Here is a 218,367-nt window from a genome sequence, read left to right on the forward strand (position 1 = left end):
GCGGATGCACATATTCTATCGGGTCTTCGATAGTAATAATGTGGCCATAGCTATTGGCATTCCGGTAGCCCAGCATGGCTGCCAGCGAGGTTGATTTACCTGAACCGGTCGCACCTACCATGATGACCAGACCGCGTTTGGTCATGGCAATTTCTTTGAGGTTCGCCGGCAGGCCCAAGTCTTCCAGTTTGGGGATGGCAGTCGTAATCGTCCGCAATACCAGACCGACACGACCCTGTTGCATGAATGCGGAAACGCGAAAACGTCCCATGCCTGCCGGACTGATCGCGAAATTACATTCCTTGCTCGATTCAAATTCTGCCGACTGCTTGTCGTTCATGATGGCACGCGCCAGATCGACAGTGTGTGCCGGTGACAAAGGCTGGTTGGAAACCGGGGTGACGCGGCCATCTATTTTGAAGGCCGGAGGAAAATCAGCAGTAATAAACAAGTCAGAGCCGTTTTTGCTCAGCATCAGCCTGAGCAAATCGTGCATGAATTTGGTAGCCTGGTCGCGTTCCATGTGTATGTCGTCCTGTAATCAGTTAACCGGGGAAGTTTTCCGGGATTTTAGCTGCAAAGCGTGCGGCACCAACAGAGATCACATTTCTGCGGACCAGATCTGTCAGATTCTGGTCCAGTGTCTGCATACCGACATTGTTACCGGTTTGTATTGCCGAATACATCTGCGCCACTTTTGCTTCACGTATCAGATTGCGGATCGCTGGTGTACCTATCATGATTTCATGGGCTGCCACACGACCAGAACCATCTTTGGTCTTGAGCAGGGTTTGCGAAATGACAGCCTGCAAGGATTCAGATAACATCGAACGCACCATCTCTTTTTCTTCTGCCGGGAAAACGTCGACAATACGATCGATGGTTTTTGCTGCGGACGATGTATGCAGTGTACCAAACACCAAGTGACCGGTTTCGGCAGCTGTCAATGCCAGGCGTATGGTTTCCAGATCACGCAACTCACCTACCAGGATAGCATCCGGATCTTCACGCAGTGCTGAACGCAGCGCGTTGTTGAAAGACATGGTGTGCGGGCCGACTTCACGCTGGTTGATCAGGCATTTTTTGGATTCATGCACAAATTCGATCGGGTCTTCAACGGTCAGGATGTGGCCATATTCATTTTCATTGAGGTGGTTGACCATCCCGGCCAGCGTCGTCGATTTGCCGGAACCGGTTGGGCCGGTTACCAGCACCAGGCCGCGTGGCTTTAATGCCAGATCCGCAAAAATGCGTGGTGCATTCAATTGTTCCAGCGACAGGATCTTGGATGGAATGGTACGCATGACAGCTGCGGGACCACGTTCCTGATTAAACGCATTCACACGGAAGCGTGCCAGACCGGGGATAGAGAAAGAAAAGTCACACTCCAGCGTTTCTTCATAGGCTTTGCGCTGCGAGTCGTTCATGATGTCATAAATCAACTCATGGACATCTTTATGTTCCAGAGGCGGTAAATTGATGCGCCTGACATCACCATGTACCCGTATCATGGGCGGTAAGCCGGAAGATAAGTGTAAATCGGAGGCATTGTTCTTGACGGAGAACGCCAGCAGTTCTGAAATGTCCATTTATAATTCCGCTAGTGATATCGTTGTTGATTGAGTTGTAAGCTTTAAATACAGTTTATATGGCCGATCTGGGTGACTTTATTGCCATAGTAAGCTGTTTATGACAGAAATCCACAACGAATTTGATTGATTATTGCTTCCCCGATTATGTCCTCAATTTCTGACAACTTGCAAGCCGTACTTGCGCATATCCACGCTTATGCACTGGAGAGCGGGCGCGACCCCAGCCAGATAGATTTACTGGCAGTTTCCAAGACTTTTAGCGCTGATGCAGTGCTGGAAGCCGCAGCAGCAGGGCAACGCCGCTTTGGCGAAAATTACCTGCAAGAAGCCCTGGACAAGATGCAGGCAGTGCAAGCCGTGGCACCACAGTGGCCACTGGAGTGGCATTTCATCGGTCCGATACAAAGCAACAAGACCAGGCCCGTTGCCGAGCATTTTGCCTGGGTGCATTCAGTGGACAGGGAAAAAATTGCCAAGCGCCTTTCTGAGCAACGCCCAGATCATTTGCCAGCACTGAATATTTGTCTGCAAGTTAATATTAGTGGCGAAGAAAGCAAGAGTGGTGTTTTACCGACAGAGGCCTTATTACTGGCCCAGCAGATTGCAGTCATGCCACGTCTGGTGTTGCGCGGTTTGATGGCTGTCCCCGAAGCCAGTAATGATGAGCAACATCAAAGGCAGGCGTTTCGTCAACTGAGAGAATTAAGTCAGTCCATACAGGCGGCCGGGATAGCACTCGACACCTTGTCCATGGGCATGAGTAGTGATCTGCACGCAGCAATTGCAGAAGGCAGTACCATGGTGCGGGTAGGCACGGCAATCTTTGGAAGCAGGAATTATGCAAAATAAACTGAAAATCGCCTTTATAGGCGGCGGCAATATGGCAAGTGCACTGATTGGTGGCTTGATTAGCGAATTAACCGGTGCAGAACATATCCATGTGGTGGATTTGAACCAGCAATCCCTGACACGCATGGAAACAGAATTTGGGGTCAGTACAGCCCTTGCTGTAGACGACAAGCTACGTGGTGTTGATGCGATCATTCTGGCGGTCAAGCCGCAGAATCTGCGTGACGTCGTAGCTGAACTGGCACCTTACCTGAAAAACCAGTTGCTCATTTCGATTGCGGCTGGTATTCGTGCGTCCGACATGTCGCGCTGGTTGAATGGCTATACCAAGATTGTACGCACCATGCCAAATACACCGGCACTGATCAGCAAGGGCATAACAGGCTTGTATGCCTTGCCAGATGTGACCGAAACAGAAAAGCTGACTGCCGAGCACATCATGCAGGCGGTGGGTCTGACCACCTGGCTTGACGATGAGAGTTTGCTGGATGCTGTGACAGCCGTGTCTGGCAGTGGCCCTGCTTACGTATTTTATTTTATTGAAGCCATGCAACAGGCGGCGCAAGAACTGGGTCTGAGCCCTGATCAGGGCATGCAACTGGCCATTGCCACTTTCAATGGTGCATCCCAACTGGCCTTGCATTCCAGCGAGCCAGTCTCGGTATTGCGTGACAGGGTGACATCAAAAGGCGGTACCACCTATGCCGCCCTGACCAGCATGGAAGCGGCCGGTGTTAAACCAGCCATCGTGGCAGCTATCAAGGCGGCTGCTGCACGCGGCAAGGAACTGGGAGATGAACTTGGTCAACAGGCTTAGATGAATCTTTGCCATGGTGTTGCAAGCAGGCACTATGCAAATGCAGGAATGTAGCGACGCCAAATGCTTTTTGTTACGTTGCGGTGTCACTTTGTATTAGACAAGCAAACCGGTTCAGCAAGTCAGGGCGTGCCGCGATTCTGTTTCAGCATATTGCAGAACAAGGCACCCTGTTCAATTGCATCGTCGAGTGCGACGTGGGTATGTGGCATAGGGTCAAACCAGTGTCTGGGCATATTGCGTTTGGTGCTGTCCCGGTAATCTGTTTTCATCACGGCCATCGCAAAGCTTTTCATGTCCAGTGCCGAGTGACTGAACGGACTTTCGCCAGCAAAGCGTATCATGTACCAATACACAAACAGGAAATCGAAACCAGCTGGATAAGCAACGAACACCGGTTTTCCAGGCAAGGATTTAATCCAGCTGACATAACGCGGCATGGCCGTGGCTGGGTCTTCGATGTTCTGACGGCAGGCGGCCCACGCTGCCGGTTGTGTTGTCCACCATGCGGCTGTTTTGGGATCGGCTGTTGCGCCCGGCAAACAGGTAAGGTTGACACTGAAAGTAGAGATCATTCGCTTGTCAGCCGTGTAGGCGGCTGATCCCAGGCTAAGCATGGAATGTGGCCCCGGAATAGGGCCATCGGTTTCCACATCAGTGCTGATATAAATTTCTGTCATGATCAGTCTTGTCGGATAGGCGATAGCTGGCATCTGCTCAACTGGCTTGCGGGTTCAATTCTTTTCATATTCTTCCAGGTCTTGAATGCGCCGTTCAGCATGGGTTTGCATACAGCCTATATACATGACCGTGCGTATAGTGCCACTGGCATGAAACTGGAAGACGGCATCGCAGTCTGCTTCCCGAAATTTTACCCATGCTCTTTGTGCATTGATGAGTTTCTTCTTCATTTCGGAATACAACTCAGTGTCTGTATCCGGTTGATCCAGTGACTTCAATACTTTTTGGTACACATGGTTCAATTTTGCTTCCACCTTTTTCTCGGCAATAGAGGCACATTCATTGACATCCATGGTTGAAACGGCGTTCTTGCAGTCCAGTGCATAGACCTGTGATCCGGCAAACAAAAGCATAACGAATATAAAGAGTGATTTCATTTATTGGTTGTGGATGGAGTTTAGACATAGCGCATGATAGCTTTCCCTTGTTAAAACTGGAAGAATCCGTGCAGGGCGCTGGCAGGTTTAATTTGACCAAATATTTATCGCGACCTACACGCATTCACGGTTTTACTTGTGAACTCGCCTGGCTTTTTTCAAACCGGGCATTTCCCAGGTACTTGAGGTAACGTGCGTTACCAGTTGCGTCGCTCATCTGATAATACTCCCCTACATGCAGGGTGGGTAGTTCATCATTCAGAGCCAGCATTTTTTCTGAGGTGACGTAGTAAACCGTGCCACTTTGTGAATCCAGACGATATACCTTGCCATCTGCTGCCGTAATCAATTGATAGCGCGGGCTGGACCAGCCACAATCACATGCCGGAAGAATAATTAACATGATAATAATCAACAAGAGGCGGGTATGCGTCATGTGTGCTCCTGATTCTTGTGTATGCTTGACTGGATTGAAATTGCTATTTTGCAAATATAAGCCAATATTATTTATTTGGCAATTTGTTTTGTAAATAACATCCTTGAACTGCATAGGGTCTATCGTAGTCAGAACTCATGACATCAGTAGAAATAAGATGGGTTTGTTCAATTGATGCCATGGATGCCATGAGTTCTAAGGTGCATTAACTGGAAAAGAGACGTCGTAGAGATAGACAATCTATTTGTTTTATTGCAAATGGATTGTTAAAACTTAAAGGTGGCGTTTATAATTGTATCGAAACGTAACTGTAGCTTTTTATGCAAGATATCTTTATCCGCGACGTCCCTTGAGCCCCAACATCAAGGTTCAAACATACAAATAATTCCTATGGCAAATATCAGTATCAAACTCTCACAAAACGTCGTTACCACCAATTATCAGCAGCTTATAAAATCACCCCCAACCAATGGAACTTTGGGTACCCTGTTTGATGTATTTCCCAAACTGGGGTATTCCTGGGCTCAATCCCATCAATATTATTCATCCTTTGACTTTAGTGGCAGCAGGGTGCGTCTGGGCTTTGCTGATGGCTCCAGCACCACTTATAACGGTGTGGTCCTGGATAATCCGAATGCGACGCAAGGCACGGCCTCTGCCACTAGCTTGCAGTTGTATTCGGCTGGTGTTTTATCCATAGTTGAAAATGGCCAGTTTAATTTTAATTATGCCAATACAGTCGTCAATGGGACCAATTCGGTTTCCATCAAGTCGACTACGACGCAGTTATCCAATCTTTCCGTGTCGACACTGACACCGACCAATAGCCCTTACTATGACCCAGTTACCGGCAATGTGACGGTGACGGTGCAGGGTTCCATCAGTGGTGATATCAATGGTAATAATTCCGGTACGGTTTCAAGAGTCACGGCGACAGCAGACAAGTTCATTGCTTCTGCCTCTGTAGATGGCAGCTTTAGTCTGTCATCTAATTCTCTTGCTGTTGGACAGGGGCTGGCCAAGTCAACGGTTACCGGGACTATGACTGCCTCAGTGACTGAATACCGTGACGGTAGTTATAACCGTGTTACGGGTGTTTCGGCCTTTCTTTCTGCCAACCAGCAAATTGATGAAAAATTGCTGGCTAATGAATCCCTGTTTGGTGGGGCCGACGTGATCAGTGTTGATTTACCGTCAGTCATCTATGCCGATTATCTGATTGCTTCCGGCGCTGGTGACGACCTGATTACTATCAATGGTGGTGGCGGGCGTTTACACGTGAACGCTGGTAGCGGCAATGATGCCATCAACGTCGGCAGTGGCAATCACAATATTGATGGCGGCACCGGCATGGATACCGTCATCATGGCAGGGCAGGCCAGTGCTTTCAATATCAGCAAAACTGGTGCAGGTTATCAGGTGCGCGTCAATGCCAGTGGTGATGTAGATAATTTGTCTAACGTTGAACGTCTGCAATTTTCTGACAAGAGTATCGCTCTCGATGTCAATGGCACTGCCGGTCAGGCCTATCGCATTTATCAGGCTGCCTTTGGTCGCAAGCCTGATCTGGAAGGTTTGGGTTACTGGATCAAGGATATGGATAAAGGTTCCAGCCTGACTACCGTAGCGGCTGGTTTTTTTCAGTCGTCAGAATTTCAAAAGCTATACGGTGCCAACCCTTCAATCACGACACTGATTACCAATTTTTATCAAAACGTCTTGCATCGTGCACCTGATCAGGCAGGTTTTGATTATTGGAACAATCAGTTAAGTACAGGCAAAATTACACCTGCTGGTGCCCTGGCCAGTTTTTGCGAAAGCACCGAAAACCAGGCTCAAGTGATAGGATCAATACAGAACGGAATTGAATTCAAGCTGTGGGCAGGTTAATACCCGCACCATGCATTGACTGACCGGAGTATTGACGCTTGCATACTCCGGCACTGAATTGATTTTCGTATTTTTACGTGCAGTTGTTTTTATAAATACGAGACAATTGTGACCCAATCCAGGTTTGCCTGCCATGTCTGAACTCGTTGTTCTCACGACTTACTTCAATCCTTGTCGCTATCTGTCGCGCAGGCAGAACTATGACGCCTTCATGCAGGGCATGCGTACTGCGGGTGTGACTTGTATTACAGTGGAATGCGCATTTGGCGATGCGCCATTTGAATTGCCAGCGGCATTGGACGTCTTGCAGGTACGGTCTTCGACATTGCTGTGGCAAAAAGAGCGTTTGCTGAATCTGGCCGCTTCATGGCTGCCTGCCAGTTGTCGTTACGTGGCATGGCTGGATTGCGATATTTTGTTTGATAATAAAAACTGGGCCAGGGAACTGGTCGCAGTTTTGCGGCAATACCCGGTAGCGCAAGTATGGGAAACCTGTTTGAGGCTGCAGCGGGATGGGGCGGCTGGTGCGCAGCCTGATCGTGTCACCTCATTCGCCGCTGTCATGCAGGAGCAACCTGCTTCCCTGAATGCCGGACGTTATGATACCCATGGACATACCGGCTACGGATGGGCTATGCGACGCAGCCTGTTTGACAGCACGGGTTTGTATGAAGCCGCCATCTCTGGCAGCGCGGATCATTTCATGGCGCATGCAATATATGGTGACTATAACTTTTGCATACAAAACGCTCTGAAGCATGATCACGCCCAAATTACCCACCTGCAAGTCTGGGGACAACAGTTTTATCAGCAGGTACAAGGCAAGCTGGGTGTGGTAAGGGGAGAAATTCGCCACCTGTGGCATGGCGATGCCCAGAATCGGCGTTATTTTTTACGCATGCATGACATTACTGATCTGGGTTTCAATCCCTGGACGGATTTGAGCATGCGCGCAGGTCGTCCTCTGGAATGGCATGCCGATATGCATAAGCCAGGCCTGCGCCAGTACTTCGTCAATTATTTCCAATCACGCCGTGAAGATGGCGACATTCATGAGAAAGCAAGTCATGCTGAAACCCAATGTTAATCCGATCAGCGATGCGGACTTTAAAACTTATCACCGGGACATGGCCTATATGGATGTCGTCTACATGGCGCTGGATAATGCCATGCTGGCGATGCAGCAACAGATAGAGGATCTGTACCAAGAACATGAAAGCAAACAGGCGCAAAGGCAGCATGTCATCAAGCGCACGGTAGAGGGTTTGCTGCCAGGTTTTTACGCCAGTACCTTGCGTCAACTGCAATCAATTTGCCCTGGCTTTGTCGATGCGGTGGTATTGATTGCCTTCGAAGAGTATCGCCCCTGGTTAGGTATATTGCCGAGACCCGGCACAGCAAAGGCACTGGCCACTTTGCAAACCAGACTGGCATTTTATTTTGATACCCGTGTAGAACTGGATAAGGTGGAAGACCTGGACCGGGACCTGGCTGCCATTGCTGAGCAAATTAATGCTTTGCAAAGAAAACGCCAGGAAACAGTAGACATCATCAGCGTGCTGAAAAAAACACAGAATACCAATGGCGTATTACCTGCCGAAATAACCAGCTATATCGAGCAGATATTCAAGCGCGCTGTGGCCATGCCAGCCAGTGGCAGTACCATGGCATCCATCAAGCGCAAAGACCTTGAAACCCAATGGCGCCAGCGCAGGAAATATTATTCGCATTCGACTTATCATGACAATTACGCCTGGTATAGCCTTGCGCATGATTTCCCTTCTCATTCGATGATGCAAAGCAATCTGCAGGGTAATGTCGCCAGACAGCGACAGGCAGATGCGCTGGCTGGTGCTATGCTGGCGGATTCATACGTGTTTAACACAGGCACTGCCGGAGTCGCAACAAGCCCGGTTGACCAGTATGAGCCCGCCAGTTTTCCTGATGCCCGCAACGATGCCGCCAATCTGGTCAATACAGATAGCACGACCGGGTACACAGACAACACGCAAAATTCCTCTGGCACGCAAACCGATTTGTACGATTGCAATACAACAGTCATGTTGAATGATGATCTAAGGACCGATGATAGTTTGGGTGCCTATTCATGACGGGCGTACGGAGTGAGGGTGTACTGCGGACAGAACAAGTTCTCATCTGGTTAAGCATTGTTTTTCAATAGTTCGAGAATGCTGGAAAAGTCTTTGCCACCTGCTCCGGCTTTGCTATGAATGCCATACAGGTTGCGCACAGCTTCGCCTAGCGGGATGCTGGCATTTGTACCCAATGCCGCCTCGGTCGCCAATCCCAGATCTTTCAGCATCAGATCAACACCAAAGCCACCCGTATAGCCACGTGACGCGGGTGCATTTTCCATGACGCCAGGGTAGGGGTTATATAGTTCCAGTGCCCAGTTACGGCCCGAACTTTTGCTCATGATGTCGGACAAGACTTTGGGGTCAAGTCCATTCGCCACGCCGAGAGCCAGCGCTTCTGCCGTGCCTGCCATCAGTATGCCCAGCAGCATGTTGTTGCAGATTTTTGCGGTTTGCCCGGCACCGTGTTCCCCGGCGTGGAAGATGTTCTTGCCCATGGCGTTCAGGACAGGGCGGGCGCGTTCGAGGTCAGCCGCGCTGCCGCCGACGATGAAGGTCAGCGTGCCTGCTGCTGCGCCTGCCGTACCACCTGAGACCGGGGCATCTACCATTGCCAGGCCGCGTGTGGCTGCGGCTTGTGCGACCTTTTTGGCAGATTGTGGGGCAATCGTGCTGCAGTCTATGATGAGCGCGTTATCGGCGATGTGGGCAAGTATGCCATCCTCACCGAGATACAGGCTTTCCACGTGACGACTGGCGGGCAGCATGCTGATGACGATGTCTGCGCCTTCTATCGCTTGCCTGGCGTTGCTGGCAGCCAGGGCACCTGCATCTGCCAGTGTTTTGAGAGCGGTGGGAGAGAGGTCGAAGACGGTGAGTGGGTAGCCTGCCTTGAGCAGGTTAAGAGCCATGGGCGCGCCCATATTGCCGAGGCCGATGATGGCGATTTTGGATTGGTTTGACATGGTTTATCTCCTGGTTTTACGTGTTCTTTGTTTGGCTTGTAGGTTGGGTCAATCGTAGGTTGGGCCGGGCCTCGCTAGGCTACGGTTTATCAACCCAACACTGGGCGTTTCAATAATGTATATGTTAATTAAAGGCCCAGTGTTGGGCTGGTAAACCGTAGCCCAACCTACGCACCACGCCTTGATACTTACGCAGCTCTTTTTTGAATATTTTCAACTGCACCCAAATCCCGCAATGGATGCTGCTCTGCGGCCCAAGGATGCGCAAAATAACGCTCACCATCCTGCGGCTGCAATTCACCCAAACTACCCGGCAACCACTGCGGTTTCTGATCCTTATCTACAATCAAGGCCCGTATCCCTTCCGCAAAATCATGGCCTTGTGCGCAGGCGAGTGCCGCGACTAATTCCATACGGAAGATTTCTGCCAGCGATAATTGCTTGCCATGTTCCTGCAAGGTATACGCCAGCCAGGCAGATGTCGGGCTGCCTTTTTGCAGGCTGCTGACTGCTTTTTGTAGCCAGGGACGTTCTTCCTGCTGTGTTGTATCTACCGCTAATATTCGCGCGACGATGGCAGGCAAATCTGCTGCGCCGCACAGGCGATTGATGAGGTCAAAATTGGCGCGCAAAGGGCCTGCGGTATTGCTGGACTGTGCCGAAAAATCATGCAAGACCTGGCTCAGACGCTGATGGTTCTGGTGGGCTTGACTGCTCCACGCAGCAGACTGCAAAGCCGCCAGCACATCTGCCTTGCTGGCATGTGGTAAGGCCACGTCAGCCAGTTTCACAAACAGCGCATCATTGGCATTGATACTGGCACCAGTCAATGCCAAAAACAAACCCAGCTTGCCCGGCATGCGGTTCAAAAACCAGGTGCCGCCTACATCGGGGAACAGGCCTATGGCTATCTCTGGCATGGCGAGGCGGGATTTTTCTGTGACAACGCGGTGGCTGGCACCTGCCATCAAGCCTATGCCGCCACCCATGACGATGCCGTGGCCCCAGCATAATATGGGTTTGCGATAGGTATGTATCTGGTAATCGAGGCGGTATTCCTGCTCAAAAAATTCCAGCGCATAGGCATTGCCGAGCAGGTCGTCTTTTTTATCGGATGCATGATGCTCGCGCATGCTGGCGTACAGGTTTTGCAAGTCACCACCTGCGCAAAAAGCTTTCTCGCCAGCGGCTTGCAGGACCACCATGGCGATGCTGTTGTCTTCATCCCAGACTTGTAATTGCTTGCCCAGTAATTGCACAATTTCCTTGGACAGGGCGTTCAGGGTTTTTTCTGAATTCAGGGTGGCCACGCCTAGTTGCATGCCATTGGCGGCAGGCAGGGTGTGGAACAGGACGGAGGCGGCTTCGCTCATGCATTCCTCCACACTGGCGGACGTTTTTCCAAAAAGGCAGTGACGCCTTCTTTTTGATCAGCGGTATCAAACAAGGCCAGGAAGGCTTCGCGTTCTTGTGGCAGCACGGTGTTCATGGGTTGCTGGCGTGCACCCTGTATCAGTTGCTTGCATGCTTTGACGCTGCTTGGGCTTTGCTTACCTACCTGTTTGGCCAGCGCGAGTGCATGCTCCAGTGCGCCACCGGTGGCGACCACTTCTTCTACCAGACCTATGCGCAGGGCAGTGGCAGCATCGACACGTTCGCCACACAAGATCAGGCGCTTGGCCCAGCCTTCACCGACCAGCCAGGCCAGGTTTTGCGTGCCGCCGGCGCAAGGCAGCAAGCCGACGGCGGCTTCTGGCAGGGCCATCTGTGCCTGGGTTTCGGCGATGCGCAAATCGCAGGCCAGTGCGCATTCCAGTCCACCACCCATGGCATAGCCATTGATGGCAGCGATGGATACACCACGGAAGCGGCTCAGGGTTTCAAATGCTTCGCCAAAGCGGCGTGCCATATCGAGTGCCACGGCCTTGTCGCCATCGGCAAACAGCTTCAAGTCTGCACCTGCTGAAAAGAATTTCTGGCCTGAACCTGTGATGACGAGGCTATAGATATCTGCATCAGCATTGAGGTCATTGACGAGTTGTGTCAATGCCTGCAAACCCGCTGCCGTCCAGGTATTGGCGGGCGGGTTGGCCAGGGTCACCAGGGCAGTGTGACCGACGATTTCGCATTGCAGATTGGTGTAGTTACTATAATTTTTGTTGTGGCTCATAGAAATTCCTCGCTTGCGGGTTGGTTTAGCATGTGGCGGGCGACGATGACGCGCATGATTTCATTCGTGCCTTCGAGTATCTGGTGTACCCTGACATCGCGCAGGAAACGCTCCAGCGGGTATTCGCGTATGTAGCCGTAGCCGCCATGGATTTGCAGGGCTTCATTGCAGACGGCAAAGCCGGTGTCGGTCGCCAGTCGCTTGGCCATGGCGCAGTACACAGCGGCATTATCGGCCTTGCTGTCGAGCTTGCAGGCGGCGAGGCGCACCATCTGGCGGGCAGCGACAAGCTCGGTTTGCATATCGGCCAGCTTGAATTGCAGCACCTGGAAATCAGACAGTTTTTTCTGGAACTGCATGCGCTCATTCATATACGTTTGTGCGCTATTGAGTGCCGATTGCGCCGCACCGATGGAACAGGTGGCGATGTTGATGCGACCGCCATCGAGACCTCGCATGGCGATGCGAAAACCTTCGCCTTCTTCACCGAGCAAGTAGCTGCGCGGTATGCGTACCTGGTCAAAATTCACGGTGCGGGTGGGCTGGCTGTTCCAGCCCATCTTGTCTTCCTTCTTGCCATAGGTGATGCCTGGCAAATCTGCTGGAACCGCAAAGGCAGAGATACCGCCTGCACCCTCACCACCCGTGCGTGCCATGACGACCAGCATATTGGTGGCACCAGCGCCCGAAATAAAGGCTTTGCTGCCATCGAGAATGTAGCTGTCGCCATTCAGGCGGGCACTGGTGCGCAGCGATGCGGCGTCAGAGCCCGAGCCAGCTTCGGTCAGGCAGTACGAGGCCAGTTTCTTGCCTGCAGCCAGTTTGGGTACCCATGCCTGCTGTACTTCTGGCGTGCCCCAGTGGGCGATCATCCAGCTTGCCATGTTGTGTATCGTGATATAAGCCGTGGTCGAAGGGCAGGCGCGGGCCAGCTCTTCAAAAATGATGGCTGCATCCAGCCGCGTCAGACCCAGCCCGCCCAGCTCTTCCGGCACGTACAGCCCGCAAAATCCCAGCTCCCCGGCATGGGCGATGACGTCCAGCGGGAAGTGGGATGTGGTATCCCAATGCGCGGCTTGCGCCGTCATTTCATGGGCTGCGAAGCTGCGGGCAGATTGCTGGTAGGCGCGCTGGTCTTCGTTCAATTCGAAGTCCATGTTGGCCTCCGATTACTTGAGTGAGATGGTCGTATTCACCTTGCCGGCGCTGACGCTGTCATCGAACCAGCGTGCCGTGACGGTCTTGGTCTGGGTATAGAACTGTATGACTTGCTTGCCATATGGCCCCAGGTCACCGAGTTTGGATGCACGTGAACCGGTAAATGAAAACAGCGGCACAGGTACAGGAATAGGCACGTTGATGCCTATCTGGCCTACATCGATATCTTCTTCAAACGTGCGGGCGGCAGCACCAGACTGGGTGAACAGCGCCGTGCCATTGCCGTTAGGGTTGACATTGGTGATGGCGATGGCGTCAGCCAAAGTATCTGCCTGCATGATGCACAGTACCGGGCCAAAGATTTCTTCTTCATAGATGCGCATGCCGGGTTTGACGCCGGTGAAGACCGTAGGGCCGACGAAGTTGCCATGCTCATAGCCTGGCACTTGTGGAGCACGGCCATCCAGCACCAGATTGGCACCTTCCGCAATACCCTGCGCGATCAGGCTTTCTACCCTATCTTTGGCGGTGCAGGAAATGACCGGGCCTATGTCGGTATTGGCTTCTGCACCCGCATTGATCTTGAGGCTGCGTGCACGGTCCAGCAAGTCTGGCACCCACTGGTTGGCTTCACCAACCAGGATGACCACAGAGAGCGCCATGCAACGCTGGCCAGCTGCGCCAAAGGCAGCACCAGCGAGATTGTTCAGGGTTTGTTCTTTATTCGCATCTGGCAGGACGATGGCGTGGTTCTTGGCACCCATCATGCATTGCGCACGTTTGCCAGCCAGGGTGGCACGCTGGTACACATGCGTGCCTACGCGGGTAGAGCCTACGAAGGACACCGCCTCGATATCCGGGTGATCGCAAATCGCATTGACGATGTCTTCACCACCATGCACCACATTCAGCACGCCAGGTGGCACACCGGCTTGCATCGCCAACTCAGCCAGACGCATGGTGACCATGGGGTCTTGCTCAGACGGTTTCAGGATGAAGGTATTGCCGCAGGCGATCGCCATAGGGAACATCCACAACGGTATCATGGCCGGGAAGTTAAAAGGGGTGATGCCGGCGCACACGCCGAGCGGCTGGTTCAGGGTGTAGGTATCGACACCGCTGGCAACGTTGTTGGCGATCTCGCCCATTTGCAGGTTGCCGATATTGGCGGCATGCTCAACCACTTCCAGACCACGGAAAATATCGCCCTCGGCATCGGCCAGGGTTTTGCCCTGTTCGGCTGTCAGCAATGCGGCCAGCTCAGCCATGTTTTCACGTATCAGTTGCTGGTACTTGAGAAAGATGCGGGCGCGTGTGCCTATCGCTGTCTTGCGCCAGGTCTTGAAAGCAGCCTTGGCGGCATCGACTGCAGCCTGCATTTCTTCTGGCGTGGCAAATGGTACATGGGCCAGCACCTGTTGCGTGGCCGGGTTGATCACATTGCGCCATTGCGTGGATTTGGATTCTATCAATTCGCCGTTGATGAGCAGTTTGACGTTGGGGACCTGGGTAAGAGTAGCCATGATGCTTTCCTGAACCTTCCTGATGATGTGCGGACAGACGGCGGGCTATGCCCGCAACAACCACCGCACTGATGCCTGAAAAACAGGATGACCACCGCAAGCAGAAACCTGCCGCAGCAACGATCCTGACCATGGATATGCACCGTGTGGGCACACACCCGCCACGCACCTTCCGTACGTGACCAGACCTTGGGAAAAACAGTAAGAAGTAATGTTGAAGACAAGCACCCACCCGCCATCAGGCGCGCCATGCCATATCCCAAACACAGCCTTCCGCAGTGTTTTTCTCAGCGATCAACAGGCCGGTATCCGGGCTTGCAAGTCTTGTTACATCGCCTTCCCAGTCATGCATGACCAGTGGCGTGGTTGATGTAACCGCACTTGCCTACCGTTGCGGAGGCAGCAGGGGCTTGAAACCTGCTTACGATCTTAAGCGCGAGCGCAATTTGTATCGATGCGGGCTTCATGCGCTGCTCTTCTCCCCGCTGACGCTCGCTACAGATCGTAAACACGTTTTTAGGTCTTGATACCAACTGCCATTAGATAATGACAGCGATCAGGACGACCACTTTCCCGTTTAACACAGCCCAAGAAATTGGACTGTGCACCTGTTATTTTTAGGATAGCATAAGACTTGACGTTTACGTAAACGTAAATATGCGGATATACATGAAAAAAATTCAGCGACGCCTGCATCCCGGCAATTTGCATAAAGTTGCCAACCGGTAAAAAGCAAGCCTGGTCCAGATTGAGTATCATGAAAGCCATTGGTGCTTGCCTGCGGGCGGCAAATACAGTCTATCCAGCTCAGTGCATGCTGCGCATTTCTGCCCATTTAAAGATGCCAGCTGCCATCAACCAGGAAAACAGCAATGACCAGCAAACCTAGCACTGACAATACCGACAACAGGATGGAGCGCGACACCTTTGGTGAAATCGCTGTTCCGGCAAATGCACTATGGGGTGCACAGACTCAACGTTCACTGCATCACTTTGCCATCTCCACAGAAAAAATGCCGGATGCTCTGGTGCTTGCACTGGCACGTGTGAAACGCAGTTGCGCCATCGTGAACCGTGATCTTGGCTTGATGGATGCCCGGTTCGCTGACGCCACCGTCAGTGCTGCCGACGAGGTGTTGGCTGGCGCGCATCCGCATGCTTTCCCGCTGTCGGTATGGCAGACCGGCTCCGGCACGCAAAGCAATATGAACATGAATGAAGTGCTGGCCAATCGCGCTTCCGAATTATTGGGCGGCACCCGTGGTATGAGTCGCCTGGTGCATCCGAATGATCAGGTGAATATGGGGCAGTCATCGAATGATGTCTTCCCTACTGCCATGTATGTAGCTGCATGTTTGACAGTGACGCAGTCACTGCTGCCGGCGCTGCAGCAATTACGTACTTCGCTGGCTGCCAAGGCAGTTGAATTTGCCGACATCGTCAAGATTGGCCGTACGCATTTGCAGGATGCAACGCCACTGACCCTGGGGCAGGAAGTTTCTGGCTGGGTGGCACAGCTGGCACATGCAGAACAGGCCATCAGCCTCAGTTTGCCAGCTTTGCAGGAGCTGGCAATCGGCGGGACTGCGGTTGGTACTGGTCTCAATACCCATGCAGAATTTGGTCAGCGCGTTGCCGCCAGTCTGGCACAGGATACCGGCATAGGCTTTGTTGCTGCACCCAATCGTTTTGCCGCGCTGGCGGCCCACGATGCCATGGTCAGTTCGCATGGTGCATTGAAGACCCTGGCGGTGGCCTTGATGAAAATCGCCAATGACATACGCTGGCTGGCTTCCGGTCCGCGTTCTGGGCTGGGGGAATTGCAAATACCAGAAAATGAACCAGGCAGTTCTATCATGCCAGGCAAGGTCAATCCTACCCAGTGCGAAGCAGTGACCATGGTGTGTTGTCAGGTCATGGGTAATGACGTGGCCCTGAGCATAGGTGGCGCCTCAGGCAATTTTGAATTGAATGTATTCAAGCCGCTCATCGTCCACAATTTCTTGCAGAGCACACGCCTGCTGGCCGATGCCATGTCCAGCCTGGATCAGCATTGCGTGCAGGGCATGCAGGCGAATCGTCAGCGCATCACTGAACTGTTGAATAATTCGCTGATGCTGGTGACAGCGCTCAACCCGCATATAGGCTATGACAAATCGGCAGCGATTGCCAAATATGCGCATCATCACCAGACCACCTTGCGCGAAGCAGCGCTGAAGTTGGGTCATGTCACGGCGGAAGAATTTGATGCCTGGGTCAGGCCGGAAGACATGGTGTGAACACTTTGCAGGCAGAAATGAAAGCTATCTAGGGCCTGCGTGACGATCATGGCTACGTAGTAAATGCTGACGATAGAATAACTATCGCTGTGCATAGGTATCAAGCCTGTCTTGCCCTGATCACAGGGCAAGCAGGTTGCACCTTTGCTTCAACCGTTACTGTCCAGTAGCCGAGGTCTTGCGTACACTTTGCACAGTCATTCCCACTTGCTCAGCCAATTGCTGTGCCGCGCCGGACATCGCGGGTGCTACGGCTTCATACGCCGTGCTATTCAGGCCAACAGTGAAGATATTGTGTTCACGTCTGAGCAATTTTCGGCCGCTGTCGAGCACGACCCAGCTTGCTTCCAGGGTGAGTTGCCTGCCGCTATTGATGAGCAATTGGTCTATTTGTACTTTGACGAGGTAGCGTGGCAGCTTGCCCGAAGGGCTTGCGACTACGCCGGCGCTGATGCCAGTGTCAGATGACAGCCAGGCGTCTGGCTGGCTGGCGCGCAGGTGGGCTATGAGGGACAGGGTCAGTTGTTCGTCGAGTGGGGCTATCCAGCGTTGTTCGTCAGTGACAAGGGATTCAGTAGCAGACTTTTGGATAACCAGTTGTGGCCGATTGGCTGCTTCTGGCAATTTGACAGTAGCGATGACGAGTTCATACTGCGGCTCGGCCATACTTGTGCCTGCCGTTGGATAATCCAGGCGGTAGAGGTGTTCTGTTGGCGGCGTGGTGCAGGCGACCAGCAGGCTGGACAGCAACAGCGTGAGAATGTGTATGCTTCGCATCATGGTTTTACCTTTTGTTTGCCAAACACCAGGGCATCGGGGTGGCGTTCCAGCATGTCGGCCAGGTTGGCGACGGCGCGGGCAGACCTGGCGACTTGTTTCAAGGATTCGCGCATGTCTTGCTGCAAAGGCGCATCTTCCGCCAGCAGGGCGTTGGCGCTGTTGAGGGTGTTACGCGCCTCCTTGAGAGTGGATGTCAGTTCAGGAGCGACTTCGCCATCAAGCCGGCGTACCAGTTTTTCTGTGCTGGCGAGGGTGGTATTGAGTTTGCTCAGGGCTTGCACCAGTTCGGCAGATATCTTATCGAAAGGCAGTTTATCTATCTTCTTGGCGATGCGGCCAACGGTTTCCTGGATTTCGGCCAGACCACCGCCGACGGTGGGCAGTACAGGGTAGTCGGTACGCCAGTCCATTTTTTCCTGTGGGGCATCGGGAAAGAAGTCGAGGGCGATATACAATTGCCCAGTCAGCAGGTTGCCGCTACGCAGCTGGCCGCGGAGGCCACGTGAGATCAGGTGTTCAAGCAGTGATTTTTCTTTGGCCTCGGTGTCGTCGTCTGGCAGGCGGGCACCTGAGCGGACACGGGATTTGAGGCGGTCCGGGTAGAGACTGACTTCGACCGGGAAGCGTGGCAGGCGGCCATTTTCTGCAAATTCCACGCCCAGGGATTTGACTTCGCCGATGACGATGCCGCGCAGATCGACAGGTGCACCTTTAGAAAGGCCGCGCAGGCTTTCAGGGAAGTACATGAGAAAGTTACGCACCTTGGTGTCTGGCGCGCGCATGGCATGTTCGCGGTCTTCAAACAGGGAAAAGGTACTGCCTTCATGGGCCGGTTTGCCGCCTGGCAGGGCGTCGTCATGTTCCTGGAAGGCCAGGCCACCTTCGATCAAGGATGTCAGCGATTCTGTGGTGACGCGCAGACCGTTGGCGTCAAGTTGCATGTCGACGCCGCTGGCATGCCAGAAGCGGGTGTCGGCAGTCACATACTGGTCATACGGTGCATCGATGAAGACGTGGATGGTAACGCCCTTGCCGTCACGGTCCAACTGGAACTTGGTGACATGGCCGGCATTGATGTGGCGAAAGAAAATGGGCGAGCCATAATTGACCGAGCCCGTCTGCGCACCATGCAGGACAAATTCACGACCTGGGGAATCGCGATTGACCAGAGGTGGTTCTTCCAGTCCGGTGAATTCATCGGTAGTGTCTGTGGCAGTGCCGACATCAACGCCAATATAGTTGCCCGACAGCAGGGTGGAAAGGCCAGAGACCGAGCCGCCTGAGATACGTGGCTTGACAATGAAGAAACGGGTATCGGTGGCCAGGATGTCAGATGCACTCTTGATCAGTTGCGCGGTAACCAGCACGCGCTTGCGGTCGGGCGAGAGGGCAATGGCTTTGACATGGCCCACATCCACATCCTTATAACGCAGCTTGGTTTTACCTGCTTCCATTCCTTCTGCCGATTTAAAGGTGATGGTGATGACTGGCCCCTGGCTGGTCAGGCTTTGCACCACCAGCCAGATACCGATGAGTGCAGCAATGACAGGTACTGCCCAGACAAACGAAGGCATGCGCCGCCGTGGTCTGACCTTGATGACCGGCACCATGGCGTCGACAGCAGCGACAGTCTCTGCGGTATTGTTGGCTTTGTCCGCAGAAGGCGTGCCGGGATTTTCTGAAATTGGATCACTCATGCGTCTTTGTTACCCAGATTAAACGTGAATCAAAGCTTTGTGCCGACAACATCGTCAACACCACCACCGCACCAAAAGCCAGTGCGCCACCGCCGGGGTGTATCGCCGCCAGCGACTGAAACTGCACCAGCGCCACCAGTACCGTCACGACGTACACGTCGAGCATGGACCAGCGCCCGACAGCTTCTATCATGCGGAACAACTGGGTACGCTGCAAAGGGTTCCAGGCGGATTTTTTCCAGCAGGTGACTAGCAGCAGACTGATGGAAAACAGTTTTAGCAAGGGCACGACGATGCTGGCAAAAAAAACCAGTAGCGCCAGCGGCCACGAACCTGTGTTCATTAACACCAGTACCCCACTCATGATGGTGTCATCTTGTGCACCAAAGATGGTGTTGGTGTGCATGACGGGCAAGAGGTTGGCAGGTATGTACAGTATCGTCGCAGCCACCAGATAGGCCAGCGATTTGGTCAGGCTGTCTTTATGACGCAAATGCAGGGAGGCACCGCAACTGGGGCAGTGAGTGGCCGCTTCATCATGGGTGCAGCACAGGGTTTCGCAAATATCGCAACTGATGAGCCCGGCGGCTGCACCTGTCTGGCCCGCCAGGCCAGCAGCGGGGATGTGGTGGTATTCATGTTCAGACATGTTTCACCCCGGCACTTGCTCTGATGCGCCTGACCGCACGCGCCCACAACCATACATTACGCGGGGTCAGTACCGATGTCAGCGCCGCTGTGATGAAAATCAGGCTGGCGCAAGACCACAGGGCAGGGCCGATGACGATATCTGCCATGTGTTGCAGCTTGACCAGAGACACCAGCAGGCCCAGCATGAAGATTTCGACCATGCTCCAGGGGCGCAGGCTTTGCAGGGCACGCAAGGGTGCGCCCAACGCCTGGCTGGCGTCACCAAACCGGAGTATGCACAAGAGGTAAATGGCAAGCGATATCTGCAAGGCTGGTGCCAACATGGTAGTAATGATTACCAATAAGGAGAGCAGATGCATGCCGTCATCCCACATGGACAGGGCGGCATGCAGCAAGGTTGTGTCGCGCGTTACCTGCTGGACCTTGAGTGCCAGCAGGGGGAAGCTGTTGAGCAACAGCAACAAGATTACCGAGGTAACAGCCAGCGCCAACGCCATATCCAGGCTGGCGCTGCCGTTTCTGTATAGCGTGGCACGGCAACGAGGGCAGCAAGCTGCTTCACCTCTTGCGAGCGGCGCATCCATGCAGATCAGGTCGCACTCATGACAGACAATAAATTTGTTGGCTGTGCTAATGGGAAATCACTTTCAGGTGGAAATGACGCAGAAATGCCCAGTTTATCCAAATTTTTCCATTAATCATAGAGAATTGGATATCCCATTTATTTTCACCGGGACTTTAATTGTTGCAAACGAAGAAAGCCGGGTTCGATTGATGAACTGTGATGAATTGTGATGAACAAGTATGAGGGGGAGTTGAGAGAATGAACTTCATGCTTGCGCAGCACAAAACGGAAGGCACATATTCACTGTAAAGTGAATATGTGCCTTCTGCTTCAATTCAAATCATTGGAAAAAGCGATCAGCAGCAATCCTGATGTTCTTCATCATCTGCTGCCACAGTGGCGCGTAGCAGTTTGGTTGCTTGCACCATATTTTCCAGCGCGGCAATGGTTTCTGGCCAGTCGCGGGTTTTCAGGCCGCAATCCGGGTTGACCCAAAGACGGGCATCGGGAATGACGCTACGGGCTTTTTGCAACAGCCTTTGCATTTCGCTGACTTTCGGCACACGGGGCGAATGAATGTCATACACGCCGGGGCCGATATCATTTGGGTAGGCAAATTCACCGAAACCATCCAGCAATTCCATGTCCGAGCGTGAAGTTTCTATGGTGATGACGTCGGCATCCATTGCGGCAATCCACGGCAGGATGTCATTGAATTCCGAATAGCACATATGGGTATGAATTTGTGTGTCATCCCTGACAACGGCAGAACTCAGCTTGAATGCGCGCACGGCCCAATCCAGGTAGGCAGCCCAGTCTTGCTGTTTCAAAGGCAGTCCTTCGCGGAAGGCAGGTTCATCGATCTGTATCATGCCTATGCCAGCTTTTTCCAGGTCAGCAACTTCATCACGCAGTGCAAGTGCGATTTGCAAGGCAGTGGTTTCACGCGGTTGGTCATCACGCACGAAAGACCATTGCAACATGGTGACAGGGCCGGTCAGCATGCCCTTCATCGGTTTTTTGGTCAGGCTTTGCGCATATGCACTCCAGGTGACGGTCATGGCTTCGGGACGGTACACGTCGCCGTAGATGAAGGGAGGTTTGACGCAGCGTGAGCCATAGCTTTGTACCCAGCCGTTCAACGTGAAGCCATAGCCCCACAATTGTTCGCCAAAATATTCCACCATGTCGTTGCGTTCCGGCTCACCATGGACCAGCACGTCGATATCGAGTTTTTCCTGCTGCTCAACGACATGGCGTATTTCTGCGCGCATGGCTTCCAGATAATCGAGATGCGCCAGCTCACCACGTTTGTAAGCTGCACGCGCTTGCCGTATGGTTTTGGTTTGCGGGAAAGAGCCTATGCTGGTAGTCGGAAATTGGGGAAGCTCAAAACGCTGCTGCTGTGAAAGTATGCGTTCTGCAAACTGACTATGACGTTCTGCATCCTTGGCGATGACATTTTCCAGGCGTTTTTGTACGATGGGATTATGAATGCGTACGGATTGTCGGCGGCTTGCCACTGCCTGATCTGCCAGCAAAAAATCCTGTGCGACATCGGCTGCATGGCCATTCAGCGCCTGCTTGAGGGCAGATACTTCATGCAGCTTTTGGGTGGCAAAGGCCAGCCAGCTGCGGGTTTCTTCATCCAGCGCGGTTTCTGCTGTCAGGTCAACCGGTACATGCAGCAATGAGCAACTGGGGGCCAGCCACAACTGTTCGCCCAGTTTTTCCTTCGCTGCCTGTAAGCTCTGTGCCAGCGCAGACAGATCGGCACGCCAGATATTGCGCCCGTCTATCACACCAGCTGACAGCACACGACCTTGTGGCCAATTGTCCAGTAGATTACTTAGTTGTTGTGGCGCACGTACCAGGTCCAGATGAACACCCGCTACAGGTAATGATCGCAGCAAAGCAGCACGGTCTTGCACAGTTTCAAAATAAGTAGCCAGCAGGATTTGCGGGGATTGCCGGACCAGTGCATGGTAAGCAAAGACAAAGGCATCCAACCATGGTGCATCCAGATCGAGTGTCAATATGGGTTCATCAATTTGTACCCAGTCCAGCCCCTGGTCTTGCAGACGTGCCAGCACGCGTTGATATGCCGGGATGATTTTTGGCAGCAAATCCAGTTTGTGTGTCAGGCCGCTTTTGATCTTGCCCAGGTACAGCAAAGTCAAAGGCCCCACCAGGGTGACTTTGCTGTTATGGCCTTGTGCCTGTGCTTCTGCCAGTTCTTCAAACAGCCAGTCAACACCACCATTGAAGCTGGTGTCTGCTGTCCATTCTGGCACCAGATAATGGTAATTGGTGTCGAACCACTTGGTCATTTCCATCGCAAAATGCTGGGGATTGCCACGGGCGGCGACATAGTAGTCTGACAGAGACAATTCTTTGGCGTTGAAGCCAAAGCGGTTGGGCAGGGCACCCAGTAAGGCCAGTGTATTCAAGATCTGGTCATACCAGGCAAAGTCACCGACGCTGACAAAATCCAGACCAGCCTGTTTTTGCAAGGCCCAATGACGGGCACGCAATTCATTGCCTGTTTCGCGCAAGGTGGCTTCGGTAATATCACCGCGCCAGAAGGCTTCCTGGGCGAATTTCAATTCTCTTTGGGCGCCGATACGGGGGAAGCCCAGGGTATGTGCTGTTGTCATTTCATTCTCCTATCTTAGTTAATCTATGATGGGTTAGAATTGACTATGATTCAAACGACATATTTTAAGAATTAACTTGAATTTTACTCATAATGCAATCCATACTAGAACTGCGTCACCTGAAAACCCTGCTTGCGCTGCGTGAATCCGGCAATTTGTTGCGGGCTGCCGTGTTGTTGAATGTCACCCAATCGGCGCTGTCGCACCAGATCAAATTGCTGGAAGAGCATCATGGGACGCCCCTGTTCGAACGCAAGACCACGCCGATACGGTTTACCCCGGCAGGTGAACGCCTGCTGCAACTGGCCGACAGCATCTTGCCGCAAGTTGCCAATTGCGAGCGCGACCTGGCCCGCCTGGCGCAGGGTGTGGCCGGGCAGTTACGCATCGCGGTTGAATGTCATACCTGCTTTGACTGGCTGATGCCTGCCATGGATTTGTTTCGGCAGCGCTGGCCCGAAGTGGAACTGGATATCGTTTCCGGTTTCCAGGCCGACCCGGTGGGCTTGTTGTATAGCCATAAGGCAGATGTAGCCATCGTGTCCGAGATGGATGCAGATGAAAGCGTGGCTTACCATCCACTGTTTCGTTTCGAGATTGTTGCGCTGATCGCCAAAGACCATGCGCTGGCCAAACGCGATTATCTGGTGGCACAGGATTTTCCAACTGATACCCTGATTACCTACCCGGTGCCAGATGACATGCTGGACGTAGTGCGCCAGGTCTTGAAGCCTGCAGGCGTCGATACCGCCCGCCGTACTACTGAATTGACGGTCGCCATGCTGCAACTGGTGGCCAGCAAGCGCGGCATTGCCACCTTGCCGGTATGGGCGGCACAGAATTATGTGAACCGTGACTATGTGCTTCCCAAACGCATTACTGCCGATGGACTGACCGGCAGCTTGTATGCCGCCTGCCTGCCGGATCTGTCAGGCAAGGCTTACCTCAGTGATTTTGTAACGACCATACGTGAAAGCAGCTACCTGAATCTGCAGAGCATAGAACTTATCTGAAAGCGCAGAGGCGCTGTACTGACGCAATGTCAGTGCGCTTTCGTAATTTAAATTTGAATCGTAATAAGAATTATTCTCGTTTACATATTGTTTCTGGTTTGTTACAATCCGGCATCGTTCTTCAACATCCCACCTCAGCCATTCCCTCAAAGAAAAGCCAGCGGTATTTAATTTTATTTTCCTGAAGGAAATATCATGGCCCATATCAAGAGTCGTAAGCACCATCACGCCCGTTTTAGTCACACAGTAGCGCTTGCCGCCACTGCAATCCTGTTGCCGATTGCTGCGCATGCAGCTGACCCTGCTTTGCCCGATGTCAAAGTGACGGCAAAGACTGAAAATGATTTCAAGGCGGATAAGGCTTCTTCCCCCAAATATACTCAACCACTGATTGATACCACGCAGACTATTACCGTCATCAAGCGGGAGCTGATTGACCAGCAAGGCGCTTTGACATTGACCGATGCCTTGCGCAATACACCCGGTGTGGGCGCGTTTTTCCTGGGGGAAAACGGTAGTACCAGCACGGGTGATGCCATTTACATGCGGGGTTTTGATGCTTCCAGCAGCATTTATGTGGATGGCGTGCGTGACCTGGGATCCATTTCCCGTGATCTGTTCAATATTGAGCAGATCGATGTATTGAAAGGCCCGGCGGGTACCGATGGCGGACGTGGCGCACCGACAGGTTCAGTCAATCTGGTCAGCAAACAGGCGACGCTCGACGATGCAACATTTGCTTCCGCAACCGTGGGCAGCGGCAGTCAGAAACGTATTTCTGCTGACGTTAACAAACTCATTAGTGCTGAGCAAGGTTCTGCGTTTCGTCTGAATGTGTTTGACCAGGATAGCGGTGTTGTTGGTCGCAATGAAGTCCACAATAAACGCTGGGGTGTCGCGCCATCGTTTGCATTTGGTTTGAAATCACCGACACGGTTTTACCTGAATTACCTGCATGTGCAGCAAGATAACGTGCCCGATGGTGGCGTGCCAACCATAGGTTTGCCGGGCTATAGCAGCCCGGACCCGAAGCGCCCTTTCTTGTCAACAGCACCCAAGGTGGACCCCAAGAATTTTTATGGCTCAGCCAGCGATTTTGACAAGGTTACGGCAGACATGCTGACAGCACGCGCCGAGCATGATTTCACCGACAAGATCAAGCTGATCAATACTGCGCGTTATGGCAAAACCACGCAGCATTACTTGCTGACCTCATTCATGGGTTCGACCGCGAATTTGCTCACACCGTCCACCACCGACCTGTCTACCTGGACGCTGGCGCGCAGCACACGTACCTTGAAAGATCAGGAAAACGAAATCCTTACCAATCAAACCAATCTGGTAGCAGACCTGGAAATCGGCGGTCTTCAGCATAGTCTGTTAGGCGGACTGGAACTGACTTCTGAAAAACAGAATACCTGGGGTAACGATGGCTTGGGTACTTTGCCTGCTGCCAATTTTTACAACCCGAATCCCAACGACCAGATAACTGGCTTGAATCCGGTACGTAATAATGTTTTTACACGTGGCTCAACCAGTACAGTCAGTGCCTATGTGTTTGATACGATCAAGTTCAGCCCTGAATGGCAGGCAAACGCAGGCGTGCGCGTTGATCATTACACGACGGATTATTCGGCAGCGACTTTATCCACAGCTACCAGCAACCCCACTTTACCGGTGGGCACTTTGGTACCAACCAATTTGAACATGACTGGCAACTTGGTCAATTTCAAACTGGGTGCTTTGTACAAACCGACCAAAGACAGCAGTGTGTATGCGTCTTATGCTACATCCAAACAACCTCCGGGCGGCGCCAATTTTGCATTGAGCACATCTGCCAGCAGTGCGGCCAACCCCAGGTTTGACCCGCAAGAAACTAAAAATACCGAGATCGGCACCAAGTGGGATTTGCTGGAACAAAAACTGTCATTTACTGCAGCGATTTATCGTACTGAAGTCTCGAATGAAGTGGTACAAAACCTGGCAGACCTGCTGTATTACCAGACCGGTAAAAAACGTGTAGAAGGCATAGAGCTTGGCATGACCGGTGCAATAAACCGTAACTGGCTGGTCAGCGCCGGGTATGCCAGGATGAACACACGTGTCGATAGTGGGCCAAACGTGACTGCCAACGGCATCAATAATCTGGCCTACACGCCAAAACAGAGTTTTACAGCCTGGACCTCTTATCAATTGCCCACGGGACTTAAACTGGGCGGCGGTGCGCGCTTTGTTGATGCGCTGTTGCGTGGTACCGATGGCGCGGTGGGTACCCCGGCTTCGACAGACGCTTATTGGGTATTCGATGCCATGGTCAGCTATGCCGTGAACAAAAATATCGATCTGCAATTGAATGTTGCCAATCTGGCAGACAAAACCTATGTGGCGGCGATCAACAAGAGTGGTTATCGCTACACACCAGGTACACCACGCGCAGTCAGTCTCACAGCAAATGTGAAATTCTGATTAGTCCACCCCTCCGGAACATGGAGGGGTTTTATGCTGGAAATAAAGCAAATGATGTTACATATACCCGGCGTCCTCAATCGCCAGCAAATCAAAGAAATACGCCAGCGGCTTGATAGTGCCGATTGGGTAGATGGCAAGCAAACCGTTGGCGCACAAGGCTTGCAAGTCAAACGCAACCGGCAATTGCCAGAACATTCAATGCTGGCGAAAGAACTGGGGCAGCTTGTATTATCAGCACTCAAAACCCATCCCCTGTTTTTTGCTGCCGCTTTGCCTTTGCGTATCGTGCCGCCCTTGTTCAATTCTTATGCGGGTGGCGAACACTATGGTTTGCATGTTGATGGCGCAGTGCGTAACGTACCGGAAGCCGGTTACCGCTTGCGCACTGATGTGTCATCCACACTTTTCTTGTGCGATCCCGAGGAATATGAGGGAGGGGAACTGGAAGTTGTTGATACCTATGGAATGCATGAAGTCAAACTGCCAGCGGGGGATCTTATTCTGTATCCATCGACCAGCTTGCATCAGGTATTGCCGGTAACACGTGGCGAACGCATCTGCTCCTTCTTCTGGACACAAAGCATGATACGTGATGATGCTAAACGCAGCATGCTGTTTGAGATGGACCAGAACATCACCCGTCTGCGTGGATTGCTGGGTGATAGTGCGGAAGTACTCAGCCTGACAGGGCAATACCATAACCTGTTGCGCATGTGGGCTGAGACTTGACGGTTCATGTTGTGACTTCGGGATTAAGGCTTGCAGAACTGATCCGGCAAGTTCTAACTCTTCACGGGGAGTCAGGGACAGTGTGATCGTATATTGCCTAAAAGATATGTCAGGCAGTGATACAAATTGGACATGGCAATTCTTATCATTTCAGGATGAAAGTTTATTTATATTTTGTTTTTGATAGGATCGGCGTGCCGCATTTTGCATTGGTGATAAGCAAAACCAAGGTTTTATACACCTGTATCATCTGTTAAAATACGCGCCTTGCGCTACAGGTATTACCTGACCGCTAAAGTCAGGACTGTCTTGCAGACGTTTCCGTCTGTCTTGGTATGGACACAATTTACCAGTCAAAACCCAAGATCAGGACGCCCCCGATACATCTTCCATCATTTTTAAATTCCTGTATGTCTGATTCCAAACCTGCCGACGGCACCAAACCGCTGTTTTATGATCCTACCGAGCGCCGCATCCGTAGTTTTGTGACTCGTGCCGGGCGTTTATCTGATGCGCAGGCCAGGGCGATAGAAACCCTGGCTCCGCGCTTCTGTATCCCTTATCAAAAAGCCTTGTTGGACGTGGATGCCGCGTTCGGTCGCCAGGCACCGACGGTATTTGAAATTGGTTTTGGCATGGGTGAAACCAGTGCCAGGATTTCTGCCGGTATGCCGGAAAAAAACTTCATCGGTGTTGAGGTGCACACGCCGGGCGTTGGCAGTTTATTGAAGCTGACAGATGAAATGGGTTTGCAGAACCAGCGCATCATCCAGCATGACGCATTTGAAGTCTTGACACACATGATTGCGCCCGCTTCGCTGCATGGCATACACGTGTTTTTCCCTGACCCATGGCATAAGGCGCGTCACAACAAACGTCGCCTGATACAGGGGCCGCTGGTGGCTTTATTGGCTTCGCGTCTGGCCCCCGGTGGTTATCTGCATTGTGCGACGGATTGGGAAGAATATGCGGTACAGATGCTGGAAGTATTGAGTGCTGAACCGGCGCTGGAAAATACTGCCGACGGCTATGCGCCGCGACCTGACTATCGTCCCGTCACCAAGTTTGAAAATCGTGGTTTGCGCCTTGGTCATGGGGTATGGGATCTGGTATTCCGCAAAAAATAATACTGCCCTGATGAAATAAGCAGGCTTGTGCAACACAGCCCTAACTGGATATTGTTTCTGTTTGCGCTATTGGTATGGTCTTCGTGGGAATAATCTTGCGTAAGTCCAGACGAGTTGTAGTTTTAATGCATTATCTGCAGGTTGAGCCTGGGATGTAACTCGCGCCAGCGGCCTTCAGTTTTCCATCGCACTGACCAGTCGATAAATTCTTCTGCGGGCATAGGGCGGGCAATACCGTAGCCCTGTGCCAGTCGACAGCCCAGCTCCAGCAGTTTGGCACCATGTTCCATGGTCTCTACTCCTTCGGCGATGACCTGGCGATCAAAGGCACCTGCCAGGCGTATCACGCCTTCGACGATATCCAGATCTTCTACATCATTGAGCATGTCACGTACAAAGCTCTGGTCAATTTTTAAGGTGTCGACGGGCAGCTTGCGCAGATAGGTCAGGGAGGAATAGCCAGTGCCGAAATCATCCAATGCAAAATGGATACCCATCTGCCGGCAACGATTCAGAATGGTGACAGCCTGTTCCATGTCAGCGATGGCTGCTGATTCCAGCACCTCCAACTCAAAATTTGCAGCATGAAAATAAGGGTGTTGCCGGATAGCTGATTGCAGGTAATCACAGAAACCCACGTCCAGCAGGTGATGGGCACTGATATTGGCACTGACACAAATGGACATGCCGCGTAATTGCCAGTTATAGGCTTGTTGCAGAGCCGCTTTGATCACCCATTCGCCCAGAGGTTTTTCTAATTTGCTGCCATAAACATATGGCAGAAACTCAATTGGTAAAAGGATGCCGCGTTCTGGATGCCGCCAGCGTATCAGTGCTTCGGCCCCTATCACTTCACCGGTAGTCAGGTCTACCTTGGGTTGGTAGTACAGGACAAATTCCTCCTGTGTCATGGCAACCTGCAGGCGTTCCAGGATTTGCCTGCGTTGTTGAGCCTTGCGATCACTCTCCGGGTCAAACAGGTGATAGCGATTCTTGCCCGCTTCTTTTGCCAGGTACATGGCATGATCGGCATGTCGCAACAGTGTATCTGCATCGACATTGTCATCGGGATACAGGCTGACACCAACACTGGCAGAAATGCTGATGGTGACTTCCTTCAACTGTATTGGTTGACCAACACTGGCGAGGATGCGGTCCAGTATCACAGAGCTTTCATCGGGAGAAGAAAGATCACACAGCAGCAGGGCAAATTCATCGCCACCAAGTCGTGCCAGGGTATCGTCGGCACGCAGGACATGTTTCAGGTTTTCTGTCACGCTGATCAACAATTGGTCACCTGCCTCGTGACCATAACGATCATTGATGCTTTTGAAACCGTCGAGGTCCAGATAGCAGACAGCGACCGATTTGTTGGTGCGATTGGCGCGAATTACTGCCTGCCCCAGTCGGTCTGTCAGCAGTCTGCGGTTTGGTGCACCTGTCAGCGGGTCATAGTGGGCGATACGTTCCAGTTCGGCTTCATGGGTTTTCAACTCGCTGATATCGGTAAAAATGCCTATGTAATGTTGAATCTCTCCCCTTGCGTCACGTAAGGAGGAAATGGATAGCAATTCAGGATAAATTTCACCGCTTTTTCGCCTATTCCATATTTCACCACGCCAGAAATCGCTGTTTTTTACTGCATGCCACATCTCGGCATAAAAGCTGGCATTGTGGCGACCCGAAGATAGAATCGTCGTGGATTTTCCATAAATTTCTTCTTCGGCATACCCGGTAATGCGGGTGAATGCCGGATTGATTCTGGTAATATAGCCTTCTGGATCAACCACCATGATACCTTCATAACTACTGCTGAATACGGTGGCAGCCTCACGTTGAGCCAATTCCATGGTTTTTCTGTCGGTGATATCTGCGTGAGTACCTGACATGATCAGTGGAGTGCCGTCGTGGGCTCTGGCAACGATCGCGCCGCGTGTCAGTATCCAGCGCCATTCCCCCGATTTTGCGCGCAAACGCATTTCCAGTTCATGTGTGGCGGACAGACCTTGCTTGTGTCTTTCCAGCGACTGCATCGCCAGTACAAGGTCTTCGGGGTGCACGTGGTCGTTCCAATCTGCGGGGCTGACACTCATCTCACCTGGCTCATACCCGAGCATGGTTTCACAGCGCGCACTGACCTGGAAGGTATTGGTCAGCAAATCCCAATCCCAGTATCCGAGATCCGAGCCTTGCATGACACGTTCCAGTCTTTGCTCTCTTTCCTGTAATTCAGCAGCGATGAGTTTTTTGTCGTTGATATCAGACAGTGTACCGACTATCCTCAATGGTTTGCCATCTTCATCACGTTTGACAGCGCGGCCTTTGGAATACATCCATTTGACGATACCGGATTTGGTGATCATGCGGTACTCGAAATCGATATCCGGCGTGAGATTGTCGGTATGCGCTTTGATTTTTTGCAGGGCATGCGGCAGGTCATCCGGATGCACCAGTTGCTTGAAGAAGTCAAAGTTGCGGGTATCGTCGCTTTCTTCATAGCCAGTCATCTCGTAATAATGGCGCGAGCGATACACTTTGCCGCTATTGACATCCCAGTCCCACAAGCCTTCACTGGTGGCTTCGATGGCCAATTGCAGACGCTCTTCACTGGCATGTAACAACATGGCAGCGTTTTTGCGTTCGGTGATATCTTGCACGCTGCCATGCAGTCTGACTTGCTTCCCTTGCGGGTCCAATAAAACCTCACCACGGGCAATAATCCAGCGATGACTGCCGTCTGGTTTGATGACTTCGGCATCGCAGGTATAGGCGGTATTGTTTTGCAAGGCATCTTCGACTGCTGCAGCCAGTCTGATCCAGCTATCAGACGTGAAGTATTGTTTTACCTCGGGGTATCCTGCGGCCGGAAGGGACAAATCCCGGCCATAAATGCGGTAAACCTCTTCCGACCAGGTGTGCACGCCGGTACGGACATCCCAGTCCCAACTGCCAACTTCTGCCAGGCGCTGAGCCACGCGCATGGCGGCTTCACTTTCCCTGAGTGCGGCCTCTGCTTCCTTGCGTTCAGTCACGTCGCGGGCAATGCCGAACAGGCCGATGATCTTTCCATTCCTGTCCCGCAAAGGACCTTTGGTGACCATGAATATCAGTTCCCGATTATCGTGGGTATCCAGGTATTCATCATACGTCTGCATCTCGCCATTGCTTAAGACGAGTTTGTCTTTTTGACTGATGTTATCTGCGGAGGAATGTGGGAATAGCTGATAGTCATCATGGCCGATGATTTCAGCGAGTGGTTTCCCAACAAATTTGGCTACTGCCTCATTCGCCAGAATATAGCATCCTTCCATATCTTTGACGAAAACAGCATCCGAGGTGCCCCTGACCACAGCATTCAGCAGATTGCGATTGCTTTGCGTTTTCAATAGGGACCTGCGCAAGGCTTCACTCAGGAAACTGACGGCGATACCACTGGTGACCAGAAAACCGAGCTGTAAAATATCTTGTCTTGATTTGATTTCGAAGCTGTGTAAAGGCGGAATAACGAAATAACTTAACCCTGCTGTTGCTATCGTAGTGGCGAGTAGACCTGGTCCAAGGCCACCCATTAGTGCGCTCAATACGATGGGCAGCACAAACATGACAAGCATGGGGCGGTTTTCAAAACTGGGGGCGATAGTCTCTCGCAGTAACAGGGCGGACAAAGAAAGGATGATTGTCAGCGCATAAATCAGCCAACGTGATTGGCGCTGCAGTTGAAAGCTTTCAATTAGCGAGTCCCCCAGTACTGACGACGTTTGTTCATGCCTGACTGGCACTGCTTGCAAAGCCAGGAACAGCAATACGGTAGTGGTGGCGACGAAAAATATGCCTTTGACAGTCGATAGCCAGGTCAGATCGTTGACGTCGGTAATACTGGATAACAAACTGTCAGAGAGCAGAATCCAGGCCAGCGCAAATAGCAAATACAACACTGTTACAGTGCCGACGTAGCGATTTCGTGGCGTTGTCATCATAGAGAACCTGTCGTTACAACTTCAGTAACGGGCGTGCACCTTGCTGTACGGTTATGTAGAAGCTTACTCAACAAACCGGGTGCGTCCCAATTTTATGTACATGCTTCAGGGCGTGTACGCCATTTCAGAATATATCGGGACAAATATTTCCTTTAAGCTAATTGACCTAGCTTAACATGTGCTTGATACCCTGATATCGTTAAGATGTCGCCATTGTGTGTTTTTGTCAACACTGAAAAAGATAAAATTTGCAAATTTGATGTAAATCAGGATGAGCCAAAGAGCAACTGTTACAGTCAACTAGTTTGTCAGTTGTACACTCAAAGGAGCCAGCAGAACCTGTAAATCTTCGGCGCTGAATTTTTTTGCCAATGCAGCATCACTACCCAACACACCTTCCGCCAGCGCAGCCTTGCGTACCTGCAAGCCCAGTATGCGCTCTTCTATGCTGCCTTCGATAAGTAATTTGTAGACAAATACCGTTTGTTGCTGACCAATGCGATGGGCGCGGGCATTGGCTTGTTCTTCTACTGCGGGGTTCCACCATGGGTCCATGTGGATGATGGTGTCGGCGGCAGTCAGGTTCAGGCCCACACCGCCGGCTTTCAGGCTGATCAACATGATGGGCACCTGCTTGTCCTGAAACTGTGTGACCACTGCGCCACGGTTTGCTGTAGCTGTTTTACCGGTCAGCATTAAATACCCAAGGTCCAGTTCTGTCAGCATCGTGGCAATCAGCTCCAGCATTTCTGTGAATTGTGAAAATACCAGGATGCGCCGGCCTTCTGCCACCAATGCCGGTAACATGTCAGCCAGCATGTCAAGCTTGGCTCTTTCCATGTCGGGGGGCAGGTTCTGGCCTTTCAATAGTTGCGGGTCGCAGCAAACCTGGCGCAGTTTCAGCAATGCGTCGAGGATGGTGATTTGTGCACCATCGAAGCCCTTGCGTTGCAGTATGCGCCGCACCTGCTCATCAGCGGCAACCCGCACGCTTTCATACAGTTCACGCTGCTTGCCTTGCAGGCGCAGACGTTTGATGACTTCGGTACGTGGTGGCAACTCTGTTGCCACTTCATCCTTGCGTCGTCGCAGGATGAACGGGCGCACACGTTGCGCCAGCAATTGCGCACGCAGGGTTTCACCATTGACTTCGATGGGCTTACGCCACAGGCGCGAAAAGCTACGGATATCCCCCAGAAAACCGGGCATCAAAAAATCGAACTGGGTCCATAATTCCCCCAGGTTGTTTTCCAGCGGCGTGCCTGTCATGCACAACCTGTGTCTGGCCTGAATACGGCGCACGGCATCGGCGCTGCGGCTGGTGGCATTTTTGACGGTTTGTGCTTCATCTAGTATCAACAAGTGAAATTCTTGCGCAGCCAAGGTGTCCAGATCACGCCATAGTAAGGGGTAAGTGGTCAGTACCATATCGGTCTGACGGATGTCGGCAAACAAGTCACTGCGTTCCGGCCCTTGCAAGGTCAGTACTCGCAAGGCCGGTGCCATGCGTTGGGCTTCGGCTTGCCAGTTGAAGATCAGTGAAGTCGGCAAGACTATCAGGGCTGGGATATCCAGTCTGCCTTCCTGTTTTTCTATCAGCAGATGTGCCAGTACCTGGGCGGTTTTGCCCAAACCCATGTCGTCTGCCAGTATGCCCGCCAAATGCTGCTCGCGTAGATATTGCAGCCAGGCCACGCCATGCAGTTGATAGGGGCGCAAAGTTATACCCAGACCAACGGGTGCCGTTACGGCACGTGGGCTGCCGACTTTTTTTAGGCGCTGCGCCAGATTACGCAAGCCAACGTCGCCCTGTAACTGCCAGCCACCATAGGGACCAGCACGCGCGGGCTGGCTGTCGAGCAGGCTGACGCGCAGGGCTTCCAATCTGTAATTGTCCCAGGCCGATAGTTGCACTGGTCCTTCCATCTGCGGTCTGTCGGTCAGCAAATCCAGCATGTGGATGACGATGGCTTTCAACGGTGCCGCCATGGCATCAATGCGCTTACCGCCGGGCGCGCGCAATTGTATGATGGCCATGTCGTCTATCTGGCGTATCTGCCTGGCGTTCAGCCAGCGTGCATCACGTTGCAGCAGATGGGCCAGCATGGGCACCAGATCCAGTACCTCGCCTTCGATTTCTATGCCCAGGCTCAGCATCCACGAGCCTTCGCGAGCAGGTAGCCCCAAGGGCGTGATGATCTCGGTGCGATTGCGCATGCGCGATGCCACCTGCTTGCCTGTGATGGCACCAGTGCTTTCATCGATGATCAGATGCCAGGCATCGACTGGCACGCTTTCATGCGCGAAGCCAGGGCGTACCACGACTTGCCAGCCCAGCGCCTGCATTTCAGGCAGCCTGTCGGCCCAGAAGTCAGCAAAAAAACCTTCCTGCACCAGACTCCAGAGTGGGCCAAAATTGTCGGCTACTGCCTGATTGCGCCATTGCAGGCTGGCAGCAGGCAGGGGTTGCAGGCCGATGTCCCAGATCTTATCGAGCGCATCCGCTTCTGCCCCCAGATCACGTAACAGGCTGATGGCTTTGCCCTCTGCATCATGCAATAACTGGGTGGAATGCGGGCGGCGGTTCAGCAAGGCGGTAGGGGCGGCAGTTTGCCAGCGCAGGCCGGTATTAGTGTGATACAGCCAGTCAATTTCCACCACGGTGACACTGCCACCACGCGGCCCAAAATCACCGCTGGGTTTCATCCCCAGCAAGCCATCACCCCTGTGCAAGGTTTGCAGGGTGATGCGTGGGCGAAAATAACCCGTGACTTCAGGCAAGCCACGTGGTGCTGGTTTATTTTCCTTCAAAATGCACCTGTGCAAAACTTAGTTGCATTAAACCCAGATCGCCAAATTGCACGCTGATATCGGCATCCAATGGCACCTGCGGGCTGCCTGCATACGAACCCGTGATGATGGCTTGCCCTGCCCGCAAACCCATGCCCTGACTGCGCAGGAATTCCGCCAGCCAGTACAGTGGCAGACCTGGCTGGCCAGCCGGGTGTTGTCCATTCAAAGTCGCGGCGGGTTGGTTGGCGATCCTTATGCCGATAGGCATATTCAGGGTTTGAGCTGCCAGTTGATGATTGACACGCGGACCCAGCACCAGACCCTGATTGAACAGGCAATCTGCCAGATGATCGTAAAAGCCCAACTGATCTGCGTTGGCGTAACGTGTATGGATCAGTTCCAGCGCCAGCCGTGCTTCACCTATTGCTGCATCAACTTCGGCTGCGGTGTATGGTGTGGCCCTTGCGGGTAAATCCTGCGCCAGAATGAAAGCCAGTTCTGGTTCTATCCTGACTTGTTGGTCCTGACTCCAGACCAAATGAGGCCGTGTCGATGCTTCATGTACATTATTGGCATAGATAGGGGCCAGCACCCATTTGTCTGTGCTCGGCATGCCACACTTCCATGCAACTATGTCCTGCTTGTATATGTCGCTGACTGCACACTGTATGGAAAACGCAGCTTGCAGTGTCGCCGGGCGACATGATTCAGGCAATGCCGGGCCCTGTTCGCCAGCAAGACGTCGTGCCAGCAATATATTTGCTGCGGTCAGGTTGCAGGCTGAATCGTGATGGGTATGCTGGATTAGCGTAGGGAGCATCGTCGAATTAATACCATGAATAGTTGGGTTCATCCGTTTGGATGAAATAAGTTCTTGTATTTTATCCTGTCAGTGCTGGTATAGCTTTGTCTGCGTCAACTACAAACATAAACAAACATAAGCATTGATGCTCCAGGTTTTGGATTTTGTCAGTGGTAGAAATATTTATCTTGAAATTATAAAATTAGTGTATTACTATATTAATACACGTAGACATGGTGTATTGGTGTGGCAGTCGTAGCGATGCACCAGTCACCAATTTACAGCGCACAGGAAAGCTTGATATGGAGCGTAAAACATGATGTCGTCAGAAAATCCGCGTCAATTAAGCGCAGAGATATTTCGGGTGACAACCGGAACCAGTGAGCCTATTTACCGGCAACTGATAGAGCAACTGCGACGTTTGTTGGCAGGCGGGCAGGTGGCTGCAGGCGATGCCATGCCCTCAGTGCGCGAAGTCGCCGGTGCCTTGGGTGTCAACCCAATGACCGTGTCCAAGGCATACAGCATGCTGGAGGCAGAAGGCTTGCTGATGCGCCGCCGAGGGCTGGGTATGGAGGTGGCATCACAGAAGGGGGGGAGCCAGGATCTGGAGGCGCGGCTGGAATTATTGCGCCCTAGCCTGGAGCGTATTGCAGTCGAAGCCAGTCAGCTGGAATTGGAACCGAAAGCAGTCATTGCACTGTTGACCAGTATTCTAAAAGGAAAATAAATATGCATGCGCAGTCAACTCAACTTACACCGCATCCCATACAACTTCGCGGTTTGAGCAAATCCTTTAGTGGGCAATCAGTTTTGAAAGAACTCGACTGGCACGTAGAGCCAGGCAGTATCGTCGGCTTGTTGGGTCGCAATGGCGCGGGTAAATCTACATTGATCGAATGCCTGCTGGGCCTGCGTGATGTGGACGGCGGTAGCTCACAGTTGTTTGGTGACAATGCCGGGCAACTCAGTCAGGCGACCAGGGCCAGAATAGGTTATGTACCGCAACGCAGTGACTTGTTTGAATGGTTGAATGCCAAACAGATGCTGGATTACTTCCGGCAGTTATATCCGCGATGGAATGAAGACAAGGTCAATAGCCTGATGCAGGCTTGGGAGCTACCTTTCGACAAGGTCATCAACAAACTGTCTATGGGGCAGAAGCAGCGGCTGTCGATTATTCGTGCCCTGGCACATGAGCCGGAATTATTGATATTGGATGAACCTGTGTCCAGCCTGGATCCGGCTGGCCGCCGCGATTTTTTGCGTGAACTGATAAACAGCGTGATCGAGAAACAAACCACCATCGTATTTTCTACCCATATCCTGTCAGACCTGGAAAGGGTGGCCATGAATGTGGCTTTTCTTAACCACGGCTGCATCGTCCATCAGCAGGCACTGGACGACATGATGGATAGCACCGTGCGCGTCAGCGGGGCGGCACAGGTGCTGGCGCAACTCACACCTAAACGTACCTTGAGTGCGCGCCGCAATTCAGGCATGCAGGGTGAAGACAGTGTACTGGCCCAGTTTGAGCCCCAGCAGATGGAACAATTGCAAAATCGCCAGGATGTACGCCTGGAAAAATTGGGTCTGGAAGATTTGTTTATAGAGATGACCCGATAAAAATGACCCTGTTAACCATGCGACAAATTCATATCTGGATGACAGTTGGGAAAGGTACACCATGAAAGCAATCATTTCCATATGGAAGCAACCGGTCTATGCGCGTATCAACACTGGTGGTTTGAAGATATTGTGGATTTTAATGAGCCTGGTCGCCCTGCTGCCAATGGTGGTTGTGCTATTTATCGGAAGAGAAGATGAGGGTTGGATGCCGATTGTTCTGGCACTTGGTCTTGGCTTGTCCATGGCGCTTGGCTTGTTGCTGACATGTTGGTTTTTGTTGCTGGTCCCCAGTATTGCCATGCAACATACCCCAGCCAATGCACGGCTGGTTCCCCAGCTTAAACGAAATATGTTATATGCATTGGCTGTTCCGGTTTTGCTATTGCCTGCTTTGCTGGCCCTGGCGCTGAATGTAAAATCGCCGGGACATTTCTTTCAAAACTGGATGCTCGGTGTGTTTGTTTTGCTAGTGTATGTTGCGACCATACGCAGCAAATGGGTGATGATTTTTCTGGTTCTTATGAGTCAATTGCCAATGTGGCTGAATGCAAAAGTGACGCTGCCTGATACTGGTATATGGAGTAATCCGGTATTAATGGTAATGGCAGCTTTGGTGATGACCGCTGCAGTATTGCATTGGGTATTTGCGATACACGGTGACCAGCATTTCAAGCAGGAGAAAAATTTTTCCACGCTGCAAAAAGTCATGAATGGCGAAGAAATACAAATGAATCAGTGGTCGATGAATTTCACGAATCTCTATGATTTTCTGTTGCGCCGTCGCATGCAGAAGGTTAGTCGTTTGCCAGAAACAGTGAGTCAGCTGATGTCGTTTTCCATGGGTTCACAGGTATTTTGGCTGACCAGTTTTTTGTCCGTGCTGGTGATGAGTGGCGGTATGTGCATTTACTTCATTTTCTTTCTACGCCATTCCGCCAGGTTCACTGATCAGGATATCAGGCTGGCGTATTTTACGGTGATCCTGTCTTTTATCATGTTACCGTTTATCTTTACATCTGTGGTGCGTACGGCCGTATATCAGCGCAGGGTTGAGCAAGGTTTGCTTTGCCTGGCAGCCAGATTGCCTGACGTGAAACAACAGACTGGTGTGTTGGCAGGTTTCCTGTTGCGACAAACCCTGGGGCTGTGGCTGGTGACGGTGGTAATTGTGGGTTTGACGGTATATTTTTCACCCGCCAGTCCGTTGATGAGAGGAGCAATCTGGATAGCTTGCTTTTGTCTGCTGCCCCTGAGTGTCATGAGCCTTAAAAACTATGCCGTCATGAAATCACGCTATGAATCTGCTTTACTGATGGCATTTGCGATGCCTACGCTGCTGGGGCTGGTACTGATCAGTGTGTACCTAAAATTTCCGCAGTGCCCGGTCTGGTTGATCTGCGCTTGTGTGGCAGTTGGCACCGGTATCGTATTGCGCTGGCGCTGGAATCAGCTCATGCAGGTGGCGGCAGTTTTCCCTGCTGGCAGGGCAGTGTAAGAGCTTCGTTAATAACGTGATGGAAGCAATATCATGCGAGCCTTGATCTGGTGTTGTAGTTTTTTGATCGCAGCCAGTCTGCTGATGCCTTCTGAACCTTTCGGATCAGCAGCATCAGCACGACAGGTTTGTGATCGGGTCACGTACGAGCAATCCATATTGAAGTGCCTGCACCTGAAACTGAGGCAGGAAACCCTGGACTGGTTGCTTTCTTATCTGAATATGAGGGTAGTAAAGCGTTGATTTGAAATTGACTTTTCGCTTAGGTTTTATTACCCCAGCCATTTCAGCAAATCGCGCAGGCTTTGTTCATTGCTCTTGGTATCAAATTCCTTGATGCCTATCTGTTTCAGGATGACTTTGCCGGATTCGGTTTCATCCAGTTGTCCCAGTTCTTTCTTTAATGCCTGAATTTGCGCTGCTGTGAATTTGGCATGTGCAATCAGGGGCTGGTAAGGTTGACTCTGGCTGGTATGGATAACGCGATGGCCAGTTTTTTCCAGGTTCTTGGCGACCCCCGAATAGGAGGCAATACCACCCACATCAGCCAATTGGTTATCCAGGTAGAAAATGACAGCTCCCTGTTCTTTGGCATACTGGATTTTTTCATTTTCCAGCTTGAAGCCATTGTGTACCAGTTCGGCGGAGCAGAACTTCGACATGTAGGAAATTTTTTCGGGTAGCGTGATACGTTTGCCTCTGATGTCATTGATGTTTTTCAATGGCGATGCTTTTGGTACGATCAAAAGGCATTGACCGTCCGGCTTGGAAGTTGAAATCAACTGGTATTTGTAATCACGCACACCGCGTGCAGGATAATCACTGGGGCGGGCTATCACAAAATCCATCTTGCCGGATTTCATGCCTTCTTCCAGTTGGGCAAATTCCCGCGTTACGACAACCACGACTTTTTTACCCAAGGCCTTGCTCATCACCTCTGCCAGACCAGTGTATTTTTCTATCACCTGTGCCGAATCCTGGCCACCAGATGTGCCTTCACTGACATTCAGAGTATAAGTATTTTGCGCATAAGTGCTTGTGGCACCAAACGCTAGCGTACAGGCTGCAATCGAGAAAAGTTTTTTCATGTACATATCCAGATTGTTTTCTTGCGGAAAGACCAACTTTAATCTAGCCAGGGGCGATTATGCAATCATTTTTAACATTCTTTTCAAAAATGAATGTTGTTTTTGGGAAATGTTAATAACAAAATATCACCGTCGATAAACGCATAAATCTGGTATCGTTGTCCGATAAATTGATTTGAAAACAGGAGTAATCATGAGACTGATTTCCTACTATGGGCGTTTGCTGGCAATGGCGCTGCTGCTGAACGGTATGATGCATGCCAGCGCGTTGGCACAGCAAGACGTTAAGACGCAAGCTGTCAAAAAGTCGCGAGTTGTTTTCCAGGTCAGTGATGGTGACAGTAAAAAATGGGATTTGACGCTAAATAATGTCAAAAATGTCATCAAGGATATGGGCAAGGATAATATCGACGTGGAAATCGTCGCTTATGGTCCCGGTATTGATATGTTCAAATTTGAATCTCCTGCTGCCAGCCGCATTGATGAAGTACTGAAAATGGGTGCCCAGGTCATGATCTGTGAAAACACCATGCGTGCACAAAAAATCACCAAGGCAGATATGCTGGATAACCTGGGTTATGTTGAGGCCGGAGTGTCTGAACTGATCAAGCGTCAGCAGCAGGGTTATGCCTATATCAGACCCTGATATGAAGGTGAAGCCGGGAGTTTGGCAGAGCCTTTCGCGGGTGCATTTGGTGACACGTCGTTTTCAACATTGATGGCAAGTATGACCACTCTCAGTCTTGTCAGAAAAATCGCCTCGCTATTACTGTTGGTCTGCTTTGTGCTGCCCCTGTCCAAATGCGAATCTGCGAAAGAGCCTGTGACAGAAAGTTCAGAAAAGCCGGTAACAGCGAAAGCACCCGTTAAAGAAACAAACAAGGATAGCCTCTATGTAGATGGCTATTTGTATCCATACAAAGTTGCACAGCAGGGTTGGAGTCGCATCCTGGAAGGAACAGTTGGTTTTGGCATTCTGGATTTGCTCGAAATTGTCCTGGTCTTCTTTTTGCCCTGTGTTCTATTGTTTGTCCGTGAAAAACCTCAGACCATCATTACTGTCGTCGCCAGTTTATTGGCAAGCTGGCCACTGTTCATATGGGTATTTTTTTGGGGTGGCCCGGAATATGGTGGCATTGTTACGGCCATCTGCTGGCTTGCTTTGCTGCTCGTCAGTCTGATCACCATGTTCCAGTGGTGGTGGCAGCGCAGAAAAAACAGCTTGCACAGTCACAGGTAATGTATGGATACCGATCTTCACTTCCCTGTCACCGGTGTGAGACCGGGCAGCATCAAGTGCTATTGATGCTTGAGAGCGATTTGTGGAGTAATTGTAAGCAAGGCTTACAAGCTTGATTGTTGGCTGATGCGATTTTTCATTGGCCCATGCTCTGCTATATGTGCCACGTTAATTGCATTTTATTGATGAAAGATGCCACACGAAAATCGGGAAATTGTTACATATTTTATATCTGATGGCGGATGTGATTGTTTAGAATGCAAGCCGTTGATTGGCATTTAAGCCATGATCAAGCTTGTTTCCTCAGGATCTTTGAGGCGCATTCTTACCACTTCACTAAGGATAAGTTCATGAAATTTTCAAAACTGGCTGGTATTTTATTGCTATTACCATTGACAGCCTTTGCTGGCAAAGCCGAGCGCGACATGATGAGCAACGAGGTAGAACCTGCTGTTAAAGCAGCGACAGCCAGCTTGAAGACATCTTGTGGTTGCGACGTTAAATTTGATATCAAGGCAGACAGCTTTCAAACGACTGACGATATGTTCAAGATTAAACATTTCGCCACGACGATCAAAGACAATGCTGGTGCCTATTGCGTTGATCCAGCCTCTAAAAAAGCCATCTGCAAGATGAAATCCATCGAATTCAGCAAGGCCAGTTCCACGACACTTAAATTTGCCGGCAGCAAAGTCACCGCGACCACTGATGGCACATCCCAGCCTTCATGGGATATGCTGGCCAAGGAAGTGGACAAGTGACAGTCGTATAGTAAAAGCGGGCAGGGCGGGGCAGAAGTGAGCATCACATGACAAGTCTTTGATGATGCGCCGTCTTTTGTTGCCGTCAGATAGTTGTCCGGTTTCACTGGCCGCATTTTGAGTGGCGTGAAGAAGGCGGCACGACCGGAGTTAGTTTTCCGTGTAGTGCCGCCTTCTTTTGCCAGAGCTTGTTATGTATTCATTGCATCAATTTCTTGATGGCTTGCATATCGGTCGGATAAACGTATCAGCGTACGGTATACAGCTGTCCGGTCTGCGCGCCTTCCACACTCCTGGCATAGGCGAGGCCGACGCGCTTGGCGGATACGGCTTCAAAACCAGAAAAGAAACTGCCCAGTGCGGCAACGGATTCTTCCAGCAAGCCGGGGCTGACAACATTGATGCGCAAGCCGCGTGGCAATTCTATTGCTGCTCCACGAACAAAGCCTTCCAGCGCTCCATTCACCATGGCGGCGCTCGCTCCGTGACGTATAGGGGCTTCGCCAACGACGCCGCTGGTCAGGGTGATGGAACCGCGGTCGTGCAGATAGGCTTGCGCGATTTGTGCGACATTTACCTGGCCCATCAGCTTGCTATTGAGCCCGATATGGAAATGCTGTTCTTCCATTTCAATCAGTGGCGCAAAATGTACATTTCCTGCCGCAACCACCACACCATCAACCTTGCCAGTGCGGGCAAACAAGGCATGTATTTGGGCACTGTCGCTGATGTCCACCTGAATATCGCCACTGGCTTTGCCGACGCGGATGATGTCGTGCCGGGCACCCAGTTCATTGCTGATGGCGCTACCTACTGTGCCGTTGGCACCGATGATGATGAGTTTCATATTAGCTTCCTTTCGGTTTGATGCCCTTAGAACCTGTTCACGATCTTACTGCGCGAGCGTGATCGGTGCTCATGCGCTGCTCAAAATGCTCATGTACCAGAGTACATTCCGCTTTTTGTGCTGCTCTTCACTCCGCTGACGCCCGCTCGCTACAGATCGTGAACAGGTTCTTAGCTGAGGGCAGGATTGAATTGATTTCTACAGGCTTATGCCGTGGAATTAAGTATCTATTTATTTTCAATATAGATAAATATTCAAAAAAAACATATATTACTAACTATTGATTAGTAATATGAGTTTGCATGGATTATGGATAAATTACGCAGCATGGAAGTTTTCGTCGCAGTCGTTGATGCAGGCAGTTTTACGGCGGCCGCAGCACAATGCGATATATCGCCAGTCATGGTGGGCAAGCACATCCAGTTTTTGGAAAGTCTGCTGGCCGCACGCTTGCTGACACGCACCACACGTCGCCAAAGCCTGACAGAACTCGGCTTGCAATATGCCGATCAGTGCAAAGCCATATTGGCACAGATAAGGGAGGCAGAATCCGGTGCTGCCAGATTGCGTGGCGGCGCACGCGGGCTACTGAAAATCACTTCACCAGTTAGCTTTGGCAGTGAAATGCTGGCGCCAGCGCTGGTTGAATACCTTGCGCAATATCCAGAGATGCGTGCTGACCTTGATTTGAATGATCGCTATGTTGACGTAGTGGAAGATGGTTACGATGCAGCGATACGTATAGGGGCATTGGAAGACTCATCTCTGGTTGCGCGTGCTTTGCAGCCATACAAAATGATGATCTGTGCCGCACCTGCTTATTTGAAGCGTAAGGGCAAGCCACGTACTCCAACTGAACTTGTCCATCACGAGTGTCTGGATTTTTTGCACTGGACCAAAAATGTGCGCTGGCGTTTGAATGGAGAATTAAATGACATTCCTGTCAGCCGTTTGCGCTCGAATAATGGCCAGGCATTGAAAAGTGCTGCCGTGGCTGGTTTTGGCATCGTTATGCAATCAGAAATACTGCTTGCCACTGAAGTTGCTGCCGGTCGCCTGGTGCCACTGCTTGAAGATTACTTGCCCACGCCGCGTCCCATGCATTTGTTATATCCACGCGACCGGCAACCGACACCCAAGCTTTCCACATTTATAGAATTCATGCTGGACAGGTTTGGCTTGAATGCAAAATGATTGATTGTCCGATCATGCAGATTCATTTTGTCTGGCAGAACGTCTCAGACTGGGCGATGCAAACAAATAGCCCAAACTGAGCAATAATCCTGTCGCGAAACCGTACAAATGTCCGGCCTTGATACCTCCGATTGCATGTACATCGAGCGCAATTTGTATCGCAACTATCAGGGCAGCAAACAATGTCATTTTGTTCCGTGGCAGCAAAATGAATGCACTCGCGCACAATGCCATCAAAGCCTGCGATGCGCCGTCTGTGACCAGGTTCGGGTAATAACAGACACTTGCAACCTGACCAGCAAGGCCACCAATCAGATAAATGCTCGTCAGTAGCCGCCAACCGCGCAAGCGTTCCAGGGTGCTTGCAAGTATAAAGATGCAGACGGTGTTAAACAGCATATGCAGAAAATGCACATGCAAGAATTGCGACACCAGCAAACGCCACCATTCATGGGTGACAAATAGTTCGCCAGTTGCCGCGCCAAGTTGGGGTAGACGCACGGACTTTTGTGAGGCAAAAAGAGATTGCTTGAAGTAGAAGGCAGAGATGGTCCATCCCATCAGAATCAATACGCTGGTACAAGCAGCTACCGGTGAGGTGCGGAATATATTTTTCTGATTCATCGAGATGAGATGGCAAGCTTATATTGGACTGCAGAATTTACCACGAGTATAGAAACCCGGCGACCTGCCAAGATGTTTGTGCGTTGCACAAAAGAAATTGTTTGCCTTTTTCTTCGTTATTTGATTATATACGCAAATAGTATTATTTGAGCCAGATCAAATTAAGATGTGTAAAACTGTGCTGTAAAAAACGTTTATGCTTGTCATTGACTTGTGCAAACGCTTATTGCACAAAATGAGTGAAGTATTTCATTGGAAAGTTTCAGCTTCATGTCTATCCCTATAAAAAAGTCTGGTCTTTTGCGTCGTGCACCCGAAAACTTTTTGGATGCACCCTTACGCCAGGCTATCAGTGAACATGGTTTGAATGATGAGCGGCGCGGCTTTTTACGCAAGAGTTTTGCTGCTGCCACCGCAGCACTGGCATCTGGTGCTGCACTGGCCAGGCCGGGCACTATGCCTGCTGGTGATGGTGACCCGTTGATACTGAATTTGCAGGAACATGCTAAGTCGCTGGGTAATCCTGTGGTCATGCAAGCTTATGGACAACCATCGAAGTTCGAAGCCAATCTGCAGCGCCGGCAATCACCTGGTTTGACACGGGTGCCGCAGGCTTCGGTTTCATTCGCGCCTCTGCAAGGCTTCTTTGGCATCATCACCCCCAGTGGCTTGCATTTTGAACGCCACCATCAGGGCTGGATAGATATCGACCCGGCCCAACATCGTTTCATGATCAATGGCCTGGTGCGTGAAGCCAAGGTCTACACCATGGATGACCTGATGCGACTGCCATCGGTATCGCGCATGCATTTCATAGAATGCGGTGCAAATAGCGCGACCGAATGGGGCAACGTTGCTGTGCCCACAGTGCAGTACACACATGGCATGCTGAGCTGCTGCGAATTCACTGGCGTGCCTTTGTCGGTCTTGCTGGATGATTGCGGTATAGATCGCAAGAAAGCCAAATTTGTGCTGGCTGAAGGTGGCGATGGTTCTGCCATGACACGTACGATTGATATTGCCCGCGCCATGGATGATGTCATCGTCGCGTATGGCATGAATGGTGAAATGCTGCGTCCGGAAAATGGCTACCCGCTGCGTCTGGTCGTACCCGGCGTGCAGGGTGTGTCCTGGGTCAAATGGCTACGCCGTATTGAAGTCGGCGACCAACCCTGGGCGACCAAGGATGAAGCTGTTCACTATATCGATCTGCAGCCTGACGGCATGCACAGACAATATACCTCAGTACAGGAATGCAAATCCGTCATCACCACACCATCCGGCGGGCAGATGCTGCTGGAAAAGGGTTTTCACAATATCACCGGCCTGGCCTGGTCAGGGCGTGGCAAGGTCAAACGTGTCGATGTTTCTGCCGATGGTGGTCGCAGTTGGCGTACTGCCAGACTGGAAGGCCCAGTGTTGGGAAAATGCCTGACGCGCTTCAATATTGACTGGAACTGGGATGGTGCACCGGCCATCCTGCAATCGCGTGCGATAGATGAAACCGGCTATGTGCAGCCCAGGATCGCGCAGTTGCGAGAAGTACGTGGTACCCGTTCGATTTATCACAACAATGCTATCCAGTCCTGGAAAATTAATGAAGATGGCGAGGTCAGCAATGTACAAGTGGCCTGAGTTGAGCATACTGAGCAAAGTGATGGGCATATTGATGCTGGCAAGTGTCAGCATAGCAGCCAGTGCAGATAATTATTCCGGCATAGGCAGGGCTGCTACATCCAAGGAAGTGGCCGCTTGGGATATTGACGTGCGTCCCGACTTCAAGGGCTTGCCCAAGGGACGTGGCAGCGTTGATCAGGGACAGCAAGTGTGGGACGGTAAATGCGCATCCTGCCATGGCACCTTTGGTGAGTCGAACCAGGTGTTCACCCCCATTGTCGGCGGTACTACCAAGGAAGATGTCAAGAATGGCCGGGTCGCTGCATTAACGGGTAATAGCCAGCCGCAGCGTACTACCCTGATGAAAGTCGCGACCGTTTCGACGCTATGGGATTACATTAATCGTGCCATGCCATGGAATGCTCCCAAGACACTGACAACGGACGAAGTGTATGCGGTAACCGCTTATATACTGAACCTGGGCGGCGTTGTTGCCGATGATTATGTCATGTCAAATGAAAATATCGCTGAGGTACAAAAACGCATGCCAAATCGTCTGGGCATGACTGAGAAGCACGGCTTATGGCAGACTAATGGCAAGCCTGACGTCAACAATACGGCTTGCATGAAAGACTGCGTCAAGGAAGTTAAAATCACTTCTGAATTACCGGTCTTTGCGCGTAGTGCCAATGGTAACCCTGCCGAGCAAAATCGTACTATTGGTGCAGTCCGGGGTATCGACCTGAACAAGGCAACTGCGGTCAAAGTCAGCCAGCCTGCCACCGATGAAGGTTTGAAACTGGTCAAGCAATATGCCTGTGTCGCTTGTCACGGCATCAAGGATAAAATTGTCGGTCCCGGCTTTGCGCAGGTTGCGGAAAAATATAAAGCAGACGCCAGCGCAGAAGCCAGTTTGACCAAAAAAATCAAGGCTGGTGGCAGCGGTGCATGGGGTGCCATTCCCATGCCGCCGCAAACCCAGGTGAAGGATGAAGAAATCAAGACCATGCTGAACTGGATTTTGCATCAATAATTCAATATGGATTTTTGCAGACATGTCATATTGGTGGAACGAATTCGCGTCAGGCATATCGAATAGAGTCAAATCAGTACATTGCATCATCAGGTAAATGCTAAATCTCAGGAGGCAGTAATGAAGCAGGCAATCAAGATCAACGATGACGGTCAGCAACGCCGTGATTTTTTACGCATTTCCACCGTATTCGGACTGGCTTTTGCCGCAGGCTTGCTGAAACCATCGGATGTATTTGCCGCAGAATGGAATAACAAGGTATTCGATGCAAAGAGTTTGCAAGATGCGTTTGCAGCATTGGGGGCAGGTAGTCCGGCTGTCAGCGCTGATGTCATAATTGTCGCGCCTGATATTGCCGAAAACGGTGCGGTGGTACCAGTCAGTGTCAGCAGCAAGGCCGCCAATACGGATTACATCGCGATCCTGATAGAAAAAAACCCGAATGCCATGTCAGCAGCTTTCAATATTCCAGAAGGCACAGAAGCTTCGGTCAGCACCCGCGTCAAGGTAGGCGAAACTTCTAACGTCTATGCGCTGGTGAAGGTTGATGGAAAATGGTTGGTGGCTTCGAAAGAGATTAAGGTTACTCTAGGTGGCTGTGGCGGGTGATGCCTGTAAAAACCCATTTCTCGGGCGCATAGCTGCGTTGCAAATGCTCGCAATACCGACGTATTGCTGCGCTTTGCGCCTTGCTCTGCATCCCGATAAATGAGTTTTTGGAAAATCGACACGGACTGATATCTACGTCACGAAAGTTGCGTAGGTTGGGCTACGATTCACCAGCCCAACACTTGGTGTACCGATCACGTATTCGATTACTGCAGGCCGAGTGTTTGACCAATTAGACGTAACATAGGGTCGCATAACTTAAATATGTATGATTGTCTTCCTCATGCTTTTCTCTGTGTCTCTGTGGTGAGTTTTTTGGTCTTAAATATTTATTTCAAATCAAGTATAGTTAGCAAAAAAGGGAGACATCATGGGCGATCCTATGCGTATTCGGGCAGTGGCTACGGGCGACGTTGTTGAAGTAAAAGTATTGATGCGTCATGATATGGAAACCGGTCAGCGTAAAGACCTGGAAGGCAAGATTGTGCCTGCACATTTCATCAAGACCTTGCAAGCCAAATGGAAGGACAAGTTGGTGCTGGACGCGCAGTTTGGCCCTTCAGTTTCCAAAGATCCTTTTCTGTCCTTCAAGTTCAAGGGGGGCGTCAAGGGGGATAAAGTGTCGGTGACCTGGGTAGATAGCAAGGGTGACCAGCGTACTGATGAAGCAGCGATAAGCTGATAAGGAAATTCCATGTCGCGTATTGTCCTCAAATCATTGTCAGGCGTATCAGTCGGCATCATATTGACGCTTGCTGTCTTGTCATCTGCCCAGGCACAGACTGCTAACCCATCTCCTGCCGATGAAATCGCCAAATACCGGGAAATGCTGGCCGATGGTAATCCGGCAGAATTATGGGAAATGCGAGGACAGGAACTTTGGCAAAAAAAACTCGGCCCGAACCAGCAATCGCTGGAACAATGTGATCTGGGTAAAGGCCCTGGCGTGACCAAGGGCGCTTATGCAGAATTGCCACGTTATTTTAAAGACACTAATAAAGTCATGGATCTTGAGCAGCGTCTTATGTATTGCCGCATGAATTTACAAGGGTTGACACGCGAACAGGCGATGAAGACACCTTTCGGTTCTGCTGGTAATCCTTCTGATATCGAAGCCCTGGTTGCATTTCTGACGGCAGAATCGCGCGGCATGACGTTGGCAATCAGTACTAAACATCCGGCGGAAAAACAGGCCTATGAAATTGGTAAAAAGATTTTTTATTACCGTGCAGGCTCGCATGATTTTGCTTGCGCTTCCTGTCATTCCACCGATGGTCAACGCATACGTCTGCAAGACTTGCCAAATTTGAATAACAAGGAAAATGCCCAGGCGGCGTATTCCACCTGGCCTGCTTATCGCGTTTCGCAGGGTGAAGTCCGCAGCATGCAGCACCGGTTGAATGATTGCTTCCGCCAGCAACGTTTCCCCGTGCCTGACTATGCTTCAGACACGATCACTGCACTGACCATGTTCCTGGCAAAATCTGCCGATGGCGCGGTCATGAATGCACCTGCCTTAAAACGCTAGACGCTGAGGGAACACGCATGAAAAATTTAGGCTTACACCACATCAGTGTTTTGCTAGTCGCAGCTTGTTGTACCGCACAGGTTCTTGCCGCCGAACCTGATTATGCCAAGGCTGCCATGGACATGATGAAGGCTGACTTCAAAACCAAGGGGCCGGCCACCATGGAACGCATGGTGCAGCAAGATGAAGCACAGGCACTATGCAGTGCAAATCCGCAAGGTTTGAAACCCAGGCAGGCAAAAAAACTGGAAAAGGCACAACTGGCTTCTGTTAAATATCCGGCAGATGGTCAGTATATGGGTGACTGGAAGAATGGCGAAAAAATTGCCCAGAATGGCCGTGGCATGCAATCTTCTGATGCCGTAGGGTCAGTGAATGGTGGCAATTGCTATGCCTGCCATCAACTGAGCAAGACTGAGATTTCTTTCGGTAATATCGGGCCGTCACTTTATCAATATGGAAAAACACGTGGCAACAATCCAGAGGTGTTGAAATATACCTGGGGCAAGATTTTTAACGCACAAGCCTATAACGCCTGTTCCAAGATGCCGCGTTTTGGGCATAACGGGGTGTTGACTGAGGCGCAGTTGAAGGATGTCATGGCCTTGTTGTTGGATGTGGAGTCGCCGGTGAATAAGTAAGGGGCTTAGCTTTATTGTTCTGATTTGATTGTCGTCGGAGTAGGTATCTTTTAACGTCACTCTGACCTGAGTTACGTCGCTCCAGCGTAGGCTGGAGTCCACCGGGCTGGCTCTCCAGCGGCGTTCGTTGAAAGCGATTGCTCTCCGTAGACACAAGCCGGGTCTCGGCCCGGCGGCCGAATTCCTTTCTTTGCTTTGCCAAAGAAAGGAATCAAAGAAAGGCGACCGCAGACTTGGTCCCTACGGGAGTGCCCGTTTCTGCACTGCAAAAAATGGGAAGTGTCCGAAACTCGCTACGCTCAAACAACGGACACTTCTTTTTCCATTTTCTGCAGTACAAAAACGGCATCGGTGTAGCAGGGAATTAGGTCGGCCCGCGCAGGGTGCATGCATTCCGCCTGCGTAACGACATCGCCTTGCAAGGCGATGTATCTCCCTTTAGGGACACAAGGCCCAAGCGGATTAACGTCAACAGCAACTTCAAAAGCAATGGCAAGAACAACAGCAACAGCAAGAACAACAGCAACGTCCAGATCCTAAGGTCAAAACCTACATCAAAAGCTACACCACCTAAAACAGAAAGAAAAAACATCATGGGTCTGAATCGTCGTGATTTTTTACAGGTAATGGCCATCGCTGCCGCAGGTGGCATGCAGATTGATGCGCAGGCGGCCCTGGCGAATCCTGCTGCGGATAAATTGTACGATCTGCCGCGCTTTGGCAATGTCCATCTGATGCATTTCACTGACTGTCATGCGCAGTTGCTGCCGCTGTATTTTCGTGAGCCCAGTGTCAATCTGGGGATAGGAGCGGCATTTGGTAAAAGCCCGCATCTGGTGGGCGAGCATTTGCTCAGGCAATTTGGCATTAAAGCGAATACGCCGGAGGCGCATGCGTTTAGCTGTCTGAACTTTGAACAGGCAGCGGCGACCTATGGCAAGGTGGGCGGCTTTGCACATTTGACGACACTGATCAAGCGCATCAAGAGCAACCGGCCTGGAGCGGTATTGCTGGATGGCGGTGATACCTGGCAGGGTTCGGCCACAGCACTGTGGACGCAGGGGCAGGATATGGTGGATGCCTGTTTGCAGATGGGTGTGAATGTCATGACGGCGCACTGGGAAATGACCCTGGGTGACAAGCGCGTCAAACATATCGTCGAGAATGATTTCAAGGGTAAGGTCGATTTTGTCGCGCAAAATATCCAGACTACCGACTTTGGTGACCCTGTATTCGAAGCCTTTGTCATGAAAGAAATGAATGGTGTGCCAGTGGCCATCATCGGCCAGGCCTTCCCGTATACTCCCATCGCCAATCCTCGCTATATGGTGCCGGAATGGAGTTTTGGCATACAGGAAGAGAATATGCAAAAGACCGTTGATACTGCACGTGCCAAGGGGGCGAAAGTTGTCGTGCTTTTGTCGCATAACGGCATGGATGTAGATCTTAAAATGGCTTCACGTGTGCGTGGTATTGATGCCATCCTTGGTGGCCATACCCATGACGGCATGCCTGCACCTGTTATAGTCGATAATCCTGGTGGCAAAACCCTGGTGACCAATGCGGGTAGCAATAGCAAGTTTCTCGGCGTGCTGGATTTTGATGTGAAAGAAGGGCGCATACAGGGCTTCCAGTATCGCCTGTTGCCAGTGTTTGCCAACTTCTTGCCTGCGGATATAGAGATGCAGGCGCTGATACAAAAAGTACGCGCACCCTATGCGGCCAAACTGAGCGAGAAACTGGCGATGACAGAAGGCACGCTGTACCGCCGTGGCAATTTCAACGGCAGCTTCGATCAACTGATCGTCGATGCCCTGATGGAAGTCAAAGGGGCGGAAATCGCCTTCTCCCCCGGCTTCCGCTGGGGGACATCGCTGCTGCCAAACAGTGCCATCACCATGGAACACGTGATGGACCAGACCGCTACGACTTACTCGCATACCACGATGACAGAAATGACAGGTGCCGCCATCAAGACCGTGCTGGAAGATGTAGCCGACAACCTCTTCAATCCAGATCCATATTATCAGCAAGGTGGCGATATGGTGCGCGTTGGTGGCCTGACTTATGCAATAGAGCCGGCAGCCGCCATGGGCAAGCGCATACAGGATATGCGCCTGAATGGTCAGCCACTGGTTGACGGCAAAGTCTATAAGGTGGCCGGCTGGGCGCCTGTGGCTGAAGGTGTCAAAGGGGAACCGGTATGGGATGTGGTTGCCCAGTGGTTGCGCACTCACAAAAAAATCAGCCCACGCAAGCTGAATACACCACGTCTGATAGGTGTTGCTGGCAACCCTGGCATGCTGGGATGACTGGACTGTCGACGTTAAAGGCAATTGCATGATGGAACACTTGCCGGCATTCTTTAATGACCATGAATTGTCTGTCGATGCTGACGAACGTGCAGTTAAACGCGCTTATGCAAAAAGCTTGAAACAGATTGATCAGGAAAGCAACCCGGCTGGTTTTCAGGCTTTGCGTGAATCGTATGAACAAGCACTCGAATGGGCGCGCTTGCGTAGTAAGCTGAAGACCTTTGTTGTGCTAGAAGAACCTGAAACGCGGCTACTACCTGGCTCGGAAATTGAAAGAACAAGGGTAAATACTGATTCGGCCCACGATTCTACCCTCAACGAATTTGTACTTGAGCAGAAAAGTGAATTGCTGGAATTATCTCTCACTGATACGAAACCCAAGGAAGAGAGGCAACAATCCGCTGAGCAAAATACTGATTTGACCCCTCCTTGGATGAAGGGTCAGCTTTCAATTGAAAATCCAGAAGAAGTTGCACAAGTTTTGTTTGATGACCTATTGCGGGAATTGGCGAAATTGGATGATGCAGAAGGAAATGCAGAGAGCTGTCTGTTGCAAATACTCGGGGATGGACATCATATCTCTATATGGTCGCACCATACGTTTGAACGCAGAGTTGCCACCCATGTTGCCGAAGGCTGGCATGCTGGTGATGGAAATCTGTTGGATGCTGCAATAAAATACTTTGCCTGGGATAAAAGAAGAAAGGATTTACTCAATTTCGGTCAAGTGGGGCAAGTGCTGAACAACGCTTTGCTGGAAAGAGAGATGTTTTTGGCTAAAGATAAGAAAACCCGCGACCAGTTCTGGGTGGTCTTACGCAAAGTGCGTGAAGATGGAAATCCCGATGAGAAATTTTTGAAAGCGAATTTTGACTTGTTGGTGCGCATGGTTCAATCTTATCCAGTATGGGTGTACATGGTAACCAGTCGCAAGAATTTGACGCAATGGTATGTCAAAGTCAATTCAAAGCATAGTGACGCCGCAGCAGATTATCTGAAAGAAAATCATAAGATAACTACGACTAATGATGTTAAAGCTCGCTTTGGGGCAATTGCAGGTGTCCTGCTCTTGCTTATCGTGATTTTTATTGCAGGTAAAATTTATCAGAAGAGCCGGATACAGTCGTCGGCTCCACCAGCTTCAAATATCCAGAAAATGATAAAGCTGTCGTTATTTTCTGGATAAATGGAGGTTCTGGAAAAGCCGGATTTTTTCAAGAAATAGACTGTATCTGAAAGAATGGCAAATCAAATCACCCCGTTACGCTTTTGCTATCTTCACCAAACCCACCGCTGCCGCCGCACAAATCAGCAAAACACCAGCCAGTCGTATGACGTTTTCAGGATTACCACCCAGCCAGGCGTGGTAATACAGTGGCAGGGTGAAGATTTGTATGATCATGGGAATGACAATGAACATATTGAAGATACCCATATACACGCCGGTGCGTTCCGCAGGTATGCTGCCCGCCAGCATGATGTAGGGGTTGCCCATGATGCTGGCCCAGGCCAGGCCCACACCCAGCATCGGGATGAACAGCATTGAAGGATTATGTATTGCCGGTATGCTGAACATGCACATGCCGGCCAGTGTCAGGCAAGTTGCATGGCTGATCTTGGGGCCAAAGCGGCGGGTAAATGGTACCAGGGCAAAGGCGGCAATGAAGGCGATGAAGTTATAGAACGCCCCTATCTGTCCATTCAATAATCCCGCTTCCCGAAAGCCGGCAGAACCGGGATCGCTGGTGCCAAATATGGTGCGACCCAGCGACAGCATGATGTACTGCCAGTAGCAAAACATCGCATACCACTGGAACAGTTTGACCAGGGCCAATTGACGCATGGTGGGCGGCATTTCCTTGATGGCCAGGCCTATCTCTGTCAGAGTAGCGCGCCAGCCCACTGGCTGTTTTTTTATTTGTGCCAGTTGATCTGGTGTCAACGGAATTTCTGGCGAGGTTTTCAATGTCCACAAGATGGAGGCAATTGAAAATACGGCACCGATGATAAAGGCAGTAATGACGATGTGGGGGATATGATGGCTGTTCACACTATTGCTGTTCATGCCTGCTACTACCAGTATCGATGGCGTCAGGTAAGCCAGGGTTTGGCCCAGACCGGTGAAGGCGCTTTGTGTCAGGAAGCCTACCGAGTGCTGGCTGGCATCAAGCTTGTCGCTGACAAAGGCGCGGTAAGGTTCCATGGTCACATTGTTGGCCGCATCGAGTATCCACAGCAAACCGGCTGCCATCCACAGTGTAGAACTGAAGGGCATGATTAACAGACCCAGGCTGCAGAGAATGGCACCGACCAGAAAATACGGTGTGCGTCGCCCCCAGCGGCTGAGGGTGCGATCGCTCATGGCACCGATCAGCGGTTGCACCAGCAGGCCGGTAACGGGCCCGGCCAGCCACAAATAGGGCAGGCTGGCTTCATCTGCACCCAGGTAGGCATAGATGGGGCTCATGCTACTTTGTTGCAGGCCAAAGCTGAACTGTATGCCAAAGAAGCCAAAGTTCATATTGATGATTTGCCAGAAAGACAGGCGCGGCTTGCTGGTAGTTTTTTGTGCGGTCGCGGTCGTTGAATTCATTTACCAACTCCGCTGTGGTCGCTAGTTGCAGGTGTCTCTGCATCCCAGCGCTGTTGCCACTGTGAATAAAATTCCAGATCCGTGGCAACCGCCCCACGCACGCCACAAATGGCGGCTGCAAACTCATGCGCGCGCTGCAGGCTGACGGTCAGCGGCCAGTCGCGCTGCAATCCAAGCAAGAAGATGGCAGAGAAAGCATCGCCACCACCAACCGTATCAACGATCTGTACTTTGATGGGTTCTGCCGCACTGCGCAGGTAAAGTCCGGCCTTGTCCATATAAGCATAACCGCGTGCACCCAACGTGATCAGGATAGCTTGCAGGCCAAAGAGTTTGAGCAGTGCTGATGCATGTTCTTGTAATTCGGTGTCACCAACCGCGTGATCGGCGTCTGACTTGACCTTGTTCAGATAAATTTCTGCCAGTATCTGTAATTCTTCTTCATTCAGTTTGAGTATGTCAGCGAACAGCAGTGATTGTTCTATGCTTGCCAGATTGTATTGCATGGCACGCAAATTCAGGTCCAGGTATTTGATGGCTTTGGTTTGTTGCAGCAAGCTGTAAAGCGCGTCGCGCGATGTGGCGTTTCTTTGTGCCAGTGTCCCAAAGTAAAAAATACCCTGATCGTGCAATGGACAATTTTGCTGCATAGTTTGAGCTGCAGCCTGTGAATCGATGTAGTCGTAAGCCTGATTATTCAAAATTTCAAAATGATGTCTGGTCTTGTCGCTGCTATCTTCCTGGGTGACTTTGACACGACCTGTAGGGTGAAGTTTGTCGGTCTGCAAACCTGATGTTGTCAGCTTGAAGCGTTGCATATCGGCGCGTATCAATGCTGCCGTTGGGTCGTCACCCACACTTGAAATCATCAAAGGAGCGCAATCAAAATAGCCCAGCGTACGGGCAACATTGAAAGGCGCACCACCAACGACAGGCTGATCGGGAAAATCATCGATCAGGGTTTCGCCAAAGATGACGATGGGTTTGCTGGTCATGCTTTTGCTCCTGATTCATTCTTCTGTGTCAGCCATAATTGCGCATATGCCGTCAAAGTCACGGTCGTGCCTACATCGAGTCTGTCCAATTGATTCACCCATACCTGTGCGGGAATATCATAGCCTGCCAGCAGTGCATTGATATCGATGCTGACGCTGCTTTCTGAGAAATTTGCCAGATACAGCAAAGGCTGCTCTGCCGAACCACGCATGAAAGCCAGCAAGGCAGGGGATGCAATTGTCAGCAACAGACGTGGAGCTGTTGCTGACAATTGCGGTAATTGCCTGCGTATTTGCAGCATATGGCACAGGGCACCGAATACTGCAGCGGTATGGCTGAGGCTGTCGTGGCGTTGTTGATACAAATTTTCATCCCAAGCTGGCCGATGCAGCCAGCGGCTGTCTTCTGCCTGGGCAGCGATTTGCCGGTAGGCTTCATCGTTCGGCTGTGCCAGTTCATCACCCATATAAATCAAGGGCATACCGCCGAAGCAAAAGCTGAGTCCGTACAATAGTAGCAGGCGTTGCCTGGCCAGATATTTTTCTTCTGTGGTTTGTGCATTGGCAAAACCAGTTAATGCAGATGCCATGCCGACTGTTCCATGTACAGCGTTTGGGTCGCTGGCCTGGAAGCTGGCCCCGCGTGCATAACTATTCTCTGCGCCGGCAAAGAAACGGGATACCCGTGCCAATCGCTGTTGTACATCTTCAGCGTCCAGACTTGCCTCTGGCCGCAACACGTTCCAGCCTATGTCGTCATGGCAGCGTACATAGTTCAGCCAACTGCTTTGTTCCGGAAGCGTTGGTGTGGCGTCAAACACATGACGTATCAGGCTGGTGTTTTGCTCGGACAGGGCGACCCAGGATGCTGCCATCAGGCTGCTATGATAGGCCAGGTGGCATTCCTTGATCGTCTGAGTTCCATCCTTACTCCCTAGGTAGGCAGGCAATTCGGCGGTTTCAACGATGGCTTCTGCTTTCAGCAGGACACCAGGTGCAGCGATATCCACCAGACTGCGCAGGGCTTGCAAAATCTGGTGTGCTTCAGGCTGGTTCATGCATTTTGTGCCTGCACGTTTCCACAAGAATGCAGTTGAATCCAGTCGGAAGGCTTCAACGCCGTGGTTAGCCAGACGTAACAGGGCGGCGGCCATATCGGCAAATACGGCTGGGTTACGATAATTGAGATCCCATTGATAAGGGTAAAAGGTGGTCCACACCCATGCCTGCATGTCGGCTACGTAACTGAAATTGCCAGGCGCAACCTGGGGGAAGACCTGGCCCAGGTTTTTTTCAAACGCATCTGGTTCACTACGATCAGGGTAGTGATAAAAATAATCGCGATAGTTGGCGTCGCCGTTCTTTGCTGCTACCGCCCAAGGATGGTCATCAGCCACATGATTGAGGATAAAGTCAGAGCAAAGGCTGATACCAGCTTTACGCAGTGCGTCGCACAGGTTTTCCAGGTCCTGCATGTTGCCAAAGCGAGGTTCTATGGCATCAAAATCAGCAACTGCAAAACCGCCATCATTTTCGCCGGTGCGGGCTTTTAAAAACGGCAGCAGATGCAGATATTTGACTCCCAGTTCTTGCAGGTGTGGGATGCGTTGCTGCACCCCTTTCAAATCACCGGCAAAGCGGTCGACATAACAGCAATAGCCGAGCATGTTTTCTTTGGTGAACCATTGTTTGTCTTCACTTCTTTGCTGATCCTGTTCCAGCAGGCTGGCAGGGCGTAGCGCGACGCTGTTACCTGCAGTGGAAAGCAGGCTCATCAACCACAGCTCAAACGCCTGTTCATTGTTGAATTGGTTTGCATACAGATGTTGCAGCTTATGGTAAAGGACAGGGAAATGCTGATGAAATCTGCTGCTGACGCGTTCCTGCATGCTGGGAGCAATACATGCGAGCAAGCATGCTAACAATCGGTCTGTATTGAGTGGTACTGACATGGTACAGGCTGGGCCTTAGAAAAACAGGAAATGGAGAAAATGGCTCCCTTTACATGTTAGAGATGTAGAGGGAGCCCAAGTGCTACCAGGGACGTAAACTGTTTGTGGCCTTGCCTAAACTGCTGCGTGGCGCGATTTTGGGTCTGCTGTTTTGCAAGCACGCGGTCGTATTCAGGTACAACTGCGCTTCTTAACCCAAACTTGCGTCGCTCGCTTATGCAAGGCCTCTTTGCATATGCGAAGTGTTAGAAGCTATACTTCAGCGATGCTCTGATACTTCTGCCGTTGATGGATCTTGCTGCGTGACCGTCGCCTTCCACTTCGGTGTAACCTATGTTGTTCGTCAGGTTGTTGATGCTCAGCGACAGTTGGATCTGGTCGTTGATGTTGTAGTTGACGAAGGTGTTCAGGACGTTGAAAGCAGGCAAGATCAACGTGTTGGCATCGTCACCATAAGACTTGCTGGTACCGATCAAACTGGCGCCGATGACCGCATTGCCGAAAGTGTAGGTCGGTGCTATCTGATAGGTGTAGCTAGCCTGGCGACGCGGAGTCTTGCCGATGACAGACTTGTCATTGGCTGCAGTGATACTGGCATTGGTATAAGTCAGGCCGCCAGTCACACGGAAGGCTTCATAGCGATAACTGGATTCAATTTCCACACCTTTGGCATCGTAATTGTTGGCAGTGAACTTTTGTGTTGTTGCCTCAAAATTTGATTCTGCAGTCTTGGCCTGGAACAGGGTGACAAAGCTGCTGAGGTTGCCAGCTTTCCATTTCACGCCTGCTTCAGTTTGCTTGACGATATTGGTGCTGATCGGTGTACTGCCGTCAAGCGGATTGCCAAACATGATGCGGTCAGCATTGAAAGCGATACCTTCGCTGACGCGGGCGAATACAGCAATATCCTTGGTTACGCGATAATTCGCACCAGCGGAATAGGAAGTGTGGTTAACCCCATAATTGATGAACTTGGTATTGGCAGCCAGGTATCTTTGGTTGACGGCCTGGTTAAAGGTACCGCTGGCATCTTGCTTGTCATAACGCAGACTGCCATCCAGGTTCCAGTTACCACTTTCCCAGCCCAGATTGGCGTAGGCGGCATTGGTTTTATATTGCGCGTCGATATTGCGGTTACAGCAGCCGCCAAACACGTCGGTACCTTGTGCCAGCAAGCCGGGAGAGCCAGCGATAGTGCCGTTCGAATTGAGCAGGGCTGGCTTATCACCGCTGGCCTGCATCAGATATTGATTGAAGTTCCATGTCACACCCAGGTTTTGCAGTGACGAATACCAGCCCACGGTGGTAGCGAATTTGCCGCTGCCTGTTTCAAACACCTTGGACAATTTCATATCGTTGACGGTGCTGCCAAGGTCATCAATCGAGGTATTGAATACGGTGGCCGTAAATGCTGCGCCCGAGTATGCCTTACCTGTATTGGGGCCGGTGGCATAAGTCATATTGCTTGCTGCGGTGCCGCTGACACCTGCGTCAGCTGGGAATATAGAAATAAAACGGCCTGTATTGGTGGATTTGCGGAATTTTTCATCTAGCGTCCAGCCATCAGCAATCTTCAAGGATGCTTCCGCACCGAATGCATTGTTGACCACATGCAGGCCGTCATTCACATTGGTCGATATTTTATTATTGTTGCTGTCGAGGACAATGTCGCGCGTCCAGTATGGGGAATAAAAACTGGCAGTGCGTGGGTCTATACCAGGCAATTCAGAGATGTTGCCATTGACGGTACGGACGGGGACCGGCATATTCATCGGGGTCTTGTCATCAAGATGCTTGATGCTCAGACGCAGATAGCCATTATCCAGTTCGTGAGTGATATTTGCACGCAGTTGGCCGCCATCTTCTGCTGTTACTCCAGCTGGGCGGGAGCTGTCACCGTTGCGGTAAAAACCAGCAACAAAGAAGCGTGTCTTGTTCGACAATGCAGCGCCATAATCAAAGTCAAAGCGGGTCTGGCTGAAATCCACACCCTTGCTGATACCTATGCTGCCGCCAGGTTCGCTGCCATTCTTGCTGATAAAGTTGATGATACCGCCTGGTGAATTGGTTGCCATCGTTGATGCTGTACCGCCACGTACCACCTCCAGATGGCTGAGGCTGCCATCGGCACGCAGATACATGTCTGGTGTGACAAAGGCGATGTCGCCAAATTGCAGCAACGGCAAGCCGTCTTCCTGGAATTGCACGTAACGCGCACCACCGGCAGAGATAGGTACGCCACGTACTGTCAGGTTAGCATTGCCTTCTCCACCCGACGATTCAGAACGTACACCGGGAATGGCGCGCAAAATTTCTGCCGCGTTGGTCGGTGACGATTGTGCGATCTGGTCTGCATCCAGGGTACTGATGGAGACGCTGGCCTTCATCTTTGATGTGCCAATCGCTGTGCCCGTCACGATGACGGAATTCAGATTAAGGGAATTTTTTTCCTTGTCCTGTGCAGGTGTTGTATCTTGTGCCCATACGGTATTCATTTGCAGTACTGCCAGGGAAATGACGCTGGCCATACGCGTCATCTTGATGTGTGATGATTTCATTGCTGTCTCCGCTTTCATCATTTTTGTGGGGCGCGTTCAGAGTTACTCTGTACTTGCCATGTCTCGTACCTTAGTGCGTGATCATCAGCACGACGCTGGTTGGCGCAGGGCTGTGTCGTCACAAAAGATCTCCAACAATTTTCGCCGCGCTCTTTGGACGTTCAGGCTGGCATCGGGTTGATGTTGGCCGTCGTACTCTTTGGCGCTTGTTGCGATCCCTGGTTTGCCAAGGCAAACGCTGTTGAAGATCTTTTGTAGTGCAGGTGAAGAGAATTATCAGGTAAATAGAAATTCTTTGCAATCGATTGCAAAGCTGCGTTGCAATAAAGCGCAACACTGTTTTTTTGATGTAATTTATAAAATCCAGTTTGGGCACTATCTATTTTGTTAAAGCAAAGGATTGCTTGCTATGAGGATCCATCGAATTTTACATCAAGGAGAAATTGAGAGATAAGATAAATGTCTTCCCGAACTACGTGTACTTTTTAAGCAACAAGGATTGTTTTTAAGAGTGAAATTGTTGCAATGCACAATAAATGACATTCTTTTTTTGCTGTGAATTTGTAGTAATATTTCAATCGAAAATGAGTATTTTGCAATCGGTTGCAATTTGGTCGGCTTGATTTATTCATGTGCTGACAGTAACCCGCAGCTTGTGAAGTTGCGAGCATTGTGGCCGGACTTCAGTTTACTCGCGTGGCTGTGCCTGACGCTTTATTCAGGAGCTCCGGGTTTATACTTGCATTCATTCACGAAATCAGTACTGCTGACGGCGACAAGGCGATCGTTTTACATATACACTTTGCGCTCTCTTGCGAATAGATTGAAACACCATGCGTAGAAAATGGTCGTCCCTGGAAAATATAGGCATCTGGCTTAAAACTTTTTTACCGGCGCAAATCGGTGCCGACAAACAGGAACGCTTGCGCGCCTGCATGGGTATGGTGGCTGGCTTGTTATTGACGGGTTTGCTGACGGGAGCCATGCTGGGCTCATATGCTGCGGTACCGATATTGCTGGCCCCCATAGGTGCTTCAGCCGTATTGCTGTTTGGTGTGCCGGCGAGCCCTCTGGCACAACCCTGGTCCATAGTAGGTGGCAATATGGTGTCGGCACTGGTAGGGGTTATATGTGTATCTTTGTTGGGGCCAACTGTGGCGACTGCAGCCTTGGCAACAGCACTTGCGGTGGCGGCCATGTTTTTGCTGCGTTGCCTGCATCCACCGGGCGGTGCTGTGGCATTGACGGCAGTACTCGGTGGGCCGGTCATTCTTGGCTTGGGCTATCAGTTTGTGCTGGTACCGGTGGGTATCAACTCTATTTTGCTAATGTTGTTTGCACTGGCCTACAACAATGCTACCGGCCGTCGTTATCCGCACGCTGCACAGGCTGACCATTCTGGCAAGCATGGCACTATTGATGTCCGGCCCATAGACCGGCTTGGTTTTAAAACCAAAGATCTGGATGAGGTACTGCAAAAATATAATCAGGTGCTGGATGTCAGTCGCGATGACCTTGAATCCCTGTTCCTGCAAACCGAGATGCATGCTTACCGTCGCCGTTTTGGTGAAATCAGTTGTGAAGACATCATGTCCAAAGATGTGATTACGGCTGAGTTTGGTACTACCCTGGAAGAAGCCTGGACTTTGTTGCGCCAGCACAGAATCAAGGCCTTGCCCGTAATTGACAAGGCACGTCGTGTTATCGGTATCGTTACCCTGGTTGATTTCATGAAGAATGCCAATTTGGACGTGTATGAGAAATTTGATGAGAAATTGCGGCAACTGCTACGTCGAACCCGCGTCATGCACTCATCCAAGCCCGAAGTCGTTGGGCAAATTATGAGCAAGCCAGTGCGTACTGCACATAGCGACCTGCATATTGTTGAACTGGTACCTCTGTTATCTGACCAGGGCTTGCATCACATCCCCATCGTCAATGAAGAACGTCGCCTGATAGGTATGGTGACCCAGTCAGACCTGGTGGCGGCCTTGTACCGTGGGCGACTGGCAGATACGGACATGGGGTGATGTACCCACAGGAAATACGCCCAAAACAAAAACTGAAATTATTTTTTTCCGGAAGTGTAAGTAATCTGAAATTCGCCCGACTGATGGTGGAGTTCTGTTTGTTGATGCTGGCTTGCCAGGCAAGTGAAGAACTTATTTCTTGATGTAGTCATTTTCAATTACTTAAATTAACGGAGAAAAACCATGAAAAAATCTATCCAAACCGGTGCCCTGATCGCCGCTGCCGCTGCTGCTATGGCTTTGTCTGGCTATGCTATTGCTGCTACCAGCAGCCTGAGTGCCGGCGATACTATCCATTGCTCAGGTATTAATAGCTGCAAAGGCACCAGCGATTGCAAAACAGCAGAAAATGCTTGCAAGGGCCAAAATTCATGCAAAGGCCACGGCTTTGTTGGTACGACAGCAGGCCAATGCCTGGCAAAAGGCGGCAAGATCATTGATCTGGATAAATAAGTCCTGATCGCTTGACGCAATGCGCTAATTGAAGAATTAGCGCATTGTCCTTTCCTGTTTTGCGTACAAATATTCTATGACAAGCTCAACGACACCCACCAGCGCTGCTGCTTTTGCCGGCTTTGGCCTGGGCCTGCGTACTGACCATTATCTATCCATACTGGCAGACAAGCCGGCGGTGGACTGGTTTGAAATCCTGTCTGAAAATTATATGGTACCCGGTGGCAAGCCATTGGCCATGCTCGATGCTATTCGCGCTGATTACCCTGTGGTCATGCATGGTGTGTCGATGTCGATAGGTACGCCGCAAGGCCCGACACCAGAATATTTGTGTGATCTGAAAAATTTGATGAACCGGGTAGCACCGATGTGGGTATCCGATCATATTTGCTGGACTGGTGTACATGGCAAGAATATGCATGACCTGTTCCCGTTGCCATACAACGAAGAAACCATCAAGCTGGTGGTGAATAATGTGCGTCGCGTGCAAGATGTATTGGGGCGCAGGCTGGTGCTGGAAAATGTATCCAGTTACTTGCAATATAGCAGCGATAGCATGTCTGAATGGGAGTTTGTTGCCGCCATTGCTGAACAGGCCGACAGTATGATTTTGCTGGATGTGAACAATATCTATGTCAGCAGCATCAACCATGGTTTTGACGCGGGCGATTATTTGCGCGGCATCCCCGTACACCGTGTGCAGCAGATACATCTGGCCGGGCATAGCGACCATGGTACGCATATCGTTGATACCCATGATCAGGCCGTGGCTGATCCCGTATGGGATTTATATGCGCAAGCGATACGCCGTTTTGGTGCGGTACCCAGCATGATAGAACGGGATGACAATATTCCACCACTGGCCGAGCTGGTGGCAGAACTGGACAAAGCACGCACCATCAGTGCCAGCATTTGTGCGGGCAGAGTGTTTTCCAGCAAAGCCGCATAAGGGATCGGATAATGAGCACTACCGATAACACCCAGACCCTGCAAACGGCCTTCCAGGAATTTATCCTGGGCCAGCGTGATGCCGCCAGCATGCATGTGCATCTGGCCGTTACTCCCGGCCTTGGCCGTGATGCGCGCCTGGATATTTACTACCAGGCATATCGCCTGCGTCTGCGCGATGCCTTGTCGGAAGCTTATGGCAAAACCCATAGCTATCTGGGGGACGATCTGTTTTACCAGGCTTGTGCTGCCTATATTGATCTCCACCCTTCGATACATCGCAATTTGCGCTGGTTCGGTGATCAGTTTTCCACTTTGTTGCAGCAGCAATTTCCTGAGCATCCACAAGTGGCTGAACTAGCGCAGTTTGAATGGGTGCTGGGGTATGCTTTTGATGCTCCCGATTATGCTGTTCTCAACTTGACAGATTTGGGTGAGGTCGGCGATTGGGAAACTGTGGGTCTGCGTGTTAGCAGCTCGTTGCAATTCATCGATATGCACTGGAATGGCGTCGCCATATGGCTTGCATTGAACGAAGATAATCTGCCACCAGAGCCGGTCTATACTGATCAGGCGACAACTTGGGTGGTTTGGCGTAAACAATTGCAGGCGCATTTCAGATCCCTGGTCACTGAAGAAGCGGAAGCCTTGCGACAACTAGGTCAAGGGCGACGTTTTGCTGACGTATGTGAACGTGCGGCTGCAAACAATCCTCAGATAGAAAACGATATCGGTGGCTGGTTGCATACCTGGGTAGTGGATGAAATGCTGGCAGAGATCGTTGATGAAGTGAAGAATGAGGCGGTAGAAAAAACGGGGAATGAATCAGCCGATTGTGTAGGATTGTCACCATAAGACATTCCGTACATGGTGGCATACCTCCTGATTAAACGCTACTGGCCCTGACCATCAATTCAGTCGGCAGTAGCTGCGCTTTACTATCGCCGTCTTCAATCAGTTTCAGCAAGGCATCAACCAATGCCAGACCGGCCTGCACCATGGGTTGGCGTACGGTTGTTAGTGGTGGATGGAAGTAGCGAGCCAATTCTATATCGTCATAGCCAACCACTGCCACATCGTCCGGCACACGATAGTTATTGTCGCGCAGGCTGTTGATACTGGTCATGGCCAGCAAATCGCTACAGGCAAACAGTGCATCGAAAGGGACTTTGCGGCTGCACAGTTCTGCAACGGCGAGCTTGCCACCTTCTTCTATGAAAGAAGCAGGTACAACCAACTTGTCGTCCAGCGGTATCTTGTATTGCGCCAATGCCTTGCGATAGCCTTCATAGCGTTGCGCCACTTCGGGTAATTGTGTGTCACCGAAAAAGGCAATATGCTTGCGGCCGCTTCGTATCAAATGCTCGGTCGCTTTCTGTCCACCGGTGACGTTGTCGCTACCAACAGTTACATATAATTGCTGCGGTAATTGCGCCCCCCAGACCACGATGGGGACGTGGCGTGCTGCCAACTGGTTTAATTGATCATGGTGACGCCACTGGCCGATCAAAATCACACCCAGTACCCGGCCAGTATCAAAAATCTGGGCAGCATTGTCCAGATGTTCTGCATCGATGCGTGATAACAGCATGTCGAAACCACGGTCGGTCAGGGCATCGGCCAGGCTACCCAGGATGCCCAGAAAAAAAGGGTCGGACAGATGTTGGCGGGTTTCTGAATCAAAGGGCACGACCACAGCAATAGTACGTGTTTGCTTGAGACGCAGATTACGGGCATCGATATTAATGGAATATTTTAATGAGCGTGCCAGTTCGGCGATGCGTTGACGGGTTTCATCATTGACCAGGGTGCTGCCGCTTAATGCGCGGGACACTGTAGATGTGGATACCCCGGCAAGGCGTGCAATATCGGCCATCTGCAAACGGCGCTGCTCTTTGCTGGCGGACTTGGATGTATCTGGGGCGGTGTCCGTCTTGGCTTTCATCGTATTGTGCTTGGTTTTTATGTAGGCTGAATCACTGGTGAAACCTCATTATAAAACTGAAACCAGTCAGAGAGGAAACTATACAGTCTTGTAGAAAATTTGCCATTGTGTACGATATTTAACGTTCGGGCTTGATCCCTTGCTGTTCGCGCCATTCCTTCAACAATACCTGACGTGAACGCGGATATGTCGTGTCCGTTACTTGCAGGCTCTGAATGCGGTCCGTGCGAAAATGGCGGAAGTCGGCACGTAATTCACACCAGGCGACAATGACCCGAAGCTTGTCAAAGAAGGCCAGGGCGCAGGGCCAGATAGTTCGCTCGCTGGCATTACCCGTTTCGTCCTGATATTCCAGCACCAGTTTATGCTGTTTGCGTATGGCCATGCGTATCTTGTGCGATTGTTCATCATTACCAGGACTTTTGCTGTCAGGACCGATTATCAAGCCGCTGTTTTCCAGTTCCAGCCGCGCTTCAGCAGGCAGAACTGAAGCGATTTTGGCCAGCGCATCGCGGGCTGCCAGGGCCAGTTTATTGTCTGCCTGCTTGGCGACCCAGCGCGAACCCAGCGCAATCGCAGCGATTTCTTCCTCTGTGAACATCAGTGGTGGCAGGGTGAAACCGGGCTGCAAGACATAGCCTATGCCCGCTTCCCCCGCAATTTTTGCACCCTGATTTTGCAGGGTCGCGATATCGCGGTACAGGCTGCGCAGGCTGATACCCAGTTCCTGTGACAGTGCGGCACCGCTGACAGGATAGCGATGACGACGCAGAATTTGCATCAGTTGCAGCAAGCGTTCAGTGCGGGACATGCATGGGCTCCGGTGTTGTTTGCGGATTAAAACTTATCCCGTTTATGGAATGCGTTCCGGCACCAGTCTGCCAGCCACATATCTGTTTTGCAATCTAATTTGTGCTGCTTTACAGCAACTGCGTCAGCGTAGTCTTACGCAACTATCGTCTTAGTCCGATTTAATTCTCTATTGCGGGTGGCTACTATAGAAATATGGATGCAGGGCGAGGAAGCTGGTTCTAAGACCTCCCTGCAGGATATGCCTGCAGGGAGACGGGGCTGCATTCACTGACAGCGCAGCGAACTGAGGCTTCGACTGTGTGTGGTTGTATGGAAGCGCTCAAGAAAAATCTCAAGAGGCGCTTAAGCATGAACAATATGGAGTACTGGTCATGATCTTGCTAACTTCATTCTGCCAGAAGAGATGATCATGAACGCTCATCATGTGGTCCTGATCATTTGCAGCCTGATAATGTATGCACAATATGCGTGTGCACAGGGCGCAAAAGAGTCTGCTGACACAGGAAAAATACAACAGCAGATGGAGGCGTTCAAAGCCTTGCCGGCCGATGCTCAGAAAACCAGCTTGGCAGATAACACTGAGTTCGACACCGATAAAGCGGCAACAAGGCAATCGTTGATATCTACCCGGATTGAATTGAATGGCCCACCAACTCAGGCGCTTCCTGATGAACAATTAACTGGCAGAGCGAGAAATACACAAAGTGGTGCAAATGGACAGGGTCTGTATGTGCGCGTGACGAATGAGTATTACAGTCAGTCTGCCAGCGTGCCTGGCAAGCAGGAAAAACAGGATGCCTTGTCCAGATTTGCCCTGCGCTATTCACCAACTGATAATGATCATATCTGGATGGAATACCGCTTTAATGAAAAAAGTGCGGTGCGCTTGCGTGGCGCTGCGCACAGGGGTATCAGGGTACTGGCAGTGTTTCAGTATTGATATTCAGCTTGGCCGTGCATATGTTTTCGTATTGATTTTATAGAGTGCAAGCATGCCTGATCGGATGCTGCCGGAAGGTATCATGAACAACAGATTTCAAACCACTATCGAGCGAACACCGACTATGCATTACAAGAATTATGATATTTTTGTGATTGCATTTCCGCGGCCTGATGGTCATTGGTTTGCCAGTGGTGAAGTACAAAAGTATGGTGCAGAAGGGCTGGAAATTGCCCAGCAGTTCAGTGGACCTTTTAAGGCGAACAGTGAAATCGAGGCCAAGCTCGCCGTCATTCGTGATGCCAAATGGAAGATTGATGCAATACTGGCTGAACCGACTTAGCCTGCTGCGCAATAAAATTTTGACATTGCCGGTCAATTCGATTCGAAGAGAACCGCTAACCACAGAGACACGGAGACACAGAGAAGGCACTGAGGGAACCAAAAAGTAGATGGCAATCCAGGAACTGAAGATATTTCTGCTTTTCTCGGCGCCGCTCTGTGTCTCCGTGCCTCTGTATTGAGAGGTCTTGCTTTAAGACTTAAGCCTGCAATTCTTCAATCAGGCTGATAATCTCTTTGCCATAGCTTTCCAGCTTTTTGTCGCCCACGCCAGATATGGCGCGCAGGGCGGTCAGCGTGGCGGGTTGCTGGCGGGCGATTTCGCGCAAAGTGGCATCGGGAAAGATGACGTAGGCCGGTACATTGTGGGTGCGTGCAGTTTCCACACGCCACCAGCGCAGTTTGTCAAAGGCGGCCTGGGCAGTGCTGTCGAGATCGGCCTCGGCATAGTCTTTTGCTGACTGGCGTTTGTGTTTGACGGCTTTTTCTGCTTTCTTGTACTGGCGTAGCTGTACCTTGATTTCACCGCGCAAGACGGCACGGGATGTCTCAGTCAGTTTCAGCGAGCTATAGTTTTCATAGTCGACCGCGACCATGCCCAGTGCAATCAATTGACGTAACAGGGCCCGCCATTCGGCTTCGCTTTTGTCTGAACCTATGCCAAAGGTCGATAATTTGTCATGCCGCCATTGCTGAACCCGTTCAGTATCAATGCCGCGCAAAATGTCGATAACATGGCCGGCAGCAAAGCGCTGATCGACACGGTATACGGTGGACAGGATTTTCTGTGCCGCCACGCTGCCATCGAAAGAACTGGGGGGGCTGATGCAAGTATCGCAATTGCCGCAGGGGCCAGCTTGTTGACCAAAATATTCAAGAATGTGGGCGCGCCGGCAATTCAGGGTTTCACATAGCGACAGCATGGCGTCCAGCTTGACGCCTTGTACCCGCTTGAAGGTTTCATTCGCTTCAGATTCATCGATCATGCGGCGCTGTTGCACTACGTCCTGCAAGCCATACGCCATCCAGGCATTGGCACTGGCTCCATCGCGGCCGGCACGACCGGTTTCCTGGTAATAGCCTTCTATACTTTTTGGCAAATCCAGATGGGCGACAAAGCGCACATCGGGTTTGTCTATACCCATGCCAAAGGCAATGGTAGCGCACATGACAATACCTTCTTCACGCAAAAAACGCGCCTGGTTGCGACTGCGGTCTTGTAAATCCATACCGGCATGATAGGGCAGGGAAGTGATGCCGTTTTCATTTAAGAACTCTGCAGTTTCTTCGACCTTCTTGCGTGACAGGCAATACACAATGCCAGCATCACCACTGTGCTGAGCAGTGATGAAGTCCAGTAACTGCTTGCGGCCATTGGCTTTTTCGACGATCTGGTAACGGATGTTGGGACGGTCAAATGATGACACGAACTGCATCGCGTTTTCCAGCTGCAACCTGTGGATGATTTCATCACGGGTTTGCTGGTCCGCGGTAGCCGTCAGGGCAATACGCGGCACATTCGGAAAGCGTTCATGCAGCGCCGACAGTTTGATGTATTCAGGACGGAAATCATGCCCCCATTGCGATACGCAATGGGCTTCATCAATCGCAAACAGGGCGATGTTGATGATTTGCAGCAGTTCAAGGCAGCGCTGGGTCAGCAGGCGTTCGGGGGCGATATACACAAGGTCGATATCGCCTTCGCGCATCTTTTTTTCCACTGCCAGGATTTCATCAAAGCTCTGGGTCGAATTTAAAAATGCTGCACGCACGCCGACTTCGGCCAGGGCGTCGACCTGGTCTTGCATCAGCGCTATCAGGGGTGATACGACAATACCAACGCCATCGCGTATTAATGCCGGTATCTGGTAACACAGGGACTTACCACCGCCGGTAGGCATCAACACCAGCGCATCGCCGCCATTGACGACATGTTCAACGATCTGGCCCTGCTGCGAGCGAAAGGCGGGGTAGCCAAATACAGTCTGCAATAAATGCAGAGCCTGCTCAACGGTATCGGTTGTGGTATTGCCTGCTTCAGTCACTGCGGTTGTCACCAATTAGTCGGCCCAGGTAATGACACCTGTGTAGGCGGTAATCAGGATCATGATACCAAAGGCGATGCGATACCAGGCAAACACATTGAAATTATGTGAACTGATATAACGCAACAACCAGCGTACGCAAAAGAAGGCCGAGATAAAGGCTGCAACCGTACCCAGGCTGAACATGGGCAAGTCAGCCATCGACAAATCTTCACGCGCCTTGTACAACGAATACACCGTCGCACCCAGCAGTGTTGGTATCGCCAGGAAGAATGAGAATTCGGTTGCGGCTTTGCGTGACAAACCAAATAGCATGCCGCCTATGATGGTGGCACCAGAACGGCTAGTGCCGGGGATCAAGCCCAATGATTGGGCCAGACCTATTTTAAGTGCGTCGACGATACTCATGTCATCCACAGATTGGACGCGCGCATGGGCAGCATCATGTTCATCGACGTTTTTATGCTTGCGTTCAACTACCAGAATGATAATGCCACCAATGATGAAGGCCATGGCAACTGGGACGGGGGCAAACAACAGGGCCTTGATTTTCTTGATGAACAGGACGCCAAGCACAGCCGCTGGCAAAAATGCCACGATCAGGTTGACAGCAAACTTGCGTGCCTTGGGATCAGTTGCCAGACCAGCAGTGACCCCTATGATTTTTTGGCGGTATTCCCAGCATACGGCAAAAATTGCACCAGCCTGTATGACAATTTCAAAGACCTTGGCAGTTTCGGTAGTGAAATTCAGCAAACTGCCAGTCAAGATCAGGTGACCAGTGGAAGAGATAGGCAAAAATTCTGTCAAACCTTCGACGATGCCCATGATGATGATTTTGATCGCGATTATGAAGTCCATACAACACTAAAAAGAGGGAATTAAGCAGGGAATTGGTCGGCACGAAGCTTAACATGACGCATGCCTGCCTGCGCAGAATTTTGCCCATATTCCCCTCCGCTAAGGTTCAATTTATAGAAATAACAATAATAAAGACTTGCCAGATGGCAGTTCCTTGCACCTAAGGTTCCGTATTTCGGTACTTTTCTTAATTTCATTGTCTCTCTGAATAGCAATGGCGATACTTTGGCATCGTCTTTGGCTATGTCTTTATCCCTGTCTTTATTTTATTAAGTGCTTATCACCCATGTTCAGGTTGTCACAACAATCCATCTCTTATTACAAGCATGGCTTTATTGCCAGCCTGTTGCCGGGGTTGGTTGCTTGCAGCACCACCATGCCCTCGCAGCCATCACAGGCAAGTGCGGGGGCAGGGCAGTTTGAACAGGTGTTTACCGAATATCGCAGTAGCCAGGTGGAAGTCATGTTGTTGAGGCAGCAGTTTCTTTGGCATTTCCCGGATGCCAATCAGCATTTCGCGCAGTTTGCTCACCACATACAGGTTGATGGCACGGTACCGGCCCGTTTGCAGGAATTTGTCGTCAGTTATTACAAGCCGCGACATCTGTTGCCTGGTGTATCCGGCAACGACAGTGCCATGACGGCAGATGTTGTCGACGAAGTGCAGATCAGCAGAAATGGTGAGTTCCTGGTCCGTGAAGCCATAGCGCCGGTATTTACTGGCGAACAAAGTTATCGCCGCCTGGAGGCTGCCAAGCTGAAGGTAGGTAATGAAGCCTATGTGCTGACCGTGGCCAATGGTTTTTTGCACAGGCCCATGTGGCTGGCGATTTTTGGCACCGATGGTCATGCAGTGTATCGCATAGGCTTGCCACACGGTACCTGGCAATTTACCGAGCATGCAGACGGTATATCCATGGTGGATACCTCGGGCTCAGGCAGAAGGCTGGTGATCAGGCCCGAATTGAGATGAGAAGTCTGGCCAGACCATTTCCACACTGTTGGAATTGCAGGTCACCCAATGTGCCTTTGTCTCGTACGTGTTTGAGTATGTGTGTGGGTGTTTGCTTGAGTACTTGCTTAAGTGCCTGCTTTGTACCCCTGCCCATCATTGGCGGTGGTGTTGCAGGTGCGGCGCGGGATAGTGATGTAGTCAGAGAAGAAGCCTGGAATTACCCTGAATTTAAGGAGAAGCATGTGGAAACCGAAATCATCAAGGATAGCGTGACCAAGCAACCACGCACGGACCGTAATAATTACTTCGCCGATTTTGAAGATCATGTCCATATCCGGCGTAATACCCCAACCCGGCTTGGTTCCTACGAATTCAATTTCGTACGATCAGGTACCGATAATGGCTTGCTGATACAGGTTCACAATGATGGTTTGCGGGTTTTGCTGGAACGCATACCATCAGCGTTTTATATGGGCGAGCTGCAGGCTAGCCAGGCACAGATCGCCGGGCGCGATTATCTTTTACTGGCAGCCAATTCCCGCACCAGTACGCAGCGCATGTGGCTGGGTATTTTCCGGCCAAATGGCAGTAAGTTATATGCAGCCAGTCTGGAACAGTCGGTGATCCGCATACATCAGAATGAGGATGGAATCTCCCTGTTCTTTTTGAGCGGGGATTCCATGCGTATCAAGATATGATGATTTTGCTCTGCTTATTTATACGAGAAGTTACTGACGGTGAGCAGGTTTTTCTGCGCATAAAAAAAACACTGCCCCAAACTGTCGGCAGTGTTTTTTTCAAGCATATGCAATAGAGGGTTTAAAACTCTTCCCAGTCCTTGTTCGATGTTGACACCAGTTTTTTCTGTGTTGCAGGTGTCTGCAACTTGGCTGGTTGAGCGGCATTGCGTGTCACCACAGGTGGGCGCCCTGCTGCTACCGCACGTGTTGTTTGTCCGGGCTGTGCGGCAGATTCTCCAGCTTGGGCAATGATATGAAATTGTGCGACCAGATCTGACAGTTGTGTCGATTGGTGACGCATGCTTTCTGCAGCGGCAGCAGCTTCTTCAACCAGTGCTGCATTTTGCTGTGTCATTTCATCCATTTGCGTGACGGCCAGGTTGACTTGTTCAATACCCGCACTTTGTTCCTGACTGGCAGCGGTGATTTCACTCATGATGTCTGCCACGTGCTGGACACTGGTAACAATTTCCTGCATGGTTTTACCGGCAGTATCCACCAGCCTGCTGCCATGCTCGACCTTGCCAACGGAATCATCGATCAGGTGTTTGATTTCTTTGGCAGCAGAGGCACTGCGTTGTGCAAGATTGCGCACTTCAGTCGCCACTACGGCAAAACCGCGTCCCTGCTCACCGGCACGAGCAGCTTCTACCGCGGCATTCAGGGCCAGGATATTGGTCTGGAAGGCAATCCCGTCAATCACGGAGATGATATCCACGATCTTGTTTGAGCTTTCCTTGATGGAGCCCATGGTAGTAACCACTTGCCCGACTACTTCACCACCTTTGACAGCGACGCCGGATGCCGATATCACCAGTTGATTTGCCTGGCGCGCATTGTCAGCGTTTTGTTTAACAGTAGAAGTCAGTTCTTCCATCGACGAGGCGGTTTCTTCCAATGAACTGGCCTGCGATTCCGTACGGGATGACAGGTCGGCATTGCCGGTAGCGATTTCAGACGCTGCTACGTGAATCGTTTCGGTGGCATGACGTACTTCACCTATAACGCCGCTTAAACCCGTGTTGATACCATTGATGGCATGCATCATCTTGCCGATCTCATCATTGCGCTGGATATGGATAATGTCACTCAAGTTGCCTTGCGCCATTTTTTCTGCTACTGCAGTGGCTCTGGCAAGTGGTTTGGTAATAGATGATGCCATCAGCCACGCGCAGATAGCCGACAACAAAGCTGCGATCAATGACAGCACGATCAACAGGATTTTGCTTGACTGATACGTTTGCTGAATTTCTGCTGAAGTATCGTCAATTTGCTTGCGTTGCAAGGTAAGCATTTCTTCGATTTTTTTGATGTACATCGCGGAAACTGGAAGAAATTCTTTCTCCAGAGCGGTATTGGCTTCCTCCACTTTACCCTCTTTTTTCAGGGCGACGACCTTGTTTCGGGTATTTAGGTAAGCTTGCCGCTGCTCACCGATTTCCTTGAAAAGTGCAATTTCATCTGCTCTTTGCATATGTTCCGCGATTGCTTTTTGCAGGGCGCTGGAAGTTTTGGTGGACTCTTCCTGTTCTGCTGCAAAAAAACTTGCCAGTGAAGGATCACTGCTTTTCGCAATGGCGGTGGTCCTGCGCACACCAGAGTGAATATTGCGGTACCAGTCACTGATCATGCGCTCCGTTGCCAATGGGTCTTTCAGCAAATTGTCAGTCGCTGTGGCAACTGTGTTGAGCTGGGAGATGGCGACGATGGTGGTAATAAAAAATAGCGCAAGTATGAGTGTAAAACCCAAGCCTAAGCGTTTACCCACCGAAAGGTGTTTAAGTTGAAAGATCATAGATATTTTGTTTGTTGTCGTAAGACAAATTGAAAATGCAGACGAAAATGCTACTGGTTGGTCTGCATTGAAATGATTTGAAAATATATTTCCAAGTGGAAATTATACGCAAAAAATGACTGATCTATACCAATTAGTTTGGATTATTCGCGTGTATACCATTCTTTTTTATGGTATTTCACAAATGGGCAGTCGATTACTCTGTTTTTTGGAAAAAAAGTAACATAAAGGCAGGAAGTCAACATATTAAGCATGTCAGCCAGGAAGGGTCGCTTGTTCCAGCTCGCCAATCCAGCGTATGGCTTGTTCCCTGTCATTGCCACACATGTCAATGGAAGCCTGCAAGCCTGAGCAGCAGGCTGGTCGTTCAGGTTTTCCAAAAATGGCACAACGCAAATCGCTCGTCAATTGCACACAGGGCACACCTGCAGGTTTGCCATTCGGCATGCCAGGTATGGGGCTGGTAATGGACGGTGCGATGCAGCAGGCAGCGCACAGAGGGCGGCAGGATGGGGAGGTAGTCATGTTCGTATTTTATCGGATGCCTGACCAAACAACATACCGATACACTGTCTGGTGACGGACAGGTTCAGGGTTGTCGAATAAAATCTATCAATTCCAGGGTTTTTTGATCTGGTTTGGGTGTCAGATAACTGACCAGCAGCATACTGATAAAACCTGCTGGCACACCAAATACGCCTGCCGAGATTGGTGCAATATTGAACCATTGATTGGCCGTGCTGCCACCAAACAGGGGATGGGTATATAACATATAAAATACACAGATTACAAATCCGGTAATGATGCCCGCAATTGCCCCCTGGCGATTGGTGCGCTTCCAGAAAATACCCAGTACCAGCGAGGGAAACAGGGTTGATGCTGCAACTGAAAAAGCTGCACCCACCAGTGACAGAATATCCGCAGGTTTCAGTGAGGCGACATAAGCAGCTATCAGCGCCACCACCAGCAAAAGTAATTTTGAGATGGTTACCCGTTTCTGGGTAGAGGCTTGCGGGTCGATGATCTTGTAATAAATATCATGCGACAGCGAATTGGAAATTGTCAGCAGCAAGCCATCCGCCGTAGACAAGGCAGCCGCCAGGCCACCGGCTGCAACCAGCGCTGAAACGACATATGGCAGACCGGCAATCTCGGGTGTGGCAAGTACAACGATGTCGCCATCCAGCACGATTTCGGCTAACTGGACGATACCATCATGATTGATGTCCGTAATGGTTACCAGGGGATTGATCTTGTCTATGCTGGCCCAGTAAGTCACCCAGGAGGGCAGCTTGGAAAATTCACTGCCTACCAGTGAATTATAAATATCGTACTTCACCAGTATGGCCAATGCCGGAATACTGATGTAAAGAAGCATGATAAAAAACAGCGACCAGAATACTGAATCGCGGCTCTCCTTCACCGTAGGTGGGGTGTAATACCGAACCAGTACATGTGGCAGGGCAGCGGTTCCCATCATCAGACACAGCGCCAGCGCCATGAAATTGTTGCGCTTATTGTCCGATTCATTCTTGTCTTTGGCGGCATACGGTGTGTATTGCGAAAAGCCGGGCTGTGCCTTGCTCAGATAATTGGCTCTGATATCGGTCCAACGGATTTTTGCTTCTTGTGGCGATTTGGGATAATTCGCCAGCAGACGCCCAGCAGCCTTGATTTCCAGCAGTGAAGCATTGCCGGATTTTAAATCGTCGAGTTTGCGCTGTATTTCAAAACGCCCTTCTTCCCACGATTGCGGCAATTGCTGGATTTTCTTTTGTAATTCATCTGCGCGCTGGCGGTAAATAGCTCTGACTTCCTGCTCTTTGGGATCTAGTGCAAACTGTTTTTCTTTGCTAACCAATTCTGGCAACACCGAACCATAGGTCAGTGGTGCGACTGGATTATGCGTGTGTTTGACCGACAGCCAACCAACAGGGATCAGGAAGGCAATAATAATGATGATGTATTGCGCCACCTGGGTCCAGGTGACGGCCCGCATGCCACCCAGAAAAGAACAGACCAGAATACTGGCCAGGCCAAGGAAAATTCCCACAGAAAAATCTACGCCGGTAAAGCGTGAGGTGATCAGGCCCACGCCATAGATTTGTGCCACCACATAGATAAAGGAAATGAAAACGGTAGCAAACACCGCCAGTATCCTGACTGTATTGTTTTCGGGTGTACCGGCAAAGCGGCTGCCCAAAAAATCAGGGATGGTGTATTGCCCGAACTTGCGCAGATAGGGCGCAATCAACATCGCCACGAGGCAAAAGCCACCAGTCCAGCCTATGATGTAGGCCAAACCATCAAAACCCTGCAAATACAGGCCACCTGCCAGGCTCAGGAAACTGGCAGCAGACATCCAGTCAGCGGCGGTAGCCATGCCATTGAATACCGCAGGCACACGCCGTCCGGCTACATAGTATTCGGTGATGTCTGAGGTGCGGCTGACGACACCGATGCCAGCATACAGAACAATAGTGGCAAACATGAACAGGTAGCCTATCCATGCACGTGGCACACCTTCTTTTTCCAGTATCGCCAGGCTGATCAGGAAGATGAAAAACAGCAGGGTGTACCACAGGTAGTACAGTGTCAGTCTTTGTGTAAATCGTTGTTGTGGCATACGATCAGGGTCCTGTTTGTCTGCGGCTTATCCAAGCCATGCCCAGGGAATAAATGGCCAGTAATATGACAAAACTCAGGGTCAGACCCTGTGCTGCCATATAGAAGGAAAAAGGCCAGCCAAAAAAACTGATGTTACTTAACTCCCTGGCAAAAAACAGGACCGTGAAGCTCAGCAATGCCCAGATCAGCAATAAGCAGGATGTCAGGCGTTTCGTATGACGCCAGTAAGGGCCGGGGCCGGAATAGTTTTTTTCAGGAGTAGTCATAGTCCTGCCTCTAGAGAAACTTCATCATATGGATTGAGTTTGAAGGTAATCCTGAACAGGCAACCGGGAAAAGCGGCATCCTGTGGGTGAGGGTTATCGGTAATTTCTATACTGGCCTGGTGTTGGCTGGCGATTTCCCGGACAATTGCCAGACCCAGACCGCTGCCTTGCACATTGGTGCCAAGAATACGATAAAACCGTTCAAACACATGATCTCTTTCTGCTGCAGGGATGCCAGGACCATTGTCTTCTACTTCTAGCAAGGCCAATGCCTGTTCCTGATCAACGCTGACCCTGACGGTGACACTATGTTCTTCAGGCGTATAACGTAATGCATTGTCGATCAGATTGCTTAACATCTCCCTTAACATCAGAGGGTTGCCAAAAATCACGACTGGCGCATCTTGCTGTTCAAAGCCCAGGTCGATTTTTTTTGAAAATGAAGTCTGTATCCAGTCATGAACCACACTACGTGCCAGGTTGTTCAGATCCAGCTGTTCCAGTGGCTGGGTAGCCGGAGTCTGGTTTTCTGCCCGCGCCAGTGTCAGCAATTGATTCACGAGGCGTGTTGCCGCTTCAGAGCTGGTAGCCAGTTGCAGCAGTGATCTATGTATTTCGCCCTGATCTGTCTGGCGCAACGCCAGTTCAGACTGCATACGCATACCCGCCAACGGTGTTTTCATCTGGTGGGCCGCATCAGCGATGAAGCGTTTTTGTATATCGATGGTTTGTGCCAGCCGTTCCAGCATTTCATTCAGCGAAGTCACCAGGGGAGTGATTTCTTCAGGTACATGGCGTGAGTCGATGGGACTTAAATCATCTGGGCGTCGTGCCCGTATCCTGTGCTGTAGCTCGGCCAGGGGTGACAGGCCACGGCTCAGGGCAAACCAGACCAAGGCTAGCGCTATTGGCAGGATAATGAATTGGGGCAGTATTACCCCCTTGATGATTTCATTGGCCAGCAAGGCCCTTTTTTCCAGTGTTTCTGCAACCTGCACCAAAGCCAGGTGAGGAGCACCGTCAGCCTGTTTGCGGTTTGCTTTGTTCAAATCAATGTAGCTGTACGCAACCCGGATATCGATGCCACGCAGATTTTCATTTCTTAACTGTACAGTGCCAGTTTGTGGTTTATCCTCTTCGGCAGGTGCCGGCAGCTCACGGTCGCCATCAATGACTTCACCTTTATTGTTTTTGATCTGGAAATAAATATTGTCAAGATCGTCTGCGCGCAGTATGTCGCGCGCAGGGCTGCTGAGTTGTGTCAGTACCTTGCCATCCACTTCTTTGACTTGTTGCGACAGGACCAGCACATTGTCTTCCAGTGCACGGTCAAAGGGTTGATTGGCGATGGATTTGGCGACCAGGTAAGTGATGGCTATGCTCATCGGCCACAGCAAAAGCAAGGGAGCCAGCATCCAGTCCAGAATTTCGCCAAACAGGGAACGCTGGATTTTTTCTTCTACTGGTCGGGTCAGGTCATTATCCGGCACGGCAGCTGGCTTTGTCCTGAACCTGTTGCCTGGTCTTGCCGTCATTTTTGCTCAGATGGGGCCGATGGTGCTGGTGGTGACGCTGGCGGTGAGGCGACAAAGAATTTTTCCAGGCAGTAACCAAGTCCTCGCACAGTGGCGATACGTACCCCGTCAATTTCAATTTTTTTGCGCAGGCGATGCACGTATACTTCTATTGCATTATTGCTGACTTCTTCACCCCATTCACATAAGTGATCAACCAGTTGCTCTTTCGAAACCAGGCGTCCAGTACGTTGCAGCAATACTTCCAGTAAACCCAGTTCGCGGGCAGACAGATCCAGCATCTGTTCATGGATGTAGGCAATGCGGCCAACCTGATCATATGACAGCGGTCCGTGCTTGATGATGGTCGGCCCGCCACCGGCACCGCGTCTGGTCAGGGCCCTGACACGTGCTTCCAGTTCTGACAGGGCAAATGGTTTTGCCATGTAATCATCCGCACCCAAATCCAGGCCCTTGACTCTTTGTTCTACCGAATCTGCCGCCGTCAGTATCAATACTGGCAGGTGAGAATTACGCGCCCGCAGGCGGCGCAAGACTTCCAGCCCGCTCATTTTGGGCAGGCCGAGATCCAGTATGAGTAAATCAAAATCCTGAGTGGACAGGGCAGAATCTGCTTCCTGGCCATTATTGACACAATCGGTGGCATAGCCGGACTGCCGTAGGGAGCGTGTCAGCCCATCGGCCAGTACACTGTCGTCTTCTGCTAGCAAAATACGCATGATGAATTTGATCCAGGTGGTTCGTCTCGTTTGTGGATGCCAGCGTAGGCGGCGCATCAGCTCCGCCTGGCAGCATCTCTTTCTATTCTGGCATGGCGCTACGTTCTGCGCTGCTTGCAGGTACAACTTTAACCCAATATCGTCTTTTTGCCAGAATTACCCTTGCATATATTTGTGCAAAGGCAAATATATGTCGCCGAAGGGTATCAAAGGGGGATCTGGCACTGTAAGTAGAACTCTTTTCATGAATAAGGATGAGTTCTGCATGATCGCCTGCACATATTACAACTGAGTCAGATAGTGGCAGGCTTGACATTACTCCCAATAGAAATAGGAAGGCAACTGAAATTTCTTGCTTGACATGATTGATTACAGATGTAATCATTGATTATCGATTACATCTGTAAATGTTTGTGCAGGTGCTTTGGCAGAAATAAATAGAAAAGAGAATGCAAATGAAGACCATCGCTATCAGTGAGGCGGAGTCCATTGTTATGGAAGTGCTGTGGAAAAAACAGCCTTTATCAGCCGAAGAAGTGTTTGTCGCAGTGCTGGATCAGCAAGAGTGGCAAGAGGCTACCGTCAAGACACTGTTGAACCGGCTCTTGAAGAAAGGGGCAATACATGCCGAGAAAGACGGGCGCCGGTTTTTGTATTCACCCTTGCTCAAGCGCGAGCAATGGATACAGTCAGAAAGCAAGGGCTTTCTTGACCGCATGTTTGACGGCAGAATTGCCCCGCTGGTGGCACATTTCAGTCAACAAAAGAAATTGTCAAAGCAAGATATTGCCGAATTGAAGCGCTTGATAGAGGAGCTTGGTGATGGCAAATGAGTTATTGAAAATACTGATAGAAGAAGGTCTGGTATCTACTGCACTGATGTTGCTGGTGTGGGTGCTGAGGCCACTTTTTCGCCACTATGCGGGTGCCGAAATCACTTACAGGACCTGGTTGATTTTGCCTCTGGTCATGTTGGCCATATTGCTGCCGCATCGCATTGAGCAGGGCAGTTTCACTGGATTGCTCATACCCGTTGCGGAGCTGGCTGGTGTTGCAGACACCATTGAATTACCGGCAGGGCAAAACTGGTCGGGCCTGGTATTGTTGTTGTGGGTAAGTGGCAGCTCTATTATGTTGACCTGGTTTGTTCTTCAACATCGTCGCTTTTTGCGTGATCTGGGTGTGCTGACGAAACACCAGGATTTTTATTTGGCGCGCAGTACGGACACTGGGCCAGTACTGGCTGGTTTGCTCCGGACCAGAATTATTGTGCCCTGTGATTTCTTTCAGCGTTATTCTGTTGAAGAGCAAGCCTTGATCATCGCACATGAAAAAATCCACAGACACCGGGGTGATCTGATGGCAAATACACTGGTCGCCTTGCTGCAGTGTCTGTTCTGGTTTAACCCCGTCGTGCATCTGGCGGCTAGGTATTTTCGTTTCGATCAGGAACTGGCTTGCGACGCCTGCGTGATTGTTCAATATCCGCAAGCACGACGTACATATGCCGAAGCCATGCTGAAAACCCAGTTGCATTTCATCCCCAGTGCCATTGCCTGTCACTGGCAATTTCAACATCCTTTAAAGGAAAGAATCATGCATTTACATCAGACACGTCCTTCTTTGCTACAACGCGTATTCGCCTATGTGCTGCTGTTCACTGTTGGTGGCTTTAGTGCCTACAGTGCGTGGGCCTTGACACCTGCGAGCCAAGTCAGTGCAGACGGCACAACCGGACAGGTGAAGCAAACAGTGGAGGCAGATAGCTATATGGTTGCTACTGCCATTACAGTGGGTGGAAAAACTTCCAATCCCCGCATCCTGGTCAAACAAGGCAGGGAAGCCAGCTTTGCCATCAAGATGGACGAACAGCAAAGCAATTGGGATTTCAGTTTTAGCTTGAAAACACCGACAACCGGCAATGATAATGAGACCGTCATGGTGACGATGGTAGTCAAAAAAGATGGTGTCGTGATAGCCAAGCCAAATCTATTGGTTGCGCTTGATCAGGCAGCCAAAATCCAGCAACAGACGCCAGAACACCAGAATGATTTTGATGTTTCACTGACCGCCAGTTTGCTGAAAAAAGGTGACAAGTTTTAGCTGCAACCTGATAGCGCTGGCTTTGACCAGCGCTGTTCATTGTATGGGGATAAAATAGCTCTTCTGTTAGAATTTTCTGACCAAAAGAAACCTCTGCAAAAGCGGGCTCTTTCCCATGTTTTAGCAAAGATGATCGAATAATGAAATCCTTGACTGCGAATCGGCTTGCTCTGCTTTGTGCCCTGTGTTGTTCTTCAGCGATGGCGCAGTCTGGCCAGCTTTGTTCTGGCGATGCTGGCTTGCATAAACTGGAAGGCTATTGGAGTAGTACGCAGTTTCTAGACTTGCTGGACAAGTACGGCGACTGGACAACCGCCATGCAGGTCGCAGACAGCCAACAAGTTGCCCTGTCCATCAAAAACGGACAGATCAAACAAAACCTGGCCTGGCATGAAGGTGATGAAAGCAAGTATTGCCTGCGCCTGAAGGGCGATAAAATTTGGCTGCGGGAAAATGGTAAGCCAGAACGGGGGCCTTACCAGCGTTTTGGCAAGCTGGATCAGCACGAAGCAGATCTTTACCTGGCCCGCCTGATAAAGGGCTGCTTTACCAGCGCAGAAAAAGAGCAATGGTGTTTTCAACAGGGCGGGCTAAGTATCAATGGCCAGTCAGTCAATGCACAACTGGAACTGGATTTATCTGAACTGGATCTGTACGGCACACCCTTGCATGTGCATGGCCGTAAGCTACCCTTCTGGTATCTGGTGAAACGTTCGGACGGATGGGCTGTATTTGAAGATGACTATGCCAGCAATGAAAAACGCACTCCAGTTGATTCTAAGACCAGCAAATCGTGGAGGGTGCTGAAACCATCATAGTGCTTGCAAGCTAGATATCATGGTTGTCAAGTCGCTACAAGTATTTCAAGTTTTTGTAAGGCTATGAATAAACCTGTATCTTCATTTGAATACGGGTAATCAAAATAATCTATTTGCATCCACTGTGCCTCCTGTCCCGGGTGCAGATATTTTTCGAAATCATCCACCAGCACAATATCTGACACCACAGATGCTGGAACAAATTCCAGGTTTTTGGTTTCACCATGCCAATTGATGTATTCGATATCAAGGAACCAGTTTGGCGCTACATTTTCTTCGACAAGCAATTTTGCGATTTGCCTGAATTTATTTTCCTGTACGGTAGTAAACATGACTATTCTGGGAAATAGCAATGCGCAACGGTCCAGGAAGTGATGTAGGCCCGGTCGTGCTATCTGACTCATTGCGTTGGAAATCAACGTACCTTCAAGATCCAGTGCTAATACAGTTGGTATTGTCTTTTTCATTGGTTAAGAACTAAGGAGTATGGCTATAGTGTCACATTAAAATCATAGTGTGCGCAATTGGATTTTGTGGCCTGTGCAAGAAATTTCCGTTAAGATAGATACTACAGGGCTGCGAAGTACAAAGCAGCTTGTCCCTTCAGCCAGCCTTTTTGTTGTCCTTCCACGAATAGCCAGCATTGACTTTTTTTCTGGATATTCGCTATGCATTTTTCTTCCTGCAGTTTGACTTGCCAGCCTTCTTTGCAACGTACATTTTCTGAGACCAGCCATGTTGCCTAAATCTGTGCGCGCGTTACTATTGCGCCTGCATTTGTGGCTGGCGCTGGTGTTTGGCAGTGTGTTTGTCATGCTGGGACTGACAGGCAGTATCATCAGCTGGATGCATGAGCTGGATCATTTGCTTAATCCCTCATTGTTCAACAGCACACATACAAGCACTAATGATGAACAGATTACTCCTGCCAAGGTGCAGGCTGTAGTCAATATGTTAGTTGCTGATAGCCGTTATGGCCGTCCCAAGCAGTTGATGATACCTGTCAGTACGGCGGAGGTTTTTGTTGCCTGGTATGCTCCGGTGCCAGCAAAAGATAGCTCTGCTTTTGTCCAGCGCTGGTCGCGTCAGGTGATGCTTGACCCGGTGACAATGGCAGTAAAGGGGGAGCGTAATTGGGGGGAGTACGGCTTGTTGGCAGCCTTGCTGATGCCGACGATTTATCATTTTCACCGCTATATCTTGCTTGGAGAAACCGGCAAAACGGTGATTGCTGTCAGTGGGCTCATGCTCATGTTGATGTCCATTAGTGGCTTGTTTTTATGGGTGCCGAAACCTACCTGGAAAGCATTGCGTCAGGCTCTTACAGTGAACTTTTCCGCTTCGTGTAGGGCCGTCAATTTTCGCCTGCATCGGGTATTGGGATTTTTTTCTTTACCAGTTTTCCTGCTATTGGGCTTTTCCGGTACCTATTTCAATCAGCCACGATGGATATTGCCGGTGATTTCCATGACCCTGTCTGTGACTGAAATGCGAGAGGTAGCCAATGTGCATAAGCCGACAGGGCAACATATTAGCGTTGCGCAAGCCATGCAACGTGCGCAAGACGTATTCCCTCAAGCAAGGATCACACGCCTTGGCTTGCCATCCAGCACCGCGACAGCATATGAAATCAGATTGCGCCAAGCTACGGAAATACATTCCGGTGATGGTGCCAGCAGGATCAGTGTAGATGCAGAGAGCGGTCGCATACTGCGCGTCACTGATCCACTTCGTGGCCAGACCGGTGATCGTTTGTTGACCTGGCTATTCCCCTTGCATAGTGGAATAGCCTTTGGCACATTGGGGAGGATTTTTATTTCTTGCTTTGGCTTGATGCCACTGGTTCTGATGATAACTGGCTGGAGGATGTGGCGTAAGAAATCGATATGAACAAGCCCGGTGTTTTATAGTACGGACTTTTTTTCACAGCATGATACATATGGTATCAGTACTTCAAAACCGGGTATTTAATACCAGATTCACATTGAATGGTGCACCCGGCTGTATCTGCACATTGTTATTTGCGGATTCCATATAGTGGGCGTTACTGACATTATTGAGTTTCAACGTGATGTCATAGCGTGCTTGCAGATAAGTCAGTGCAAGGTCAAGGCGGGCGTAGCCTGGCAGGCGCACCGTATTGTCTGTCAGGGCGTATTGCTCACTATGGGCAATGATACCGGCACCGGCACTCCAGTTCCTGGTAAATATTTGTTTTAACCACAGACTGGCATTGTGAGCAGGAGTCATTTCTGCGCGGTTTCCGATACGTATGTCGTTCGAGGCGACGATTTTCGCGTCATTATAGGTATAGCTGGCGTGCAATTGCGTGTCGCTAGCCAGTTGACCCTGCAATTCCATTTCAAAGCCCTGATTGCGTTGGCGGCCGATTTGTAACTGGCGCAGACCTGTCGCATCAGTTGGGTCGGCGGTCAATTGATTGCTTTGTTCTATCCTGAACAAAGCTATGCTGGTGTACAGACGCTTGTCCATCCAGTCTTGCTTCAAACCGATTTCTTGCAAGTCGGTCTTCAAAGGTTTGACCTGATTCAGCGGGTTGTTGCCGGTGTAAAGCAAGTCACCACCGGCAGGCTGATATGAGCGGCTGATCGTGAAATAAACGGACTGTTTTGGTGTGAATTTATACACCAGTCCCAGGCGTGGTGAGAATAAGTTGTCGGTACGTTCGCTGACGGCATTGTTGGCAATGTGATTGATCTGTTTTTGTTTGAACTGATCAAAGCGTCCACCCAGCAGCATATCCCAGTGCGTTGCCAGGGAGAATTGATCTTGCAAGTAAAGGGCTGCGGTTTCTGCATTGAAGCGGCTGTCTATGGCTACGGGCAGGGTTTTAAAGTCGGGTGCGCTTAACAGCTGTTGAGGATGGTATAAATCCACAGGGTAAGCCGTGCCGGTTTGTCTGACCAGGGAATCACGTTTTTGCTGTGCTATTTCCAGACCGGCGAGTAACAGGTGCTTACCCACGCTATAAGTCAGTTCAGTCTGGTTGAGCAGGTTGCTTTGCTGGATGGGGAAGTAGGTGATTTGACGTGATACGGTATCAGCTATGTTCTGTCCGGTATTGACGCGGCGGTTACGGGTATTGACACCATCCAGGTCGGTTTGACTGTATTGCAGGTTATTGACGAGACTGAGTTGCTGATTGAACTTGTGTTCCAGCCTGGCTTTGAACAGATCACTGTCGGTTCTGGTGTAATCAAATTTTTCGCCATAAAATGTATCTGTATCCACTGCCACAGCACGTCCGTTTAAAGATGGTATGCCGCGGTCTGGTGTATGGTCTTCACGTTGGATTTCCGCTTGCAATAAAAGACTGGTTTGTGGATTGATTGCCCATGACAATGAGGGTGCCAGCAGCATACGCTTATGGCTTATCTCATCACGATAACTGTCGCCAGCATCGTAGGCCGCAATCAGGCGGGCATTGACATCGGCGCTCATCGCACCACCAGTATCGATACTGATTCTGCGCTGGCGGTTGGAGCCCAGCGCCATTGAGATCTCGTTTTCTTGTTGGGCTTGTGGTTTTTTTGTGATGCGGTTGATCAGACCACCAGCTGCACCACGGCCATACAGGGCAGCTGTTGCCCCTTTGATGACTTCCAGTTTGTCGGTGGTGGCAATGTCGCGATAGTACAGGCTGTCATCACGCATGCCGTCCAGCAGCGTCTCACGGGGAGAGTAAAAGCCGCGTATGTAAAATTCGTCACGACGACCTTCTCCTTGCCCGGCGATGATGCCAGGCGTATAGGTCAATGCGTCCTTGCTGGTGTTGACTGCGCGGGAACGCAAGTCTTCATTGGTGACGATAGAAATGGATTGCGGTGTTTCCAGTAAGCTGTTGTGAGTTTTACTGGCACCGCTGACCAGGGTACTGCCACCCTGGGACTGTGCCTTGACTTCAATGACGGGTAACTCATTTTGGGCTTGCGACTGCGTTTTTGGCTGTGCTTGGCTTTGTGCCATTGCCTGGTTGTTGCAGACGTGACAGAACAAGGTAGTGATGATGAGGGAAAGAGGTTTGGCTTGCATAGATAGAGACTTCATTTTAGTGAGGGATATAGGATTTACGGTAAAGGGCTGATGCCGTTCACAACGCCCAGCGGGTGATACAGCGGCAGATAGGCTGCCTTGCGGTCAGCCTGTTTTAAAAAACGAATCAGCAAATTGCCTTTGACTGGCAGCGGTTCGCCAGACAGTAAGCCCTGTATGCGACGTGCCGCTTCAGGGTTGGGGAAGCTGGCCAGATAACTTTGCAGGATGCTGCGCAGGCAAGCCCACAAGTCGAGATGAAGATCATGATTGCCATTTGCCAGTGTGGCGATGACTTCGCAAATATTATTCACCAGCAGACAGTAGCCTATGCGTGTCCATCCGGCTTCATCACTACAACAGATTTCCTGGCGTGTATGGACATCCAATGGGAGTGTTGAGAGCAAGCCATGGGCTTTGGGAGTCAGCCTGGTCAGTTCCAGATCCCTGACGATGAAACGTGCCGGAGTGCCGTCGTCAGACAGACCGATGATACTGTTTTGCATATGCGGTTCAAAGGCGAACCCTTTTTCAAACAGCAGATAAAACGCCGGATAAATTGCCAGTCTGGCATAGGTGCTGAACCACAGGTGCATGCCCTGGATCAGGGGCAGGCCGTGTCTGTGCGCATAACGCTCTATCAGTGCTGCTACCTGCAGGCGACCAGTCTGGCCATTGCCAAACAGCGATGCACATATCATGGGAGTGATACCTTCTGCCATATGCGCGCTCAGGCCCTCCCGCAGGATCAGGCCAAAACCATCTTCGATTTCCTTGTGTTGTCTGTGATTCTGGTGCTGATCTTCGGGAAAAGCGACACTGATATATGCCTGCTCTTCCAATACATGAAAATCCGGAAACAACGACTGCATTTCTGACTTCATGGGGCGATACAGGCGGCTGGCTGTTAACGCAGCAGCCAATTCATGCCGGGCATTATTACGTATGCAATTGGTGATGCGCAGATTAAGTGACAGTTTTAAAAAAGCACTGCCATCTTCAGCCAGCATCGTGCGTATGGATGCCGTCGGGTAAAACTGTTTTCCAGCCGTACCCAGGTCGCGCATGTCACCTGACGCTATGGCTGCCCTGATGCGTGGTTGTTGCATGAGCCAGTCAGCTTGCCAGGGATGCAGGGGCAGGATGATATATGCAGCATCGGCCAGCAGGTCGTGCCTGGTCAGTTGCTGCAGACATTTTGGCAGATCTCCACCGTCAAGCTTATCGCTGATGATCCACTTTAGTGGCAATTGGACATAGCGTAATTGCAGCAGAGCGCCATGTTCGGGAGAATATTTTTTTTCTTCCGCTGCCGTCCAGCCAGAACGGCTCTTGGGTGTGGGATGAAAAGGGTGACCAGTCAGTAAGTGCTGTTCGCTGCGTATGTATTGTTGTAAGGGGGTGTCCATGTGATGCATGTTCACCGGATCTTTCTGTGCATCCAGCAGATGCTGCATGGTGCTTATGCTTTCTTCTATCTGCTGTAGCAGGTCCTCGTTGTAGGATGTGTCTTCACGTAGTGACAGGTCAGCAATGATGAGATGTGCAATTTCGTACCAGCCTGCTGCTTTCCAGGTTTGCTGACAATCTTGCAGATAAATGTCCGTAGTGTAGTCATAATTACCGGTGACTGATACATGCCGCACACCTACACAAAGTCGGCTTTGCATGCGCGGCAACTGAATATCGAGCACCTGTCCCTGATGCTGCCATAAGGCAGCAGGTGGCAGTACAGTTTGAGTGATGGCCCGTACCGCGAGGTTATGTTCTTGCATGGCGACTTCACGTGCGTAGCAGTTCAACAAGACGTGTGCGTGCTGTAATTGCGCATATTCTATTGCAGATGCCGCGCCGTTTGCCGCGTGCCGTGTCTGTGCAAAATGCGACAAATGCGGCAGATGCAGAATTGATAAACTATCGGGTGATTGGCTCATCGTGAACCGGGGTAAGCTAGCGTTCATAACGTTTACTTTCTATCAAAACAGACAGACTGGCCAAAAGGGCACAGCCTAACCAGATGGGAGCGGTATAGCCGAGCGAAGTAGCCAGACCGCTTGCGAAAATTCCTGCCAGAACAGCGCCCCATTTATTTGCGCCTTCCAACTTGCCAAAATGCTGGCCCGCGGTGGCGTGCTTCGTGGTCGCTGCTGCCAGCGTATTGATGGCCAGGTAGGTACCCGTCATACCTATGCCCATGAGCAGGCGGCCTATGATCAGCATTGGCAAATTGTTGCCCAGTACCTGGAATAGCAGCCCAGCACAAGTCAGGGCAGAAAAGCGTGCCAGCGCAGTTTTTGCATTGGCAAAATTGACGTGTCGGCCCAGGGGCCAGGCTAAGAGTAAAAACAGTGCGTGCGGCAGACCAAACAAGGTGCCAGCCCATGTCGCAGGAATGTTGAGACGTTGTGCCAGATCAATCACAAAATAGGGATAGGTCAATACCGTTCCTATGGTGAACAGCGCCTGGAAACGGTAGAGCTTGCTGGCATCGAGTGCGATAGTTGGAATGTCTTGTGTTGCAATGAGGTGATGGGTTTCTGGAGAGCTAGCTGCACTACCTTGTGCAGACAGGAAATACAGCATCAAGCCTGCCAGACCTGGAAAAATGGCAAGGTAAAAAAAGATATTCAACAAGTTTTGACCACCACTGAACAAGCCAATGATGGCTGGTCCGGCAAACAAGGCGGTTCGTGCGGAAGCCTGCATGACACTCAATAAAGTTGCCAGGCGTTTGCCTGGCAGGATAGAAGCCAGAAAAGCGTTGGATGCAGCAAAGGTCCCGCCTAGCAAACCTTGTAAAGTCAGGCCAAAGGCAAATTCCCACGGTGTGCGTGCCAGGCCGGTGACGATGAAACTCAGACACAGTCCCCAATGTGCCCTTATCAGCGAAGCGCGTATACCTATCCGATCAGCGAGTTTTCCCCATAAGGGGTTGGCGATGGCTGCTGCCAGTGTGGGCAGGGTAAAGTACCAGCCCGCCATGGTCAGTGCTTCGTTGGAAAAATTCTGGCTGAGTATGTGGGCATAAAAGGGGGGCATGCATAATGCTGCAAACGCTGCACCAAAATGTCCTGATACTGTGATGAAAATGGTTTTCCGCATCATCATGTGCCTGAATGCTTCGAGAATTCATGCAAAGGATTTGGCACACTGTGAAATTCCTGCTCACTTGACGCTGACAGACGCCGTGTTGCCAGGCACTCTATTTGTATGGTCGGCACAAACAAGTCAAACTGCACAAAACGTGCTGCCAGTTCGGGGACCTGCATTTGATAGTTGAGGACAGCTTGTGCTGCCAGTTGCCAGAAGCGTCTTTCAGGAAAACCATGGTGGTGTTCCAGCCTGTGTGCCAACTCAGATAAATGGATGAACAGCAAGACCTCAAGCAGGTAGTCCCTGGCTTCGCTGATGGTATGCACCACAAAGCCGGTGCTGGCATTGGCCAGATTGCGGTGTGCTGGTGCATTACGCAATTGGTTGATCTGTGCCTCGTATGTGGTTTGACCAGCAATGTAATGTAATCCCCCCGGCAGGTCGCGAATTGCTACCCCGGTGGGAAGACCATTGTTTAATATCAGCAAAGTGTTTTGCGCATGCGCTTCGAGCAAGACACCGTGCGCCAACATCAGATGCAAGAAAGGCGGCAGCATGGATTTCAGTAGGGCACTGACCCAGATTTCTGTTCCATGTGCAACCAGCCATGGAGCAATTTCCAGTTGCTGTTGACTGTCGAGTCTGGTCAATGCAGTACAAGGAAAAACCTGCTCACCATCTCGCACTATGGATTCTGGTGATTGCCGCCAGATCGCGCCCAGAAGCCCATATCTGTCCTTGCGCGAGAATGCCGGTTTCAGGGTGATACCCATCGGCTCTGTCAGTATCGACAGCCTTGTTTTATACCGCAAATAATTGTCTTGCGCGCATAATTGAAGCAGCCATTGCGATATCAGTGGTGCGTTGTGTACGTGATGATCGGACAGGATACGGTCAGCGGAACTATTGGCTATCGCCAGTGGCAACTTGATATTGAAACGTGGCTCTGTTGCTGTCGAACTTAGTGAACTTAATGAGCGTATGGATTGCTGCGCCAGCCACAGATCCGGGCCGACACCCAAATACAGCAAGTTGCCATCTGCCAGCCAGTCGGCATAATGAATTTGCAGACTGTGCTGCCAATGCCAGGGATGTGCCGGCAGGAGATAATAATCTGTGCTGTCGTACCCCTGATCTGTTATTACCTGCTGTAACCGAAGCAATTCCTGCTTACCTGATTCTGTCTGTATAAAGCTGGAGTAACTCCCGCCGTTCAGCGTATGGATGTCACACAACTCTTTGACGACAGCAAGCCAGACCAGGCCAAATGCCTGCGCAAATTCCGGACCATAACGCAGGTGATCTTCCAGGCTAAAACCCATGCGCGAGCGGTAGCAGGGGTGATACAAATGGCCGTCACCAAGCTGGGCTTCTTGCCATGCATACGGCAATTCTAGTGGGGACGTATATGTTGTTGTTAGTGAACACGCTTGTTTGACGGCTGTATGTGTCAACTCGGAAATGAAGCGCTGGATTTTATCCTCACCCAGTTGCAGATGCCTGAGTAAATTATTGGTAACGACAGCAATCTCGTGGATGGCTTTTCCGCTGTGCTTATCCAATAACCGGCCAGACAGTCGTGTACGTCCGAATGCGCTTGGTAACAGGGCGCTGATTTCATATTCCACTTTGGTTTGGTGTTCATCAAGGCCCAGCAAATGCAGATGAGCGGCGCCATTGATACCGTGTTCCAGATGCCCGATCAGGGCACCTTCGAACCAGAACGCTTCTATGAACTGACGTAAAGTCCTTTCCATTGCAGGCGCGTAAAACTGGAGATGACTATGTTGTCTGCTGATATGCATCAAATTTTCTTCCTTAAGTTTATTCAGGGTGAGCGGGACCCGTGCAATTGCTGTGAGCAATCGCACCATGCTTGATCGGTGGCGTGACGAAAATTAAAGAGGATGCATCAGATGCTGATAGTGCTTTCTCTTATCTCGGCATGGCAATGTGTAAAAGCGCGGGATTTTTTTGCCCGTTATTTGAGATTGGTTGCGGATGGTATGCGTTGCACTAAGCGATAAAACGATGAACATGATTTCCCCCAATACGAACTTCATTGGCTTTTCACGGTATCGGCCCACGTCGTGATGCTGGCGAACGTGTGGAATTGGGGCTGGCGCTTGATGGGGATGGTGAAATTGCAAAAGTGGAACGATTATAAATGAGAATGATTATCGTTTGCAAATGATTTTTCATGAAAAATTCTATGAAATTCATTTTTATTTAGATGGACGTTTCCTATTTCATTGTGAAAAGGTATAGGCACAAGCAGGAAAATGCCTGTGATTCGTCATTTTCTGGTGCCGTGCAGAAATTTAAAAACTGGTATAAACTATTGCCTAGTCAACGATTATTCCCATCATGGATACTGAAAACCAAATCCCCGAGTTCGATAGTTCGCAAGTAGAAGACAGTGTCGGCTATTTGCTGGCCAGGTCGCGAACCATGCTGTCTCGCTCTATAGAAGATGCTTTGCGCCGGGTGGATATCACGCACGCGCAAGGCAGTGTTTTCATGATGCTGGCTACCGGAAAAATTAATACGGCGGCAGAGCTGGCGCGTGACCTGTTTATTGATTCTGCAGCGATGAAACGCACTCTGGACAAGCTGGAAACGAAGGGCTACATCCAGCGCGTGATTGATGAGAGTGACAAGCGCCTGTTCAAATTGGAACTGACGCCTTCTGGCAAGTTAATGGCGGCACAGCTGCCAGCAATTTATGCAGAAGTGCTGGATGTGGGGTTTACCGGCTTTGCTGCTGAAGAAATCACGTTTTTGAAGTACCTGCTACGCAAGCTTCTGGCGAATCGCCCCATACTGGAAGCCAAAATGAATAGTTGCTCAGGCAATTAAATAAACATATCAATGTGGAATTCATATTTTCATCATGAACAAACCTACTTTTAACATCCAGGCAACTAGCAAGCTCGTGCGTGTGCTGGCTGCTGCCAGTGCTTTCAGCTTGCTTTCTGCCTGTGTCAGTTACCAGGGCATACAAAGCCAGGTGCAACTCAAGACACTGAATGCAGATAGCGGTGCATTTCCTGGGCAGGGCGCTGGCGGAAGCTGGCCGGATAATCAGTGGGCCAGCAGCATAGGCGGCGCTGATTTGCAAAAGCTGATCGATCAGGCACTGCAAAATAACCCCAGCCTGCAAGTTGCCGCTGCGCGCCTGCAAGCTGCGAGGGCGATGACTGCTGTCGTTGGTGCCAATGAATTGCCATCAGTGAATGCCAGCTTTGAGAGCACCTATCAACGTTTCACAGAAAAAGGCCTGATACCGCCGCCATTGGCAGGTACCTACAACACCAATAATCAGTTGGCCCTGAATGCCTCGTATGAATTTGATTTTTGGGGCAAGCACAGCGCAGAAATGCGTGCTGCTCTGTCGCAGGAAAAAGTGGCCGAAGCCGAAGGTCAGAGCGTACGTCTGATGCTGGGCAATGCTATTGCCCGTAGCTGGTTGCAATTGGCCCGGCAGGCAGCCCAACTTGAATTGAGCAAACAGCAATTGGTGATTCGTGAAAAATTCGACCAGCTGACACAGCAACGCGTCAAGGCCGGTCTGGAAACCAAAACGGAAACCCAGCAAAGCCTGATCCAGTTGTCTGGCCTGAAAAACGATATCGCCCAATGGCAGGAATCCATAGCCCTGACACGTAACCAGATCGCTGCCCTGCAAGGCTTGGGGCCAGAGCAGGGCCGTGACATTCCATTGCCACAGTTTAAACCGGCGACTGACATGGCCTTGCCTGGTAGCCTGCCGCTGGAATTGCTGGGACGCCGTCCGGATATCGTGGCAGCGCGCTGGCGTGTGGAAGCCAGCCAGGGGGAGGTGGATGTCGCCAAAACCCAGTTTTACCCGAATATCAATCTGGTCGGCTTTGCCGGTTTGTCCAGTCTGGGTTTGAGCAATCTCTTGCAAAGCGGCAGCAGCATCATCGGCGTCGGCCCGGCAATACGCTTGCCGATTTTTGAAGGTGGCCGTCTGCGTGCGCAATTGAAGGGCAAGGTGGCTTCTTATGATATGGCCGTTGCCACCTATAACCAAAGCCTGACTGATGCTTTACATGAAGTGGCAGATCAGGTGCAGATACTGCAAGCCAGTCAGGTCCAGGCAGTTGAGCAAAAAGCTGCCGAGCAGGCTGCCCGCGTCAGCTTGCAACTGGCGCAGCAAAGACAGAAAGCCGGTACCGCCAATATGTTGCCGGTATTGGCAGCAGAAAGCGCCGTACTGTCCCAGCAAAAACTGTCACTGGATATCGCCATCCGTCATACCGAAAGCCAGATCAACCTGATCAAGGCACTGGGTGGCGGCTATGACAGCAAGACCAATTTTTCTGATGCTGCCAGCCAGACCAAAAGCAGTGCAAACATCAACAACACAACCGCAGCAAGTACATCGGAGGCCGCGTTATGAACGCCCCAGCAACAAACAATCAAGATAAACCTGTTACAGCCCAGCTGCCTGTCGAAGCGGCTCCGGAAAATGGCAAACGCCGTGGCCTTCTGTTGATCGTCACCACCATCATTCTGATCGCTGCGATCGCCTACGGTGCATGGTGGTGGCTGGTTGCGCGCAACTTTGAACATACCGAAGATGCCTATGCCGCTGGCAATGTGGTACAGGTGACATCGCAAGTCGCTGGTACAGTGGTCGCCATTCATGCCGACGATACTGAACTGGTGCAGGTCGGCAAGCCACTGGTAGAACTGGACAAGACCGATGCCAGGGTGGCAGTTGACCAGGCTGAGGCACAACTGGCACAGACCGTACGTGAAGTGCGGGTACTGTTTGCCAATAACGGTAGCTTGCAGGCGAATGTCAGCCTGCGTAGCAGTGAAGTCGAAAAGGCCAAAGCCGACCTTGCCCGTCGTCAGCAATTGCTGAGCACAGGTGCGATCTCTGCTGAAGAACTCGAACATGCACGCAATGCCGTCAAGGCTGCAGAAGCCGCTTTACAGGCTGCCAGTGAACAACTGACATCCAACCGCACACTGACAGAAAACACCACGGTTACGCAGCATCCGAATGTCTTGCGGGCGGCCGCACGTTTGCGCGAAACATTGTTGGCTTTGAGCCGCACCAGCTTGCCAGCACCGACTACCGGTTATGTCGCCAAGCGTGCCGTACAGGTTGGTCAGCGCATCGCTGCCGGTTCACCATTGTTATCTGTCGTGCCTTTGAATTCGCTGTGGGTGGATGCGAACTTCAAGGAAGTGCAACTGGCACATATGCGTATCGGCCAGGATGTGGAATTGCATTCTGACGTATACGGTGGCGATGTCACTTACCACGGTAAGGTGCTGGGCATGTCTGCCGGTACCGGTTCTGCCTTTGCCTTGTTACCGGCGCAAAATGCCAGTGGTAACTGGATCAAGGTGGTGCAACGCATACCAGTGCGCGTAACCCTGGACCCGAAAGAACTGGAAGCACATCCGCTGCGCATAGGTGTATCCATGCAGGTCAAGGTCAATATATCGCAACAACAGGGCGCGCCGGTAACGGCGGCGACACGTAGCAGCCCGGCATATCAGACCACCGTGTTTGAACAGAATGGCAAAGACGCGGATCAACGCATTGCAGAGATCATTGCAGCCAATCTGCCAGTCACTAAAGTTGCCACTACTATCAAGGTCAAGTAATGAGCACGGCACCACGTCCACAGGCACCGCATCCGCCACTGAAAGGATCGCAACTGGCGATGGGCACGCTGGCCCTGTCGCTGGCGGTCTTCATGAATGTGCTGGATTCGTCGATTGCCAATGTGTCGATTCCGGCCATTTCCGGTAACCTGGGTGTGTCACCACAACAGGGTACCTGGGTCATTACTTCGTTTGCGGTAGCGAATGCGATTTCTGTGCCGCTGACAGGCTGGCTGACCACCCACTTTGGCCAGGTCAGGTTGTTTCTGTCATCGATATTGTTATTCGTGATTTCATCGTGGCTGTGCGGCATGGCACCGAATATCGAAATCCTGATTGCTGCCCGTATTTTACAAGGAGCGGTCGCGGGGCCGATGATTCCCTTGTCGCAGGCATTGCTGCTCGGTAGTTATCCACCTGCGAAAAGTTCCATGGCCCTGGCACTATGGGGCATGACGACCCTGGTCGCGCCCATCATGGGGCCGCTGTTAGGGGGCTGGATATCGGACAACTACACCTGGCCGTGGATTTTTTATATCAACATCCCGGTAGGCCTGTTTACCGCCTGGGCGACCTGGTCCATTTATCGCAAGCGTGAATCACAGATCAAAAACCTGCCTATCGACAAGGTTGGCCTGTTCCTGCTCGTCATCTGGGTTGGCTCGCTGCAGTTGATGCTGGATAAAGGCAAGGAACTGGACTGGTTTAATTCCGGCGAGATCATTTTACTGACTGTGATTGCCGTCATCGGCCTGATTTATTTCGTCATATGGGAACTGGGACAAGACCACCCAGTGGTCGATCTGTCGCTGTTCAAAGGACGTAACTTCAGCGCAGGCGTGATTGCCATTTCTGTCGGTTACGGTCTGTTCTTTGGTAGTCTGGTCATCATGCCTTTGTGGTTGCAGACGCAGTTGTCGTATACCGCGACCGAAGCTGGCAAGGTCATGGCACCGGTGGGTATATTTGCGATCCTGCTGTCGCCCATCATAGGCAAGATATTGCCCAAGGTGGATGCCAGAAAAATCGCGTCTATCGCTTTCCTCGGGTTTGCTCTGGTGTTCTTTTTACGATCAGGTTTTAACACGGATGTGGATACCTATACCCTGCTGATACCGACGCTGATACAGGGGGCCGCCATGTCCATGTTCTTTATCCCGCTGACTTCGATCATTCTGTCAGGTCAGCCACCGGATAAAATCCCGGCGGCATCCGGTCTGTCGAATTTTGTGCGTATCATGTGCGGCGGTATGGGCGCTTCCATCATGACCACTATCTGGGACAGCCGCAGCACCCTGCACCATGCCCAGATGACCGAGCTGACCGGCAACAGCTACCCGACGTTTGTGCAAAGCATGCAAAACCTGATACAGCAAGGTATTCCGGAACAGGGTGCCTACGCCATCATAGACCGCAGTATCAGCGTACAGGCCAGCACCATGGCGGCGACAGATATCTTCTGGATGTCAGCCTATATGTTCATTGGCCTGATTGGTCTGGTGTGGCTGACCAAGCCGAAGAAATCGGCAGTGCCGGTGGATGCGGGTGGTGCGCATTAGGCGGGGATGAACGCATCATCGCCATGAAAAAAGCCCGGTATGTTTTGCCGGGCTTTTTGTCTTTTACGGATGTTGAAACGCCAGGTCAGAACTTGGCATCCAAGCGCACGCCCATGTAACGGAAGGCATCCCGGGCCGGGCTCCAGGTGGTATTGGTGACGGTGACCACCGGATTTGGTGCTTTGGAACTCCAGCTTCCCAGGCCGGTAAAGCCAGTGTTGGCATAGTGTTTGTTGAACAGGTTATTGACAAAGAAACTCAGCTTGTATTTGTTTTGTTTGTCTTTGACGCCGAACCCCAGATTGGTCACGCTATATCCGGCTACAGCCAGTGTCGGGTCCTGGTTCAGGTTGGTCAATACCTCGCTTTGGTAGCGGACGGCTGCCGTCACAAAGGCGTCAAAAGAATAGTCCTTCAGGTGGATATCGTATTGCCCACCCAGATTGGCCTTGATCTTTGGGGCATTTGGCATCCGTCCACCAGCCAAGTCTTGCACATTCTGCCCACCATACTGGGCTGACTTTAGCTGACAGGCGGCATTAAATCCGCCATTCGATGTATCCGTGACGTTGTAGCAGGGCGCATTTGGAAATTCGGTAATACTTGCGTCGGTGTAGGCGATGCTGCCATTGATGATGAAATCAGCTGTCACCAGTGCCGAGATATCCATTTCCACGCCACGGGTCTGTACGCCACCCACACTGTTGAGGCGGGTGACATAAGTGGTCGTGCCGGGTAAATAGCCGCCGGAATTTTGCTGGTAATTTTTGAATTTGCTATTGAAGGCAGCCAGGTTCACCGTCAGACGATTGTCCAGGAAATTGCCTTTCAAGCCCAGTTCAAACGTGGTCGAGGTTTCTGATTGCACAGGTTGCTGTGCGGCCGTGGCAGCATTCAAGCTGCTGGTCAGGTCATAGGCGAGGCCCTTGTAACCGGTGGCACCCAGCACATATCCCATCAGGTTTTTATTGAACTGATGTTGCAGACTCAGTTTGCCGGTGGTGGCATTTTCTGTGTTATCCACGCTGGAATAGGTGGCAGTCGGAACGAAAGAGCCAGGTGGCGGGGCACCGGTCGTAAAATGATAACCCGAGGTTTCGCGGTTATATCGCAGACCAGCGAGCACACTGTAATCGGGCATGAAATCCCAGCTCACCTGGCCAAAGATCGCCTTGTTTTCATTATAGGTATCGGTGAAATACTGGGTGGGGGTGCTCAAGGCGATGCCGTTATAGCCACGGACAAAGTGACGGTCGATGGCATTCCATCCATACCATAGCCCTGCCACATATTTGACAGCCTGGTTTTCAGGTGAAGTCAGGCGCAGTTCCTGGGTTCTGGAAATGACATCGAAGCTGCCATACTGCACATAACCTTGATTGACGCCAGCTGGTTTGCCATTCGCCAGTGGGTAATACAGCAGGGTAGGGACATCGACAAAATCCTGGTCGCGCGTATCGTTGGCATAGTACCTGTCCAGCGATGTGATGGAGTTCAGCGTAGCACCATTCGGCATTGCATAATTGATGCGCAAGCCAAAACCGCGGCTGGTTGATTCCTGTCCGGTCGGGGTGTCATTGCGAATGTCAGTATTGTAAGGCCCGATATTGATACCCTGTAACAGCGTGCTGGCAGGCAGTTGGGCGACATTGGACAGCAGTGCTCCCTGCAATGGCACCATGCTGGTAGCGACCAGGGCGCAGCAGGTGGTGTTGGAATAGTTGTAGCGTGGTGAGAAATCAACATCCAGCGTATCCGTCGGATGCCAGCTCAATTTTGCCATGAAAGTCTTACCGCCAGAGCCGTTGGTCTTGCTGCCCGTGGTCAGGTTATTGACATTGCCCGCGAAGCGCGTGTCACTGGCGGCAATACGAAAGCCGAATTTTTCCGACAGTTCACCACCGTAGCTGGCGCCGACCCGCCATTCACCATCACTGGTATACAGTGTACTGAAATTGCCTGTCAGTGGACCGGAAATAGGTTTGGTTGTCACGTTCACTGCACCGGCAATGGCACTTTTCCCAAACAGGGTGCTTTGCGGGCCTTTCAGGATTTCTATCCTGGCGATATCCGTCAAATCCTGGAATGCCTTGACCTGCATACCCATGGGAATGTCATCAATGATGATGGCAACGTCGGCTTCCACACCTATGCCTATCGAGGTGGTGCCAATGCCGCGCATATTGATGCCATTGTTGGCGGGTGTGGTGCCATAAGTGATGGTCAGTGCTGGTGACAGGTTGATGACGTCGGCAAATTCACGGACATTATTTCTTTGCAGCACGGCATCACCCAGCACGGTAATCGCTAGCGGTACCTGTTCCAGTTTCTCTATGCGTTTGTTCGCCGATACGATAACTTCTTCCAGCTTTGGCTGTTCTGTTGCAGTGCTGGCCGCTTGCTGTGCGGCAGCAGTTTGCATCATGCTCAATAGCGCCAGCGCTACTGCAGAGCTAATGGGCAAAAGTCGGCAGGCCTGCCTTGGTAGTGATGATTGGTTGCGCATTTTCTTGTCTCCTGATAATTGTTTTTTAATTTCTGTTTCTGCTTGCTGCAATTGAAAACCGTCGTGCTACCGTCAGCATGGTGACGCTGAATATGTATGGGAAATTCTGTTGTGGTTCATCAAATGAATGTGTCAGTGATACTTGATGGACCAGCTGATCGTGATCGGCGTGTCGAAACTGAAAGCCTTGCGTTCACAACTCACCAGGGTCTTCATGGGGCCGTTAGGTGATTTAAAATTTTCTGTATCCAGGCTGGCCCTGGTGCTGCAGTAATCCATGCCTGTAACGGTAAATTCGTTCACATCACCTTTGTTAAAGCGGATGGTATTGCCACTGATCTCTGGTAATTCCGAGAAGCTGGCAAATTCCAGTGACACCTGGCGTACCCCCAGTTTTTCTGCCGGTAGATACTGATCTGTTCTGGTGATGGTGCCTGCGCCCAGTCGGTAGTTGGTATTGAGTTGTATGCGTGCATCTGGTACTGGTTTTTGATTGACAGGGCCAATTCTGGTCAGGCTGTCCTGGTGATAGCTGACTTCATATGCTTGCGGGGTTTCTGTGTGGCGAATGTTTTTAATGAAGGCCGTCGCAATCAGTTCGCTGCCATCAGTCAGGGTAAATTTGGGCAGCAATTGTGGATGTTGATAGCCACTGTCAGCGATGCCGGCAATCAGCAGATTGGAAAATGGTAAAGGGTAGTACGGACTGTTCCCATGCTGGCTGGCACCTCCATTCACCATCAGCAAGCTGAACACATGCCCGGTATCACGGTAGATGGCGAGCGCCCTGTCATATTCGCCACGGGCAAACCAGGTGAACTCGAAAGCTGGTTGTGTTTTATCCAGCCATGCTGCCAGATCCTGTCTGGGTAATGTGTGCAGGTATCCCATCTGACGCCACAAATCGTTGGCCGAGATCAGTTGGTGCAGCAGTGAGAAATTTTCGCCCAGTATGCGGTGTACCCCACGATAGTTATCCGTATTCCGGCCCTGGCCCCACAGGTCGACAGATCTGGTTTTTTTGTCGTACCAGAAATCAACGTATTTGGCGACGATGCGGGTAGAGTAAGCGTAGGCATATTCTTTTTCTTGCGGGCTCAATATGTTCAGGTAGGCAGACACCGTCAGTATGTCAAGAACGGCAGTGTCGCCATAGGCGCCGATGCTGCGCCCAAAACTGAAGCCATCGCCCGACACATTACCCAGACGGAAGGCAATATCGGTGGCTTTTCTCAACTTGGTTTTCAGTTCAGGGATGACTTCCATGCCGGTTTCAATGAAGCGCCCGCAGATTTCTGAAATCAGCAAAATGCTGTAGCGGTCAAAGCGGCCTTCGCCTTCGGTTTCATCAGAAAAACCATAAGTGCCGGAATGTTGTTCATAGTGATCCAGCAGTTTTTTCAGCAGGCTTTGGCTTGCTGTTTCGTCTTCCCAGCCCAGTAGCATGCGCAGGCGCGCCACACCAAATGCAACGCCGTAATAATTGGTCGGTAACTGTATGAGTTTGAAATCGGGTTGTGTGACGAAACTGCGCCAGTCCAGTTTCTTCTTCAGGGCATCCAGTGTTTTTGTTGGGACTGCCTGTTCGAGCAGACCGTTTTTCTTTAATTCGTACAGCGTCAGCAGATAGTAATAGATGCCCCAGGTGTGATTGTCCATACTCACAGTCAATTCTGCAGATTCGCGGAAATCACGCAGATAGGGTGCAAGATCTTTCCCTTCATGCTTTGCGTTCAATAACAGGTGACCCAGTCCGGAAGCGATTTTCCCCGGCAGGAATTTATCCTTGCCATTGAAGGCTGGGTAGCCATTGAGCGTGGTGTTTTCTTTTTCAGCCAGCAGCTTTTGCGCAAGGTAAGTCAGTTGTGGGTACAGCTCGGACTGGACGATCTTGTCCATGGCGACATTGGCCAGTGGCGGCTCATAAACGACTTTAGTGGCGTCACTGGCCGCAACCAGAGAAACAGGTATGAGTGTGGCAAGTGCGGTGAGCAGTATGCAAATTCGGGGTAAGAAATTCATCAGCTATAACCTGGCGGGTATTTTCTTGCTTGCAATGGTCTTTAATGCAGGCTTGAAATTATTTAGGAAAACGTTTAACTAGATAATAGTGAAGAAAAGATCGGGAGTAAAGCGGCTGAAATCATTTTTTTATATTCGTTGTCATGCGACAACGGCAAATCGTAGATATATCAGATTCGGACGGGTTGGCAGGGAGATGTGAAAATGGAAAAACGTTTAACATCTGATTGATAAGAGAGGGGCAATGCAGATGTGGTGCTTATATTGCGTTTGACGGGGGCAATGTTTGTGTCTAGTTGCGCCGCATGGTGGAGGCCCGCAGCACCAATTGAGGTTCTATCACGGTGAGTTCATTGTCCTGTGAGCCGGCAATGATTTGTAAGAGTTTTTCCATGGCCGCGACACCCATGCGTTCGCTTTGCAGGTCTACCGAAGTCAGTGCTGGTGTGACAAAGCGGCCATACAGGATATTGTCTATGCCGGTGACGGAGATGTCATCAGGTAGCTTGAATCCCAGGATTTGCGCTTCCTTCATGAAGCCCAGGGCGATCAGGTCGTTATAACATATCAATGCATCCGGAGGATTGTCGCTCAGCATGATGGATGAGCACAGGCGTTCGCCCTCAGCAGCGGTGGCGGCATTGGTATTGTATTTGGTCAGTGATAACTGGTGTTTGTCCAGGCAATCCTGGACGCCGCTCATACGTTCTTCATCGCGCCTGGATTTTGCAAAGCCTACATAGGCGATATGTTTATGTCCCAGTGCCACCAGATGCTGTGCCAGCATATAGGTGCCCCGCCTGTCGTCGCTGCCTACTGATGGTAATTGGCGTTCGCGTATGCGGCCAAAGAAGACCAGTGGTTTATCCATCTGGAACAGCCATTCAAGATCCTGTTCAGGCAGGCGTGAAAACACAATCATGCCATCAACCTTGCGGCTAAGTGCCTCCAGTAGAGGACGTTCGCGACTGAGAGTTTCATCTGTGTCCACAAGCAGCAGGGTGTAGCCCTTTTCCATGGCGACACGGTTGGCACCTTTGACTATGCTGGTGAAGTGTGGATTGCTGATGTCCAGTATCGACAGACCTATGGTCTTGGTCCTGCCGGTGATCATGGATTGGGCCTGGGGGTTGGACTGGTAGCCCAGCTCTTCAATTACCCTCTTGAGATTGGCTTCGACGGCAGCGGAGAATTTTTGTGTGCCATTGATGTATTTGGACACGGTTGCGGTTGAAACTTGTGCTGCAGCTGCAACATCGCGTATCGTCGGAAGCTTTTTTTTCATGTTTGAGTTAAAGGTTTAACTTTATTCTTGGTCTAATCATCTGCATTGTAACCTGTATGAGAAACGTATCTTCATATGAATGAGGATTGTGGGATTTTTATCCAGTTTACACCATGATTTGCAAGGTGAGTGCCTCCAGTATTCTGGTGAAAATCCAAAATGTACTTGCGCGCATAGCATTTTTTAGTATACTTAGTTAATCGTTTAACTTAAAGTTTCTGTAGTGATGCCAAATTATGTAATACCCCGGTATCCCACGCAATAGAGTGTTGTCCTCTGCACTAGGCTGTGCTTTGGCGGCAAGCTTGACGACGATTGCCACTTTCAAATGTTGAGAAAATACACATGACCACGACAACAGATAACAAGACAAATAATAAGCCGGATAGCAAGCCAATTAATAGAATCTTGCTGACCGGTGCAGGCGGGGGGTTGGGTAAAGTGTTGCGTCAGCATGTTTCTGCCTGGACCCATCACCTGAGGCTCAGTGATATTGCCGATCTGGGTGAGGCGCGTGATGGTGAAGAGATCGTACGGTGTGATCTGGCGGATGGCGCAGCCGTGATGAAACTGGTGGAGGATGTTGATATCGTATTGCATTTTGGTGGCATTTCGGTGGAAGACAAATTTGAACCCATCATGCAGGCCAATATCCTGGGTATGTACAACCTCTACCATGCGGTACATGCCTGTGGCGTCAAACGCGTCGTCTATGCAAGTTCCAGCCACGTGGTAGGGTATTACCCGACTACAGAACTGGTGGATGCCGACATGCCTTTGCGCCCCGACGGGTTTTATGGTCTTAGTAAATGTTTTGGCGAAGCCCTGTCGCGTTATTACTACGACCGCTTTGGCATAGAAACCGTATGTCTGCGTATAGGTTCCAGTTTTCCCGCGCCGCTGAATCCACGCATGATGGTGACCTATCTCAGCTATGCGGATCTGCTGGAATTGATACGCTGTGCTGTCTTTACTCCCAAGGTGGGGCATACCATCAGCTTTGGCAGCTCGGACAACGCAAGCCGCTGGTGGGATAACCGTAAAGCTTCACATCTGGGTTATCGCCCAGCAGACAGTTCCAAACAATTTGCACATCAGTTTGCCGACAATATTGTTTATCCCGCCACTGATGATGTGACTGCCCGTTTTCAAGGTGGCCCTTTCGTGATTGCCGGGCCGCAGTACTAAAGGTTGTCGATTATGGCGAAATGTTTTCTACGCCACCTGTTGCTATGCCTGCCCTTGCTGGTGGTCAACATGGCGAATGTCGCAAGTGCGGCAAATGATCCAGGCGTGGCAAATATAACAGTCGAAACATGGGGGCAAACCCGTCGGGATGAAAAAGTCGAACGTGTCAGCCTGCGCAATGATTTGGGGATGGTGGTCAGTTATATCGATTACGGTGCCACGCTGATGGCGATATTTGTTCCCGATCGTCACGGCCAATTTGCCAATGTGGTGTTGGGTCTGCCCAACTTGCAGGCATACGAAACCAGCAAGCGCAAGTTTGCTGCTGTCATAGGGCGTTACGCCGGTCGCATAGGCAATGCCAGTTTCACACTTGAAGGGCGGCAGATCATGTTGCCGAAAAACGCCAGGGGTATTGCCCTGCATGGCGACCCCAATGGCTATGACAAACGGGTATGGGCGCGGCGGGATTTTGCAGATGATGACTCTTTTGGGTCGGCCTACAGCCTGTTCAGCCCTGACGGTGACCAGGGTTTTCCTGGTGCGGTCAGGGTAGAGGTTCGCTACCGCCTGTATCGCAAGCGCAATGAATTCCGTATCGAATACCAGGCGACCACAACTGCAGCCACGGTGATTAATTTGACGAATCATGCGTATTTCAATCTGGCCGGTGCTGGCAGCAAGGGCATGTCGCAACATGCATTCATGATCAATGCAGACCGTTATTTGCTGACGGATGACAAGCGGGTTCCTACTGGTGTCATTGCCAGTGTAGAAGGGACAGCACTGGATTTCAGATCGGCAGCTCCGCTGACCGGTCGCCTGTCTGCCATGCCTGCTTTACCTGGAACATCGCCAGGTATTGATCACAGCCTGTTATTTATGAAGTGGAAAAAGAATATCCTGGCCCAGGTTGCACAAATTACGGAAGCTGCAAGTGGTCGCTGCATGGAGGTGTGGACTACCGAGCCTTCGGTGCAATTTAATACTGGCAATGGCTTTGACGGCAGTGAAATGGGTAACGAGGGGCGGGCGTATGGAGCTTATGATGGCTTTGCTTTTGAGACGCAGCATTTACCAGATAGCCCGAATCACCCTGATTTTCCATCCGCTGTATTGCTGCCGGGTGAGGTCTTTCTATCGATAACACATTTCAAATTTTCTGACTGCAAATAACATGAATAATTTCCGGATATGCGCAATTTTGTTGATTAATCTGACATTGCTGGACACTGTTTATGCCAGACAACTTACAGGTTTTACATATAAAACGCCGATCCTCCACAGTGGTGTGACTGGCAACAGTCTGTGCCTGACGGCATCTGATGTAAAAGACGGCAATACCTATGCATATATAGAAAATGTATTCGGCAAGGGAGCGGTGGAAGCGCCCAGTGATGACATGTATGTGCCACCGCGACCGCATGTCAGCATAGGACGCAATGATGCGTTCGTGGGTGATTATTTTTCCATCATGGCGAATGAGGCTGCGGACGTTAATCTGGATAAAAAATCCTGGCAGCAGGGTAGTGACCGTTCTCGTACTGAAATAAAAATAGCGCCAGCCAAAGGTGGTATTCACGATGCATTCAAGGCCAGGGACAATGATGTATTTATTTATCGCTGGCAATTCCGGGTTGCAGCGCAAATGAAATTTTCACCTTCATTTACCCACATCCATCAAATCAAGGCGTATGGCGGCTCCTATGCCGAACCACCGCTGATTACATTTACGGCATTAAATGACGGAAAATTATATGTACGCCATATCGCAGACAAACATATCGATGGCGGACAGTTCAGCATCCTCGGTTCATTTGACCTGGCTGCTGTGGCGGGGCAATGGCTGGATGTCAGGGAAGAAATTCATTATTCGAATACCGACGCCCACTACCAATTGCTTATCCGCGACCAACAGGGCAGGCCGGTATTGAATATTGATCGTTCAGGCTTGTCATTCTGGCGTACCGGCGCAGACCATATGCGTCCCAAATGGGGGATTTATCGTAAGCACCATCCAGATCTAAGACAGGATGCCGAAGATCTGGTTGATTTTGCCAATCTGGCTATTACGCGTGGTAGTAATGCAGATGCGTATTGCGGTGTTACTGAGCAGGCTGTTGTGCCTGCCGGGAAATAAACATCACACCTGCATGTAGCAGGGGAGTTGCTTCATTCCTGCGGCAATTCGTGGATGACCAGCCCCGCGTGCGGTGGCAATGGTTTCAGCCACGATTGATGACGTAAAGCACGTTTACAATCATGGATGCCAGCGGCCCAGCGGGTTTGTATGGTGGATGTGCTGAAATCCACGTCCTTGAAATAATGATCGTCCGGTAAGGCTTTCATGATCAGATGGACGACATTGACAGTATGATCGCAACCCATGGACATGAGCGGCTGCAACTCGGCTTTTTTTCGTTCGGCAGCAGGCAGGTGCTGTGTCAGTGTGCGTATGGCACGCTGCATATCCTGCAGCTTCTGGTGCATGAACAACTGCTCTGTGGAACGGCTGGCGTACTGTATGCTTTTATAGCGCGTCATCGCTTCGGCGATGGACTGGGGGCGGGTTTCAGTCGGGTCCCATAAATCAATCATGAAGCACAGCGCATCGGCATTTCTTTTTTCATCCAGAAATACTTCCAGTGGCGTATTCGAATACACGCCACCATCCCAGTATGCATGCTTGCCGATTTTTATGGGCGGGAAACCTGGCGGCAAAGCACCGCTAGCCATGATGTGCTCAGGATAAATTCGTTCTTTCTTGCTGTCGAATACCACGCCCTGACCATCATCAATATCGACTGCACATACGCTGATGCGCATGGGGCCTTCGTTCAGATAGTCAAAATCCACATATTTTTCCAGCGTGGCCTTGAGTGGTGAGGTATCGTAAAAGCCGGTTTCTTCCAGTGGCACTTTGGCGTTGATATCCCAGGCTGCACCAAAGCGTGGTTTGAAAAAACCGGCAACCCCCTGCATCAATGCGGACATGGTATTGAAGTTACTGGTGATATTCATCCACGGCATCATGGCAGGCCAGAAGCTGTCACGATGGAGAGCATCTGGTGCCAGATTGTCCCAGAATGCACGCAATTGCTTAACACGCTTTTCTGGCGGATTGCCGGCGATCAGGGCACAGTTGATGGCGCCAATAGAGGTGCCGATGATCCATTCTATCTGGGTATTGCTTTCATGCAATTGCTGGTAGACGCCCGCCTGGTAAGCACCCAAAGCACCACCACCCTGAAGTATCAGTACCGTATTTTGATCAGCCATATTATATGTGGGGTGCTTGCAGGCACCCGGGTAAGTGCTTCAGGAGAAACCACCTAATTGCGCCAATTTGTGCTCATTGCCATCGTGAGTCACAGACACAACGTCAATTTGATATGGTGCATTCAATTCATGACGAAATTGGGCACCTTTATTGACGGCAGCGAGGAAGTCATCGCCAGCGTCTACTGTTTTGGTGATTTCGTTTTGTTCATTGCGGCAAGCCAGACGGTAATGCATGAATTTTCCTAAAAATAAAGTGGCCGGACCCAGATGATTGGATTTGAACCATACATACTGGTATTTATTGTTGCGCTGCACATTCTATCATGCATAATTTTCTTTTAATGCAGGCGGCTAAGTATGGAAATGTATCTTCGGAATGAAGTCGCTGCGATATTGTAGTGGCCAACGGGCTTCAGCTTAGTCAGGTTTGTATGCAAACGTAAGCGAGCACTGTTTCCTCAAAAAAAGATGTCATAATGCCTTGCTTTTATAGCTTTATCACTGTGCGTCACTATCCGCACTGATGATGGCAACTTATTCATTTTGTCCGGAGCATTGCTTATGCAAGGCATCATCAAATTGGTCAGACTCAGGCGTAGCAAGCCCAGTGAAAGGCATTGCGAAATTGAGTTGATTCAGGCACCGCAATCAGTCGGGGAAGCAGCTTTATACCTGGTCAATCTGCGTGAGGGGCATCCTGATGCTGAATGGCAAGAAACCACCAGAACACCATTTGCGGTCAGCCTCGACAAGGCAGAGACCATTTTTGCGCAAAGCCTGGCCAGCAAACTGGAGCAGGGTTTTGTCGACACGGCGGTGGTAAATGACAATGCCAACCCTGTACAGGCAGCGCCTGTTACCGGTGAAGCAATGCAGTGGGGGCACTCGTCGCAAGTATTGTCGGTCAAGATTGCCCGCCCTGCCACTGTGGCAGGGCAGGAAAAAATCTTGCTGGACAGACTGCAACCACGTGCCTGGTCTGGTATGTCGCAGGTTGAACGCAGCCGCACTGTCTGGCGCATAGGTGAGCGACGCTTGCAGGCTGCGGTACCGCGCATGGTGGAATTGCTTGAAACCGGCAATGCTCTGCTCGATTACTGTCTGGCCTATGCTATCGGTCGCTGCGGTGACACTGGAGCTGCTCAGGCCGTGCAGGCGCTAAGCCTGCGCTCACAACACGCGCATGTTGTGCAAATCGCCAGACAAGCCTGGTTGTTATTGACCGATATACCGGTCCGTCAACAATATGCCAGGGATGTGATAGCGACTTGGCCAGATGAGTTAAAGACGGCATGGTTGAAGGCAGAACAGTCACAGAATATCGAAGAAATCATGTTCACCCTGCCTTCTGCGTCAAACTGGAAGAACTGGCGTTACGATGACTGGTTGGAACAGCTGGATAGCATCGCCTTGTCCGGCATATCCACCCTGGCGCGGCCCTTGTTACTACAGCAGTTGAAAAATCTGCCGGTCAGCACACAGGTGTTTCGCGCTTTCCGCCATTTGTACAAGGCAGCAGAGTTTCGTGTGGATGCAGAGCTGTTTGGCATCCTGCACCAGCGCTTTGAAAAAGCCTGGCCGCTGTTTGTGCTTGCTGCACATAGTGACCGCGTACATCTTGAACGGCGTTATGTTCGCTATGCTGATGAAGTCAAAAAAACCGATACCCGGGTTGCCTATTCCAGTCTGACCCGCAACTACCTGCGCCGCCGCAGCTGGCGCGGCCTGCGCCGTCTGGGGGAATTGCAAAGCACCGATTTTGTCACGCTGGCGACCGGTATCTTGTTAGCCTGTGATGATGCGCAGGCCAACGTGGCACGCATACAAAGACTGGTCGAATGGAACCGCAGCACGCGTGCCTATGACACTGAATTACGCTACATCAGCCCCTACGGGCAATGGATGCTGTTCAACCAGTTGCTGCACCGGCATCAGTCTGAAGTTAAAACCAGTCGCACCGCGAAGCTTTGGTGGCAGCCAGCGCAGTCGGAATCCCTGGCGTATCCGCAGCGCCATGTCAGGCAAGAAGCTTTCCCGCATTTGTGGGACGCCGCACCAGAACAATTGCTGGTGTTGCTGCAGCAAAGCCGTTGTCTGGGCGTGCATGCATTTGCCGCACGCGCCCTGATCGACAACACCGCATTTTGCCAGCAACTGGATTTACAACAATTGCAGCAACTGCTGCAAAGTGCCTATCTGCCCACCAAGGAAATGGCATTTGCCGTAATACGGCAACGCTTTGCCGGGCAAACACCGGACCTTAACTGGTTGTTGATCTTGCTGAATGCCGGGTTTCCTCCAGCAGCAGAATTCGCGCTGGGATTCATTAGCAAGACCCCAGAAAATTATGCCCAGCAACCGGGTTTGTTACTGGCCATGATCACCAATCCCTTGCCGGGTGTCCGCGCCAGTTGTCGCTTACTGGCGCAAGCTGCGCAGGCTACCACCCGGCAAAACTTGCTACGACAATTGGCGACCTGGGTGCGTGTTGCAGACAAAAGTGAGCAGGATATTGTCGTCTTGCAGGATGACCTGCAATGGTTGATACAGAATCTGCTGGCCGACCATGTAGCGCAATTGTCTGACACAGAGCTGGCCGTCTGGTGTGATTTGTTGAATGCGCAGTATTTTTGGCAGCAGTCGTTGGCGACCGATATCCTCGTCACACATCCTGCAGGCATCGCCCATGTGTCGCCGCAGGTGTTGCGTGCTTTACTGCAAGACAGTGACGCAGGCAGGCAGAGCCTAGGCAGCCGTTTGTTTGCAGCCTTGCCACCCGCTATTCTGCTGTCGCAACCTGACCTGGTTGGCAGCTTGGCGACCGCCGACGATGCGCGTGTGCGTGCTGCCATGACAGCTGTGATCAATGATCTGGCGGCGCAGCCAGATTTCGCAAAAAAATTACTGGTACATTTCTTCGATGCGCTTTTCCGTAGCGATACCAGCGATGGTGAAGACAGCCTGCATGCAGACATTTTGCGCTGGTGCAGTGGCCCCTTGATGATGGCGACACTGGCACAGGATACGGATCAGCAGTGGCGCTTGTTGCAGGCACGTAGCAAGGGTGCACAAGAGATGGGGGCCATACTGCTGTCCCATCCCGATTCGCCGCTGGCCGCCAGTCTTGGCGTATTGCAGTGGGCATTGCTGGGCAGACATGCCGTATTACAGGTCAGATTACTGGCGCAGGCGTATTTTTCAAATAACCTGTCACTGATACGCGCTGACCTTGACAATGCCTTGCGCATACTTGATACGCGCTGGCCAGAAACACGCGCCTTTGCCACCGATTTTTTTGCCCGTTACATCAATGCCGATGAATGGAGCCTGGCACAATTGCTGGCCCTGTGTGACCATACCCAGGCAGCCGTGCAAAGACTGGGGCGACAATTGATTACCCGCCATTACCGGGTGGAAGACGCGACGGAATATGTACTCAGTCTTAGCCAGCATCCATCTGCCAATATGCAGTTATTTGTCAGTCAGTGGCTGGAACAAAGCATTCATACGGCATCCGATATGCAGCAGGCACTGCACAATCTGCAACAGTTGCACCCTTACTTTCTGAGCGTCCTGTCCCATGTAAACAAGGCACGCACAGTCAGAAACCGCGTCATCAGCTTTTTGCAGCAGCAAGGTGTGCTGTCTGCCAGTCATGCACAGTTTGTGGCACAGATATTTACCCGCCAGGTACTGACCGTAGCGATACAGGATAAGGCGCAATACATTGTGGGGCTGACGCAATTGCAGGCTCTGTATCCGGCATTGGCGCAAGAGCCGGGTTGGCCGTTGCAGGTGGTGGCACCGCGCAGTTTGGCCGTGTCAACCGCGCAGCCGGTTATTTCTGCGGAGTCTGTATGAAGTTTGAATACCGCTATTTTGGCAACAGCCAGGTGAATGACAGCCCGACGGCGACCACTATGCAATTTGCGCCAGATACCCTGCGCACACCGACTTATTTTTCCGCCACCCTGCAACCATCGCTGGCCCTGGCGTATCGTGAAGCCATCAGCGCCATGCATGATGTGGTGGTATCTGACTTGCGCACCCAGCCCAAGGACCGCACTGCCTATTTTGCCTGGCTGGCCGAAAACGAAGCCAGCCTGCTGGCCGATTTCATGGCGCAGGAAAAAGACTTGCGTGAAAAAATCCAGCCGCTACGTGCAGAACTGACCAAGGTGCAAAACCAGAAACGTGAAATGTTGCAGCCTTTTTATAAGGCCCAGCGTGCCTACTTTGATCATCTGTACCGCGAAAACCGTGACATGTGGATCGTGCTGGACCCGGTTATTACCGTGCATCCGGACAAGGTATTCTTTGAATGTTTCAGCCGGGACGAATCGACCTATGCCAGCCTGAGTTGTCGCCACAATGTTTTCCAGCATCTGGGCGAATTTGCATGTGGCACCACGAATATCGATTATTCCGCATCCCTGTATGAAGAATTCCAGAAGATACGTGCCTATAAGGAAACCCGCTTTGAAATCCAGTCCGATGGCTTTCAGGTACAGACTGGCCATGATGAGCAATACCACGAAGCCAAGATCGATTTGCCCGACAGCTGGATGCGCGGTTTCTTGCAAGTCAGCACTGCCATGTCCATGCCAGCCCAGAAGCTGGAACTGCATCCCATGGATGTGCACAGTATCTGCCACATTCTGCGTCGCAAGACTGAAAGAGTAGGGCCGCGCTCGATACGTTTCATTCTCGAACCGGGCAAGCCCATCAGCATGCTGTTTGAACCCTGGGGCGTCAAGCTGGTGTGCCAGCGCTCCATCTTTACCGGCAACCAGGTTGCCGAAGTCCGGATCTGGGGTCGCCGCCGTTTGCTGACGCTGGAACGGCTGATCGCTGTGGCCGACAAGTTCAGTGTCATGCTCATGGGTACGGGTTTGCCCAGCTTCTGGATCGCGCATCTGCCCGACATGGATTACACATTGGGCCTGTCTGGCTGGACTGCAAATGACTGGTCGCGCGCAGGCCAGTTCGATTTGCTTGCACCTCGCCTGGATGTGGATGAAGCCACTTCACAAGCAGTAGCGCACGCCTTGTCGGCACGCTGGTCCGCCAGCACCGCCAGCCTGGCGCAGCAATTGCAGATGGATGGCAAGCTGGTGGCGTCAGCCCTGACTGGCCTCATGCAGGCGGGGCGGGTGGTCTATGATGCGGTAGACCAAGTGGCGCGCTGGCGTGATCTGGTACGCGAACCCATCAATGTCGCTAGCCTGCGCTTTGCCAGTGAACGTGAAGCCCTGGCTGCGCAACTGGTACATAAAAACCTGTTACTCGATCTGCAATCGGCACGCATTGCCGACGGTGGTATTGAATGGCAGGCCAGTGTCAGTGCCAGCATCACCAATACCAAAAAACTGAGCAAAACCATGATCAGGCTGGATAGCGATGACAGGCTCATTGAAGGTAATTGCAGTTGCGATTTCTATGTGCGCAACCGCATGTTCCGCGGACCGTGCGAGCATATGCTGGCTATCAGGCAAGTAGCAAATACTAACTAATTGGACTTACGCAAAATCGTCCCAGCAAGGCACAGCGACGAAGACAGTACTTTAGTACGCGGCTCCCAGGAGAGGAGCTGCAACGCAGCTGGGGCGGTTTTGCGTAAGTCTTAACTAAAACAATTTACAGGGGGTGAGATAGACAGTAAAATCGAACAAGGCAGGAAGGCTCTTGCAATCCGGATGGTGTATCGCCATCCATGTACTTTGCTTAGCTATGCATCACTGAGTTTCTCTTCACTGTGCCGGATACGACTGCTGGCGCAATGACGATGTGGATTCCGTGAACCCCATTCGCGCCAGCAGTCGTATCCGGCGTCGAGTGGAGCCTCTCAGTCTGAAGGCTCTTCGATGAGCTTCCTGCCTTTTTCTTTTGTTTGTCTGTCTCACCGTTTTTGCTTTATTTGGAAAACGTGAATTCTTGCTGCATGGCTTTGCCTGCGGGGGAAATTCAGAGACCAGAGTCATGACACAAAACAAGCAATCCACTGCTTCCACTACTGCGCCGCTGTCACAGATGACACGCGACGAACTGTATGCACATGTCCGCACCACCACCAAAGATGCCGTGGTATTGCAGGAAATGCGCCGTCTGGGTTTTTGGCCAGCAGACACCGGCAAACCCAGCGTCACTGATGAGTTGATACAGCGAGAAGCACAATTGAGCAGCATGCTCAGTGACCTGACCAGCCAGTTGCAGCGTGCACAAGACCCCAAGGCTGCACTGCGCGATATGCGCAAGCAGCGCATGGCAGCAGCAAAAGAAAAACGCGAGCAGACCCGGCAAAAGCATGCGCAACTGCGCCATGACAAGGCACTGGCCTGGCGGGAAAAACGCCAGGGCGATATTGGCTATCTGGGTGAAGCTGTTTCTGGCGGACTGAATTACGTCACGACCGATATAGAAAAACTTGCACGTCACCAGTTGCCCGTGCTGCAAAAAGCACCTGAGCTGGCAACGGCCATCGGCATTCCCCTGGCGGAATTGCGTTTCATGAGCTTCCAGCGCAAGGTGAGCCAGGTCAGTCATTACCAGCGTTTTTCCATACCCAAAAAGACCGGTGGCCTGCGTTATATTTCTGCCCCCATGCCGCGCCTCAAGCGCTGCCAGTATTGGGTACTGGATCATATACTCAGCAAGGTGCCTTGTCATCCAGCTGCCCACGGTTTCTTGTCGCAGCATTCCATACTCAGCAATGCCTTGCCACATGTCGGGCAGGCAGTGGTCATCAATCTGGATTTGAAAGATTTTTTCCCCAGCATAGAATATGCGCGCGTGAAGGGAGTTTTTAAATCGCTGGGTTATGGCGATCAGATTGCCACCTTGCTGGGTTTGCTGTGTACCGAACAGGCAAGCGAAGAGGTGCGTGTCGATACGCAAAAATATTTTGTTGCCGGTAAAAAGCGCAGCTTGCCACAGGGTGCACCGTCCAGCCCCATGATCACGAATATCCTTTGTCATGGGCTGGACAAACGTCTGCATTCTGCGGCCAGCAAGCTGGGTTTTGTCTATACTCGTTATGCCGATGACCTGACTTTTTCGAGTAAGCAGAAAGAACGTCCACCGGTAGGAAAGCTCTTGTGGCGTGTCAAGCAAATCATCGCGGATGAAGGTTTCACCCTGCATCCCGACAAGCAGCGCATCATGCGCCATAGCCAGAAGCAGGAGGTCACCGGCATCGTCGTCAATCATAGCCCAACGATCGATGGCAAGACCCTGCATCGTTTCCGCGCGACTTTGCATAATGTCGAAAAAAATGGCCCGGCTGGCTATCACTGGAATGGCAATGCCGATGTGCTGTCCGCCCTGGAGGGGTATGCACGCTATATCTGCATGGTCAATCCGGCCAAGGGGCAACCCTGGCTGCAACGCATCAAACAATTGCGGGCCATGCATGTCGCGCAGACATCCGCAGCTTTGCGTCCTCCACGTCTGAGTCTGCGTCAGCAAGTTGCAGCCGGTAATACACCGTTACGCACTAACGGTAAAGACTGGTGGCAGGTGAAAGAAGTTGCTGCGCCTGTGCTGGAACTGACGGCACAACAAGTGGCCGAACAGAAACAGGCCGAAAAGCAGGCATTGAAGGAAGCAAAGCAAGGCAAAGACAAGCAGGGTAGAGCGTCGGGGCAGGAGAGTCTGGCACAAACGCCGCAACACACTCAGACGAATACAAGTCAACGCAGCCGAGCCAATGCTGCCCCAGTTTCTGATGAGCCACTTGACGTATTCAAATTACGGCCTATCCCATGGTGGTCGATTTTGTTGCAGTTTGTGGCCAGCATCATGGTCAGCATCAGCTTGCGCAGTATATTTCCAGTCACGCTGGGATTGTCTTTGCTTGCCATCAGCATCATTACCCGCCGCAGTATGATGGTGTGGGTGATGGTTGTACTGGTATTGAGTGTGATGTTGATCAATTCATAGCTTGAGCCGGGCATGGCCCGGCTGACAGCAGTCAATACAGTATCAGTGCATGCAGCGAGAACCCGGGCTTCAAGACCAGCGGTTCAAGCATGGCCAGCACTGTCGCACGGTCAAGTACGACCTGAAAATGCTTTGTTGAGGCGCTTGACCAGATCACTGTTCAGGGATTTGGTGTCTCTGCTCCAGTGCTTCATGGTTTGCTGGATTTCTGCATACAAGCTATCGGCAGTATTTAGTTCACCTGCCTGCAAAGCCCAGATGGCATATTCAACGCGGGTTTCCATGCTGCCAAATCTGGCTGCAGCATCGGCGAAGATCGTGCCAGCTTCTTGCTGGCGACCAGCACCGACATAGGCTTGGCCGAGCAACAATGCCTGCTGTTCTGGCCGGTGGTTAGGCTGTTCCTGGCGTACCGCTTCCAGCAACTCAATCGCGGCAGCACTTTGCCCATGCAATATTTTTGCATACGCTGCATTCATGCGGATTTCTGCATCCTTGGCAAAGGGACCTTGCAGGCAAAGATCATAAAGCTGTACAGCCTGTGCAGTATCACCCGCATCCAGAAAGGCTTCTGCAAGGCGTGTTTGATTTTGTGCTGTGGGTACCAGATCATACGCTTTTTGCGCTTCCCGCACATCACGTCCGCGATCCAGTGTCTTGGCTGCAGCTGTAACGGTTTTTCGCATGCCGCGTTCCAGCTTTGTATCTGGCAGGTACACAGCAAAAAAATACACGACGCTACCCAGCATAGGAAACATGAATAAAATCATCAGCCAGTACATCTCGCGTCCATTGCGGACAGCATGCACTGCAAAAAACAGGGCGACCAGTATGTGTAGACCTACTCCGATATATGGCATAACTTTAGAATGGAAAAAGTAGAAAACGAGTGATTTCAATGCAACTGATAATTTGCACTCAAATCAATTGAATATCTTGATGGAAAAGAGAACTGCCTGACGGCTTGTTGTCAGCCTGGGTGGTATTTTACCAAGATTTGTCTGAATAGAGGTAGGGAGCAATAGTGGTAGGGGGCTTCTGCCGATGGTGAATAGATCTTCACCATCGGTTTACCAGCCTGCAGGTGGCTAGCTGTATTGCAGGTGTTGCCAAACCTATTTACTTATAAATACCACAAGCAAAATAAATTTCGTCAACCCGCTCTACATAGGTGCTTTTTTGTTCCATCGCCTTGGTCACAGGGTTGGGCCATTTGTAGTCAACCCATCCCTTGCCTTCTTTGCTGGCTGCGACTTCATTGATTTTCTTGACGAAGAAGACACCGTCGCCATCGCGTAATTCACCCAGGGGTTTGCCCAGCAATTTGGGGTTGCCGCCGTGGGCCAGGGTGACACCACCAGGTTTGACAGTGCCGGCAAACACGTACAAATCCTTGTAAATGAACTGGCCCTTGGGGTCATTCACTGCAGCATAGGTTTTTTCGGGGCCGTTGGCTTTATAGTAGGCGATGACTTTCTTGATCATGTTTATCGCGTCTTGAGCCGATGCATGTTCTTCAGCAAAAGCCAGGCCCTGAGTAAGCAGGGACAAGGATAAAGCCAGGAAAATGCTTTTGAAAAGATGTCTCATGATGTCTCCGGTATATGTTTTTATCTGCGCGGTCAAATGCTTGATAAGAAAGGCGAATCCAGAGTAGTCTTTGCAGGCAGGTTTTGCAATGCAAAGGCCATACTTTTCTCTTTCAGCATTTCACCACGAAGAAAACAATACCAGATTTCCATGTGGAAATGTTGCTGATTTTTTCAGCACAGCGTGGCAGGTATCAGCCGGGTTTTTGCTCGGCACCGAATACCTTGATATCGATTAACAAGCCAGCAACAGCGGTAGCGATGATTTGCTGCCCCAGTTCTATCGTCGCCAGGCTGGAATCAGCGCCAATACGGCCGTCCGGGAAGCGGGCGCGGTAATCCAGTGCATCCAGTATGGGGCCGGTAGGCGGGATTTTTGGTGTCAGTTCAACATGGCGCACCTGGTCAGGGTAGGCCGCATAGGTGACCGCAATTTCTGACGGCGTTGCATGCGAGCCATGGCCCACAGGGAACATTTCGTGGCACAGTTGGGCAACGCCAGGCAAGTCCCACCAGTTTTTCAGTTTCAGTGTCAGCGGGCAGGTTTTACCGCTATACGAATAGTGGGAATAGATTTGCGAGAAACTGGCTTCTATCGTAGCGATATTACCGCCGTGGCCATTCAAAAAATAAATGTGATCAAAGCCATGGCGCGCCAGTGACAATACCCAATCTTCAATCGCGGCCATGAAGGTCGAGGGGCGTAGTGAAATGGTCCCGGCAAAACCCAGGTGATGCTGTGCCATGCCGATGTTGAAGGTGGGTGTCAGCATTAATGCTGCACCAGTTTCCTGTGCGGCTTTTTCAGCGGCGGTGGCAATAATCTCTGGACACATCCAGTCTGTACCCAGCAAGCCCATGGGGCCATGTTGTTCATTCGAACCAATAGGAATGATGACGGTTTTTGAATCAGCCAGGAATGCAGTAATTTCTGGCCAGGTGGAATAGGCTAAACGCATGCTGATACTTTCTAGAGTTGGATGTGAATGGCAAATTATAGAGTGATACGGCAACACATGCTGGCCGGTAAGGAAGAAGATAAAGTCACTATTGAGAGCAGCTTGAACTAGAATGCAGTAGGTCTTGTATGACCTGTCTCATTAAGGAGAAAAAAAATGAAATACGTCGATGGATTTGTACTCGCTGTCCCGAATGCCAACCGTGAAGCTTATAGGCAATATTCCGAAAAATCTTCACCGGTTTTCAAGGAATATGGTGTACTCAGTATTGTTGAATGCTGGGGCGATGATGTGCCGCCTGGCAAGCTGACTTCTTTCCCTCTGGCAGTGCAATGCAAGGAAGATGAAACCGTGGTGTTTTCATGGATGACCTGGCCGTCGAAAGAAGTGCGCAATGCTGCATGGGACAAAGTCATGGCCGACCCACGCCTGAGCCCTGAAAGTAATCCCATGCCTTGCGATGGCAAGCGCATGATTTTTGGCGGTTTCGAGGTGATGGTGGACTTGTGATTTTTTGAGCTGATGCCGGATGCAAAATTTATCTGGTATCAAGGGCTTAGGTCGGGCTAAGTTTCATCAATTCAGCGAGGTCTGGCCCAACACTCGTGTTTAAATAAGGTATACGTTTGTGGAGCCCAAATGTTGGGCTGGTGAAACGTAGCCCAACCTACGAGACTGGGATGTGTCATGAAATGATGTCGAATTCACCTGATTACAAATGTTGAATAATTCTCACGGAGCATTAGGTCAATTTTTCTGCGCCAGGCAAGGCCCCAAACTTCTGCTCATACAAACTCACCAGCCAATCCACAAACACGCGCACACGCGGTGATAATTGGCGACGGTAAGGGTAGAGCGCAGTGACTTGCAATGGCGGGCTTTGCCAGTCAGCCAGCACTTCAACCAGACGGCCTTCACGCAAGGCATTTGCGATATGAAAGCGCGGCAGTTGTATCAGGCCGCAGCCGCTAAGTGCACAGGTGACATAGTTTTCGGCATCGTTGACAGACATCCAGCCACCGACATCAAACTCTTTCACCTGTCCATTAATAGTCAGCACGAAAGGGTAGTCAATTGCCCCGGTACTGGAAAAGAACCTGACAGCCTGGTGCAGCATTAAATCATCCGGATGATGTGGCGTACCAAATTTGGTCAGATAAGCCGGGCTGGCACAAATCGCTTGCGGCATCATCGCCAGGCGGCGTGCCACCAGCGTCGAGTCACGCGGGTTGCCGCCGCGTATCACACAGTCCACACCTTCCCTTACCAGATCGACCAAACGGTCACCGCCGCTGACGACCAGCTCTATGCCGGGATAACGGTCACGGAATTCATGAATTCTCGGCAGTACCACTTGCGTCGCATGGGTGCCGTGCATGTCCACTCGCAAGACCCCGCGCGGATTGGCGGCCACATGCCGCATCGACGCTTCGGCATCATCCAGTTCACTGAGTACATGCACACAACGCTCATAGAAAGCCTGTCCATCAAGTGTAGTACGTACCTGGCGCGTGGTGCGTTCGAGCAGGCGGGTGCCCAATCGCGCTTCCAGCTGCTTGATGGCATAGGTAGCACTGGCGCGAGGCACATCCAGCATGTCCGCCGCCCGGCTGAAACTGCCGGTTTCCACGATGCGGGTGAATAGTTGCAGGGTATCCAGTCTGTCCATGATTGTTGAGCTGTATTGAATTATGTTCTGAGTTTATCAGTATTTATCTTGCTGTATTGAATGGTTAAAGTGTGTTCCAGACAGGCGATATGGTCCTGCAGACTAAATTGGAGCTAATCATGAATAAAGAAGCAACTAAAACAGCCATCGTCACTGGCGCTTCCCGTGGCATAGGACAGGCAATCGCTCTGCGTCTGGCGGCAGATGGCTTTGCCGTCGTGGTCAATTACGCTGGCAATGCCGGTAAGGCGCAAGAGACAGTAAGTGCTATACAGAATGCTGGCGGCAAAGCCATCGCCGTGCAGGGTGATGTTGCCAAGCCTGAAGATGTGGCGCAATTGTTTGCGACAAGCAAAGAAGTGTTTGGCCGCATTGATGTGGTCGTCAATAGTGCAGGTGTCATGCCCATGGCAACCATTAACGGTAGCAATCTGGATGCCTTTGACAAAGTCATCGCCACCAATCTGCGCGGTGCTTTTCTGGTACTTGCACAGGCGGCCCAGCATGTGGAAAAAGGCGGACGCATCATCGCCTTGTCCACCAGTGTGATTGCCAAGTCCTTTCCTGCCTATGGCCCGTATATCGCCAGCAAGGCGGGGGTGGAAGGTCTGGTCCATGTACTGGCGAATGAATTGCGCGGGCGCGACATCACAGTCAATGCCATCGCCCCTGGCCCGGTGGGTACCGAGTTGTTCTTCAATGGCAAGACCGAAGAACAAATCACCAACATCGCCAAAATGGCACCGATGGAACGCATAGGCACACCGGCAGAGATCGCTGCGGCCGTCGCCTTTCTGGCTGGCCCTGACGGTGTCTGGGTCAATTCGCAAGTGCTACGCGTCAACGGCGGCTACGTCTGAGCAACATCCATTTTATTTTTAAACCAAGGAGAAAAGCATGCCATTTGCTAATTTCAAATTCCCTGAAGGCATACTCGATGCAAGCCGTAAGGAAGAAATCATCCACCGCACTACCGCCATGTTCGTCGAGTACTTTGGTGAAGGAGTCCGACCTTATTCCATGGTGTTGGTCGAAGAGGTCAACGACGGCGGTTGGGGGCGCGCGGACGAAACCCTGACACTGGAAAAGATGGGTTTGCCACCCAGGTCAAAATAAGCATTGCGGATGTCAGTGCACCGGTTCGCGAGTGTTTTCGGGACCGGTGTGTTGATGTCTTCAACAGCTCACCAAGGCTGGCTGGCAAATTCCTCCACCAGAAAATCCAGTAGAGCACGCACTGCGGGGGATAAGTGCCGGCGTGATGGAAACAAGGCATAAATCGTCATCGCTGGTGCTGACCATTCTGGCAATATGACTTGCAGTTTACCCTTGCTCAAGTGGTCAGCCATCAGGTAGGTAGGCAGCAAAGTGATGCCGCCGTCAGCCATAGCCGCCTGCAATAAAACGGTCGCATCATTGGCGCTGAAGTGGCTGGCGATATCAACCAGTACGGCGTCATCAGCACGCTGGAAGCGCCAGGTGTTTCGACCATAATTGGCATGGCTCATACATCGATGAGCGGGGAGCTCTTGCGGATGTGCAGGTGAGCCATATTGTCTGACATAAGCGGGCGATGCCACCAGAACAGAATCACACACAGCCAGTGGCCGCGCAATCAACAGCGGATCAGGTTCGCTGCTGATGCGTATCGCCAGGTCTATGCGCGCCTCAACCAGATTGACCGTGCTGTCGCCTACATGTAAATCGATCTTCAGCAAAGGGTGCAAGTCCAGGAACTTGCTGATGACACGTGCCAGGTGACCAAAGGCGAATGAGGTGCTGCAAGTCAGGCGCAACTGACCGCGCAGTTCACCGTCGTCGCTGCTGGTTTCCTCTTCTATATTTTCCATCAGCGCCAGCATCTGCTGGCTGCGGCGCAGACACTGCTCACCAGCATCGGTCAGCGTCACGCTGCGCGTTGTTCTTTGCAGCAGACGTGCATTCAGCCAGCTTTCCAGTTCATTCACATAACGCGTCACCATGGCGCGCGACATGTCCAGTTTGTCTGCAGTGGCGCTAAAGCTACCGCTGGCAGCAACCTCACAAAACACCCGCATGGCTGTCAATCTATCCATAATTTACTCGCTATTTGTTCAAATTTTGAAACAGTTATGTGCATTTTATCGCATTTATTTGTTCTAAATTTGAAATTAAACTGCAAGCACTGAATCACTTTCTGATTCAAAACACAGTTCAAACTTATTTAAGATCAGGAGTTCACCATGCTACGTACCACAGTATTAGCCGCTACATTCGCTGTCACTTTTGCCTCTGCCGAAGCAGCCACGCCCTTGCAAGTCAAAGTCTATAACGCCGACGGCAATAGCTTTAATGTCAATTCCACCCTGGTGTATGGCGAAAAAGAAGCCTTGGTGATTGATGGCGGTTTCACCCGTGCCGACGCCCTGCGCATCGCCGCCAATGTACTCGATAGCGGCAAGCAATTGAAAACCATCCTTGTCAGCCAGGCTGACCCTGATTATTACTTTGGTGTCGAAGCGCTGAAAGAAATTTTCCCGCAAGCTGATGTTGTTGCCACCCCGGCCGTGCTGGAAAAACTGAGTGCCAAGCTGGCAGGCAAAGTCGCTTTCTGGGGGCCTAAAATGGGTGCGAATGCACCTCGTACACCGGTCCTGCCCAAGGCTTTGAGCGGTAATAGCCTGACCGTCGATGGTGAAGTGGTTGAATTACGTGGCAACCGGGGTGTGTTGGCACACCGTCCTTATTTCTGGATTCCATCAATCAAGGCCATCGTCGGCAACATTGGTGTGTTTGGCAATATGCATGTATGGACGGCGGATACCCAAACCGTGGCCGAACGCAGTGCCTGGGTCGCGCAACTGGACGAAATGGCAGCCTTGCAACCTAAAATCGTTGTACCTGGCCACATGAAATCCGGCACGGCAGTCGACATCAGTGCGATCACTTACACCAAGGGTTATCTGCTGTCGTTTGAAAAAAATGCAGCTGCCACCAAGACCAGTGCAGAACTCATCGACGCCATGAAAAAAGCTTATCCTGATGCGCCACCAGGCATGTCACTGGATATCGGAGCCAAGGTGAACAAGGGTGAGATGAAGTGGTAAGTCAGTTTCATTTGACTCATTGAGCAATACTTTAAGTAATACCTTGAGCATGGCGGACAATAGTGCGCCATGCTATTTACACATGAAAGAGGTGGGAAATTGACTAACCTGGACATCATCAAAAGCACTTATGAAGGCAAAACTTCAGAAGAAAACGGCAAGAACCTGCAGCAATATCTGGCCGCAGATGCCAGTTGGACAGAGGCACAGGGCTTTCCCTATGCCGGTACCTACACAGGCTTTGCAGAGATAGCAAAAAACGTCTTCTATCGCCTCGGCACAGAATGGTCAGACTATAAATTCACAGTCGAAGATTATGTCGCCAGTGATGACAAGGTTGTGGCTTATGGTACATATAGCGGCATGCATAAGATTAGCCAAAAATCCTTCAGCGCCAGAGTTGCCCATCTGTGGCAATTAAAGGATGGCAAGATCATCCGCTTTGAGCAGTTTGTTGATAGTGTGCCAGTTGTTGCTGCCATGGTTTGATGTACTCTACATTCCACGTTTTGCACTCAGCGCCTGCATGATCTCGTTCGCCAGGCATTCAGCCGCAGGTGAACTATTTTTTCTGCCCTTGATGAGAACGATATCCAGCGGCGCTATAGGTTTCAATCCCTCAGTCTTGCCCAGACGTACCAGATGAGCAGGAACGCTGCATTCGGCCAGGGCAGCAATTGCCAGGCCAGCTTCCACCATCGCCAGTATCCCCAGCAAGCTCGGGCTGCTGTAGGTGGAGCAATAGGGCCGGGCGCTTTTTTCCAGTGCAGCCAGTGTATGTTCGCGGGCGACGCAACCTTTCTCATACAAGGCGACAGGTAGCGGGGTCTTCTTCCAGGCGGCATGTTTTTCTGCACCCACCCAAACCATGGGTTCACGGCGGATGAAAACACCATCCAGACCTTCATCACGGGTAACAAAAGCCAGGTCGATCACGCCTCTTTTCAGCAAGGGCTTCAGCAAGATGCTTTGCAGGCAAACCAGTTCTATTTCAACCTTGGCAAACATCTTTGAAAACCTCTCCAGTACCGGTGGTAGCAAAGATGACACATAATCATCTGGCGCACCCAGCACCACTTTACCGATCACTTCTTGCGTACGCAAGGCACTTAGTGCGGCTTGCTCAGTCTGCAATAACTGGCGTGCATAAGGCAGCAAGGTTTCACCTGCCAGTGTCAGGGTTATGCGCCGCGTATGTCTTTCAAACAGAGCTTGACCCAGGCTGGTTTCGAGTTTGCTGATTTGCATACTGACTGCAGCTTGTGAGCGATGCACCGTTTCTGCTGCGTTGACAAAACTAAGGTGTTCTGCCGCTGCCACGAAGGTGCGTAACTGGCTGAGGTTTAATTCCGGGAAATTCATAACAGATAATTTGATAATTCGGTTTTTCGAAAGAATAGCTTCAATTTAATCAGCTTGTCTGATGCATAACCAAAGCCCATGATAGCGCAACAATATCTAATGGAGCAAACCATGTCTGCCTCAATTACCATCAATCCATCCGGCCAGGCTGCTACCCTGGCCTATGTCGCTGCCATGTTGATGCTGGCGACACTGGGTATTTTCTTTCATGAAGCCGGGCTGGATGCGATTACCACCGTGTTTTTTCGCTGCCTGTTTGCAGCAGTCGCGCTGGGAGGTTATTGTTGGTACAGGGGTATGTTTGTCCGCAGCAATTTTTCTGGCAAGAATATGGGCCTGGCAGTGTTTGGCGGTTTGCTGATGGTCTTGAACTGGGTCACTTTTTTTGCTGCTATTGAACGCATCGGTATTTCTGTCGCTACCATCGTCTTCCATGTACAACCTTTCATTGTGTTGCTGCTAAGTGCTGTGTTGTTCCGTGAAAAAATCGCGGCCAACAAGATTGCCTGGGTTGGCCTGGGTTTTGTCGGGCTGATACTGGCGTGTGGCCTGCAAGGCAAGGATATACAGATCAGCAGGCCATATCTGACGGGTTTGCTGCTGACATTGACGGGGGCCTTTGCTTATGCTGGTGTTACCCTGACTACCCGTGCCATGCGCGTCATGCCACCACATTTGATTGCGCTCATCCACTGCCTGGTGGGCGTAGGTTTGTTGGCTGGCTTCGTCACGCTACCTGCGACGGGCATGCACATGGGACAGTGGGCCTGGTTGGCTGGATTGGGCTTGTTGCCTACCGCTCTGGCCTATGTGCTGATCTATGGTGCATTACCCAAGATGCCCACGAGTGCTATTGCCGTGCTGACTTTTATTTATCCGGCAACGGCGGTCGGTTTTGATTATCTGGTCTATGGTCATCATATCAGTCTTGTGCAGATGGCTGGTTTGCTATTGATTGTATTGGCCAGTCTGGGTGTCAACCTTAACTGGCATTGGCGCGTTTCCAGACAAAAGCCAGTAACGTGAATCCGGGGCGTGTTGAGCAAGGTCACACCCAAATCCGCGACGAGGGTAACGCAGAATCGATAGGGAAATGGAACTGCATGTTGCATGTGTTAGGATGGAAAAAACGTTTTCATGGGACAGACGCAAAACTGCCTGTGGCGCCTTCACTCTACATGGTAAAGCCGTAAAGTTGTAACAATTATTTTTTGTCGTAGTGTTGGCTATGACGGTATAGAGTATTGTTGATGAAATGGGTCCTAATTCTGTTTCAATACAATATCTGGCCCTGCGGCCGTGGCAAGGGTGTGGTGCCTGCAACCCACCCATATTGGAATAGCTATGAAACCTGATTTCTTGTATGCATGTTCGTCCGGCAAAACACTGGTCATAGCTATCCTGGCTACTATGGCAGTCGCAGCTTGTGGCGGCGGCGGTTCTTCAAATAGTGGCACAACACCGGTCGTCACGCCAGAGGTTGCCAATCCGCCTGGTCCCGGCCATTTTGAAGTCGCTACTTTTATCAAAACGGTTAATGTCACTGATGTGACGACTGCACTTCCCAAAGATGTGGCCGCAGTAGTCAAACCCCTGTATTCAGTTGACACCTATAAAATCACTTACACCACGACTGATTCTGGTGGGCGCAGTGTGATTGCATCCGGTCTTGCGGCCATTCCGCGCAAAGCGACCAGCCTGGCCAGCCCGGTTTTAAGCTATCAGCATGCCACCATCAAAACCGATGCCGAAGCCCCCAGCAACCATGCCACACCAGATGAACCTGCGGTGTTATTCGCTTCCATGGGTTATCTGGTCAGTGCGACTGATTATGTTGGTTATGGAGCGACCAAAGGCTTGCCGCATCCGTATTTGCTGGCGACCCCGACGGCTGTCTCTGTCGTCGATTTCATGACGGCCACTTCGCGTTGGCGTCAGATGAAGACGATTGCTGACAATGGACAGGTATTTTTAACCGGCTATTCTGAAGGTGCGTATGCATCAATGGCAACGCTGCGGCAACTGACGCAAAACAAGACGGCGAGTACCGTACTGCCGGTCAGCACATTTATTGGTGCCGGCCCGTATGATGTTGCACTGACATTGAATACCATGCTGGACGCCATTCGCAGGGATAACCCTGTCCTTGGTGCACTCATCAGTCCGGGATTTTTGAAGAAGCTGGGTGCAAATGACAGGGCGAACGTGCGCAATTTGCTGTTGTCTTCTGCACTGGGCAGTCAAAGCGATATCAGCTTTGATCCTACTTTCCTGGATAATTTCCTCAATGATGATAATGCCAGTATTGCTGCACAAAGCAATGACTATGACTGGACACCGCAATCACCCATCCTGTTTTTTCACGGGCGTGATGATACGACCGTCCCCTATGGCAATACCGATTCTGCGTTTCAAACCATGACAAAACGGGGCGCTGCATCACTGATAGAACGTATGGATTGCCCGGTTAAACCTTCGGAACATATCCCTTGCGTGCCGCCATTCCTGATCAACGACATTACCCGGCTTGGCGCTTTGGCGCGAGGATTGTGATGCTGTTACCTGCCGCCCGCTGAATACATGATTTCTTTGACCAGGTATTTATCGGGCGCACGGATTCGCATGTGGATTTGCTAGCGCTTGTTCAGCGTCGCCCATGGTACTTCATGGTCATACTGCCCGGCCACAACAACATCACCGTTGACATCCGTCACGCCACGAAAACCGACGCCATATGCCTTGAAGCCCATCTGTTCGTGCTGCTGGCTGTAGTCAATGCGGTCATGATGATGGCCGTGGAATGACCGGGTAACACGCATGCGCCTCGCCAGTTCATCAATGACGGAAAAACCATGCGGGTGCGAGCTGGGGGCCTCATGGGTGACCAGAATATCGGCGCGCTGACTGGCCAGGTAATTGTAATCGGTAGGGAAAATGGAACTGTAATGCTTGCGTGGCAACCCCTCGCGCCAACGGTTTTCCTTGCCTGTCTTGATACTGTATTCTCTTTGTGTCTGGAAATGCTTTACTCCTGGCGGCATCCAGATATGCCCGCGAAACACCCCACCCAGACCAGCGATTCTGTAACCTGCTATATCCACCACCCGTCCATGCAGATTGCGGCCAGCCAGGGCGGACCCAAATAAATGATCGTAGTCTTCATCCGTGTCGGTATCATGGTTGCCATGGATATACCAGATATCGGTACTATCCATAATGGCAGCCAATTCTTGCTCCAGCGGCTGCCTGGCTTGCAGATCGCCCAAAAAAATAATGGCTGCAGGACGATTTGCCAGGACGACATCAATCACATGCTGAAAGTCGCCATGGGTGTCGCCACAGAAGTAAAGTGCTTGCATAATGTACAGCTTGGTAGTGAATTGATATGTAATGTGCTCGTCAGTCAGACACAATGTCGAACCCATGGGCAATATACCCTACATCAAAATTCAAATATCGTGGCGGCATGACAATTTGTGTGGATTGTTGTGAAATTGACTTGGGATGGGGTCATTTTCCAATTACCGATTGCGGCAGTAAGCTTAAGGCTTTTAAAGTTGTAGCAGGTTTTGATAGAACGCATTTCATAATTAGGGGCAAGCATGTTTTCATGGCGATGGATTTTGGTGGTATTAATCCTGTTTGTTGCAGTCCATCAATGGCGCGGACGATCTGTGACTGTGCCGCCAGGCAGTATTGCACCCAATGATCCTGTGCAGATCATGCTTGACCAGGGACCTGTTTATCAGCAAAACAATTACAAACTCAAAGCACTGGCTGACTTTACGGTAGAAGCGCGCGTACTGTCTAAAGAGACTTATTCCTCTGATCGCGAGGCTGAATTATCGCCAGTAGACTTGGCCCTTGGTTGGGGCTCGATGTCGGATTCTGCCGTATTGGAAAAGTTGTCGATAGGTCAGGGCAATCGTTTTTACCATTACCACTGGGATAACGAACCACCGCGCCCGCCAGCAGAGATAATCAGCCACAGCGCCAATATGCACCTGATACCAACCACTCCCGATCTGGAAAAAAAGATGAGGTCAGTACGTGTCGGTCAGGTTGTCAAAATCCGTGGCCAATTGGTTGAAGCTACTGCCGCTGACGGCTGGCACTGGCGCTCGTCGCTGACACGTGAAGATACTGGTGCTGGTGCTTGTGAATTGATCAGGGTAGAGGCAATCGAAATCAAATGACTTGCTATTGAGTAATAAAATTATCAATTAGTACTGTTATATGGTGCTAAGTTGGTAATGTTACGGTACTTTTCTCAAAAGCATAGTAGCAATCAATAAAAGTGACGACACTTTGAAATGCTGTTTTGCTTGCCGCACCCAATTGAAGGATTGTATGAGGCAAGCGTTGACTGGTGGGCAGGAAGATATTGAGTCTGTCCGACAGAATAATAATTCAAGGAAATCTTCACTATGTATGCTGCTTCTGTTTTCTCAAGGCATCTCACCATGCTCGCATTCATGCTGGCATCGTTGGCTGTGTTCTCTAACCATGCTCAGGCCCAGATAAATGCACCGGCAAGTTCCACTGCAAGCTCACCTGCCAGTACCGCAGATGAACTACAAAGCGTAGAAGTCAAAGCCATCAGGGACCCGGCCATCTTGCCATATAAAACAGCATATGATCTGATATCAAAAGTACGTGCGGCAAGCAAGGACAAAGTACAAATACTGATTCGCATCACCTCAGCCAAATCCCACGTGCCGATATCTAACCTGAATATCTACCTGGACGGCAAAGCTACACATCAACAACTGGAAATATCGCCAACCGGGTTCATCACCGTACCGCTGGACCAGGCAGCTTATGCCGATGGTGCTGAGTTTGTCACCAACCAGAAAAAAGGCTCGATGGAAGTTAATGTCATCCTGTTGCCCAAACTACCGCAAGATGTCTTCAAATATGCAGACATCAGCGAGAGTATTGAGGCCGCCAAGTCAGCCATCAAGGAACTGGTACCCTGGTATTTGCGTCTGTTCATGCCGTCGGTTAATAGCGTGGGAATTTGCTACGCTGATCAAAACCAGACAGTGCTGGTCAAGGGCAATGAAGAAGCCCATTTGGCGGCAAATAATGATGCCACTGACCCGCTGAAAAACAAGGTCCATTGCGCCAAATTTGCGGCAAAGGATGCAGTCAGGGAAAAAGATAATCTGATTATGCCAGCCACAGGTTGGCAGGCGATTTTTATGTAAAAACCATCAGTATACGGGACCAGCGTCAGGGTACATCTGGTGCTGCGTCCTGCGGCATTTTCAGCGGCCCATCACTTTCAGGATTCCCTCTTTTTCATCCATTTTGTTGTGCTATGATCATTTTTCATAGAAAAAATCACTCGGCTTTGGTCGTATTACTTAACGGCTGTTGCGAAATTAAGATGACCAGGCGCGCCGACGAAGACAGTACTGTATTCGTCGGCAAGGAGGCGCAACAACGCTGGGTTAATTTTGCAATGGCCGCTTAGTTAGGCGGTGTATTTCTTTGCAGCGGTCAAGCCTTTATAGGGATATCAATGAAAGTATCTTCAGTTCTGCTTGCAGCATGCGGTTTTACCATGTTGGGACAGGTGTTTGCGGCAGACGATATTGTCTCATCCATACAAAAAATGGCCATTGCCCGCGTTAGCAGTGGCACTGTTCCAGGCATGGTGGTGGCGACTATAGTCGGCCAAGAGCAAAAGGTGCAGGGCTTTGGCCTGGTGTCGAATGGCAAAGCTCAACCGCATCAGCCGGATGCCAGCACGGTGTTTGAAATTGGCTCGGTCAGCAAAACCTTTACTGCACTGTTGCTGGCTGATATGCAGGTGCGTGCTCAGCTCAAACTTGACGATACAGTCGCGACCTTGCTGCCTGCCTATACCATTCCGCAATATCAGGGTCGCGCTATCACTTTGCTGGACCTTGCCACTCAAACATCCGGTTTACCGCGTTTGCCTGCCAATATGGCTCCCAAACAGCCAGATAATCCGTATGCTGATTACACAGAAAATAACCTGCGTGAATTTTTGCGTGGCTATCAACTGACCCGTATACCGGGCGCGAAGTATGAATATTCAAATCTGGGTTTTGGCTTACTTGGCCAGGCGTTATCCACACGTGCAGGCAAGTCCTATGCAGAGCTGGTGCAGGAACGTATTACCAAGCCATTAGGCATGACAGACACTGGCATAACACTGACGACCACCATGCAAATCAATCTGGCGACAGGGCATGATGCAGCCGGCAAGCCTGTCCCCAATTGGGACATGCCCACCCTGGCTGGTGCAGGTGCACTGCGCTCAAACGCGCAAGACATGCTGCGTTATTTGCAGGCGCACATGCACAGCGCAGATGTAAAAGTGCCCGCTGGCTTACAACTAGTACAGCAGCAACAACGCCCCACCGGTGTGCCGGGCTTACAGATAGCCTTGGCCTGGCATGTGCAAAGTGTGCGCGGGCAAACAGTAATCTGGCATAACGGCATGACAGGTGGCTATGCATCCTTCGTCGGCTTTACGGCAGATGGTCAGCATGGTGTTGTGGTGCTGGCGAACGCCAGTGTCAGCGTTGACGATATAGGCATGGCGGCGTTGTTGCCAATGACACCAGAGACCGATGCTGGCAAAGCCGGGGAGATTCGTCTTACTGCAAAGGAAATGGCAGAATACACAGGTCGCTATCAACTCGCACCTGGTGCTATCCTTAACATCAGTGCAGGGCCAGATGGTTTGCTGGCACAACTTAGCGGCCAGCCACAGGCTCCCGTATTCTTGCGGAAGAAAGATGAATTCTTTTATAAGGTGGTCGAAGCCAGCCTGCAATTTGAACGCGATGCCAGTGGAAAAATCAAGTCATTGACGTTGCATCAAAACGGTCACGCCTCACCGGCAGCACGCATAGGTGAGGCTGCACCAGAACCCGCCAATCGGACAGAAATAAAAATCCCGGCTGACCAACTCAAGCAATATGCAGGCAGCTATACGCTTGCACCCGGCTTCAAACTTATCATCACAGAACAGGCGGGGCAGCTGTATGCCCAAGCCACAGGACAAGGAATTAATCCGGTTTTTTCGCAGGCACGTGACGAATTTTTTTACAAGGTAGTTGATGCGCAACTGAGTTTTAAACGTCGGGCAGATGGCAAGGTAAGTGGACTGCTCTTACATCAAAATGGTCGCGATATGCCTGGACCGCGCGATGCAGATTAATTGATTATTGCCCTATGAAGAGGTAATTTGCGCACCATCTTTATGCTGTCGCAGTTTCTTAACTTTATGAATCCAAATTAAAATGGATGGCATGAGTCATCTTGAGTTTTTTGAGCAATTTGTAAAATCAAAAATTCCGCCTGATTATTTGCTTACCTGGTCAGATTTTCCAAATGGTGACTTCGGGAACCTTAAAAGGGTCGAATTTGAATCCAATTCATTGCTAGGTACAATTGATTTCTGGTCAAAAGGTTGGCCAGGCATGGATATTTTTGACCTTCGTGTGCAAGACAAGGTGTTGGTTATATTGTGCAGTCCCGAGGAAGAGGATGTGATTAACAACGCTTTCGATGACTTATTAGGAATTCTGTCAGATGAGTAGCATTATCGTTTTGAAAGGCGATATCACCGTTTACCCGGCAGACATCATCGTCAATGCTGCCAATTCTTCACTATTAGGAGGTGGCGGTGTTGACGGTGCGATACATCGTAAAGGTGGACCAAATATTCTGAATGAATGTAGGGAGATCAGGGCAAGACAAGGTGGTTGTTACGCTGGAGATGCAGTCATAACGACAGCCGGATTATTGCCTGCCAAATATGTCATCCACGCCGTTGGCCCCAGATGGAATGATGGAACGAAAGGCGAGGCTGAATTGCTGCAACAAACCTACCAGAGATGTTTGCATTTAGCAGTAGAGCACAATGCAAGTAGCCTGTCTTTCCCCAATATTTCGACGGGGACATATCAATTTCCCAAAGAGTTGGCTGCACAGATAGCAAGCGATACGATATTCTCTTTTTTTGAAAGTGATCAAAGTATAGAGACCATTAATATCGTTTGTTACGAGCAGGATAATTACGATATTTATCAGGAAATTATCAAAAATAGAGAGACATGAAGTAGGCGTTGCTGTGACATAAATGCGTCTGTGATAACCGTCAGATGCAAAGTGCATATAAGGTTTTAAGCACTTCACACCCAGCGCATACACACTTCACAATCCCTCGCTAAGCTGGCGCAGTTCTTACTACCTGCCGTCTGGCTGTTTCCATTATGTCGTCACTGTTGGCCCATGTCGCTGCCGGGGCAAGTCTGTATCTTTGCAATGAAGATGATAAGCAGCGGCGGTCGCGTACCGCGATGGCCTTGCCTATATTGCTGGCTATCCTGCCAGATTTTGATTATTTTGTGATCTGGTTTCTGCGTGTTCGCTTTGAACATCGTTTCACGCATTCACTCTTCTTTTGCCTGTCAATGACTTGCATCGCATGGTTGGCGGCGAGGCGATGGAGTAGGCCATGTAATGTGGTACCCAGTTTCTGGATTCTGTTGCTGGCAGCATGCTCGCATTTGTTACTTGACCTGCTGGTAGGGCGGTCTTTGCCCTTGCTTTGGCCGTTTTCATTGGCAGAACTGTCTTTGCCTTTAGCTGTATTGCCGGGTGCTGCACATACGGGGCTGATCAGTTATGCATTCTGGCGTAACCTGGTTATCGAATGTTGCCTGCTTTTGCCTGTATTTGCAGTGCTCGTCGCTGCCATGAGACGGATGCCATTACGCAGTTACCTGCCAGAAATGGTATTGGTACTGACAATGTGGCTGGGATTAATATTTTGTAGCAACAGCTTGACGGCATCGTGATGTTTTAAGACGCAGTAAATTGATCAGTGTCTGTCAATTTAAATAGAAGCGGTCCTGCGCCTGATATCGGCAATGCATGCTCGCGCCTGTCAATAAGTGCCCTGAGTATTCAGGGTTTGCCACCAGTACCTGCTCAAGAAGATGATTTTTAAGACTCTCATATCATCTGGCCTTTTGGCTGACTTACCATTGTCTGTCTAATTTATTCCGATTTTTGAGGTGATTGTCTCATGGGTCTGATCCATTTTTTTCTTCTATCCCTGTGGTGTGCTCTCAGTATCAGTCAGGCGAGCGCAGCTATCGAAGATGCGCCGCGCAGCGTGCAATTGCTGTCTGAAGGTTGGCGTTTCAGCAAGGGGGACACCAGCGGTGCCGAACAAACTGGTTTTGATGACAGCAAATGGCGTCGCGTGACCGTGCCGCATGACTACAGCATTGAAGGACCGGTAGCCCAGGATAATCCATCCGGGCCTGCCGGAGGCTTCTTCCCCGGTGGTGTGGGTTGGTACCGTCATACTCTGCATATTGATACATTGCAAGCAGGCAGACGCAGTTTCATTGTCTTTGATGGCGTCATGGCGAATAGCGATGTCTGGATCAATGGCCAGTACCTGGGGCACCGCCCGAATGGTTATGTCAGTTTTGTGTACGATCTGACTGCCTATGTTAAGCCCGGCGACAACATCATTGCAGTACGCTGTGACAATGCCAATGAACCATCATTGCGCTGGTATCTGGGGGCAGGCATTTACCGCCAGGTGCGTCTGGTCAGCACGGGCGATACCCATATCGAACCTTGGGGTACGTTTGTCACTACCCCCAAGCTGAAGAATGACAAGGCGACTGTGCATGTGCGCAGCAGCATCATTAGTCCGGATGGTGGCAGGCTGGTATTGCAGGTGCGCCTGCTTGATCCCAGCGGTGCGGTGTTGAAGGCAGTCAGCACGCAAGCCGTGCAAGCCAAGCCTGGCCAGACACTGCATCTTGAAGCTGATATCGCATTGAATAAACCGCAGCGCTGGGATATTGACAACCCCGTGTTATACACAGCTGCAGTCAGCTTGTTGCGTGATGGCAAAGCTGTGGACAATGAAGATGTTGCGTTCGGCATTCGCAGCTTTGAATTTAATGCAGCCAAAGGCTTTTTCCTGAATGGCCGCGCCCTGAAGATATATGGCGTTGGCCTGCATTCGGATGGTGGTGCCGTGGGTGCAGCAGTGCCGCTGGCCATATGGAAGCGTCGCCTGACCGAATTGCGCAAACTGGGCGTGAATGCGATCCGCACTGCTCACAATGCCGTTGCACCAGAATTTCTTGACCTGTGCGACCGCATGGGCTTTCTGGTCATGGATGAGTTTTTTGACCAATGGACCCTGGCCAAGGTACCGCATGACTACAGCCTGCATTTCAAGGAGTGGGCAGAGCGCGATACCGCCGACCTGGTGAAGCGCGACCGCAATCATGCCAGCATCGTCATCTATTCCATCGGCAATGAAATCCGCGATACCACGCAGCCGCAAGTGGCGTTTGAATGGGCAAAACGTCTGATCAGGGTCCATCATGAAGTTGACCCTACACGCCCGGTCACCCAGGCACTTTTCCGTCCCAATGTGACCAAAGATTATGACAATGGTTATGCCGATTTGCTGGATGTCGTCGGCCAGAATTATCGCGAAAAAGAAATTTTGGCAGCTTATGTACAAAAGCCCACGCGCAAGATACTGGGCACAGAAAATACCCATGAAGTCAATCAATGGGTAGCAGTGCGCGACCATACTGAATACGCAGGACAGTTCTTGTGGACTGGTGTCGATTATCTGGGCGAAGCCGGTCGCTGGCCAACCATAGGCACAGGTTCTGGTCTCTTGCTTAGCACGGGCTTGCAAAGACCGCGTGCTTATGAGCGCCTGTCATGGTGGTCAACTATACCCATGGTGAAGATAGCCCGTCGCGTTGCCACTGTTGGGCAGAATGTGGTGGAGCCAGTATTTGGGCCAGGTGCTGCACCGGCGGATCAGCCAGTCCAGGCGGTAGCCACAGCAAGGCCACGTTTCTCGCAACCACTGGTGGCCGATTGGTCGCCTGCCAATCACGAACCGCATGCTGAAACGCTGGAGATTTATACCAATGCCGATGAAATCGAACTCAGCCTGAATGGCCATCTGGTTGCAAGTGAAAAATGCCATGCCGACGCCACCCCCATCATCGTCAAACTGCCATTTGCAGCCGGTAGTCTGAAAGCTGTCGCTAAACGTGATGGCCAGGTTGTGGCCACAGATGAATTGCAAACTGCTGGCGGGCCAGCACGCCTGCAGTTATCTGCCGATACGACGCTGAGTCAGCATCTGAATGACGTGGCCCATGTGACAGTCACCCTGGTTGACGACAAGGGTGTTCGCATTCCAGATAATGATAGCGAAGTCGAGTTTATGGCAGAAGGGGAAGGAAAAGTCGTCGCCGTGGACAATGGTAACATGCAAGACCACGACCCTTACCAGGCTAACCGCCGAAAGCTGTATGACGGCAATGCGATGGCCATCCTGCGCGCCAACGCTAGCAATGGCAAGATCACAGTGCGTGTTCGTGTGCCAGCCATGCCCGATGTGCCAGCGAGTGTGGTGAGCATACTGGTAAAACCAGCTGCGGCTTTGGTGCCTCTGCGAAGTTTTTAAGCGTGTATTTATCGAGAACAACAATAAAGTGCTGTGCAATTTGACTGCCAGGGAAAAGAAATCTGGGGTCTGTCTTTCCCCGGCATTTGGTCAGTCAAACGCCAGAACAATGGTGATACTTGAAAAAAATAATCTCGCAGATTTAGTGAGAAATCATCGGCACTGTATTTTGATCCGGAACGTGACGATCTATTCGCAATGAAGGATGTTCAGTTTCAAAAAAATGCAACTTTTCAACAGCATAATAAAGCGTGACATCTTGCCCGATAACAGGAGTAAAGTCTGGAGGGACGCGCGCCACCACTTCTTGATCAGCGAATCGTAAATGAAGAAATGTTTCATTTCCTACAGATTCTATTGCTTCGAGATGCAGACAAAAAGATTGGTAAGTTCCACCTTGCTGCTTCTGATGCTCCAACAGTAAATCTTCTGGACGAATACCGACGATGATTTTTTGATTGACGTAGTTTTTTAAGAAATTTTCTTGTGGTGTCAGATAAAGCAAAGGCAAGAATGCATTCCCTAAAATTAGGGAAAATGTCGAGACACCATTCCATTCTTCTGCCAGGTCGCCATGGAAAAAATTCATGGATGGACTTCCTAGAAAACCTGCAACAAACATATTGCATGGTTTTGCGTACAAGTGCAAAGGCGTATCTATTTGTTGAATTTTCCCTCCTTGGAAAACAACAATGCGCTGACCTAAGGTCATTGCTTCAATTTGGTCGTGTGTCACATAGATCATTGTTGCATCGGACTCTCTGTGGAGGCGCGCAATTTCCATACGCATTGACATTCTTAGTTTTGCGTCAAGATTTGAAAGTGGCTCATCCAGTAAAAAGATGGACGGTTTTCTAATCAGAGCGCGTCCTAATGCTACACGTTGCCGCTGGCCCCCAGACAACTGGGCTGGGCGTCTTTCCAGGAGATCTTGAAGACCCAAGGTGTTGGCCGTACTTTTCACCCGATCTTTGATTTCTGCTTTTGACAGTTTGCGCAACTGCAAACTGAAGGCAAGATTTTCCGCAACGCTCATATGTGGATAGAGAGCGTAGCTTTGAAATACCATGGCAATATCCCGGTCTTTTGCGTCAACGTCATTGACAATCTCGCCGTCAATTTCTATTGACCCAGAAGAAACCGATTCAAGACCCGCAATCATTCTTAACAGGGTGGACTTGCCACAACCTGAGGGCCCGACGAGTACCAAGAGTTCTTTGTCATGGATATCGAAATTAGCCGCTTCGACAGCGCAATGTTGATTCGAATAAAATTTATTCACCTGCTTTAGCTTCACTTTAATCATTATCTCCGTCCTGTTTTTTGCACATTCAGTGTTTTTCTCTAAATTTTTGCTTGTAATTTGTTTGACTAAAGATATCATGTAATCGTTTACATTTCAGTATGTTTCTCTGTATATTGGCAAAGTAAAATGACTTCTACCGGACTTGAGTTGGCAGCAAAACAAATGACTTCATAGGGGGAGGTCAGTGAATGTGCTTAACAATCCATCGCCTACATTTAGTGAATCAAGTGCCCATGTTGGCATACTAAGTGCCAGGTGCCGTGGGATGTGATCAGGAATTGCTCCTCTTAAAGCATTTAATGTGCATATGCAATGCAGTGTTATTTACTTAACTATTTTGTTTGGCCAGTTATTTATGCAACGTGATTTTTGTTGTTTTCTATTTGAGGTTTAGTCGTAGTGCTTAAAAAAGTATACAAAAAATTATTTCATAATATAAAATGTAATCGTTTACATTAATTGCTATCCAGATCAAACGTAAGAGGAATCATTACCAGTTATGAACTCAAAAATTAAATTTCCAGAAGACTTTATTTGGGGGAGTGCTACATCCGCATATCAAATCGAAGGATCGCCTTTGGCCGATGGTGCCGGACCGAGTATATGGCAAAGATTCACGCGTACTAAAGGAATGATGGTCAACGGCGATCATGGTGACGTCGCTTGCGATCATTACAATCGCTATGAAAGCGACATTCAACTGATGCGGACGCTGGGTATGCAAGGCTACCGGTTCAGCATCAATTGGGCTCGTGTCATGCCGGCAGGCCGGGGCGCGGTGAATGAAAAAGGTATTGGGTTTTATGATCGCCTGGTCGATTGCCTGTTGGCAAATGGGATTGCGCCGAACGCAACACTTTATCATTGGGACTTACCGGCAGCCCTGGATGATCAGGGTGGATGGCTTAACCGCGATATCGCCAACTGGTTTGCCGACTATGCAGAGCTGATGTTCAGGAAGCTGGATGACAGAGTCAAGTTGTGGGCTACGCTGAATGAGCCCTGGGTGGTCACTGACGGGGGCTACCTGCATGGTGCTCTTGCACCTGGCCACAGGAATTTATTTGAGGCTCCTATAGCGTCCCACAACCTCTTGCGTGCACATGGTGCTGCGGTGCAAAGGTACCGCGCTTGTGGGAAGAATGAAATCGGTATTGTAGTCAACCTGGAGCCGAAGTATGCTGCAACGAATAAGCCAGAAGATTTGGCCGCAGTGGCTCGCACAGAAGCGTATTTTAACAGGCAATATCTGGATCCGGTCTTTCTTGGAAAGTATCCTGAAGAGATGTCTGACATTTTTGGGGAGGCATGGCCAAGTTGGCCGGAAGAAGATTTTGAACTGATTCGCCAACCCATAGATTTCGTCGGCATCAACTATTACACCCGTGGTGTATTTGAGCATGCAGAGGCGGCATGGCCAGTGAAAGTTGCCTATGTAAAACAAGCTGGTGCCACCTACACAGAGACGGGCTGGGAAGTCTTTCCTGAGGGCTTAAGTGAGATCTTGCTTTGGGTGAAAAACCGTTATGGAGACATACCACAATATGTCACAGAAAATGGCTCCGCATTCTATGATCCACCTGCTGCAGAAAGCGGCCGGGTAGTTGATCCACTACGTATCAATTATTTGTACAAGCATCTTCGGGAAATGCATGTTGCGATCGAGAATGGTGTCAACTTAAAGGGATACTTTGCATGGTCGTTTATGGATAATCTTGAATGGTCATTGGGATTTTCTAAACGGTTTGGATTAGTGCACGTGAATTTTGAAACGCAAGAGCGAACCCCTAAGGAAAGTGCATGGTACTACTCACAGGTGGTGGCAAGTAGAGGCGAAGTATTAAATTTGCCCGTGCCGTTCTATGGAGCTGATGTTAGTCGGAACTACGTATCGCGGTTAGCTCTGTAAGGTTATAGGTTTACAAAAAAAATGAAAACGGTTACTTTCATGCGTAGCACAACATATGTCCTACCAGATAGTAACCGGAGCAACTGAAGTGAAAAGCATAAAAGAGAAAGAAAACGACTCCAGCATAGTGGAGCAGATTAAGTGACAACAATCAGAGATATCGCCAGGCTGGCAAAGGTGTCGACGGCTACTGTGTCGCGGACTCTGAATGGAGATGCAAAGGTCAAGCCCGAGACTGCACTAAGGATAACAAATATCGCAGCACAGCTGCGTTTTGTGCCGTCAAATGCAGCACGTAGTTTGATCACTCGTAAGACAGAAACGATAGGGGTATTGCTGCCAGATTTGCATGGAGAGTTCTTTTCTGAATTAATTCGTGGAATTGATCAGGCAGCAAGAGGAAAGGCATTTCATTTGCTGGTGTCAAGTTCGCATGGCGACGTGTACGAGGCAGAGGCGGCTATCAAGGCGATGGCAGGCAGGGTTGACGGCCTGTTGGTGATGTCGCCACATTTGAATTCAGAATTTTTGACGAGTAAATTACCTCTGAAATTGCCAACTGTATTAATGAATACTCGTATTGCAGATTGTAAGCTGCCATCGTTTATTGTTGATAATTATGGTGGGTCCTATAGCATGATGCGGCACTTGGTCAGACAGGGACATCAGCAAATTGCAATGATTGCAGGTCCGGAAAAAAATTTCGAGGCTCAGGAGCGACTACGCGGTTACCGGGATGCTTTGAAGGAGTTTTTGCCAAAAGCCAAGGAACAAATATGGCTAGGCGACTTTACGGAAGAGTCGGGTTGGAAAGTCGGCGCTCAGGTTATTTCCATGCGTTCGCGCCCGGATGCAATTTTTGCTGCGAATGACATGATGGCGATTGGTTGTTTGTCGACATTGACAGATGCTGGGTTGAAAGTGCCGGATGATATTGCCCTGGTTGGTTACGATGATATTCCAACCTCGCGATTTATTTCGCCACCGCTAACTACTGTGCGGGTGCGCATCTCGGAAATGGGAAGTCTGGCATTTCAGAGTTTGGTTGCAATGATAGAAGAAGTCCAGACACAAAACTCTGATCAAACTATTGAGCCGCATATTTTGCGCACCGAGTTGGTCATTCGGAGTTCTTGTGGGGCAAAAAAACCATAAGTCGATAAGTTTGATAGTACGTGACGTCACATAAAAAGAAAGGCTTTGTAAAAAAATGTAACCGTTTACATTTATATATTTGAATATACTTTAGGAGACACCATGACAAAAAAAAATACTTTCAAGCGCATAGCTTTCGCAGTAGCTATCGGTATGTTGTTTGCAGAGCCAGCCATGGCTCAATTGAGCACTGCTACTATAAGAGGGCAAATCACGCAAAGTGGAACGCCTGCTACAGCCAACATATCTATAGTTGCTGTTAATACTGCAACTGGAGCGCGTTATAAGGGAATCACTGACACGGAAGGTCGCTATGTCCTTGTTGGATTAGCACCAGGCACCTATGAATTACATGTAGCCGACAGTAAAGCGGCTTCGAGCCTTGTCACGGTTAGCCTGGGGCAAACTGCGGCTCTTGACCTGGCGCTGGAGGGGGCAAGTGGCAAGCCAGATGAAAAAGTCGAAAAAGTTTATATTGTTGGAGATCTTGGTCGGAGCGGAGTAAAAAGTTCCGAAGTCAATACCAGTGTTTCACGCAGACAGATTGAAAATCTGCCGCAGATGAGTCGTAATTTTCTCGCATTTGCTGATCTGGCACCAGGTGTGCGTTTTGATACAGATGCGTCGGGTATCGGAAAAATACAAAGCGGTGCACAAAATCAGGATAACGTGAACGTCTTTATCGACGGTGTTAGCCAGAAAAATTATATTTTGCGAGGTGGCGTCACTGGATTGGATGCCAGTCGGGGAAATCCATTTCCGCAGTCCGCATTAGCAGAATACAAGGTGATTTCACAAAACTACAAGGCCGAATTTGATCAGGTCAGTAGTGCAGCGATTACTGCCGTAACCAAGTCCGGCACAAATCAATTGCATGGCGAAGTTTTTTTTGACCAAACTAGCGACAAATTTTCCGCCTATAGTCCATTTGAAAAAGAAAGTCGGGCACAAGGTAATGATCGCGCGGCTTATAAGCAAAACCAGTATGGCATGAGTATAGGTGGTGCTATGAAGGAAGATGTTGCTCATTACTTTTTTTCGTACGAAGGAAAGCGAATAGAGACGCCCCGCAATGTAAGTCTGGCGGATGTTTCTGCGATTTTGCCAAATACAGGGCTGGCAGCCAGCTTCTACGGTATGCAGGGTTCGAGAAATCAAGTTTTCAATGAAGACCTCTTATTTGGCAAGATTGATTTGGAAATAAGTGATAGTCAGAGAATGGAATTTAGCGCACGCATCCGTCGGGAAAAAGATCTTGTGGCTGAGGACTCGGGTCTGAGTGCGCCTGGTAACGACAAGGAACGTATTAACGACGAAAACCGATTCGACATTAAACATACCTGGACGAACAACCTTTTTCAAAATGAAGCACGCGCCGGCTACGAAAACTATGTTTTCAACCCACGCTCAAGCAGCAACGATCCGCTGATCAAATACTTCATTTCTCCAACCAATACTTTGGATGGTAAACGTAACGTGATCTGGACAGGCGGCTCACCGGACGCACAATATCGCCGTCAAAGCGGCCTGCTGCTTCAAGATGATTTGTCATACAACGGATTGCAGGGACACAGCATCAAAGGCGGCGCGAAATTCAAAGCCGTCGATATTGACTTATCAGGTACTTCCCGTTCTGTTGACGTGCTAAACAAACTTATCGACAACAAGACAGGTAACCCGATAGTGGGATTGTTGTCAGACAATCCGTCAGCAAACTATTTTCAGATAGACAAGGCATTGGACCCTGTTGCTGTCAAATATAGAGATAATCAATTTGGTCTTTATTTGCAAGATGACTGGCAAGTATCAAAACAACTTGAACTTAATTTGGGCGTGCGTTGGGACTATGAAACCAATATGCTTAACAATAGTTATGTTACACCAGCAGACAGGGCTGCCATTTTTAATAAACAAGATCCGCGGGACGGAGCGCCGCCAGGTCAGACTTACGCACAGTCTTTGGCTAAAGGCGGGGTGGACATAAATGGGTTTATAAGCACGGGTAATCGTAAGCCTTTCGCAGGAGCCATTGCTCCTCGCTTAGGGTTTTCGTATGACTTGACAGGTGACCGAAGTAAAGTGGTATTTGGTGGCATCGGGCGTTCATATGATCGCACTTTGGCAAATCATGCTTTGGATGAGTTGCAGCACAATATGCAACCGGGTGGTGAAATCTGGTTGGTAAAAAATGACTACAAGATGCCATATACTGACCAATTCAGTATTGGATTGCGCCAAGCTTTGGGCGCATGGAATGGGGAAGTAGGCGCAACCTATTCTCATAGCAAGAATCAATTCAACTGGTATGGCGGCAATCGTGATCCACAAGGTGGCTGGGGTACACAAAGCCCGATTGATCCGCTGTGGGGATCAGTTCCAGGATTTGGAACTTTAATCCTTGGCGACTTTATCTCGCAAGCAAAAACGACTACGGTTTACATGAAAATGGATAAACCTTATACCTCCGCTTCTGGCTGGGCTGCGGGGGTAACGTATACCTTTAGCGATGGGCAGACAACCAATAAAGAGTGGACCAACGATATTTTTAACTGGACCTATGGCCGATCTACTTCGGGCTGGAATCCTTCCAAAGATCTGGAGCGTCATCGTTTGGTAGCGTCCGCATTTTCAGACAACTTGCTTCCATGGGGTTTGATGATGTCCGGCAAATTAACTCTCGGCTCTGGTCTGCCGCACAGAATCACGGATTGCTCCACGGGCTTTAACAATTGCGTCTCCGTTAAAGGCGACGGTTCTTCATTCCGTCAACTTGATTTCGGTTTGGCAAAAAATATGGCACTGGGTATAGGCAAATTGATATTCAGAGTTGATATCGCCAACTTGTTTAATACGGTGAATTATGGCGGTGCAGATGACTGGGGTGGCGGTCCTGGTAACCCTCAAAATTACCTGGGAGGAGACAATGTCAATCTGGGGAAATATAACAGCCTGGCAGGCCCAATGCGAACAGTAAAATTAAGTGTGCGTTACTTATTTTAATGCGATATGACCCGTCAAAAGCGTTAAAAATATTCGTTTTTGACGAGTCATCTTTTTAAATTAATCTATACAGATTAGTCACATATTTCCGACATTAAATGATGAAAAAAAGCGCGCAATTTGTTTCTGGCTTATTTGCATTCGTGTGGCTAATTTTTGGTCTCAATGCTCCAGGTTTTGCAGAACAAAAATATGACAATAATACGGATGCAAAGGTCGCACGCGCGACAGTTCAGGCAAAGCCTTCCAACGCGTTGCCGCCACTATTTGATGATATTGAACGTCGCACCTTCAATTTCTTTTGGGAGACGACAAATCCCAAAAATGGTCTGACACCAGATCGATATCCTAATCCAGAAAAAACCTTTTCCAGTGTTGCGGCTATTGGATTTGCGCTGACTTCCTACCCAATTGGTGTCGAGCGTGGATATGTCACCCGCGATCAGGCAAGAGAGCGGGTGCTGACGACTTTGAAATTCTTTCATGACGCACCACAAGGCGCCTCGAAGTCGGGTGTTACGGGTTATAAGGGGTTTTTCTATCACTTCCTTGATACCAAAAATGGCTTACGGCAAGATACGACTGAGTTGTCGACAGTAGACACAAGCCTGCTCCTGGCGGGTATGCTATTTGTCCAGTCATATTTTGATAGTGATGATGCCAGGGACATGGAAATCCGGGGGCTAGTAGATTCCATTTATGGGCGCATAGACTGGAAATGGGCGCAGCAGCATTCTTCTTTGATCAGCATGGGATTTGATCCGGAGCATGGATTTATTGCACATGACTGGGTAGGGTATAACGAAGCAATGATTGTGTACATTCTCGCGTTGGGTGCTCCAGAGCAACAAGCGATAGACCCAAAAGCATGGAAAGAGTGGAGTCAACAATATGAGCAGACGTGGGGCAACTACATGGGGCAGGAACATCTTGGTTTTGCCCCAATGTTTGGACATCAGTATTCGCATGTTTGGGTTGACTTTCGAGGCATTAAAGACGATTTCATGCAAAAAAAAGGGATCGATTACTTTGAAAATAGTCGTCGTGCCACTTATGCACAAAGAAGCTATGCAATCGCCAATCCTGGAAAATGGAAGGACTACAGCGGCACTATTTGGGGGCTGACTGCGAGCGACGGACCCGGTGCAATGGTGACATTCGATTATGCTGGCGTGAAAAAGATGTTTCGCGATTACTCCGCTCGCGGAGCCGGAATTCGAGGTACTTTTGACGATGGTACGATAGCGCCAACCGCTGCAATTGGTTCGCTGCCCTTTGCGCCGGAGATTGTAATTCCTGCAGCGCAAGAATTACATAGGAAATATGGTTCCATGCTGTATTCCAGGTTTGGTTTCCTTGATGCGATCAATCCAAGTTTCGTGGATGATAAAGCAAACTTGACCGATGGTCGTTTTGTCAAAGGTGTAGGATGGGTTGCTAGTGACTATATTGGTATTGACCAGGGACCAATTTTAGCGATGATTGCCAATCATAGAAACGAGCTGATATGGAGTACGATGCGAAAGAATCCCTATATCGTACGCGGATTGCGGCGGGCCGGGTTTACAGGCGGTTGGCTGTCAAAAGTCAGTTGCCGTGACATGAGAACGAGCTGCACCAATGATTGATCATTTTTTTCGAAAAATCATTCAGTCATTGATTTTTTTGCCCACAAATTATCAACGCGCAGTGAAATCTGTCGGCACCATTTTCTGTGGTTTGATCTGCTGTACATGCATAACGTCCTGTAGTGATACCAAAACGGTATTAACTTTTTGGGTCATGGGTAGTGAGGGTGAGTTTGTTTCACAACTTCTGCCTGAGTTCGAGCGTACACATCCGACCATCAAAGTAAAGTTGGAGCAATTACCGTGGACTGCTGCGCATGAAAAGCTTCTGACTGCTTATGCTGGTGATGCTTTACCTGACATGGCTCAGATAGGTAATTCGTGGATACCCGAAATGGGTGCATTGAATGCACTGGAAGCACTTACGCCGTATGCGAAAAAATCAGGCACCTTTACATTGGATGATTTTTTTAATGGCATACTTGAAACCAATCGCCTCGGCAATGAGTTGTTTGGAATCCCATGGTACGTCGATACACGCCTGCTGTTTTATCGTCGGGATTTGCTTGAGCAAGCTGGATATGATCATCCTCCTGCTACCTGGGATGAATGGCGTAAGATGTTCGCGGCAATTTCAAAAAAATGGAATGGCGCACGCATGGGGATATTGCTGCCAGTGAATGAGTTCGAGCCCTTACTGGCTTTGAGCTTGCAGCAACCAGGCGAACTATTACGCGATGATGCGCGTTATGGAAATTTTTCTGGGCAAGGATTCAGTTCTAGCCTTGCTTTCTATACAGAAATTTTTTCCAAGGGTTACGCACGAAATTTGAGTAATAACCAAATCTCTAATGTGTGGGACGAATTCGCCAAGGGCAATTTTGTATTCTACATTTCTGGTCCTTGGAACGTCGGTGAATTCAAGCGCCGTATGCCTGCCAATCTCAAAGATGCATGGTCAACTGCAGCGTTACCTGGACCAAACGGCCCTTCCGCTTCAACAGCGGGTGGTGCCAGCATGGTTATATTTAATAATGCGAAACACAAAAAAGAAGCCTGGGCCTTAATAGAGTATTTGTCGCGATCTGATATTCAGCTACGTTTTCATGAGTTGACTGGCAATATGCCGCCACGTCGTAGCATTTGGCAAGATACCAGCCTGGCTAACGACATCCATGCCAAAGCATTTCGTGATCAGTTAGATAGAGTTAAAGCTGCACCCAAGGTGCCTCAATGGGAGCGCATCGTCAATGAGATGCAGTTGACTGCAAGTAAGATCGTGTTTGCACAGGAAAAAAAACTTAAATTTGACGTTAAAAATTATCAAAATGAATTGGATGCAACAGTCAACGGGTGGCTGGAAAAACGACGCTGGATGTTAGAGCGACATACCGTCGAAAAACCATAACGTGCTGGAGCAATAAGATGAAAAAGAATTTCGCAGCCTGGATCTTTGTTGGCCCGGCGTTGATAGTGATCGGCATATTTTTTGTCTGCCCGGTAGTGGTTGGATTTATATTGAGTTTGACCGATTTTGATCTTTACGCATTGGCAGATTTGCGCAACTTGCGGTTTATTTGGTTCAAAAACTATACAGATATTCTGCAGCTTCCATTGTTTTGGAAATCGTTACGCAACACGTTGTATTTTGTTGTTGTTGGCGTCCCTTTGTCTATGGCGATGTCACTTGCTAGTGCCATGCTGTTGCATTCAAAATTGGCGGTAGCCAAACCATTCTTTCGCACTGCCATGTTTGCACCTGTTGTGACCACCGTCGTTGCAGTTGCGGTAATTTGGCGTTACCTATTCCATATGCGCTATGGCCTGGTTAATTACTTCCTTAGCTACACCGGCATATCGCCCATTGATTGGTTGGGCGATCCAGATTGGGCGATGCCCACAATCATTGTTTTCGCAGTCTGGAAAAATTTTGGCTACAACATGATTATATTCCTGGCAGCTCTCCAAAGTATTCCAGAAGACTTATATGAAGCAGCACGCATAGATGGTGCATCGCATTGGCAACAGTTTCGATTCATCACGCTTGCGATGCTTGCCCCCACCATGCTGATGGTGGGCATCATGACATTGGCGGGCTATTTTCAAATGTTTGCCGAACCCTACGTGATGACTCAAGGAGGCCCTCTGCAAAGCACTTACAGCGTTTTGTATTTAATGTATGACCAGGGGTTCAAATGGTGGAACTTGGGTTCAGCGTCAGCAGTTGCTTTCATTCTTTTCATCTTAATGGCAACCATAACGAAAATCTTGTTAAGCATTTCTGACAGGAAGGGGAACGTATGAGCCATGCGATACATGCCCCTCGAAAAACAATATGGGTGGATTCCACTTACACAGTGATCGTCAATAGTCTGTTAGCTGGTATCGCATTTCTAAGCATGGCCCCCTTGCTCTGGATGGTATCTGTATCGCTGATGAGTCCTGGCGAGTCTGGCAATTTCCCGCCACCAATATTACCGGCAAATGCAAGTCTGTATAACTATAAAGTGTTGTTTACGCGCGGTGGCATGGGAGGATTTTTCATTAATAGCTTCCTGCTGGCGGCACTCACGACAACTATTTCATTGATTTTCAATGTCTCTGCCGGATACGCATTTGCAAAACTGCACTTTGCTGGACGTGAGCGTATTTTTAAAATGTTGCTGAGTGCACTGGTCATACCCGGCCAAGTGGCGATGTTGCCGCTGTTTTTGCTTCTCAAACATATGGGACTTGTCAATTCATATGCTGGTGTCGTGATTCCAGGTATGGCTGGAATTTTTGGGATTTTTTTAGTGCGGCAGTACGCCAGGACAATTCCTGATGATTTGCTCGAAGCTGCCCGCATGGACGGCGCAGGCGAATTGCTGATTTTCATCAAAATAGTTTTACCCATTCTCAAACCAGTATTAGCAAGCTTGGCCATCTTCACTTTTTTAGGCAGCTGGAATGATTTCATGTGGCCGCTGATTGTATTGACCGACAGCGCACTGCACACTTTACCTGTTGCACTGTCCGCTCTCTCAAGAGAGCATGTGCAGGATAGTGAACTGATGATGGCTGGTGCCGTCGTTACGATTCTGCCTGTATTGCTCTTATTCCTTGTATTGCAGCGGTTTTATATCAGCGGCTTAATGATGGGGGCCGTCAAGTGATGAATAGATTCGCTGCCCCGGGCATATTGTTGACTTGCTATTTTTTATTATTTAACTGTCAGCAGCTTGCCTGTGCTGGCAACAGTATGCCGCGTTTACTGGACGGTTTTGATATGCCAAGTGAGTGGAAAATGCAGGCGACTGATCAGATCAAGGCTAGTTTGCGCACGATTGAAGAAAGTGCCGATGGTACAAAAGCCATGTGCATTGATTATGATTTTAATGGCGTTTCTGGCTATGCGTCGGCTAGCCGCATGATGCCCATTGATTTTCCTGAACAGTTTGCTTTTGATCTGAAGATAAAAGGAAATGGCGGGCGCAATCATCTACAAATCAAATTGGTTGATGCTTCTGGCGAGAATGTCTGGTGGCAAAACAAAGCTGACTTTTTACCTCAATCGGAATGGAAAAATTTCCGGATCAAGAAGCGTCACCTGGATTTTGCCTGGGGGCCTGTGCAAGATCAACGTTTGCGTCACACAGAAAAAATAGAGTTGGTGATAGCTGCCGGCAAGGATGGTGGTAAAGGTTCTGTTTGCTTTAGCCAATTACGTTTCCAGGAAATTGATGTAAAACAAAATCAAAGTTCAGTTCCTCAGATTAACGCCAGTTCAGATTCTGCCGGAGCTCAACGTATTCTGGATAGCGAGAGTTCTACTGTATGGCGAAGTGATCAAAATCGTTCGCAAATGCTAACCGTGGATTTTCAAAGCGGTAGAGAATTTGGTGGTGTTATCTTACATTGGGATCACAAGTATTTCGCAAGCCGCTACTCGATACAATTGTCTGATGACGGACAAATTTGGCGAACCGTGCGCGAAGTTTTTGACGGTAACGGTAGTGATGATCCGCTAGATCTTCCAGAATCTGAAGCCCGTTTCTTGCGATTGGTTGTAGAGGGTGGACCAGAGAATCATTATGTTCTCAAAAATATTGAAATCAAAGACCTGGCATTTGGTAGCAGCACAAATGCATTCATTCAGGCAATTGCAAAGCAAGGAAGACGTGGCCGATATCCCCGGGGTTTCATGGGGGAGCAAACTTATTGGACAATTTTGGGTATCAATGGCGGCCAGGCTTCGGGTCTCTTCGGAGAAGACGGCACAATTGAAGCTCGTAAAGGTGGTTTCTCCGTAGAGCCGTTCATTCTGAATGGCAAGTCTGTGTTGACTTGGGCAGATGTGACCACATCGCAAAGCTTACAGGAAGGGTACTTGCCCTTGCCCAGCGTCAAATGGAAGACGAAAGACCTGGTAATGGAAATCTCCAGTTTCGCGACAGGATCTGCCATGCAATCTCAAATATTGGCGCGGTATACCTTACAAAATCTCAGCAAGAATAGATTGAATCGAACTTTGGCATTGGCAATTCGACCTTTTCAAGTAAATCCACCTGCACAGTTTTTAAATACATCAGGTGGTAGTAGTGAGATAAAGCATCTTGAATGGAAAAAACAAAATGTTTTTGTTGACGGAAGTCTGGGCGTTCGCAGTCTGAGTAAGCCAGCGAAGTTTCTTTCGACCAGCTTTGATGCAGGTCAAATTTTCGACCAACTTGGTGACGCAAATAAGCTGCCAGAAGTAAAGGAATTAGATGATAAAAGTGGGCGCGCATCCGGGGCCTTGCTTTATCCTCTGAGCTTGGCACCTGGTGAAAGTAAATCAATCATCGTTGCTCTGCCGATGACAGGTGTATTAGAGGAAATGCCGCAAGCTATAGATTCAGTTGAAGACTATTTTTCGACACAAAGAGAGTTGATCGCGGCCGAATGGAGAGCGTCTTTGAATCGGGTGACAGTGCGCCTTCCAGTGAGTCAGCAATCACAATTTAATGTAATGCGCAGTGCGCTGTCACATATCTTGATTTCCAGAGCCGGCCCCGCCTTGCAGCCAGGTACACGTTCCTATGCAAGATCCTGGATACGTGATGGAGCCATGATGAATGAAGGATTACTCCGTTTGGATCATAAAGAAACGGCAAGTGCCTTTGTGGAGTGGTATTCACATTTTCAATTTGCAAATGGCAAAGTACCTTGTTGCGTCGATCAGCGGGGGGCTGACCCAGTCCCGGAAAACGATAGTCACGGGCAGCTCATTTTCAGTATCGCTGAACTATATCGCTATTCCAGAGATACGGAACAGTTAAAACACTTGTGGCCACATGTTGAGCGGTCTTTCGCCTATATGGAACAACTACGTGCGAGTGAACAGAGCAAGAGAAATGAGGGAACGCCATACTACGGACTGATGCCTGCATCAATTAGTCACGAAGGCTATTCCGCCAAGCCCATGCACTCATATTGGGATGATTTTTGGGCATTGCGTGGGTACAAAGATGCTGTGTACATAGCAAGCATCCTCGAAAAAAAGGATCAGATACTTAAAATGACTCAAGCGCGTGGCGCGTTTGAGGCAGATTTAAAACGATCGATCGCCACCAGCACAAAATTGCATGCGATTGATTTCATACCAGGTGCCGCCGAGCTAGGTGATTTTGATCCCACTTCCGCCACGATTTCTCTGTCCCCTGCAGATGCAGGGGACATCATAGAACCGGAAATTTTACGTAACACCTTTGAGCGTTACTGGAAAAATTTCGTCACGCGCAGGGATTCAGACAAAAATTGGGATGCTTATACCCCGTATGAAGTGCGGACGGTAGGGGCTTTTGTCCGGCTTGGTTTTCCCGATCGTGCTCAATCTGCACTGAGCTATTTTTATAAAGATTTGCGACCAACTGGCTGGAACCAATGGGCAGAAGTTGTAGGAAGGGAGTATCGCAAAGAACGATTTATTGGCGATATGCCTCACGCATGGATTTCTTCTGATTACATTCGTTCATTTTTAGATGTATTTCTTTTTGAAGACGAGAAAAATAAAAGTATGACCTTAGCTGCTGGCATTCCTGATGCCTGGCTGGATGGTGAGGGCGTAGGTATTACGGGATTGCGTACCAGTTACGGAACAGTGAGTTACCAATTGAGACAAACAAAAAAAGAAATCATCTTAAACATTTCTGCCGGTATTGATATACCTGCTGGTGGAATCAACTATCGAACAAACATAAAGAACCTGGAGAATGTAGTTGGTGATGGATGGAGCTATAAAAGTGGGGTTCTGAATATTTGGAAACTACCAGCCACTATGCACATTTCTAAAGATCGTTTTGGAAAAAAGAATTCTGTGAGTATGGCCGATTAGCCCCCCCGTTTTAAGATAAAATCCTTTCGTCAATGTAAATTGAATTGTTTAAGTAGAAAAAGTGAGCAATTTTATATGGCACGAGATCCTGGATTAGAAGAATTAATTGCGGACGAGCTCAGCTCTATTCAAGGTTTATCTAACAAGCCAATGTTTGGAGGATGGGCGTGGTTGCTAAAAGGAAAGTTGCTCTGCGGTGCTCGCGCTGATGGTATGCTTGTAAGACTGGGGAAGGGCAACGATAGTTGGGCACTTGCAATCAAAGATGTTCAGCCGATGTTATCACGCGGGCGAGAAATGTCTGGCTGGGTTCGTGCTGGAGCAGATGCTTACGGCGACGACGAAATACGAAAGAAGCTTTTAGATTGTGCTTTACAGTATGTACGCACGCTATCAGATTGAAGGCACGTCTTTTCTGGATTTTGCACCTCAAATCGAAACTACTACAGTTTATTGTCGGCAAAAAGGTATCTGCGTGTTGCTTGCGACTATTCAATGAAAACGAGCATGGCTATGGCACCGTGTAGAATTTCCGGTGCATTTTTCGTTGCTCGTCAATCAATCATTTGTCGGTGCGGCTGCCATGATCAGTCCAAGTAGCTTTCCAAATTGCTTACTAGAGACGCCCTGATGTCCAGAAAGAGGATCAGACGTGCGAGCAGATTTGCTGTCGACCTTATGAACGATGACCAGTTCCTGGCTGGGAACAATGAGGACGTGTTGTCCAAAATGTCCCCATGCAGAAAATACTTTTCCATGAAAATGATTCTGAAAAGCCCATCCATTGATGCCGACCCACCACAAATAGCCATAGCCTGTCCTCGGTCCCGTCGTCGAGTATGCCGCAGTGCTTTCTGTTATCCATTCTGTGGATACCAGTTGCTTGTCCCTCCATTGTCCATTCTTTGCCATTAGCCAACCGACGCGGGCAAGATCGCGTGCGGAAAGACACATAATATAAGCAGGGTGATCCGACATACTGTCATATATGAATTTCGTGTCAGTGCTGTAATCGAAATTCTCAAATTGCAGCGGGGTGGCCAAGTCATCACGCAGGGATTCGAAAACATTTTTGCCGGTAAAGCCTTTGAAAATGCTGCCTAATGCGTTGAAGTCCCAATTGTTGTAATACCATTTTTCGCCTGGCTTGAAGCTGCCCCGTGTTGGTCGAAGTGCAGCCTGTTCATTTGTTTCGTAAGCGGCGGGATGATAAATTCCTGATCGTGCTTCCAATAATTGTTTTACTGTAGCCCCCTTTTCTATGTCCGATAAACCGCCTTTATCGCTGATATTCAATTCTGCCAATGTTTTGTCCAGTTTAAATATTCCACGATCGACAGCTATGCCGGTCAGAATGCTAAGTATGCTCTTTCGCATAGAATGAATATTAGTCGCTTTGCTTGTGTCGCCGTATTCATGCACGATCTTGCCATGGTGTATCACAAGATAGGAGTCGGTATCAACGGTTTGCGCGAAGTGGTCGGCATCCTTTAATTTTTCGAGTGACCATCCAGCGGAATCTGGAGGGACCACTTTGTCCCATGTTTTTCCTGGGAAGATTTCTTCCGCGCAGACGTGTAGGGAAAATCCTAATACGACCAAACTGATAAGTGCCCGGATGGCTAAGGTTTGCGATTCTTTCATGGTATTCCTATTTAACAGTTCCCCGGTACCAGCAGACGACAAATTCCGGGATTCACCAGATGGCGAAAAGTGCCATGATTTTACTCTCACGTTGTCAACGGAATATTGCTGATGTGTTTTCTATTGTTGTAGTTTAAGACAAAATATTACTGACTATTACTGTTCGACCATTTTGGCAAAATCAATGTCAATGTTCATTTAACTTTGAACAGCCGAAGCAGCTAAATCAAACACTTACGAAGTTGCGGGGAATTTATGTCTGAACCGAATTTTTGTTTAACCCTGAATCCGTAAATTTTTTATTTAAGGTGAGCTTTGGAAACGTCGGGGGGAAGAAAGGGGCGAACCATGCATATCCAGGAAGCTATGCATCGCTGTCTCCAAACTCAATGTAAGATATCAGCATTGATAATGTTTTTTTCTCCCGAAAACTTTCTTGAGACCTTCATTCTTGCTACAGGCAGGCGCGCAAGAATGCAGCATGTTCATACCGTATATCTTTATCAGCCGATATGATAGATAGGGGTTGCAGGTACGATTTAATGGCAATATTGGAATGCAAATAACTGGCAAGTTTCGTACGGATGTGCAACATCTGAGAAAACCTCACGGAAAATAATATGACATTGAACTCGTCTGCGCCGACCACCGGGCTACCGGATGACATTAATTCCCCGGATATGACCGGCGATCCTTCGTCTTCGCTCATAGAAGTGCAAGCAGATAACGTAAGGGATATCGTTTTTGACATACTGAATAACTATTCGGTAAGTGTTGATACGCAAAGCTATCCAACCAGCCTCTATGCGGAATCGCTTCTGTATATGGTGTATTGGTTCCATCGTCTGCGTGATCCTGTCCGCAAGAATGGTATCGAAGATTGCATCGGAAAATATTTGAATGTGGATCGCCAATCCGGAGTAGTGAACGCCTTATTGTCGGATCAGACGCTTAAGATCCAGGCGAAGCAACGAATTGATCGGGGCGTCATGGTTCGTAAGACTGTCGACATACTCGTTATGCGTGACGGACAGAATGGCAGGGAATTTCTTGTCCTTGACAGAACGTTTTTTCCTGAGGGTATGTCCCTGCCGGGTGGCTTACTGCAAGATGAAGATGAGCAAAATGAGTTTGGAATACCAGGCAATATTTTTGCAGCGCTTCGGGTAACGGGTATCAAAGTATTCGGATCAATAACACCAGCATATGGAATTTCAGAAACAGGGGGACGTAAATACTATTTTGTCCGGAATGAAGCGGTGCTCGAAACGAGAGGAAACACCGGAAACGAAGCCCGTATTTACATGGACAGAACCGTTTCTCACGGGTATCGGGACCATCTCAAAGACATTGCAGTACCATCAGATCCACGTCACATCGTGGACACGATTGGATTTCTCGTAGAAGTTTCTGATACTGACGGGGTTCTGGGCAGGTGGCTCCCAGAAAGTGTGATGACCACACCGAACGCGAAAGAAGGCAGTTTTGCCTTTGGTCATCACAAACAGATTGCCGCTGCACTGCTTGCAAAAAACTTTAGTAAAACCAAGGGTATTTCACATCACGAATGGATACGGGAATGGGTCAGCAACCCAGTGGAGTTATACCGTGAATTGCGTATGCGATTTGAGTTACATAACAACAGTCTGGATATGCCAGTACTGGAACTGTTACCAGTGGTCGAGTATTTTCGCAGCCAGATGGCACTCCCGGTGATGGAGGAAAAATGCCGCGACAATGCTGCACTTTCCTTTATGCGCGATCAGCTCCTGCATAAATTCCATCACGTGACAATACAGAACGGCGCAATGTGCCCCTATGCCCCGACCTTGCGTATCTTGTTCGAAGCAGTAGGCTTCTTTGATGTCGCCTGCCGTACAGAGAAGAGCCTGAGTACCCATTTTCAAAAGAAATACTGGTACCGTTATGAAGCGCTCATGCACCGGATTCCTGAAGTCATCATTATCCCGACTTTTGACAATATCTCTGCCACTGATCTCATGAAAATAAGAGGGACGCCGATCTATTTCATTGGGGTATCGACGGAGCCTGTGTATGTTGATGAGTTCTGGCAATCCCCACTCGAATTCCTCATCCACGACCTTAACCATGCCTGGAAGATGATGGACATGGATGACCGGTTTTTCCAACTCCGACCCGAGGTCAACAGGGATGAACTGATCAACACATCCAATGCTTTCATCCGTGAGTATTTCCCGACTATCGCCATCCAGAAAACAGATACAGAAGAACAGAAAGAAATAAAGAAGCTTAAGAAAATTATTCTGTTTGAGGTTGGGCATGAAGACGCCAGGCCTCTGCTGCCAAATATCGTCAGTGAAGCACTTCTGGAAGATGAGGGATACGAGTTTCCAGATAACGTCGTCCGTTATGGTGAAGATGGAACTCAGGCCTACCTGGAACAGCGCACCATTCCTGGTATCACTGCTCTTTCTTACGTCAGACATAAACTGCAGCACGGCTTTTTCGATCAGACTGATTCGCAGAACATCCAGATCGTCTCGCCGAAATATCGCTCAGTAAATTGGATTGTGAGAGCCGCGCAAGAATTGCTAACCGAAATGCAAGCGACAATTCCTCCTGCGGTTCAAGCCCAAGGTTTGACTGAATATCTGACGCGACAGGCATGTTCCAGAGGCCCGACGATCCTTCATTCACCGCAAAATTTGGACCCTGCTATAGAGCAGTATGGAGATGGAACGGTTTCTATGGAAAAGACACTCTCATCGACTGAAAATGCCATTGTTTAGTTTGACATTCTCAGTATGCATGAGAGCTCATTTCATATATGGGAGGGCAATGAGTTCTACTGCCCTTTGATGACAATCAATACCGTTTCCCAGCCTGGATACCCGGCGCCGCTACCGCTGATGGTTCCGGAAATGTCAAATGCACCTGTTACGTCAGGGTGCCATGCATAGATACGGGAAGTGATGAATGACCCTGCCTCTGGACTCACAAGCTGCCAGGATCCATTTGGGCTAAACGGAATTGAACTGCCGATTCCCAAATCAACCAGTGCCAGAATCAGATCGTTCGCCTTGGTGGTAATTGGTGTTGGTGAAGATTGCGCAGTGGATGCAAAGCGTGGGCCAGAGCTAGTCCCTATAGGAACATCCAGCAAATTCGTAGCGTCCGCATTTTGGACTTCCACCATGTGAATGCTGCCCTGGTTTGGAATTCCGACTGTCAAGGTGTAAGCGCCTGATGTAGACGCCTTTACCGCATACAGGTCGGTACCCATTCCGTCAACGTAGATGCGTCCGAGAGATGCGAAAGAGGCGAGATTGGTATGTCCCTGATTGTCGGACAGTGTTCCTGACACGCCAACTGCGTTATTGTTCACACCCACTGTCACCAAAATCCAGTTGCCTGCCGAAACATTACCAGCAAAATGATGTGTGGTCGTTCCCGGTGTAATCGCGCCAGAATATTGCTGCCGCACGCTGGGCGGGGTGGACGGATCTGGAATTGCAGCGACGGTCGCACTGCAACTTGACGTCGCTCCTCCGTTTGAGCCAGAACAACTCCAGGCCCATGATCCACTGCCGATTAATGATATGGATGACGCAATGCCCACTGAACAAAGGTTGCTGCTTGGTGCCACACTGAATGACTGACCGTTAGCACTACCGCATACGCCGCTGACAGGTGTCGAAACGGGTACTGTGCCGCCACCGATTAGCTCAAAGGCTCCAATATCCTTACTTGTACCTTGTGGCCGCGAGATATTTACTATGTCGTCATTGACGGCAAAGAGACTAGGTTGGGTGGCCGCATCAGCCGCCGGACTTGTCGCCTGCAAAGAGTAGTTTCCCGCAGATGCATCATTGAACAAAGGATTGGCAGAAATAGCCAGGGTGTCGCCAAGTGTGCTTGGCGATGCCACGGTTTGTCCATTGCTAAAGTACAAATTCTGTTTGAAGTCATAGCTGCTGGTCGTGGACGGCGTACTATAATCAATCAACCACGTTGTGCCTGCCAGGGTGTTGGGGCCGTATGCAAATATATTGTGATAGAACTTGTTATGGATGCCTGCACCACTGCCAAAACCTTCGTCCATCACGTAAGCTTTATTGCCGGCTGGCCCGGTCATTGCGTTATACACAGTATTGAACGCAAACCACATGTTTTGGGTCGTGGCGGTTGAATTGATACGTATCGGGTAGAGCTTCGTGCCGGTAATGACATTGTTCCAGCTCTGGGCTTCATAGGTCCCCATATGAGCGCTGCCCTGGTCATTGAAATTGATACCATATTTCGCTGCGTTTTCCATCCAGTTATGGTGAATCCGGATGCCAACAAAGCCCGGCCAAATGCCACCGTGAGGTAGGGTATAAGAACCAGCCCCCGCTTCATTGTCGTTGAATTGCACGGCTGAACCGCCAGTGATATTGTGAATCCAGTTGTAGGCAACTTCCCAGTTCTGCGCCGTGGTGTCAGCATAGATGCCATGGTTCTGAAGTTCAGACGTACCAGCAATATCATGGATGTTGTTGCCAAGAACTTTGTTGCCATTCCCGTGACCAGAAACGCCCGCTGCATTAAGAATCGCGGAATTTCCGGCGACCCAGGGGCCAAGCTCATTGTTGACAACCCGCCATGGACCGGCAGTGTATTGGAAGTTGATTGGTGCAGCGTCACGATTGGCCCCACCCGCCACATCCATCCTTAAATTGGAAACCGATATGAACTCGCCTGAAGTGCCTGCGATGGCAGACCAGGGGCCTGCAATCCCACCTGATGCTCCGGCTGGCGTCGTATAGTGAACTTCTTCTATGGCGTTGCCGTTGATGGGGCCAGGATAGGCCGTGATATGTATCCATGCTGAAGGACTGCCATTTCTGGCATAGGTGCCGCTGCCAAAACGCATCCATGTCTTATCCTGGCCGTTGCTATCGTGCCACGCACCACCGCGAATCACGATCTGGTCGCCAGCCTGCATGGCAAAGTAGGCACCCTTCAGCGTACTCATGTTCTGAAGTGAGCGCCAGGGCTTGGCAATATTATTTGCCACAGCGTTTGTGTCGGAGCCAGATAATGAAACGAAAAGTATTCGTCCGGAACTTGGTGTAAAGGTATTGTCTGTATTGGAAGATGCACCGTTAAACACGACTTTTACGGGTAGTGCTGTCCCCGCAGGGGCACTCCCAAGTGAGCCTACCTGTACGGTTATTTGTTGCAAGCCCGTCTTGCTGCTTGATTTTGCACTTCCCAAATAGCGGTAGTTGGCGACTTCGGTGTCGCCAATATAGACTTTTGTATTGGTTCCCAAGTCGCTGGCCGAGCCAAAATTTTTCCCGAAAACGGAAAGGTAGGCACCTTGATTGTTTTCTCCGCCTGTGGTCGGTCCACTGAGTGTATCGGTATATAAGACTTGAGGTACAACTGTTGTGCTGGATAGTTTTCCGTTCGCTGGGACCGCGCTCAATGTTCCTGAAGCACTTTTTGTCGTTTGCAGCACCGGTGGTGGGTTTGATTGCAGTGTCTGCGGGCCACTTGAAACCGCACTATCGTTTGCGCCCCCGCATGCACAGAGCAGAGAGACTATGCTGGCTTGCAGCATCCACGACAACCATCCAGCCTTGCGAATTGTGTTCATCACCTTACCTCATGGAAGAGTGGATTCTAGTGGAGCCAACAGGGAACGGTCATGTTAAACAATACAATTTTAATTCCGACAAGTTTTTACATTTATTAACAATTTGGGTGGGTTCTTGCTGCCTAAGTCCAAAATCGATCGACCAAAGCGCTTTCTTTTATAAGCGACGTACCACCCGTGCACAGGTGGGCATTACGCCAGGTGGACAATGTAGTCGCTTGGTCACTCGGTGAAACGCTTCTATCTTTGAATTGAACTTGAAGATATTCTGGGTGTGCAGTCTGGAAGAATCGGACAATGGCGACAGAACTGCCAAGCTTGTTGGATCAGATCAGCTTGAGTAGCTGCACCTTGTGGATCAGTTGCACGACATTGCTTACCTGCAGTTTGCGCATCAGGTTCTCGCGGTGTTTGTCAACCGTCTTGACCGATAGATTCAATTGCGCCGCCATATCCGCACTGGAATGTCCCTGGTATATCAATTGCACAATTTGTAATTCACGCGCTGTAAGATCGATCACACAACTGTCAATTTGCTGCTGCACAGCATCGCTGATGACAATCTGGCCAGCCATCACCCTCGCGACGCAGTCCAGTAATTCTGCTCCGGAAGACTCTTTCAACAGGACGGCATCGGCATGCGCATCTTGCAACTGCTTCAAAATAACGCCGGATTGCGCACCTGTTAATGCAATCACTTTCAGCCCAGGATAGCGCTGCTTGCAATAGGCCAGTACCGCCGACGATTCACCGCCCGGCATGTGGTAGTCAAGAATCATCAAGTCAATCGGCTGCTGCTGCAGGATTGGCAGTATCAGTTCCAGGCTACCAGCCTCTGCCGCCACGTGATAACCTGGCTGATTTTGCAGTAATAGTTTGAGACCTTGGCGAAACAGGGCATGGTCGTCAGCGAGCAGTATTTGCATACAGAGGATAGGATGGGTAGATGTTGAATTTCCAAGATGTTACCTTATTTAGGAAGGCTGCAAATGATCTTCGTTTGGCTGTTGTTCTGCATTTGTTTGGGTTATGCGCAGACGCTGCCATGGATAATCCGGGAAATCAACAACTTCAGTAGCGTCCCCATTCCATTCAAATAATTACTGTGGTTTCCGGAAGCTACGGTGTTTTCCGTATTGTTTGGTAGCGCGCCGATCCTTATCCTGAAGTTCAAACAGCATCTGGTCTGAACGCTCGATGTTGACAGCGGTACTCAAATTAAATGAACCTCCTCATGTCTCCACTTGAAAAATTGTTGCTGGTGATTGTCGTACCGACTATCCTGCTTTTGGTGCTGACAGAGGCGATTGTTTTATCCCGGCGTCGGCAATATGATTGGCGCGCATTTTATGTATCCGTAATGGATTTGATCTTGCGTATTGTCTTAAGAGCCTTGCTGCCTTTATCGATTGCCACGCCATTGGTGTATTGGGCCTTTTCCCATCGGCTGACTACCTTGCAACTTGATGGCTGGTTGCCAGTGTTACTGCTGTTTTTGGGACAGGAATTTTGTTATTACTGGTACCACCGTGCGGCCCACACCACACGCTGGTTCTGGTGCAATCATGCTGTTCACCACTCGCCCGATGAGCTCAATTTATCGGCGGCATTGCGAATCGGCATATTAGGCAAGTTTTCCGGTACGGCACTATTTTTTATTCCATTGATTTGGTTGGGTTTTGATCCACAGCTTGTACTGGCATCACTGACACTTAACTTGCTCTATCAGTTCTGGATACACGCGACCTGGATTCCCAGGCTGGGTTTCCTGGAAGGCATTTTAAATACTCCCTCCTCACACCGCGTGCACCACGCAGTCAATATTGAGTATCTGGATGCGAATTTTGGCGGTGTACTCATCATCTTTGACCGCCTGTTCGGTACCTATGTCAAAGAACGTGACGACTTGCCTTGTCGTTATGGGTTGCTGCATCCACCGATGAGGCATAATTTTTTTCAGATTGAATTTTTTGGCTGGATGAGTTTGTTGCGGGATTTGTCTGCTGCCCGCAGCGCCCGCTCTGTGCTGGGCTATTTATTCATGCCACCGGGCTGGGCTCCTCATGGCGAGGGTAATACTACGCAGGAACTGCGTGCCCGGCACCTGGCGAATCCAGTAACAAACAGCAAGTGCTAAGTATGGGAAAAAGCGTGATTTTTATTCTGGTACAGCGAGCGGTATGTGGATAGCGAAGCAGCTTCCACGCCCTGCAATGGAGCTGATCCTTAATTGGTAGTTGCAATGCAGGCACAGATTTTTGACGATGAATAAGCCAAGGCCGAAACCATCCCCGCTCACCGCTTGCTGAAATGGCTGTAGCATACGTTGCTCAATCGCCTTGGGGATGCCCGGGCCGGTATCATACACAAGGATGTCGATGCCGTCCGGACGCCGCCTGGCACCGAGCAAGATACGCCCCTTCGGTGTATAGCGGACCGCATTGGCCAGCAGGTTGGCCAAAATGCGGTACAACAATAAAGAATGCCCGGCAAATTGCAGATTGCTGGGGTGTACCGACAAGCGCAGACCTTTGTCGGCAGCATTCTGCTGAAATGCTTGCCCAAGCTGGCTAAACAGACTACCGAGTACGATTTGCTCAGGCTCATGCAGATCTTGGCGCACTTCGCCAATCACATCCTTGAGCAGGGATTGCGTGTACTGGAGCGTGTGATCAATATGGTCGATGAGCGGTCCGGCCGGATGTTGTTGATGTAGCGCCGTGATAGCAAAGCGCAACGATGCCAGCGGTTGCGCGATGTCATGGCTGGCCGCTGCCAATCGCAATTGCTGCTCGCTGGCCTTTTCCAGCGCCGCGAATTTCTCTTTTTCAGCGTATAGCAATTGTTCGGTTTCAGCCAAACGCTCAAGGCGTTGTCGTGTTTGACGAGCACCCAATTCATTGATCTGCCGGATCACGGCCGCACCAAAAATAATCGTCTCGCCCAGGTAGCCGAACTTGGGGTAGGCCAGCAATGGCAGGTAAGACGGCAGGTTAACCCCAAGCACAACATAGATCAGCAGCACAAAAGGAAAAAATGCCAGCATGATCCCGCCCGCCAAATAAAAGCGCGCTGCGCTGATGCCTTGGCGTACACCCAGAATGGCGCTGAGGCAACCGATCACTGAATAGCTGATCACGATCAATGCCGGAGCAACGTCGTGTGCCAGCAAAATGTGCAGCACGATTGCTACCAGCGCCGCACCAAACAGCCATTTGTGCAAGATATACAGGCGCGGCATGGACTGCTTCATTTGCAGGAAATTGACAGCAAAGGCGATATGACTCATCACGACCAGCATGCCCAGCACACCAGGTGCCCGCATATTCCAGCCAGGAGAGTCGGGCCAAAAAAAGGCGAAGGGATAGCCCTCGGCCTGAGCGATAAATAAAGTATTGGCGAGCGCCACCGCCCCGTACAAGCGCAAACCGGTGCGGCGCTGCGAGCTAAAGCCCAGCCACAGCGTGAGCGCCACCGCCAGCACCAGGCCAAAGAGCAATCCATTGAACATATTGTCCACGGTATCGCTGCTACTCAGCTTCGTGGCGCTCAGTAAGCGTGCAAACATCGGCGTCTTCGCGTGGAAACGAAAGCGGTAATAGACATAGATGGTAGCCGGACCAGCGGCCAGGGTCAGTGGTGCAATCAGGCTGCGGTGCATGACGGGGCGCGCAGCGAAATTGCTGGTACTGTCGAGATCGAGCACAAGTTGGGTGTGTCCGTCTTGCATCAGATAAACCCGTGCCTGATAGGCGTCTGGAATACCCAGGTCGAGCATACGTGTTGCGGGGCTGGCGACCAGGTCAAGGCGATACCAGTTACCTTGCTGCCATTTGCCTTGCTTGGGGAGGACAAAGTCTTGTATTGCCAGTTCGCTCAGTGCTTGCGCACTCGTGATTGTTTGTGTGCATTTGGCAAGGTTGATTTGCTCCTGTCCTTGTACGTCACAAGGCGCGGCCTGCGCGGAGCAGAGAAATGCGAGTAGCAGTAAGAGAAAGCTTGCAGCACGGGCGTGAATGTTCATCCTGGGGCCCGATTAGGGTATGACAATGCGGTTGATAAGCGTGCCGAAAGTGTCAAGTTATTTTTGCATTGCCGATCTGGAATATCCCGTTCCATTCATGTTGGCCAAAATGGTGCCACGGCAACGTTGCTACAGAGATTCTAGGTTGTTTTCAGGTCAAAAACAATACTCACCATAGATTGCTTTCTGCTATTCAAGTCGTCGCTTTAGCTGAATTTTCCCCCAATGCAGCCCTCTGTTATGAGTTTATCTGCGGGAGTTGTGAGATCCGTAAAAACGTGAAAATCGCAAAACATTTCTCCTGAAAAAGTGCCTTTACTCTTGCATTTCGTGAACCAATCTTCGCTCCAGCGCTGGCGCTTGGACATTCTTCTTGGCAGCCATAGACCGGATTCTTAACGGAAATCGTCATTTCCTGAGCGCTTCAATCCGCTTGCCCGGCTTGCAAAAATAATGAGGCTTATTTTAAAAACTACGGTGTTTTTCGTATGGTTTGTCTAATTTGCAATCTGTAAAGTGATCATCAGGCTTAGGGATAAATATACGACGACGTGAAGTGAAAATACCAGGGCTTGCGTGGCGCCAGGCCATGCCTGCCATCCGGCAGATTGATTTCAACCACACCAAAATAAGAGGTCTCATATGAAAAATAATTCAAGCATCAAGTTTTCAAAAACACTATTGGCAGGGCTCTGTTTTGCCCTGTTCACCGGTAGCGCCTCAGCCAGTATTCTTGATACTGTTGAGAAGGGACTAGAGAGTGCTGGCAACACTGTTGCCGGAGCGACTCAAACGCTGGCTAATGGTGTTACGGTGGTCGTCAATAGCGTCACTGGTGAGGCCACAGCCGTCATCAACGGCCAGACCTATGTGGTGCGACAGATAGGTGGTGAACTGGTCTACATCAAGAACGCACTGGTTAGATTTACGTCGACGGCTAATCCCTATGTCGGCGCCACCACTGCCATTGATGCCATTAATAATTTTGACGGCAAGCTGATCTCGCTGGGCTATAAGGTCTATAACACAAATAAAAATATTGATCTGATCAATGGCGTCATGCTGATGTACAAGCAAGTCGAGTCGGATAAAAATACAATAACCAGCCAGACTGCCAGACTCTCGAGCTTACAAAGGCAATCTCAGTCAGCTCCCAAAGTTCTTAAAAATTCTTTGCAGAATCAAATTAACGATGTGACGTATCAAATCGCGTATTTAAACAATGAATTGAACTCACTTGCTCAAGGGCTTGACTATCAAATGAAAGAGATTGCCAGCTCACCACTGAGTGTTGAGGACAAGCTTGGCCTTGTCAAAAATATGCAATTTTTTATTGCTGTGCTGCGCGACCCCCGCTTTGATAATCAATTGATTGCCGCACTTAAAGCAGGTGCAGCAGAAGTGAGGGCAGGTTTCGATGCGGTGGATCAGTTCATTGTTGGTAACCTTTTTTATGGATACAAATTTGCGCTTGCCTTTGCAGCGCAGGGGGATGTCCAAGCACAAGCTGCCGTGCTCAATGCCAAGATTGCGCTCTCCAGAGGGCTCACCAACGCTGCGTCAAGTACTAACTCAGGTCCCAATGAGGTGCAGAGGGCCTTGACCAGGCTGGCTAACACCGCAGGTTCCTTCAGTAGCGGCGTGCCAGTGACACAGCAGGTGCGCGACGACATGAAATTTTTGGCGACTGCATTGAAATTCATCGGGCCCGATGCCTCGGCGCCGTATATGGACAAAGTAACAAATTCCAGCATCAGCATTAATGTGGTGTCCGATGCTAGCGCTATTGGCGGTGTTAAACAAAGTTATGGCATAGCCATGAATCTGTTCCCCTCCGCTGATGGTAGCTATGAAGTTGGCTACGTCTCAGGCTATGGCGGGTCGGTAGGTGCTCAGGCCGGCGCGGGCCAAAGTTATACCTTGACCTGGTCGCCAGGCTCCATCAAGAATGCAGTTGGCGCGAGCGTTGGCGTTGGTGTGGCAGGTATGCTGGACTCAGGCGTATCGGTCGGCGTGAATTGGGACCCGGTCGCGCTTGGCAAAGATTATGCCGATGTCAGCGGCTTCTTCAAGCCCAGTCTGACACAGTTGACGAGCTATGCTCTGCCACCGGACGCGATTCCGAGTTTCACCATCGGTATTGGGTCTGCAGAAGTTGAGCTGGCTCTGGATGTCAATGTTGGCTATACCAAATTGTGGGCTTTTAACTGATCTTCAGAGGAAGTGCCAGTGGCAGTAATGCATACGCCATGCCGCCTCCGGGTGGTATGGCGGTGGCCGGTGCCAGGTAAGGGAGAATGAATTGAAAAATCTGATAGTGTTGGCATGGGTCGTTGTAGCAGCATCGGGTTTGAGCGCATGTAGCAATGCAGACAAAACAGCAGATGCGGCAAGGTCGGATCATATGAGTGGCAACGCCGTTGATCAAGCGGCCAAAATGGATGTGGCAGCGACCTGGTCTGATTTTAAATTGGAAAATAGTGGTTTTTCGGTAAAAGTACCTGCCACAGTGCAATGCATAGACGTGGGGCAAGATAGTAGAGGAGTAGGCAAGAAAATATGTGCGGCTGAATCTGAGCATACTTTGATGACGATGACGATATCGAGCATGCCAGGCAATGTCAACGCTGCAAGAATCAGCCAGTCGCTAGATCGCTCCAGCAATCAGCATGATTCAGGCGGCAGCATATTTACCAACCCTTTCGCTACTAAGCGCGACAGCAAAGTCGTGTACGATGCTGGCAATAAAGCGAACTATGATGTGTCTGACCCTTCGAGTATCAATATGCACGGCGAGGTGTCCAATGTCACCAGCACCAAAGTGGGAAATTTTTCAGCTACAGACTACACGCTGACGAACGAGCAGGGCGATGCACGTAGCCGGATGGTGATCAATGGGCGTTACCTGGTAGAAATTGGCATCATCGCCAAAGTGGCAGGTGACGTGGCTATAGCCGAATCCGAACGTTTCGTCGCGAGCCTGAGGTATACGCAATAAGACACGCAATAAGACACCCAATAAGGAGCAGCTTTGCGTGAAAAGTGAAGGACGCATTGTGCGTTTCGCTCAGGCGAATTGTCAGTGGCTACTTCATCAATATTCTGCCAAAGTTTTTACGCCCCCCCAAGGCTGTCGTCGCACGAAAAAGAGTCTGTCGCCATTGGCAGCCCCTGCCAGACTACGTGCCCAGAATATCTTGAGGCCGAGTCGAATGATAGATGTGTTGCGCCGTGCCGTTGATAACAACGGTGATATCGTCAATCCCTATTCACTACAGGGCGTGACAAGGCGTCAGCAAGCCGTTTCCAGGAACCCATGTTGGGACGCACGGCGCGCCTGGAGGATCAGCATTGATAACAGCGCATCCAACACAGAGCCATCCTCAGCTTGCTTTTTGACCTCAGCGCAGACAGCAGGATGTGTCACTTGTCGAAAACCTGAACAGCATTAAATGAAAATCGTGTCGATGTTCATTTAACTTTGAACTGCAGAAGCAGCGGAATCAAGTACATACAAAACTGCAGGCAATTTAAGTCTGAACTATTTTTTCTTTTAACTCTGAATTCGTAAGGTTTTTTTTTATTTAAGTTTGAACTTTAAGATATCGTATTCGTTTGCTAGCCGAACTGACTCTGTCGGTTTGATCCACCTTCCACGTCCTAGCGAAGTCTGTCACCCGGTCATACGCCCCCTCAAATCCCAGTTCTTTTTGGTTCGGATGATTTGTTTTAAGCAGCCTGGCTGCTTACGATTTTTACCCGTTTCGGTTTTAAGCCAGCTTGATTCTGGTGGGAACGGACGCGCTGTACCCAGCCAGCGTCAACGCCATCCTGGCCGATGTGGCCCAGCTCGCCAAGCCAGGCTAAGTGCCGGAGCTGTAGAGCCACAGTCTGCGGCGGTGGATGGCCACCAGCGCTCAACGGGCTGGTGCCATGGCGGTACGGTGCAGGGCTATATCAAGGAAGCGGAAGTGTTTTTTTTCCAACGCTGCGGGCAGTTTGCTCTGGTCATGCATCGAGATGAGCAGAACTCTGCAAGATTGGGAGGGAAACTGTAATCATAGCTTTACTTTATTCATTGATGCGCTTCCTGTGGTGCGGGCTATTCAGTCCAATATTTACTATGGCGGTTCTATCAAACCTGTGACTTAGGGAGGCTGGTAAATCCTTTGGACGAAATTGGTCAAGTCATATTCAGCGGAATGAGCAGGGAAATTCCGCTTGGCGTGATACATCGATCCAAGTCTCAAAAGCATTCGCAGAGTGTCGAACTCTTGTCTTGAAAGCGCACCCGTCATGACAGAACTTTCAGGAGTTTTTCGTTTCATTCAGTGTAGACGAGTAAATTGCTTGCCACGGGGAATTTGAAGCGGATACTGATCCATCCACGCATGGCGCCAAGTCCTATTCACTAAATCGAAGGGTATCGATAAGGATGCGAAACGCTTGGGAGTTTTGGCGTCGTACTGGAAAATACAGCTGATAGCCATCAAAAGCTGGGCACCAGCCGTCTAAGACCTGAACCAAAGTTCCGTCATCTAAAAACGGTTGGACAGCACATTCGAGCAGATAGCCTATGCCGTGTCCTGCACGAGCGGCCTCTATTACCAGATGAGCACGATTGAACACCAATTGCCCGTCCGTCTTAACCTTGAACTCGCGCGCGCCAGTGCTAAATTCCCACGCATATCTGCTGGCGTCCGGTGTTAAGCGCAGGTTGATGCAGTGGTGGTGAGAGAGTTCGGCCGGGGACTTGGGAGCTCCGTGCTTCTTTAAATACGCGGATGAGGCGAATGCAGCCATCCGCAGTTTAGGACTGATCGGAATGGCGACCATATCCTTTGGAACCGGCCCACCAATGCGAACGCCGGCATCAAAGCGCTCCTTCACGATATCGATGAATGCATTGTTCACTTCAAGCTCGATGTTAATTTCAGGATATTGTGAAACGATGCGACTAATGGCCGGCCACAGGATCGTGGATGCGACGTATTCCGATGACGAAATTCGGATCGTTCCAGCGGGCTTTTCGCGGAAATGAGTCAGATCAGAGATCCGCTCATCAATATTGACTAAAGCTGGGACCAGGGTTTCGAGCAATCGGGCCCCAGTTTCCGTCGGAGTGACGCTTCGCGTTGTGCGAGCAAGCAAGCGCATCCCAAGACGTGCTTCCAGTCTTCGGATAACGTGGCTCAAGGCGGATTGTGAGAGCCCTAGCTTCTTCGCGGCCGCCGTAAAGCTTCTTGCTTCCGCGACAGCAACAAAAATCGTCAAATCCGCCAAATCTTCACGTTCCACATACACCTCATTAATGAAATTGAGTCATGAGTTCAATTATAAAAATGCGTCTAGTTTATTGAATGAGGAAGGTTTAGTCTACTGGCTAACTCGCCATTCGGGCTAATTGCACGTCAATTTGCGGTGCTATTTTTTACGGGCAACAATCTACGGAGATCATCATGAAAGAAGTTGTCGCCGTCGTCGGAGCAGGTTTCATCGGCCAAGCGATTGCACGCCGGGTCGGTGCTGGCAAACATGTGCTGCTTGCCAATGTCACAAAAGAAAGCGCTGTCGAGGCTGCCGAGGCGCTCGCCAACGCCGGATTCGAAGTTAGTGCGGCAGCCGTTGACATATCGTCGCGCGAATCGGTAAAGGCGCTTGTCAATAAGGCCCAAGAACTGGGAACTGTCACCAGCCTGATCCATGCGGCAGGCGTATCGCCATCTCAAGCGCCCATTGATACCATCTTGAAGGTCGACCTGTATGGGACAGCGCTCGTTCTTGAATTGTTCGGCGAAGTCATTGCGCGTGGCGGATCTGGGGTCGTCATCTCTTCCCAGTCAGGCCATCGCTTGCCGGCATTGACTCTGGACCAAAACCAGGCGCTGGCGACTGTGCCGACTGAGGAGTTGCTCAAGCTTGACATGCTGCAACCCGGGAAAGTAACCGATACGCTACATGCCTATCAACTGTCCAAGCGTGGGAATTCCCTGCGAGTGATGGCCGAGGCAGTACATTGGGGCCGTCGTGGCGCTCGAATCAATACGATCAGTCCGGGCATCGTCATGACACCACTTGCGCGTGACGAACTCACCGGCCCACGTGGGGCAGGATATCGCCACATGATCGAAACCTGCGCCGTAGGTCGTGCCGGCACGCCTGATGAGATCGGCAATCTGGCAGCGTTTTTAATGGGCCCCGATGGCGGGTTCATCACGGGCAGCGACATTTTAATGGACGGTGGTGTTACTGCCGCCTATTGGTTCGGCACGCCATCAGGGAAGAATAGCCAATGACGAAGGTTCTAATTCTTGGCGCCAATGGGCAAATCGCACATTGGGCGATCGATCTCTTTCTCGAACGCGGTGATGTTAAGCTCACACTCTTCTGCCGCCGTGCGAAGCGCTTGTACCAGTACGCCGGCAATCCCCTTGTTGATGTCGTCGAAGGAGATGTACTCGACGCACAGACGCTGGCCAAGGTGATGCCCGGCCACGACGTCGTCTATGCCAATCTTTCGGGAGATCTCGTGCAAATGGCGCGGACGATTGTCATTGCGATGAAGGGCACCGGGCTAAAGCGCTTAGTCTTCATCAGTTCGATGGGAATCTACAACGAGGTACCGGGAGACGACTATGACAAGGTGCTTGATCCTTATCGTGATGCGGCTGCTGTCATCGAAAGTTCTGACCTAGACTACACCATCTTGCGTCCGTCATGGTTGAGCAACCGGGACGAGATCGAATACGGCACCACCCAAAAGGGCGAGGACTTTCGTTTTGCCGGGGATCTGGTTTCGCGCAAAAGCGTTGCCGATCTCGTCGTGCAACTGGTGACAATTCCAGGTATGGAGACGCGCCGCAGCTTGGGCGTTCACAGAGAGTTTGGCCGTGGATGCTAGTTTAACGGTGCCATCCTCGTCACATCGTGGAGCACTGGTCGCCACGATCCTGGTCAGTTACGCGATGATCGTGATTGATAACTCGATCGTGATTACCGGCTTGCCTTCCATTCGTGACGGACTCCATTTTTCCGCCGCTGGCTTGTCCTGGGTGCAAAACGCCTATGCACTCGCGTTTGGCGGCCTCATGTTGCTTGGCGCGCGCGCGGGCGATTTGTTAGGGCGACGCTTTATCTTCAACCTTGGTCTGGGGATTTTTACCTTGGCCTCATTGGCTATCGGCCTGGCGACATCACCGGCATGGCTGGTTGGTGCGCGCGCTGTACAAGGGGTCGGCGCCGCCATCTTGTCCCCATCCACACTAGCGTTGCTGGCGACAAGTTTTTCGGAAGGACCAGAGCGGAACCGCGTTCTTGGATGGTATGGCGCCGTCGGAGGGGTTACTGCAAGCATCGGTTTGGTGCTGGGCGGCATTCTTGCGGATTTGGTCTCCTGGCGTGCTGGGTTCTTTGTCAATGTACCGATCGGAGCTGTGCTGATGTGGTCCACAAGACGCTATATTGCTGAAACCCCAAAGCAGCCAGGGCGATTTGATATTGCGGGGGCCGTATTCTCCACTGTTGGCGTTGTTGCCTTGGTGTATGGCTTGGTCCACGCTGCTGAAGAAAGCTGGCTGCACCCAGGAACCGCGCTTCCGTTGGCGATAGGTTTGATGCTACTTACAATGTTTTTACAGATAGAGAGCAAGGCTGAACAACCAATTCTGCCACTGCGCTTGTTCTCTAGTACAGTCAGGTCGGGCGCGAACGCTGCGCGCGTCCTATTTATTGGCGCCGCAATGGGTTTCTTTTTCTACTCCACGCAATACCTTCAGGGTGTATTGGGAATGCGCCCTATGTGGGCGGGTCTGGCCTTCTTCCCATCGATGCTTGCAAACTTTCTTGGTGCCTTGGCTACTCCGCGTCTCGCAAAGCGCTTTGGGAACAATACGGTGCTGGTAAGCATGCTGACGATTTCGCTTGTCGGTATGGGATGGCTCGGACAGATTGGCGTGGAGACGCCTTTCCTGCTTGGTGTGGAACTGCCAATGATGTTGGTTGGTACAGGTATGGGTTCAACCCTGGCGCTCCTGACCATTAACGGAGTTGCCGGCGTCGAGCCCGGAGATGCCGGCTCTGCCTCTGGATTAGTTGGTGTGGCACATCAATTGGGCGGCGCTTTTGGTCTGGCAATCCTTGTTGTTGTATTCGCCACGCCAGTTGTTCCGGCCGGAACAGCGTCAAACGTCGAACTTGCACACCGTATCGGCGTGTCACTCACTGGCGCGGCAATTCTGCTGTCCATCTCGCTCCTTTTGGTCCTTTGGTATGTGGTTCGCCGCCCAATCCTGGCGGGGGGCGAAACCACTGGATGTTCCGATTAAAAGAAACTACAAACAAATGAAAGTGAAAACCATGAAATATGTCAAACTTGGAAATACCGGTCTCGATGTCTCCAAAATCTGCCTCGGGATGATGAGCTTCGGAAAACCAGGGAGCGAACACGGCCTCTTCCCGTGGGCACGCGATTTTGAAGAGGCCAAGCCAATTTTCAAAAAAGCGATTGAACTGGGCATCAATTACTTCGACACCGCCAACGTGTACCAACTTGGCACCAGTGAAGAGGTGACCGGGAAACTTATCCGGGAATTTAATCTTGATCGGGACGATATTGTCGTGGCAACCAAGGTGCGCATGGAGATGCGCCAAGGCAAGCCGAATGGTAGCGGCCTTTCGCGCAAAGCCATCCTCGGCGAAATCGACAAGAGTCTGAAGCGACTCGGTCTGGACTACGTGGACCTGTACACGATTCACCGGCTCGATCCCCTGACTCCCATGGAAGAAATTATGGAGGCACTCCACGATGTTGTGAAGAGCGGCAAGGTGCGATACATTGGCGCTTCGACTATGTATGCTTGGCAGTTCGAACGCATGCAAAACATCGCTGAGAGAAACGGCTGGACGAAGTTCGTCGCCATGCAGAACCATTACAACCTTATCTATCGAGAAGAAGAGCGCGAGATGATTCCGCTCTGCGAGGATCGCAAGATCGCGCTGACACCATGGAGCCCACTTGCCGGCGGTCGCCTGGCGCATCCGTGGGGAACTTCGACAGCGCGCGTCCAGGTCGACGAAGTGTCCAAGTGGGTTTGGGACGGCACCAATCCAATGGACAAGGTGGTCATTGACAACGTTCAAGAAATGGCCCATGCACGCGGTATTTCGATGGCTCAAATGTCGCTGGCGTGGATGCTCAGCAAGCCATACATCACCGCACCGATCGTTGGAACAACCGCCATCAAGCACGTGGAAGAAGCTGTGGCGGCCCTTGATATTCAACTCTCCAGCGATGAAATAATGGCGCTCGAAAAGCCCTATGTCACGCATCCTGTGCTGGGGATGATGTAATGCCGTCACATTGGAAGCAAGTTCTTGTCGCGGCCATAATCGGCGGCATCATGCATTTCTCTGCTGTGGCTGAGCCATTGCCAGATGCAATCACGTTCCATGCAGATCAGGCATATCCCGAAAGTGTGGCTTGGTCGCAGCGCCAAAACGCCTTCTTCGTCGGTTCCCTTCGTCTGGGAACCATTGGGATTGTTTCGCCTTCCGGCGACTATCGGAAATTTGCGTCAGACAAATTGATGTTCGGGTCAGGTGGTATCAAGTACGACGCCAAACGCAACTGGGTTTGGGCTGCACTCTGCGATATTGGGGTCTCGATGGCCAGCTCGCCGCGGACACAGGGCAAGACTGCCGCAGTGATTGCTTTTGATGCGAAGTCTGGAAAGCGGAAGCGATATATCGATCTCGCGCCTCTCGTGCCAGGTGCTCACTGCGCCAATGATCTTGCGTTCGACGGCGCAGGCAACATCTACGTGACCGACAGTTTTGCACCGGTCGTCTATGTGATCGATCAGAAGATGAAGGCGCGGGTATTGGTCAGCAGCGAGAAATTCGAAGGGCAAAACTTCAACCTGAATGGTATCGCTTATCACGATAGCGGGTATCTGCTCGTCGGGAAGCACAATAGCGGCGATTTCTACAAAATAACGCTCAAACCAAGAGTCGAGGTCCAGATCGTTGAATTGTCGATCAAGGTTCCCGGCGCCGACGGTATTGAATTGCTGGGCAAGACTTCGATGATCGTGGCCCAGAATCAAGGGTATGACCGCGCCATGCTGTTGGCGAGCATCGACGATTGGAAGTCCGCCAAGGTTCAAGAGCTGGCTAAGAGCGTGGTATCTTTCCCTACTGCTGTGACAACGAGAGGAAAGGACGTCTACATGCTGAATAACCGCGTTGATACACTCATCGATGCTTCTGCAAATAAGGTCAGCGATTACGTCCTGCAGCGCTTGCCGGCGGTGAAGAGCGAGTAAGGTACACGCTCAAGATGAAGCAAGTATTTCATAGCGGGGAGTAAAAGTGGAAACGTTTGAATGGATTCTAGTACTCCTCCTCGCTGCTGCGGCCTTGGCCGAATTTGCTCGCCGCTTTGGTGCTCCTTATCCGACGATGTTGGCGCTTGGTGGCGTAGGTGTCGGACTAATTCCAGAAAGCCCTCGTTGGACACTTGATCCTCAACTGGCTCTTACCCTATTTGTAGCCCCCGTTCTGCTTGACGCCGCCTATGATACGTCTTTGCGAGACTTGCGCCGGCAGTGGAAGCCGGTTGCGGGTTTGGTTGTTGCTGCAGTTGCTACTACTGTCGTTGGGGTTGCGCTAGTTTGCCGCTGGCTAGTGCCTGGCACGCCGTGGGCGGTCGCAATTTGCCTCGGCGCAATCGTAGCGCCGCCTGACGCAGCCGCCGCGACCGCCGTAATGCGCCAAGTCGGACTCCCTCATCGGGTGCTGAGCGTACTTGAAGGCGAGAGTCTACTCAATGACGCAAGCGCGCTGTTGGTCTATCGCCTAGCGCTAATGGCCATCATTGCCGGGCCATTGGGTCTGAGCGATTACCTGCCGGTTTTTCTTCTTACGGTGTTCGGAAGCATTGGTGCCGGAATTGGCGTAGGGTTTGTCATTCGGCCGGTGGTGAGTGCGCCCAAGCATGTCCCGACATCATTGATATTGCAGTTCGTTGTCACGTTTGGAGTCTGGATACTCGCTGAGCGTGTCGGACTTTCAGGAGTTCTGACCATGGTCGCGTTCGCCATGACAATGGCGCGAGACGGCGGACCGAAGATTCCTGCGAGCATGCGCGTCCCCATTCAGGCTGTTTGGGAGACAGTCGTTTTCATGCTCAATGCACTGGCCTTTGTCTTGATAGGCATGCAACTGCGGTCGATCTGGGAGCGGCTTGGTAACGGCCCTGGGCGCGTAGAATCTGTCACTGTTGCAGTGTCCGTTTTGGTCGCTGTGATAGCGACCCGCTTTCTTTGGGTCATGACCTACAGTGCAATTTCCAAGCGTCAGGAACGGGGGCGCCCAACTGGCGGACGAGCGAAACGGACATGGGGCGGTAGCGTCGTCGTGTCCTGGGCGGGGATGCGCGGTATCGTTACCTTAGCAGCCGCCTTCGCGATCCCGGAAACCCTGCCAGACGGCTCAGCCTTCCCTTATCGGGACTTGATATTGCTCAGCGCATTTTCGGTCGTATTTGGGACGCTGGTAATCCAGGGGCTCACCATGAAGCCGATTATTCGCATGCTGAAGCTGGATGAAGATGACGCAGTGGCGAATGAAGTACGACTTGGTCGAGCGCAAATGTATCAGGCGCTGATTGACTTCATTCAGGATGACGATTCTTTTCATGCAAAGCTGTTGCGCAAGGAGTATCAGGCAATTGTTGATCTGAATGTCGGAGGCGATCGCATTCACCCGCTCACTGAAGTTCCCGGCGGGCCGTTGATAAGATCAGCTCTGGCGAAGGCGCGGCAGAAAGCCATTGAACTTCGAAATTTGGAGATTATCGGTGATCAGGCATTTCGCGTGCTTGTTCAAGAATTGGATTGGGCTGAACTATCAGCTGGCGGGAATGTGGCGGAATAGTGGCTTCGCGTGATTCCGAACTTTGACGTTTCGTCGCTTAGCGTATGTTATTTTCTGGGCTCTGTGCTCGATTCAAGTCGAAGTTCATGAGCATTTTAGACCCGACAAGGGTCATGTCTGACCTTCGAGGGGGGGGGCAAATTTCACTTGCATTGAGGTATCTGATCTAGCGTTCGCATCGACTAAAGTGAAGGAACATAGTCGAAGATCGACGTTGGCCTCTTAAGATCATAAGAGTTCAGAGTTAAGTGAAAAAAGTTCAGAGTTAAATGAAAATCGAAATCGAAATCGAAATCGAAATCGAAATCGAAATCGAAATCGAAATCGAAATCGAAATCGAAATCGAAATCGACACTTTTCTTGCTTTATCTATAATAAGCTTGCGTAAAAGATATTTTGAAAATGTCGCTTGCATAAATCACTGTTTTTTTATACAGTACTGCAAAACGCAGGAAATTAAACCTGCACTTCATTTTTCCACCCGCCGCTTATTGAATGAAAGAATGTATGGACGATAAGAAACCAGAAAATGCCTCAGAAAAAGCAAAGGCACTTGCTGCCGCACTGGCACAGATAGAAAAGCAGTTTGGCAAAGGTTCGGTCATGCGCATGGCCGATGGTGAGGTGGTAGAAGAAGTGCAGGTTGTGTCCACAGGTTCACTGGGTCTGGATATTGCACTGGGCGTTGGTGGCTTGCCACGTGGTCGTGTTGTTGAGATTTACGGTCCTGAATCGTCAGGTAAAACCACGCTGACATTGCAGGCTATTGCTGAAATGCAAAAACTGGGTGGCACTTGTGCATTTATCGATGCGGAACATGCGCTGGACGTGGGTTATGCGCAGAAACTGGGTGTGAATCTGTCTGATTTGCTGATTTCACAGCCAGATACGGGTGAACAGGCACTGGAAATTACGGATGCGCTGGTACGTTCTGGCAGTGTTGACCTGGTGGTCATCGACTCTGTGGCGGCTTTGACGCCACGGGCCGAGATTGAAGGTGACATGGGTGATTCTTTGCCTGGCTTGCAGGCACGTCTGATGTCTCAGGCTTTGCGTAAATTGACAGGCAGTATCAAACGTACCAATACCCTGGTGATCTTTATTAACCAGATTCGTATGAAAATTGGTGTCATGTTTGGTAGCCCTGAAACCACGACAGGTGGTAATGCGCTGAAGTTTTATGCTTCTGTGCGTCTGGATATTCGCCGCACTGGTTCTATCAAGTCTGGTGACGAAGTGGTGGGCAATGAAACCAAGGTGAAAGTTGTGAAGAACAAGGTGGCGCCGCCATTCAAAGAAGCGCACTTTGACATCATGTATGGTGAAGGTACATCCCGCGAAGGCGAAATTCTGGATCTGGCAGCTGACGCCAAGATCATAGAAAAAGCCGGTGCCTGGTATAGCTATAATGGCGAACGCATTGGCCAGGGTAAGGATAATGCACGTACTTATCTGAAAGAGCGCCCTGAGCTGGCATTTGAAATTGAAAACAAAGTTCGCTTGCATCTGGGTGTGCCTTTGTTGATGGCAGCAGCAACGGCTGAATAATAAGTCAGGCAGGCGCCCTGAGCCTTGAATCATGCCAGTTGGTGGCGCGAGATACTTGCGCTGTCTGACTGGCATTTTTGTTTTTAAAGTATGAAAAGACCTCCACTTAGCCTGAAAGCCAGGGCGCTGCGTTATTTATCCATGCGTGAACATAGTCGTATGGAGCTGGAACGCAAGCTGGCGCGCTATGCAGAAGAGGGTGATGATGTTGAAAGTGTGCTGGATTTTCTGGAGGCAGCCAAGTATCTGTCTGGAGAACGTTTTTCTGAATCGTTGGTGAACCGGCGTCAGGCTAGATTTGGCAACAATCGCATACTGGCGGAATTGCAAAGCCATGGCCTGGATGCGCAGGATATAGAGCACGTCAAAGAAGAATTAAAAGAATCCGAAGTTGAAAGAGCGATTCAGGTCTTGCATAGAAAATTCCCCCATCCGCCGCAAGATCATCAGGAAAAGATGAAGCAGTCAGCATTTTTGCAGCAACGAGGTTTTTCCAGTCGTGCCAGCCAGGCAGCCATGCGCGCTCCACGCGATGAGGAATTGTCATAATAGCAAAGCATTCTGACTGTGTAGCAATACCACCAACAAAAATATTGATTTTCTACTTATATTTTTGCATAAGCTTAGGTAGAAATCGTCTTAAATTGTAGTCGTATGATGAGTTCTGTGCAGGTCTGTGCTAAACTCTGCTGGTTTTTTTGCAGGGCCGCAGGAGCGGCTGTTATCGTAGAAGCTGCGGTAACGACACGCAATTGTGGCTAATTATTCAGAATGAGCCGCCAGCAGGCATGATGCCCTTATCTCCGTCCACTAACAGACGCGCCTTGAAGCATACGCGTACTATCCAGATCGAAGCGTTCGCGCGCGATGATGGGTTGTGGGATCTTGACGCCCGTATTACTGATTATAAGCCACGCGACATTACTCTCGCTTCCGGCACGCGCCCTAATGGCGCGGCCCTTCACGACCTCAGCCTGCGCCTGACCATCGATTTGCAACTCAATGTTGTGGATGTCGAGGCTGTCTCTGACGCGGTTCCTTACCCCGGTTATTGTGAAGCGATTGCTCCAGATTACAAGAAGTTGATCGGCCTGAATCTGCTACGGCAGTTCCGCCAGGGCGTGAAAGAACGCCTGTCCGGCATTCATGGCTGTACCCATTTAACCGAAATGGCGCAAATTTTACCCACTGCAGCAGTCCAGGCTTTCGCCGGTGATGTCGTTGATACCCGCGATGGCGCAACCGATGATGAGCAGCAGTCAGAACAACCTTTTCAACTCGATCGCTGCCATGCCCTGCGTACTGATGGGCCTGCGGTTGTCAAGTATTACCCGCGCTGGTCAAAGACCTTGTCCAGCGTGAAATCACCCAGCTAGTTTGTTTGTTTAATTAATTATTTATACCTCAGTGTCTGAAGGGAAGTCGTATGAAAATTCATGAGTATCAGGGTAAAGAAATCCTCCGCAAATTCGGAGTGACAGTACCACGCGGTATTCCATGCCTGTCTGTTGACGAAGCTGTCAAAGCGGCTGAAACGCTGGGCGGACCAGTTTGGGTCGTCAAAGCACAGATTCACGCCGGTGGCCGTGGTAAGGGTGGTGGCGTGAAAGTCGCCAAATCCCTGGAACAAGTGCGTGAATACGCCAATGCCATCCTGGGCATGCAACTGGTTACCCATCAAACCAGTCCTGAAGGCCAGAAGGTACGTCGCCTGCTGATCGAAGAAGGCGCAGATATCAAAAAAGAACTGTACGTCAGTATGGTGACTGACCGTATCAGCCAGCGCGTGGTCTTGATGGCCTCCAGCGAAGGCGGTATGGACATTGAAGAAGTGGCAGAAAAACATCCTGAGCTGATCCACAACTTGGCAATCGACCCGACCAATGGTCTGCAAGATGCAGAAGCGGACGACATCTCCCGCAAAATCGGCGTGCCTGAAGGTTCTATCGCTGATGCACGTGTACAGTTGCAAGGTCTGTACAAAGCCTTCATGGCAACTGACTGCTCCCTGGCCGAAATCAATCCTTTGATTTTGACTGGCTCTGGCAAGGTTATCGCGCTGGATGCAAAATTCAACTTCGACGCGAATGCCTTGTTCCGTCAACCAGAAATCGTGGCTTACCGCGATCTGGATGAAGAAGATCCAGCTGAAATCGAAGCCTCCAAATTTGACCTGGCTTACATCTCCCTCGACGGCAATATCGGCTGCCTGGTGAACGGTGCTGGTCTGGCCATGGCAACCATGGATACCATCAAATTGTTCGGCGGCGAACCAGCCAACTTCCTCGACGTAGGTGGTGGTGCGACGGCAGAAAAAGTGACTGAAGCCTTCAAGATCATGTTGAAAAACCCAGGCCTGAAAGCCATCCTGGTCAACATTTTCGGCGGCATCATGCGTTGTGACGTGATCGCTGAAGGCGTGATCACTGCATCCAAAGCAGTTTCCCTGCAAGTGCCACTGGTTGTGCGCATGAAGGGTACCAACGAAGACATCGGCAAGAAGATGCTGGCTGACTCTGGCCTGCCTATCATCGCGGCTGACACGATGGAAGAAGCAGCGCAGAAAGTTGTTGCAGCTGCTGCAGCTAAAGCTTAATAATCGCAAGGAACAGATATGTCCATCCTGATCAATAAAGACACCAAAGTCATCACCCAAGGTATCACTGGCAAAACTGGCCAGTTCCATACGCGCATGTGCCGCGATTACGCAAACGGTAAAAACTGTTTCGTCGCTGGCGTGAACCCGAAAAAAGCTGGCGAAGATTTCGAAGGCATCCCGATTTTTGCTAACGTCACTGAAGCCAAGGCAGCAACAGGCGCGACAGTGTCTGTTATCTATGTTCCACCAGCAGGTGCAGCGGCTGCCATCTGGGAAGCTGTTGAAGCCGACCTGGATCTGGCAATTTGCATTACTGAAGGCATTCCAGTCCGTGACATGATGATGTTGAAAGACCGCATGGCTAAAGCTGGCAGCAAAACAAAATTGCTCGGCCCTAACTGCCCAGGTCTGATTACTCCAGACGAAATCAAGATTGGTATCATGCCAGGCCATATCCATCGCAAAGGTCGTATTGGCGTGGTTTCCCGTTCCGGTACGCTGACTTATGAAGCAGTGGGTCAATTGACTGCACTGGGTCTGGGTCAGTCTTCTGCTGTTGGTATCGGTGGTGACCCTATCAATGGTCTGAAGCACATCGACATCATGAAGATGTTCAATGATGATCCTGATACAGATGCCGTTATCATGATCGGTGAAATTGGTGGTCCTGACGAAGCCAATGCTTCTTACTGGGTACGCGACAACATGAAGAAGCCTGTTGTTGGTTTCATCGCTGGTGTGACTGCGCCTCCAGGCAAGCGTATGGGCCATGCGGGCGCGCTGATTTCTGGTGGTGCAGATACAGCACAAGCCAAGCTTGATATCATGGAAGAATGTGGTATCAAAGCAACCAAAAACCCGTCCGAAATGGCGCGTTTGCTGAAAGCCATGCTGTAAGCTTCTTTCGGTATAAATGAATGAACTAAAAGAGTCGCAGATTTTGCGACTCTTTTTTTGTTTATGCTTGCATTTACTAAGGATATCAAGTGCAAATAGATTTCCTTAATGTTAAGCTTAACTTATAGAGAAAAAACCAATCCATTCCCGGTGCCTTGGTATTTGTTAATTAATTTGCAAAAATTTTTGTCAGCCGTTTATTGATGTCATACCAGCGTGTTTTAGAATTTGCCGCCCTTTCTGATAACGGGCGAGTCAGAGCGCATAACGAAGATGCTATAGTCGTTTGCGCTGATTATGGCTGTGCCGTCCTGGCTGATGGGATGGGGGGCTATAACGCCGGTGAAGTAGCCAGTGCGATGACGGCGCAAATCATTGCTGAGTACCTTTGCACAAAAATGGATGGGCTGTGGTTTCCTTCCATGGGCCCCAGACCAGTCGCCATGGCGCGCTGGGTGACTGAGTCAATTGAGTCCGCCAATCGTGATGTTTTGAATGTCGCACAAACCAACCCCGAATGCGCAGGTATGGGGACGACGGTGGTGGTGGCCTGTTGTCTGCAGGATAAGCTTTTGCTGGCCCACGTTGGTGATTCCAGGGCATACCGTTTCCGTGATGGCGATCTGACCAGACTCACGGAAGATCATTCGGTGTTGCAGGAACAGATCAATGCTGGCCTGATTTCAGAAGAAGATGCACGCTTCTCATCCATCAAGAACCTGATCACCCGTGCCGTCGGTACCCAGGAAGAGTTGTTGATCGAGTTGCATATACACCATACACTGGACGATGATCTGTACCTGATTTGCTCCGATGGATTGACCGATATGCTCAGTCATGATGAAATCTTCACCATCCTTAGCCGCTATGGTTCGGATATGCGATTATGTTGCGGTGCACTGATTGATCATGCGAATGATCGTGGTGGCCTTGATAATATATCGGTTATCCTGTTCAGACTGGTTGGCGAAAAAAACAAATCCTGGTTGCAAAGAACCTTTACCCGGTAGTTCAGGGCTGATGAATTGATGAGAGATTTATGGCGAAAATTATCGTCACCTTTAATGGTCTGGTTCAACAAGAACTGACAATCAGCAAATCACGGCTGACCATAGGTCGCAGGCCAAGCAATGACGTGGTTATTGATCATCTGACCGTCAGTGGTCAGCATGCAGCGATTGATACCTCTTCAAATGGTTCGTTTGTGCTTGACCTGGGCAGTACCAATGGCACTATGGTCAATGGCCAGCCAGTAAAAAAACACTTGTTGCAGCATGACGATGTGATTGATATTGGCAAATACAAACTGCGCTTCCAGGTTGACGCAAAAAGCACAATTACTGCATCAGTAAAAGAGCAGCCGACCATCAAAGTACCAAGTACTGCAGTGGCAAAGATCAAGGTACTGAACGGAGCAAATTCCGGCAAAGAAATGGTGCTGAGCAAACCGGTGACCACCCTGGGGAAACCTGGGGAGCAGGTGGTGGCGATAACGCGTCAGGAAAACCGGTATGTGATCCGTCAGGTCGAGGGCAGTGTCGCTTCAAAACTGAATGACAAGGCAATTGATCCGCAATCATCTCCATTGACGAATGGTGATGTGGTTGATGTCGCGGGTATCCGCGTACAGTTTGTGTTTGCCTGATTGAAAATATACCAGGCAGCGGTTTGCATGCGTCTGGTGAAACAATGTTATGAAAACCGGAGATCCTTCGTCATGCCTGCCCGCCCTAAATCTGAATTTCTCGTCTTTGGACAGCCTGAGATACAGCAAGACGAAATCGATGACGTCATTGATTCCATGCATAAGGGCTGGTTGGGTACTGGCCCCAAGGTAGCAAAGTTTGAAAAAGACTTTGCCAACTATAAAAATGTGCCTCATGTCGCCGCCCTGAATTCCTGCACGGCTGCATTGCATTTAAGTTTACTGGCTGCCGGTGTTGGCCCGGGTGACGAGGTGATTACCACACCGATGACTTTCTGCGCCAGTGCCAATGCCATTATCCATGCTGGTGCCACGCCTGTATTGGTTGATGTTGATCCACGCAGCATGAACATCGACGCTACAAAAATCCGTGAAAAGATAAATCCTAAAACCCGCGCAATACTTCCCGTTCATTTTGCCGGTCGCTCTTGTGACATGAACGCGATTGTCGCCATCGCCAATGAACACCAATTGAAATTGATCGAAGATTGTGCACATGCGATAGAAACTGAATACCATGGTCAAAAAGCAGGGACCTTCGGAGATTTCTCCTGTTTCAGTTTTTACGCGACCAAGAATGTCAGCTCAGGAGAGGGCGGAATGGTCATCGCCAAGCGTGAAGAAGATATTGCGCGCATCAAGGTACTGGGTTTGCATGGTATGAGTAAAGATGCATGGAAACGTTTTGGCGATGATGGCTATAAACATTACCAGGTAATTGAGTGCGGCTTTAAATATAACATGATGGATTTGCAGGCAGCAATCGGCATCCATCAACTGGCACGTGTGGAAAAGAACTGGTTGCGTCGCGAACAAATCTGGAATACCTATCAACAGGCATTTGCAGATTTACCAGTGACTTTGCCATCACCCGTCGAAGCCGGAACCAGGCATGCTTATCATCTGTACACATTGCTGATTAATAAAGAAAAATCCGGTATAACAAGGGATCAGTTTCTTGATGCCATGACCGCAGAGAATATTGGTGTGGGCGTACATTACCTCAGTTTGCCGGAGCATCCTTATTACCAGGAGCATTTTGGCTGGAAGCCAGAACAGTATCCACATGCATATGAAATAGGTAATAGTACAGTGAGCATCCCACTATCCCCTAAATTGACAGATCAGGATGTTGAAGATGTCATTGCCGCTGTGCGGAGAACGCTGCGATGCTAAGGGCATCGCAGAATATGCTCGTGCCAACATCATTACGTATCTTCTTGCATGAGAAAATTGCAAAGATCTGGCGCCGCTTGAAGGCACCCCGGATGATCTGGGGGCATCGCAATAGTGATGGTTCGTTTCAAAAATTGACCAGGATCAGCGATACAGTTGCATTGAATCATCCCGAAAAAATAGTTGTAGGCGACAATGTATTCGTTGGGCATTACTGTGTCTTTGATGGGACTGGCGGCATAGAAATTGGTGAAGGTTGTCATGTAAGCGCATGGTGTGGATTATTTACGCATAGCTCACATATTTCCATCCGCTTATATGGTCGTCATTATCAGGAAATCCCTGAGTATGAAAAAAAAGCCTATGACGTTGCGCCAATTCGCTTGGGTAAATATGTATATATCGGTGCGGGGACGATTATCCTGCCCGGAGTGCAGATTGGTAACGGCGCATTGGTTCGGGCCGGAGCGCTGGTGTCAGAGGATGTGGAAGAGTTCGCTGTTGTTTCCGGTTTGCCAGCAAAAAAAGTGGGGGATACGAGGGCGCTCGACAAAGAGCATTTATCTGATCCCCAACTGCATGAGTGGTATGAAGAATGGCAAAAGTCTTAAAAAATCTACTGGTCAATTATATTCATGATAGTCGTTTGCGAGTACAGGCGAAGAAGTTTGCGCGTGGCAGATTGATTGATATTGGTTGCGGCATCAAACCTTACCAGCAGATTTTTGCAGATTGCGTTACTGAACATGTTGGTGTTGATCACGAACTGTCAGTGCATGATAAATCGAATATAGATTTGTTGGGTACGGCATACCAGATACCAGCTCATGATGGCAGTTTTGATACCGCAGTTTGTACGGCAGTTCTGGAACATCTTGAGGAACCTGAACTGGCACTCAAGGAATGTTTTCGTGTGCTGCGCCCCGGTGGTTACGCCATCTATTCTGTTCCTTTCATTTGGCACCTGCATGAAGAACCCAGAGACTTCTATCGGTTTACCAAATATGGGCTGGAACATATCTTTAAGAAGGCTGGCTTTACGGTCATTGAACTCGAAGCTCTTTCTGGTTTTTGGGTAACCTTTGGGCAATTGTTTGTCTACAATTTATATCGATTTAATAGAGGCCCATTACGCTGGCTACGGATTATCGACGCACTTGGTCTGTTTGTTCAGGCATTTGCATTTTTGTTGGACAAAATGGATAAGACTGAGCAATGGACCTGGATGTATCTTGTGGTCGTGCAAAAACCAGAAAATGGCAAAATTTGATGATCTCCCCTGATAACGTCAAAGACAGATGCCGCATCAGAGCGAGTCAGTTTTTGATATATCCTTGTGCGAAAGTTTGGGGGTTGACTGAGGTACTACTCAAGTGACCTCGTTGAAACAACGCGCTTACCTTGGCGTTAGATGGTCAGGATTGTCCACCATAGTGACAGGGTTGCTGCAGATGCTGCAACTGGTGCTGCTCACCCGTCTTTTGAATAGCCATGAGTACGGGCTGATTGTTCTGGTGCTCGTGGTAATTACTATATTTCAAGGTTTTGTTGATGCTGGCATGAGTAACGCCCTGGTGCATTTTCAGGAGGCCAGTCAATCCCAGCTATCTAGCCTGTATTGGCTGAGCTGGATATTTGGCAGTTTAGCTTGCGTCTTGCTGATCATGGTAGCACCAGCCATCGCGCAGCTTTATAAGGCGCCTGAATTGAGTGCGATTGTTCGTCTTGCCGCGTTAAGTATTGTGATCGCGCCAGCAGGACAACAATTCCAGGCGCTCATGCAAAAGGAATTTCGTTTTAAACAGATTGCGATTATTGAAATGATCGCATTGTCAGCTGGCACCGTTGCCGCTTGCAGTGCTGCCTATTCCGGCGAAAATGCAAGGTCGGTTGCCTGGGGCTTGTTGGTCTCTACACTTTTGCGATCCAGTCTGCTGGTCTTTTTTGGGCGAAAGCGCTGGTCGCCAGACTGGCATTTCAGTATGCAAGATGTCAGACCCTATCTGTCGTTTGGTGGATATCAGATGGGTGAACGTATTCTGAATCTGGTTTATATGAATATCGATAAATTGCTGATTGGCAGGTTGTTAGGAGCGGATGCCCTGGGTGTCTATTCGGTTGCATCGCAATTGATGATCAAACCGTTTTCTGCGATGAGTTCCGCCATATCGCGCGTGAGCTTTCCCTTGTTTGCGCAAGTACAAACTGATAATCAGAAAATACGGCGTGGTTATCATTTTGTGATTTCTGGAATTGCCTTGGTATGCGTACCCGTGTACTTTGGTATGGCAAGCACGGCTGATCCGCTTATTCAATTCCTGTTCGGCGAACGCTGGCTGGAAAGTGCAGGAATTTTGAAGATACTCGCTTTTCTTGGCATCTTATATTCATTTGGAAATTTACTAGGTAGTATTTTGCTGGCAAAGGGGCGTGCCGATTTAGGTTTCTGGATGAACGTATATGGCTTGATAATGTATATTATTGGCCTGTATATAGGTAGCTTTTTCAATATAACCGGCATTGCGTGGGCATTGTTTCTGGTTACGGCCATTTTTGTTATGCCTGTGGATTTTTATCTGCGTTCAAAATTGGTTGATATGCGAGCGCGAGATTTTTTACGCGTTGTTTGGCCATTCTTCATTTCAGGGCTTTTGATGTCACTGGCACTGTGGGGCCTGGATTACTATTTGTTTGCTGAACTGGAAAATACCTGGCGGCTGACTGCTCTCATTGCATGTGGTGCAGCCCTATATATTTGCAATATTGCGGTGTTTTGTCGCAGTTATTTGCGCGAGTTGATTGGTTTGATTAAAGGGAAATGAGTGATGTGTGGAGTTTCAGGCTACCAGATGCATCGTCACCGGCTCGAAGACACTGTCCATAAAATAGTGGCCATGAATTCAGCGATTCATCATCGGGGGCCTGATGACGAAGGCATTACATTAATTCCAGCTACTGGTGGCGTCGCCATTGATTTCAGGACTGTGCGCTCTGCCGGGGGCCTGTCTTTGCCACAACTGCATACTGGTGAAAGCCACCCACACTGGGCCGCATTTGGCCACCTGCGTTTTTCCATTATTGATATGTCGAACGGTGGTCATCAACCTTTCTGGTCTGACGATCGTAAAGTGTGCATCTCTTTTAATGGCGAAATCTATAATTTTCTTGAGATCCGGACCGAGCTTCAGGCCCAAGGCTACGTATTTCATACCTCCTCAGATACAGAAGTATTAGTACGTGCCTATCAATGCTGGGGCGAGCGATGTTTTTCAAGACTGAACGGATTTTGGGCTTTGAGTCTGTATGACGCAGATCGAAATGCGATTTTGCTGGCACGTGATCGATTGGGCAAGGCGCCACTTTATATCAGTCGCCTGCATGACCGCCTGGTCTGGTCTTCTGAAATAAAAGGGCTTCGTTCATTTGGTGCGGCATTCGATATTCGTACGCATGCAGTCCTGGATTTTGTACAATCTGGTTGGCGCGATATTGATAACCAAACTTTCTACGACAATGTCTTCAGCTTTCCGGCTGCATCTTATGCGTGGATTGATGATGAAGGTCGTTTTACCGCTCAGTCGTATTGGTCCGTCCCCATGTCGCGTATGCAGGCTGGTGATATTTCCGATCAGGAAGCGATAAGTCAATTTAAACATATCTTAAGTGACGCAGTAGCGATTCGCCTGCGTGCCGATGTACCCATCGGGTTTGAGTTGAGTGGAGGAATGGATTCATCTGCTTTGGTTGGATTTGCCGCCAGTGCCGGTTCTTCGTTAAAAGCATACACCGTAGCTTTTCAGGCAAAGAGTGATAATGAGGAACCTTATGCGCGTATGGTTGCAGAGCGTTATCCACAGCAGGTAGATTACACAGTATTACGACCGCCATCAGAAGATTTTTTGCCACAGATGAACAGTTTTGTTGCGCTCATGGACGAACCCTTTCATGCTCCCAATATGCTCACGAATCATAATATCTGGCGGCGTATGAGGGCAGATGGAATTAAGATCAGTATCAACGGCGCGGCTGGTGATGAAGTACTGGCAGGGTACGCTGAATATTTCAGGCCATATCTACGGCATTTAAGTGGACAAAGGCGCTGGCCCGCTATGCTCAATGAGATTGCCCGGTTCAGTGAGTTGCGTGCGTCCCCTCTCAACACCTTACTCCGGGGCTTAAAAATCTTTAATGGGAAGACACAGACGGAACCTGCTTTCAATATACTGAAGACAGGTTCACAAACGACTGCATCTGGCACGGGCGCGTCCTTGGAAATAAACCAACGGCTGATTGACAATGTGGGTAATTGGCGCATGAATTACTGGCTGCGTTCTGGTAACCAGTCTTCGATGGGCGTGCCGCTAGAAGTGCGTGCCCCGTTTCTTGATCATCGACTGCTTGAGTTTGCGTTTTCGCTACCCTTGCATTATTTGATCAGGAACGGTTGGTTGAAATGGATTTTACGTAAGTCGTCTGAGGATTTGCTGCCTTCTCAAGTGGTGTGGCGAAAAACAAAAATGGGCTTTCCTTTTCCGCTGGCGAATTGGTTGTTACAGCATGAGCGTGAATTTATACTTGTTGCGACAACAGCGGATTGTCCATTCATTGACCTGGTAAATCTGCAAAGGGCTTACTTGCAATTGGCTCAAGCTCAGCCATTCTATTTATGGCGTGTACTGTCCGTCATTTTTTGGTGGCATCGTTGTGTCAATCATGAAGAATTGCGATTCGACCGTCCGTAATTTGTTGTGGCGCGTAGTGGTTAGCATCGCTGCTTGGAAAGCAATCACGCATTGCAATTTACCAAAATTGCCGTCCTTAAACTTATAACTTTAATTATCGTGAAAAAACTTAAATCTGGCTTGATAAAACTAATATGGTCACTGGGACTGCGCGGTATCGCTGATAAATTACACTTCCGCTACCTGCATAAAAAGCATGAAAGAGAAAATACTGCTTTCGTGAAAAGCCATCCTGATTTTCAGCTTCCGCCACCCGAATTGATATTTGATGCGAATCATAATGTTAACTGGGCAACCTATAACGCATCAGGAATTACTGATGCGCAAAAAATTGCAGACTTGATCGAACGCTATGTTGAGGGCCCAGATGTCAGTGTCTTTGAATGGGGTTGTGGTCCGGCACGGATTATTCGGCATCTTGGTGCGAAACTGACGCGATTTCACAAAGTCGAATTGACGGGGTCTGACTATAATACCGCCTCGATCCAGTGGTGTAATGCCAAATTGCCGGGCATACATTTTCTGGAAAATCAATTGTCTCCCCCTATTGCCTTGCCCGACCAGCAGTTCAATTTTATCTATGCTATTTCAATTTTTACCCACCTCTCAGAAAAATCCATACTTGAATGGTTGACTGAAATGCATCGCCTGTTGAAAGATCAAGGGTATTTCGCGTTTAGCACCCATGGAGAGAAATTTACTTTTTGTTTGAGCCCGGAGCAGATGGAATCTTTTCGGCAAGGGAAGCTAGTTACCAGAGACGGTGATATCGAAGGGAAAAAATTGTTTGGTTCTTTTCATCCTAAACAATGGGTTGAATCTGTAGTTCGTCAAGTTGGATACAAAGTCATCCATTTTTCACCCGAGGGTTTTCATCGACAGGATTTGTGGATAGTGCAAAAAGCAGATGCACAGATCAATGTGGAATAGCATCAATGAGTTATCGACCTGTAAAAATATTACATAGTTGCCCTGTCTGGCTGGCACCGACACAAACCTGGTTATATAACCAGATCAAGTCCTTGCCAGCAGATATTAATTGTACAGTTGCCTGTATCGGCCTTAGTAAGCCTGAATTATTTCCAGTCGATGATTTGCATAGTCTCTGCGGTACGTCTGGCTTGCTGTATAAGTTTGAGGCTTTGCTAAGAAAATTGAATATTCCCCTGTATCCGTTTTGGTTGAAACAATATGCGAAGCGCTCGCAGAGTACAGTCATACATTCTCACTTTGGTAATATGGGATGGTTTGATCGTCCTGCGGCAATGCAATTGAATTTGCCGCATGTAGTGACTTTTTATGGGCTTGACGTCGATCATCTACCCCAACAGGATGCGCGTTGGCTAACGCGTTACGCACAATTGTTTGATAGTGTTGACCTGGTTTTGTGTGAGGGCAGTCATATGGCTTCACGCATTGTGGCCAGAGGTTGTAAGCCAGAAAAGGTACGCGTCCACCATCTCGGAGTGGATCTGCAATTTATTCCATTTCAGGCCCGCAACTGGAATCCGTCCACCACATTGAAAGTAATGATTGCAGGTGCCTTCAGGGAAAAAAAGGGTATACCTTGTGCGCTGGAAGTATTGGGGCGATTACAGGATAGTGTTGACCTGGAAATCACCCTGATTGGTGACGCCGATGCTGATCCTCGTAGCAAGGAAGAGAAACAGAAAATCCTTGCTGTCATCGACAAATACTGTATGGCAAATAAAGTGCGTATGCTGGGGTACTGTACCCATGCAAAAATGTTGGAAGAGGCATATAAGAACCATATTTTCTTTTCACCCAGCGTTCATGCACAGGATGGCGATTCGGAAGGCGGCCTGCCGGTTTCCATCATAGAAATGGCCGCTAGTGGCATGCCGGTTGTCAGTACCTTTCATTGCGATATCCCAGAGGTGATCAAGCATGGCGTATCCGGCTTGCTGGCGCAGGAACATGACGTCGATGGTTTGCTGGCGCAACTGCAGTCCTTAATACATGCACCGGAAAAATGGATTGATTACAGCCAGGCAGCTCGTGCGCTGATAGAAGCTGAATATGACGTCACGCTGCAAGCGGACAAGCTTGCAGCCATCTACCGCGAATTGCGAGCGAATCGTGAAGTGTAAGCATCTGATGATCATTGCACCTTACTGGTGTGATCCACAACATTTGGGGCAATATCGCATAGAGCGTTTTGTTCGCTGGTTGTCGGAGGCCGGAATTGTCATTACTATTGTTGCCTCTGCCGAACAGGATACTTACAGCAAAATGGAGTGGGGGCATTTGATTTGTATCCCTGATCCTTTGGGTATTTATGGAAAGAAAAGCGATCAACGTTTTTCATCCACAGTTCAACCGAGAAATGCTTTGGTTGTCAAAGTGCGTCGGCGTTTGCGCTTGCTGGCCTATGCCTTATTGAGCCCTGACCCTGGGGTACTTTGGGCGCGCAGGGCAATGCGACATTCCCTTGTCGACGAATATGCGGGCAAGGCAGATGCCATATTGTCTTCCAGTTTTCCAGAGTCCGTTCACGTTGCTGCATCTTACCTGGCATCGAAGTTTCAGCTTCCTTTGCTGATCGACATGCGCGATGGCTGGCTGGATGAACCCATGAAGCCTCTGCTGGTCAGTTCTGCATTGCAACGATGGCGTGAAGGTTTGATTGAGAAAAAGATACTCAAACAAGCCAGTTTAATCACGGTTACATCTGAACGCTGGAAGAAAATGCTGGTCGAGCGACTTCCATTTTGTCGCGAAAAAACAGTTGCCGTAACAAACGCCTATCCTCCGGGGAGCCAGCTGCTTCCCGTGACAAAAAAAGACAAGGGGCGGTATTTGCAATTGTTGTATGCCGGGCGAATTTTCAGCTCACGTGCAGAACGTAAGATTGCAGACTTGCTACAGCCTTTGCTGGATGGTCTGCAGGGTGCTCATGGTAATCTGATTTTCGTCGGAGACTTGTCTACCGCTGAAATTGCCGAGCTGCGTTCTTGGGCGGAACGATTTGGAGCGATCAACTGGGCAATTGAAATTCGTCCCTTGGTACCGCGTCAAACGGTACTTGAATTAGTCACCAATGCGGATGGCCTGATCATGCTATCTTCTTCCCAGGCATCCATACCTGCCAAGTTATTCGATTATTTGGTTTCCGGGCATCCTGTACTTGCCATGGCATCGATGGGCAGTATTGTCGGTGAGGTCAGTGCAAGACTGCCTCAGTTATTTGTTGCTGAGTATGACAATACTGAAAGCGCTACACAGCGTATCAGACAATTTATTACTGCCTGTGACGATTGTATCACCTACCCATTACCGGCTGAATTTAGCGATGAATCGACAAGACAGCAATTTATGAATGCTTTTCTTGGCACTATGGAAAAAATTGCATAAGAATTAAGGCTAATTCCAGTCTTCAGCCCACCGGCTTATCCCTGCTTTGACGCAGGTGTTTCACCAGACTGGACAGGCTTTGCCAGATTTGCCAGCCCATCAGGGCGGATCGGGCGACAGCAAAGGCGCGCGCGGGTTTGAGTACCATGACGACGGCGGTAATGAGCAGACTGGCGATGGGACGGCGACGGGCAGAGTTTCCCATCTTGCCGAACAGTTCGCTGGCCATATCCACCAGGCTTAATGATTGCCTGATTTCTGTGCCATAGATAGTTATCAGGCTGCGCTGAGCCTGTATCTTCAACAACAAGGCCTGACGTTTCTGCGCGAGCTTTTCTTGCCTTTTCATCATGACAGAATACCTACTCTTTGGAGGCGGTGCGGTCAGCGTTACGCAGACTTGCGCTGTCTTTTTTCAATTCAGCCAGCGTAAACGAGAGAAATCCCGGTTTGTTGTGCATGGCATTTCGTACTCGCAAGAAGATGCCAATGGCAAGTAGTGAAAACAGGCCCAGCAGTGATAGCAGGACGGTATAGCGGTAACTGTCCCAAAACAGAGCGATCAGCGTCAGTATGGCGACCAATATAGCCAGTCCGGCAAAAAACATGGCCACCAATGACCATAACAGACTGGAAGAAAAGCGATTCAGCTCTTCTTCCAGTTCTACCGAAGCTAATTCCAGGCGTGTATGGACACTGTTGATCAGTGTAGATGCCAGTTGTGCCAGCGAATCGGTAATAGCCATGAATTTATCTGCTACGGCCGATGAGCAGACCGATCAACAAGCCTACACCGGCTGCAATACCAGCAGATTGCCATGGATTTTCCTTGACGTAGACATCCGTCGCACGGGCAGCTTCCTTGGTACGGGTGACGACCAGGTCTTCAATGCGTTCTACTTCTGCCTTGGCATTTTTCAGGGTTTTTTCAAACTTGGCTTTGGCTGCTCTAAAGCCTTCGCCGCTTTGTTGCTCGGTGTTTTTCAGCATTTCTTCCGCATCACGGATGACAAGATGCAGGTCATTCATTAATTGTTCTTTATGCTCATCTACTGTACTCATGATGTTTCCTTTCTGGTTGGCAAGTGAATTAACTTCAGTCTATGCAAAAAGATGGGGGCGGGTTTGTCGAAACGCAAGGACTTGCAAGAAAATTGAATAAGTAGCAATCTATGGTTTTACTTTACTGCATAGTCCAGCGCAATGCCAGTGAAGATTGCCGCACCCAGCCAATTGTTATTCAGGAAGGCGGCAAAACAGGCCATGCGTTCACGCTCGCGTATCAGGCTGTAATGGTAAAGCGCAAATAACACGGCACCCCCCATCCCTGCCACAAACCAGCTGCGCAGACCAGCTTGCCAGCCAACTGCCAGTATTAGTGCAAAGCTGATGGCATAGCACAGCATGATAGCCAGCACGTCATAACGCCCAAAAGTGATGGCCGAGGTCCTGATGCCGATTTTCAGGTCATCATCACGGTCCACCATGGCATATTCAGTGTCATAGGCCACGGCCCAGAAAACGTTTGCCAGTAATAATATCCAGGCACTCATGGGCACGGTATCTTGCACTGCAGCATAAGCCATCGGGATACCAAAGCCGAAAGCAATGCCCAGATACGCCTGGGGAATGGCAAAAAACCGCTTGAAGTAAGGGTAACTGCCAGCCACCAGTACGGCAGCGACCGACAATTGCTTGGTCAGGGTGTTCAAGGGCAGGATCAGGGCAAAAGAGATCAGGGCCAACACCACGGCTACGCCGACGGCTTCCTTGCCACTGATTTTGCCGCTGGTCAGCGGTCTTTCGGCTGTGCGCTTCACGTGGCGGTCAAATTCGCGATCTGCGTAGTCATTGATGGCACAACCTGCGGAACGCATTAATACTGTTCCCAGGCTGAAAATGAGGACCAGTTGCCAGCCAGGCTGTCCTTTTGAGGCAAGCCACAGTGCCGCCAGGGTCGGCCACAGCAATAACAGTATGCCTATGGGCTTATCCAGCCTGACCAGTTTGAAATACAGATGCAGACGAGAATACAGGCGGTTCATGATTCAGCTTTGTTGTTGCACATAGGCAGAATTATAAGTGTTATCTGTACATTGGACAGTTCCGAATGTTATCGTAGTCGTGTTGTCATAAACAATAGAACTCATTTCATAAATAGGGATGAGTGCGAGCAAGGCGATTCGGGATGCAGTGCAAGGCGTAAGGGTGACACTTGCAGCTAAGGCTGGTGCCTTAGCAAGCGGCGCAACGAAGCAATGCGCCCGCGAAGTGTCAATGCGGCCAGCTCCCGGAGGGTTTGTCTCATAACGCGTGCTGGACTGCAAGGTGTGAACAATTCGACTCGTTGTCAATAGACCCGCTATTGACTGCCTCGTCCCCTTGCAGGGCGCATGTGCGCTGGTAAGCGCACATCGTACGCAGGCGTGCAGCATGCTGCACGAAACCCCTGCTTTACCCTTGCCAGCCCGCGTTATGAGGCAAACGCATCTCACCCCTATTTATGAAATGAGTTCTAACTATGCTAATAAGTTTTTCGGGGACAGCCTTATGAAATTCCATACTAAATTGAGCTTGGTCAGTGCGACCATATTCATGGGGCTTGCCGGTTCTGCCCATGCCGTGACCGAAATCAGCTGGTGGCATTCCATGACTGGCGCGCTGGGTGACCGCGTTACCAGCCTGGCCGAGCAATTCAATAAGAGCCAGACAGAATACCGTGTAACCGCCGTCTACAAAGGCAGTTACGACGAATCGCTGGCCGCCGGCATTGCTGCATTTCGCGCTGGCAATGCGCCGCATATCCTGCAAGTATTTGAAGTGGGCACTGCGACCATGATGTACGCCAAAGGTGCGATCAAGCCAGTGTCGGAAGTGATGAAAGTAGCGGGGGAGAAATTTGATACATCCGGTTATGTCGCCGCAGTTGCCGGGTATTACACGTCGCCGAAAGGGGAAATGCTGTCTTTCCCATTCAATAGTTCGACTACCGTGTTTTACTATAACAAGGACATGTTTGCCAAAGCTGGTATGGACCCGAACAAGGCACCAGCTACCTGGCAGGAGGTGGTGGCCGCCGCCGCCCGCCTGAAAGCCAATGGCGAAAAATGTGCCTATACCACTGGCTGGCAAACCTGGGTGCACCTGGAAAGTTTTTCTGCCTGGCATAACGTCGAATTTGCCTCCAAAAACAATGGGTTTGGAGGCCTGGATGCGCGTCTGAAGTTCAATAGCCCGTTACACGTCAAACATATAGAAAATCTGGAAAACTGGGCCAAGCAAGGCTATTTCACCTATGCAGGCCGCAAGAATGAACCAGAGGCCAAGTTTTATTCCGGCGAGTGCGGCATGCTGACTTCATCCAGTTCTGCCTATGGCAGTGTGGCGAAGAATGCCAAGTTCAAATTTGCCGTGTCGCCCTTGCCCTATTATTCCGATGTCAAAGGTGCGCCGCAAAATACCATCATAGGCGGTGCATCGCTGTGGGCGATGAATGGCAAAAAGACGGAAGAATACAAAGGCGTTGCCAAGTTCTATAAATTTCTTTCGCAGCCAGAAGTGCAGGCCAAATGGCACCAGGAAACCGGCTATCTGCCTATCACCAATGCGGCGTATGAACTGACAAAAAGCTCGGGCTTTTATGAAAAGACACCTGGGCCAGGTGTTGCTGTGCAACAGATGATAGTCAAGACCACCGACAAGTCGCGCGGCATACGCCTGGGCAGCTTCGTACAGATACGCACCATCATGGATGAAGAACTGGAAGCAGTATGGAGCGGTAAAAAACCAGCCAAGGCAGCGCTGGACAGCGCGGTTGCCCGTGGCAATGAATTGCTGGAACGCTTCGAAAAAGCGAATAAGTAAAATCAAGACCTCTCAACGCAGAGGCACGGAGACACAGAGGGGACACAGAGGAAGTGCGGCTTCATAAATAGGACTTACGCAAAACCGCCCCAGCTGTGTTACAGCTCCTTGCCGTACTATTCGTACTGTCTTCGTCGCTGCGCCTGGCTGGGACGATTTTGCGTAAGTCCTAATAAAGAAATAATTAATTCATACTTTCTCTTTTTGTTTTCTCAGTGTCTCGGTGTCTCTGTGGTGAGATTTTTGGTCTTAGTATTTTAGTGCTTAAGCAATCGAGGATGATTTGGAAAAACGCGCACGGTTTCGATCCGCCTGGTTGCCGTATCTGTTGCTGCTGCCGCAGATTGTGGTGACCATACTGTTTTTTTTCTGGCCTGCCGCCCAGGCGCTGTATCAGTCGGTGCTGCTACAGGATGCATTTGGCATATCTTCACAGTTTGTCTGGCTGGACAATTTCAAGGATTTGTTTGCTGATCCCACTTATCTGGCGTCGTTCAAGACGACGGCCTTGTTTTCTTTCCTGGTGGCGGTATTAGGGTTGAGTATTTCTTTGTTGTTGGCTGTATTTGCTGATCGCGTGGTCATAGGCAGTACGTTTTACAAGACCTTGCTGATCTGGCCGTATGCCGTGTCGCCTGTGGTGGTCGGCGTGCTATGGATGTTCTTGCTCAATCCCACTTTGGGTATTGTGGCCCATGCCTTGCGGCATGTTGGTATCGAATGGAATAACCTGTTGAACGGCCGACATGCGATGATACTGATCGTGCTGGCTGCAGTGTGGAAGCAGATCAGTTACAACTTTCTGTTCTTTTTGGCGGGTCTGCAATCTATCCCCAAATCCCTGATAGAAGCGGCGGCGATTGATGGTGCCGGGCCATGGCATCGCTTCTTCACCATCGTTTTTCCTTTACTGACGCCTACATCTTTTTTCCTGCTGGTAGTGAACATTGTGTACGCCTTCTTTGACACTTTTGCAATTGTGGAAGCGACCACCCAGGGTGGGCCAGGCAAGGAGACAGAAATCCTGGTGTTCAAGGTATTCAACGATGGCTTCAAGGGCGGTGACCTCGGCAGTGCTGCGGCACAGTCGGTGATACTGATGAGCATCGTCATCGTTCTCACCGTGTTGCAGTTCAAGTATGTCGAAAAGAAAGTGCAGTATTGAACATGATAGAACGCCGTCCTTTTCTGGGAGTGTTCAGCCACCTTATCCTGATACTGGGCGTCAGCCTGGTAGTGTTTCCCATCTATGTCGCTTTTGTCGCCAGCACGCAAACGGCAGAACAATCGGCACTGGCGCCGATGTCGCTGATTCCTGGTGATCAGCTATGGCATAACCTGAGCGCGGTGCTTGGCAGTGGTGCATCTGGCAATGTCGCCACCAGCCCGGTAGGACGCATGCTGTGGGTCAGTCTGGTATCGGCCCTGATGATAGCGATAGGTAAAATTTCCATTTCCATGCTGTCTGCATTTGCACTGGTGTACTTTCGATTTCCAGGGCGCAACCTGTTTTTCTGGATGATTTTTATTACCTTGATGCTGCCGGTGGAAGTGCGTATCAGTCCTACCTATAAGGTCGTCTCGGATTTATCCATGCTTAATAGTTATGCTGGGTTGACGGTGCCGTTGATTGCTTCGGCCACCGCGACTTTCCTGTTCCGCCAGTTTTTTCTGACGGTGCCGGATGAACTGGCAGAAGCGGCACGCATGGATGGTGCCGGCCCCATGCGGTTTTTTATTGATATCCTGTGGCCCTTGTCGCGCACCAATGTGACTGCCCTGTTCGTCATCATGTTCATTTATGGCTGGAATCAATACCTGTGGCCCTTGCTGGTATCGACAGAGCAAGATATGTATCCCATAGGCGTTGGCATCAGGCGCATGATTGCCGGTGGAGATGCTGCGGTCGAATGGAATATGGTCATGGCGGGTCTGCTGCTGGCAATGCTGCCGCCGGGTCTGGTGGTGGTGGTCATGCAAAGATGGTTTGTCAAAGGATTGGTCGATGCCGAGAAATAAAAGCCTGAAGTAAAAATGGCTGACACTTTGCCAGTCTTCAACCAGGCTTCATTTTGTAATGCTTACGCAAATAATATATGGCACAGGTTCATTTAAAAAACGTCAAAAAAACCTATGGCAAGGGTGACAAAGCTGTTGACATCATCCATGGGATTTCCATTGACATACAACATGGCGAATTCATCGTCATGGTGGGGCCTTCAGGTTGTGGAAAGTCCACTTTGTTGCGCATGGTAGCCGGGCTGGAAGAAATCACGTCCGGCGACATCGTCATTGGTGACCGTGTTGTCAATCAGTTGGAGCCCAAAGACCGTGATATTGCCATGGTGTTCCAGAATTATGCGCTGTATCCGCATATGAGTGTTTATCAAAATATGGCTTATGGACTCAAGATACGCGGCTTTTCCAAAGCCGATATCGAAACCCGGGTACAGAAGGCCGCGCAGATACTGGAGCTGGGTGAGTTGTTGCAAAGAACACCGCGCCAGTTATCTGGTGGGCAGCGACAAAGGGTGGCGATGGGGCGCGCTATTGTCCGTGAACCGGCAGTGTTTCTGTTTGACGAACCCTTGTCTAATCTGGATGCCAAGCTGCGGGTGCAGATGCGTCTGGAAATTCAACGCCTGCACAAGACTTTGGGTACGACCAGCCTGTATGTCACGCATGATCAGGTAGAGGCCATGACCCTGGGGCAGCGCATGATAGTCATGAATGCCGGTGTGGCAGAACAGATTGGTACCCCAGCAGAAGTTTACGGCACACCAGCCACCACCTTTGTCGCCAGTTTTATTGGCTCCCCGCCCATGAATCTTTTGCGCGGCAAGCTGAGTGAAACCGGGCGTCAGATACAGATAGGACAGGCACTGGTGTTATTGCCGCTGGTGCAAAGCGAAGCAGAACGCGTCGCGCACCGTGAACTGATACTGGGTGTGCGGCCAGAACATTTGTTCATAGGTATGCCAGGCTTGCCGCTAGAAGTACAACTGGTGGAATCGCTGGGGGCGGATTTGCTGGTGCATGGTGTCTGCGGTGAACAACCTGTAGTCATTAGAACGCCAACTGGTACGGCAGTGGAGGCGGGTCAGCATACTTCTGTCGGTTTTGCTGCGGATGCTGTGCACTGGTTTGACCCGGTAACAAATAAGCGGTTCTGATAACACGCTTGTAGTTACCAGGTTTCCTCAATTTGGCCAGAACTTCGCTGTCATACCAGCATGCCTGCTTTGCGAGGCATATGTTGTTGGCGCAGGGTTGCTGCTGGCATGCTGGTGCGGCTCGTGTTGTCATTCGCATTGGTCGCGGGTGTGCTGACGTGGAAACGGCTTTCTTTTTCTGCCCGGTTGCCACAAAAATAGCCCAGTCCAAATATCGTTATGGTCAGGCAAGCGCTGATGAAGTATCGGCCTACCGTTTCCATATGCATTGCTGGCTTCATTTTTCTTACTATTTCCGTACCCATATCTGCTCCTCTTTGCAAGAGTTTAAGAGTTGAAATCGCGCTGAAAACCGGAACTGCACTGTCGTATTGAATTGCGTAACATTTTTTGTTTCGCAGTAGTGACATGGCAGGCGGGATCTTCTTGGAAATCCCCGAACAGTTTCACGACGGGTTGAACTTCACACTGTCTTTGCTGGTCGAAGTGTCGCAATAATTAAAAATACGTACCAGAAAATTACCAAAAGCATTGTTTTTTACTATTTTTGGTATTGAAATACGGTACCATTTGCAAAATTTAACTTTTTGTCAGGAAGGCTTTATGAGTTCACCCGAATTGGTCTTGAAAGTCTTGCGTTCAGAGTTACGGGCGGCAGGCGTGACATACAAAATGCTGGCAGAACGCATAGGTATGAGCGAATCGAGCATGAAGCGCATGTTCGGGCAAAAGGATATGAGCCTTTCGCGCCTGGCAGAAATTTGCAAGGCAGCAGGCATCGCCATGGAAGACATATTGCGGCAGGCTGCAGATGTCACACCGCAATCTGACACTCTCAGTCTGGAGCAGGAACAATCGCTGATGGCGGATCCCAAGCTCTTGCTGGTGGCAATCTGCTGCCTGGGGCACTGGACTCTGGAACAGATTATTGAAACTTATCACTTGTCCGAATCAGAATGCGTATTGCAAATGATTGCACTCGACAAGCTGGAATTGATAGAACTGCGTCCGCACAACCGTTATCGCTTGAACGTGTCGCCCGCATTTCACTGGCGTCCTGATGGCCCGATACAACAGTATTTTCGGGACGTGGTGGTCAGTGATTATTTTGCTGGCAGCTTTGATGGCCCAGGTGAGACCTTGTTGTTTGTACCGGCCAGGGTATCGTCACACAGCGCGCAGGAATTGGTGCAAAAAATTCAGCAACTGGCCGCAGAGCTGGCCAGGCTGCACCAGGACGACCGCCGCCTGAAGCCGGAAGAGCGCGATGGTTTTACCTTGCTGGTAGGTTTCCGCTCCTGGGAATTTTCAGCCTTTACAGCTCTGCGTCGCCCGGAAGCCGCGCCCCCTGTCAAAGGATTGACTCACCAGATAGGTCCGAGGAAAAGATAAAGCGAAGACCCATTACCACGTGTTGCTCCAGCCCCAAAAAACAGTGGTCCAAAACGCGTATCAATGGATATGTGGGCGCTGGCTGCCTGCTTCAGGGTATTGAAGCGTAGCGGCTGGGTGTCGCCATAGGCATTTCCGATTTCTGCTGAAAAGCCCAGGCGTATGGCACCACCAACCGTACTGGGGAGTGAACCTATCTTGCGCGCCAGTAGTACCCGGCTAAATGCGGTGGCATTGCCCGTCAGTGAATTATTTGCCGTACCGGACAGACGTAAAAATCCACCCAGTGGATTCGGTGCGCTGCCACGCTGGGATTTGCCCCATTCGCCATACACGTGACCAGCCCATTCGCCGAACTGGAAGGCGGTCAGCATGTCGATTTCTGACTGGGCCTGAGAAGGTTCACCCGGTCCTTTGGATGGTGCCCGTTCCCAGGTCACGGCGATACGATCTCCACGGCTTGGGTAAGCCAGTGAATCCAGTGTGTCGAGCTGAAAACTGACAAATTGCGTCGTGTCAAAATAGCGTGTACTGTCCTGACCAGCGTTGGCTGGTAGCAGCAAATCGACTTTTCCAAAACCGCGCGTGATACCGGCCTCCAGCTTGCCCCAGTTGTCCAGCAGGCGGCCAAATGTCAGGGTCGCCTGGGTGGCACGCACGCCGACGCGGGCAACCTTACGGCCTTCGTTATATAAGTCCAGGCTTTTTCCATTGTACTCAACGGAAGGTGCGACGAACCAAGGCGAACCAGATGCAATGGGCTGCCAGAATTGCATGCCTAACTGGCGTTCGCTGCCTATACGTGCGACGCTGCGCAGTTCGGCACCGTAGCTATTGAGTGATGAAGCGATATGCATGAGGCTCAGTGCAAACCGGTTTTCATCGGCAAAATCGCTGATCAGTTCCAGGCCGACGCGCAGGCGGTTGCGGCTGGAATTGGATTCTGTCGGAAGTATCAACACATTGCGCTTGCCTTCAGTATCGGTGATGATGGTTTCCACATTATCGATATCGCCACGTCCATATAAACGGGCGGACGCCTGCCTGATCTGTTCCTGCGTCAGCACCTGGCCTTCTTGCAGGCCGGTTTGAGTGATCAGAGCTTTCGGGTTGATATAGCGTGGGCCTTCCACCTCTATCTTTGCAAGCGGTAATTTGCCGATATTGGGTTTGGCTGTCAGTGTGCCAGTGGATCGCTGGTATTCAAAACTGGCGTATTGTTCATCTGTGACACGCAGGGCAGCCAATTTATCTGCCATTTTATGGGTGGCGACTTCACCCGCCTTGATGGATTTTACATATTCGCCAAAATCGAGAAAGCTGATGCCGGACAGTTCTGGTGCAATCAAAATATCATTACTACGCAATTCCTTGATCGAACGCTGTACATTTTGTTCGGTCAGAATTTGCAGCATTTGTTTGGTGACTTCAATGGCACTGTTCAATTCATTTTCTTTTGCCAGCGGAGTTCCTACATTCACCGCAATGACAATATCGGCACCCATGGAGCGCGCCAGTTCCACTGGCAAATTGCTGACCAGTCCGCCATCCACTACCAGTTTCTGCTTGATACGTACAGGCGCAAATACGCCAGGTAGTGCCAGCGATGCACGCATGGTCATCAGCAAGGGGGTGTCATTCAGTTCTACCATGTCGCCGGTCAACAAGTCAGAGGCGACGGAACGGAACGGCAGGGTCAGTTGATCAACCGGCTGGTCGCGCATACCTTCCGGCATCAGGCGGGTCAGCGCATTTTCCAGTGCGGCATTTCCGGCAGCTGCAGGTGGCAGGAAGATACCGGATTTGGTAATGGCAAATTCTATGCGGGATGGCAGCAGGAAATCTTCTTCCTTGCGGCGGTAATCCAGATCATAACGGGCTGGGCGGTCGGCCAGTACGCTATCCCAGTTGGTGTCGCGCACGATCTGTTCAAGTTCATCGGCAGAACGGCCTGCAGCATAGGCACCACCGACAACGGCACCGATGCTGGTGCCGACTACCATATCTACCGGTACGCGCATTTTGCGCAGGGCGCGCAATACACCTATATGAGCAAAGCCGCGAGCGCCGCCGCCAGACAATACCAGCGCGACCTTAGGGCGCGGGGTGGCAGGATTTGCACCGACTGCCGGAGGCGTTTCAGTATTAGCCTGGGCCAGACTGCAAAGAGGAAAAACACTGGCAGTCAGGGCGACCAATACGGCTATGTGGCTCAGCGAAAGGTGCACCAATAAACTTAGAGGCTGTTGCAAAATTAAGCTGGTCAGGCGCCGCCGATGCAGACAGTATTTCAGTGCGGCAAGGAGATGCAACAACGCCAGGTTAATTTTGCAACAGTCTCTTAGCAACGAGTATAGCGATGACATGAATACTGCTTTCTGTAGAAAGGGGATGATTGAATGACAGCCTCAGAGGCTGCACATTTTTCATCTGATTTCGCAAAAGACCGCAGTATATATGTATAGCGAAGATAGTGATAAACAAAATGCAATGGTTGTTGGAAATGGATGGTTTGAGCGGTAAGGCAGGTTTATTCTACGGGGTTAACAAGGGCGGTCAATACATGGTCACGCCAGACACCGTTGATTTTCAGATAGGACCTGGCATAGCCTTCTTTTTCAAAACCCAGGCGGGTGAGCAGGGCTGCGCTGCGCTGGTTTTCTGGCACATAGTTGGCCATGACACGATGCAGATTATATGCATCGAACATATGTTGTATGCCCGCTAGCACGGCTTCAAACATGTATCCTTGTCCCTGTTGTTTTTCACCTATGGCGTAACCCAGGTGGCACGCCTGGAAGGCACCGCGCACGATATTACTGAAATTGCAGATGCCTATCATTTCATGATCCAGGCATACTGCAAAATGCACAGCCAGGCCAGCTTCCATCAAACGTATGCTGGCTGACAGACGTTCTTCACATTTTTCTATTGTAAAAAAACCGGCATCGCGACTTGGTTCCCAAGGTGCAAGATGGTCGCGATTGTTTAGCAGATAGTGTTGCAACAGTGGCGCATGTTCAGGCAAAAGCACACGTAATTGCAAGCGCGCGGTGGCGATGGCATCAATCATCATCAACAAGAAGTAACAGGATTATTGCGTACTGGGTGCTTCATCCAGCATGGTAACGCCAGGTAAATCACAAACCAGAACAGCCTGACGTATGGCTTCAATGGCGGCCTGACGGGTAAAACTCTTGCGCCAGGCAATCACCACGCGACGGTCAGGTGCAGGGGCGGTGAAAGGCAGGTAACGCAGCATGCCATCGCGTGCACCCATATCAGGTACTGATGCCATGGGTAACACCGTAATTCCTATGCCTGACGCCACCATGTGACGTATGGTTTCCAGCGACGAACCTTCAAAAGTTCTGGCGATGCCATCCCCGGTTGTCGAAAAACGTGCCATTTCAGGACAAACTTCAAGCACCTGATCGCGGAAACAATGGCCATTCCCCAGTAACAGCATGGTCTCAGACTTGAGCTCTTCTGCTGATACCTCACTACGCTTTGACCAGGCATGATCTTTCGGCATGGCGACCACGAATGGCTCGTCATACAAGGCTTGTACCATCAGGCCATGGTCAGGTATGGGCAGGGCGATGATCGCTGCATCCAGCTCACCCTGACGCAGCAATTCCAGCAGTTTGACGGTAAAGTTTTCCTGCAGCACCAAAGGCATCTGAGGTACCTGCTGTATCATGGTTTTGACCAGCGTGGGTAGCAAGTAAGGGCCAATGGTATAGATGACGCCCAGACGGAAAGGGCCAGCCAGGGGGTCCTTGTTTTGTTTGGCAATTTCTTTGATGGCTGCGGTTTGTTCCAGCACACGTTCGGCCTGGGCAACAATCTGCGCACCCAGCGGCGTGGTAGAAACTTCAGTACCACCGCGTTCAAAAATAGTGACGCCCAACTCATCTTCGAGTTTCTTGATGGCGACGGACAGCGTTGGCTGGGCAACAAAACAAGCTTCAGCCGCATGGCCAAAATGCTTTTGCCGGGCAACCGCAACGATGTATTTTAATTCTGTGAGTGTCATGCCGTTAGTTTGGCACAGACTGCAGGCAGCGTCAGCAAGTGCTTGAGGCTTGAGGCAGTTTTTTTTCTATTATTATAAGGAAACAGGGGAGTATCTATGAACAACCATGCCCTGCATGCATAGGATTGCTGAATTCGAGGATACTCTCGCCTGTCCCTAAATTGTAACCAGGCACCATCCATGATGGCTGATGCCTGGCTCAGGCTCAGGCTTTAAGCTGGCCCATGGCCTTACTCAGTTCCAGATGCCCTTGCGCGGTACCGCTCTCTGGTACAGTTTCCGCGTCGCGCTGCCTGACTTCACTCAGGCGTGCTGCCAGTTGTTCAGCGGCATCGTCGCCCCGGCCTACCCACACGCCTTGGGTCATGGTGATATGCGCGGCTTCAAAGCTGCCAGCACCGGCACACAGAATAGCGCGAGTCGGGGCCTGTTCCGAAGCCAGTACGAGCATCGCCGGTACGACATCAGACGGTTGCAGGGCTTTCAGGAGCTCTTCGGGGAACAGACTTTCCGTCATGCGGGTTGCTGCAGTCGGTGCCAGGCTATTGACGCGGATGTCATGCTTGGCCCCTTCCAGCGCCAGAGTTTGCATCAGGCCGACCAGTGCCATTTTGGCTGCACCGTAATTTGACTGACCGAAATTGCCGTACAGACCCGAAGACGAAGTCGTCATCACAATGCGGCCGTATTTCTGCTCCATCATGATGGGCCACACTGCCTTGCAGCAATGCACTGCACCCATCAGATGCACATCCAGTACCAGCTTGAAATCGGCAATATCCATTTTGGCGAAACTCTTGTCGCGCAGGATGCCGGCATTATTGATCAGGATATCGATACGGCCCCATTGCGCCATGGTGTCAGCTACCATGGCCTGTACCGCATCAAAGTCGGTTACCGATGCACCATTCGCGATCGCTTCACCACCCGCTGCGCGGATTTCTTCCACCACTGCAAGTGCGGCGGCAGACGAGCCACCCGATCCGTCACGGGCGCCGCCGAGGTCATTGACAACCACCTTGGCACCACGCGCAGCCAGTGCCAGTGCATGCTCACGTCCCAGTCCGCCACCTGCACCAGTCACGATGGCAACACGGCCTTTGAAGTCGATAGTCATTGTTAGTCCTTACTTATAAAAGTGCCTGCTTGTAGGCAAGCAGGCAGAGTAGTCAAAAGAGGTGTTATTGGGACTGACTCAAAACGGCACCGGCTGCGTTGTAGCTCCTCTCATAGAAGCCGCGTACTATTTGTACTGTCTTCGTCGCTACGCCTTGCTGGGACCGTTTTGCGTAAGTCCTATTTATATGATTTTGCCTTGCCCCGTGTTCATTTGAAGGCGCAGGTTTTACTGGCCCTGGGGGGTGTTTATTTGCCGGACTGCATCTGTGCATCAATATCTGCCAGACATTCGCGTCCGCGCTGTGTGATGAGCAATTTGCCACTTGCTGCGTCAACTTCCACATGTGCCTTCTTGCCGAGAAAGGTGGCGACCGGGCCAGGTAACACAGTGTCGGGGTCGTTGGCAATCGCACGCAGACCATCTATACATTGCTTGATGAACAGGGTTTGCCGACCGGTTTCAGTCAGCTCCAATGTGCCATCCTTGCGGTAAGTCATGAGCTTGATACCGCACAGGCGTTTGGCATTGCGGCTGATGCAGGCACTTGGCTTGCCCTGGCGTGGTAACTTGCTTAATTGCTCAAGGGCGTCATATTCATCTATGCTTAGTTTGTGACTCATTGCTGCTTTCCAGGGTGGTTGAGGGCCTGATACCCTCATATGTTTACATTACTTGATTTCTTGTTTGGCTGTCGTTTTGTAGATGTTGCCATTTTTCATGACGAAAGATACTTTGGTCAGGACCGTGACATCGGCCAGCGGATCTGCTTCTACCGCGATCAGGTCAGCAAATTTACCAGCTGTGATACTGCCGATTTTTTCTTTTTGCCCCAACAGGTCGGCGGCGTTGATGGTGGCTGCCTGTATTGCCTGCATTGGCGTCATACCGTATTTGACCATGTAATAAAACTGCTTGGCATTGTCGCCATGTGGGTACACGCCAGCATCAGTACCAAAGGCCATACGCGCACCACCTTGCAGGGCTGCGCGGAAGTTGTCGCGCTGCTTCTGGCCTATTGCCCTTTCTTTTTCCAGTGATTCTGGTAAGAAGCCAGCTTTCTCACCTTCGCCCAGAATATAGTCATCGTTGTAGATATCCATGACCAGCCAGGTGCCGTGCTGTTTAGCCAGCTTGATGCCTTCTGCATCGATCAGGCTGCTATGTTCTACCGAGTCTACTCCGGCACGAATGGCATCGCTGATGCCGCTGGCACCGTGGGCATGAGCCGCTACCTTGCGTCCCAGCTTATGTGCTTCCTGCACGATGGCTTGCATTTCTTCCAGCGTATATTGCTGGGCACCTGCGGCATCACCCTTGGACAAGACGCCACCTGTAGCGCAAATCTTGATCTGGTCTGCGCCGTATTTTGCCATTTCCCTGACCTTGCTGCGGGCAGCCCAAGGGCCATCCGCCACTCCCTTACCGACATCATTGTATTCGGGAGGCAGCAGATTATTGTCGCAATGCCCACCTTTGATACCCAATGCATAACCGGATGCCAGTATGCGAGGGCCAGGGAAGTCACCATCATTGATGGCATCACGCAGAGCGATATCAGCAAAACCTTCGGAACCGACATCGCGGACAGTCGTAAAACCCGCATTCAGGGTATCACGCGCAGCTCTGACTCCATACAGTGCTGCACGTACGTTTGAGGTGCCGAGCGAGCTATAGCCATGCTGATGCGGGTTGCTGGTTAAATGAGTATGTGCATCGATCAGGCCGGGCAGTACAGTGGCATTTGACAAATCAATCACTATGGCATTAGCGGGGATGGCGGTGGTCGCCATCGGGGTAATAGCGGTAATGCGCTCACCATCGATCATGATTAACTGATCACGTAAAACTTTGGCAGTTTCCACGTCGATCAGTTTGCCTGCTTTAATGACGATCAGGTTTTTTGTAATTGTCTTTTCTTCGGCAAACACCGTGGCTGAAGCAAGCAGTAGACCGCTGCAAAACAGGTTGGCAAATACTTTTTGTATCTGAGGTTTTTTCATTATTTTTTACTCTGAGTGTGTTTTTTGGCGAGTATCTCCTTCGAATATAACATAGCACTCATGGAAAATTTAATAGCTGTGGGTGGTCGGGGAGTAAATTGACTGCTTGCAAAGGGTTGGGCAGATGGAAGTGCGAAAAAGATCAGCCCAGGTTTTGAATGGGGTTTTGATAGCCAGAGGCATTGCAGTCAGGCCAGCCTTCAGGTATGTTGGCACTATTTCTGTTCATCCTTCCAGGCACGTCATGTTGATCTTCATTGTTATTGCTGCTACGTTGTTGATGTTGACCAGTGTCTGGGGTTTTGTCGGTATCTGGCGCTTTGCCAGGTCAGGCTCGATCCCAAAGAACTGGAAGAAACTGATTTTTTCCACTTTAGCTGCGGGCGTGTTGTTGGGATTGCTCTCCAGTCTGACAACGTTCTGGATGTTATTGCCTTATCCAAATAGTTTGGGGCCGGGTTGGTTTGCTGGCTTGCCTTTCATGGCGGTGTACGTTGATGCCAACGACAATTATTACCAGTTTAGTTTCACTCAGATCAGTGTAATTGCAAATGCCTGCTTCTGGTTTTTGTTGCCATTTGCTTTTTTGCGATTGTACGGCGCAGTATGGCGACGCCGGCAAGTGACTGCAGCATAAAACTTCAGGCGTGATCGCATCCTTCCACCTGCCACTGAGTTTGAATCAGTGGAGTATCCTCCTTTTTCCTTTCTTGTTGATCTTTTTATGTGATTGGCAACCATATTTCGCCATTCAAATGGCTGTAGTTGCAATAACGTCATGTCGGATATTGGTGGTCGAATTTATTGTTTTGATTCCAAATGAATTGTAGAAGAATGACAATTTTAGCAATAAAATGAGTGGCTTTATAGTGATAAGTAGTATAGCTACATGTTTCACTTCGCCACTTTATAAAGTATTCGCAACATGATCACGTGAAAATAAAGGGGTTTCCCTATAAATTTGCATGGAAACGCATTTATTTTGTGTTTTTATAATCTTGGTTTGACATGTAATCTAGTTTTAGTACGAAATCCATTTCGGGGTCCTGGATGTTGATTGTCAGGTTGGAATGTTGGGTTTTTGCTTGATAGCTCGAAGAGTGCGTGTCATACAAAAGCGTGAAGAGACATGACATCGATGGGGCATACCTTTGGTGACATCGCACAGATATTAGTCATGTGTATTGCAGCAAGTATTGTGGCTGTGATGAAATGGCGTCTGTATTGCAGGCAAATTTTGACGGTAAGCCTTTGGCTGACCTGCATGTGATCAGGTTCCAAAGTCTGGAGCCAGAATGTGGTGGCGATAGCGCTTGCTGGCTGATTTCTGGAGCCGCAGGAATCCAACAGCATTCGTCTCATACAATCTGTGATTGTACGCCTCATCAATTTCTTCCCTGATCAGGGTTTCAATGCAGTTGATCTTGCAGGATGCAATTGCCAGTCACGTTTTGAATATGAACGCACCTGTACCCAATGATTTTGCATTGCAAGCTGAATCTGCTTGAAGATCTGATTTCTGGAAAACTTGTGCCACCATGCAGGTGCCAGACAGTCTGCAGCACAAGATTGATTTGTTCAGTGTTATCGGTCGCTTGCTGCGTATTGAGCATGAATTGTTTGTCAAGGCTGGTTGCGGGTATTTGAAGGGTAAAATTTAGTCCCTGAAAATACCAATCATCTGGTAGATTTGCAGACCGAAGCGGATACGATCGACTATCTCGAAAGTGTGCGTGGAGTCGTGCAGAATGCGTAGTCATCATGCGGGATCGTGCTGCCTATATTGTCCAGTATTGCACAGCCAGAATTCAAGCAATACAGGTACAGGAGACGCCGCCAGAAAGACAGGTGGTGCAGAAAAACATAAACCTTAATCTAAAAAATTATGCATACAGGGATGAGTACTACTGAGATTTTCTTGATTGCGATGTTTGTGATTTTTACCTTGCCCTACCTGATCTGGCGGGTAGGTAAAACTGACTATTACGCACCACTGGTAGTCGTGCAAATTATCACTGGTATCTTGCTGGGCCCAGGCGTGTTGGGTGCCGTTTATCCAGATTACTATAAATTTGTGTTCAATCCCCAGGTAATACAGTCGCTGAACGGTATCGCCTGGTGGGCCGTGATGATCTTTGTCATGGTTGCCGGAATAGAACTGGACTTGAAGAAGGCCTGGGAGCACAGGCGTGAAAGCACCATTACTGCGGGACTGGCACTGGGCATGCCCTTGCTGTTCGGCTGTGTTGCTGGCCTGGGTTTGTTGACCATGGATGGCTGGATGGGGCCTAAAGCCATGAGCTGGCAATTTGTGCTGGGTGTCGGTATGGCATGTGCCGTCACAGCCTTGCCTATCCTGATATTGTTGATGGAAAAACTGGAAATTTTACGTCAACCCATCGGTCAGCGCATCCTGCGTTATGCCAGCCTGGACGATATTGCGATCTGGGGTGTGTTGGCAATTATTTTGCTCGACTGGACCAGGGTAGGGCGGCAAGTTGGTTTTCTGTTGTTATTTGCAGTCACTACCTATCTGTTTCGCAAACTTATGGTCTGGCTGCAAGAGCGTGATCGCTGGTACGTGGGGCTGATCTGGTTGGCGGCCTGCAGTTTTGCTGCTGATTGGGCCGGCCTGCATTATATGGTGGGTGCTTTCCTGGCCGGGGCCGTCATGGATGCACACTGGTTTAATCAGGAAAAAATGGATTTGATGCGCCATCATGTGCTGCTGGCAATCATGCCGGTGTTTTTTCTGAGTACAGGCTTGCGTACCAACTGGGCGGTAGGTGGTGTTACAGTATTCGTTGCGGCTGCTGTACTGCTGGTCGCATCTGTAGGCGGAAAATTGATAGGTATACAGGTGGCTGGCAAGATATTGAAATGGGAAAAAGGAGAGGCTTCCATCATAGGTTGGCTATTGCAGACCAAGGCTTTGATCATGATCATTTTCGTCAATGTTTTATTGGATAAAAGCATTATTACCAGCGAGACCTTTACGGCCTTGTTGTTGATGGCCATCGCCAGCACCATGCTGACCGTGCCTATCGTGTACCCGAAATTACAGAAGATGAAGGAACTTATTTTCAGGAGCAAGTAAAGTATCTGAAAGTTTGCCTTTGGTATGGGAAATGTCCGCTGCTTCGGTGAAAGTGGCGGACATTTTTCTTTTTATTTTCATGTCTTTTGCGTAAGCTCAACTGTAAAACGCCCAGGGAAAGATGGTGTAGGTCCCGAGTCAGAAATGGCCCCGTCTTTTGTCTGCGATAAACAGAAGCAGTTGCTGAGCAGGGATGCACGCTGGGAAAAATGCTGTTCATTACCTGCGCGTACAACGGGAGTATCAAATGATGTTGCACGCAAGAGGACGTCGCTGCAATGGAGCAATATTGCTCAGGTAACTAACTGGAATGCGGTGTTTGTTGGCTGGTTTGCCCAGATCAGACTGACGATTGTGGTAAATTGCGGGATTGAGGGATTAATGCCCGAATGGCAGGGATGGCAGGATGGCAGTATTTGTTCCCGGAATGGTAAAACGTGACACATGAAGACAGCATGACGACAGAACACGCACTTGTAGAACATGGCAATGCCGCAGGTTTTTCTGGTGGCCCACGATTATTGGCCGATATTGGTGCCACCCATGCACGTTTTACGCTTGAATCATCACCGGGCGTGTTTGAATCCGTCAAGGTCTTGAAATGTGACGAATATCCGGACGTCATTGCGCTGTTGCGCGCTTACCTGACATTGGTACCTGCCAACAAGGTGCATCATGCGGCCTTTGCGCTGGCCAATCCCATCGATGGTGACCAGGTCAGGATGACCAACCGTGACTGGGCTTTTTCAATCGAAGATGTACGCCGTGAATTTGGGCTGTACACTTTGCTCATCGTCAATGACTTTACAGCGCTGGCGATGTCTTTGCCTGGCTTGCAGGCCAAAGACCTGATGCAGGTGGGTGGCGGTACGCCCGTCGCCAAATCTGTGATTGGTGTACTGGGGCCGGGTACCGGTTTGGGCGTGTCTGGTCTGATCCCTACTTCCGATGGTTTTGTGACACTGGGCAGTGAGGGTGGGCACGTCAATTTTGCCCCTGCGGATGAACGCGAATATGCCATCCTGCAATTTGCCTGGAAAGAATGGCCACATGTCTCCACAGAACGCCTGATTTCTGGTCCTGGTCTGGAATTGATTTACCGCGCCCTTGCCAATCGTCATAAAAAAACTGTCAAGGCCCTGCCGGCACAAGACATCATGCGTGGTGCGCTGACTGATGGTGATGCTTTGTGTCTGGAAACACTGGAATGCTTTTGCGGCATGCTGGGCAGTTTCAGCGCCAATCTGGCAGTGACACTGGGGGCTTTTGGCGGGATTTATATCGGTGGTGGTATCGTGCCACTGATGGGCGAGCGTTTTGCGACTTCTCCTTTCCGTAGCCGTTTTGAAGCCAAGGGGCGTTTTTCCAGTTATCTGGCACAAATCCCTACCTTTGTGATCACCACACCAAACCCGGCTTTTTACGGCGTATCGGCGATTTTGTCGGAACACTTGCGTGGCAGCAGTGGTGACAGTTCACTGATGGATCGCATACAGCAATTGCACGCTGAGCTGACACCCGCCGAAAGACGGGTTGCCAGCCTGGTGCTGGAAAACCCACGCACCGTACTGAATGAAGCCATTGCAGAAATTGCCCGCCTGGCCGATGTCAGTCAACCTACTGTGATTCGGTTTTGCCGTTCCCTCGGCTTTCTGGGCTTGGCCGATTTCAAACTTAAATTTGCCAGCAGCCTGACCGGCACCATACCGGTAAGGCATAGCCAGGTACGCATGAGCGATAGTACCCATGACCTGAGTGCCAAGGTCATTGACAATACCGTGTCGGCGATTTTGAATTTCCGCGATCAGCTCGATGTACGCTCGCTGGATCAGGCGATTGCGCTGCTGCGCAAGGCCAACAAGGTCGAGTTCTATGCCATGGGTAATTCACGGGCGGTGGCGCTGGATGGCCAGCATAAATTTTTCCGCTTCCGTATTCCTACTGCTTCCTATGGCGATGCCCATTTGTTTTCCATGGCGGCAGAATTGTTGAATCCGGGTGATGTGGTAATCGTCGTGTCCAATTCCGGCAAGTTGCCGGAACTGTTGAAAGCGGTGGATGCAGCCTTGCATGCCGGGGCTGATGTCATCGCCATCACGCCGAATCAATCGCCACTGGCCAAAAAGGCGACGGTCTGCCTGGCCGTTAATCATTCAGAAGACAATGCCACTTTCCTGTCCATGATTTCACGCATATTGCAATTGCTACTCATTGATATTCTGGCAGTTGGTTTGTCTATCGATGCACCAGTGACTGATGCTGGTGGCGATGAAGTCAAACGCAAGGAATTATCGCGTTTCAGTAATCTGCTGATTTCACACCTTGACAGTTGACTGGTTGGTACTTCAGGCGCTTGCGCAAATTAGCGGCTTGCTGCTATCGTGATCATCTTTGACGGTGATGATCTGCTATGCCGCTGACCGAACCCCTGGTGCTGCTGGATGCTGGACTGCGTGGCACCCTGATTGCCCTGTTGTTATTATTGTCGACCATACTCTGGCGCGACCGGCCACACCTGACCGTGGTGCGTGCCGGTATCGCTCTTTGCCTGGGGCTGGCAATACAGGTATTGGCAGCCACCCCTTTGTTTGAAGCGATGGTGCCGCGCATGTGGCAGGCACCGCTGGTGGCGGTTTCTGTAGCGAACGCCGTGCTGTTCTGGATTTTTGTGCAAGCTCTTTTTGACGATGACTTTGTGTGGCGTCCCCTGCATGCTGCGCTCTGGCTGGCCGTAGCTGGACTCAGTGGATTGAATTGCGCTGTGGTCGCTGGCAGCTCATCTATACTGACGCCGCTATTGCTGGGTGTGCAGCGCGGCGTTCCGCTGTTGTTTGCGGCTCTTGCCGCCCTGGCTGCAGCCAGGCAATGGCGTACTGACCTGGTAGAGCAACGTCGGCGTCTGCGTGCATTTATTGTGATTACCGGCATTGCCTACACCGTCATCCTGCTGGCGGCACGACTGGGTTCGCCACATGGACGTTTATTGGGACCAACAGCAGCAGCTGATGTTCTTATTCTGCTGGTGATCATCGCTACTGTGGCTGTCAAGATGTTGCAACTGGGGAATCAGGATCTATTTCCCGCGCCACGCCACCCGACATTGCCTGCATCTGGGCAAGTCGATATGTTGCCAATTGATGAGGCGCTATCCCCAGCACCCAAAGTCGTAGAGCATGATCCCGCCGAAGATCGTCTTGCTGCCACATTGCAAAGCCTGATGAAGGAAGAGCGCTTGTATCGTAGCGAAGATTTAAGCCTGGCCAGTCTGGCTGCCCGTTTGCAATTACCCGAATATCGCGTACGCCGCCTGATTAACCAGCGGCTGGGTTATCGCAATTTCAATGCGTATATCAATGAATTTCGCCTGACGGAAGCATGCTCCGCTCTTAAAGATCCGGCGCTGCGGGATTTGCCCGTCTTAAGCATCGCCCTGGAAGCAGGTTTTCAGTCCATAGGGCCATTCAATCGGGCTTTCAAGGCGGCGACAGGGCTGACGCCTACCGAGTTTCGCAAAGAAAATATGGCCGATTTCTGAAATCGGCTAGCCGTATTCTGCAATTTTCAGTCTCTGGCAAGACATCGTATTGTTTCAAACCCATAGTCAGGTTCACCACAGGCAGACGCTTGTGGCTCCCAAATGAACTGGAGTCTGACTATGCATAACTTAGCTATTTTTCTTTTTACCTTTCAACGGATTTGGCAGCGTTACCTCTTTTCGCTACTGATCTTCGTACTATTCTTATTTGCAGGCAGGGCGCACGCAAGTGTCGGACTGGCTGAGATACCTCCGACAACCAGTGATGGCACCATTACCCTGTTTTATCCTGCGCAGGCTGAAGAACAACCTGTCAGACGCGGGCGTTTTGTCTTTAACCTGGCAGATCGGGCCGAACCGATAAAGGGTAATGGACGCCTGATTGTTATTTCACACGGTTCAGGTGGTGGCCCCTGGGTGCATGTCAATCTTGCCCGTGCCCTGGTTGAAGCCGGCTTTGTGGTCGCCATGCCTCAACATTATGCGGATAATTACCTGGATGACAGTAATCCAGGGCCAGATAGCTGGACCCTGAGACCGGCAGAAGTGTCGCACGCCATTGACGCAGTCGGGCGTGATTCGCGTTTTTCAACTTTGCTGATGCTGGATAAGGTGGGTATTTACGGTATGTCTGCAGGTGGGCATACCGCCCTGAGTATGGCTGGCGGGCGCTGGTCACCTGATGGCTTCAGGCAGCATTGTGAAGCTAGTCTGGTAGAAGATTTTCAGTCCTGTGTCGGCCTGATTACCCGTTTGACGGGCGGGATGTTGGATGGCATCAAGAAGTGGGCTGCCATGCTGGTGATACGACATCGTTTCAGCGATGCGACGCCGCGTGAACACCATGACCCCAGGGTGGCCGCCGTGGTTGCGGGTGTACCGACTGCTGCTGACTTTGACATGACATCGCTGGAACATCCGGCGATGCCGGTAGCCCTGATCACAGCAGGACAAGACCGGTGGTTGATACCGCGTTTTCACAGCGATCTGGTCATGCAAACCTGTAAAAGCTGCGTGCGTTTGGCCGACTTGCCTGCTGCTGGACATGGCGCATTGTTGTCTCCCCTGCCGCCTGGATTGACAGGATTGGTTGGCGACATGCTTAATGATCCACCTGGATTTGATCGTAGTCAGATGGCTGAAGTTGACCAGAAAATCGCCCGTTTTTTTGAACAGCACTTACTGCAGAAGTAAAGTTGAATAATAGTTGAGCAGCAGGGTGTTATTTGGTAAGTAAATAATTGAAGCTGAAAGACACCGTGTCAGTGTTAGTCAGATTGACACTGATATGGTGCAACGCATATGAGCGTAACAGCACGAACTGGCAGGTATGCCAGGTATGGCAGTTATGGCAGATCAAACAGACCTATTTGTGTTGGCTCAATTGCGTTGCTCAGTTTGATACCAAGTGTCTTGTCAGTGGGTACTTGCGGGTCTGAGGGTTTGCTGACAGGTGACTTCCAGCCCAGGCAAGTCAGAATGCAGGAAATTCAGCAGGGCCCTGGCAATACCCAGTTCGCGAAATGCTGGTTTCACATACAGGACGTTGATATGGATATGCGTGCCACTGATGTTGCAATCAAGTGCACCTACATGCTGCTTGTCCCAGAATGCATTGAATTGGACACTGCATTGATCGGTGCCACTACACTGCTTGCAGATCTTCAGGGTGTCTGCCAGATTGTTATTGGGTATTGTGTTCGTCATCCTCTCGCTCCCCAGAGATAGTGCAGCCCCAGCATCAGCAAACCGATAAAAAAACAGCGCTTGAAGATCGAAGGCTGCATCTTGCCGCGCAAGAATTGCCCCAGCTGCATACCGGCAATAGCTGGCAACAATGCAAAAAGAGAGTTGCCTGCAGCACTCCAGTGCCATTGCCCTGTCCATGCCAAATTGGCGGCGAGGGCAATGGTAGAAACGGTAAACGTCAGGCCCATGGCTTGTATTAAGTGGTCTTTATCCAGGTTCAGGGTTTGCAAAAAAGGGACGGATGGCATCACAAATACGCCGGTGGTGGCGGTGACTATGCCCGTCAACGTACCAGCAACAGAAGCCATTCTGGTTTCCAGCCTGACTGGCATAATCCAGTGAAACGATGCCAGACCCATGCCTGCGTAGACAATCAGCGCCAGACCCAGGCCGATATCCGACCAGTAAGCATTGACACGTGTCAGCAGCAGGGCAGAAGCAAATGTACCAGCGCAGATACCCAGCAGCATGGGGCGCAGGCGATGCAATAACTGGGGCAGATCAGGGCCAGTGGCAAGCTGCCATATATTCGTTAAAAGCGAAGGCATGATCAATAAAGCTGCTGCCTCCATGGCCGGCATCGACAAACTCAGCAAGCCTATGGCAACCGTTGGCAAGCCCAGACCCACAATGCCCTTGACCATACCAGCCAGTATAAAGACCAGACAGATCATCAGGAACTGCTGGTAGCTGCCGAAAAGGTTAAGCAAGTTTTCCATTCAAACAGTTTGCCATTACCAGCAAGAACTGAAAATGTGGAATACACTCAGCCAGCCTCCGGATTATACTTAGGCTGAAATGAACGAGATGATAGGGACCACACAATGCGCTTTGATCTGGTCGATTTACAATTGTTTCTGCATGTGGTGGAAGCGGGCAGCATTACTGCGGGTGCTAACCGCAGCCATCTGGCATTGGCGTCGGCCAGTGCTCGTTTGCGAGGTATGGAAGAACAGTTGGGTGTACCCCTGCTGACACGTAACCGACGTGGCATAGAATTAACCGATGCTGGCCGCACGTTATTGCATCACGCCCGGTTGCTGATGCAGCAAATGGAAAGAATGCGCGGTGACCTGGGTGAGTATGCGCAAGGTCTGAAGGGGCATATACGTTTGTTATGCAATACCTCCGCCCTGACAGAGTTTTTGCCACAGGCTCTGGCGGCCTATATGCATGCGCATCCGCATGTGAATATTGAAGTGGAAGAACGATTGAGCAATGACATTGTGCAGGCACTGATAGAAGGCCAGGCTGATATCGGCATCGTGGCCAATACAGTCAGTAGTGCGGGTTTGCAGACTTTTCCCTTTCGGCACGATCAACTGGTGCTGGTTACAGCGCGTGAACATCCTTTGACAGAGCTGGCAGATGCTGCTGGCAGGGTTTCATTTGCTGATAGCCTGGCCTATGATTTTGTTGGACTGGCTGGTGACAGCGCACTGCAACAATATCTGAATGATCATGCCACCAGGCTAGGGCAGCGCCTGCATTACCGGTTGCGTCTGCGTAGCTTTGACGGCATCTGCAGCATGGTGGAAAGTGGTGCCGGCATTGCCATCATTCCTGAAACAGCGGCATTGCGTTACGAGAAAATAATGAAGATCAGCCAATTGCAACTGACCGATGTGTGGGCGGTGCGGCAACTGCTGATTTGCGTGCGGCAGTATGATGAATTGCCTGCCCATGCACGCGAATTGATTTCCATGATCAAGACATGAACTGCTTTCAGATTTACAGGATTCGCTCGCTCACGGTGCGTTCTTGTTACAATGCAGGCTGATTGCTGCTATCTTTTCTCTCCTGTCCATGTCCCTTGTTCATTCATTTACTAAAGCATTTAACGCAGCCAAGGCCAAGTTGCTTCCTGCCCCGGCTGCTTCGCAACAACTCCCAGTCGCACCATCCATTGAAACAGATCCGGTGTTGATGCAGATGATGTTTGAGGTATTGGTTGCGGAAGATATCAAGGCCACATGGCAAGGCAACTACCTTCGTCTGGTAGATGGCCTGGTACTGGGTGCCGAGCGGGTGGAAACTGTGGCACTGGCGGAAGACAAGTTCAGAACCTGTACCCGTATCCATGTCAGCCATGCTGAATATTTTCCCCAAGGCCTTAGTGAATATCAACATGCAATGGGGACGAGTGAAGTGCTGGCCATGACCGAAGGTTTTCGCACCTGGGCGCGAATGGATTTGCTGGCCTTACTGGATGCCACGCGTGAATTTCCCAAAGACTGTACCGTCATCGAAATGAATGTGGCAAGTGAGACAGACGTTGCTGCGGGTAAGGCCGTGTACCGTCAAGTCATACTGGGGCCGGTGGCCCATCTTGCTACATTGCCCGCACCCAAGCTCAAGGAAGAGCACCCGTTTTGCCCTTGCTGTCTGTTCACGGAAAGCATGCCTGCTTTTCATGATCTGCTGCAGAGCAATCAATTTTTAGGCGTGCGTCTGTTTGCTTCTCGCGACAACGAAGGCAAGCTGGCCGCTGACTGCCGCGTGAATGGCGAGGATTTTTTAGCTGCAACCGAACATCTGCAACACTATGCTGAAAAATGGCCGCAGCGCGGTCTTGAATTTCGCAAACAATATGTCGTGATCAGAAGCAGCGGTCGCAGTGTGAATCCCGGTGGCACTATTCAATCTGGAGATAACGTCAATGCCCAGGCTGAACAGGCGTAGACAGGCATGCTGTAGAATCAAACGCCATCGATTTCTAACGTTGAGGAATACTTATGTACCGCACTTATTTCAAAGGTCAATGGAGCGAAGGTAATACGCCTTTGTTTGGAGCAATGGATCATGCCGTCTGGCTGGGCTCTTCGGTATTTGATGGAGCACGTTCCATACGCGGCCTGACACCGGATTTGCGTCTGCATCTGCAAAGGGTCATACAATCGGCACAAAGGCTGGGTTTGCAATGTCCATATACTGTGGATGAACTGGAAGCTTTGTGCCGCGAGGGCATCGCCCTGTTTCCGGCAGATGCAGAACTGTATATACGCCCGCTGGTATTTGGCACCGATGGCCTGTTGATCCCAGAGCCAACAACATCCGGTTTTGCGCTGACGCTGTTTGATGCAGCCATGCCGGCTTTCTCGGGCTTTTCTGCCTGTCTGTCCAGCCTGCGTCGCCCCGATCCTTCGATGGCACCGACAGATGCCAAGGCTTCCTGTCTGTATCCAAATTCCACCAAGGCTTTGCGTGAAGCCAAGGACCGTGGCTACGATAATGCTGTGGTCTGTGACGTGCATGGCAATGTGGCTGAATTTGCGACGGCCAATATCTTTTTTGTGACGGCAGACAATGAAATTGTCACCCCTGTTGCGAATGGCAGTTTTTTGTCCGGGATCACCCGTGCCCGCGTCATCGGCCTGTTGAAAGAAGATGGCAAGCAAGTGTCAGAGCGCACGGTCAAGCCGGAAGAACTGTTGCATGCCAAAGAGATTTTCAATACCGGCAATTTTGCAAAAGTCACACCGTGCACCCGTTATGAAGACCGCCAGTTGCCGGTAGGTGAAATAGCCACCCGTGCGCGTGACCTGTATTTTGCCTTCATGGAAAAACAGTAAGTCTGGCTGTGACGGTTGGTCATGAATATGCTCAAGCGCATTCATCACGTTGCCATTATTTGCGCTGATTATGCAGTTTCCAGGCATTTCTATACTGAATGCCTGGGCCTGCGCATCATTGCAGAAAATTACAGGGTAGAAAGACAGTCGTACAAGCTGGACCTGGCCTTGCCTGATGGTTCCCAGCTTGAACTGTTTTCCTTCCCTGATGCGCCAGCCAGGCCTTCACGTCCTGAAGCACAGGGCTTGCGTCATCTGGCATTTGAAGTGGATGATGTAGCTGCCTGCAAGGCACTGCTGGAAGCGCAGGGCATAGCTGTAGAGGCGATACGTATTGATGAATTCACCAACAGGCGCTTCGTGTTTTTTGCTGACCCCGATGGCTTGCCGCTGGAACTCTATGAGGCTGTGCCCGTAAATGGCTGAGGGCAGTTGCCGACTGTAATGTAATGTGCTGAGTACAAAAGCAAAAAGGCAGGAAAACCTGCCTTTTTGCATTGATGCGCCATCGTGTTTATTTCAAGAACTGTTCATTCCCGACCATGCCGATCTTGGTCACACCCAGACGCTGCGCTGCTGCCATCACCGCGGCCACCGATTTGTACGGTACCACAGCCACTGGACGCAAATGCACTTCTGGCTGGTCTGCTGCGGTTGCCACAGCCAGCAGTTTGCTTTCCAGCTCTGCATGATTAAC

187 protein-coding genes, 1 pseudogene and 1 riboswitch (1 of these 189 running past the window's edge) are annotated in these 218,367 nt (G+C 50.3%); of the genes and pseudogenes, 115 read left to right on the forward strand and 73 right to left on the reverse strand.

Annotation, left to right across the window (positions count from 1 at the left end):
• A protein-coding gene (locus tag AC1RVX_RS12570; RefSeq protein ID WP_493216926.1) for a PilT/PilU family type 4a pilus ATPase crosses the window boundary here: on the reverse strand, positions 1-523 show its 5' end (the start). The gene continues 614 nt to the left of window position 1, outside the view; only the first 523 of its 1,137 coding nucleotides appear in the window; it begins with the start codon at positions 521-523; its stop codon lies off the left edge, out of view.
• 22 nt (positions 524-545) lie between these two features.
• Positions 546-1,589, reverse strand: a complete 1,044-nt coding sequence (locus tag AC1RVX_RS12575; RefSeq protein ID WP_493216927.1) for a type IV pilus twitching motility protein PilT — start codon at positions 1,587-1,589, stop codon at positions 546-548.
• Between the two features lie 147 nt (positions 1,590-1,736).
• On the opposite strand from AC1RVX_RS12575, the gene AC1RVX_RS12580 reads away from it, so the two are divergent.
• Both AC1RVX_RS12580 and proC read left to right on the forward strand, forming a co-directional pair.
• A complete protein-coding gene (locus tag AC1RVX_RS12580; protein ID WP_493216928.1) occupies positions 1,737-2,441 on the forward strand; it encodes a YggS family pyridoxal phosphate-dependent enzyme in 705 nt (234 codons plus the stop codon).
• Positions 2,431-3,258, forward strand: coding sequence for a pyrroline-5-carboxylate reductase (gene proC, locus AC1RVX_RS12585; protein WP_493216929.1), 828 nt, complete (start codon positions 2,431-2,433; stop codon positions 3,256-3,258). Before AC1RVX_RS12580 ends, proC begins: the two co-directional genes overlap by 11 nt.
• 122 nt (positions 3,259-3,380) lie before the next feature.
• Here the strand turns inward: proC and AC1RVX_RS12590 are convergent, their stop codons facing one another.
• The 3 genes from AC1RVX_RS12590 to AC1RVX_RS12600 form a co-directional block, all read right to left on the reverse strand.
• Positions 3,381-3,938 (reverse strand): 3'-5' exonuclease family protein, encoded by a 558-nt coding sequence (locus AC1RVX_RS12590; RefSeq protein ID WP_493216930.1) that lies wholly within the window; start codon positions 3,936-3,938, stop codon positions 3,381-3,383.
• A gap of 54 nt (positions 3,939-3,992) precedes the next feature.
• Positions 3,993-4,376 (reverse strand): lysozyme inhibitor LprI family protein, encoded by a 384-nt coding sequence (locus AC1RVX_RS12595; RefSeq protein WP_493216931.1) that lies wholly within the window; start codon positions 4,374-4,376, stop codon positions 3,993-3,995.
• Between the two features lie 124 nt (positions 4,377-4,500).
• The gene (locus tag AC1RVX_RS12600) at positions 4,501-4,812 is read right to left on the reverse strand and encodes a hypothetical protein (protein WP_493216932.1); all 312 of its coding nucleotides are present in this window, start codon (positions 4,810-4,812) and stop codon (positions 4,501-4,503) included.
• Positions 4,813-5,202: 390 nt separating this feature from the next.
• Between AC1RVX_RS12600 and AC1RVX_RS12605 the strand changes: the two genes are divergently transcribed.
• From AC1RVX_RS12605 to AC1RVX_RS12615, 3 genes are all read left to right on the forward strand, one after another.
• Positions 5,203-6,702, forward strand: coding sequence for a DUF4214 domain-containing protein (locus AC1RVX_RS12605; protein ID WP_493216933.1), 1,500 nt, complete (start codon positions 5,203-5,205; stop codon positions 6,700-6,702).
• A gap of 133 nt (positions 6,703-6,835) precedes the next feature.
• Positions 6,836-7,789: a glycosyltransferase family protein gene (locus AC1RVX_RS12610; RefSeq protein WP_493216934.1), complete on the forward strand. Its 954-nt coding sequence runs from the start codon at positions 6,836-6,838 to the stop codon at positions 7,787-7,789.
• Entirely contained in the window at positions 7,755-8,813 is a 1,059-nt protein-coding gene (locus AC1RVX_RS12615; protein WP_493216935.1) for a hypothetical protein, read from the forward strand. The genes AC1RVX_RS12610 and AC1RVX_RS12615 overlap by 35 nt, the downstream gene beginning before the upstream one ends.
• A 50-nt stretch (positions 8,814-8,863) precedes the next feature.
• On the opposite strand, the gene mmsB is transcribed toward AC1RVX_RS12615, so the two are convergent.
• From mmsB to AC1RVX_RS12640, 5 genes are all read right to left on the reverse strand, one after another.
• Entirely contained in the window at positions 8,864-9,763 is a 900-nt protein-coding gene (gene mmsB, locus AC1RVX_RS12620; RefSeq protein ID WP_493216936.1) for a 3-hydroxyisobutyrate dehydrogenase, read from the reverse strand.
• A gap of 188 nt (positions 9,764-9,951) precedes the next feature.
• Positions 9,952-11,136 (reverse strand): enoyl-CoA hydratase/isomerase family protein, encoded by a 1,185-nt coding sequence (locus AC1RVX_RS12625; RefSeq protein ID WP_493216937.1) that lies wholly within the window; start codon positions 11,134-11,136, stop codon positions 9,952-9,954.
• The gene (locus AC1RVX_RS12630) at positions 11,133-11,933 is read right to left on the reverse strand and encodes an enoyl-CoA hydratase (RefSeq protein WP_493216938.1); all 801 of its coding nucleotides are present in this window, start codon (positions 11,931-11,933) and stop codon (positions 11,133-11,135) included. Before AC1RVX_RS12630 ends, AC1RVX_RS12625 begins: the two co-directional genes overlap by 4 nt.
• The gene (locus tag AC1RVX_RS12635) at positions 11,930-13,090 is read right to left on the reverse strand and encodes an acyl-CoA dehydrogenase family protein (protein WP_493216939.1); all 1,161 of its coding nucleotides are present in this window, start codon (positions 13,088-13,090) and stop codon (positions 11,930-11,932) included. The genes AC1RVX_RS12630 and AC1RVX_RS12635 overlap by 4 nt, the downstream gene beginning before the upstream one ends.
• A gap of 12 nt (positions 13,091-13,102) precedes the next feature.
• Positions 13,103-14,614, reverse strand: coding sequence for a CoA-acylating methylmalonate-semialdehyde dehydrogenase (locus tag AC1RVX_RS12640; RefSeq protein WP_493216940.1), 1,512 nt, complete (start codon positions 14,612-14,614; stop codon positions 13,103-13,105).
• Between the two features lie 47 nt (positions 14,615-14,661).
• Here AC1RVX_RS12640 and AC1RVX_RS12645 point away from each other — a divergent pair, with 47 nt between their 5' ends.
• The 3 genes from AC1RVX_RS12645 to fumC all read left to right on the forward strand — a co-directional run bounded on the left by AC1RVX_RS12645 (position 14,662) and on the right by fumC (position 16,893).
• On the forward strand, positions 14,662-14,796 hold the full coding sequence (locus tag AC1RVX_RS12645; RefSeq protein WP_493216941.1) for a hypothetical protein: 135 nt from the start codon (positions 14,662-14,664) through the stop codon (positions 14,794-14,796).
• A 101-nt stretch (positions 14,797-14,897) separates the two neighbouring features.
• Positions 14,898-15,236: riboswitch (cobalamin riboswitch) on the reverse strand.
• A 135-nt stretch (positions 15,237-15,371) separates the two neighbouring features.
• Positions 15,372-15,503 carry a hypothetical protein gene (locus AC1RVX_RS12650; protein ID WP_493216942.1) on the forward strand — a complete coding sequence of 44 codons (132 nt, stop codon included), beginning with the start codon at positions 15,372-15,374 and terminating at the stop codon, positions 15,501-15,503.
• The gene (gene fumC / locus AC1RVX_RS12655; RefSeq protein WP_493216943.1) at positions 15,487-16,893 is read left to right on the forward strand and encodes a class II fumarate hydratase; all 1,407 of its coding nucleotides are present in this window, start codon (positions 15,487-15,489) and stop codon (positions 16,891-16,893) included. Before AC1RVX_RS12650 ends, fumC begins: the two co-directional genes overlap by 17 nt.
• A gap of 156 nt (positions 16,894-17,049) precedes the next feature.
• On the opposite strand, the gene AC1RVX_RS12660 is transcribed toward fumC, so the two are convergent.
• From AC1RVX_RS12660 to metE, 5 genes are all read right to left on the reverse strand, one after another.
• Positions 17,050-17,673, reverse strand: coding sequence for a PqiC family protein (locus AC1RVX_RS12660; protein WP_493216944.1), 624 nt, complete (start codon positions 17,671-17,673; stop codon positions 17,050-17,052).
• Entirely contained in the window at positions 17,670-19,370 is a 1,701-nt protein-coding gene (locus AC1RVX_RS12665; protein ID WP_493216945.1) for a PqiB family protein, read from the reverse strand. The genes AC1RVX_RS12660 and AC1RVX_RS12665 overlap by 4 nt, the downstream gene beginning before the upstream one ends.
• Positions 19,363-20,019, reverse strand: a complete 657-nt coding sequence (locus AC1RVX_RS12670; protein WP_493216946.1) for a paraquat-inducible protein A — start codon at positions 20,017-20,019, stop codon at positions 19,363-19,365. The genes AC1RVX_RS12665 and AC1RVX_RS12670 overlap by 8 nt, the downstream gene beginning before the upstream one ends.
• A complete protein-coding gene (locus AC1RVX_RS12675) occupies positions 20,012-20,605 on the reverse strand; it encodes a paraquat-inducible protein A (protein ID WP_493216947.1) in 594 nt (197 codons plus the stop codon). The genes AC1RVX_RS12670 and AC1RVX_RS12675 overlap by 8 nt, the downstream gene beginning before the upstream one ends.
• 337 nt (positions 20,606-20,942) lie before the next feature.
• On the reverse strand, positions 20,943-23,243 hold the full coding sequence (metE, locus tag AC1RVX_RS12680) for a 5-methyltetrahydropteroyltriglutamate--homocysteine S-methyltransferase (RefSeq protein ID WP_493216948.1): 2,301 nt from the start codon (positions 23,241-23,243) through the stop codon (positions 20,943-20,945).
• Between the two features lie 89 nt (positions 23,244-23,332).
• Here metE and AC1RVX_RS12685 point away from each other — a divergent pair, with 89 nt between their 5' ends.
• The 4 genes from AC1RVX_RS12685 (at position 23,333) to trmB (ending at position 28,581) form a co-directional block, all read left to right on the forward strand.
• Positions 23,333-24,256 carry a LysR family transcriptional regulator gene (locus AC1RVX_RS12685; protein ID WP_493217116.1) on the forward strand — a complete coding sequence of 308 codons (924 nt, stop codon included), beginning with the start codon at positions 23,333-23,335 and terminating at the stop codon, positions 24,254-24,256.
• 195 nt (positions 24,257-24,451) lie between these two features.
• On the forward strand, positions 24,452-26,722 hold the full coding sequence (locus tag AC1RVX_RS12690; RefSeq protein ID WP_493216949.1) for a catecholate siderophore receptor Fiu: 2,271 nt from the start codon (positions 24,452-24,454) through the stop codon (positions 26,720-26,722).
• A 51-nt stretch (positions 26,723-26,773) separates the two neighbouring features.
• Positions 26,774-27,454: a Fe2+-dependent dioxygenase gene (locus tag AC1RVX_RS12695; RefSeq protein WP_493216950.1), complete on the forward strand. Its 681-nt coding sequence runs from the start codon at positions 26,774-26,776 to the stop codon at positions 27,452-27,454.
• Between the two features lie 410 nt (positions 27,455-27,864).
• The gene (gene trmB / locus AC1RVX_RS12700; RefSeq protein ID WP_493216951.1) at positions 27,865-28,581 is read left to right on the forward strand and encodes a tRNA (guanosine(46)-N7)-methyltransferase TrmB; all 717 of its coding nucleotides are present in this window, start codon (positions 27,865-27,867) and stop codon (positions 28,579-28,581) included.
• A 122-nt stretch (positions 28,582-28,703) separates the two neighbouring features.
• On the opposite strand, the gene AC1RVX_RS12705 is transcribed toward trmB, so the two are convergent.
• The 3 genes from AC1RVX_RS12705 to AC1RVX_RS12715 all read right to left on the reverse strand — a co-directional run bounded on the left by AC1RVX_RS12705 (position 28,704) and on the right by AC1RVX_RS12715 (position 36,171).
• On the reverse strand, positions 28,704-32,558 hold the full coding sequence (locus AC1RVX_RS12705) for a PAS domain-containing protein (RefSeq protein ID WP_493216952.1): 3,855 nt from the start codon (positions 32,556-32,558) through the stop codon (positions 28,704-28,706).
• A gap of 300 nt (positions 32,559-32,858) precedes the next feature.
• Complete coding sequence (locus AC1RVX_RS12710; protein ID WP_493216953.1) at positions 32,859-35,369, reverse strand: DEAD/DEAH box helicase; 2,511 nt, start codon at positions 35,367-35,369, stop codon at positions 32,859-32,861.
• On the reverse strand, positions 35,356-36,171 hold the full coding sequence (locus tag AC1RVX_RS12715) for a fumarylacetoacetate hydrolase family protein (protein ID WP_493216954.1): 816 nt from the start codon (positions 36,169-36,171) through the stop codon (positions 35,356-35,358). Before AC1RVX_RS12715 ends, AC1RVX_RS12710 begins: the two co-directional genes overlap by 14 nt.
• Before the next feature lie 298 nt (positions 36,172-36,469).
• Between AC1RVX_RS12715 and AC1RVX_RS12720 the strand changes: the two genes are divergently transcribed.
• From AC1RVX_RS12720 to AC1RVX_RS12730, 3 genes are all read left to right on the forward strand, one after another.
• Complete coding sequence (locus AC1RVX_RS12720; RefSeq protein ID WP_493216955.1) at positions 36,470-36,883, forward strand: GntR family transcriptional regulator; 414 nt, start codon at positions 36,470-36,472, stop codon at positions 36,881-36,883.
• Positions 36,884-36,885: 2 nt separating this feature from the next.
• Positions 36,886-37,779: an ABC transporter ATP-binding protein gene (locus tag AC1RVX_RS12725; RefSeq protein WP_493216956.1), complete on the forward strand. Its 894-nt coding sequence runs from the start codon at positions 36,886-36,888 to the stop codon at positions 37,777-37,779.
• A 61-nt stretch (positions 37,780-37,840) separates the two neighbouring features.
• Entirely contained in the window at positions 37,841-39,277 is a 1,437-nt protein-coding gene (locus AC1RVX_RS12730) for a hypothetical protein (protein WP_493216957.1), read from the forward strand.
• 8 nt (positions 39,278-39,285) lie between these two features.
• Here the strand turns inward: AC1RVX_RS12730 and AC1RVX_RS12735 are convergent, their stop codons facing one another.
• Both AC1RVX_RS12735 and AC1RVX_RS12740 read right to left on the reverse strand, forming a co-directional pair.
• Positions 39,286-39,420 carry a hypothetical protein gene (locus tag AC1RVX_RS12735; RefSeq protein WP_493216958.1) on the reverse strand — a complete coding sequence of 45 codons (135 nt, stop codon included), beginning with the start codon at positions 39,418-39,420 and terminating at the stop codon, positions 39,286-39,288.
• A 129-nt stretch (positions 39,421-39,549) separates the two neighbouring features.
• Positions 39,550-40,365, reverse strand: coding sequence for a phosphate/phosphite/phosphonate ABC transporter substrate-binding protein (locus AC1RVX_RS12740; RefSeq protein ID WP_493216959.1), 816 nt, complete (start codon positions 40,363-40,365; stop codon positions 39,550-39,552).
• A 193-nt stretch (positions 40,366-40,558) separates the two neighbouring features.
• Here AC1RVX_RS12740 and AC1RVX_RS12745 point away from each other — a divergent pair, with 193 nt between their 5' ends.
• The 3 genes from AC1RVX_RS12745 (at position 40,559) to AC1RVX_RS12755 (ending at position 42,366) form a co-directional block, all read left to right on the forward strand.
• Positions 40,559-41,011, forward strand: coding sequence for a DsrE family protein (locus tag AC1RVX_RS12745; protein WP_493216960.1), 453 nt, complete (start codon positions 40,559-40,561; stop codon positions 41,009-41,011).
• An 81-nt stretch (positions 41,012-41,092) separates the two neighbouring features.
• Positions 41,093-41,605 (forward strand): hypothetical protein, encoded by a 513-nt coding sequence (locus AC1RVX_RS12750; protein WP_493216961.1) that lies wholly within the window; start codon positions 41,093-41,095, stop codon positions 41,603-41,605.
• 350 nt (positions 41,606-41,955) lie between these two features.
• Positions 41,956-42,366 (forward strand): hypothetical protein, encoded by a 411-nt coding sequence (locus AC1RVX_RS12755; RefSeq protein ID WP_493216962.1) that lies wholly within the window; start codon positions 41,956-41,958, stop codon positions 42,364-42,366.
• Between the two features lie 247 nt (positions 42,367-42,613).
• Here the strand turns inward: AC1RVX_RS12755 and AC1RVX_RS12760 are convergent, their stop codons facing one another.
• Positions 42,614-43,213: a short chain dehydrogenase gene (locus tag AC1RVX_RS12760; protein WP_493216963.1), complete on the reverse strand. Its 600-nt coding sequence runs from the start codon at positions 43,211-43,213 to the stop codon at positions 42,614-42,616.
• 309 nt (positions 43,214-43,522) lie between these two features.
• On the opposite strand from AC1RVX_RS12760, the gene AC1RVX_RS12765 reads away from it, so the two are divergent.
• Positions 43,523-44,407, forward strand: a complete 885-nt coding sequence (locus AC1RVX_RS12765) for a LysR family transcriptional regulator (RefSeq protein ID WP_493216964.1) — start codon at positions 43,523-43,525, stop codon at positions 44,405-44,407.
• A gap of 12 nt (positions 44,408-44,419) precedes the next feature.
• Here AC1RVX_RS12765 and AC1RVX_RS12770 read toward each other — a convergent pair whose 3' ends face one another.
• On the reverse strand, positions 44,420-45,031 hold the full coding sequence (locus AC1RVX_RS12770; protein ID WP_493216965.1) for a rhomboid family intramembrane serine protease: 612 nt from the start codon (positions 45,029-45,031) through the stop codon (positions 44,420-44,422).
• Between the two features lie 270 nt (positions 45,032-45,301).
• Between AC1RVX_RS12770 and soxC the strand changes: the two genes are divergently transcribed.
• The 8 genes from soxC to AC1RVX_RS12810 all read left to right on the forward strand — a co-directional run bounded on the left by soxC (position 45,302) and on the right by AC1RVX_RS12810 (position 53,960).
• Positions 45,302-46,666: a sulfite dehydrogenase gene (gene soxC / locus AC1RVX_RS12775; RefSeq protein ID WP_493216966.1), complete on the forward strand. Its 1,365-nt coding sequence runs from the start codon at positions 45,302-45,304 to the stop codon at positions 46,664-46,666.
• Positions 46,650-47,681, forward strand: a complete 1,032-nt coding sequence (locus tag AC1RVX_RS12780; protein ID WP_493216967.1) for a c-type cytochrome — start codon at positions 46,650-46,652, stop codon at positions 47,679-47,681. The genes soxC and AC1RVX_RS12780 overlap by 17 nt, the downstream gene beginning before the upstream one ends.
• Before the next feature lie 120 nt (positions 47,682-47,801).
• Entirely contained in the window at positions 47,802-48,290 is a 489-nt protein-coding gene (gene soxY, locus AC1RVX_RS12785) for a thiosulfate oxidation carrier protein SoxY (protein WP_493216968.1), read from the forward strand.
• 370 nt (positions 48,291-48,660) lie between these two features.
• Complete coding sequence (gene soxZ / locus AC1RVX_RS12790; protein ID WP_493216969.1) at positions 48,661-48,972, forward strand: thiosulfate oxidation carrier complex protein SoxZ; 312 nt, start codon at positions 48,661-48,663, stop codon at positions 48,970-48,972.
• A gap of 12 nt (positions 48,973-48,984) precedes the next feature.
• A complete protein-coding gene (gene soxA / locus AC1RVX_RS12795) occupies positions 48,985-49,818 on the forward strand; it encodes a sulfur oxidation c-type cytochrome SoxA (RefSeq protein ID WP_493216970.1) in 834 nt (277 codons plus the stop codon).
• A 17-nt stretch (positions 49,819-49,835) separates the two neighbouring features.
• Positions 49,836-50,459: a sulfur oxidation c-type cytochrome SoxX gene (gene soxX, locus AC1RVX_RS12800; protein ID WP_493216971.1), complete on the forward strand. Its 624-nt coding sequence runs from the start codon at positions 49,836-49,838 to the stop codon at positions 50,457-50,459.
• Positions 50,460-51,058: 599 nt separating this feature from the next.
• Positions 51,059-52,771, forward strand: a complete 1,713-nt coding sequence (gene soxB, locus AC1RVX_RS12805; protein ID WP_493217117.1) for a thiosulfohydrolase SoxB — start codon at positions 51,059-51,061, stop codon at positions 52,769-52,771.
• Positions 52,772-52,799: 28 nt separating this feature from the next.
• Positions 52,800-53,960 (forward strand): hypothetical protein, encoded by a 1,161-nt coding sequence (locus tag AC1RVX_RS12810; protein WP_493216972.1) that lies wholly within the window; start codon positions 52,800-52,802, stop codon positions 53,958-53,960.
• Positions 53,961-54,035: 75 nt separating this feature from the next.
• Here the strand turns inward: AC1RVX_RS12810 and AC1RVX_RS12815 are convergent, their stop codons facing one another.
• From AC1RVX_RS12815 to AC1RVX_RS12830, 4 genes are all read right to left on the reverse strand, one after another.
• Complete coding sequence (locus tag AC1RVX_RS12815) at positions 54,036-55,367, reverse strand: MFS transporter (protein ID WP_493216973.1); 1,332 nt, start codon at positions 55,365-55,367, stop codon at positions 54,036-54,038.
• Positions 55,364-56,362: a PfkB family carbohydrate kinase gene (locus AC1RVX_RS12820; RefSeq protein ID WP_493216974.1), complete on the reverse strand. Its 999-nt coding sequence runs from the start codon at positions 56,360-56,362 to the stop codon at positions 55,364-55,366. The genes AC1RVX_RS12815 and AC1RVX_RS12820 overlap by 4 nt, the downstream gene beginning before the upstream one ends.
• A complete protein-coding gene (locus tag AC1RVX_RS12825; protein WP_493216975.1) occupies positions 56,359-58,137 on the reverse strand; it encodes an alpha-amylase family glycosyl hydrolase in 1,779 nt (592 codons plus the stop codon). The genes AC1RVX_RS12820 and AC1RVX_RS12825 overlap by 4 nt, the downstream gene beginning before the upstream one ends.
• A 422-nt stretch (positions 58,138-58,559) precedes the next feature.
• Complete coding sequence (locus tag AC1RVX_RS12830) at positions 58,560-60,872, reverse strand: TonB-dependent receptor domain-containing protein (RefSeq protein ID WP_493216976.1); 2,313 nt, start codon at positions 60,870-60,872, stop codon at positions 58,560-58,562.
• Positions 60,873-61,705: 833 nt separating this feature from the next.
• On the opposite strand from AC1RVX_RS12830, the gene AC1RVX_RS12835 reads away from it, so the two are divergent.
• The 4 genes from AC1RVX_RS12835 to AC1RVX_RS12850 all read left to right on the forward strand — a co-directional run bounded on the left by AC1RVX_RS12835 (position 61,706) and on the right by AC1RVX_RS12850 (position 65,158).
• Positions 61,706-62,902 (forward strand): HPP family protein, encoded by a 1,197-nt coding sequence (locus AC1RVX_RS12835; RefSeq protein ID WP_493216977.1) that lies wholly within the window; start codon positions 61,706-61,708, stop codon positions 62,900-62,902.
• A gap of 183 nt (positions 62,903-63,085) precedes the next feature.
• The gene (gene bufA2 / locus AC1RVX_RS12840) at positions 63,086-63,355 is read left to right on the forward strand and encodes a BufA2 family periplasmic bufferin-type metallophore (RefSeq protein WP_493216978.1); all 270 of its coding nucleotides are present in this window, start codon (positions 63,086-63,088) and stop codon (positions 63,353-63,355) included.
• Between the two features lie 76 nt (positions 63,356-63,431).
• Positions 63,432-64,304 carry an MNIO family bufferin maturase gene (gene bufB / locus AC1RVX_RS12845; protein ID WP_493216979.1) on the forward strand — a complete coding sequence of 291 codons (873 nt, stop codon included), beginning with the start codon at positions 63,432-63,434 and terminating at the stop codon, positions 64,302-64,304.
• Positions 64,305-64,315: 11 nt separating this feature from the next.
• Complete coding sequence (locus AC1RVX_RS12850) at positions 64,316-65,158, forward strand: HvfC/BufC family peptide modification chaperone (RefSeq protein WP_493216980.1); 843 nt, start codon at positions 64,316-64,318, stop codon at positions 65,156-65,158.
• 31 nt (positions 65,159-65,189) lie between these two features.
• Here the strand turns inward: AC1RVX_RS12850 and AC1RVX_RS12855 are convergent, their stop codons facing one another.
• A complete protein-coding gene (locus AC1RVX_RS12855; protein WP_493216981.1) occupies positions 65,190-66,248 on the reverse strand; it encodes a LacI family DNA-binding transcriptional regulator in 1,059 nt (352 codons plus the stop codon).
• 118 nt (positions 66,249-66,366) lie between these two features.
• The gene (locus tag AC1RVX_RS12860; protein WP_493216982.1) at positions 66,367-67,059 is read right to left on the reverse strand and encodes a helix-turn-helix transcriptional regulator; all 693 of its coding nucleotides are present in this window, start codon (positions 67,057-67,059) and stop codon (positions 66,367-66,369) included.
• A 411-nt stretch (positions 67,060-67,470) separates the two neighbouring features.
• Between AC1RVX_RS12860 and AC1RVX_RS12865 the strand changes: the two genes are divergently transcribed.
• Positions 67,471-68,001 (forward strand): hypothetical protein, encoded by a 531-nt coding sequence (locus AC1RVX_RS12865; protein ID WP_493216983.1) that lies wholly within the window; start codon positions 67,471-67,473, stop codon positions 67,999-68,001.
• Positions 68,002-68,083: 82 nt separating this feature from the next.
• Positions 68,084-68,344 carry a hypothetical protein gene (locus tag AC1RVX_RS12870; RefSeq protein ID WP_493216984.1) on the forward strand — a complete coding sequence of 87 codons (261 nt, stop codon included), beginning with the start codon at positions 68,084-68,086 and terminating at the stop codon, positions 68,342-68,344.
• A gap of 199 nt (positions 68,345-68,543) precedes the next feature.
• On the opposite strand, the gene recQ is transcribed toward AC1RVX_RS12870, so the two are convergent.
• Together recQ and AC1RVX_RS12880 are read right to left on the reverse strand one after the other, a co-directional pair.
• Positions 68,544-70,400 carry a DNA helicase RecQ gene (recQ, locus tag AC1RVX_RS12875; RefSeq protein ID WP_493217118.1) on the reverse strand — a complete coding sequence of 619 codons (1,857 nt, stop codon included), beginning with the start codon at positions 70,398-70,400 and terminating at the stop codon, positions 68,544-68,546.
• Between the two features lie 3 nt (positions 70,401-70,403).
• Positions 70,404-71,249 (reverse strand): undecaprenyl-diphosphate phosphatase, encoded by an 846-nt coding sequence (locus AC1RVX_RS12880; protein WP_493216985.1) that lies wholly within the window; start codon positions 71,247-71,249, stop codon positions 70,404-70,406.
• A gap of 286 nt (positions 71,250-71,535) precedes the next feature.
• Between AC1RVX_RS12880 and AC1RVX_RS12885 the strand changes: the two genes are divergently transcribed.
• Positions 71,536-72,222: a hypothetical protein gene (locus AC1RVX_RS12885; RefSeq protein WP_493216986.1), complete on the forward strand. Its 687-nt coding sequence runs from the start codon at positions 71,536-71,538 to the stop codon at positions 72,220-72,222.
• 95 nt (positions 72,223-72,317) lie between these two features.
• Positions 72,318-72,902, forward strand: coding sequence for a hypothetical protein (locus AC1RVX_RS12890; protein ID WP_493216987.1), 585 nt, complete (start codon positions 72,318-72,320; stop codon positions 72,900-72,902).
• Positions 72,903-73,023: 121 nt separating this feature from the next.
• Here AC1RVX_RS12890 and AC1RVX_RS12895 read toward each other — a convergent pair whose 3' ends face one another.
• The 6 genes from AC1RVX_RS12895 to AC1RVX_RS12920 form a co-directional block, all read right to left on the reverse strand.
• Entirely contained in the window at positions 73,024-74,739 is a 1,716-nt protein-coding gene (locus tag AC1RVX_RS12895) for a methyl-accepting chemotaxis protein (protein ID WP_493216988.1), read from the reverse strand.
• A gap of 255 nt (positions 74,740-74,994) precedes the next feature.
• The gene (locus tag AC1RVX_RS12900) at positions 74,995-75,264 is read right to left on the reverse strand and encodes a YkgJ family cysteine cluster protein (protein WP_493216989.1); all 270 of its coding nucleotides are present in this window, start codon (positions 75,262-75,264) and stop codon (positions 74,995-74,997) included.
• A gap of 64 nt (positions 75,265-75,328) precedes the next feature.
• The gene (locus tag AC1RVX_RS12905) at positions 75,329-77,365 is read right to left on the reverse strand and encodes a sodium:solute symporter family protein (RefSeq protein ID WP_493216990.1); all 2,037 of its coding nucleotides are present in this window, start codon (positions 77,363-77,365) and stop codon (positions 75,329-75,331) included.
• 4 nt (positions 77,366-77,369) lie between these two features.
• Positions 77,370-77,633 carry a DUF4212 domain-containing protein gene (locus AC1RVX_RS12910; RefSeq protein ID WP_493216991.1) on the reverse strand — a complete coding sequence of 88 codons (264 nt, stop codon included), beginning with the start codon at positions 77,631-77,633 and terminating at the stop codon, positions 77,370-77,372.
• Positions 77,630-79,168 carry a sensor histidine kinase gene (locus tag AC1RVX_RS12915; protein WP_493216992.1) on the reverse strand — a complete coding sequence of 513 codons (1,539 nt, stop codon included), beginning with the start codon at positions 79,166-79,168 and terminating at the stop codon, positions 77,630-77,632. Before AC1RVX_RS12915 ends, AC1RVX_RS12910 begins: the two co-directional genes overlap by 4 nt.
• Positions 79,165-79,887, reverse strand: a complete 723-nt coding sequence (locus AC1RVX_RS12920) for a response regulator (RefSeq protein WP_493217119.1) — start codon at positions 79,885-79,887, stop codon at positions 79,165-79,167. The genes AC1RVX_RS12915 and AC1RVX_RS12920 overlap by 4 nt, the downstream gene beginning before the upstream one ends.
• Positions 79,888-80,342: 455 nt before the next feature.
• On the opposite strand from AC1RVX_RS12920, the gene AC1RVX_RS12925 reads away from it, so the two are divergent.
• The 3 genes from AC1RVX_RS12925 to AC1RVX_RS12935 all read left to right on the forward strand — a co-directional run bounded on the left by AC1RVX_RS12925 (position 80,343) and on the right by AC1RVX_RS12935 (position 82,808).
• Positions 80,343-80,720: a BlaI/MecI/CopY family transcriptional regulator gene (locus tag AC1RVX_RS12925; RefSeq protein ID WP_493216993.1), complete on the forward strand. Its 378-nt coding sequence runs from the start codon at positions 80,343-80,345 to the stop codon at positions 80,718-80,720.
• A complete protein-coding gene (locus AC1RVX_RS12930) occupies positions 80,710-81,990 on the forward strand; it encodes a M56 family metallopeptidase (RefSeq protein ID WP_493216994.1) in 1,281 nt (426 codons plus the stop codon). Before AC1RVX_RS12925 ends, AC1RVX_RS12930 begins: the two co-directional genes overlap by 11 nt.
• A 140-nt stretch (positions 81,991-82,130) precedes the next feature.
• On the forward strand, positions 82,131-82,808 hold the full coding sequence (locus tag AC1RVX_RS12935; protein WP_493216995.1) for a hypothetical protein: 678 nt from the start codon (positions 82,131-82,133) through the stop codon (positions 82,806-82,808).
• A gap of 26 nt (positions 82,809-82,834) precedes the next feature.
• On the opposite strand, the gene AC1RVX_RS12940 is transcribed toward AC1RVX_RS12935, so the two are convergent.
• Positions 82,835-83,275 (reverse strand): NIF family HAD-type phosphatase, encoded by a 441-nt coding sequence (locus tag AC1RVX_RS12940; RefSeq protein ID WP_493216996.1) that lies wholly within the window; start codon positions 83,273-83,275, stop codon positions 82,835-82,837.
• Positions 83,276-83,543: 268 nt separating this feature from the next.
• On the opposite strand from AC1RVX_RS12940, the gene AC1RVX_RS12945 reads away from it, so the two are divergent.
• Positions 83,544-84,698: a PepSY-associated TM helix domain-containing protein gene (locus tag AC1RVX_RS12945; RefSeq protein WP_493216997.1), complete on the forward strand. Its 1,155-nt coding sequence runs from the start codon at positions 83,544-83,546 to the stop codon at positions 84,696-84,698.
• Between the two features lie 63 nt (positions 84,699-84,761).
• Here the strand turns inward: AC1RVX_RS12945 and AC1RVX_RS12950 are convergent, their stop codons facing one another.
• From AC1RVX_RS12950 to AC1RVX_RS12965, 4 genes are all read right to left on the reverse strand, one after another.
• Positions 84,762-86,861: a TonB-dependent receptor gene (locus AC1RVX_RS12950; RefSeq protein ID WP_493216998.1), complete on the reverse strand. Its 2,100-nt coding sequence runs from the start codon at positions 86,859-86,861 to the stop codon at positions 84,762-84,764.
• A gap of 35 nt (positions 86,862-86,896) precedes the next feature.
• Positions 86,897-88,822, reverse strand: a complete 1,926-nt coding sequence (locus AC1RVX_RS12955; RefSeq protein WP_493216999.1) for an IucA/IucC family protein — start codon at positions 88,820-88,822, stop codon at positions 86,897-86,899.
• Complete coding sequence (locus AC1RVX_RS12960) at positions 88,812-89,900, reverse strand: MFS transporter (RefSeq protein ID WP_493217000.1); 1,089 nt, start codon at positions 89,898-89,900, stop codon at positions 88,812-88,814. Before AC1RVX_RS12960 ends, AC1RVX_RS12955 begins: the two co-directional genes overlap by 11 nt.
• Before the next feature lie 65 nt (positions 89,901-89,965).
• A complete protein-coding gene (locus tag AC1RVX_RS12965) occupies positions 89,966-91,759 on the reverse strand; it encodes an IucA/IucC family protein (RefSeq protein ID WP_493217001.1) in 1,794 nt (597 codons plus the stop codon).
• A gap of 562 nt (positions 91,760-92,321) precedes the next feature.
• Between AC1RVX_RS12965 and AC1RVX_RS12970 the strand changes: the two genes are divergently transcribed.
• Genes AC1RVX_RS12970 through AC1RVX_RS12985 form a run of 4 tightly spaced genes read left to right on the forward strand, consistent with a single transcriptional unit; the run spans position 92,322 to position 97,165 of the window.
• The gene (locus AC1RVX_RS12970; RefSeq protein ID WP_493217002.1) at positions 92,322-92,813 is read left to right on the forward strand and encodes a MarR family winged helix-turn-helix transcriptional regulator; all 492 of its coding nucleotides are present in this window, start codon (positions 92,322-92,324) and stop codon (positions 92,811-92,813) included.
• Positions 92,814-92,847: 34 nt separating this feature from the next.
• The gene (locus AC1RVX_RS12975) at positions 92,848-94,380 is read left to right on the forward strand and encodes an efflux transporter outer membrane subunit (protein WP_493217003.1); all 1,533 of its coding nucleotides are present in this window, start codon (positions 92,848-92,850) and stop codon (positions 94,378-94,380) included.
• Complete coding sequence (locus AC1RVX_RS12980) at positions 94,377-95,606, forward strand: HlyD family secretion protein (protein WP_493217004.1); 1,230 nt, start codon at positions 94,377-94,379, stop codon at positions 95,604-95,606. The genes AC1RVX_RS12975 and AC1RVX_RS12980 overlap by 4 nt, the downstream gene beginning before the upstream one ends.
• A complete protein-coding gene (locus tag AC1RVX_RS12985) occupies positions 95,606-97,165 on the forward strand; it encodes a DHA2 family efflux MFS transporter permease subunit (protein WP_493217005.1) in 1,560 nt (519 codons plus the stop codon). Before AC1RVX_RS12980 ends, AC1RVX_RS12985 begins: the two co-directional genes overlap by 1 nt.
• An 85-nt stretch (positions 97,166-97,250) precedes the next feature.
• Here the strand turns inward: AC1RVX_RS12985 and AC1RVX_RS12990 are convergent, their stop codons facing one another.
• From AC1RVX_RS12990 to AC1RVX_RS13000, 3 genes are all read right to left on the reverse strand, one after another.
• Positions 97,251-99,671: a TonB-dependent receptor gene (locus AC1RVX_RS12990; protein ID WP_493217006.1), complete on the reverse strand. Its 2,421-nt coding sequence runs from the start codon at positions 99,669-99,671 to the stop codon at positions 97,251-97,253.
• Between the two features lie 132 nt (positions 99,672-99,803).
• Positions 99,804-101,693, reverse strand: coding sequence for a hypothetical protein (locus AC1RVX_RS12995; RefSeq protein ID WP_493217007.1), 1,890 nt, complete (start codon positions 101,691-101,693; stop codon positions 99,804-99,806).
• A gap of 292 nt (positions 101,694-101,985) precedes the next feature.
• Positions 101,986-102,978 (reverse strand): LacI family DNA-binding transcriptional regulator, encoded by a 993-nt coding sequence (locus AC1RVX_RS13000; RefSeq protein WP_493217008.1) that lies wholly within the window; start codon positions 102,976-102,978, stop codon positions 101,986-101,988.
• A 345-nt stretch (positions 102,979-103,323) separates the two neighbouring features.
• On the opposite strand from AC1RVX_RS13000, the gene AC1RVX_RS13005 reads away from it, so the two are divergent.
• The 3 genes from AC1RVX_RS13005 to AC1RVX_RS13015 are packed head-to-tail and all read left to right on the forward strand — an operon-like array spanning position 103,324 to position 106,306.
• Positions 103,324-104,166 (forward strand): NAD-dependent epimerase/dehydratase family protein, encoded by an 843-nt coding sequence (locus AC1RVX_RS13005; protein ID WP_493217009.1) that lies wholly within the window; start codon positions 103,324-103,326, stop codon positions 104,164-104,166.
• Between the two features lie 12 nt (positions 104,167-104,178).
• On the forward strand, positions 104,179-105,342 hold the full coding sequence (locus AC1RVX_RS13010) for an aldose epimerase family protein (protein WP_493217010.1): 1,164 nt from the start codon (positions 104,179-104,181) through the stop codon (positions 105,340-105,342).
• A gap of 1 nt (position 105,343) precedes the next feature.
• The gene (locus tag AC1RVX_RS13015) at positions 105,344-106,306 is read left to right on the forward strand and encodes a heparin lyase I family protein (RefSeq protein WP_493217011.1); all 963 of its coding nucleotides are present in this window, start codon (positions 105,344-105,346) and stop codon (positions 106,304-106,306) included.
• A 32-nt stretch (positions 106,307-106,338) separates the two neighbouring features.
• Here the strand turns inward: AC1RVX_RS13015 and AC1RVX_RS13020 are convergent, their stop codons facing one another.
• Together AC1RVX_RS13020 and AC1RVX_RS13025 are read right to left on the reverse strand one after the other, a co-directional pair.
• Complete coding sequence (locus AC1RVX_RS13020; RefSeq protein ID WP_493217012.1) at positions 106,339-107,445, reverse strand: patatin-like phospholipase family protein; 1,107 nt, start codon at positions 107,443-107,445, stop codon at positions 106,339-106,341.
• A gap of 39 nt (positions 107,446-107,484) precedes the next feature.
• Positions 107,485-107,682 (reverse strand): hypothetical protein, encoded by a 198-nt coding sequence (locus AC1RVX_RS13025; protein WP_493217013.1) that lies wholly within the window; start codon positions 107,680-107,682, stop codon positions 107,485-107,487.
• A gap of 327 nt (positions 107,683-108,009) precedes the next feature.
• Between AC1RVX_RS13025 and AC1RVX_RS13030 the strand changes: the two genes are divergently transcribed.
• The 3 genes from AC1RVX_RS13030 (at position 108,010) to AC1RVX_RS13040 (ending at position 115,386) form a co-directional block, all read left to right on the forward strand.
• Positions 108,010-111,309 (forward strand): HEAT repeat domain-containing protein, encoded by a 3,300-nt coding sequence (locus tag AC1RVX_RS13030; protein ID WP_493217014.1) that lies wholly within the window; start codon positions 108,010-108,012, stop codon positions 111,307-111,309.
• Complete coding sequence (locus tag AC1RVX_RS13035; protein WP_493217015.1) at positions 111,306-112,961, forward strand: SWIM zinc finger family protein; 1,656 nt, start codon at positions 111,306-111,308, stop codon at positions 112,959-112,961. The genes AC1RVX_RS13030 and AC1RVX_RS13035 overlap by 4 nt, the downstream gene beginning before the upstream one ends.
• 466 nt (positions 112,962-113,427) lie before the next feature.
• Positions 113,428-115,386, forward strand: a complete 1,959-nt coding sequence (locus AC1RVX_RS13040) for a reverse transcriptase family protein (protein WP_493217016.1) — start codon at positions 113,428-113,430, stop codon at positions 115,384-115,386.
• Positions 115,387-115,496: 110 nt separating this feature from the next.
• Here the strand turns inward: AC1RVX_RS13040 and AC1RVX_RS13045 are convergent, their stop codons facing one another.
• The 3 genes from AC1RVX_RS13045 to AC1RVX_RS13055 all read right to left on the reverse strand — a co-directional run bounded on the left by AC1RVX_RS13045 (position 115,497) and on the right by AC1RVX_RS13055 (position 117,934).
• On the reverse strand, positions 115,497-116,246 hold the full coding sequence (locus tag AC1RVX_RS13045) for a tetratricopeptide repeat protein (RefSeq protein WP_493217017.1): 750 nt from the start codon (positions 116,244-116,246) through the stop codon (positions 115,497-115,499).
• Between the two features lie 259 nt (positions 116,247-116,505).
• Positions 116,506-116,976, reverse strand: coding sequence for a cache domain-containing protein (locus AC1RVX_RS13050; protein WP_493217018.1), 471 nt, complete (start codon positions 116,974-116,976; stop codon positions 116,506-116,508).
• Positions 116,977-117,169: 193 nt separating this feature from the next.
• Entirely contained in the window at positions 117,170-117,934 is a 765-nt protein-coding gene (locus AC1RVX_RS13055; RefSeq protein WP_493217019.1) for a creatininase family protein, read from the reverse strand.
• A gap of 156 nt (positions 117,935-118,090) precedes the next feature.
• On the opposite strand from AC1RVX_RS13055, the gene AC1RVX_RS13060 reads away from it, so the two are divergent.
• Positions 118,091-118,444 carry a DUF1428 domain-containing protein gene (locus tag AC1RVX_RS13060; protein ID WP_493217020.1) on the forward strand — a complete coding sequence of 118 codons (354 nt, stop codon included), beginning with the start codon at positions 118,091-118,093 and terminating at the stop codon, positions 118,442-118,444.
• Positions 118,445-118,676: 232 nt separating this feature from the next.
• Here AC1RVX_RS13060 and AC1RVX_RS13065 read toward each other — a convergent pair whose 3' ends face one another.
• Positions 118,677-119,603: a LysR family transcriptional regulator gene (locus AC1RVX_RS13065; RefSeq protein ID WP_493217021.1), complete on the reverse strand. Its 927-nt coding sequence runs from the start codon at positions 119,601-119,603 to the stop codon at positions 118,677-118,679.
• A gap of 119 nt (positions 119,604-119,722) precedes the next feature.
• On the opposite strand from AC1RVX_RS13065, the gene AC1RVX_RS13070 reads away from it, so the two are divergent.
• Entirely contained in the window at positions 119,723-120,463 is a 741-nt protein-coding gene (locus AC1RVX_RS13070; protein WP_493217022.1) for an SDR family oxidoreductase, read from the forward strand.
• A 37-nt stretch (positions 120,464-120,500) separates the two neighbouring features.
• Positions 120,501-120,719: a tautomerase family protein gene (locus tag AC1RVX_RS13075; protein ID WP_493217023.1), complete on the forward strand. Its 219-nt coding sequence runs from the start codon at positions 120,501-120,503 to the stop codon at positions 120,717-120,719.
• A gap of 68 nt (positions 120,720-120,787) precedes the next feature.
• On the opposite strand, the gene AC1RVX_RS13080 is transcribed toward AC1RVX_RS13075, so the two are convergent.
• Complete coding sequence (locus tag AC1RVX_RS13080) at positions 120,788-121,678, reverse strand: LysR family transcriptional regulator (RefSeq protein ID WP_493217024.1); 891 nt, start codon at positions 121,676-121,678, stop codon at positions 120,788-120,790.
• A 147-nt stretch (positions 121,679-121,825) separates the two neighbouring features.
• On the opposite strand from AC1RVX_RS13080, the gene AC1RVX_RS13085 reads away from it, so the two are divergent.
• Both AC1RVX_RS13085 and AC1RVX_RS13090 read left to right on the forward strand, forming a co-directional pair.
• Positions 121,826-122,689: an MBL fold metallo-hydrolase gene (locus AC1RVX_RS13085; RefSeq protein WP_493217025.1), complete on the forward strand. Its 864-nt coding sequence runs from the start codon at positions 121,826-121,828 to the stop codon at positions 122,687-122,689.
• A gap of 69 nt (positions 122,690-122,758) precedes the next feature.
• On the forward strand, positions 122,759-123,178 hold the full coding sequence (locus AC1RVX_RS13090) for a nuclear transport factor 2 family protein (protein ID WP_493217026.1): 420 nt from the start codon (positions 122,759-122,761) through the stop codon (positions 123,176-123,178).
• Positions 123,179-123,184: 6 nt separating this feature from the next.
• Here the strand turns inward: AC1RVX_RS13090 and AC1RVX_RS13095 are convergent, their stop codons facing one another.
• Positions 123,185-124,051 carry a LysR family transcriptional regulator gene (locus AC1RVX_RS13095; RefSeq protein WP_493217027.1) on the reverse strand — a complete coding sequence of 289 codons (867 nt, stop codon included), beginning with the start codon at positions 124,049-124,051 and terminating at the stop codon, positions 123,185-123,187.
• 111 nt (positions 124,052-124,162) lie between these two features.
• On the opposite strand from AC1RVX_RS13095, the gene AC1RVX_RS13100 reads away from it, so the two are divergent.
• Both AC1RVX_RS13100 and AC1RVX_RS13105 read left to right on the forward strand, forming a co-directional pair.
• Positions 124,163-125,077 (forward strand): DMT family transporter, encoded by a 915-nt coding sequence (locus AC1RVX_RS13100; RefSeq protein WP_493217028.1) that lies wholly within the window; start codon positions 124,163-124,165, stop codon positions 125,075-125,077.
• Between the two features lie 318 nt (positions 125,078-125,395).
• The gene (locus tag AC1RVX_RS13105) at positions 125,396-126,604 is read left to right on the forward strand and encodes an alpha/beta hydrolase family protein (protein WP_493217029.1); all 1,209 of its coding nucleotides are present in this window, start codon (positions 125,396-125,398) and stop codon (positions 126,602-126,604) included.
• An 80-nt stretch (positions 126,605-126,684) separates the two neighbouring features.
• On the opposite strand, the gene AC1RVX_RS13110 is transcribed toward AC1RVX_RS13105, so the two are convergent.
• A complete protein-coding gene (locus AC1RVX_RS13110) occupies positions 126,685-127,410 on the reverse strand; it encodes a metallophosphoesterase family protein (RefSeq protein WP_493217030.1) in 726 nt (241 codons plus the stop codon).
• 243 nt (positions 127,411-127,653) lie between these two features.
• On the opposite strand from AC1RVX_RS13110, the gene AC1RVX_RS13115 reads away from it, so the two are divergent.
• From AC1RVX_RS13115 to AC1RVX_RS13145, 7 genes are all read left to right on the forward strand, one after another.
• On the forward strand, positions 127,654-128,247 hold the full coding sequence (locus AC1RVX_RS13115; protein WP_493217031.1) for a hypothetical protein: 594 nt from the start codon (positions 127,654-127,656) through the stop codon (positions 128,245-128,247).
• 267 nt (positions 128,248-128,514) lie between these two features.
• Positions 128,515-129,261 (forward strand): hypothetical protein, encoded by a 747-nt coding sequence (locus tag AC1RVX_RS13120; RefSeq protein WP_493217032.1) that lies wholly within the window; start codon positions 128,515-128,517, stop codon positions 129,259-129,261.
• A 317-nt stretch (positions 129,262-129,578) separates the two neighbouring features.
• Positions 129,579-131,252, forward strand: coding sequence for a serine hydrolase (locus AC1RVX_RS13125; protein ID WP_493217033.1), 1,674 nt, complete (start codon positions 129,579-129,581; stop codon positions 131,250-131,252).
• Positions 131,253-131,343: 91 nt separating this feature from the next.
• Complete coding sequence (locus tag AC1RVX_RS13130) at positions 131,344-131,634, forward strand: hypothetical protein (protein ID WP_493217034.1); 291 nt, start codon at positions 131,344-131,346, stop codon at positions 131,632-131,634.
• Positions 131,627-132,154, forward strand: a complete 528-nt coding sequence (locus AC1RVX_RS13135; protein ID WP_493217035.1) for an O-acetyl-ADP-ribose deacetylase — start codon at positions 131,627-131,629, stop codon at positions 132,152-132,154. The genes AC1RVX_RS13130 and AC1RVX_RS13135 overlap by 8 nt, the downstream gene beginning before the upstream one ends.
• 155 nt (positions 132,155-132,309) lie before the next feature.
• A complete protein-coding gene (locus tag AC1RVX_RS13140) occupies positions 132,310-132,897 on the forward strand; it encodes a metal-dependent hydrolase (RefSeq protein ID WP_493217036.1) in 588 nt (195 codons plus the stop codon).
• Positions 132,898-133,127: 230 nt separating this feature from the next.
• Positions 133,128-135,569 (forward strand): glycoside hydrolase family 2 TIM barrel-domain containing protein, encoded by a 2,442-nt coding sequence (locus AC1RVX_RS13145; protein WP_493217037.1) that lies wholly within the window; start codon positions 133,128-133,130, stop codon positions 135,567-135,569.
• Positions 135,570-135,711: 142 nt separating this feature from the next.
• On the opposite strand, the gene AC1RVX_RS13150 is transcribed toward AC1RVX_RS13145, so the two are convergent.
• Positions 135,712-136,953 (reverse strand): ABC transporter ATP-binding protein, encoded by a 1,242-nt coding sequence (locus AC1RVX_RS13150; protein WP_493217038.1) that lies wholly within the window; start codon positions 136,951-136,953, stop codon positions 135,712-135,714.
• 421 nt (positions 136,954-137,374) lie between these two features.
• Here AC1RVX_RS13150 and AC1RVX_RS13155 point away from each other — a divergent pair, with 421 nt between their 5' ends.
• The 9 genes from AC1RVX_RS13155 (at position 137,375) to AC1RVX_RS13195 (ending at position 151,264) form a co-directional block, all read left to right on the forward strand.
• On the forward strand, positions 137,375-138,784 hold the full coding sequence (locus tag AC1RVX_RS13155) for a GH1 family beta-glucosidase (protein WP_493217039.1): 1,410 nt from the start codon (positions 137,375-137,377) through the stop codon (positions 138,782-138,784).
• Between the two features lie 141 nt (positions 138,785-138,925).
• The gene (locus AC1RVX_RS13160) at positions 138,926-139,939 is read left to right on the forward strand and encodes a LacI family DNA-binding transcriptional regulator (protein WP_493217040.1); all 1,014 of its coding nucleotides are present in this window, start codon (positions 138,926-138,928) and stop codon (positions 139,937-139,939) included.
• A 102-nt stretch (positions 139,940-140,041) separates the two neighbouring features.
• Positions 140,042-142,939 carry a TonB-dependent receptor gene (locus tag AC1RVX_RS13165; RefSeq protein ID WP_493217041.1) on the forward strand — a complete coding sequence of 966 codons (2,898 nt, stop codon included), beginning with the start codon at positions 140,042-140,044 and terminating at the stop codon, positions 142,937-142,939.
• 98 nt (positions 142,940-143,037) lie between these two features.
• On the forward strand, positions 143,038-144,567 hold the full coding sequence (locus tag AC1RVX_RS13170) for a glucoamylase family protein (protein WP_493217042.1): 1,530 nt from the start codon (positions 143,038-143,040) through the stop codon (positions 144,565-144,567).
• Complete coding sequence (locus AC1RVX_RS13175; protein ID WP_493217043.1) at positions 144,560-145,915, forward strand: sugar ABC transporter substrate-binding protein; 1,356 nt, start codon at positions 144,560-144,562, stop codon at positions 145,913-145,915. Before AC1RVX_RS13170 ends, AC1RVX_RS13175 begins: the two co-directional genes overlap by 8 nt.
• A 17-nt stretch (positions 145,916-145,932) precedes the next feature.
• Complete coding sequence (locus AC1RVX_RS13180; protein ID WP_493217044.1) at positions 145,933-146,811, forward strand: carbohydrate ABC transporter permease; 879 nt, start codon at positions 145,933-145,935, stop codon at positions 146,809-146,811.
• Positions 146,808-147,662, forward strand: a complete 855-nt coding sequence (locus AC1RVX_RS13185; protein WP_493217045.1) for a carbohydrate ABC transporter permease — start codon at positions 146,808-146,810, stop codon at positions 147,660-147,662. The genes AC1RVX_RS13180 and AC1RVX_RS13185 overlap by 4 nt, the downstream gene beginning before the upstream one ends.
• Before the next feature lie 86 nt (positions 147,663-147,748).
• A complete protein-coding gene (locus AC1RVX_RS13190) occupies positions 147,749-150,862 on the forward strand; it encodes a discoidin domain-containing protein (RefSeq protein WP_493217046.1) in 3,114 nt (1,037 codons plus the stop codon).
• Positions 150,863-150,937: 75 nt separating this feature from the next.
• A complete protein-coding gene (locus AC1RVX_RS13195) occupies positions 150,938-151,264 on the forward strand; it encodes a cold-shock protein (protein WP_493217047.1) in 327 nt (108 codons plus the stop codon).
• A 156-nt stretch (positions 151,265-151,420) separates the two neighbouring features.
• On the opposite strand, the gene AC1RVX_RS13200 is transcribed toward AC1RVX_RS13195, so the two are convergent.
• Complete coding sequence (locus tag AC1RVX_RS13200; protein WP_493217048.1) at positions 151,421-152,506, reverse strand: serine hydrolase domain-containing protein; 1,086 nt, start codon at positions 152,504-152,506, stop codon at positions 151,421-151,423.
• 620 nt (positions 152,507-153,126) lie between these two features.
• Between AC1RVX_RS13200 and AC1RVX_RS13205 the strand changes: the two genes are divergently transcribed.
• A complete protein-coding gene (locus AC1RVX_RS13205) occupies positions 153,127-155,277 on the forward strand; it encodes a hypothetical protein (protein WP_493217049.1) in 2,151 nt (716 codons plus the stop codon).
• Positions 155,278-155,333: 56 nt separating this feature from the next.
• Here AC1RVX_RS13205 and AC1RVX_RS13210 read toward each other — a convergent pair whose 3' ends face one another.
• Both AC1RVX_RS13210 and AC1RVX_RS13215 read right to left on the reverse strand, forming a co-directional pair.
• Positions 155,334-158,129: a choice-of-anchor Q domain-containing protein gene (locus tag AC1RVX_RS13210; protein ID WP_493217050.1), complete on the reverse strand. Its 2,796-nt coding sequence runs from the start codon at positions 158,127-158,129 to the stop codon at positions 155,334-155,336.
• A gap of 326 nt (positions 158,130-158,455) precedes the next feature.
• Positions 158,456-159,055, reverse strand: a complete 600-nt coding sequence (locus tag AC1RVX_RS13215; protein WP_493217051.1) for a response regulator — start codon at positions 159,053-159,055, stop codon at positions 158,456-158,458.
• Between the two features lie 308 nt (positions 159,056-159,363).
• Between AC1RVX_RS13215 and AC1RVX_RS13220 the strand changes: the two genes are divergently transcribed.
• Positions 159,364-160,266, forward strand: a complete 903-nt coding sequence (locus AC1RVX_RS13220) for a sterol desaturase family protein (RefSeq protein ID WP_493217052.1) — start codon at positions 159,364-159,366, stop codon at positions 160,264-160,266.
• Positions 160,267-160,287: 21 nt separating this feature from the next.
• On the opposite strand, the gene AC1RVX_RS13225 is transcribed toward AC1RVX_RS13220, so the two are convergent.
• Positions 160,288-162,153, reverse strand: a complete 1,866-nt coding sequence (locus AC1RVX_RS13225) for a sensor histidine kinase (protein WP_493217053.1) — start codon at positions 162,151-162,153, stop codon at positions 160,288-160,290.
• Between the two features lie 642 nt (positions 162,154-162,795).
• Here AC1RVX_RS13225 and AC1RVX_RS13230 point away from each other — a divergent pair.
• Complete coding sequence (locus AC1RVX_RS13230; protein WP_493217054.1) at positions 162,796-164,364, forward strand: hypothetical protein; 1,569 nt, start codon at positions 162,796-162,798, stop codon at positions 164,362-164,364.
• 91 nt (positions 164,365-164,455) lie between these two features.
• Positions 164,456-165,151 (forward strand): hypothetical protein, encoded by a 696-nt coding sequence (locus AC1RVX_RS13235; RefSeq protein ID WP_493217055.1) that lies wholly within the window; start codon positions 164,456-164,458, stop codon positions 165,149-165,151.
• A gap of 1,406 nt (positions 165,152-166,557) precedes the next feature.
• On the opposite strand, the gene AC1RVX_RS13240 is transcribed toward AC1RVX_RS13235, so the two are convergent.
• On the reverse strand, positions 166,558-167,451 hold the full coding sequence (locus tag AC1RVX_RS13240; RefSeq protein ID WP_493217056.1) for a LysR family transcriptional regulator: 894 nt from the start codon (positions 167,449-167,451) through the stop codon (positions 166,558-166,560).
• A 161-nt stretch (positions 167,452-167,612) separates the two neighbouring features.
• On the opposite strand from AC1RVX_RS13240, the gene AC1RVX_RS13245 reads away from it, so the two are divergent.
• From AC1RVX_RS13245 to AC1RVX_RS13350, 22 genes are all read left to right on the forward strand, one after another.
• A complete protein-coding gene (locus AC1RVX_RS13245; protein ID WP_493217057.1) occupies positions 167,613-168,449 on the forward strand; it encodes an SDR family oxidoreductase in 837 nt (278 codons plus the stop codon).
• Positions 168,446-169,054: an NAD(P)H-binding protein gene (locus tag AC1RVX_RS13250; protein WP_493217058.1), complete on the forward strand. Its 609-nt coding sequence runs from the start codon at positions 168,446-168,448 to the stop codon at positions 169,052-169,054. Before AC1RVX_RS13245 ends, AC1RVX_RS13250 begins: the two co-directional genes overlap by 4 nt.
• Entirely contained in the window at positions 169,044-170,477 is a 1,434-nt protein-coding gene (locus tag AC1RVX_RS13255; RefSeq protein ID WP_493217059.1) for an MFS transporter, read from the forward strand. The genes AC1RVX_RS13250 and AC1RVX_RS13255 overlap by 11 nt, the downstream gene beginning before the upstream one ends.
• Positions 170,478-170,508: 31 nt before the next feature.
• Positions 170,509-171,501 (forward strand): aldo/keto reductase, encoded by a 993-nt coding sequence (locus AC1RVX_RS13260; protein WP_493217120.1) that lies wholly within the window; start codon positions 170,509-170,511, stop codon positions 171,499-171,501.
• Complete coding sequence (locus AC1RVX_RS13265; protein ID WP_493217060.1) at positions 171,501-172,475, forward strand: hypothetical protein; 975 nt, start codon at positions 171,501-171,503, stop codon at positions 172,473-172,475. Before AC1RVX_RS13260 ends, AC1RVX_RS13265 begins: the two co-directional genes overlap by 1 nt.
• A gap of 46 nt (positions 172,476-172,521) precedes the next feature.
• Positions 172,522-174,087 carry a cation:proton antiporter gene (locus AC1RVX_RS13270; protein ID WP_493217061.1) on the forward strand — a complete coding sequence of 522 codons (1,566 nt, stop codon included), beginning with the start codon at positions 172,522-172,524 and terminating at the stop codon, positions 174,085-174,087.
• Between the two features lie 269 nt (positions 174,088-174,356).
• Positions 174,357-174,605, forward strand: a complete 249-nt coding sequence (locus tag AC1RVX_RS13275; protein WP_493217062.1) for a hypothetical protein — start codon at positions 174,357-174,359, stop codon at positions 174,603-174,605.
• Complete coding sequence (gene recA / locus AC1RVX_RS13280; protein ID WP_493217063.1) at positions 174,595-175,635, forward strand: recombinase RecA; 1,041 nt, start codon at positions 174,595-174,597, stop codon at positions 175,633-175,635. Before AC1RVX_RS13275 ends, recA begins: the two co-directional genes overlap by 11 nt.
• 90 nt (positions 175,636-175,725) lie before the next feature.
• Positions 175,726-176,184, forward strand: coding sequence for a recombination regulator RecX (gene recX / locus AC1RVX_RS13285; protein WP_493217064.1), 459 nt, complete (start codon positions 175,726-175,728; stop codon positions 176,182-176,184).
• A 242-nt stretch (positions 176,185-176,426) separates the two neighbouring features.
• On the forward strand, positions 176,427-177,011 hold the full coding sequence (locus AC1RVX_RS13290) for a DUF2889 domain-containing protein (protein ID WP_493217121.1): 585 nt from the start codon (positions 176,427-176,429) through the stop codon (positions 177,009-177,011).
• Positions 177,012-177,046: 35 nt separating this feature from the next.
• A complete protein-coding gene (gene sucC / locus AC1RVX_RS13295; protein WP_422987772.1) occupies positions 177,047-178,231 on the forward strand; it encodes an ADP-forming succinate--CoA ligase subunit beta in 1,185 nt (394 codons plus the stop codon).
• An 18-nt stretch (positions 178,232-178,249) separates the two neighbouring features.
• Positions 178,250-179,131 (forward strand): succinate--CoA ligase subunit alpha, encoded by an 882-nt coding sequence (gene sucD, locus AC1RVX_RS13300; protein ID WP_492705579.1) that lies wholly within the window; start codon positions 178,250-178,252, stop codon positions 179,129-179,131.
• 203 nt (positions 179,132-179,334) lie between these two features.
• Complete coding sequence (locus AC1RVX_RS13305) at positions 179,335-180,141, forward strand: Stp1/IreP family PP2C-type Ser/Thr phosphatase (RefSeq protein ID WP_493217065.1); 807 nt, start codon at positions 179,335-179,337, stop codon at positions 180,139-180,141.
• Between the two features lie 29 nt (positions 180,142-180,170).
• The gene (locus AC1RVX_RS13310; protein WP_493217066.1) at positions 180,171-180,776 is read left to right on the forward strand and encodes an FHA domain-containing protein; all 606 of its coding nucleotides are present in this window, start codon (positions 180,171-180,173) and stop codon (positions 180,774-180,776) included.
• Between the two features lie 72 nt (positions 180,777-180,848).
• On the forward strand, positions 180,849-182,012 hold the full coding sequence (locus tag AC1RVX_RS13315) for a DegT/DnrJ/EryC1/StrS family aminotransferase (RefSeq protein ID WP_493217067.1): 1,164 nt from the start codon (positions 180,849-180,851) through the stop codon (positions 182,010-182,012).
• A gap of 20 nt (positions 182,013-182,032) precedes the next feature.
• A complete protein-coding gene (locus AC1RVX_RS13320) occupies positions 182,033-182,623 on the forward strand; it encodes an acyltransferase (protein ID WP_493217068.1) in 591 nt (196 codons plus the stop codon).
• A complete protein-coding gene (locus AC1RVX_RS13325; RefSeq protein ID WP_493217069.1) occupies positions 182,608-183,282 on the forward strand; it encodes a class I SAM-dependent methyltransferase in 675 nt (224 codons plus the stop codon). Before AC1RVX_RS13320 ends, AC1RVX_RS13325 begins: the two co-directional genes overlap by 16 nt.
• 103 nt (positions 183,283-183,385) lie before the next feature.
• Positions 183,386-184,834: an MOP flippase family protein gene (locus AC1RVX_RS13330; protein ID WP_493217070.1), complete on the forward strand. Its 1,449-nt coding sequence runs from the start codon at positions 183,386-183,388 to the stop codon at positions 184,832-184,834.
• 3 nt (positions 184,835-184,837) lie between these two features.
• Complete coding sequence (gene asnB, locus AC1RVX_RS13335) at positions 184,838-186,754, forward strand: asparagine synthase (glutamine-hydrolyzing) (RefSeq protein ID WP_493217071.1); 1,917 nt, start codon at positions 184,838-184,840, stop codon at positions 186,752-186,754.
• A gap of 33 nt (positions 186,755-186,787) precedes the next feature.
• Positions 186,788-187,684: a class I SAM-dependent methyltransferase gene (locus AC1RVX_RS13340; RefSeq protein WP_493217072.1), complete on the forward strand. Its 897-nt coding sequence runs from the start codon at positions 186,788-186,790 to the stop codon at positions 187,682-187,684.
• Between the two features lie 5 nt (positions 187,685-187,689).
• Positions 187,690-188,865, forward strand: coding sequence for a glycosyltransferase (locus AC1RVX_RS13345; protein WP_493217073.1), 1,176 nt, complete (start codon positions 187,690-187,692; stop codon positions 188,863-188,865).
• Complete coding sequence (locus AC1RVX_RS13350; protein ID WP_493217074.1) at positions 188,855-190,129, forward strand: glycosyltransferase; 1,275 nt, start codon at positions 188,855-188,857, stop codon at positions 190,127-190,129. The genes AC1RVX_RS13345 and AC1RVX_RS13350 overlap by 11 nt, the downstream gene beginning before the upstream one ends.
• Positions 190,130-190,151: 22 nt before the next feature.
• Here AC1RVX_RS13350 and AC1RVX_RS13355 read toward each other — a convergent pair whose 3' ends face one another.
• The 4 genes from AC1RVX_RS13355 to ubiA all read right to left on the reverse strand — a co-directional run bounded on the left by AC1RVX_RS13355 (position 190,152) and on the right by ubiA (position 192,174).
• The gene (locus AC1RVX_RS13355; protein WP_493217075.1) at positions 190,152-190,481 is read right to left on the reverse strand and encodes a YqjK family protein; all 330 of its coding nucleotides are present in this window, start codon (positions 190,479-190,481) and stop codon (positions 190,152-190,154) included.
• 10 nt (positions 190,482-190,491) lie between these two features.
• Entirely contained in the window at positions 190,492-190,875 is a 384-nt protein-coding gene (locus AC1RVX_RS13360) for a phage holin family protein (RefSeq protein WP_493217076.1), read from the reverse strand.
• A gap of 4 nt (positions 190,876-190,879) precedes the next feature.
• Positions 190,880-191,191, reverse strand: coding sequence for an ElaB/YgaM/YqjD family protein (locus tag AC1RVX_RS13365; protein WP_493217077.1), 312 nt, complete (start codon positions 191,189-191,191; stop codon positions 190,880-190,882).
• Between the two features lie 116 nt (positions 191,192-191,307).
• Positions 191,308-192,174, reverse strand: coding sequence for a 4-hydroxybenzoate octaprenyltransferase (gene ubiA / locus AC1RVX_RS13370; protein ID WP_493217078.1), 867 nt, complete (start codon positions 192,172-192,174; stop codon positions 191,308-191,310).
• A gap of 505 nt (positions 192,175-192,679) precedes the next feature.
• Between ubiA and ugpB the strand changes: the two genes are divergently transcribed.
• The 4 genes from ugpB to AC1RVX_RS13390 all read left to right on the forward strand — a co-directional run bounded on the left by ugpB (position 192,680) and on the right by AC1RVX_RS13390 (position 197,166).
• Complete coding sequence (gene ugpB / locus AC1RVX_RS13375) at positions 192,680-193,993, forward strand: sn-glycerol-3-phosphate ABC transporter substrate-binding protein UgpB (protein ID WP_493217079.1); 1,314 nt, start codon at positions 192,680-192,682, stop codon at positions 193,991-193,993.
• 283 nt (positions 193,994-194,276) lie between these two features.
• The gene (gene ugpA, locus AC1RVX_RS13380) at positions 194,277-195,158 is read left to right on the forward strand and encodes a sn-glycerol-3-phosphate ABC transporter permease UgpA (protein ID WP_493217080.1); all 882 of its coding nucleotides are present in this window, start codon (positions 194,277-194,279) and stop codon (positions 195,156-195,158) included.
• Positions 195,159-195,160: 2 nt separating this feature from the next.
• Positions 195,161-196,012, forward strand: a complete 852-nt coding sequence (gene ugpE / locus AC1RVX_RS13385) for a sn-glycerol-3-phosphate ABC transporter permease UgpE (RefSeq protein ID WP_493217081.1) — start codon at positions 195,161-195,163, stop codon at positions 196,010-196,012.
• A gap of 77 nt (positions 196,013-196,089) precedes the next feature.
• Positions 196,090-197,166: a sn-glycerol-3-phosphate import ATP-binding protein UgpC gene (locus tag AC1RVX_RS13390; protein WP_493217082.1), complete on the forward strand. Its 1,077-nt coding sequence runs from the start codon at positions 196,090-196,092 to the stop codon at positions 197,164-197,166.
• A gap of 50 nt (positions 197,167-197,216) precedes the next feature.
• Here the strand turns inward: AC1RVX_RS13390 and AC1RVX_RS13395 are convergent, their stop codons facing one another.
• Entirely contained in the window at positions 197,217-197,471 is a 255-nt protein-coding gene (locus tag AC1RVX_RS13395) for a hypothetical protein (protein WP_493217083.1), read from the reverse strand.
• Positions 197,472-197,769: 298 nt separating this feature from the next.
• Here AC1RVX_RS13395 and AC1RVX_RS13400 point away from each other — a divergent pair, with 298 nt between their 5' ends.
• Positions 197,770-198,558 carry a helix-turn-helix domain-containing protein gene (locus AC1RVX_RS13400; protein WP_493217084.1) on the forward strand — a complete coding sequence of 263 codons (789 nt, stop codon included), beginning with the start codon at positions 197,770-197,772 and terminating at the stop codon, positions 198,556-198,558.
• Here the strand turns inward: AC1RVX_RS13400 and AC1RVX_RS13405 are convergent.
• The 6 genes from AC1RVX_RS13405 to AC1RVX_RS13430 form a co-directional block, all read right to left on the reverse strand.
• Positions 198,531-200,810, reverse strand: coding sequence for a patatin-like phospholipase family protein (locus AC1RVX_RS13405; protein WP_493217085.1), 2,280 nt, complete (start codon positions 200,808-200,810; stop codon positions 198,531-198,533). The genes AC1RVX_RS13400 and AC1RVX_RS13405 overlap by 28 nt on opposite strands.
• 278 nt (positions 200,811-201,088) lie before the next feature.
• Positions 201,089-201,634, reverse strand: a complete 546-nt coding sequence (rimJ, locus tag AC1RVX_RS13410; RefSeq protein ID WP_493217086.1) for a ribosomal protein S5-alanine N-acetyltransferase — start codon at positions 201,632-201,634, stop codon at positions 201,089-201,091.
• 18 nt (positions 201,635-201,652) lie between these two features.
• Positions 201,653-202,597 carry a hydrogen peroxide-inducible genes activator gene (locus tag AC1RVX_RS13415; protein WP_493217087.1) on the reverse strand — a complete coding sequence of 315 codons (945 nt, stop codon included), beginning with the start codon at positions 202,595-202,597 and terminating at the stop codon, positions 201,653-201,655.
• A gap of 205 nt (positions 202,598-202,802) precedes the next feature.
• A complete protein-coding gene (locus AC1RVX_RS13420) occupies positions 202,803-203,714 on the reverse strand; it encodes an SDR family NAD(P)-dependent oxidoreductase (protein WP_493217088.1) in 912 nt (303 codons plus the stop codon).
• A 248-nt stretch (positions 203,715-203,962) separates the two neighbouring features.
• Positions 203,963-204,337: a hypothetical protein gene (locus tag AC1RVX_RS13425; protein ID WP_493217089.1), complete on the reverse strand. Its 375-nt coding sequence runs from the start codon at positions 204,335-204,337 to the stop codon at positions 203,963-203,965.
• Positions 204,338-204,385: 48 nt separating this feature from the next.
• Positions 204,386-205,717, reverse strand: a complete 1,332-nt coding sequence (locus tag AC1RVX_RS13430) for a Xaa-Pro dipeptidase (protein WP_493217090.1) — start codon at positions 205,715-205,717, stop codon at positions 204,386-204,388.
• Positions 205,718-205,961: 244 nt separating this feature from the next.
• Between AC1RVX_RS13430 and AC1RVX_RS13435 the strand changes: the two genes are divergently transcribed.
• The 8 genes and pseudogenes from AC1RVX_RS13435 (at position 205,962) to AC1RVX_RS13470 (ending at position 213,543) form a co-directional block, all read left to right on the forward strand.
• Positions 205,962-206,354 carry a hypothetical protein gene (locus AC1RVX_RS13435; RefSeq protein ID WP_493217091.1) on the forward strand — a complete coding sequence of 131 codons (393 nt, stop codon included), beginning with the start codon at positions 205,962-205,964 and terminating at the stop codon, positions 206,352-206,354.
• A gap of 690 nt (positions 206,355-207,044) precedes the next feature.
• Positions 207,045-207,197 (forward strand): tryptophan 7-halogenase, encoded by a 153-nt coding sequence (locus AC1RVX_RS13440; protein WP_493217122.1) that lies wholly within the window; start codon positions 207,045-207,047, stop codon positions 207,195-207,197.
• A 43-nt stretch (positions 207,198-207,240) separates the two neighbouring features.
• Positions 207,241-207,378: pseudogene (locus AC1RVX_RS13445) on the forward strand (hypothetical protein); the annotation flags it as partial.
• 236 nt (positions 207,379-207,614) lie between these two features.
• Complete coding sequence (locus tag AC1RVX_RS13450; RefSeq protein ID WP_493217092.1) at positions 207,615-208,814, forward strand: cation:proton antiporter; 1,200 nt, start codon at positions 207,615-207,617, stop codon at positions 208,812-208,814.
• A gap of 24 nt (positions 208,815-208,838) precedes the next feature.
• Positions 208,839-209,255: a hypothetical protein gene (locus AC1RVX_RS13455; RefSeq protein ID WP_493217093.1), complete on the forward strand. Its 417-nt coding sequence runs from the start codon at positions 208,839-208,841 to the stop codon at positions 209,253-209,255.
• Between the two features lie 14 nt (positions 209,256-209,269).
• The gene (locus AC1RVX_RS13460) at positions 209,270-211,147 is read left to right on the forward strand and encodes a glucokinase (protein WP_493217094.1); all 1,878 of its coding nucleotides are present in this window, start codon (positions 209,270-209,272) and stop codon (positions 211,145-211,147) included.
• A 77-nt stretch (positions 211,148-211,224) separates the two neighbouring features.
• Positions 211,225-212,349 (forward strand): helix-turn-helix domain-containing protein, encoded by a 1,125-nt coding sequence (locus tag AC1RVX_RS13465; protein WP_493217095.1) that lies wholly within the window; start codon positions 211,225-211,227, stop codon positions 212,347-212,349.
• A 120-nt stretch (positions 212,350-212,469) separates the two neighbouring features.
• Positions 212,470-213,543, forward strand: a complete 1,074-nt coding sequence (locus AC1RVX_RS13470; protein WP_493217096.1) for an alpha/beta hydrolase family protein — start codon at positions 212,470-212,472, stop codon at positions 213,541-213,543.
• Between the two features lie 222 nt (positions 213,544-213,765).
• Here the strand turns inward: AC1RVX_RS13470 and AC1RVX_RS13475 are convergent, their stop codons facing one another.
• Together AC1RVX_RS13475 and AC1RVX_RS13480 are read right to left on the reverse strand one after the other, a co-directional pair.
• The gene (locus AC1RVX_RS13475) at positions 213,766-214,056 is read right to left on the reverse strand and encodes a GNAT family N-acetyltransferase (protein WP_493217097.1); all 291 of its coding nucleotides are present in this window, start codon (positions 214,054-214,056) and stop codon (positions 213,766-213,768) included.
• Positions 214,053-214,817 carry a sulfite exporter TauE/SafE family protein gene (locus AC1RVX_RS13480; protein WP_493217098.1) on the reverse strand — a complete coding sequence of 255 codons (765 nt, stop codon included), beginning with the start codon at positions 214,815-214,817 and terminating at the stop codon, positions 214,053-214,055. The genes AC1RVX_RS13475 and AC1RVX_RS13480 overlap by 4 nt, the downstream gene beginning before the upstream one ends.
• 105 nt (positions 214,818-214,922) lie before the next feature.
• Between AC1RVX_RS13480 and AC1RVX_RS13485 the strand changes: the two genes are divergently transcribed.
• The 4 genes from AC1RVX_RS13485 (at position 214,923) to gloA2 (ending at position 218,096) form a co-directional block, all read left to right on the forward strand.
• Complete coding sequence (locus tag AC1RVX_RS13485) at positions 214,923-215,816, forward strand: LysR family transcriptional regulator (protein ID WP_493217099.1); 894 nt, start codon at positions 214,923-214,925, stop codon at positions 215,814-215,816.
• Positions 215,817-215,904: 88 nt separating this feature from the next.
• On the forward strand, positions 215,905-216,780 hold the full coding sequence (locus AC1RVX_RS13490; RefSeq protein ID WP_493217100.1) for a DUF6348 family protein: 876 nt from the start codon (positions 215,905-215,907) through the stop codon (positions 216,778-216,780).
• Between the two features lie 53 nt (positions 216,781-216,833).
• Entirely contained in the window at positions 216,834-217,670 is an 837-nt protein-coding gene (locus AC1RVX_RS13495) for a branched-chain amino acid aminotransferase (RefSeq protein ID WP_493217101.1), read from the forward strand.
• Positions 217,671-217,697: 27 nt separating this feature from the next.
• Positions 217,698-218,096, forward strand: a complete 399-nt coding sequence (gloA2, locus tag AC1RVX_RS13500) for an SMU1112c/YaeR family gloxylase I-like metalloprotein (RefSeq protein WP_493217123.1) — start codon at positions 217,698-217,700, stop codon at positions 218,094-218,096.
• An 88-nt stretch (positions 218,097-218,184) separates the two neighbouring features.
• Here gloA2 and AC1RVX_RS13505 read toward each other — a convergent pair.
• On the reverse strand, positions 218,185-218,367 hold a 183-nt coding region (locus AC1RVX_RS13505; RefSeq protein WP_493217102.1), incomplete at its 5' end, for an ExbD/TolR family protein.

The sequence above is a fragment of the Undibacterium sp. GW821-FHT11B02 genome, from assembly GCF_058808955.1.

Bases quoted from the DNA above. Each gene is read 5' to 3' on its own strand.
- AC1RVX_RS13020 (WP_493217012.1), bottom strand. From the start codon at position 107,445: ATGGCTGATCAAAATACGGTACTGATACTTCAGGGTGGTGGTGCTTTG.
- AC1RVX_RS13165 (WP_493217041.1), top strand. From the start codon at position 140,042: ATGACAAAAAAAAATACTTTCAAGCGCATAGCTTTCGCAGTAGCTATC.
- AC1RVX_RS12930 (WP_493216994.1), top strand. From the start codon at position 80,710: ATGGCAAATGAGTTATTGAAAATACTGATAGAAGAAGGTCTGGTATCT.
- AC1RVX_RS12950 (WP_493216998.1), bottom strand. From the start codon at position 86,861: ATGCAAGCCAAACCTCTTTCCCTCATCATCACTACCTTGTTCTGTCAC.
- AC1RVX_RS12725 (WP_493216956.1), top strand. From the start codon at position 36,886: ATGCATGCGCAGTCAACTCAACTTACACCGCATCCCATACAACTTCGC.
- AC1RVX_RS12815 (WP_493216973.1), bottom strand. From the start codon at position 55,367: ATGAATTCAACGACCGCGACCGCACAAAAAACTACCAGCAAGCCGCGC.
- AC1RVX_RS13310 (WP_493217066.1), top strand. From the start codon at position 180,171: ATGGCGAAAATTATCGTCACCTTTAATGGTCTGGTTCAACAAGAACTG.
- AC1RVX_RS13275 (WP_493217062.1), top strand. From the start codon at position 174,357: ATGAAAATCGAAATCGAAATCGAAATCGAAATCGAAATCGAAATCGAA.
- soxY (WP_493216968.1), top strand. From the start codon at position 47,802: ATGAAGCAGGCAATCAAGATCAACGATGACGGTCAGCAACGCCGTGAT.
- AC1RVX_RS12760 (WP_493216963.1), bottom strand. From the start codon at position 43,213: ATGAAACTCATCATCATCGGTGCCAACGGCACAGTAGGTAGCGCCATC.
- AC1RVX_RS13115 (WP_493217031.1), top strand. From the start codon at position 127,654: ATGTTTTCATGGCGATGGATTTTGGTGGTATTAATCCTGTTTGTTGCA.
- AC1RVX_RS13430 (WP_493217090.1), bottom strand. From the start codon at position 205,717: ATGAAAAAACCTCAGATACAAAAAGTATTTGCCAACCTGTTTTGCAGC.
- AC1RVX_RS13135 (WP_493217035.1), top strand. From the start codon at position 131,627: ATGAGTAGCATTATCGTTTTGAAAGGCGATATCACCGTTTACCCGGCA.
- AC1RVX_RS13045 (WP_493217017.1), bottom strand. From the start codon at position 116,246: ATGCCATATATCGGAGTAGGTCTACACATACTGGTCGCCCTGTTTTTT.
- AC1RVX_RS12635 (WP_493216939.1), bottom strand. From the start codon at position 13,090: ATGGACTTCGAATTGAACGAAGACCAGCGCGCCTACCAGCAATCTGCC.
- AC1RVX_RS12595 (WP_493216931.1), bottom strand. From the start codon at position 4,376: ATGAAATCACTCTTTATATTCGTTATGCTTTTGTTTGCCGGATCACAG.
- AC1RVX_RS13325 (WP_493217069.1), top strand. From the start codon at position 182,608: ATGGCAAAAGTCTTAAAAAATCTACTGGTCAATTATATTCATGATAGT.
- AC1RVX_RS13155 (WP_493217039.1), top strand. From the start codon at position 137,375: ATGAACTCAAAAATTAAATTTCCAGAAGACTTTATTTGGGGGAGTGCT.
- AC1RVX_RS13200 (WP_493217048.1), bottom strand. From the start codon at position 152,506: ATGAAAGAATCGCAAACCTTAGCCATCCGGGCACTTATCAGTTTGGTC.
- AC1RVX_RS13355 (WP_493217075.1), bottom strand. From the start codon at position 190,481: ATGATGAAAAGGCAAGAAAAGCTCGCGCAGAAACGTCAGGCCTTGTTG.
- AC1RVX_RS12650 (WP_493216942.1), top strand. From the start codon at position 15,372: ATGAAAGCCATTGGTGCTTGCCTGCGGGCGGCAAATACAGTCTATCCA.
- AC1RVX_RS12885 (WP_493216986.1), top strand. From the start codon at position 71,536: ATGTTCAGGTTGTCACAACAATCCATCTCTTATTACAAGCATGGCTTT.
- sucD (WP_492705579.1), top strand. From the start codon at position 178,250: ATGTCCATCCTGATCAATAAAGACACCAAAGTCATCACCCAAGGTATC.
- AC1RVX_RS13035 (WP_493217015.1), top strand. From the start codon at position 111,306: ATGAAGTTTGAATACCGCTATTTTGGCAACAGCCAGGTGAATGACAGC.
- AC1RVX_RS13075 (WP_493217023.1), top strand. From the start codon at position 120,501: ATGCCATTTGCTAATTTCAAATTCCCTGAAGGCATACTCGATGCAAGC.
- AC1RVX_RS13450 (WP_493217092.1), top strand. From the start codon at position 207,615: ATGAGTACTACTGAGATTTTCTTGATTGCGATGTTTGTGATTTTTACC.
- AC1RVX_RS13130 (WP_493217034.1), top strand. From the start codon at position 131,344: ATGAGTCATCTTGAGTTTTTTGAGCAATTTGTAAAATCAAAAATTCCG.
- AC1RVX_RS13480 (WP_493217098.1), bottom strand. From the start codon at position 214,817: ATGGAAAACTTGCTTAACCTTTTCGGCAGCTACCAGCAGTTCCTGATG.
- AC1RVX_RS12935 (WP_493216995.1), top strand. From the start codon at position 82,131: ATGAAATCCTTGACTGCGAATCGGCTTGCTCTGCTTTGTGCCCTGTGT.
- AC1RVX_RS12865 (WP_493216983.1), top strand. From the start codon at position 67,471: ATGAACGCTCATCATGTGGTCCTGATCATTTGCAGCCTGATAATGTAT.
- AC1RVX_RS13105 (WP_493217029.1), top strand. From the start codon at position 125,396: ATGAAACCTGATTTCTTGTATGCATGTTCGTCCGGCAAAACACTGGTC.
- AC1RVX_RS12910 (WP_493216991.1), bottom strand. From the start codon at position 77,633: ATGACTACTCCTGAAAAAAACTATTCCGGCCCCGGCCCTTACTGGCGT.
- AC1RVX_RS12600 (WP_493216932.1), bottom strand. From the start codon at position 4,812: ATGACGCATACCCGCCTCTTGTTGATTATTATCATGTTAATTATTCTT.
- AC1RVX_RS12645 (WP_493216941.1), top strand. From the start codon at position 14,662: ATGCCCGCAACAACCACCGCACTGATGCCTGAAAAACAGGATGACCAC.
- AC1RVX_RS12730 (WP_493216957.1), top strand. From the start codon at position 37,841: ATGAAAGCAATCATTTCCATATGGAAGCAACCGGTCTATGCGCGTATC.
- AC1RVX_RS13060 (WP_493217020.1), top strand. From the start codon at position 118,091: ATGAAATACGTCGATGGATTTGTACTCGCTGTCCCGAATGCCAACCGT.
- AC1RVX_RS12820 (WP_493216974.1), bottom strand. From the start codon at position 56,362: ATGACCAGCAAACCCATCGTCATCTTTGGCGAAACCCTGATCGATGAT.
- AC1RVX_RS13100 (WP_493217028.1), top strand. From the start codon at position 124,163: ATGTCTGCCTCAATTACCATCAATCCATCCGGCCAGGCTGCTACCCTG.
- trmB (WP_493216951.1), top strand. From the start codon at position 27,865: ATGTCTGATTCCAAACCTGCCGACGGCACCAAACCGCTGTTTTATGAT.
- AC1RVX_RS13015 (WP_493217011.1), top strand. From the start codon at position 105,344: ATGAATAATTTCCGGATATGCGCAATTTTGTTGATTAATCTGACATTG.
- AC1RVX_RS13030 (WP_493217014.1), top strand. From the start codon at position 108,010: ATGCAAGGCATCATCAAATTGGTCAGACTCAGGCGTAGCAAGCCCAGT.
- AC1RVX_RS13145 (WP_493217037.1), top strand. From the start codon at position 133,128: ATGGGTCTGATCCATTTTTTTCTTCTATCCCTGTGGTGTGCTCTCAGT.
- AC1RVX_RS13260 (WP_493217120.1), top strand. From the start codon at position 170,509: ATGAAATATGTCAAACTTGGAAATACCGGTCTCGATGTCTCCAAAATC.
- AC1RVX_RS12640 (WP_493216940.1), bottom strand. From the start codon at position 14,614: ATGGCTACTCTTACCCAGGTCCCCAACGTCAAACTGCTCATCAACGGC.
- AC1RVX_RS13490 (WP_493217100.1), top strand. From the start codon at position 215,905: ATGTCCCTTGTTCATTCATTTACTAAAGCATTTAACGCAGCCAAGGCC.
- bufA2 (WP_493216978.1), top strand. From the start codon at position 63,086: ATGAAAAAATCTATCCAAACCGGTGCCCTGATCGCCGCTGCCGCTGCT.
- AC1RVX_RS13120 (WP_493217032.1), top strand. From the start codon at position 128,515: ATGCTCGCATTCATGCTGGCATCGTTGGCTGTGTTCTCTAACCATGCT.
- AC1RVX_RS13425 (WP_493217089.1), bottom strand. From the start codon at position 204,337: ATGAGTCACAAACTAAGCATAGATGAATATGACGCCCTTGAGCAATTA.
- AC1RVX_RS13395 (WP_493217083.1), bottom strand. From the start codon at position 197,471: ATGGGTACGGAAATAGTAAGAAAAATGAAGCCAGCAATGCATATGGAA.
- AC1RVX_RS12695 (WP_493216950.1), top strand. From the start codon at position 26,774: ATGATGTTACATATACCCGGCGTCCTCAATCGCCAGCAAATCAAAGAA.
- AC1RVX_RS13125 (WP_493217033.1), top strand. From the start codon at position 129,579: ATGAAAGTATCTTCAGTTCTGCTTGCAGCATGCGGTTTTACCATGTTG.
- AC1RVX_RS12590 (WP_493216930.1), bottom strand. From the start codon at position 3,938: ATGACAGAAATTTATATCAGCACTGATGTGGAAACCGATGGCCCTATT.
- AC1RVX_RS13290 (WP_493217121.1), top strand. From the start codon at position 176,427: ATGCCCTTATCTCCGTCCACTAACAGACGCGCCTTGAAGCATACGCGT.
- AC1RVX_RS13250 (WP_493217058.1), top strand. From the start codon at position 168,446: ATGACGAAGGTTCTAATTCTTGGCGCCAATGGGCAAATCGCACATTGG.
- AC1RVX_RS12580 (WP_493216928.1), top strand. From the start codon at position 1,737: ATGTCCTCAATTTCTGACAACTTGCAAGCCGTACTTGCGCATATCCAC.
- AC1RVX_RS12765 (WP_493216964.1), top strand. From the start codon at position 43,523: ATGGATAAATTACGCAGCATGGAAGTTTTCGTCGCAGTCGTTGATGCA.
- AC1RVX_RS12855 (WP_493216981.1), bottom strand. From the start codon at position 66,248: ATGAAAGCCAAGACGGACACCGCCCCAGATACATCCAAGTCCGCCAGC.
- AC1RVX_RS13315 (WP_493217067.1), top strand. From the start codon at position 180,849: ATGCCTGCCCGCCCTAAATCTGAATTTCTCGTCTTTGGACAGCCTGAG.
- recA (WP_493217063.1), top strand. From the start codon at position 174,595: ATGGACGATAAGAAACCAGAAAATGCCTCAGAAAAAGCAAAGGCACTT.
- ugpB (WP_493217079.1), top strand. From the start codon at position 192,680: ATGAAATTCCATACTAAATTGAGCTTGGTCAGTGCGACCATATTCATG.
- soxA (WP_493216970.1), top strand. From the start codon at position 48,985: ATGTCGCGTATTGTCCTCAAATCATTGTCAGGCGTATCAGTCGGCATC.
- ugpE (WP_493217081.1), top strand. From the start codon at position 195,161: ATGATAGAACGCCGTCCTTTTCTGGGAGTGTTCAGCCACCTTATCCTG.
- AC1RVX_RS13365 (WP_493217077.1), bottom strand. From the start codon at position 191,191: ATGAGTACAGTAGATGAGCATAAAGAACAATTAATGAATGACCTGCAT.
- AC1RVX_RS12945 (WP_493216997.1), top strand. From the start codon at position 83,544: ATGTTGCCTAAATCTGTGCGCGCGTTACTATTGCGCCTGCATTTGTGG.
- AC1RVX_RS12925 (WP_493216993.1), top strand. From the start codon at position 80,343: ATGAAGACCATCGCTATCAGTGAGGCGGAGTCCATTGTTATGGAAGTG.
- AC1RVX_RS13010 (WP_493217010.1), top strand. From the start codon at position 104,179: ATGGCGAAATGTTTTCTACGCCACCTGTTGCTATGCCTGCCCTTGCTG.
- AC1RVX_RS12975 (WP_493217003.1), top strand. From the start codon at position 92,848: ATGAACAAACCTACTTTTAACATCCAGGCAACTAGCAAGCTCGTGCGT.
- bufB (WP_493216979.1), top strand. From the start codon at position 63,432: ATGACAAGCTCAACGACACCCACCAGCGCTGCTGCTTTTGCCGGCTTT.
- AC1RVX_RS13085 (WP_493217025.1), top strand. From the start codon at position 121,826: ATGCTACGTACCACAGTATTAGCCGCTACATTCGCTGTCACTTTTGCC.
- AC1RVX_RS12615 (WP_493216935.1), top strand. From the start codon at position 7,755: ATGAGAAAGCAAGTCATGCTGAAACCCAATGTTAATCCGATCAGCGAT.
- AC1RVX_RS13080 (WP_493217024.1), bottom strand. From the start codon at position 121,678: ATGGATAGATTGACAGCCATGCGGGTGTTTTGTGAGGTTGCTGCCAGC.
- AC1RVX_RS13400 (WP_493217084.1), top strand. From the start codon at position 197,770: ATGAGTTCACCCGAATTGGTCTTGAAAGTCTTGCGTTCAGAGTTACGG.
- AC1RVX_RS13485 (WP_493217099.1), top strand. From the start codon at position 214,923: ATGCGCTTTGATCTGGTCGATTTACAATTGTTTCTGCATGTGGTGGAA.
- metE (WP_493216948.1), bottom strand. From the start codon at position 23,243: ATGACAACAGCACATACCCTGGGCTTCCCCCGTATCGGCGCCCAAAGA.
- soxZ (WP_493216969.1), top strand. From the start codon at position 48,661: ATGGGCGATCCTATGCGTATTCGGGCAGTGGCTACGGGCGACGTTGTT.
- AC1RVX_RS12960 (WP_493217000.1), bottom strand. From the start codon at position 89,900: ATGCCCCCCTTTTATGCCCACATACTCAGCCAGAATTTTTCCAACGAA.
- AC1RVX_RS12755 (WP_493216962.1), top strand. From the start codon at position 41,956: ATGAAATTTTCAAAACTGGCTGGTATTTTATTGCTATTACCATTGACA.
- AC1RVX_RS13390 (WP_493217082.1), top strand. From the start codon at position 196,090: ATGGCACAGGTTCATTTAAAAAACGTCAAAAAAACCTATGGCAAGGGT.
- AC1RVX_RS12625 (WP_493216937.1), bottom strand. From the start codon at position 11,136: ATGAGCGAAGCCGCCTCCGTCCTGTTCCACACCCTGCCTGCCGCCAAT.
- AC1RVX_RS13095 (WP_493217027.1), bottom strand. From the start codon at position 124,051: ATGAATTTCCCGGAATTAAACCTCAGCCAGTTACGCACCTTCGTGGCA.
- AC1RVX_RS13210 (WP_493217050.1), bottom strand. From the start codon at position 158,129: ATGAACACAATTCGCAAGGCTGGATGGTTGTCGTGGATGCTGCAAGCC.
- AC1RVX_RS13070 (WP_493217022.1), top strand. From the start codon at position 119,723: ATGAATAAAGAAGCAACTAAAACAGCCATCGTCACTGGCGCTTCCCGT.
- AC1RVX_RS12985 (WP_493217005.1), top strand. From the start codon at position 95,606: ATGAGCACGGCACCACGTCCACAGGCACCGCATCCGCCACTGAAAGGA.
- AC1RVX_RS12920 (WP_493217119.1), bottom strand. From the start codon at position 79,887: ATGCGTATTTTGCTAGCAGAAGACGACAGTGTACTGGCCGATGGGCTG.
- AC1RVX_RS12895 (WP_493216988.1), bottom strand. From the start codon at position 74,739: ATGATCTTTCAACTTAAACACCTTTCGGTGGGTAAACGCTTAGGCTTG.
- AC1RVX_RS13470 (WP_493217096.1), top strand. From the start codon at position 212,470: ATGCATAACTTAGCTATTTTTCTTTTTACCTTTCAACGGATTTGGCAG.
- AC1RVX_RS13225 (WP_493217053.1), bottom strand. From the start codon at position 162,153: ATGAACATTCACGCCCGTGCTGCAAGCTTTCTCTTACTGCTACTCGCA.
- AC1RVX_RS13415 (WP_493217087.1), bottom strand. From the start codon at position 202,597: ATGACACTCACAGAATTAAAATACATCGTTGCGGTTGCCCGGCAAAAG.
- AC1RVX_RS13420 (WP_493217088.1), bottom strand. From the start codon at position 203,714: ATGACTATCGACTTCAAAGGCCGTGTTGCCATCGTGACTGGTGCAGGT.
- AC1RVX_RS12900 (WP_493216989.1), bottom strand. From the start codon at position 75,264: ATGACTACCTCCCCATCCTGCCGCCCTCTGTGCGCTGCCTGCTGCATC.
- fumC (WP_493216943.1), top strand. From the start codon at position 15,487: ATGACCAGCAAACCTAGCACTGACAATACCGACAACAGGATGGAGCGC.
- AC1RVX_RS13435 (WP_493217091.1), top strand. From the start codon at position 205,962: ATGTTGATCTTCATTGTTATTGCTGCTACGTTGTTGATGTTGACCAGT.
- AC1RVX_RS13055 (WP_493217019.1), bottom strand. From the start codon at position 117,934: ATGCGTTTAGCCTATTCCACCTGGCCAGAAATTACTGCATTCCTGGCT.
- AC1RVX_RS13360 (WP_493217076.1), bottom strand. From the start codon at position 190,875: ATGGCTATTACCGATTCGCTGGCACAACTGGCATCTACACTGATCAAC.
- AC1RVX_RS13140 (WP_493217036.1), top strand. From the start codon at position 132,310: ATGTCGTCACTGTTGGCCCATGTCGCTGCCGGGGCAAGTCTGTATCTT.
- AC1RVX_RS12670 (WP_493216946.1), bottom strand. From the start codon at position 20,019: ATGTCTGAACATGAATACCACCACATCCCCGCTGCTGGCCTGGCGGGC.
- AC1RVX_RS12605 (WP_493216933.1), top strand. From the start codon at position 5,203: ATGGCAAATATCAGTATCAAACTCTCACAAAACGTCGTTACCACCAAT.
- proC (WP_493216929.1), top strand. From the start codon at position 2,431: ATGCAAAATAAACTGAAAATCGCCTTTATAGGCGGCGGCAATATGGCA.
- AC1RVX_RS13305 (WP_493217065.1), top strand. From the start codon at position 179,335: ATGTCATACCAGCGTGTTTTAGAATTTGCCGCCCTTTCTGATAACGGG.
- AC1RVX_RS12715 (WP_493216954.1), bottom strand. From the start codon at position 36,171: ATGCTCCCTACGCTAATCCAGCATACCCATCACGATTCAGCCTGCAAC.
- AC1RVX_RS13175 (WP_493217043.1), top strand. From the start codon at position 144,560: ATGATTGATCATTTTTTTCGAAAAATCATTCAGTCATTGATTTTTTTG.
- AC1RVX_RS13220 (WP_493217052.1), top strand. From the start codon at position 159,364: ATGTCTCCACTTGAAAAATTGTTGCTGGTGATTGTCGTACCGACTATC.
- AC1RVX_RS13050 (WP_493217018.1), bottom strand. From the start codon at position 116,976: ATGAGACATCTTTTCAAAAGCATTTTCCTGGCTTTATCCTTGTCCCTG.
- gloA2 (WP_493217123.1), top strand. From the start codon at position 217,698: ATGCTCAAGCGCATTCATCACGTTGCCATTATTTGCGCTGATTATGCA.
- AC1RVX_RS13475 (WP_493217097.1), bottom strand. From the start codon at position 214,056: ATGACGAACACAATACCCAATAACAATCTGGCAGACACCCTGAAGATC.
- AC1RVX_RS13150 (WP_493217038.1), bottom strand. From the start codon at position 136,953: ATGATATCTTTAGTCAAACAAATTACAAGCAAAAATTTAGAGAAAAAC.
- AC1RVX_RS13460 (WP_493217094.1), top strand. From the start codon at position 209,270: ATGACGACAGAACACGCACTTGTAGAACATGGCAATGCCGCAGGTTTT.
- AC1RVX_RS13455 (WP_493217093.1), top strand. From the start codon at position 208,839: ATGGGAAATGTCCGCTGCTTCGGTGAAAGTGGCGGACATTTTTCTTTT.
- AC1RVX_RS12690 (WP_493216949.1), top strand. From the start codon at position 24,452: ATGGCCCATATCAAGAGTCGTAAGCACCATCACGCCCGTTTTAGTCAC.
- AC1RVX_RS13005 (WP_493217009.1), top strand. From the start codon at position 103,324: ATGACCACGACAACAGATAACAAGACAAATAATAAGCCGGATAGCAAG.
- AC1RVX_RS13215 (WP_493217051.1), bottom strand. From the start codon at position 159,055: ATGCAAATACTGCTCGCTGACGACCATGCCCTGTTTCGCCAAGGTCTC.
- AC1RVX_RS13205 (WP_493217049.1), top strand. From the start codon at position 153,127: ATGACATTGAACTCGTCTGCGCCGACCACCGGGCTACCGGATGACATT.
- AC1RVX_RS12990 (WP_493217006.1), bottom strand. From the start codon at position 99,671: ATGCGCAACCAATCATCACTACCAAGGCAGGCCTGCCGACTTTTGCCC.
- AC1RVX_RS12995 (WP_493217007.1), bottom strand. From the start codon at position 101,693: ATGAATTTCTTACCCCGAATTTGCATACTGCTCACCGCACTTGCCACA.
- asnB (WP_493217071.1), top strand. From the start codon at position 184,838: ATGTGTGGAGTTTCAGGCTACCAGATGCATCGTCACCGGCTCGAAGAC.
- AC1RVX_RS13185 (WP_493217045.1), top strand. From the start codon at position 146,808: ATGAGCCATGCGATACATGCCCCTCGAAAAACAATATGGGTGGATTCC.
- AC1RVX_RS12810 (WP_493216972.1), top strand. From the start codon at position 52,800: ATGATGGAACACTTGCCGGCATTCTTTAATGACCATGAATTGTCTGTC.
- AC1RVX_RS13265 (WP_493217060.1), top strand. From the start codon at position 171,501: ATGCCGTCACATTGGAAGCAAGTTCTTGTCGCGGCCATAATCGGCGGC.
- AC1RVX_RS13195 (WP_493217047.1), top strand. From the start codon at position 150,938: ATGGCACGAGATCCTGGATTAGAAGAATTAATTGCGGACGAGCTCAGC.
- AC1RVX_RS13230 (WP_493217054.1), top strand. From the start codon at position 162,796: ATGAAAAATAATTCAAGCATCAAGTTTTCAAAAACACTATTGGCAGGG.
- AC1RVX_RS12940 (WP_493216996.1), bottom strand. From the start codon at position 83,275: ATGAAAAAGACAATACCAACTGTATTAGCACTGGATCTTGAAGGTACG.
- AC1RVX_RS12665 (WP_493216945.1), bottom strand. From the start codon at position 19,370: ATGAGTGATCCAATTTCAGAAAATCCCGGCACGCCTTCTGCGGACAAA.
- AC1RVX_RS13025 (WP_493217013.1), bottom strand. From the start codon at position 107,682: ATGCATTACCGTCTGGCTTGCCGCAATGAACAAAACGAAATCACCAAA.
- AC1RVX_RS12705 (WP_493216952.1), bottom strand. From the start codon at position 32,558: ATGATGACAACGCCACGAAATCGCTACGTCGGCACTGTAACAGTGTTG.
- AC1RVX_RS13180 (WP_493217044.1), top strand. From the start codon at position 145,933: ATGAAAAAGAATTTCGCAGCCTGGATCTTTGTTGGCCCGGCGTTGATA.
- AC1RVX_RS13465 (WP_493217095.1), top strand. From the start codon at position 211,225: ATGCCGCTGACCGAACCCCTGGTGCTGCTGGATGCTGGACTGCGTGGC.
- mmsB (WP_493216936.1), bottom strand. From the start codon at position 9,763: ATGTCAAACCAATCCAAAATCGCCATCATCGGCCTCGGCAATATGGGC.
- AC1RVX_RS12830 (WP_493216976.1), bottom strand. From the start codon at position 60,872: ATGAAATCATCACACATCAAGATGACGCGTATGGCCAGCGTCATTTCC.
- AC1RVX_RS12780 (WP_493216967.1), top strand. From the start codon at position 46,650: ATGTACAAGTGGCCTGAGTTGAGCATACTGAGCAAAGTGATGGGCATA.
- AC1RVX_RS12905 (WP_493216990.1), bottom strand. From the start codon at position 77,365: ATGCCACAACAACGATTTACACAAAGACTGACACTGTACTACCTGTGG.
- AC1RVX_RS12740 (WP_493216959.1), bottom strand. From the start codon at position 40,365: ATGAAAAAACTTTTCTCGATTGCAGCCTGTACGCTAGCGTTTGGTGCC.
- AC1RVX_RS13065 (WP_493217021.1), bottom strand. From the start codon at position 119,603: ATGGACAGACTGGATACCCTGCAACTATTCACCCGCATCGTGGAAACC.
- AC1RVX_RS12770 (WP_493216965.1), bottom strand. From the start codon at position 45,031: ATGAATCAGAAAAATATATTCCGCACCTCACCGGTAGCTGCTTGTACC.
- AC1RVX_RS12915 (WP_493216992.1), bottom strand. From the start codon at position 79,168: ATGACGGCAAGACCAGGCAACAGGTTCAGGACAAAGCCAGCTGCCGTG.
- AC1RVX_RS12835 (WP_493216977.1), top strand. From the start codon at position 61,706: ATGCGTAGAAAATGGTCGTCCCTGGAAAATATAGGCATCTGGCTTAAA.
- AC1RVX_RS13000 (WP_493217008.1), bottom strand. From the start codon at position 102,978: ATGAAAAAAAAGCTTCCGACGATACGCGATGTTGCAGCTGCAGCACAA.
- AC1RVX_RS13190 (WP_493217046.1), top strand. From the start codon at position 147,749: ATGCCGCGTTTACTGGACGGTTTTGATATGCCAAGTGAGTGGAAAATG.
- AC1RVX_RS12965 (WP_493217001.1), bottom strand. From the start codon at position 91,759: ATGCATATCAGCAGACAACATAGTCATCTCCAGTTTTACGCGCCTGCA.
- AC1RVX_RS13040 (WP_493217016.1), top strand. From the start codon at position 113,428: ATGACACAAAACAAGCAATCCACTGCTTCCACTACTGCGCCGCTGTCA.
- AC1RVX_RS12850 (WP_493216980.1), top strand. From the start codon at position 64,316: ATGAGCACTACCGATAACACCCAGACCCTGCAAACGGCCTTCCAGGAA.
- AC1RVX_RS12860 (WP_493216982.1), bottom strand. From the start codon at position 67,059: ATGTCCCGCACTGAACGCTTGCTGCAACTGATGCAAATTCTGCGTCGT.
- AC1RVX_RS12675 (WP_493216947.1), bottom strand. From the start codon at position 20,605: ATGGATGCGCCGCTCGCAAGAGGTGAAGCAGCTTGCTGCCCTCGTTGC.
- AC1RVX_RS13345 (WP_493217073.1), top strand. From the start codon at position 187,690: ATGAGTTATCGACCTGTAAAAATATTACATAGTTGCCCTGTCTGGCTG.
- AC1RVX_RS12750 (WP_493216961.1), top strand. From the start codon at position 41,093: ATGACCACTCTCAGTCTTGTCAGAAAAATCGCCTCGCTATTACTGTTG.
- soxC (WP_493216966.1), top strand. From the start codon at position 45,302: ATGTCTATCCCTATAAAAAAGTCTGGTCTTTTGCGTCGTGCACCCGAA.
- AC1RVX_RS12660 (WP_493216944.1), bottom strand. From the start codon at position 17,673: ATGATGCGAAGCATACACATTCTCACGCTGTTGCTGTCCAGCCTGCTG.
- AC1RVX_RS12745 (WP_493216960.1), top strand. From the start codon at position 40,559: ATGAGACTGATTTCCTACTATGGGCGTTTGCTGGCAATGGCGCTGCTG.
- AC1RVX_RS12970 (WP_493217002.1), top strand. From the start codon at position 92,322: ATGGATACTGAAAACCAAATCCCCGAGTTCGATAGTTCGCAAGTAGAA.
- rimJ (WP_493217086.1), bottom strand. From the start codon at position 201,634: ATGATGATTGATGCCATCGCCACCGCGCGCTTGCAATTACGTGTGCTT.
- AC1RVX_RS12720 (WP_493216955.1), top strand. From the start codon at position 36,470: ATGATGTCGTCAGAAAATCCGCGTCAATTAAGCGCAGAGATATTTCGG.
- AC1RVX_RS13170 (WP_493217042.1), top strand. From the start codon at position 143,038: ATGATGAAAAAAAGCGCGCAATTTGTTTCTGGCTTATTTGCATTCGTG.
- AC1RVX_RS12870 (WP_493216984.1), top strand. From the start codon at position 68,084: ATGAACAACAGATTTCAAACCACTATCGAGCGAACACCGACTATGCAT.
- AC1RVX_RS12575 (WP_493216927.1), bottom strand. From the start codon at position 1,589: ATGGACATTTCAGAACTGCTGGCGTTCTCCGTCAAGAACAATGCCTCC.
- AC1RVX_RS12880 (WP_493216985.1), bottom strand. From the start codon at position 71,249: ATGGACTTCATAATCGCGATCAAAATCATCATCATGGGCATCGTCGAA.
- AC1RVX_RS12825 (WP_493216975.1), bottom strand. From the start codon at position 58,137: ATGAGCCTGCTTTCCACTGCAGGTAACAGCGTCGCGCTACGCCCTGCC.
- AC1RVX_RS12610 (WP_493216934.1), top strand. From the start codon at position 6,836: ATGTCTGAACTCGTTGTTCTCACGACTTACTTCAATCCTTGTCGCTAT.
- soxX (WP_493216971.1), top strand. From the start codon at position 49,836: ATGAAAAATTTAGGCTTACACCACATCAGTGTTTTGCTAGTCGCAGCT.
- AC1RVX_RS13090 (WP_493217026.1), top strand. From the start codon at position 122,759: ATGCTATTTACACATGAAAGAGGTGGGAAATTGACTAACCTGGACATC.
- recX (WP_493217064.1), top strand. From the start codon at position 175,726: ATGAAAAGACCTCCACTTAGCCTGAAAGCCAGGGCGCTGCGTTATTTA.
- AC1RVX_RS12980 (WP_493217004.1), top strand. From the start codon at position 94,377: ATGAACGCCCCAGCAACAAACAATCAAGATAAACCTGTTACAGCCCAG.
- AC1RVX_RS13245 (WP_493217057.1), top strand. From the start codon at position 167,613: ATGAAAGAAGTTGTCGCCGTCGTCGGAGCAGGTTTCATCGGCCAAGCG.
- AC1RVX_RS13110 (WP_493217030.1), bottom strand. From the start codon at position 127,410: ATGCAAGCACTTTACTTCTGTGGCGACACCCATGGCGACTTTCAGCAT.
- AC1RVX_RS12630 (WP_493216938.1), bottom strand. From the start codon at position 11,933: ATGAGCCACAACAAAAATTATAGTAACTACACCAATCTGCAATGCGAA.
- AC1RVX_RS13495 (WP_493217101.1), top strand. From the start codon at position 216,834: ATGTACCGCACTTATTTCAAAGGTCAATGGAGCGAAGGTAATACGCCT.
- ubiA (WP_493217078.1), bottom strand. From the start codon at position 192,174: ATGAACCGCCTGTATTCTCGTCTGCATCTGTATTTCAAACTGGTCAGG.
- AC1RVX_RS12955 (WP_493216999.1), bottom strand. From the start codon at position 88,822: ATGAACGCTAGCTTACCCCGGTTCACGATGAGCCAATCACCCGATAGT.